The sequence below is a fragment of the Streptomyces sp. NPDC013157 genome, from assembly GCF_042899865.1.
GTDB lineage: Bacteria > Actinomycetota > Actinomycetes > Streptomycetales > Streptomycetaceae > Streptomyces.
In genome coordinates, this window is sequence record NZ_JBIBAK010000003.1 from 394,795 (window position 1) to 625,480 (window position 230,686).

At 71.0% G+C, this 230,686-nt stretch carries 193 protein-coding genes and 13 pseudogenes (1 of these 206 cut by a window edge); 100 read left to right on the forward strand and 106 right to left on the reverse strand.

Annotated features, from left to right (window positions below; translation table 11 throughout):
• Positions 1–132: 132 nt before the first annotated feature.
• Positions 133–1,041, forward strand: a complete 909-nt coding sequence (locus ACFY6U_RS11955; protein ID WP_390037161.1) for a TRAP transporter substrate-binding protein — start codon at positions 133–135, stop codon at positions 1,039–1,041.
• Positions 1,042–1,170: 129 nt separating this feature from the next.
• Here ACFY6U_RS11955 and ACFY6U_RS11960 read toward each other — a convergent pair.
• Positions 1,171–1,341: pseudogene (locus tag ACFY6U_RS11960) on the reverse strand (nitrilase-related carbon-nitrogen hydrolase); the annotation flags it as partial.
• Positions 1,342–1,409: 68 nt separating this feature from the next.
• Between ACFY6U_RS11960 and ACFY6U_RS11965 the strand changes: the two are divergent.
• A complete protein-coding gene (locus ACFY6U_RS11965) occupies positions 1,410–1,895 on the forward strand; it encodes a serine hydrolase (protein ID WP_390037631.1) in 486 nt (161 codons plus the stop codon).
• 20 nt (positions 1,896–1,915) lie between these two features.
• On the opposite strand, the gene ACFY6U_RS11970 is transcribed toward ACFY6U_RS11965, so the two are convergent.
• Positions 1,916–2,500, reverse strand: coding sequence for a helix-turn-helix domain-containing protein (locus ACFY6U_RS11970; RefSeq protein WP_384565886.1), 585 nt, complete (start codon positions 2,498–2,500; stop codon positions 1,916–1,918).
• Between the two features lie 116 nt (positions 2,501–2,616).
• Between ACFY6U_RS11970 and ACFY6U_RS11975 the strand changes: the two genes are divergently transcribed.
• The 4 genes from ACFY6U_RS11975 to ACFY6U_RS11990 are packed head-to-tail and all read left to right on the forward strand — an operon-like array spanning position 2,617 to position 5,267.
• Positions 2,617–3,453, forward strand: a complete 837-nt coding sequence (locus tag ACFY6U_RS11975) for an EamA family transporter (protein ID WP_390037163.1) — start codon at positions 2,617–2,619, stop codon at positions 3,451–3,453.
• Between the two features lie 28 nt (positions 3,454–3,481).
• The gene (locus tag ACFY6U_RS11980) at positions 3,482–4,129 is read left to right on the forward strand and encodes an FMN-binding negative transcriptional regulator (RefSeq protein ID WP_384565892.1); all 648 of its coding nucleotides are present in this window, start codon (positions 3,482–3,484) and stop codon (positions 4,127–4,129) included.
• Positions 4,130–4,173: 44 nt separating this feature from the next.
• Complete coding sequence (locus ACFY6U_RS11985; protein WP_390037165.1) at positions 4,174–4,881, forward strand: B3/4 domain-containing protein; 708 nt, start codon at positions 4,174–4,176, stop codon at positions 4,879–4,881.
• A complete protein-coding gene (locus tag ACFY6U_RS11990) occupies positions 4,878–5,267 on the forward strand; it encodes a PLP-dependent transferase (RefSeq protein ID WP_390037633.1) in 390 nt (129 codons plus the stop codon). The genes ACFY6U_RS11985 and ACFY6U_RS11990 overlap by 4 nt, the downstream gene beginning before the upstream one ends.
• Positions 5,268–5,450: 183 nt before the next feature.
• Here the strand turns inward: ACFY6U_RS11990 and ACFY6U_RS11995 are convergent, their stop codons facing one another.
• Genes ACFY6U_RS11995 through ACFY6U_RS12005 form a run of 3 tightly spaced genes read right to left on the reverse strand, consistent with a single transcriptional unit; the run spans position 5,451 to position 8,741 of the window.
• Complete coding sequence (locus tag ACFY6U_RS11995) at positions 5,451–6,038, reverse strand: substrate-binding domain-containing protein (protein ID WP_390037635.1); 588 nt, start codon at positions 6,036–6,038, stop codon at positions 5,451–5,453.
• A gap of 55 nt (positions 6,039–6,093) precedes the next feature.
• The gene (locus tag ACFY6U_RS12000; RefSeq protein WP_390037167.1) at positions 6,094–7,188 is read right to left on the reverse strand and encodes an alpha/beta hydrolase family protein; all 1,095 of its coding nucleotides are present in this window, start codon (positions 7,186–7,188) and stop codon (positions 6,094–6,096) included.
• Positions 7,185–8,741, reverse strand: a complete 1,557-nt coding sequence (locus ACFY6U_RS12005; protein ID WP_390037169.1) for a bifunctional 3-(3-hydroxy-phenyl)propionate/3-hydroxycinnamic acid hydroxylase — start codon at positions 8,739–8,741, stop codon at positions 7,185–7,187. Before ACFY6U_RS12005 ends, ACFY6U_RS12000 begins: the two co-directional genes overlap by 4 nt.
• Positions 8,742–8,923: 182 nt before the next feature.
• Here ACFY6U_RS12005 and ACFY6U_RS12010 point away from each other — a divergent pair, with 182 nt between their 5' ends.
• The 3 genes from ACFY6U_RS12010 to ACFY6U_RS12020 all read left to right on the forward strand — a co-directional run bounded on the left by ACFY6U_RS12010 (position 8,924) and on the right by ACFY6U_RS12020 (position 11,534).
• Positions 8,924–9,571 (forward strand): TetR/AcrR family transcriptional regulator, encoded by a 648-nt coding sequence (locus tag ACFY6U_RS12010; RefSeq protein ID WP_390037171.1) that lies wholly within the window; start codon positions 8,924–8,926, stop codon positions 9,569–9,571.
• 209 nt (positions 9,572–9,780) lie between these two features.
• Positions 9,781–10,068 carry a hypothetical protein gene (locus ACFY6U_RS12015; RefSeq protein WP_390037173.1) on the forward strand — a complete coding sequence of 96 codons (288 nt, stop codon included), beginning with the start codon at positions 9,781–9,783 and terminating at the stop codon, positions 10,066–10,068.
• 761 nt (positions 10,069–10,829) lie between these two features.
• Positions 10,830–11,534 carry a TetR/AcrR family transcriptional regulator gene (locus ACFY6U_RS12020; protein ID WP_390037175.1) on the forward strand — a complete coding sequence of 235 codons (705 nt, stop codon included), beginning with the start codon at positions 10,830–10,832 and terminating at the stop codon, positions 11,532–11,534.
• Between the two features lie 40 nt (positions 11,535–11,574).
• Here ACFY6U_RS12020 and ACFY6U_RS12025 read toward each other — a convergent pair whose 3' ends face one another.
• From ACFY6U_RS12025 to ACFY6U_RS12035, 3 genes are read right to left on the reverse strand one after another with little or no spacing between them, the layout of a single operon-like run.
• On the reverse strand, positions 11,575–11,988 hold the full coding sequence (locus ACFY6U_RS12025) for a nuclear transport factor 2 family protein (RefSeq protein WP_390037177.1): 414 nt from the start codon (positions 11,986–11,988) through the stop codon (positions 11,575–11,577).
• Positions 11,989–12,011: 23 nt separating this feature from the next.
• Positions 12,012–12,977 (reverse strand): PDR/VanB family oxidoreductase, encoded by a 966-nt coding sequence (locus tag ACFY6U_RS12030; protein WP_390037179.1) that lies wholly within the window; start codon positions 12,975–12,977, stop codon positions 12,012–12,014.
• Between the two features lie 7 nt (positions 12,978–12,984).
• Complete coding sequence (locus ACFY6U_RS12035; RefSeq protein ID WP_390037181.1) at positions 12,985–14,283, reverse strand: Rieske 2Fe-2S domain-containing protein; 1,299 nt, start codon at positions 14,281–14,283, stop codon at positions 12,985–12,987.
• Positions 14,284–14,745: 462 nt separating this feature from the next.
• Here ACFY6U_RS12035 and ACFY6U_RS12040 point away from each other — a divergent pair, with 462 nt between their 5' ends.
• The 9 genes and pseudogenes from ACFY6U_RS12040 to ACFY6U_RS12080 all read left to right on the forward strand — a co-directional run.
• Positions 14,746–16,416, forward strand: a complete 1,671-nt coding sequence (locus ACFY6U_RS12040; RefSeq protein WP_390037183.1) for a GMC family oxidoreductase — start codon at positions 14,746–14,748, stop codon at positions 16,414–16,416.
• Positions 16,413–16,835, forward strand: coding sequence for a heme-binding protein (locus ACFY6U_RS12045; protein WP_390037184.1), 423 nt, complete (start codon positions 16,413–16,415; stop codon positions 16,833–16,835). The genes ACFY6U_RS12040 and ACFY6U_RS12045 overlap by 4 nt, the downstream gene beginning before the upstream one ends.
• A gap of 48 nt (positions 16,836–16,883) precedes the next feature.
• Positions 16,884–17,960 (forward strand): amidohydrolase family protein, encoded by a 1,077-nt coding sequence (locus tag ACFY6U_RS12050; RefSeq protein ID WP_390037186.1) that lies wholly within the window; start codon positions 16,884–16,886, stop codon positions 17,958–17,960.
• The gene (locus tag ACFY6U_RS12055) at positions 17,960–18,361 is read left to right on the forward strand and encodes a metal-sulfur cluster assembly factor (RefSeq protein ID WP_390037188.1); all 402 of its coding nucleotides are present in this window, start codon (positions 17,960–17,962) and stop codon (positions 18,359–18,361) included. Before ACFY6U_RS12050 ends, ACFY6U_RS12055 begins: the two co-directional genes overlap by 1 nt.
• Entirely contained in the window at positions 18,351–19,343 is a 993-nt protein-coding gene (locus ACFY6U_RS12060) for an alpha/beta hydrolase fold domain-containing protein (RefSeq protein ID WP_390037190.1), read from the forward strand. The genes ACFY6U_RS12055 and ACFY6U_RS12060 overlap by 11 nt, the downstream gene beginning before the upstream one ends.
• Positions 19,336–19,782 (forward strand): hypothetical protein, encoded by a 447-nt coding sequence (locus tag ACFY6U_RS12065; protein ID WP_390037192.1) that lies wholly within the window; start codon positions 19,336–19,338, stop codon positions 19,780–19,782. Before ACFY6U_RS12060 ends, ACFY6U_RS12065 begins: the two co-directional genes overlap by 8 nt.
• Positions 19,783–19,794: 12 nt before the next feature.
• Complete coding sequence (locus ACFY6U_RS12070; protein WP_390037196.1) at positions 19,795–21,414, forward strand: MFS transporter; 1,620 nt, start codon at positions 19,795–19,797, stop codon at positions 21,412–21,414.
• A gap of 47 nt (positions 21,415–21,461) precedes the next feature.
• A complete protein-coding gene (locus ACFY6U_RS12075) occupies positions 21,462–22,184 on the forward strand; it encodes a dioxygenase (protein WP_390037637.1) in 723 nt (240 codons plus the stop codon).
• A gap of 49 nt (positions 22,185–22,233) precedes the next feature.
• Positions 22,234–23,114, forward strand: a pseudogene (locus ACFY6U_RS12080) (maleylacetate reductase); the annotation flags it as partial.
• On the opposite strand, the pseudogene ACFY6U_RS12085 reads toward ACFY6U_RS12080, so the two are convergent.
• From ACFY6U_RS12085 to ACFY6U_RS12145, 13 genes and pseudogenes are all read right to left on the reverse strand, one after another.
• Positions 23,098–23,262 (reverse strand): annotated as a pseudogene (locus ACFY6U_RS12085) (MBL fold metallo-hydrolase); the annotation flags it as partial. The pseudogenes ACFY6U_RS12080 and ACFY6U_RS12085 overlap by 17 nt on opposite strands.
• Positions 23,259–24,344, reverse strand: coding sequence for an S-(hydroxymethyl)mycothiol dehydrogenase (locus tag ACFY6U_RS12090; protein ID WP_390037198.1), 1,086 nt, complete (start codon positions 24,342–24,344; stop codon positions 23,259–23,261). The pseudogene ACFY6U_RS12085 and the gene ACFY6U_RS12090, both read right to left, overlap by 4 nt.
• A gap of 34 nt (positions 24,345–24,378) precedes the next feature.
• Positions 24,379–25,593, reverse strand: coding sequence for a cytochrome P450 (locus tag ACFY6U_RS12095; RefSeq protein ID WP_390037200.1), 1,215 nt, complete (start codon positions 25,591–25,593; stop codon positions 24,379–24,381).
• A 29-nt stretch (positions 25,594–25,622) separates the two neighbouring features.
• Entirely contained in the window at positions 25,623–26,615 is a 993-nt protein-coding gene (locus tag ACFY6U_RS12100) for a PDR/VanB family oxidoreductase (RefSeq protein ID WP_390037639.1), read from the reverse strand.
• A 115-nt stretch (positions 26,616–26,730) separates the two neighbouring features.
• On the reverse strand, positions 26,731–27,537 hold the full coding sequence (locus ACFY6U_RS12105; RefSeq protein ID WP_390037202.1) for an IclR family transcriptional regulator: 807 nt from the start codon (positions 27,535–27,537) through the stop codon (positions 26,731–26,733).
• Positions 27,538–27,632: 95 nt separating this feature from the next.
• A complete protein-coding gene (locus tag ACFY6U_RS12110) occupies positions 27,633–28,301 on the reverse strand; it encodes a hypothetical protein (protein WP_390037204.1) in 669 nt (222 codons plus the stop codon).
• Positions 28,302–28,521: 220 nt separating this feature from the next.
• Positions 28,522–29,340, reverse strand: a complete 819-nt coding sequence (locus ACFY6U_RS12115) for an AraC family transcriptional regulator (RefSeq protein ID WP_390037206.1) — start codon at positions 29,338–29,340, stop codon at positions 28,522–28,524.
• Between the two features lie 212 nt (positions 29,341–29,552).
• Positions 29,553–30,059 (reverse strand): MarR family winged helix-turn-helix transcriptional regulator, encoded by a 507-nt coding sequence (locus ACFY6U_RS12120; RefSeq protein ID WP_390037208.1) that lies wholly within the window; start codon positions 30,057–30,059, stop codon positions 29,553–29,555.
• A 244-nt stretch (positions 30,060–30,303) separates the two neighbouring features.
• The gene (locus ACFY6U_RS12125) at positions 30,304–30,627 is read right to left on the reverse strand and encodes a hypothetical protein (RefSeq protein WP_390037210.1); all 324 of its coding nucleotides are present in this window, start codon (positions 30,625–30,627) and stop codon (positions 30,304–30,306) included.
• Between the two features lie 400 nt (positions 30,628–31,027).
• A complete protein-coding gene (locus tag ACFY6U_RS12130; protein ID WP_390037212.1) occupies positions 31,028–31,879 on the reverse strand; it encodes an NAD-dependent protein deacetylase of SIR2 family in 852 nt (283 codons plus the stop codon).
• Between the two features lie 5 nt (positions 31,880–31,884).
• On the reverse strand, positions 31,885–32,799 hold the full coding sequence (locus ACFY6U_RS12135) for a macro domain-containing protein (RefSeq protein WP_390037214.1): 915 nt from the start codon (positions 32,797–32,799) through the stop codon (positions 31,885–31,887).
• A gap of 55 nt (positions 32,800–32,854) precedes the next feature.
• A pseudogene (locus tag ACFY6U_RS12140) lies at positions 32,855–33,085 on the reverse strand (dioxygenase); the annotation flags it as partial.
• Positions 33,086–33,260: 175 nt separating this feature from the next.
• Complete coding sequence (locus ACFY6U_RS12145; RefSeq protein WP_390037216.1) at positions 33,261–34,163, reverse strand: helix-turn-helix domain-containing protein; 903 nt, start codon at positions 34,161–34,163, stop codon at positions 33,261–33,263.
• 156 nt (positions 34,164–34,319) lie between these two features.
• Here ACFY6U_RS12145 and ACFY6U_RS12150 point away from each other — a divergent pair, with 156 nt between their 5' ends.
• Together ACFY6U_RS12150 and ACFY6U_RS12155 are read left to right on the forward strand one after the other, a co-directional pair.
• Positions 34,320–35,102: an MBL fold metallo-hydrolase gene (locus tag ACFY6U_RS12150; RefSeq protein ID WP_390037218.1), complete on the forward strand. Its 783-nt coding sequence runs from the start codon at positions 34,320–34,322 to the stop codon at positions 35,100–35,102.
• 32 nt (positions 35,103–35,134) lie between these two features.
• Positions 35,135–35,785 carry an NAD(P)-dependent oxidoreductase gene (locus ACFY6U_RS12155; protein ID WP_390037220.1) on the forward strand — a complete coding sequence of 217 codons (651 nt, stop codon included), beginning with the start codon at positions 35,135–35,137 and terminating at the stop codon, positions 35,783–35,785.
• A gap of 626 nt (positions 35,786–36,411) precedes the next feature.
• On the opposite strand, the gene ACFY6U_RS12160 is transcribed toward ACFY6U_RS12155, so the two are convergent.
• Complete coding sequence (locus ACFY6U_RS12160) at positions 36,412–36,951, reverse strand: MarR family winged helix-turn-helix transcriptional regulator (protein ID WP_390037222.1); 540 nt, start codon at positions 36,949–36,951, stop codon at positions 36,412–36,414.
• A gap of 200 nt (positions 36,952–37,151) precedes the next feature.
• On the opposite strand from ACFY6U_RS12160, the gene ACFY6U_RS12165 reads away from it, so the two are divergent.
• From ACFY6U_RS12165 to ACFY6U_RS12175, 3 genes and pseudogenes are all read left to right on the forward strand, one after another.
• Positions 37,152–38,084, forward strand: a complete 933-nt coding sequence (locus tag ACFY6U_RS12165; RefSeq protein WP_390037224.1) for an NADP-dependent oxidoreductase — start codon at positions 37,152–37,154, stop codon at positions 38,082–38,084.
• 102 nt (positions 38,085–38,186) lie between these two features.
• Positions 38,187–38,981, forward strand: coding sequence for a maleylpyruvate isomerase family mycothiol-dependent enzyme (locus ACFY6U_RS12170; protein ID WP_390037226.1), 795 nt, complete (start codon positions 38,187–38,189; stop codon positions 38,979–38,981).
• A gap of 86 nt (positions 38,982–39,067) precedes the next feature.
• Positions 39,068–39,559: pseudogene (locus ACFY6U_RS12175) on the forward strand (MMPL family transporter); the annotation flags it as partial.
• 335 nt (positions 39,560–39,894) lie between these two features.
• On the opposite strand, the gene ACFY6U_RS12180 reads toward ACFY6U_RS12175, so the two are convergent.
• Complete coding sequence (locus ACFY6U_RS12180; RefSeq protein ID WP_390037228.1) at positions 39,895–41,007, reverse strand: alkene reductase; 1,113 nt, start codon at positions 41,005–41,007, stop codon at positions 39,895–39,897.
• 110 nt (positions 41,008–41,117) lie between these two features.
• On the opposite strand from ACFY6U_RS12180, the gene ACFY6U_RS12185 reads away from it, so the two are divergent.
• From ACFY6U_RS12185 to ACFY6U_RS12200, 4 genes are all read left to right on the forward strand, one after another.
• Positions 41,118–41,471 carry an ArsR/SmtB family transcription factor gene (locus ACFY6U_RS12185; protein WP_390037230.1) on the forward strand — a complete coding sequence of 118 codons (354 nt, stop codon included), beginning with the start codon at positions 41,118–41,120 and terminating at the stop codon, positions 41,469–41,471.
• Between the two features lie 1,188 nt (positions 41,472–42,659).
• Positions 42,660–43,724, forward strand: coding sequence for a Rieske 2Fe-2S domain-containing protein (locus ACFY6U_RS12190; RefSeq protein ID WP_390037232.1), 1,065 nt, complete (start codon positions 42,660–42,662; stop codon positions 43,722–43,724).
• Positions 43,721–43,900 carry a hypothetical protein gene (locus ACFY6U_RS12195; RefSeq protein ID WP_351496240.1) on the forward strand — a complete coding sequence of 60 codons (180 nt, stop codon included), beginning with the start codon at positions 43,721–43,723 and terminating at the stop codon, positions 43,898–43,900. Before ACFY6U_RS12190 ends, ACFY6U_RS12195 begins: the two co-directional genes overlap by 4 nt.
• Positions 43,897–44,835: a PDR/VanB family oxidoreductase gene (locus ACFY6U_RS12200; RefSeq protein ID WP_390037234.1), complete on the forward strand. Its 939-nt coding sequence runs from the start codon at positions 43,897–43,899 to the stop codon at positions 44,833–44,835. Before ACFY6U_RS12195 ends, ACFY6U_RS12200 begins: the two co-directional genes overlap by 4 nt.
• Here ACFY6U_RS12200 and ACFY6U_RS12205 read toward each other — a convergent pair.
• Entirely contained in the window at positions 44,786–45,505 is a 720-nt protein-coding gene (locus tag ACFY6U_RS12205; RefSeq protein WP_390037236.1) for a helix-turn-helix domain-containing protein, read from the reverse strand. The two genes, ACFY6U_RS12200 and ACFY6U_RS12205, sit on opposite strands and share 50 nt — an antisense overlap.
• 202 nt (positions 45,506–45,707) lie before the next feature.
• Between ACFY6U_RS12205 and ACFY6U_RS12210 the strand changes: the two genes are divergently transcribed.
• The 4 genes from ACFY6U_RS12210 to ACFY6U_RS12225 are packed head-to-tail and all read left to right on the forward strand — an operon-like array spanning position 45,708 to position 49,083.
• Entirely contained in the window at positions 45,708–46,673 is a 966-nt protein-coding gene (locus ACFY6U_RS12210) for an ABC transporter substrate-binding protein (RefSeq protein WP_390037238.1), read from the forward strand.
• A 20-nt stretch (positions 46,674–46,693) separates the two neighbouring features.
• Positions 46,694–47,467, forward strand: a complete 774-nt coding sequence (locus tag ACFY6U_RS12215) for an ABC transporter permease (protein WP_390037641.1) — start codon at positions 46,694–46,696, stop codon at positions 47,465–47,467.
• On the forward strand, positions 47,464–48,240 hold the full coding sequence (locus ACFY6U_RS12220; protein WP_390037240.1) for an ABC transporter permease: 777 nt from the start codon (positions 47,464–47,466) through the stop codon (positions 48,238–48,240). Before ACFY6U_RS12215 ends, ACFY6U_RS12220 begins: the two co-directional genes overlap by 4 nt.
• Before the next feature lie 24 nt (positions 48,241–48,264).
• On the forward strand, positions 48,265–49,083 hold the full coding sequence (locus ACFY6U_RS12225) for an ABC transporter ATP-binding protein (protein ID WP_390037242.1): 819 nt from the start codon (positions 48,265–48,267) through the stop codon (positions 49,081–49,083).
• A gap of 66 nt (positions 49,084–49,149) precedes the next feature.
• Here the strand turns inward: ACFY6U_RS12225 and ACFY6U_RS12230 are convergent, their stop codons facing one another.
• From ACFY6U_RS12230 to ACFY6U_RS12255, 6 genes are all read right to left on the reverse strand, one after another.
• Positions 49,150–50,784 carry a glycoside hydrolase family 13 protein gene (locus ACFY6U_RS12230; RefSeq protein ID WP_390037244.1) on the reverse strand — a complete coding sequence of 545 codons (1,635 nt, stop codon included), beginning with the start codon at positions 50,782–50,784 and terminating at the stop codon, positions 49,150–49,152.
• Positions 50,785–50,815: 31 nt separating this feature from the next.
• Entirely contained in the window at positions 50,816–51,697 is an 882-nt protein-coding gene (locus ACFY6U_RS12235; RefSeq protein ID WP_390037246.1) for a carbohydrate ABC transporter permease, read from the reverse strand.
• On the reverse strand, positions 51,694–52,653 hold the full coding sequence (locus ACFY6U_RS12240) for a carbohydrate ABC transporter permease (protein WP_390037248.1): 960 nt from the start codon (positions 52,651–52,653) through the stop codon (positions 51,694–51,696). Before ACFY6U_RS12240 ends, ACFY6U_RS12235 begins: the two co-directional genes overlap by 4 nt.
• Before the next feature lie 3 nt (positions 52,654–52,656).
• On the reverse strand, positions 52,657–54,009 hold the full coding sequence (locus ACFY6U_RS12245; RefSeq protein ID WP_390037250.1) for an ABC transporter substrate-binding protein: 1,353 nt from the start codon (positions 54,007–54,009) through the stop codon (positions 52,657–52,659).
• Between the two features lie 140 nt (positions 54,010–54,149).
• The gene (locus ACFY6U_RS12250) at positions 54,150–55,145 is read right to left on the reverse strand and encodes a LacI family DNA-binding transcriptional regulator (protein ID WP_390037252.1); all 996 of its coding nucleotides are present in this window, start codon (positions 55,143–55,145) and stop codon (positions 54,150–54,152) included.
• Between the two features lie 224 nt (positions 55,146–55,369).
• Positions 55,370–56,272, reverse strand: a complete 903-nt coding sequence (locus ACFY6U_RS12255) for a LysR family transcriptional regulator (protein ID WP_390037254.1) — start codon at positions 56,270–56,272, stop codon at positions 55,370–55,372.
• 99 nt (positions 56,273–56,371) lie between these two features.
• Here ACFY6U_RS12255 and ACFY6U_RS12260 point away from each other — a divergent pair, with 99 nt between their 5' ends.
• Positions 56,372–57,115, forward strand: coding sequence for an SDR family oxidoreductase (locus tag ACFY6U_RS12260; protein WP_390037256.1), 744 nt, complete (start codon positions 56,372–56,374; stop codon positions 57,113–57,115).
• A 16-nt stretch (positions 57,116–57,131) separates the two neighbouring features.
• On the opposite strand, the gene ACFY6U_RS12265 is transcribed toward ACFY6U_RS12260, so the two are convergent.
• From ACFY6U_RS12265 to ACFY6U_RS12285, 5 genes are all read right to left on the reverse strand, one after another.
• Entirely contained in the window at positions 57,132–57,344 is a 213-nt protein-coding gene (locus ACFY6U_RS12265) for a hypothetical protein (protein WP_390037258.1), read from the reverse strand.
• 259 nt (positions 57,345–57,603) lie between these two features.
• Positions 57,604–58,419 carry an ABC transporter permease gene (locus ACFY6U_RS12270; protein WP_390037643.1) on the reverse strand — a complete coding sequence of 272 codons (816 nt, stop codon included), beginning with the start codon at positions 58,417–58,419 and terminating at the stop codon, positions 57,604–57,606.
• Positions 58,420–58,447: 28 nt separating this feature from the next.
• The gene (locus ACFY6U_RS12275) at positions 58,448–59,311 is read right to left on the reverse strand and encodes an ABC transporter permease (protein ID WP_390037260.1); all 864 of its coding nucleotides are present in this window, start codon (positions 59,309–59,311) and stop codon (positions 58,448–58,450) included.
• Between the two features lie 3 nt (positions 59,312–59,314).
• Positions 59,315–60,505 (reverse strand): ABC transporter substrate-binding protein, encoded by a 1,191-nt coding sequence (locus tag ACFY6U_RS12280; protein ID WP_390037262.1) that lies wholly within the window; start codon positions 60,503–60,505, stop codon positions 59,315–59,317.
• Positions 60,506–60,557: 52 nt separating this feature from the next.
• Positions 60,558–61,589, reverse strand: coding sequence for an ABC transporter ATP-binding protein (locus ACFY6U_RS12285; protein ID WP_390037263.1), 1,032 nt, complete (start codon positions 61,587–61,589; stop codon positions 60,558–60,560).
• Between the two features lie 123 nt (positions 61,590–61,712).
• On the opposite strand from ACFY6U_RS12285, the gene ACFY6U_RS12290 reads away from it, so the two are divergent.
• A complete protein-coding gene (locus ACFY6U_RS12290) occupies positions 61,713–62,453 on the forward strand; it encodes a FadR/GntR family transcriptional regulator (RefSeq protein ID WP_390037265.1) in 741 nt (246 codons plus the stop codon).
• A gap of 38 nt (positions 62,454–62,491) precedes the next feature.
• Positions 62,492–63,271, forward strand: coding sequence for a cache domain-containing protein (locus ACFY6U_RS12295; RefSeq protein WP_390037267.1), 780 nt, complete (start codon positions 62,492–62,494; stop codon positions 63,269–63,271).
• 110 nt (positions 63,272–63,381) lie between these two features.
• Here ACFY6U_RS12295 and ACFY6U_RS12300 read toward each other — a convergent pair whose 3' ends face one another.
• The gene (locus tag ACFY6U_RS12300; protein ID WP_351496198.1) at positions 63,382–64,050 is read right to left on the reverse strand and encodes a hypothetical protein; all 669 of its coding nucleotides are present in this window, start codon (positions 64,048–64,050) and stop codon (positions 63,382–63,384) included.
• 250 nt (positions 64,051–64,300) lie between these two features.
• Here ACFY6U_RS12300 and ACFY6U_RS12305 point away from each other — a divergent pair, with 250 nt between their 5' ends.
• Both ACFY6U_RS12305 and ACFY6U_RS12310 read left to right on the forward strand, forming a co-directional pair.
• On the forward strand, positions 64,301–64,957 hold the full coding sequence (locus ACFY6U_RS12305) for a helix-turn-helix domain-containing protein (protein WP_390037269.1): 657 nt from the start codon (positions 64,301–64,303) through the stop codon (positions 64,955–64,957).
• Positions 64,958–65,003: 46 nt separating this feature from the next.
• A complete protein-coding gene (locus ACFY6U_RS12310) occupies positions 65,004–65,567 on the forward strand; it encodes a toxin-antitoxin system, toxin component (protein ID WP_390037645.1) in 564 nt (187 codons plus the stop codon).
• Positions 65,568–65,680: 113 nt separating this feature from the next.
• Here the strand turns inward: ACFY6U_RS12310 and ACFY6U_RS12315 are convergent, their stop codons facing one another.
• Positions 65,681–66,703 (reverse strand): alpha/beta fold hydrolase, encoded by a 1,023-nt coding sequence (locus tag ACFY6U_RS12315; protein ID WP_390037271.1) that lies wholly within the window; start codon positions 66,701–66,703, stop codon positions 65,681–65,683.
• A 243-nt stretch (positions 66,704–66,946) separates the two neighbouring features.
• Between ACFY6U_RS12315 and ACFY6U_RS12320 the strand changes: the two genes are divergently transcribed.
• Positions 66,947–67,174, forward strand: coding sequence for a hypothetical protein (locus tag ACFY6U_RS12320; RefSeq protein ID WP_351496258.1), 228 nt, complete (start codon positions 66,947–66,949; stop codon positions 67,172–67,174).
• A 12-nt stretch (positions 67,175–67,186) separates the two neighbouring features.
• On the opposite strand, the gene ACFY6U_RS12325 is transcribed toward ACFY6U_RS12320, so the two are convergent.
• Positions 67,187–67,867, reverse strand: a complete 681-nt coding sequence (locus ACFY6U_RS12325; protein ID WP_351496192.1) for a 4'-phosphopantetheinyl transferase superfamily protein — start codon at positions 67,865–67,867, stop codon at positions 67,187–67,189.
• Positions 67,815–68,720 carry a metallophosphoesterase family protein gene (locus tag ACFY6U_RS12330; RefSeq protein ID WP_390037273.1) on the reverse strand — a complete coding sequence of 302 codons (906 nt, stop codon included), beginning with the start codon at positions 68,718–68,720 and terminating at the stop codon, positions 67,815–67,817. Before ACFY6U_RS12330 ends, ACFY6U_RS12325 begins: the two co-directional genes overlap by 53 nt.
• Before the next feature lie 321 nt (positions 68,721–69,041).
• Here ACFY6U_RS12330 and ACFY6U_RS12335 point away from each other — a divergent pair, with 321 nt between their 5' ends.
• Complete coding sequence (locus ACFY6U_RS12335; RefSeq protein ID WP_390037275.1) at positions 69,042–70,169, forward strand: ATP-grasp domain-containing protein; 1,128 nt, start codon at positions 69,042–69,044, stop codon at positions 70,167–70,169.
• A 196-nt stretch (positions 70,170–70,365) separates the two neighbouring features.
• Positions 70,366–72,045, forward strand: a complete 1,680-nt coding sequence (locus ACFY6U_RS12340; RefSeq protein WP_390037277.1) for a carbohydrate binding domain-containing protein — start codon at positions 70,366–70,368, stop codon at positions 72,043–72,045.
• Between the two features lie 40 nt (positions 72,046–72,085).
• Here ACFY6U_RS12340 and ACFY6U_RS12345 read toward each other — a convergent pair whose 3' ends face one another.
• The 5 genes from ACFY6U_RS12345 to ACFY6U_RS12365 all read right to left on the reverse strand — a co-directional run bounded on the left by ACFY6U_RS12345 (position 72,086) and on the right by ACFY6U_RS12365 (position 79,600).
• Positions 72,086–72,964: a sulfotransferase family protein gene (locus tag ACFY6U_RS12345; RefSeq protein ID WP_390037279.1), complete on the reverse strand. Its 879-nt coding sequence runs from the start codon at positions 72,962–72,964 to the stop codon at positions 72,086–72,088.
• A gap of 191 nt (positions 72,965–73,155) precedes the next feature.
• Positions 73,156–74,406 carry an alpha-L-fucosidase gene (locus ACFY6U_RS12350; RefSeq protein ID WP_390037281.1) on the reverse strand — a complete coding sequence of 417 codons (1,251 nt, stop codon included), beginning with the start codon at positions 74,404–74,406 and terminating at the stop codon, positions 73,156–73,158.
• A 4-nt stretch (positions 74,407–74,410) separates the two neighbouring features.
• Positions 74,411–77,455, reverse strand: a complete 3,045-nt coding sequence (locus ACFY6U_RS12355) for an alpha-mannosidase (protein ID WP_390037283.1) — start codon at positions 77,453–77,455, stop codon at positions 74,411–74,413.
• Positions 77,456–77,501: 46 nt separating this feature from the next.
• Complete coding sequence (locus tag ACFY6U_RS12360) at positions 77,502–78,839, reverse strand: 6-phospho-beta-glucosidase (RefSeq protein WP_390037285.1); 1,338 nt, start codon at positions 78,837–78,839, stop codon at positions 77,502–77,504.
• Positions 78,836–79,600: a DeoR/GlpR family DNA-binding transcription regulator gene (locus tag ACFY6U_RS12365; protein ID WP_351496176.1), complete on the reverse strand. Its 765-nt coding sequence runs from the start codon at positions 79,598–79,600 to the stop codon at positions 78,836–78,838. Before ACFY6U_RS12365 ends, ACFY6U_RS12360 begins: the two co-directional genes overlap by 4 nt.
• 128 nt (positions 79,601–79,728) lie before the next feature.
• Here ACFY6U_RS12365 and ACFY6U_RS12370 point away from each other — a divergent pair, with 128 nt between their 5' ends.
• The 8 genes from ACFY6U_RS12370 to ACFY6U_RS12405 all read left to right on the forward strand — a co-directional run bounded on the left by ACFY6U_RS12370 (position 79,729) and on the right by ACFY6U_RS12405 (position 91,580).
• Positions 79,729–80,748, forward strand: coding sequence for a carbohydrate kinase family protein (locus ACFY6U_RS12370; RefSeq protein ID WP_351496174.1), 1,020 nt, complete (start codon positions 79,729–79,731; stop codon positions 80,746–80,748).
• Between the two features lie 123 nt (positions 80,749–80,871).
• A complete protein-coding gene (locus tag ACFY6U_RS12375; RefSeq protein ID WP_390037287.1) occupies positions 80,872–82,149 on the forward strand; it encodes an ABC transporter substrate-binding protein in 1,278 nt (425 codons plus the stop codon).
• Positions 82,150–82,183: 34 nt separating this feature from the next.
• On the forward strand, positions 82,184–83,161 hold the full coding sequence (locus ACFY6U_RS12380) for a carbohydrate ABC transporter permease (RefSeq protein ID WP_390037647.1): 978 nt from the start codon (positions 82,184–82,186) through the stop codon (positions 83,159–83,161).
• 92 nt (positions 83,162–83,253) lie between these two features.
• Positions 83,254–84,039: a carbohydrate ABC transporter permease gene (locus tag ACFY6U_RS12385; RefSeq protein WP_351498473.1), complete on the forward strand. Its 786-nt coding sequence runs from the start codon at positions 83,254–83,256 to the stop codon at positions 84,037–84,039.
• A gap of 68 nt (positions 84,040–84,107) precedes the next feature.
• Entirely contained in the window at positions 84,108–84,986 is an 879-nt protein-coding gene (locus ACFY6U_RS12390) for an alkaline phosphatase family protein (protein ID WP_390037649.1), read from the forward strand.
• 11 nt (positions 84,987–84,997) lie between these two features.
• On the forward strand, positions 84,998–87,955 hold the full coding sequence (locus ACFY6U_RS12395; RefSeq protein WP_390037289.1) for a glycoside hydrolase family 2 TIM barrel-domain containing protein: 2,958 nt from the start codon (positions 84,998–85,000) through the stop codon (positions 87,953–87,955).
• Between the two features lie 77 nt (positions 87,956–88,032).
• Positions 88,033–89,865, forward strand: a complete 1,833-nt coding sequence (locus ACFY6U_RS12400) for a LamG-like jellyroll fold domain-containing protein (protein WP_390037291.1) — start codon at positions 88,033–88,035, stop codon at positions 89,863–89,865.
• 23 nt (positions 89,866–89,888) lie between these two features.
• Positions 89,889–91,580: a PHP domain-containing protein gene (locus ACFY6U_RS12405; RefSeq protein ID WP_390037293.1), complete on the forward strand. Its 1,692-nt coding sequence runs from the start codon at positions 89,889–89,891 to the stop codon at positions 91,578–91,580.
• Between the two features lie 82 nt (positions 91,581–91,662).
• Here the strand turns inward: ACFY6U_RS12405 and ACFY6U_RS12410 are convergent, their stop codons facing one another.
• The 4 genes from ACFY6U_RS12410 to ACFY6U_RS12425 are packed head-to-tail and all read right to left on the reverse strand — an operon-like array spanning position 91,663 to position 95,440.
• Positions 91,663–92,118: a MaoC family dehydratase gene (locus ACFY6U_RS12410; RefSeq protein WP_390037295.1), complete on the reverse strand. Its 456-nt coding sequence runs from the start codon at positions 92,116–92,118 to the stop codon at positions 91,663–91,665.
• A 10-nt stretch (positions 92,119–92,128) separates the two neighbouring features.
• Positions 92,129–93,637, reverse strand: a complete 1,509-nt coding sequence (locus tag ACFY6U_RS12415; RefSeq protein WP_390037297.1) for a long-chain fatty acid--CoA ligase — start codon at positions 93,635–93,637, stop codon at positions 92,129–92,131.
• Between the two features lie 10 nt (positions 93,638–93,647).
• Positions 93,648–94,523, reverse strand: coding sequence for an amidohydrolase family protein (locus ACFY6U_RS12420; RefSeq protein ID WP_390037299.1), 876 nt, complete (start codon positions 94,521–94,523; stop codon positions 93,648–93,650).
• Positions 94,523–95,440, reverse strand: coding sequence for an SDR family oxidoreductase (locus ACFY6U_RS12425; RefSeq protein WP_351498444.1), 918 nt, complete (start codon positions 95,438–95,440; stop codon positions 94,523–94,525). The genes ACFY6U_RS12420 and ACFY6U_RS12425 overlap by 1 nt, the downstream gene beginning before the upstream one ends.
• A gap of 230 nt (positions 95,441–95,670) precedes the next feature.
• Between ACFY6U_RS12425 and ACFY6U_RS12430 the strand changes: the two genes are divergently transcribed.
• Genes ACFY6U_RS12430 through ACFY6U_RS12440 form a run of 3 tightly spaced genes read left to right on the forward strand, consistent with a single transcriptional unit; the run spans position 95,671 to position 98,207 of the window.
• A complete protein-coding gene (locus ACFY6U_RS12430; RefSeq protein WP_390037651.1) occupies positions 95,671–96,090 on the forward strand; it encodes a MarR family winged helix-turn-helix transcriptional regulator in 420 nt (139 codons plus the stop codon).
• Positions 96,087–96,860, forward strand: coding sequence for an IclR family transcriptional regulator (locus tag ACFY6U_RS12435; RefSeq protein ID WP_390037301.1), 774 nt, complete (start codon positions 96,087–96,089; stop codon positions 96,858–96,860). Before ACFY6U_RS12430 ends, ACFY6U_RS12435 begins: the two co-directional genes overlap by 4 nt.
• Positions 96,861–96,869: 9 nt before the next feature.
• Positions 96,870–98,207, forward strand: a complete 1,338-nt coding sequence (locus ACFY6U_RS12440) for a lanthionine synthetase LanC family protein (protein ID WP_390037303.1) — start codon at positions 96,870–96,872, stop codon at positions 98,205–98,207.
• Here the strand turns inward: ACFY6U_RS12440 and ACFY6U_RS12445 are convergent.
• Entirely contained in the window at positions 98,200–99,987 is a 1,788-nt protein-coding gene (locus ACFY6U_RS12445; RefSeq protein WP_390037305.1) for a sulfatase-like hydrolase/transferase, read from the reverse strand. The genes ACFY6U_RS12440 and ACFY6U_RS12445 overlap by 8 nt on opposite strands.
• Positions 99,988–100,106: 119 nt before the next feature.
• A pseudogene (locus tag ACFY6U_RS12450) lies at positions 100,107–100,343 on the reverse strand (zinc ribbon domain-containing protein); the annotation flags it as partial.
• 865 nt (positions 100,344–101,208) lie between these two features.
• On the opposite strand from ACFY6U_RS12450, the gene ACFY6U_RS12455 reads away from it, so the two are divergent.
• Both ACFY6U_RS12455 and ACFY6U_RS12460 read left to right on the forward strand, forming a co-directional pair.
• Positions 101,209–102,456 carry an Ig-like domain-containing protein gene (locus ACFY6U_RS12455; protein ID WP_390037653.1) on the forward strand — a complete coding sequence of 416 codons (1,248 nt, stop codon included), beginning with the start codon at positions 101,209–101,211 and terminating at the stop codon, positions 102,454–102,456.
• A 188-nt stretch (positions 102,457–102,644) separates the two neighbouring features.
• Positions 102,645–104,054: a glycoside hydrolase family 16 protein gene (locus ACFY6U_RS12460; RefSeq protein WP_390037307.1), complete on the forward strand. Its 1,410-nt coding sequence runs from the start codon at positions 102,645–102,647 to the stop codon at positions 104,052–104,054.
• Between the two features lie 54 nt (positions 104,055–104,108).
• Here the strand turns inward: ACFY6U_RS12460 and ACFY6U_RS12465 are convergent, their stop codons facing one another.
• The gene (locus tag ACFY6U_RS12465; RefSeq protein WP_390037309.1) at positions 104,109–105,005 is read right to left on the reverse strand and encodes a helix-turn-helix domain-containing protein; all 897 of its coding nucleotides are present in this window, start codon (positions 105,003–105,005) and stop codon (positions 104,109–104,111) included.
• 145 nt (positions 105,006–105,150) lie between these two features.
• Here ACFY6U_RS12465 and tkt point away from each other — a divergent pair, with 145 nt between their 5' ends.
• The 13 genes from tkt (at position 105,151) to ACFY6U_RS12530 (ending at position 123,628) form a co-directional block, all read left to right on the forward strand.
• A complete protein-coding gene (gene tkt, locus ACFY6U_RS12470; protein ID WP_390037311.1) occupies positions 105,151–107,241 on the forward strand; it encodes a transketolase in 2,091 nt (696 codons plus the stop codon).
• A 32-nt stretch (positions 107,242–107,273) separates the two neighbouring features.
• Positions 107,274–108,416 carry a transaldolase gene (gene tal / locus ACFY6U_RS12475; RefSeq protein ID WP_390037313.1) on the forward strand — a complete coding sequence of 381 codons (1,143 nt, stop codon included), beginning with the start codon at positions 107,274–107,276 and terminating at the stop codon, positions 108,414–108,416.
• Entirely contained in the window at positions 108,416–109,984 is a 1,569-nt protein-coding gene (gene zwf / locus ACFY6U_RS12480) for a glucose-6-phosphate dehydrogenase (RefSeq protein ID WP_390037315.1), read from the forward strand. The genes tal and zwf overlap by 1 nt, the downstream gene beginning before the upstream one ends.
• Positions 109,981–110,916 carry a glucose-6-phosphate dehydrogenase assembly protein OpcA gene (opcA, locus tag ACFY6U_RS12485; protein ID WP_390037317.1) on the forward strand — a complete coding sequence of 312 codons (936 nt, stop codon included), beginning with the start codon at positions 109,981–109,983 and terminating at the stop codon, positions 110,914–110,916. Before zwf ends, opcA begins: the two co-directional genes overlap by 4 nt.
• Positions 110,909–112,549 (forward strand): glucose-6-phosphate isomerase, encoded by a 1,641-nt coding sequence (gene pgi / locus ACFY6U_RS12490; protein ID WP_390037319.1) that lies wholly within the window; start codon positions 110,909–110,911, stop codon positions 112,547–112,549. The genes opcA and pgi overlap by 8 nt, the downstream gene beginning before the upstream one ends.
• A 5-nt stretch (positions 112,550–112,554) precedes the next feature.
• The gene (gene gnd / locus ACFY6U_RS12495) at positions 112,555–113,442 is read left to right on the forward strand and encodes a phosphogluconate dehydrogenase (NAD(+)-dependent, decarboxylating) (protein ID WP_390037655.1); all 888 of its coding nucleotides are present in this window, start codon (positions 112,555–112,557) and stop codon (positions 113,440–113,442) included.
• A gap of 6 nt (positions 113,443–113,448) precedes the next feature.
• On the forward strand, positions 113,449–114,042 hold the full coding sequence (locus ACFY6U_RS12500) for a histidine phosphatase family protein (protein WP_390037321.1): 594 nt from the start codon (positions 113,449–113,451) through the stop codon (positions 114,040–114,042).
• 216 nt (positions 114,043–114,258) lie between these two features.
• A complete protein-coding gene (locus ACFY6U_RS12505) occupies positions 114,259–115,503 on the forward strand; it encodes an ROK family protein (RefSeq protein WP_390037322.1) in 1,245 nt (414 codons plus the stop codon).
• A gap of 11 nt (positions 115,504–115,514) precedes the next feature.
• Positions 115,515–117,371 (forward strand): glycoside hydrolase, encoded by a 1,857-nt coding sequence (locus ACFY6U_RS12510; protein ID WP_390037657.1) that lies wholly within the window; start codon positions 115,515–115,517, stop codon positions 117,369–117,371.
• Positions 117,372–117,627: 256 nt separating this feature from the next.
• Positions 117,628–118,893, forward strand: coding sequence for an ABC transporter substrate-binding protein (locus tag ACFY6U_RS12515; RefSeq protein ID WP_390037324.1), 1,266 nt, complete (start codon positions 117,628–117,630; stop codon positions 118,891–118,893).
• A 20-nt stretch (positions 118,894–118,913) separates the two neighbouring features.
• On the forward strand, positions 118,914–119,879 hold the full coding sequence (locus ACFY6U_RS12520; RefSeq protein WP_390037326.1) for a carbohydrate ABC transporter permease: 966 nt from the start codon (positions 118,914–118,916) through the stop codon (positions 119,877–119,879).
• Positions 119,876–120,742, forward strand: coding sequence for a carbohydrate ABC transporter permease (locus tag ACFY6U_RS12525; protein ID WP_390037328.1), 867 nt, complete (start codon positions 119,876–119,878; stop codon positions 120,740–120,742). The genes ACFY6U_RS12520 and ACFY6U_RS12525 overlap by 4 nt, the downstream gene beginning before the upstream one ends.
• 27 nt (positions 120,743–120,769) lie before the next feature.
• Entirely contained in the window at positions 120,770–123,628 is a 2,859-nt protein-coding gene (locus ACFY6U_RS12530; RefSeq protein WP_390037330.1) for a glycoside hydrolase family 2 TIM barrel-domain containing protein, read from the forward strand.
• A 55-nt stretch (positions 123,629–123,683) separates the two neighbouring features.
• Here ACFY6U_RS12530 and ACFY6U_RS12535 read toward each other — a convergent pair whose 3' ends face one another.
• The 3 genes from ACFY6U_RS12535 to ACFY6U_RS12545 all read right to left on the reverse strand — a co-directional run bounded on the left by ACFY6U_RS12535 (position 123,684) and on the right by ACFY6U_RS12545 (position 128,506).
• Positions 123,684–125,558 (reverse strand): ArnT family glycosyltransferase, encoded by a 1,875-nt coding sequence (locus ACFY6U_RS12535; protein ID WP_390037332.1) that lies wholly within the window; start codon positions 125,556–125,558, stop codon positions 123,684–123,686.
• Between the two features lie 174 nt (positions 125,559–125,732).
• Positions 125,733–127,514, reverse strand: a complete 1,782-nt coding sequence (locus tag ACFY6U_RS12540) for a bifunctional sugar phosphate isomerase/epimerase/4-hydroxyphenylpyruvate dioxygenase family protein (protein ID WP_390037334.1) — start codon at positions 127,512–127,514, stop codon at positions 125,733–125,735.
• Between the two features lie 110 nt (positions 127,515–127,624).
• Entirely contained in the window at positions 127,625–128,506 is an 882-nt protein-coding gene (locus tag ACFY6U_RS12545) for a shikimate dehydrogenase (protein WP_390037336.1), read from the reverse strand.
• A 161-nt stretch (positions 128,507–128,667) separates the two neighbouring features.
• Between ACFY6U_RS12545 and ACFY6U_RS12550 the strand changes: the two genes are divergently transcribed.
• The 3 genes from ACFY6U_RS12550 to ACFY6U_RS12560 all read left to right on the forward strand — a co-directional run bounded on the left by ACFY6U_RS12550 (position 128,668) and on the right by ACFY6U_RS12560 (position 132,116).
• Entirely contained in the window at positions 128,668–129,333 is a 666-nt protein-coding gene (locus ACFY6U_RS12550; protein WP_351499861.1) for a TetR/AcrR family transcriptional regulator, read from the forward strand.
• Positions 129,334–129,553: 220 nt separating this feature from the next.
• Complete coding sequence (locus ACFY6U_RS12555; protein ID WP_390037338.1) at positions 129,554–130,915, forward strand: MFS transporter; 1,362 nt, start codon at positions 129,554–129,556, stop codon at positions 130,913–130,915.
• A 199-nt stretch (positions 130,916–131,114) separates the two neighbouring features.
• Entirely contained in the window at positions 131,115–132,116 is a 1,002-nt protein-coding gene (locus ACFY6U_RS12560; RefSeq protein WP_390037340.1) for an acyl-CoA desaturase, read from the forward strand.
• A gap of 61 nt (positions 132,117–132,177) precedes the next feature.
• Here the strand turns inward: ACFY6U_RS12560 and ACFY6U_RS12565 are convergent, their stop codons facing one another.
• From ACFY6U_RS12565 to wecB, 4 genes are read right to left on the reverse strand one after another with little or no spacing between them, the layout of a single operon-like run.
• Positions 132,178–134,364, reverse strand: a complete 2,187-nt coding sequence (locus ACFY6U_RS12565) for a glycosyltransferase (protein ID WP_390037342.1) — start codon at positions 134,362–134,364, stop codon at positions 132,178–132,180.
• Positions 134,361–136,181, reverse strand: a complete 1,821-nt coding sequence (locus ACFY6U_RS12570; protein WP_390037344.1) for a hypothetical protein — start codon at positions 136,179–136,181, stop codon at positions 134,361–134,363. The genes ACFY6U_RS12565 and ACFY6U_RS12570 overlap by 4 nt, the downstream gene beginning before the upstream one ends.
• Entirely contained in the window at positions 136,181–136,831 is a 651-nt protein-coding gene (locus ACFY6U_RS12575) for a class I SAM-dependent methyltransferase (RefSeq protein ID WP_390037346.1), read from the reverse strand. Before ACFY6U_RS12575 ends, ACFY6U_RS12570 begins: the two co-directional genes overlap by 1 nt.
• Positions 136,824–137,912 carry a non-hydrolyzing UDP-N-acetylglucosamine 2-epimerase gene (wecB, locus tag ACFY6U_RS12580; protein WP_390037348.1) on the reverse strand — a complete coding sequence of 363 codons (1,089 nt, stop codon included), beginning with the start codon at positions 137,910–137,912 and terminating at the stop codon, positions 136,824–136,826. Before wecB ends, ACFY6U_RS12575 begins: the two co-directional genes overlap by 8 nt.
• A gap of 38 nt (positions 137,913–137,950) precedes the next feature.
• Here wecB and ACFY6U_RS12585 point away from each other — a divergent pair, with 38 nt between their 5' ends.
• From ACFY6U_RS12585 to ACFY6U_RS12595, 3 genes are all read left to right on the forward strand, one after another.
• The gene (locus ACFY6U_RS12585) at positions 137,951–139,435 is read left to right on the forward strand and encodes a glycosyltransferase family 4 protein (RefSeq protein WP_390037350.1); all 1,485 of its coding nucleotides are present in this window, start codon (positions 137,951–137,953) and stop codon (positions 139,433–139,435) included.
• Between the two features lie 89 nt (positions 139,436–139,524).
• Complete coding sequence (locus tag ACFY6U_RS12590; RefSeq protein WP_390037352.1) at positions 139,525–140,847, forward strand: nucleotide sugar dehydrogenase; 1,323 nt, start codon at positions 139,525–139,527, stop codon at positions 140,845–140,847.
• Between the two features lie 75 nt (positions 140,848–140,922).
• Positions 140,923–142,137, forward strand: coding sequence for a glycosyltransferase (locus ACFY6U_RS12595; RefSeq protein WP_390037354.1), 1,215 nt, complete (start codon positions 140,923–140,925; stop codon positions 142,135–142,137).
• On the opposite strand, the gene ACFY6U_RS12600 is transcribed toward ACFY6U_RS12595, so the two are convergent.
• The 3 genes from ACFY6U_RS12600 to ACFY6U_RS12610 all read right to left on the reverse strand — a co-directional run bounded on the left by ACFY6U_RS12600 (position 142,034) and on the right by ACFY6U_RS12610 (position 143,359).
• Positions 142,034–142,375 (reverse strand): VOC family protein, encoded by a 342-nt coding sequence (locus tag ACFY6U_RS12600; protein WP_390037355.1) that lies wholly within the window; start codon positions 142,373–142,375, stop codon positions 142,034–142,036. The two genes, ACFY6U_RS12595 and ACFY6U_RS12600, sit on opposite strands and share 104 nt — an antisense overlap.
• A gap of 45 nt (positions 142,376–142,420) precedes the next feature.
• Positions 142,421–142,831 (reverse strand): VOC family protein, encoded by a 411-nt coding sequence (locus tag ACFY6U_RS12605; RefSeq protein WP_390037357.1) that lies wholly within the window; start codon positions 142,829–142,831, stop codon positions 142,421–142,423.
• A gap of 102 nt (positions 142,832–142,933) precedes the next feature.
• A complete protein-coding gene (locus tag ACFY6U_RS12610; protein WP_390037359.1) occupies positions 142,934–143,359 on the reverse strand; it encodes a PPOX class F420-dependent oxidoreductase in 426 nt (141 codons plus the stop codon).
• Between the two features lie 413 nt (positions 143,360–143,772).
• Between ACFY6U_RS12610 and ACFY6U_RS12615 the strand changes: the two genes are divergently transcribed.
• On the forward strand, positions 143,773–144,996 hold the full coding sequence (locus tag ACFY6U_RS12615) for a serine hydrolase domain-containing protein (protein WP_390037361.1): 1,224 nt from the start codon (positions 143,773–143,775) through the stop codon (positions 144,994–144,996).
• A gap of 7 nt (positions 144,997–145,003) precedes the next feature.
• Here the strand turns inward: ACFY6U_RS12615 and ACFY6U_RS12620 are convergent, their stop codons facing one another.
• Complete coding sequence (locus tag ACFY6U_RS12620) at positions 145,004–146,149, reverse strand: NAD(P)/FAD-dependent oxidoreductase (protein WP_390037363.1); 1,146 nt, start codon at positions 146,147–146,149, stop codon at positions 145,004–145,006.
• Between the two features lie 55 nt (positions 146,150–146,204).
• Entirely contained in the window at positions 146,205–146,864 is a 660-nt protein-coding gene (ribA, locus tag ACFY6U_RS12625; protein ID WP_362594758.1) for a GTP cyclohydrolase II, read from the reverse strand.
• Between the two features lie 37 nt (positions 146,865–146,901).
• Here ribA and ACFY6U_RS12630 point away from each other — a divergent pair, with 37 nt between their 5' ends.
• Complete coding sequence (locus ACFY6U_RS12630; protein ID WP_390037659.1) at positions 146,902–147,660, forward strand: creatininase family protein; 759 nt, start codon at positions 146,902–146,904, stop codon at positions 147,658–147,660.
• A 98-nt stretch (positions 147,661–147,758) separates the two neighbouring features.
• Here the strand turns inward: ACFY6U_RS12630 and ACFY6U_RS12635 are convergent.
• The 5 genes and pseudogenes from ACFY6U_RS12635 to ACFY6U_RS12655 form a co-directional block, all read right to left on the reverse strand.
• Positions 147,759–148,643: pseudogene (locus tag ACFY6U_RS12635) on the reverse strand (YbhN family protein); the annotation flags it as partial.
• Positions 148,640–149,581, reverse strand: coding sequence for an SAM-dependent methyltransferase (locus ACFY6U_RS12640; RefSeq protein ID WP_390037365.1), 942 nt, complete (start codon positions 149,579–149,581; stop codon positions 148,640–148,642). The gene ACFY6U_RS12640 and the pseudogene ACFY6U_RS12635, both read right to left, overlap by 4 nt.
• A gap of 77 nt (positions 149,582–149,658) precedes the next feature.
• Complete coding sequence (locus ACFY6U_RS12645; protein WP_390037661.1) at positions 149,659–150,852, reverse strand: glycosyltransferase family 4 protein; 1,194 nt, start codon at positions 150,850–150,852, stop codon at positions 149,659–149,661.
• A 5-nt stretch (positions 150,853–150,857) separates the two neighbouring features.
• The gene (locus tag ACFY6U_RS12650) at positions 150,858–151,256 is read right to left on the reverse strand and encodes a 6-carboxytetrahydropterin synthase (protein WP_093497951.1); all 399 of its coding nucleotides are present in this window, start codon (positions 151,254–151,256) and stop codon (positions 150,858–150,860) included.
• A gap of 160 nt (positions 151,257–151,416) precedes the next feature.
• A complete protein-coding gene (locus ACFY6U_RS12655; RefSeq protein WP_390037367.1) occupies positions 151,417–152,400 on the reverse strand; it encodes a dehydrogenase in 984 nt (327 codons plus the stop codon).
• A gap of 121 nt (positions 152,401–152,521) precedes the next feature.
• Between ACFY6U_RS12655 and ACFY6U_RS12660 the strand changes: the two genes are divergently transcribed.
• Positions 152,522–153,325, forward strand: coding sequence for a CDP-alcohol phosphatidyltransferase family protein (locus ACFY6U_RS12660; RefSeq protein ID WP_390037369.1), 804 nt, complete (start codon positions 152,522–152,524; stop codon positions 153,323–153,325).
• Positions 153,326–153,405: 80 nt separating this feature from the next.
• Here the strand turns inward: ACFY6U_RS12660 and ACFY6U_RS12665 are convergent, their stop codons facing one another.
• The 9 genes and pseudogenes from ACFY6U_RS12665 to fusA all read right to left on the reverse strand — a co-directional run.
• Entirely contained in the window at positions 153,406–154,131 is a 726-nt protein-coding gene (locus tag ACFY6U_RS12665; protein ID WP_390037371.1) for a YcnI family protein, read from the reverse strand.
• A gap of 51 nt (positions 154,132–154,182) precedes the next feature.
• Positions 154,183–154,854, reverse strand: a complete 672-nt coding sequence (locus tag ACFY6U_RS12670) for a hypothetical protein (protein WP_390037373.1) — start codon at positions 154,852–154,854, stop codon at positions 154,183–154,185.
• A 421-nt stretch (positions 154,855–155,275) separates the two neighbouring features.
• Positions 155,276–155,461: a DUF397 domain-containing protein gene (locus ACFY6U_RS12675; protein WP_362659155.1), complete on the reverse strand. Its 186-nt coding sequence runs from the start codon at positions 155,459–155,461 to the stop codon at positions 155,276–155,278.
• Entirely contained in the window at positions 155,458–156,327 is an 870-nt protein-coding gene (locus tag ACFY6U_RS12680; RefSeq protein ID WP_390037375.1) for a Scr1 family TA system antitoxin-like transcriptional regulator, read from the reverse strand. The genes ACFY6U_RS12675 and ACFY6U_RS12680 overlap by 4 nt, the downstream gene beginning before the upstream one ends.
• A gap of 217 nt (positions 156,328–156,544) precedes the next feature.
• Positions 156,545–157,903 (reverse strand): GH1 family beta-glucosidase, encoded by a 1,359-nt coding sequence (locus ACFY6U_RS12685; protein ID WP_390037377.1) that lies wholly within the window; start codon positions 157,901–157,903, stop codon positions 156,545–156,547.
• Positions 157,904–157,941: 38 nt separating this feature from the next.
• Entirely contained in the window at positions 157,942–158,781 is an 840-nt protein-coding gene (locus ACFY6U_RS12690; protein ID WP_390037663.1) for a carbohydrate ABC transporter permease, read from the reverse strand.
• Positions 158,782–158,794: 13 nt separating this feature from the next.
• Positions 158,795–159,787: a carbohydrate ABC transporter permease gene (locus ACFY6U_RS12695; RefSeq protein ID WP_390037379.1), complete on the reverse strand. Its 993-nt coding sequence runs from the start codon at positions 159,785–159,787 to the stop codon at positions 158,795–158,797.
• Positions 159,788–159,792: 5 nt separating this feature from the next.
• Positions 159,793–161,109 carry an ABC transporter substrate-binding protein gene (locus ACFY6U_RS12700; protein ID WP_390037381.1) on the reverse strand — a complete coding sequence of 439 codons (1,317 nt, stop codon included), beginning with the start codon at positions 161,107–161,109 and terminating at the stop codon, positions 159,793–159,795.
• A 579-nt stretch (positions 161,110–161,688) separates the two neighbouring features.
• Positions 161,689–162,192, reverse strand: a pseudogene (fusA, locus tag ACFY6U_RS12705) (elongation factor G); the annotation flags it as partial.
• Positions 162,193–162,518: 326 nt separating this feature from the next.
• Here fusA and ACFY6U_RS12710 point away from each other — a divergent pair.
• A complete protein-coding gene (locus ACFY6U_RS12710; protein WP_390037383.1) occupies positions 162,519–163,010 on the forward strand; it encodes a site-specific integrase in 492 nt (163 codons plus the stop codon).
• A 156-nt stretch (positions 163,011–163,166) separates the two neighbouring features.
• Here ACFY6U_RS12710 and ACFY6U_RS12715 read toward each other — a convergent pair whose 3' ends face one another.
• From ACFY6U_RS12715 to ACFY6U_RS12735, 5 genes are all read right to left on the reverse strand, one after another.
• A complete protein-coding gene (locus tag ACFY6U_RS12715) occupies positions 163,167–164,132 on the reverse strand; it encodes a zinc-binding dehydrogenase (protein ID WP_390037385.1) in 966 nt (321 codons plus the stop codon).
• Positions 164,133–164,348: 216 nt separating this feature from the next.
• Positions 164,349–165,428, reverse strand: coding sequence for an alkene reductase (locus ACFY6U_RS12720; RefSeq protein ID WP_390037665.1), 1,080 nt, complete (start codon positions 165,426–165,428; stop codon positions 164,349–164,351).
• A gap of 194 nt (positions 165,429–165,622) precedes the next feature.
• Positions 165,623–165,931 (reverse strand): putative quinol monooxygenase, encoded by a 309-nt coding sequence (locus ACFY6U_RS12725; protein WP_390037387.1) that lies wholly within the window; start codon positions 165,929–165,931, stop codon positions 165,623–165,625.
• Positions 165,928–166,332, reverse strand: a complete 405-nt coding sequence (locus tag ACFY6U_RS12730) for a hypothetical protein (protein WP_390037677.1) — start codon at positions 166,330–166,332, stop codon at positions 165,928–165,930. The genes ACFY6U_RS12725 and ACFY6U_RS12730 overlap by 4 nt, the downstream gene beginning before the upstream one ends.
• Positions 166,296–167,027 (reverse strand): MFS transporter, encoded by a 732-nt coding sequence (locus tag ACFY6U_RS12735; protein ID WP_390037389.1) that lies wholly within the window; start codon positions 167,025–167,027, stop codon positions 166,296–166,298. The genes ACFY6U_RS12730 and ACFY6U_RS12735 overlap by 37 nt, the downstream gene beginning before the upstream one ends.
• A gap of 120 nt (positions 167,028–167,147) precedes the next feature.
• Here ACFY6U_RS12735 and ACFY6U_RS12740 point away from each other — a divergent pair, with 120 nt between their 5' ends.
• Complete coding sequence (locus ACFY6U_RS12740; RefSeq protein WP_390037391.1) at positions 167,148–167,789, forward strand: TetR/AcrR family transcriptional regulator; 642 nt, start codon at positions 167,148–167,150, stop codon at positions 167,787–167,789.
• A gap of 164 nt (positions 167,790–167,953) precedes the next feature.
• Here ACFY6U_RS12740 and ACFY6U_RS12745 read toward each other — a convergent pair.
• Positions 167,954–168,370, reverse strand: a pseudogene (locus tag ACFY6U_RS12745) (helix-turn-helix domain-containing protein); the annotation flags it as partial.
• Positions 168,371–168,729: 359 nt separating this feature from the next.
• Here ACFY6U_RS12745 and ACFY6U_RS12750 point away from each other — a divergent pair.
• From ACFY6U_RS12750 to ACFY6U_RS12760, 3 genes are all read left to right on the forward strand, one after another.
• Positions 168,730–170,685: a LamG-like jellyroll fold domain-containing protein gene (locus ACFY6U_RS12750; RefSeq protein WP_390037393.1), complete on the forward strand. Its 1,956-nt coding sequence runs from the start codon at positions 168,730–168,732 to the stop codon at positions 170,683–170,685.
• A gap of 177 nt (positions 170,686–170,862) precedes the next feature.
• Positions 170,863–172,569, forward strand: a complete 1,707-nt coding sequence (locus ACFY6U_RS12755) for a carbohydrate binding domain-containing protein (protein WP_390037395.1) — start codon at positions 170,863–170,865, stop codon at positions 172,567–172,569.
• A 301-nt stretch (positions 172,570–172,870) separates the two neighbouring features.
• Positions 172,871–175,531, forward strand: coding sequence for a trehalase family glycosidase (locus ACFY6U_RS12760; RefSeq protein ID WP_390037397.1), 2,661 nt, complete (start codon positions 172,871–172,873; stop codon positions 175,529–175,531).
• A 68-nt stretch (positions 175,532–175,599) separates the two neighbouring features.
• Here ACFY6U_RS12760 and ACFY6U_RS12765 read toward each other — a convergent pair whose 3' ends face one another.
• Positions 175,600–178,929 carry a lectin gene (locus ACFY6U_RS12765; protein ID WP_390037399.1) on the reverse strand — a complete coding sequence of 1,110 codons (3,330 nt, stop codon included), beginning with the start codon at positions 178,927–178,929 and terminating at the stop codon, positions 175,600–175,602.
• A gap of 345 nt (positions 178,930–179,274) precedes the next feature.
• On the reverse strand, positions 179,275–179,919 hold the full coding sequence (locus tag ACFY6U_RS12770) for a TetR/AcrR family transcriptional regulator (RefSeq protein WP_390037401.1): 645 nt from the start codon (positions 179,917–179,919) through the stop codon (positions 179,275–179,277).
• A gap of 133 nt (positions 179,920–180,052) precedes the next feature.
• Between ACFY6U_RS12770 and ACFY6U_RS12775 the strand changes: the two genes are divergently transcribed.
• On the forward strand, positions 180,053–181,264 hold the full coding sequence (locus ACFY6U_RS12775; RefSeq protein WP_390037403.1) for a cytochrome P450: 1,212 nt from the start codon (positions 180,053–180,055) through the stop codon (positions 181,262–181,264).
• 66 nt (positions 181,265–181,330) lie between these two features.
• Here the strand turns inward: ACFY6U_RS12775 and ACFY6U_RS12780 are convergent, their stop codons facing one another.
• From ACFY6U_RS12780 to ACFY6U_RS12820, 9 genes and pseudogenes are all read right to left on the reverse strand, one after another.
• A complete protein-coding gene (locus ACFY6U_RS12780) occupies positions 181,331–184,267 on the reverse strand; it encodes a hypothetical protein (protein ID WP_390037405.1) in 2,937 nt (978 codons plus the stop codon).
• A gap of 2 nt (positions 184,268–184,269) precedes the next feature.
• Positions 184,270–186,117 carry an HSP90 family protein gene (locus ACFY6U_RS12785; RefSeq protein WP_390037407.1) on the reverse strand — a complete coding sequence of 616 codons (1,848 nt, stop codon included), beginning with the start codon at positions 186,115–186,117 and terminating at the stop codon, positions 184,270–184,272.
• An 85-nt stretch (positions 186,118–186,202) separates the two neighbouring features.
• Positions 186,203–187,186 (reverse strand): hypothetical protein, encoded by a 984-nt coding sequence (locus ACFY6U_RS12790; RefSeq protein WP_390037409.1) that lies wholly within the window; start codon positions 187,184–187,186, stop codon positions 186,203–186,205.
• 162 nt (positions 187,187–187,348) lie between these two features.
• Positions 187,349–187,954: a class I SAM-dependent methyltransferase gene (locus ACFY6U_RS12795; protein ID WP_390037667.1), complete on the reverse strand. Its 606-nt coding sequence runs from the start codon at positions 187,952–187,954 to the stop codon at positions 187,349–187,351.
• 291 nt (positions 187,955–188,245) lie between these two features.
• Positions 188,246–188,644, reverse strand: a pseudogene (locus tag ACFY6U_RS12800) (cation:proton antiporter); the annotation flags it as partial.
• The gene (locus ACFY6U_RS12805; RefSeq protein WP_390037411.1) at positions 188,590–188,883 is read right to left on the reverse strand and encodes a hypothetical protein; all 294 of its coding nucleotides are present in this window, start codon (positions 188,881–188,883) and stop codon (positions 188,590–188,592) included. The gene ACFY6U_RS12805 and the pseudogene ACFY6U_RS12800, both read right to left, overlap by 55 nt.
• Positions 188,876–189,382, reverse strand: a complete 507-nt coding sequence (locus tag ACFY6U_RS12810; RefSeq protein WP_390037413.1) for a flavin reductase family protein — start codon at positions 189,380–189,382, stop codon at positions 188,876–188,878. Before ACFY6U_RS12810 ends, ACFY6U_RS12805 begins: the two co-directional genes overlap by 8 nt.
• Before the next feature lie 52 nt (positions 189,383–189,434).
• Entirely contained in the window at positions 189,435–189,803 is a 369-nt protein-coding gene (locus ACFY6U_RS12815) for a hypothetical protein (protein ID WP_390037415.1), read from the reverse strand.
• A 109-nt stretch (positions 189,804–189,912) separates the two neighbouring features.
• A pseudogene (locus ACFY6U_RS12820) lies at positions 189,913–190,152 on the reverse strand (ATP-binding cassette domain-containing protein); the annotation flags it as partial.
• Here ACFY6U_RS12820 and ACFY6U_RS12825 point away from each other — a divergent pair.
• A complete protein-coding gene (locus ACFY6U_RS12825; RefSeq protein WP_390037668.1) occupies positions 190,045–190,626 on the forward strand; it encodes a LuxR C-terminal-related transcriptional regulator in 582 nt (193 codons plus the stop codon). The pseudogene ACFY6U_RS12820 and the gene ACFY6U_RS12825 sit on opposite strands and share 108 nt — an antisense overlap.
• A gap of 23 nt (positions 190,627–190,649) precedes the next feature.
• Here the strand turns inward: ACFY6U_RS12825 and ACFY6U_RS12830 are convergent, their stop codons facing one another.
• A complete protein-coding gene (locus tag ACFY6U_RS12830) occupies positions 190,650–194,210 on the reverse strand; it encodes a choice-of-anchor D domain-containing protein (protein ID WP_390037417.1) in 3,561 nt (1,186 codons plus the stop codon).
• Positions 194,211–194,653: 443 nt separating this feature from the next.
• Here ACFY6U_RS12830 and ACFY6U_RS12835 point away from each other — a divergent pair, with 443 nt between their 5' ends.
• Both ACFY6U_RS12835 and ACFY6U_RS12840 read left to right on the forward strand, forming a co-directional pair.
• The gene (locus ACFY6U_RS12835) at positions 194,654–195,487 is read left to right on the forward strand and encodes a PIG-L family deacetylase (RefSeq protein ID WP_390037419.1); all 834 of its coding nucleotides are present in this window, start codon (positions 194,654–194,656) and stop codon (positions 195,485–195,487) included.
• 245 nt (positions 195,488–195,732) lie between these two features.
• Entirely contained in the window at positions 195,733–196,794 is a 1,062-nt protein-coding gene (locus tag ACFY6U_RS12840; protein WP_390037421.1) for a fatty acid desaturase family protein, read from the forward strand.
• A gap of 116 nt (positions 196,795–196,910) precedes the next feature.
• Here ACFY6U_RS12840 and ACFY6U_RS12845 read toward each other — a convergent pair whose 3' ends face one another.
• The 6 genes from ACFY6U_RS12845 to ACFY6U_RS12870 form a co-directional block, all read right to left on the reverse strand.
• Complete coding sequence (locus tag ACFY6U_RS12845; RefSeq protein WP_390037423.1) at positions 196,911–197,633, reverse strand: dienelactone hydrolase family protein; 723 nt, start codon at positions 197,631–197,633, stop codon at positions 196,911–196,913.
• Between the two features lie 171 nt (positions 197,634–197,804).
• Positions 197,805–198,767, reverse strand: coding sequence for a phosphotransferase family protein (locus ACFY6U_RS12850; RefSeq protein WP_390037425.1), 963 nt, complete (start codon positions 198,765–198,767; stop codon positions 197,805–197,807).
• A 97-nt stretch (positions 198,768–198,864) separates the two neighbouring features.
• Complete coding sequence (locus ACFY6U_RS12855; protein WP_351500176.1) at positions 198,865–199,074, reverse strand: hypothetical protein; 210 nt, start codon at positions 199,072–199,074, stop codon at positions 198,865–198,867.
• The gene (locus tag ACFY6U_RS12860) at positions 199,071–199,706 is read right to left on the reverse strand and encodes a ParA family protein (RefSeq protein ID WP_351500174.1); all 636 of its coding nucleotides are present in this window, start codon (positions 199,704–199,706) and stop codon (positions 199,071–199,073) included. The genes ACFY6U_RS12855 and ACFY6U_RS12860 overlap by 4 nt, the downstream gene beginning before the upstream one ends.
• Positions 199,707–199,835: 129 nt before the next feature.
• Positions 199,836–203,111, reverse strand: coding sequence for a CHAT domain-containing protein (locus tag ACFY6U_RS12865; RefSeq protein ID WP_390037428.1), 3,276 nt, complete (start codon positions 203,109–203,111; stop codon positions 199,836–199,838).
• A gap of 151 nt (positions 203,112–203,262) precedes the next feature.
• Complete coding sequence (locus ACFY6U_RS12870) at positions 203,263–207,441, reverse strand: CHAT domain-containing protein (RefSeq protein WP_390037430.1); 4,179 nt, start codon at positions 207,439–207,441, stop codon at positions 203,263–203,265.
• A 137-nt stretch (positions 207,442–207,578) separates the two neighbouring features.
• Here ACFY6U_RS12870 and ACFY6U_RS12875 point away from each other — a divergent pair, with 137 nt between their 5' ends.
• The 4 genes from ACFY6U_RS12875 (at position 207,579) to ACFY6U_RS12890 (ending at position 210,814) form a co-directional block, all read left to right on the forward strand.
• Entirely contained in the window at positions 207,579–207,956 is a 378-nt protein-coding gene (locus ACFY6U_RS12875) for a CATRA system-associated protein (protein ID WP_390037432.1), read from the forward strand.
• Entirely contained in the window at positions 207,925–209,721 is a 1,797-nt protein-coding gene (locus ACFY6U_RS12880; protein ID WP_390037434.1) for a CATRA conflict system CASPASE/TPR repeat-associated protein, read from the forward strand. The genes ACFY6U_RS12875 and ACFY6U_RS12880 overlap by 32 nt, the downstream gene beginning before the upstream one ends.
• Before the next feature lie 101 nt (positions 209,722–209,822).
• Positions 209,823–210,320 (forward strand): Pycsar system effector family protein, encoded by a 498-nt coding sequence (locus ACFY6U_RS12885; protein ID WP_390037436.1) that lies wholly within the window; start codon positions 209,823–209,825, stop codon positions 210,318–210,320.
• A gap of 59 nt (positions 210,321–210,379) precedes the next feature.
• Positions 210,380–210,814, forward strand: coding sequence for a VOC family protein (locus ACFY6U_RS12890; protein WP_351500172.1), 435 nt, complete (start codon positions 210,380–210,382; stop codon positions 210,812–210,814).
• Between the two features lie 13 nt (positions 210,815–210,827).
• Here ACFY6U_RS12890 and ACFY6U_RS12895 read toward each other — a convergent pair whose 3' ends face one another.
• A complete protein-coding gene (locus ACFY6U_RS12895) occupies positions 210,828–211,793 on the reverse strand; it encodes a DUF1152 domain-containing protein (protein ID WP_390037438.1) in 966 nt (321 codons plus the stop codon).
• Between the two features lie 126 nt (positions 211,794–211,919).
• Between ACFY6U_RS12895 and ACFY6U_RS12900 the strand changes: the two genes are divergently transcribed.
• The 7 genes and pseudogenes from ACFY6U_RS12900 to ACFY6U_RS12930 all read left to right on the forward strand — a co-directional run.
• Positions 211,920–212,849 carry an NAD(P)H-binding protein gene (locus tag ACFY6U_RS12900; protein WP_390037440.1) on the forward strand — a complete coding sequence of 310 codons (930 nt, stop codon included), beginning with the start codon at positions 211,920–211,922 and terminating at the stop codon, positions 212,847–212,849.
• Positions 212,850–213,447: 598 nt separating this feature from the next.
• Positions 213,448–214,686, forward strand: coding sequence for an Ig-like domain-containing protein (locus ACFY6U_RS12905; protein WP_390037442.1), 1,239 nt, complete (start codon positions 213,448–213,450; stop codon positions 214,684–214,686).
• 241 nt (positions 214,687–214,927) lie between these two features.
• Positions 214,928–215,266: an antibiotic biosynthesis monooxygenase gene (locus tag ACFY6U_RS12910; protein WP_123972261.1), complete on the forward strand. Its 339-nt coding sequence runs from the start codon at positions 214,928–214,930 to the stop codon at positions 215,264–215,266.
• Entirely contained in the window at positions 215,263–216,150 is an 888-nt protein-coding gene (locus ACFY6U_RS12915) for an NAD(P)-dependent oxidoreductase (protein WP_390037444.1), read from the forward strand. Before ACFY6U_RS12910 ends, ACFY6U_RS12915 begins: the two co-directional genes overlap by 4 nt.
• The gene (locus tag ACFY6U_RS12920) at positions 216,147–217,130 is read left to right on the forward strand and encodes an amidohydrolase family protein (RefSeq protein ID WP_390037446.1); all 984 of its coding nucleotides are present in this window, start codon (positions 216,147–216,149) and stop codon (positions 217,128–217,130) included. The genes ACFY6U_RS12915 and ACFY6U_RS12920 overlap by 4 nt, the downstream gene beginning before the upstream one ends.
• Positions 217,127–218,368, forward strand: a complete 1,242-nt coding sequence (locus ACFY6U_RS12925) for a cytochrome P450 (protein WP_390037448.1) — start codon at positions 217,127–217,129, stop codon at positions 218,366–218,368. Before ACFY6U_RS12920 ends, ACFY6U_RS12925 begins: the two co-directional genes overlap by 4 nt.
• Positions 218,369–218,703: 335 nt before the next feature.
• Positions 218,704–218,865: pseudogene (locus tag ACFY6U_RS12930) on the forward strand (IS110 family transposase); the annotation flags it as partial.
• A 122-nt stretch (positions 218,866–218,987) separates the two neighbouring features.
• On the opposite strand, the gene ACFY6U_RS12935 reads toward ACFY6U_RS12930, so the two are convergent.
• Positions 218,988–221,087, reverse strand: a complete 2,100-nt coding sequence (locus ACFY6U_RS12935; protein WP_390037450.1) for a SpoIIE family protein phosphatase — start codon at positions 221,085–221,087, stop codon at positions 218,988–218,990.
• A gap of 712 nt (positions 221,088–221,799) precedes the next feature.
• Between ACFY6U_RS12935 and ACFY6U_RS12940 the strand changes: the two genes are divergently transcribed.
• The 6 genes from ACFY6U_RS12940 to ACFY6U_RS12965 all read left to right on the forward strand — a co-directional run bounded on the left by ACFY6U_RS12940 (position 221,800) and on the right by ACFY6U_RS12965 (position 228,732).
• Entirely contained in the window at positions 221,800–222,177 is a 378-nt protein-coding gene (locus ACFY6U_RS12940; RefSeq protein WP_390037452.1) for a hypothetical protein, read from the forward strand.
• 598 nt (positions 222,178–222,775) lie between these two features.
• A complete protein-coding gene (locus ACFY6U_RS12945) occupies positions 222,776–223,810 on the forward strand; it encodes an AraC family transcriptional regulator (RefSeq protein WP_390037454.1) in 1,035 nt (344 codons plus the stop codon).
• Between the two features lie 106 nt (positions 223,811–223,916).
• Positions 223,917–225,119 carry an acyl-CoA dehydrogenase family protein gene (locus ACFY6U_RS12950; protein ID WP_390037456.1) on the forward strand — a complete coding sequence of 401 codons (1,203 nt, stop codon included), beginning with the start codon at positions 223,917–223,919 and terminating at the stop codon, positions 225,117–225,119.
• Between the two features lie 74 nt (positions 225,120–225,193).
• The gene (locus ACFY6U_RS12955) at positions 225,194–226,969 is read left to right on the forward strand and encodes an FAD-dependent monooxygenase (RefSeq protein WP_390037458.1); all 1,776 of its coding nucleotides are present in this window, start codon (positions 225,194–225,196) and stop codon (positions 226,967–226,969) included.
• 200 nt (positions 226,970–227,169) lie between these two features.
• Positions 227,170–228,012: a flavin reductase family protein gene (locus ACFY6U_RS12960; RefSeq protein WP_390037460.1), complete on the forward strand. Its 843-nt coding sequence runs from the start codon at positions 227,170–227,172 to the stop codon at positions 228,010–228,012.
• 141 nt (positions 228,013–228,153) lie between these two features.
• Entirely contained in the window at positions 228,154–228,732 is a 579-nt protein-coding gene (locus tag ACFY6U_RS12965; RefSeq protein ID WP_390037462.1) for an NADPH-dependent FMN reductase, read from the forward strand.
• A 112-nt stretch (positions 228,733–228,844) separates the two neighbouring features.
• Here ACFY6U_RS12965 and ACFY6U_RS12970 read toward each other — a convergent pair.
• From ACFY6U_RS12970 to ACFY6U_RS12980, 3 genes and pseudogenes are all read right to left on the reverse strand, one after another.
• A pseudogene (locus tag ACFY6U_RS12970) lies at positions 228,845–228,952 on the reverse strand (type II toxin-antitoxin system prevent-host-death family antitoxin); the annotation flags it as partial.
• Between the two features lie 61 nt (positions 228,953–229,013).
• The gene (locus ACFY6U_RS12975) at positions 229,014–230,102 is read right to left on the reverse strand and encodes a maleylacetate reductase (RefSeq protein WP_390037464.1); all 1,089 of its coding nucleotides are present in this window, start codon (positions 230,100–230,102) and stop codon (positions 229,014–229,016) included.
• Positions 230,102–230,686 carry the 3' portion of a dioxygenase gene (locus ACFY6U_RS12980; protein ID WP_390037466.1) on the reverse strand. The gene runs 297 nt beyond the window's last position, so 585 of the gene's 882 nt are visible here — the last part of the coding sequence; its start codon lies beyond the right edge, outside the window; its stop codon occupies positions 230,102–230,104. The genes ACFY6U_RS12975 and ACFY6U_RS12980 overlap by 1 nt, the downstream gene beginning before the upstream one ends.

Below are 230,686 nucleotides of genomic sequence, written 5' to 3' on the forward strand. Positions count from 1 at the left end.
AGGCTCCTCGCAGTCCCGGCGCTGCTGCTCGCGCCGCTGCTGGCGCTCGCCGCCTGCACGTCGGGCGCACCGAAGGCGCGGCAGTCCACATCCGACTCGGCGGGAGCGTCCCCAAAGGTGGTCCATCTGACGATGGCCGTGCCCTACGGCACCACGTCTTCGGTGGAGAGGTTCATCCAACAGGTAGGGGAGGCGACCGGGGGATCCCTGCAGATCAACGCCAAGCTCAAGTGGCGGACGGGCCGGCTCGCCTACGAGGACGGCACGATCGCGGACGTCCAGGCGGGCAAAGCGGATCTGGGGGTAGCAGGCACGCGGGCCTTCCCCGGCCCCGTGCGGATACTCAGCGCGCCAGAGCTGATCACCAGTTACGCAGCCCAGGAACGGCTGTTCAAGAGCCCCCTTTACAAGCGGCTGGGCACCGCACTGGGCGTCCCGGGGATCACCGGCCTCGGCCTGCTCCCGGGCCAGTTTCGCTACCTGTTCACCGCGAGTCGCTCGGCCCCGACCCCCACCGGTCTGCACGGGCGGCTCGTCGGCGTGGCACAGTCGAAACTGGCAGACGACACCTTCCACGCTCTGGGCGCACGCACCCGCTGGTATCCGCTGTCCGGTTCGGTCAGCGACATGGACGGCATCGAGTCCTCGATCGCCTCCTTCAACCACGAAGGCTACGGCTCCTCCAAGAAGTACCTCACCGGGAATCTGGTGCTGTGGCCCCGCATGGTCGTCCCCTTCATCAGTGACACCGCGCTGAAGCGCCTGAGTCCCGAACAACGCCAGGCGCTCGTCCAGGCCGCGTCCGCCGCCTTCGAAGACACGATGTCGGAACTGCAGGCGGAGGATGCGGATGAACTCTCCCAACTCTGCGTGGGAGGGCTGGTCGTCGGGCAAGCCAGTGCGGCGCAGCTCGCGGCGTACCGTGTGGCCGTCGCTCCGGTTGACACCCGGCTGGAGCACGATCCCCAGACCGGCGAGCTGTTCACGCTGGTGAAGTCGCTGGTGAAGGGAGCGGAGCCGGAACCCGCCCTTCACTGCTGATGCCCCTGGACCTTCCTCAGCGGGACCCGCAGCCCGTGCCCGTCGCCCGGCGTCCACACGAGCTTCTCGTAGAAGGTAGGGACGATCTTGCGGTGGTGGTTGAGGATGGTCCCGTCCGCCCCCGATGAGCACGTTGGAGTTCCAGATGCTGCCCAGGCTCGCGGGATTGCGTTCGCTGAACCCGACCGACACGAGGATGTCGTGGCGGCGGGCCGCCTGACGGATCTCTTCGGTCTCGGGGCCGTCGACATGGATGGAGCTCTCGACGAAGGTCGTGAACAGTTGGGGACCTCCAGGCATGGATCGGTCTGCCCACCGAGCACAACCACCGCGTCGTCCGGTACCAGGACGCCTCCCCCACCCCGGGAATCGGCGCTTTCGCGGCCACGGCCGCCGAAGCACCGGACACGCTGACCCACGCCACCTTCCACAACCCCGTCGTCACGGCCGATCTCTGCAACAACCCCGCGCTGTGGCGGCCGGAGATCCCCGCCGCCAACGGCGTCCTCGACGCCAGGTCACTGGCCCGGCTCTACTCCACCGTGGTGGACGGTCCGCTGCGCGTCGTGTCCCCCCTCTCCGTCGACCGGGTCCGCCATCAGCAGGTCCACGGGACCGACGAGGTCCTGGTGGACCAACCGACCCGCTTCGGCACGGCCTTCGGGCTCTCGTCCCCACGACAGCCCATGCTCGGCTCCGGCTCGTTCGGCCACGACGTCCTCGGCGGACACCTGGCCTTCGCCCACCCGGAATCCGGTATCGCGTTCGCCTTCCTCACCAACCGGGCCATCCCCGACCCCACGCCCCACACCCGGCTGTGGCGCCTGCCGTCGGCGGTGACCGCGGCGCTGTGACGAGTGTGCTGTGCCGCGAGTCAGGTCGCCGATGCCGGACCGGGCGGAAGGTGCACCGTCATGATCAGGTGGCAGGTCTCGGTACCGGCGCCGCGGTAGGTGTGCGGGGTGTCGCCGTCGAACGTGGCGGTCTGGCCGGCTTCGACGGTGTGCTCGCTGCCGTCGACGACCAGAGTCATCCGGCCGACGGTGACGCTGACGGTCTCCACGACCCCGGCCTGGTGGGGATGGCTGGGGTACTCCTCGCCCGGTTCCAGTCGCCAACGCCAGACCTCGACCGGAGCCGGCCCCGACGTCGTCAGCACGAGCCGGGCCTCGCCACCCCGCTCGCCCGTCCACAGGGGCGCCACGGCATCGGCCGCGACGACGCGTACACGCCCTTCGGGCGAGCCCTGCATCAGGGCGGACACCGAGATGCCCAGGGTGTCGGCCAGCCGGACCAGGGTGGCCAGGTTGGGGTTGCCCTGGGCCTTCTCCAGTCCCACGAGGGCGCCCTTGCTGACCTGGGCGCGACGGCTGAGTTCGTCCAGGGACAGGCCCGCGCGGACGCGTGCCGCCCGGACGTTGTGCGCGACCGTTCGCAGCGCTGCGGCTGTCTCCGTCACCTGGTCACCTTCCTTGCCGCTGGGCATTCCACTGCACCGTACGGTCGATCGGTTGTGACCTTCGGTCGATTTAATGTACGGTGTGGTCGTTCCACTGAATGGTAAGGGATTGCGCCGTGATCGCTCTGCTGCTGGCCCTGGGCAGCTCACTCGCGTACGGATGCGCCGACTTCCTCGGCGGTCTCGGCGCCCGGAAAGCCCATGTGCTGCGTACCGTGATGGTCGCCGCCCCGGCCAGCCTCGCGGTCGAGCTGCTGCTGTGGCCACTGCTCGGCGCCTCCTTCGGCCCCGGAGCCCTGGGCTGGGGTGCCGCCTCGGGCGTCGCCTCGGCCGCCGCGTTCGCCCTGCTGTACCGCACCCTGGCGATCGGCCCGATGAACGTGCTGTCACCCGTGACCGCGCTGGTGTCCGCCGCGCTGCCCGTCGGCGTCGGCCTGCTGCAGGGCGAGCACCTGGCAGCCACCGGGCTGCTGGGTCTGCCGCTCGCGCTGGTCGCGGTGGTGCTGGTCAGCGCCGGACACGGCGCGGGCTCGACGCGCCCCTCCCGTACGGCGCTGCTGCTGGCCTTCGGCGCGGGCGCCGCCATCGCCCTGCAGCTGGTCTTCCTGCACCAGGCGCCGTCCGACAGCGGGGTGGCCCCGCTGATCGTGGGCCGGGCCGTCTCCACGGCCATCACCCTGGCCGCGGCCGGGCTGATGCACCGCAGGCTGGGCCCCGAGCGCCCCGCGTACGCACTCTCGGCGACCGCCGGCGTGCTGGACTCCGTCGCGAACCTGCTGTTCCTGCTCTCCGCCCGCAGCGGAGACCTCACCGTCGTCGCCGTCATCACCGCCCTCTACCCGGCCGGCACCGTCCTGCTCGCCCGTGGCGTGCTCGCCGAACGCATACACCGCGCCCAGCTCGCCGGCCTCGGCACCGCCGCCGTCGCTGTCAGCCTCCTCGCCCTGACCTGAGCGGGCCCGCACAACCAAGGAGAAGAGAATGCTGGTCCACCCCTGGGACGCCGGCCTGGACGAGGCCGAGTGGCAGACCTGGATCGCCGACGGCCACGACTTCGGGCAGCTCAGCGTCAACGGCCTGCCGGGCCACCCGCCCATGGTCGTCCCCACCCACTTCACCTGCGACGGCAGCCACCTCCTGGTCCACCTCGCCAAGCCCAACCCGGTCTGGCAGGCGATCGAGCAGGACCCGAACGTCGTCTTCACCGTCATCGGCGACTACGCCTTCGTCCCGGGCCCATGGCGCGCCAAGCCCGGCATCCCGCCCACCGACGGCGTCCCCACCAGCTACTACGCGGCCGTCCAGTTCACCTGCCGCGCCGAGATCGTCGACGACCCCGAGGCCAAGGCCGAGCTGCTGCGCCGCCAGCTCGCGCACTTCCAGCCCGACGGCGACCACGCACCCGTCGCCGTCGACCAGCCGCCCTACGGCCGGATGCTGCCCGGCATCCGCGGCCTGCGCCTCGAAGTCACCGACGTACGGGCCAAGTTCAAGTACGACGACCACAGGCCCGTCGAACACCGCAGCACGGTCGCCGAGCGCCTCACCGAGCGGGGCCAGGGCCTGGACGTGCCCACCGCACGCCAGCAGCTGCGCCGCCTCGACCGCATCGGTCCCTGGAAGTCCTGACCGCGCTCCTCACCGCCCGCCCGCAGGAAACGGAAACGCCGCCCATGCCCGCCTTCCGCATCGCCCCCGCCGTCGCCGAAGCCTTCCCCGACACCCTGATCGCCCTGGTCACCGCCACCGGCCTGCGCGGCCGTGAGTCCTGGCCGCACACCGCCGCCGCCGTGGAGGAACTGGAGCAAGAGCTCGCCGACGGCACCTGGCACCCCGCCGACGAGACCGACCCCCGCATCGAGGCCTGGCACACCGCCTACCGCTCCTTCGGCACGAACCCCCGCCGGATCCGCCCCAGCGTCGACGCGCTCGGCCGCCGCCTCGCCAAGAAGGGGAGCCTGCCGCGCATCAACCCGGCCGTCGACTCCTACAACGCCGTCTCCGTCCGGCACGGCCTGCCCGCCGGCGCCTTCGACCTCGACCACGTCACCGGCGACGTCGACATCCGCCACGCGGACGGCACCGAGTCCTTCACTCCACTCGGCGAACCCGACACCGTCGAACACCCCAAGCCCGGCGAGATCACCTACACCGACACCACCGGCGTCCTGACCCGCCACTGGAACCACCGCGACGCCCACCGCACCCGCGTCACCGAGGACTCCACGCACGTCGCCTTCGTCATCGAAACCCTCCACGCCGACCGCGACGGCGAGCTTCTCAAGTTCGCGGCCGACGACCTGCAGGGTCTGCTCGACCCGCACGCCGAACAGACCGCCGTGCACTTCATCAGCCCGGCACAGCCCCAGGTCACCACCTGAGACCCGAGAGGCCTCACGTCGCCTATCCGGGACTCCCCTCCCACCCACAACATCAGCTCGCCGAGCGGCAGTTCGCCGGGCAGGGCTTCGGCGCGCTGATCGCGTTCGCTCTCGACGCCGATCACGACACCCGCAACGCCTTCGTCAACAGCCTGCGGCTGATCACCTCAGCGGTGTCCCTGGGCCACGACGAGACGCTCATCGTCCACGAGGACGCTCCCGCCGACCGCGCCGCCATGTTCCCCGAGGTGTTCCGCACCCACGGCCTGCTGCGCCTGGCGGTGGGACTCGAAGACCCCGACGACCTCATCGCGGACCTGGCCACGGCCCTGGACACGGCGATGCCCGCGCCCTGGCCCGACCCCCCGGGGCTGCCCACGCGCTGATACCCGGCACAGTCGAAACCAGCACAGCAGCGCGGACGCGCGCACGCGAGGGGCCTGTCGAGAAGCGGCGACGAAGTGACACTGCGCATCCATGGCGAGAGCCCTCGCCCGACCCCGCCTGGGTTCCGGCAGTCACCCAACGGTTCGCCCGCGGCCCCGGTCGGGGAGCACCAGGGGGCAGTCTCAGGGCCCGACTTCGCCGCCGCCTCGCATGACGAGTCTGCTGGGCACGGTGACGAGGCGTGGCGGCGTGGCGGCGTCGGTGATCCGGTCGAGGGCCAGGCGGGCGGCCTGCCGGCCGACCTCCTGCGGGTCGCGGACCACCGCGGAGACGCCGAGTCCCTTGGTCAGGTCCGTCTCGTCGAGGCCGATGAAGGCGAAGGCGTGGCGCCCGGCGAGCCGTTCGGCGAGGACGCCCGTACTGATGCCAAGGTTCTGCGCGAGTACGGCCGTGGGAGGGGCGAGCTGGTGGAGCAGTCGGATCACCGCGTCCCGCGCCCGCTCGGGGGTGGCCAGGTCGCCGACCACCAGCAGCGGGTCCTCCTCGATCCCGGCCTGGGCGAGTGCGTTGCGACAGCCGTTGAGCCGCTGGGCGCTGCGGAAGGAGCCGAGGCGGCCGGCGAGCGCGGCGATACGGCGGTGTCCGAGTCGGAGGAGGTGCTCCGTGGCCTGCTGGACGGCTCGGTCGTCGTCCTGCCCCGCACGAAGACGTGGAGGTGGCGGGTCAGGCTCTCCATGACCTGCCGCAGCCGCTGGTCCTTGGTCTCCCAGAAGCTCTCCACCACCGCGTCGGTGGCGGTCTCGACGGTGAAGTCCACTGGCGGTCCTAACCTTTCGGGGTGTTCTGGCCGTTGAGGTGGTCGGTGAACCAGTCGCCGGTGAGCGCGTCGCGTTCGGCCGCGTGGTTGTAGAGGGTGTGCTCGCCGTCGGGCCAGATGCGGACGGTCGCGGCGGCGGGGTCGGCGGCGCGCAAGAAGGGTTCCTGGTCCTCGTAGTGGGCCAGGGGGTCCTGGCCGCCGTGCAGCAGGAGCAGGGGGCAGGTGATGGGGTGCTTGTCCGGGTCGAAGCGCAGGGCGTCCATGACCTCGGTCACCCGGTCCGGGTCGTCGGTGCCGACGACGGCGGCCATCTGTTCGCGGGCGGTGCGGAATTCGGGGACCGTGGGCGCGGCCGGGGCGCCGTTGACCACCACCGCGCCGACGCGTGTATCAGCGGCGGCCAGGTGGGCGGCGAACAGGCCGCCGAAGCTGACGCCCTGCACCCCGATCGCGCCGCCGAGGCGGGGATCGGCCTCGACCAGGTCGACGAAGCGGGCGAAGCCCTCGGTGACGCGTTCGTCGACGTACAGTCCGTGACGGAGCCGCGACTCGCCCTGACCCGGACCCTCCGCGAGCAGGCAGGCCAGGCCGCGCGAGGTGTAGGCGTCGGCGACCGGCAGGTACGCGGCGCCCCAGCCGCTCAGCCCGCCCCAGAGGATGACGGTGGCCTGGGCCCCGCCGGTCGGCGGCAAGCACAACCAGCCGCCGAGCAGCCCGTCGCGATGCGGGATCTCCACGCGTTCCACGGCGGGTGCCAGAGCGGCGGTCGCGGCGGTGTGCCGGGCGTACAGATCCCGTTTTTCCGCGGTGTCGGTCTGGTGCGCCATCTGCGCGAACATCAGGGCCGCGGAGGCGAACCGGTACGCCTGCCGGGCGGTCGTGCGGTGCCCCGACTCCTCAGCCAGGCGGGCCCGTTGCAGCTGTGTCCGCGCGATGGCCGCGCCGGCGTGCTGCCACGGTGTCCCGGCCGCGGTGTCGGCGAGCAGGCGGCGGGCGTCAGCCGGGTCCATGCCGCAGTCGGTGAGCCGCGTGAAGGGCATGGCCCGGTGCTGGGCCGCCACCAGCGGCGGCAGAGGAGCCGTCCCGGGGACCGCGGCCGTCATACGACCGCCTTGGCCGTGCCGGACAGGGCGTCGTCCAGGTCGTCCACGAGCGCGCCGAGGTCCGCGCCGTCGGCCGCCGCGCCGAACAGCACGAAGTCGGGGCGTGCCAGGTAGGCGACCGCGCCGAGTCGCTGGAGGTACTCATGGTGCCGACCGTCGAGGTCGTCGACGGTGTCGAGGGCGACCATGGTGCAGCCCAGGCGCGTCAGCCTGGCGAGCCGGTCGGGGCCGAGGGCGGTGGTGGGGTCCTCGGTGGTGACCAGGGTGAAGCCGTATCCGGTGAGGTCGTCGAAGCGTCCCGTGCGGCCGTCGGCGAGGCGGACGCGGCCCTGGGGGGTGAGGGTGCCGACGGGCGCGTCCCCGTCCGGCCTGAGAACTCCGCCCGCAAGGGGCGGGAACGGGGGCGGCGGGGGTACCTTGCCCGCGAAGAAGGCCGCGTCCCGGGCCGCCGCTGCCTCGACGTCGTGGGTGTTGGCGACCTTGCCGAGGCCGATCGCCATGTGGGTGAGGGCGGTGACGTGCGGGCGGCGCTCGCTCTCGTAGGTGTCCAGCAGATCCTCGGGAGCCAGGCCACCGAGGACGAGGTGGAGTTTCCAGGCGAGGTTGGTGGCGTCGCGCAGACCGCTGCACGCGCCCTGGCCGAGGTAGGGGGGCATGGTGTGGGCGGCGTCGCCGGCCAGGAAGACCCTCCCGGTGCGCCAGCGGGTGGCGATGCGGGCCTCGAAGCCGTAGACGAGCTGTCGAGTGATCCGTACGTCGTCCGGTCCCAGGTCGTGGTAGTCGCGCAGCAGCCGCCAGGCCGTCTCCGGCGCGGTCATCTCCTCTCGGGACTCGTCCGGCAGCAGGGCGAACTCGAAGCGCTGGCGGGTGGTGCCGATGTTGATGGTCATGTGGCCGCGCGCGGGATCGCAGTACTGGGTGCCGTAGGCGAACTCCGGGGGCTGGGGTCGCAGCCACTCGGTGTCGATGTTGACCCACTGCTCGTTGAACCCGAGATCCTCGCGCCCCACCCCGAGTAGATCCCGTACCCCGCTGCGGCTGCCGTCGGCGGCGATCACATAGCGGGCCAGGACCTCGTCGCGCGGGCCATCCGCACAGCTGGTCTCGGCGTTCCAGCCGCACAGGCGGAGGGTGACGCCGTCGTCGTCCTGGTCGAGGCCGGTGACCGCCCAGCCCTGGCGGACGTCGACCGTGCCGTAACCGCGCAACCGCTTGTCGATCGCGTGCTCCACGTCCGGCTGGTACATGGAGATGTGGTCCGGATATCCCATCGGGCCGTCGGGGTTGGCCGGGATGCGCACGAGCGTCTCGCCCTTGCCGTTGACCCACAGGTACTCGCACGGGGACGAGTCCCGCAGCGCGTCGTCGGCATCACCCGCCGCCTGGACGGTACGTGCGGTCTCGTCGTCGATGTGGGTGAGCCGGGGCAGCCCGTACAGGGCCGGCCAGCGTTCGCAGACCACCACCCGGTGGCCGAGCCGGCCGAGCAGGGACGCCGCGGCGAGTCCGGTCGGACCGTAGCCGACGACCGCGATGTCATAGTGCGGAGCCATCGGACACCTCCAGAGACAGCCCCGCGCCGTTGCGAGGGGTCGTGGTGGGATGGGAGAGGGGTGCGGCTCGACTGTGCGGTGCGTGCCGCAGCTCTGTGTGAATCTAGATTCACAGTTAGAGTGAAGCGAGATTCACACAACAGCAACATGGACGTCAAGAGCCCGGTCGATAAACTGCGCAGATGACCGAGTCCCCCACCCGCAGGCCCGCCGCCCTCCGTGAAGGCAGTCGCCGTTCGCAACAGGACCTCATGCAGGCCGGGTACGCGCTGCTCGAAGAGGGTGGAGTGGACGCGCTGACCGTGGCCGCGGTCGCCGAACGGGCCGGCATGGCGGTCGGCAGCATCTACCGCCGGTTCGGCGACAAGGAAGGACTCCTGCTGGCCATCCAGCACGCCTTCACCGAGAACCTCCAGGCCGAGATCACGGAACGGATGTCCGTCGAGCGGCTGCGCCTCCTGCGCGATCCGGCCGTGGCGATCGCCGAAGCGGTCGGCGCGATCACCGACGCCTTCCGGGCACACGAGGCCCTGTTGCGCGTCTTCCTGCTGCTCGGCACCCGGCACGAAGCGGTCCGGGTCGAGGGCTCGCGCGTCAGCGTCGAGGGCAACCGCAACTTCGCCGAGGCTCTGCGCCACATCCCCTTCGCACACCCGGATCCCGCGGCCGCGCTGGACTTCGCCTTCCGCCTGGTCTACGCCACGATCGCGCACCGCGTCACCCAGGGCGAGTTCCTGGAGTCCGACCGCCCGCTGCCCTGGAGCGAGCTGCGCAGCCACCTCCAGACCGCGGTCATCTCCTACCTCCTCGGCACCCCAGAAGGCCGCTGACCGCCCGGCTCGCCGTCGCACACGAGTGCGTGCACGGGGCTTGACGCGACGGGATCGGTTGCGAGCTCCCGCTCACCACAAGTGTGAGCGCTGACTCACATAGGTTCACTCTCTTCGTCTCCCACACCCTCGTGCCGACGGCTCAGCCCCTCTCCCCTCCCCGGAACTCCGTCGTGGCCCGAGCAACTCGAAGGAGAGGAGAGTCGTCGGTGCGTGCCCACGGTCCTTCCGCGCTACGAGCACGTGCGCGCGGCTCTGCCGACCACGAGCGCTTCTCGTCCGCGCACGGCGTCGGCTACGAGGACCCGTTCAACGCCCAGATGAAGGGCACCGTGCCGGCCAGTGACCCGCCGGACCACACCCCGCTGCGGGCCCTGCTGTCCGACAAGTTGGCCCCCAAGGCCCTGGCGGGGCTCCGCGCCCGGATCACCGCTCTCGCGGACTCGCGGCCGAACTCGTCGCCGACGCCGTGGCCAAGGGCGGCTTCGACGCCGTGACGGATCTCGGCGCGGTGTTCCCCGTGACCCTGATCACTGACCTGATCGGGCTCACCGAGGAAGCGCGGGGTCCGTGGCCGTCGTTCGCGGACGCGGCGTTCAACACCTTCGGCCCGTCAACGCCCACGCCCAGGCATCCATCCCCTTCGTCAGCCAGATGTTCGGGTACCTCAACACGGTGACGGTGCCGGAGAATCTCCGCCCGGACGGCTGGGACGCCGCCATATACCAGGCCGCGGACCGGGGGACACCGAGGCCACCTCCGGGCGGGACCCCTGCCGCTCAGCGTATTCCACACATGTTCCCGGAAGAGGAGACCGGAAGAGGAGATCAGGCCATGTGCGGTGATCGTCAGGTTCCCACGTTTGCCTGCCGCATCGACTGCCGCTTCCGTGGCGCCTGACTTCGACTCTGGAGCGGTGGGTGTGTATCGAGATGCGAGCACGCTAGTACGCGGCCGGAACCAACTGGGACAACTTGCGGTAAACCAGCGGACCCGAAGCGTCACTTCGGGCGTCGGCGCGGATGCGCTTCGACCTCGTCCGGTGGCTTTCGGTGGCGCCGACGAGGCCGGTTGGATCACTCCGGGGCGGGGTCGTCCCGGGCGCCAGGTGGCTCGGCGGACGTCGACGACGAGCGGTGGGCGGTGATCATCCTGCCACTGCTGTCCCGCCGGCCCAAGACCGTTGCCGCGGCGCTGAGCACAACGGACGCCGCAAGTAGTTGGCCTGTCCAACAAGGCCACCGGTAAGGTCGTCCATGTGACAGGGGAAGAGGCGACGTCAGGAAAGTCGGGAGCGGCGTCCGGCAGGCAGCAGCGCCGGAGGCACCCCGGTGATCCCGGTCGTCAGCGCGACCCGGTGGGCACCCGGCGGGCCATTCTGGCCGCCGCCGGCGCGGAGTTCGCCGCCCACGGTTTCGACGAGGCCCGGGTCGTGCGGATCGCGGAGTCGGCCGGCGTCAGCCATCAGCTGATCACTTACTACTTCGGGGGCAAGCGCGGGCTGTACGAGGCGCTGAGCGATCAGTGGCTCGAGGAGTCCATGCGCGTCAGCCAGGCCCGTACCTTCGCGGATGCCGCGCGGCGCTACGTCCACTGGGCGCATGAGGATCCCGCGTGGGTGCACACGCTGACACGCGAAGAGCCCGGCACGCGCCCGCCCGCCGAGGACGAGCGGGCCGCCGAGTTGTTCAAGCATGTCGAGGAACTCCGCGAGCGGCAGGCGCGCGGTGAATTCCGGAGCGACCTCGACGTGGGGGCCGTGGCCCTCGTCTTCTTCGCCGCCTCGATCGCTCCGGTGGCCATCCCGTGGATCGCCCGTGAACTCGGCCAACAGGACCCAGAATCACCGGAGTTCATCGACCACTACGCGGAGCAGGTGGGCCGGATCGTCACCGCGCTCGCCGAAGCGACACAGGCGACACAGGACGAGGGCTCGCCGGTGGACGGCGAGCCCCAGGACTGACGACCACCGGATCCCTGGGTTCCGGGAGTCCGTGCGCCGCTCAGCCCGGCGGCAGCCGCCGGGCCATCTGGAGGTGCGCCAGCTGCCAGCCGCCCGCCTCGGCCGCCACCCAGACCCGGGTGACGGCGGCCTGGATGACGAACGGGGTCAGCTCGGGCACGAAGGCGACCCGCATCTCCTGCAGACAGCTGACCACGGCCGTGGTGCCGAAGCGCTGGACGGTCACGTCGTAGGTGTCCACCTGACTGGTGCGGCCCAGGCGTGCCGCGTACCGCAGCCAGTCCTCCACCCCGTGGATGTGGCCCACCGCAGAGTGCACGATCACGCAGCCGGGGTGCAGCAGGGCACGGATGGCCTGCTCCGGTTCGGGGAGCGTCTGCGCGGCGAGCCAGGCGGCCTCGGCCTCCTCGACCGTGGCGGGGACGGGGGCAGCGGCGGCGAGGTCTTTCGCCACGGGCGCCTCTGTCGCTGAGTCGGTCACAGTTCCAGCTCCAGGATCGGGGACTTCGACCGGGACGAGCACGGGGTGAACAGACCCTCCCCGCGCTCCTCGTCGGTCAGGACGTCGTCCCGGTGGTCGGGCTCACCGGCGCGCACCCGCACGATGCATTCGCCGCAGATGCCCTGTCCACACGAGTTGGGCGCCTCGACGCCGTTCGCCAGCAGGACGTCCAGGACGCTCTGGTCCTCGGGAACGAGGTACTCCGCTCCCGTGGAGGACAGACGCACGGTGAATCCGCCCTCCCCTCCCCCGCCGGGCTCGGCCGCGACCGGGGGCGAGGCGCTGAAGCGCTCCTTGTGCAGGGCGGACGCGGGCCATCCGAGCTCGGCCGCCCGCCCCAGCGCGAAGTCCATGAACCCGCCGGGGCCGCAGACGTAGATCGCGGTCCCGGGAGCGGGTTCCCCCAAGTCGCTTCCCAGATCCAGGCGTTGCTCCGGGGGCTCGTCGTCGAAGTGAAGGGTGACCCGCGGGTGGTTCTCCAGGTCGGCGAGGAAGGCGGCCTCGCTCCGGCTGCGGGCGCAGTAGTGCAGGTGGTAGTCGCCCCCGGTGGCGTCGAGGCTCTGGGCCATCGACAGCAGCGGGGTGATGCCGATGCCGCCCGCGAGAAGCAGGTGCCGGCGCGCGGACGTCAGGCCGAAGCGGTTGCGCGGCGCGGCGATGCGCAGCGTGTCGCCCTCGGCGAGGGCGTGCATGGCGCGTGAACCGCCGCGCGAGGCGGGTTCGTCGAGGACCGCGAGCCGGTACTGCTTGCGGATGCCCGGTGGTCCGCACAGGGAGTACTGCCGGATCAGTCCCGCCGTACCGACCTGTACGTCGATGTGGGCGCCCGGCTCGTACTCCCACAGCTCGTCGCCGTCGGCCCGGGCGAGGTCGAAGACCGCGATTCTCGGCGTGGCGTCGTACCGGGCCACGACGACCGCGTCCGTCCAGGTGGTGCTCACGCTTCGGTCACGCCCCTGCCGCCGTGGGCGCTGCCGCCCGGTCCGTCCCCGTGGGCGCCTCCGGTCGGGTGACGAGGCCGGCCTCCACACGGCGGACCGGCTCGCCGGGGGTGGCGACGCCGAGCGGGGTGCGTCCGGCCTCGACGTCGTCCAGCATCGTGCGCAGCATGCGCCGGAGCATGACGACGCCCTTGTCGGACGGCGCCAGGGTCTCCTCGGAGTGCTGGGTGATGGGGCCCTGTGACCACTGGGCCTCGTAGTCGCCGGGGAAGCGCTGTTTCTCCTCCTCACTCAGCTGCCAGCCGTCCTTGCCGTTCTGCTTGATGCCGAACATGAAGGACGTGGCCCGCCCGGGGTCGGCGGAGCGGATGGAGAAGACCAGCCGGTGGTGTGTGTCGTCGACGGGGACCACCCAGATCAGCATGTCGTTGCGGACGTCGGGCGTCGAGCTGATGAAGTCGGGCAGGGCGACGATGTTCGGCAGCATGCACTCCACCGACCACTCCAGGTCCACGAGCGCGCCGCCGGCACCCTTGGTGTCCTGGTAGCGCCAGATGTACCTCACGCCGTTGTCGGTGCGGTGGTAGCTGGTGCGCTCCGCGGCGGTGCGGTGGTCGTAGTAGCTGTCGGGAAAGCCGGTCGTGCCGGTGCCCTCGAACTGGTACCCGCTGTGGTTGGAGTGGAGCCACGCCGCGTGCACGGGGTCGACGGCGTTCTCGAACAGCTGGAGCCAGTTGTAGTCCTGCTCCAGGCCGATGACCTCGGCGCCGGGCACCATCCAGCTGGTGTGGTAGCTCTCGCCCTCGCCCAGCGGTTCCAGGCTGTCGTAGCGCGGCAGCGGGGGCTTGAGCTCGGCCGGCCCCATGTAGACGAAGACCAGGCCGTACCGCTCCTCTACCGGATACCACGGCTGACGTGCGAGATTGCGGCGCTTGCCGCCGTCGAGTTCGCAGGCCTGGTCCAGGCAGTGGCCCTGCACGTCGAACTTCCAGCCGTGGTAGCAGCAGCGGATGCCGTCCTCCTCGATACGGCCGTAGTAGAGGCTGCTGCCACGATGTGCGCAGCGCTCGAAGACGACACCGGGGCGGCCCTGGCCGTCCCGGAAAACAACCAGGTTCTCACCCAGCAGGCGGGCGCGGTGGGGAACGTCGCTGGTGAGCGCGGTGGAGCTGGCGATCGGGTGCCAGTGGCGGCGCAGGGTCTCGCCCATCGGGGTGCCGGGACCGACCTCGGTCAGGCGGGCGTCGTGGGAGGAGGGCTTGCGCCCGTAGCCGGTTCCCGTGTCGGTCATGGTCGGGTCGGTCATGCTGAACCATCTCCTCGGCATTGAGGCGGCGGGGACTCGTGGAAACGGCCACCGGAGCGGTGGGGAAAGGTGCGGCCGGTCTGCGGTCGAGGCTCCTTCTGCAGTCCCGTCCGGAGTGGTCGCACGAGCGTGCGGCGGCTCTTCCCGCACGGCTCGGACAGGCGCGGCAAGCGGTACGGCCTGTGTGTCGCTTCTGCCGTTGTACGAGCCTGATGAAAAACTGTCAATGGCTCTGACCTGGTTTGATGAATTACTTGCAGACCTCTGTCGGATCGCCGAGCGTCCTGTTACGTTGACCCGACGCTGAGGCGACTAGCCGCTCGCGGTCCCCTTCCTGCCGCCTCGCGATCACATCCCCAGAACGCGCCGCGCGAGCGACCACCTCCCCGACTCGCCCACTCCCCCGCCTCCACCGCGCGTTCGCCCCAGGTCGAAGGAGACGACGATGTCTGGACCTTCCACATGAACACCGGACGCGACACCGAGTACGACTACGTCGTCGTCGGCGCGGGTTCGGCCGGCTGTGTCGTGGCCGCACGCCTCGCGGCCGACGCCGGTACGAAAGTGCTGCTGATAGAGGCGGGACCACCCGCCGATCGTCAGCTGCTCGTTCAACTGCCCCTCGGAGTAGGGCTGTTGTCAGGCCGCAAGGAGATCAGCTGGGGATACGAGTCGGAGCCCGAGCCGGGACTGGACGGCAGACGCATCCCGGTCCCCCGGGGCCGGCTGGTCGGCGGGACCGGTTCGATCAACGGCTCGACCCACGTCCGCGCGCACCGCCTCGACTACGACGACTGGGTCAAGGAAGGTGCGACGGGCTGGGGCTGGGACGATCTGCTGCCGTACTTCCGCCGCTCGGAGAGCAGCTGGCGCGGAGACACCGAGCACCACGGCGGATACGGACCCGTCACCGTCTCGACCAACGTCCGAAGGGGCCCGTTCGGCCGGCGGCTCGACCGCGCCGCCCGCTCGCTGGGCATCGAGTTCCCGGACGACACCCAGAGCGGCGACCCCACCGGCGCCGGCCAGATCGAGACCGCCATCCACCGCGGCCGACGGCACAGCACCGCCGCCGCCTACCTGCGCCCCACACTGCGGCGACGCCCGAACCTCACCCTGCTCACCGGGGTACTGGTGGACACGATCGTGCTGGAGAACGGACGCGCGAGAGGCGTCCGGGTCGTGAAGGACGGACAGCGCCGCGTGGTCCGAGCGGCCCGAGAGGTCGTGCTGTGCGCGGGCACGTACAACTCGCCGCAGCTGCTGATGCGCTCAGGCATCGGCCCGGCGGATCACCTGCGCGAGCTCGGTGTCGACCCGGTGGTGGACCTTCCCGGCATCGGGGCCAACCTGCAGGAGCATCCGGCGGCGCCCGTGCTGTTCGACGTCAAGGATCCGGTGACCTTCCACGAGCACCTGCGCGCCGACCGGCTGGTGCGGAGCGCGGTCCGCTGGTTCGCCACCGGAAGCGGTCCGCTGGCCCTGATGCCCGAGTTCCTGTCCGCCTACGTCCGCACCCGACCCGATCTGGACCGCCCCGACGGGTTCCTCGGCATCATCGGCGGCGGATTCGGCGCCCGGCCCTGGTTCCCCGGCATCCGGCCGCTGAAGGACCGCCACTGCCTGGCCCTCAACGCCGTCGCGACCCCCCGCAGCCGCGGCGAGGTCCGGCTGCGCTCCACCGATCCGAGCGCCCCTCCGCGCATCACGTTCAACCTGCTCACCGAGCCGGCGGACGTGGCCGCCCTGCGGGAGACCATGCGCACCACGCTGGCCGTCCTGCGCTCTCCCGAGGTCGCCCCGGTGATCACGGCGGAACTCGCACCGGGCGCCGGCGTGCGCACGGACGAGGACTTCGAGCGCTATCTGCGGCAGAACGGCATGCCCGGCAACCACGCCTGCGGCACCTGCGCCATCGGCACCTCCGAAAACGCGGTCGTCGACCCCGACCTGCGGGTGCGCGGCGTCGAGGGACTGCGCGTGGTCGACGCGTCGGTGCTGCCGAACGTGCCCGGGGCGAACATCAACGCCACCGTCGTGGCCGTCGCCGAGAGGGCGTCGGACCTGATCCGCGGTGTCCCGGTCGCCTCGGGCGCCGAGGTCACCCCGCTTCGCGAGAGGACCCCAGGATGAGGGAACCGCTGACCTACTCCATCGCGCACGGCTCGGCCGAGGCCGCTCTGGAGGCCGCCCGCTCCGAGGGTGCGCGGATCTGCGTGGTGGTCGTCAACCGCAGCGGCATCACCAAGGTGCTGCTCAGCGACGACGGGGTGGGCCCCATCGGGGTCGAGACCGCGCGCCGCAAGGCCTACACCGCCGCGGTCACCGGCATGCCGACCGCCGCGTTCGCCGACTTCGCCGCCGCACCCGCGATGGCGGTCGCGCCCGTGCACCTCGTCGACGCCGGTCTCCTCCCGGTACCGGGCGGCGTGCCGATCACCGTGGACGACGGCGAGGTCATCGGCGGCATCGGGGTGGGGGGCGCCGACGGGGCCACCGACGACCGCCTCGCCGTGGAGGCGCTGAAGAGCATCGCGACGCTGCTGGCGTAAGCGCGAACAGACACGCCCTGCCTCAAGGGACATCAGCACAAGGAGCAGATGATGATCGAAAACACCCTGGTGGTCGAGGGCGTGGCCCACGACTACAACTTCCTGCCCGAGAACTGCGTCAATCCGGCCTTCGGCCGCGCGATCGGCGAGCACATGTACCACCAGCACCAGAAGTTCGGCGGGCCCGGCTACGCCATCCAGAAGTCGCTGTACCTGGACCACGGCGCGGGCGCCGAGACCATCGGACGGTCGATCCTGGCGGAGAGCCAGTCCGACGTCATCGTCTACCACGAGACACCGATCTACGGACACTTCCGCGACGGCGGCTCCGCGCTGTCCACCGGCCTGGAGATGCGAGAGCTCTGGCCGAACAGGGTGCTGGTCTACGGAGCGGTGTCCCCGCTGCGGCCGGGTGCGGAGGACAGGGTCGACGAACTGGTCGACGAGCACAAGGTGAACGCTCTCAAGCTGTACCCGATCGACCTGGTCGAGGGCCGGGTCACCTCGCTGGACATGAGTGATCCGGAGGTGTGCTTCCCGGTGTTCGAGCGGGCCCGGGAGCGCGGGCTCAAGGTCGTGGGGATCCACAAGGCGCTCCCGGTCGGGCCCGGGCCGGCCCACGCGCTGCGGATCGACGACATCGAGGGGGCCGCGGCGGCGTTTCCCGACCTGACCTTCGAGGTGGTGCACGGCGGGCTGGCGTTCGTCGAGGAGACGGCGATGCTGATGGAGTGCGCCCCGAACGTGGTGGTCAACCTGGAGGTGACCTCCGCGCTGGCGCGCACCGCGCCGCGCCGGTTCGCCGAGGCGATGGGCGCCTTCCTCGCGGTGCCCGGCGGCGCCCGGCGCGTCATCTGGGGCACCGGAGTCATCGCGGCCCATCCGCGCCCGCTGATCGAGGCCTTCTGGGATCTCGAGACACCGCAGGACCTGATCGAGGAACGCGGCGTGGAGCCGCTGACCAAGGAAGCCAAGAAGGACATCCTCGGCCGCAACTTCCTGCGCCTGCATGGCATCGACGAGGACAAGCTGCGGGCCACGATCGCCGGCGACGAGTTCGACACCGACGAACTGGCGGCTCCATGGGGCGGCAGGGTCGAGCCCGAGCCGGTGGCGGCGGCGTGATGAGCGGCGTCACCGAGGCGCGGGTCCGGGAGGTGCTCAACGGGATCGTCGACCCGTGCAGCATCACCGCGGGTGTCCCGGCCGGTATGGACGACATGGGCCTGATCAGTGACATCCAGATCCATGACGACGGCGCGGGTGGTCAGCAGGTCAGCGTGAAGTTCGGGCTCACCGATCCCACCTGCATGCTGCTGGGCTCCTTCGCCAACTCGGCCAGGGAGCGCCTCGCCGAGCTGCCAGGTGTCACCGCGGTCGACGTCACGCTGGACCACGACATGGAGTGGACGCCTGACATGCTGGACCCGCACTACCAGCGGCGGCTCGCCGAACACCGCGCAAGCAGGCGTCGCACACTCCCGCTCCTGGCCGTGACCGCGAGGGGACGAGCCGGTGACCAGTGAGACGGCCTCCGACCTCACGGCCGTACGGGCGAACAACGCCGACGTCATGGGCCGTTTCATGGAGGGACTCAGCCGGGCACCGCAGCCGCCCGAGAGGATCGACCCGGCTGACGTCCGGGTGGTGCGCAACCTCGTGTTCAGCACACCGCCCGACACCACGGATCTGCGCATGGACCTGTACCTGCCGCAGTCCGCACCGGCCCCCGTCCCCGTGATCGTGTGGCTCGCGGGAGGCGGCTGGCGCATGCAACGGCGCGGCTACGGGCCGCGGTTGACCCGGCTCTTCGCCGAACGCGGATACGCCATGGCGGACATCGAGTACCGGTCCTCCGAGGCCGCCGTCTGGCCGGCCCAACTGCACGACGTCATCGCCGCGTTGCGCCACCTGCACGACATCGCGGACATCCATGGCCTGGACATGGCGTCGGTCGGGCTGTGGGGCAGCTCCGCCGGCGCGCACCTGGCGCTGCTGGCGGCGTTCACGGCCGACGGCTCCGTTCCGTTTCCGGGCGTACGAGCCGTGGTGGCGGGCTATCCCCCGACAGATCTGCTGCACCTCAACGACGACGCCCTGCCCGGCGGAGTGCTGGGCGTCGATCCCTCCGACCCGGCCTGGGGCCTCCTGGGCGGGCGCCCGTCGGACCGGGCCGCCACCGCCGTGGAGGCCAGCCCGGCCCGGCAGGCCCATCAGCGTGTGCCGCCCGTGCTCCTGCTGCACGGCGACGCCGACCTCCTCGTCGGCCCGGCCCAGAGCCGCCGGCTCCACGACGCGCTGCTCGCCGTGGGCGCCGAGTCCCATCTGCTGCTGGTGCACGGCGCCGACCACGGCTTCCTCAACACGGGCGACTGGGAACTGCACCCCATGACGGCCACCGTGCACTCCTCACGCGCCCCGGACGTCGAAGGTTCCGTGCTGCTGACCCCGGCACTGATCGAGCGCTTCTTCGACCACCACCTGCGAATGGACCCCTGGAATGCCTGAAACACCACCGCGCTACGACGACGTCGGCCGCGCCCTCTCCCGCTTCGCCCTCGCCGCCGTCTTCGTCTCCGGAGGCCGCCACGTGTGGCGGCACCCGGACGGCCCCGCGCAGGGGGCGGCGACCTTCCTGAAGCGGTGCCGCCGTGCGGTGCCGCTCCTGGACCGGTTCTCCGACCGCCAGCTGGTCCGCACCAACGCGGCCGTCCACCTGACCGCCGGAGCCGCGCTGGCGGCCGGCATCGCCCCCGCGGCCTGCGCGACGGCGCTCGCCGGTTCGCTGGTGCCCACGACCCTCGCGGCCTTCCCCTTCTGGACCCAGCCCGACGGCCCTCAACGCGCCCGCCAGCAGGGCGACTTCCTCAAGAACCTCGCCCTCGCCGGCGGCCTGCTCGCGGTCGTCGTCAACGACGGGCGGCGAACCCGGCGCAGCCTCGGATAAGCGGTCGTCACCGTGACCAAGGTCCCCGCGCCCGACGGACAAGAGGCGGCCGCCGACCCCACAGGGCCCTCCGCCCCCGGCGTGTCCCCTCGCCGGACGCGGGGCGTACTCCTGGTGATGTGCGGCGCCGTGATGTGCGTCCAGTCGCTGGTCGCCGCCATCAACCTCGCGATACCCAAGTTGTCGGCGAGCGACCTGCACCCGTCGCCCACCCAGCTGCTGTGGATCGTCGACTCCTACGTCATCGTCTTCGCGGCTCTGCTGGTCCCCGCCGGGGCATTGGGCGACCGTCTCGGCCGCAAGAGCGCCCTCCTGTGCGGTCTGGGGCTGTTCGCCGCGGGCGCCGTCGCGTCCGCACTCGCTCCGAGCGTGGCCCTGTTGCTCACCGGCCGGGCGCTTGCCGGGCTCGGCGCGGCGCTGCTCATGCCGGCCTCCATGTCCCTGCTGCTGCACGGCATCCCTGCCGGGCGGCGTGCCACCGCCGTCGCGATCTGGGGCGCCTCGCAGCCGGTGGGCGGCGTGCTGGGCAACGCGGGCGGCGCACTGATCCTGCAGTACCTTCCCTGGCGTGCGCTCTTCTGGGTCTACGTACCGATAGCCCTCATGTTGCTGGTCTGCGCGGCGTACGTCGCGCCGCGCCCCGCCCGCACTCCGACCGGACTCCACGCTCCGGGCTCGGCCCTGCTGGTCACGGGGTGTGTCGCCCTGCTGTTCGGCATCATCGAGGGCCCGGCCCGCGGCTGGACGTCGGTGGGCGTCCTCGGTGCCTTCGGTGTGGCCGCCGTCGTGCTGACCGGCTTCGTCCTGACGGAGCTGCACACGGAGCAGCCCATCCTGGATCCCCGCCTCTTTCGCGTGCGTCCGGTGCGTTCGGGAACCATCGGCGTGGCCGCCGTCTTCTTCGGCATGTTCGCCCTCTTCTTCGTCCACGCCCAGTTCCTCCAGTACGCCAAGGGCTTCACCCCGCTCCAGGCGGGACTGGGCGGGCTGCCCCTGGCGGCGGGAATCGTCGTGGCGACCCGGATCGGCCTGCGGTGGACCGACCGCTGGGGCGCCCGGTGGACCGTGCCCACGGGACTGCTGCTCGTCGGCGCCGGGCTGCTCGTACTGTCCACGGCGACCGTCACCACACCCTTCCCCCTGCTCACCGCGTACACGCTGGTCACGGCGCTCGGCAATGGCCTGGCGCTGCCCGCACTCTCGCACGCCGTCGTCAGCGGACTACCGCCGCACCGGGTGGGCGTCGGGTCGGGACTCAACAGCGCCGCCCGGGAGTTCGGCAGCGCGCTCGGCGTCGCCGTGGTCGGCACGGCCATCGCCACCGGCTTCTCCTCCCGCCTCCCGCCGTCGATCGGCGCCGCCGGAACGACGCCGACCGAGGCCTTCGCCGCCGCCGCGCGGACGGGAACCCAGGCCCGGACCGCCGTCGCGGAGGCCTTCGCCCATGCCGTCGCCGTGGGCTACCGCGTCACCGCAGGCGTTCTGCTGGTGCTCACCGTCGTAGTCGCCGTGGGAATGCGGGCTACCCGCGCCACCGACCGAGCCACCCCTGCCCTCCCTGTGACGTCCCCGCGACGACAGGCCGAGAGGAATCCGGCAACCGCGCCGCCCTCAGGAGGAACCGAAGCATGACCACCACTCCCCCAGTGTCCGATCGGTAGCGTCAGGTCGAGGACGAGCTGGTCCGCACGGTGCTCGCGTCATTCGAGAACACGCCCGATCCCCGGCTCAGGGAAGTGATGCAGGCCCTGGTGCGGCACGTGCACGGCTTCATCCGCGAGGTCCGCCTGACCGAAGCCGAATGGCAGCACGCCATCGACTTCCTCACCGCAGCCGGACACATCACCACCGACCGCCGCCAGGAATTCGTCCTGCTCTCGGACGTCCTCGGTGCCTCCATGCAGACCATCAACGTCAATCACGAGGCCACCGCAGGTGCCACCGAGGCCACCGTGGTCGGCCCGTTCTTCGTCGAAGGCTCCCCCGAGATCCCCATCGGCGGCGACGTGCAGTACGACCACGGCCAACTCGCCGGCCGGGCCTGCCTGTTCACCGATGACCAGGGTGACTACGCCTTCTGGGAGCTCACTCCCACGCCGTACCCGATCCCGCACGACGGGCCTGTGGGAGCCCTGCTCGACGAGACCGGACGCTCGCCGCTGCGCGCTTCCGACCTGCGCTTCATGGCCACCGGACCCGGCCTGCGCACCCTCGTCACCCACATCTTCGTCGACGGCGACCACCTGCTGGACTCCGACGCCGTGTTCGGTGTCAAGGACTCCCTCGTCAAGCGATTCGAACGGCATCCGGGCGGCACCCCCACCCCCGACGGGCGCGACCTGTCCGGGCAGAGCTGGTCCCGCGTGCGGTTCGACATCGTGCTCGCCCCGCGGCGGTCATGACGACTGCCGCCGATACCGGATGCCTTCTGTCACGAACAAGGAAAAGCGAGTGCGTTTCGAGCATGAGACCCTGCCGCAACGGGTGTGCTGGCATCCGGCGAAGCCACGGCGGCGGTGCGCGCCGAAGTGGAACGGCTCGGTGGCTCGCGGGTGATGGTGATCGCGTCCGCAGCCGAGTCCGACCTGGCCGAGAAGGTCACCACCGACGTGCCGGTCGTCCTGCGCCACGACGAGGTGGTGATGCACGTTCCGGTCGCGTCGGCGGAGCGGGCCCGCGCCGCAGCCGCCGCGCACGAGGTGGATCTCCTGGTCAGCGTCGGTGGTGGCTCCACCACCGGCCTGGCGAAGGCCGTCGCGCTGACCAGCGGAATCCCCATCGTGGCCGTTCCCACGACCTACGCGGGGTCGGAAGCCACGAGCGTCCGGGGGCGGACCGAGGGAGCGTGCAAGACCACGGGCGTGGACGCGCGGGTTCTGCCTCGGCCGATCGTCTACGACGCCACACTCACGTCGTCGTTGCCGGTGGCGACGAGTGTCGCTTCGGGACTGAACGCACTCGCCCACTGCGTGGACTCCATGTGGGCGCCGCGCACCGATCCGGTGGACCAGGTGCTGGCAGGCGAGGGCATCCGCGCGTTGGCGGCCGGGCTGCCGGCCGTGGTGGCCGACCCGGCCGGGCTGGAGGGCCGTGAGCAGGTCCTGTACGGGGCCTACCTGCCGGCGGTGGCGTTCTCCTCGGCGGGTTCGGGCCTGCACCACAAGATCTGTCATGTGCTGGGGGGCCGGTACGACCTGCCGCACGCCCAGACGCACGCGGTCGTGCTGCCGTACGTAGTCGCGTTCAACGCGCCCGCCGCCCCTGAGGCCGAGCGCCGGATCGCGGCGGCGTTCGGTACCGCGTCGGCCATGGATGGCCTGCAACGGCTGCGCCGATGGCGTCGGCGTCGTGCGCGGCGTCGATGACGACCACCTCGTCGTCGTCGCCCACGATCCACACGTTGTTGTCGACGTCCCAGGTGCCGCCGTCCAGGCTGAAGGTGCCGGACGTGACCAGGTGCTCGGTGCGGGCGACCGTCACAGCACGACCACCGAGCGCAGCACCTCACCCTTGTGCATCCGGGCGAAGGCGTCCTCGACCCCGTCCAGGGCGATCGTCTCGCTGACGAACGCGTCGAGGTCCAGGCGGCCCTGGAGATACAGATCGATGAGCATCGGGAAGTCGCGGGAAGGCAGGCAGTCACCGTACCAGGACGACTTCAACGCCCCACCGCGGCCGAAGACGTCCAGCAGCGGTAGCTCCAGCTTCATCTCCGGAGTCGGCACGCCGACGAGGACGACCGTGCCTGCCAGGTCGCGGGCGTAGAACGCCTGCCGGTAGGTCTCCGGGCGGCCGACCGCCTCGATGACCACGTCCGCGCCGAAGCCGCCGGTCAGCTCGCGGATCGACTCGACCGGGTCGGTGTTGCCGGAGTTGACGGTGTGGGTCGCGCCCAGCTTCTTGGCGGTGTCCAGCTTGGCGTCGTCGATGTCCACGGCGATGATCTTCGCGGCGCCCGCCAGCCGGGACCCGACCACCGCCGCGTCGCCGACGCCACCGCAGCCGATGACGGCCACGGAGTCGCCGCGGCCGACGTTGCCGGTGTTGACCGCGGCGCCGATGCCCGCCATCACGCCGCAGCCCAGCAGTCCCGCAGCGGCTGGTGACGAGGCCGGGGCGACCTTGGTGCACTGTCCGGCCGCGACCAGGGTCTTCTCGGCGAAGGCGCCGATGCCCAGGGCGGGCGACAGTTCATTGCCGTCGGTGAGGGTCATCTTCTGCTTCGCATTGTGCGTGTTGAAGCAGTACCAGGGCCGACCGCGCAGACAGGCCCGGCACTGCCCGCACACCGCACGCCAGTTGAGGATCACGAAGTCGCCGGGCGCCACGTCCGTGACACCCTCACCGACCGACTCCACGACACCGGCCGCCTCGTGGCCGAGCAGGAACGGGAACTCGTCGCTGATCCCGCCCTGCTTGTAGTGCAGGTCGGTATGGCACACCCCGCATGCCTGGATCTTCACCACGGCCTCGCCCGGACCAGGGTCGGGGATCACGATCGTCTCGATGCCGACCGGCTCGCCCTTCGCCCGCGCGACGACGCCTCGTACCTGCTGGGACATTGTTGGTTCCTTCACTTTCCAAAGCGACGGTCGTTCAGGTGGCGGGCTGGACGCGCACGGGCAGCGAGGCCCACGAGCGCAGGGTGTTGTTGGGATGGCGGACCGGTGTGGCGGTCAGTTCGATCCGCTCGACGCGGCGGGCCAGGGCGGTCAGCAGCGCCTCCGCCTCCAGGCGGGCCACGTGCTGGCCGATGCACTGGTGGATGCCCATGCCGAAGCCGACGTGGCCGGAGGGGTCCCGGGTGAGGTCGAAGCGGTCGGGGTCGTGCCAGCGGTCCGGATCGCGGTTGGCGGCGCCGAGGAACATGAGGATCTTCGTGTCGGCGGGGATGAGCGTGCCGGCGATGGTGACGTCGGTGGTGACGGTACGGAAGAAGGTCTGCACCGGCGACTGCCAGCGGACCGCCTCGTCGAACGCGGCCCGCGCCAACTCCGGCCGCTCCCTCAGCCGCTGCCACTCCTCGGGGTGGGTGGCGAAGGCGTACAGGCAGGCCGCCAGGCCGTGCACGGTGGTGTCGACGCCGGCGGTGAGCAGGGAACGCACCACCAAAGGCGCCTGTTCGTACGTCAGATCGCCACGATCGGCGGCGGCCCAGATCCGCGCGCCGAAGCCGTCCCCGCTCAGCGCCTCCCGGGTGCACTGGGCGTTCACCCATGCCGACAGCTCGGCCACTCGGTGGGCATCCGCCGCGACGAGGTCATTGCGCGGGCCGAAGGCGTTGAAGGCCATGTTGCCGTACGGCAGCAGGTTCTGCCGTCCGTCCGGGCCGAGGCCCACCGCGTCCGGGAAAGCCCGTAGCGGAAACGCCTCCGCCAGCGCCGTGAACCCGTCGAACTCGGTGCTCTTGGTGAGGACTTGACCGACGAGTTCCTCAGCGGTCTCGGCCCACGCCTCCCGCAGGCGGCGCAGCGCGGGCGGGGCGAGGATCTCGCGCAGCACCCGACGCGGGGCGTCGTGCCGGGGCGGGTCGGCCTCCAGCAGCAGGCTCGGTGGGCGCCAGGGCTTCTCGTGCCGGAAGTTGGCCAGGCCGACGCCCGATCCCGACTCGAAGTGCTGCCAGTCCACCAGCGCGGTGTGCACCTGCTCGTAGCGGGCGAGCGCGTGAACGTCGTAGCGGGACAGATACACAACGGGTCCGGCCTCGCGCACGGCCCGGTGCAGCGGCTCGGGGTCCAGCAGGGCCTCGTGGGCGAAGGGGTCGGCATCGCTCACGGGCGGCACTACGGCACGCTCCAGTGCCTCGGTCATGGCGGCTCCTTGGGGCAGATGAAGAGGTCTCAGAGGTCGAGGACGAGACGGTCGCCGCACGAGCGCGACACACAGAGGAACATGCAGTCGTTCGCGGCCCGTTCGTGGTCGGCGAGGACCGAGTCCCGATGGTCCGGCTGTCCCTGCAGCACCGGAGTCAGGCACGTGCCGCAGGTGCCCTGCTCGCAGGAGGACAGCACGTCCGCGCCGGCACGGCGCACCGCCTCCAGCACGGACATGTCCGGGGTGACCGTGACGGTGCGTCCCGTGCGGCGCAGTTCGACCTCGAACGGCGTGTCCCGCACCGGCGGCGTGTGAGCGCCGGCGGTAAAGCGCTCGGTGCGCAGGGCGTTCGGCGGCCAAGCGGCGCAGGCCGCTTCGACGGCGGCAAGCAGCGGGGCCGGGCCGCAGCAGTACACCTTGGTGTCGGGACACGGGGTGCCCAGCCAGGTGGCGAGGTCCAGCAGTCCGAGCTCGTCCTGCGGGACGACGTGCACCCGGTCACCGTAGGCCCGCGTCAGCTCCTCGCGGTAGGCCATCGACGCCCGGGTCCGGCCGCCGTACACCAATTGCCAGTCCGCGCCGAGGAGTTCGGCCTGATGGACCATGGGCAGCAGGGGGGTGATGCCGATGCCTCCGGCGATGAAGAGGTACTTCTCGGCCGGTACGAGGGGGAAGTGGTTGCGCGGGCCGCCGACCCCGATGAGGTCGCCCGGCCTCAACTCGTCGTGCACATAGGCGGATCCTCCCCGGCCGGCCGGCTCCCTCAGCACGGCGACGCGGTAGGTGTGCGCGTCCCATCGGTCGCCGCACAGGGAGTACTGGCGGGTCGTCCCGTCCGGCAGTACCAGATCGATGTGGGAACCCGGCGTCCAGTCCGGCAGCCGGGCACCGTCCGGGTGGGCGAGGGTGAGCGAGACGACTCCCTCGGCGACGTCCTCTTTCACGGAGACCGTCAGTGTCGCCGCGTTTCTCGGCGCCGACCGTCCCGGACCGACGCCGGATCCGGCATCCGCAACCACGCTGGTTCCGACCACGTTGTCGCCTCCCGTCGTTGAGTTGCAGGCAGGATGCGCGGCGGCATGGGGCGGTCGCGACGGCATTCTCAATCAGTGAGAGACGAACTTCCGCCGGCTGTCATCCGGCCGTTGCACTGCCGTCACGTGGGTCACCCGGCTCTCGGCCCCGCCCCGGAGCATCCGGGGCCCCGAGCGCACGGGAGACACCGCGTGCCGCGGTCCGCACCACGGTCACGACGGACGAGGCCCCCGCCTCGTTGGGAACGATCACCGCCAGCGCGGCCACCACCTCACCGCGCGCGTCGCGCACCGGCGCCGCGACGCCCAGGGCGTCCGGGTGCACGAATCCCGGGCAGTATGCGTAGCCCTGCCGCCGCACCTCGGCAAGCACCGCCCGCAGCCGCGCGGCGGTGGCAGGAGTGCTCGGGGTGTAGCCCTGGAGGGGCCCGTCGAGCACCCGCTTCCGCAGGTCGGCGGGGCCGTGGGCGAGAAGGACCAGACCGCCGGAGGAGGCGTGCAGGGGAAGGCGGCCGGCGATGCGGGTGTAGTTGATGACGGCTCCCGGTGCTGTCAGCCGCTCCAGGAACAGCACCTCGTCGCCGTCCAGCACACCGAGCTGCACATGATGGCCCACGACGTCGTGGACGCCCTCCATGAACGGCAGCGCCGCGTTCCGCAGCGACAGCGTGGGCGAGGCCCGGGTCGCCAGCTCCCACAGGCGCGTGCCGACACGCACCCGGCGGTCCGCGTCCCGGGTCAGGAGCCCGTACGAGGCCAGCTCGGCCACCAGCCGTGACGCGGTCGCCACGTGCAGCCCCGTACGCCGGGAGATCTCCGAGACGGTCAGGGCCGACTCCTCCGGGGTGAACACCTCGAAGATCCGCACGACCTTCGCGAGAACCGACTCGCCGTTCTGTGTCCTCACCTCGCCATCATCGGATCCTTTCCAGGCAGGTCAAGAGGGGGCACCCCGCCCGTTCATCCGCTGACGGGCGGGGTGCCCCCGTTCCGGGCGCGGTCCTAGACCGCGGCGAACCGGAGCTGTTCGACGACCTTGCCGCCCTCGCGCCTGGTGAAGGTGGCCGACCGCTTGGCCAGCTGGGTGCCGCGGATGGTCACGTTCCAGCCGGGCCGAATGTCCGCGGCCACCTGAAGCATCTGACTGTCGGGACTGGTGATGCTCACCAGGATCTCGTCCTTGGCGTACGGGTCGGGCTCGTCATCGGCGAGCAGCCGCGTGAACAGGTACTCCTCGACCATCTGCCCTCTTTGGTGGCGGGCAACGGTGCAGACGTTGACCCCTTCGAGGTTGTAGTGGCCGATGGTGGCGGTCCAGTCGCCCTGCGCGACGCTGGGGTAGTGCTGCACGATCCGGGCCTCAGGGTATGTGACGAGGATGTCCTTCATCGCGGCGATGTGTTCGTCGATCGTGTAGGTCGCCTTGCCGTACATCTCCACGTAGACATCGGACGCGTGGTAGTACGCCTGCATGTCCCACTTGCGGTTGTTCCAGGCGACGAAGTCAGCGATGTGGAAGTGGATGCAGTTGTCTTTCTGCAGCTCGTATCTGTGGTCGTAGCGCGGCGACCGGGGTGACGCCGACGCGGGCGTCACCAGTCCGGGGGCCACAGCCAGCGGCACACCGACCGCAGCGGCGGCGAGGAGACTCCGCCGATTCAACAGTTCCATGTCCTTCTCCGGTTCGCTCAGGAAGCCAAGTCGAGTGGAAGAGACGCCGCCTGGGCCTTCCGCCCGGCGGCAGGTCTTCGGCCCGCGCCCGAATGGGTCCCCGTGCGTCCTCCACCCGGCCGCGAGCTCACGTAAGTAGCCTGGCCAGCCGGAGTGGATCAGGCCATGACGGAATTCACCGGATCCATGCACCTTTTCGAGGGGTCGGCAGCGCCGGGCGTCATTCGGCCTCGGTCTCCGGGGAGGGGGAGCCGTCGCGTACGCGCGTGCGGTAGGCCTGTGGTGACTCGCCATACCGCTGTTTGAAGGCGCGCGAGAAGTAGAACTGGTTGCGCAGGCCGACCCGGGACGCGATCTCTCCGATCTGCAGATCGGTGAACCGCAGCAGTCGCGACGCTTCGAGCATGACCCGGTCCATGATCAGCGCCTTCGTCGGGCGCCCGGCGCTGTTGGACAGCGCGCGGGCCAGCAGCGGGGCCGGCACGCGCAGCGTGTCCGCGTAGTGGTCCACGTCGTGGCGGCGGGCGAAGTCGCGCTCCAGCAGTTCCACGAAGCGGCGATGCAGCCAGGCGTCACCGTCCTCGCTCAACGCCTCGCCGGCGCGGGCATCGTCGCAGTAGCGCTGGATCCACAACAGCAGCGTGAGCAGCAGGTGCCTCTGCGCCTCCGCGCTCAGCGCGTCCGGCGGGCGCTGGGCCTCGGCCGCCAGGATGTCGACCAGCCGGTCCATCCGCGCCGCGTCTTCGGCCGGCACGCTCACCGACTGCGCACCGTAGCGCCCGACAAGCCACACCGGGTTCACCCGCACCGCGGAGCCCTCGTACAGCAGGTCGTCGCCGAAGCTGATGATCGCGCCGTCGACGTCGCGCATGTTCTCGTACCGGTACACCTGGCCACGGCCGACCAGCGTCAGCGTCGGGGATCCAACCTCCAGCGGCTTCCCGTCGATGATCTGCCGGCCGGTGCCGGACCGGAGCCAGAACAGGGTGTGGAAGTCCTGGCGCTGCTCCATCCGGCAACCGGTCTCGTCCTCGATCACGCCGGACCGGATCCTCACCATGTCGAGTGGCGAGCCACCGTCCGGAAGGCCGCGTACCGGCAGGTCACTTGAGCTCCCTGGCCGCAGCCGGAACCGGGGTGGCTTTCGCCTCGCCGCCTGGGGCGCATCCCCGCCTCTGGAACCCGGCGATGCGAGGACGCCTGCCGGGTCGATCGGGGCCGACTTCTGTGAACTCACGGAAAGGTGCCCCCTCACGCACTGAGGTCGGCGGCGGCTTCGGGACCAGACCCCGGGCATGCGGTCTCGCCGGCCGTGGGGCGGCTCGCTTCGCCGAGGCCGTCGGCGAGCGCGCGTACCTGGTCGGGCGTGAGCGCGTCGAAGAGCAGCTCCCGAACCAGCCCCACATGGTCGGGCGCCGCCCGCTCCAGCAGGGCCATGCCCTCCTCGGCGAGGACGGCGTAGACCGCACGCTCGTCACTGGGACAGGTTCGTCGGCGCACCAGCCCGGACTTCTCCATCTGCCCGATCTGATAGGTCAGCCCGCTCTTGGAGTTGACCAGGGCGCCCGCCAGCTCGGCCATCCGCATCTCCCGCTCCGGTGCCCCGCTGAGCCGGGCGAGGATCTCATACTGCAGGCCCGACAGCCCGTGATCCCGCTTGAGCCGCTGCTCCAACCGCCGGTACAGCAGCGCGTGCGCGGTGGTGAAGGCCGTCCAGGCACGCTTCTCGCCGTCATTCAGCCAACGCGTATGACCCACGTCACAGCCCTCCAGGCTGTTCAAATTGGAACTCAAGCCTACCGTCCTATGGCGAGTTCACATTTGAATAAACCGCCCGTCACAGGAGATGCCGTGATCACCAGCGCCGCCACCACAGTCCGCACCCAGGTCCGCGGATCGGTGAGGGACTCGGCTCGGTGTGACAGCCCGTGAACGGGTCAGCGGGCTTCCCCGCGTGTGACAGCTCTCGCCCTGGCCCACCGGGATCGGGGTAGCCGTGCCGTCATGGGCGGTCGGGAAACGCGTCCTCGGTGGGTGATTCGCCTTTCGGGGCGCCGATGCAGAAGGTGATCTGGTTGCGGAACTCCTCCACGGCCGCGCGGTCGCGCAGCCACCTGGAGAACGCGGTCGGATCGGTGTCGGGGTAGTCGAAGACGGTGCCCCAGCCCTCCTTGGGACGGACGTCGGAGCGGACGGAGAACTGGGAGACCATCGACTCCTGGTACTCCTTGGAGGTCAGCCAGCTCAGGTACAGCCTGGCGCCCGCCGGGTGCTTGGCGTCCTTGAGGATGGCCGCGGACCAGTTCGAGGTCGATGCGCGGGACAAGGTCCTTGCTCAGGTCCACTTTGATATCGATGTCGAGGCCGGGGAAGCGTTGTTCGAAGGCCTGCGCGATCCGGTCCTGTCCCCGCAGCGCGTCCCCGCCCGCGTAGATTTTGAGGGTGCCGTGTTCCTTCCTTGCCTGCTGGTACAGCGCCGCCAGCCGGTCGCTCTCGGACCGTGTGGCGCGCGCCGATGACGGCGTGGCCGCACTGGCGGTGCCGCTCGCCGCGAGAGACACGCCCAATCCGGCCAGCAGCGTGTTGATCTGTCGCCTACGCAAGTGGCTGGTCATGCCAAAGTGCTCCTTGTGGTGGGGCCGCCAGGCTGGGGGGTGCGGCCTCTCGCTCACCCAGCCTTGTGGCTCGCTTCACCACCGACGAGGTGAAGTGCGGACCGGTCATGGTCATTTGGGGACCGTGACGACGAGGGCGTCAAGGACATCGGCCGCGTCCAACGGGACCGCGAGCGCACGGTGGCCGAGCGCGTCGGGAACCTCGGGATGTTCGGGGTTGACGCGGACCAGGCGGGTGCTCGCACGCATGCGGGTGTGGTGTTCCATGGGCAGCCGTACGACGGTGGGCGTGTTGTAGCCGGTGCCCAGGTCGAGAACGAGGAGCCGGGAGTCGCGTTCGGCCTGTACCCAGTCGAGCAGTGCGCTCCCGGTGGGCAGGTAGTGGTCCTCGATGAAGGCGCCGTTGACGCGCACGTTGAGCTGAACCTCACCGCCGCAGTTCGGGCAGTGGGGTACCACCGTCCGCACGGTGACGGTTCCGGTCGTGGGGTCGGTGGCCGCGACCAGCTTCTCCGCCACCGGCTCGAAGTCCCACACCTCGCGGGTGCACGGCGTGGCGCACTGGTAGAAGGCGTAGTCGCCCTGCGGTGTGAACACCCGCTCCGGGGCGAAGCCGTTGCGGGCGAAGAGGCCGTCGACGTTCGAGGTCCACACGAAGTGGTCGGTGTCTCCGAGGAGTTCGCGCAACTGTTGGTAGAGCGGGTTCGGGTGGGGGTCGAAGCGGACTGTGCGGGCGTTGGCCGCCAGGTAGGCCCAGTGCAGCTCCGGTGGCAGGGGGCGGCCGATCATCTCGTAGCGGGTGCGGAAGCCGCGGGCCGCCAGGGCGGGGAAGTCCCGGGTGAAGGAGGCGGCGTCGTTGTAGTCGATGCCCGCTGCCGCGCTGAGGCCGGCGCCGGCCCCGATCAGGATCCGGTCGGCCTCGCGCCACCAGTCGGCGAGGCGGTCGATGGGGTGGTGGGACATGGGGTTCACCAGTCGTGGGGTTCGTTGATCGCGGAGGTGTACACGGCGTGGTCCTCGGTGCCATAGACGTCCAGAACGACGAGGTCGAGGGCGCCGGGGCGGGCGTCCAACCAAGAGGCGACGGCTTCCAGGGCCACGCGGGCGGCCGGCAGCCTGGGATAGCCGAAGACGCCGGTGGAGATCGAGCAGAAGGCCACGGTCCGCGCTCCCGCTTCGGCCGCCAGGTCCAGGCAGGAGTGGTAGGAGGCGGCGAGGGCCACCGCGTCGTCCGGGCCGGGAGGGCCGTCGACGATGGGGCCCACCGTGTGCAGGACATGGCGTGCGGGCAGATGGTAGCCGCGGGTGATCTTCGCGGCGCCGGTCGGTTCCGGGTGGCCCTGGAGTTCCATGATGCGGGAGCAGTCCTCGCGCAGGCGTGGGCCGGCCGCCGTGTGGAGGGCGTTGTCGACGCAGGCGTGTCCGGGGCGGAAGCAGCCCAGCAGAGCCGCGTTGGCGGCGTTGACGACGGCGTCGGCGGCGAGCGTGGTGAGGTCGCCCTGCCACAGGGCGGTCCGGTCGGCCGCGGGGTAGCGGGTGCGGGGGTGGGTCTCGGTGAGTCTGGGCAGGTCCTTCGCCGCCACGCACGCGCGGTCGGCGGCCTCGGCGGACAGCATCGCGTCGACGCGGGCGACGGCCTCCGGGACCCAGTTCCCCGGTGGCCGTACGGTGAGCAGGGTGCCCAACAGCCGACGGGCCAGGAGCGGGTCCCCCGCGGCCCGCTCGATGTCGACGTCCCACAGGCCGGGACGGGCGACTGTGCCGTCCGCGACCAGGTCCGCCAGCAGGGCGTGCAGCAGCATCCCGCGGTCCGCCACCGGTGCGGCGGCCGGGCGGAAGGGCTCGTCCAGGTCGATCGCCGCGCGATAGTCGGCCAGTTTCATCGGAATCATCACAGATGAGGGTTCAGGCGAACTGGACGGAGCGCTTCGACAGGCCGCCCCAGAAGCCGTCGATCACGGTGCGCTGGGCTGCCAGGTCGTCGTGGGCCGCGCCGAGGGCCAGCGGGGCCTCCTCCCAGTGGGCGGAGACCATCAGGACCGCCGTGGGGCGGGGCAGATCGACGGACCAGGAAGCCAGCTGGCCCGTCCAGAGCGTGTCGTCAGCCAGGGCAGGGGCTCCGTGGCTGAGATAGAGGGCGGGCATCCGCTCGGCGGACACGGCGGCCATGGTGGTACTCCTTCGCGCGACGGACGCGTCGACTGACGTGCGGGAACCAGATCTGGTCCGTGTCGTCGATGGTCTGTGCGAAGCGGCAGGCCGGCGAGGTCCCCCGGGGACTCACGGTGGTCAGGAACGGACTTGCAGGGTCCGGCACACGCTCTGGGGCGCGGTGTGTTCGGGTTCATTGCGAGCCCTGGTGAGTCCGGCGGAAGTCGCCGGGCCTTGTCCCGGTGTGCCGGGTGAAGAACTTGCCGAAGTTGGTGGGTTCGGAGAAACCGAGGCGGCGAGCGATCACCGCCACGGGTTCGTCGGTGTGCGCGAGCAGCCGCTGGGCCTCCAGGACGACCCGGGCGTCGATGACCTGTTTGACGGGCTGTCCGGTGACGGCCAGGCAGGCGCGGGTGAGGGTCTTGACGGTGTAGCCCAGGCGCCGGGCATAGTCCTCGGCGCGCCGGGTCACGGTGTGGGAGCGCTCCAGCTCGGCGCGGAAGCGCGCGTAGATCTCGAGGCCCGCGTGCGGGGCATCGTGCATACCGGGCCGTGGCAGCCGGTCGATGTGCAACAGCAGGGTGGCGATCAGCAGTTGCAGGATCTCCCGCGACACCGCGCCGTCGGTGCGGGTGAACTCGGCCCGCACCTGGCCCAGCAGGGCGGACACGGTGGCGTAGTCGCGGCCCGTGCCCAGCTGCCAGCAGACGGGGCCGTACCACTCGCGCACCAGATGGTCGGTGCTCGCGAGTCCGGGTGGAAAGGCGGGGGTGAACAGCAGGTGGGTGCCGTTCATGACGCCGGGACGCCCGAAGCGCTGGACCTGGCCGGGCCGGATCCACAGCAGTGTGCCGGGGCGGCAGGGATACGTCACGAAGTCGACGGCGTGCTCCCCGCTGCCCTCGGTGATCAGGGTGACGGTGTGGAAGTCGACGCGGTGGACGCGCTCCAGGCTGCCGTCGGCCATCCGGCCGTGCAGGGTGGCCAGGTCGGTGATCTCGAAGCCGGAGACGGGGGCCGTCCGCGGGTTGAAACCGAACCCGGGGATCGGGCCATGCTCCGTGCGAGCGGCGCCGTCCACATCCGAGGCCGTCATGGAGAGCTCACTCAAGTCCGTACTCATGTCCGTCTTTGACCATCAAGAGTCTCCAGCGTATCTCGCCCGGCCAGAGCTGACCGGTGACAGTGGTCAAGGCGACGGCTGATCCGATGCCGTGCGAACACGACCAGTACGACCAGAGGGAAGCCCACCATGAACGGCACTGTCACGGTCATCGACAAGGGCGCGGTTCGCGTCCACAGCTACATGGCGCCGGACGACAGTCTGAATGTCACCACCCAGCTGATCGAGACCCCGGCCCGCGTCGTCGCCGTCGACGCGCAGTACGCGCTGGCGTACGCCGACGAGGTGGTGGCGTACGCGAAGGGGCTGGGCAAGCCGCTGGACCGGCTGATCATCACCCACGCCCACCCGGACCACTTCCACGGCGCCGCCCGCTTCGGCGCACCCGTGCACGCCCTGCCCGCGGTCCGCCAGCAGATCGTCGCCCAGGGCGACGCCCAGGACCCGACCGGCGTCGTCATCCCGGTCGCCGACATCACCCCGACCGTCGACATCACCCCGGGCACGGAGGTCATCGACGGCGTGCCGTTCGTCTTCGAGGCCGTCTCCGGCGGTGAGGCCGCCGACGAACTCGTCATCAAACTGCCTGAGCAGGGCGTACTGGTCGCCCAGGACCTCGTCTACCACGCCACCCACCTGTTCCTGGGCAACAACGACATCGCCGGCTGGCAGCAGGCCGTCGACACCCTGGCCGCCGACCAGTCGTACGACACGATCCTGGCCGGACACGGCCTGCCCGCCGGGCCCCAGGTGTACCCCGAGCTGCGCCGCTACCTGGCCGACGCACGCGCACTGCTCGACGACGACGGCGAGGCGTACAAGAAGGCGATCATGGAACGCTACCCGGCCTACGGCGGCCCGTTCCTGATCGACATCGGCAACCAGTACCTGTTCGGCGCGCAGAACGCCTGAGCCCCCGTACAACAAGGAAAGCGAGCACAGTGATGAGCAGGATCGTCGTGTTCGGGGCCGCCGGAAAGGCGGGCTCCCGAGTCGTCACCGAGGCCGCGGCCCGCGGCCACGAGGTCACCGCGGTGGCCCGCGCCCTCTCCCGGATGGACTCGATCCCCAGCGGGGTGCGGGCGGTGTCCGGCGACGTCACCGACCCCGATACGGTCGCCGCCGTGGCCAAGGACGCCGACGCGCTGGTGCTGACCGTCGGCGGACCCGACGCACGGCTGTACACCGACGCCGTGGCCACCGTCGCCGAGGCCGTGCGCGCCCTGGGCCCCACCGGCCCGCGCATCCTGCACATGGGCGGTGGCGCCAGCCTGCTCAACCCCGAGGGCGTGCGCTTCTACGACGCCCCCGGCTTCCCCGAGGAGTTCAAGCCGTACGCCATCGGCCAGATCCAGGCCCTCGACGCCTACCTCGCCCTACCCGAGGGCGACGGCATCAGCTGGACGTACCTCTCCCCTCCGCCCGTGCACTTCGCACCTGGTCAGCGCACCGGCCACTACCGCACCGGCCTCGACCACCCGGTCACCGGTGAGGACGGACAGGCCCGCATCTCCTACGAGGACTACGCCGCCGCCCTCGTGGACGAGATCGAGAACCCCCGGCACCTGGGCCGGCGCTTCACCGTCGGCTACTGAACCGGCACCTGGCACCCCCTCTCGGCAGACCCCGGGGCGAAATCCCACGTCATGGCCCTCGCGCGCGGGTTCCCGGTGACGGGTTCGCACTCCGGAGCGGAGACGTGGACGGTGATGCCACCCGGGCCGGTCGGGCGGACGACTGCGAGGGCGCGGCCGTCGTAGGCGGTGTGGGTGGAAGCCGTCCTCGCCGGTGAAGCCGATCCGGCCGAGGCCGGCCTCGCCGAGGTGGTCGCAGCCGGCCCGGGGGAAGTCGCCGATGAGGTGAGGGGGGCCGGCACCCGGTCGCCGTAGCGAGCCGATGCGGGTGGGACAGGATTCGGAGCCGACGATGATCCGGTGGGGAAGCTGTCGCCGGTCCGGCTCGCACCGGGTTTCGAGGTGGTTGAGGCCGGCCCGCCAGGGATGAGGTCGTCCTCGTTCCGGACTGGACGGCTCGGGGCGAACCTCGGCCAGGAATCAAGGTGATAGACGGTGGGCGGGGCGCGGACATGCCAGGGCCCCAGCTCGGCCGACAGTACCTGCGCGTTCCGCGCCAATACAGCCGGGGATGGTGACCGGTTTCAGCACCAGGCCGCCGCGTGCGGGCCGGCCACCACGGGCGGCGCATCCGCCGGGACCGACCTTCAGGTGCTGAGATCGGCGACAGCCTCGGAGCCGGAGGCCGGGCATTCTTTGTCGTCGGCCACAGGGCGCCTCGCTTCGCCGGATCCGTCGGTCATGCGCCGGGTCGCTTCGCCGAGACCGTCGGCGAGAGCGCGCACCTGGTCGGGCGTGAGCGCGTCGAAGAGCAGCTCCCGGACCGTCTCCACGTGGCCGGGCGCCGCCCGCTCCAGCAGGGCCATGCCCTCCTCGGCGAGGACGGCGTAGACCGCACGCTCGTCACCGGGACAGGTTCGTCGGCGCACCAGCCCGGACTTCTCCATCTGCCCGATCTGATAGGTCAGCCCGCTCTTGGAGTTGACCAGGGCGCCCGCCAGCTCGGCCATCCGCATCTCCCGCTCCGGTGCCCCGCTGAGCCGGGCGAGGATCTCATACTGCAGGCCCGACAGCCCGTGATCCCGCTTGAGCCGCTGCTCCAACCGCCGGTACAGCAGCGCGTGCGCGGTGGTGAAGGCCGTCCAGGCACGCTTCTCGTCGTCATTCAGCCAACGCGTATGACCCACACCACACCTCTCCCCGTTGTTCAAATTCAAACCCCACTCTATCGTGAATGGCGAGTTCAAATTTGAACCTTTGGACATCACGGGAGACGCCATGACCACCAGGGCGGCACTACGACTTCCGGTGCCCGGCCACGCCGCCCGTGCAGGAAGACATCAGCCATATCCGGCCCCCGGCCGGCCTCGCACATCACGGAGAAGACATGAACCGAACGGCACGGACCGTGCGTTTCGACCAGTACGGCGATCGTGACGTCCTGTACGTCACCGACGTCCCGATGCCCGAGCCGGGCCCAGCGGAAGTCGTCGTCGAAGTCCGCGCCGCCGGCGTCAACCCCTTCGACACGATGATCCGCTCCGGGGTGGTCCGGGATCTGTTCCCGGTGGTCTTCCCGTCCCGCCAGGGCAGCGACCTCGCCGGAGTCGTCGTTGCCGTCGGCGCGGAGGCCGACGGACATGCCGTCGGTGACGAGGTGCTGGGCTGGACGCCCGTGTCGTCCGCGCAGGCGACGCACGTGGCCGTCCCGGCGGCCCACCTGGTGGCCAAGCCTCCGCAGCTGAGCTGGGAGGTAGCGGGCTCGCTGCACATGGTCGGCGCCACTGCCTACGCCGCCGCACGCGCCGTCGCTCCCAAGCCCGGGGAGACGGTCGCGGTGTCCGCCGCCGCGGGCGGGGTCGGCACGTTCCTCGTGCAGATGCTCGCCCATCAGGATGTGCGTGTGCTCGGCATCGCTTCCCCGGCCAACGCCGAGTGGCTGGACAAACACGGCGTCTCCCCGGTGCCGTACGGGGCCGGCCTGCGCGAGCGGCTGGAGCAGGCGGCGGGACCGCGCGGAATCGACGCGTTCATCGACCTCTACGGACCGGAGTACCTCGACCTCGCCCTCGACCTCGGCATACGACCGGACCGCATCCAGACCACCGTCGCCATGCAACGCGCGGCGGAGATCGGCGCCAGGACCGACGGCCGCCACAACGCGACCGCACGCGAGATCCTGGTCGAACTGGTCGACCTGGTCGCCTCAGGTGCCGTCGAGATCCCGATCGCCGCCACGTACCCGCTCGACCGCGTCGCCGACGCCTTCGCGGAGCTGGAGCAGCGGCACACCCGCGGCAAGATCGTCCTGGTCCCCTGACCGAGGCCGCGGGCGAACCCGCGGGTGCGGTCGCCCCCGTCACGTCCACGCTTCCTTTCCCTCTTGTATCTCCCTTCCTCATGCCTATTCGGAGAAACGCATATGACCGACCGTGCCGACCAGACCATCGATGCCCTGCGCAGCGGACACGACTATCTGACGACCGTGGTGCACGGCCTCGCCTCCGCCGACCTCGCCCGGCCCTCCGGGGCTACAGGGTGGGACGTGTCGCAGGTGCTCAGCCATCTGGGCAGTGGCGCCGAGATAAGCCTGGCAGTCCTGGAGGGCGCGTTGAACGCCACCGGCGCGCCCGACGGGGACTTCAACAAGTCCGTGTGGGCGCGCTGGGACGACATGTCACCCATCGAGCGGGCCGAAGGCTTCGTGGCTGCCGACGAAGCGCTGGTCAGCCGATACGAGGGCCTCGACGCAAAGACGCGCAAGGACCTGAGGGTCGACCTCGGTTTCCTGCCCGCGGCGGTCGATGTGGCCACGGTGTCCGGCGTGCGGCTCACGGAGTTCGCCCACCACACCTGGGACGTGGAGGTCGCCTTCGATCACAAGGCGCCCCTGCTCTCCGCTATGACCGGACTCCTCCTCGACCAGGGCGGCGCATTCCTGGACTTCCTCGGCAAGGCCGACGCCCTGGACACCCGCCCGGTCCGCATAGCCGTCCACACCACCGCACCCGAGCGCACCTTCGGACTGGAGGTGGGGAACGCAATCACGCTCACCGATGAGCCGGACCGGCCCGACGCCGTCCTGAACGCACCGGCGGAGTGGTGGCTGCGCCTGACCACCGGGCGTCACGCACCCGCGCACACGCCGAGCGATGTGTCGCTGGCGAGCGACTCCCTCACCCTCGACGACCTGCGACGGGTCTTCCCCGGCTTCTAGCGGCCACCGACCGGCACGGCCGAACGCGGGCGGCCGGCCCTCCGAAGCTCCGTGATCGCTGAGGAAAACGCGCGTTTCCGCCGCCCGCTCGTTTCATCGTCTCCCGCCACCAGACCCAGGTGCGGACGGGACGGACCCGAAGGAATCCGCGGGACTCGCGACCGGTACGGCAAGCGGCACGGTGGTCTTCGCCGGCGCCACCGTGGTGATCGCGCTGTCCGTGGTGAGCATCCCTTTCCTCACCGTCATGGGCCTGGGTGCCGCCGCCAGGCGGCGGTCTCGGATGCGGGAGGAGTACGCCCACGGTGCGCCACCGGCCGACGCGGCGGTCAGGGACTTCGGGCATGGTGCGAAGATCGTCACGGCCGCCGCGCTCATCATGACCGCGGTCTTCGGCTCCTTCGTCCTCGCCGACATGCAGGTCATCAAGGGCAAGGGCTTCGCGCTCTGCATCAGCGTCCTGTTGGACGCTTTCGTCAGTCGACCGCACGGCGCTGGTGCCGGCCGTCATGGCGATCTTCGGCGACCGGGCCTGGTGGCTTCCGCACTTCCTCCCACCGCACCGTGCCGAGGACGACTCCCCGGCAGGGTGCGGTGGTTCACGCGGTCAGGCCGTCAGGCGTTGAAGCCATACGCTCCCGCCTGTGCCAGGTAGACCTTGTAGGCCGCGCCGCCGGAGGTGTCGTCGCGGACGAAGTCGACGCCCCGGGGCGCAGCGACGGGCCGCATGGCGCGGCGACTCTCGCGCCGGCCACGTCCAGATCACCCTGCGGGGGTCTGCCGGCAGCACTGCCCCAGGCGGCCCCCGGCCACAGTCGGCACGTGCGTCAGCTGGTCATCGACCGCCTCAGCCCACAGCAGTCCGATCAACTCGCCGACATCTCCGCCACGGCCCTGGCGTGACCGTGAGACCTCAGCCCGCCTGGAGGAAGGGGTAGTCGGTGTAGCCTTCCGCGCTCGGCGCGTAGAAGAGTTCCGGCCGCGGCTCGTTCTCGGGGTGCCCGTTCTGCCAGCGTTCGACCAGGTCGGGGTTGGCGATCAGGGCCCTGCCGACGACCACGGCGTCGGCATGGTCGGCCTCGATCAACTGCGTCGCGTCCTCCCGGGTGGTCTGCCCCCCGAGGAAACCGCTGTTGACGATCAGCTTGCCGTTGAAGCGCTGCCGCAACTCCTGTACCAGCTCGCCCCCCGGCTCGCTGTGCAGCACCGAAAGGTAGGCCAGGCCCAGTGGGCGCAGCTGGTCCGCCAGAGTGCCGTAGGTGGCCAGGACGTCATCCCGGTCGGTCTCGAAGGTGTCCGAAATGTTGATCTCCGGCGAGATCCGCAGCCCGACCCGCTCTGCCCCCACGGCCTTCGCGACCGCCGTGACCACATCGACGACGAAGCGCGCCCGGTTTCGCGGCGACCCGCCGTACTCATCGCTGCGGTGGTTGGCCCCCGGGGAGAGGAACTGGTGGAGCAGATAGCCATTGGCGCCGTGGATTTCCACACCGTCCGCGCCCGCCTCGATGGCCCGGCGGGCCGCTGCGACGAAGTCCTCCACGGCTGTCTGTGCCTCAGCGGTGGTCATCGCCTCCGGTACGGGGAAGGGCTGCTCGCCCTTCTCCGTGAACGCCTTGCCGTCGATGGCAATCGCGCTGGGGGCGAGGACGCGCCGACCACCGTTGATGTCGGGGTGGGTGGCGCGGCCGGCGTGCATGATCTGCACGACGATGCGGCCACCCTGGGCGTGCACCGCCTCGACGACCCGCTGCCAGCCGGCCGCCTGCTCGTCGGTGGCGATGCCCGGCGCGCCGACCCACCCCAGCGATGCATGATCGGGGTAGGTGGCCTCGGTGATGATCATTCCGACGCTCGCCCGCTGTCGGTAGTACTCGACCATCAGGTCTCCGGGGATGCCGGAGGAACCGGCCCGTACCCGGGTCAGCGGTGCCATGACGACGCGGTTGGCAAGCTCGATCTTCCCGAGGGAGACGGGGGAGAAGAGCGAGGGAGCGGACGTGGGTTCTGAGGTGTTGGCGGGCATGGGCATCCTTGGGCAATGTGGTGGACAGGGGGAAGAAGGTCATCCCCGTCCTGCACCGTATCCCATGTACGCACAAACGCGAACATGAGCCGGGGCGCTACTCTTCCTTCATGGCCAGCCGCACCGCGTCCCCGCTCGTCCATCCCGACATGGAGGACTTCGACCTCTTCAAGATCATGAGCGCGCTCACCGACGAGACCCGGCTCACCATCGTCGTCACTCTTGCCGCCTCCCCTGGTCTGGCCTGCAGCGGCTTCACGCAGGACGTGACCCCGTCCGTACTCACCCGCCACTTTCGCGTCCTGCGCGAGGCCGGTGTCATCCGGCAGCACGACGTCGGCACCCGCCGCATCAACACTCTGCGCAAGGAAGAACTGGACCAGCGGTTCCCCGGACTGCTCGACCTCGCCCTCAAGGAGAGCGTGGGCCGCGTGACGCCCTACACGAACGCCGACAGCGCCTGACGCTCCAAGGTGCCCCTGCTGAACGTGAAATACCGGACCCGCCGCAGCGGCATAAGGACAGCGCGGCATCGTCGAGCACGACCTCCTCGATCACCACAGACGGCAGATGGCCAAAGACCGTCGAGAGCACGCTCCATTCACGCGAACGGCCATTCTTCCAGGCGCCTGTGACTGCCCGTCACCGGACCGCAAGAAGTGGATCAGAGCCACTTCTACTGGCCGCCGACAAATGTGCCCCCAACTGCCCAGCCAAGAGCAGGACTTACACGAGCGCCACTCAAGGGGCCTCGCGGACCCATGAACTCGTCGAGGTACCAAGATTTTCCAGTTCGGCGTCGGTGACGGCGAGCCGACCGAGGCTGTGCTGATGTCGGCGCCGAGGAACGGCAGTTCCGGTGGGGTACCGGATGTTGCGAGAGCGCCGGCTGCCGCGCGAGGCGGCGGGGCCTCTGCCACATGGCCCGACCACCGGGCGGCTCCTGGACGGCCCCTGAAACGCTCGGCAGGTCGGTTTCGGCCAGGAACCGTCAATCCCGGGCCGTCACGCATCAGCCGTCCCGCCTGAAGACCTTTCCGCAGGACATGATCACGAAAGGCGACCGCCACCAGCAGCGAAGAATCCGCTGGTCAGCCCCCGCCCTTGGCAGCCGAGCCACCGCCACTCAGTGCCTCTTCAGCGGCTCATCGGTCCGACTGCTCGCCGCGCCACCCCCACCCGCAAGGTGAACCAACACGCGACCTCACACCACCCTGACCAGCGGCAACATGCTCAACAGCCTGAAAGGGTGCGGATTCGCCCCGGATTCGCCCCGAGGGCCCCAGACTCCCAAACGAACAGTAGTTGACCTGTGTCGATGCTGATTCTTGCCGCTGTACCGAGCATCCACCAACTAAGAAGTATCGCAATTGAAACTAACTGGACCTTATTGGGCGATTAACGCCGCCCTGCGAGTAGTCGCACTCGCCGCCACCGCCTCCGGCTCCCCCGAGCGCGAACCGAACGGCCGCACCACGCGGCACTCCACCCTGGCAACTAGAGGCTGACAGAACAAGGCTCTGACCAGCCTCTCTGCAGAAGTTCTTCCGCCTGGCAGAAGCCGTCTTGCCGAGCCGATGCAGGCTTCACGACCCTGATTCCAACCACGGCACGCGGGGCGACGGAGCCCCGCCGACAGGGACGGGAACCCCATGCCTCACACGACCGCCTTCGCCAGGAACCAGTGGTACGTCGCCGCCTACAGTCACGAGGTCGGGCGGGAGTTGCTCGGGCGGACGATCCTCGGGGAACCCCTCGTGTTCTACCGGGCCGAGGAGGACGGCACGCCCGTCGCGCTCAACGACCGCTGTGTGCACCGCCGTTACCCGCTGTCGGAGAGCGGGCTCGACGGCGACCGGATCGTGTGCGGGTACCACGGGTTCACCTACGACCGGACCGGCGCGTGTGTGTACGTGCCGGGCCAGAAACGCATCCCGCGCACCGCCCGCGTCGCCTCCTACCCGGTCGTCGAGCAGGACTCCCTGGTGTGGGTGTGGATCGGCGACCCCGCGCTCGCCGACCCGCAGTCCATACCGCGGGCGCGTCACCTCGACGCCCCCGGCTGGACGACCGTGCGGGGCATGGAGCCCATCGACGCCGACTACGGCCTCCTCGTCGACAACCTCCTCGACCTCTCCCACGAGACCTACCTGCACGGCGGGTACATAGGCACCCCCGAGGTCGCCGAGACGCCCATCACCACGGAGGTCGACGAGGGCGCCGGGATCGTGCGGGTCAGCCGGCACATGGACGACGCCGAATGCCCGCCGTTCTACGCCCGTTCGACCGGGATCGAGGGCCGGATCACCCGCTGGCAGGACATCGAGTACCACGCGCCGTGCCTGTATCTGCTGCACAGCCGGATCGCGCCGGTCGGCGTGGTGCCGGAGGCCGACGGCAGCGACCCGAACGGCTTCCACACCGAGATCACCTATGCGATCACCCCGTCCTCGGACGGCAAGGTGTACGACTTCTGGATGGTCTCCCGGGACTGGGCGACGGACGACGCCGAGGTCACCGAGTTCCTGCGGGGAAACAACCACACGGTGGTGATGCAGGACGTGGACGCCCTCAACCTCCTCCAGAAGACGCTGGGTTCGGAGCGGGCCGGCTACCAGGAACTGAGCATCAACATCGACACCGGCGGCCTCGCCGCCCGCCGTATCCTCGCCCGGCTGGTCGAGGAGGGCGACAAGCCCGTGGAGAAGGTCCTGTGACCGCACCGACCGGCGAGACCGGTGAGATCTACCGCATCGACTGGCTGCCGGGCACCGACGTGCTGCACGGCACCTGTCACTGCGGAGCCGAGCACACCGCCCAGGACCCGGTCGAGATGTGGGAGTGGATGCTCGGCCACCCCGAAGGACACCAGCCCCCGGAGCGCACCCCATGAGCCTGTACGAAGCCGAACTCGTCGTCGCCGAGCGCGTGTCGGCGGCCGAGGGAGTCGTCGCCCTGACCCTGAGCCATCCGCTGGGCGAGGAGCTGCCCGGATGGGAGCCCGGCGCCCACGTCGATGTCGTGCTCGGGCCGGAGCTGGAACGGCAGTTCTCGCTCTGCGGGGAGCCCGGGGACCGGTCCGGCTGGCGGATCGCGGTGCTCAGGGAACCGGACGGGCGGGGCGGATCCGCCCACGTCCACGAGCAGTTGGGTGTCGGCGACAAGGTGCGGGTGCGCGGGCCGCGGAACCACTTCCGGCTCGAACCCGCCCCCCGCTACCGGTTCGTCGCGGGCGGCATCGGCATCACCCCGATCCTGCCTATGCTCGCCGCCGCCGAGGCCGCGGGCGCCGAGTGGACGCTGCTGTACGGCGGCCGGAGCCGTCAATCCATGGCGTTCACCGGTGAGTTGGCGCGGTACGGGGACGAACGGGTCACCGTCGCCCCGCAGGACGAGACGGGACTGCTGGACCTGGCCGCCGTCCTCGACGACATCCCGGACGGCACCCTCGTGTACTGCTGCGGTCCAGGACCGTTGCTGGACGCGGTGGAGGGGCGCTGCCCGGCCGGCGTGCTGCGGGTCGAGCGGTTCCAGCCGAAGGCCCAGGAGGCGGGCGAGGAGCGGGAGTTCGAGGTCGTCCTCGCGCAGAGCGGTCGTACCGTCACCGTCGCGCCCGGCGTCTCCGTGCTCGACACCGTCCGGGCCGCCGGGGTCGAGGTGCTCTACTCGTGCACCGAGGGCACCTGCGGGACGTGTGAGACGGACGTCCTCGAAGGCGACCCGGACCACCGGGACTCGGTGCTCACCGAGGAGGAACGGGCGGCCGGGGAGACCATGCTCATCTGTGTGTCGCGGTGCCGAGGGACGCGTCTGGTGCTGGATCTGTGATCCGCAGGTCCGCCTCGATCGCCGCCACGGCCGCCCGGAGACGCGGCAGCAGATCGCGGCGGACCGTCGTGGCGGACATCCGCCCGGAGTGCACCGCCAGGCTCACCCCGGCCACCACCTGGCCGCCCCGGTCCCGGACCGGGGCGGCCAGTGTCGTCACGCCGTCCTCGGGGTCGCCGTCGAGCAGCACGTACTCCGCGGCGCCTGCCGCCTCCGGCAAGTTCAGCATCGCGCGGCCCACCGCCGTACCGTGCGCGGGGAAGCGCGCGCCCACCGCGACGGCCGCCGCCATGACCCTGCGGGCCGGCACCTGCGCGACGCAGACGGCCTCGTCCCCCTCCAGGACGCACAGCGCCGCCGACTCCCCCACCAGCGACACGAGTTGCTCCAGGTAGGGGGCGGCGAGACGCGGCAGGTCGAGGCCGGAGAGGTAGGCGTAGCCGAGTTCGAGGATGCGCGGGGTGAGGCGGAACAGGCGGCCGTCCGAGCGCACGTATCCCAGGTCGGCGAGGGTGAGCAGCAGGCGGCGGGCGGCGGCGCGGGTCAGGTCGCAGGCGCGGGCCACCTCGCTGAGCGTGTGCGCCGGATGCTCGGCGTCGAAGGCGCGGATGACGGCGAGGCCACGCTCGAAGGACCTCACGAAGTGCGGTGCGCGGGCGTTCACGGGCATCGTCGCCTCCCCGGTCCGACTTGGCCGACACCTGGAACACGGTGAGAGCGCGGTTCGATAACTGTCAACAATTTTGTCAGCCAACCCCATTGACCCGCTCCTCCGGCCGGTTCTACCGTCCCGCTCAGCACCCCCCGATCGAGCACCACTGTGCGCGGTGCGCACAGCCTGTCGGAACACCGTTGTCTGCACAGGAGGAGCCATGCGTCGTCTGCTCGCCGGTCTCGCGGCCGGCACCTTCCTGCTCGCCACGGCGGCCTGCGGCTCCTCCGGGGGCTCGTCGTCGACTGCCGGCTCGTCGGGCGGCACCACCACGGTCAAGGTGGGGATCATCCCCATCGTCGACGTGGCCCCCCTCTATCTCGGCCAGAAGGAGGGCTTCTTCAGCAAGCGCGGCCTGAAGCTGTCGACGACACTCGCGCAGGGCGGCGCGGCCATCGTGCCGGGTGTGACGAGTGGTCAGTTCCAGTTCGGGTTCTCCAACATGACCTCGCTGATGATCGCCCGGTCCAACGGTGTGCCGGTGCAGGCGATCGCCAACGGCGTGGCTTCGACGGGCGTGGCCGGCAAGGACTTCGGCGGGCTGGTCGTGAAGAAGGGCAGCAGCATCACGTCGCCGCAGCAGCTGGAGGGCAAGAAGGTCGCCGTCAACACGCTGAAGAACATCAACGAGACCGCCGTGCGCGAGTCCGTCCGCAAGGCGGGCGGCGACCCGGACAAGGTGAACTTCGTCGAGCTGGCCTTCGACCAGATGCCGGCCGCGCTCGACAAGGGCCGGATCGACGCGGCGATGGCCGTCGAGCCCGCGCTTGCGACCATGAAGCTCCAGGGCGCCACCGAGATCGCCTCGCCGCTGGTCGACGTGGCGCAGAACCTCACGGTGGCCATGTACTTCACGTCGACGTCCTACGCGCAGAAGAACCCGGCCGTCGTGAAGAAGTTCCAGGAGGCCGTCGCGGAGTCGCTGTCCTACGCCGACGCGCACCCGGACGAGGTCCGGCAGATCGTCACCACCTACACCAAGACCCCGGCGGACGTCCTGGCCGAGGTGACGCTGCCCAAGTGGCCCGCCGAGGCGAACCGTTCGTCGATCGAGACGCTGGAGAAGCTCAGCGAGCAGGACGGCCTCTTCAAGACGGCCCCCGACCTGGACAAGCTGCTGCCGTGACCAAAGCCGTGAAAGGTCCCGTGCAGGGTCTGAACGCCGTGCTGGGGGCGGCCGGGCTCGCGGCCTTCCTCGCCCTCGGCGAGGCGGTGCCGCGGCTCGGCCTGGTCAAGGCGGACTACTTCCCGCCGACCAGCCGGATCGCCCGTGCCCTCGGTACCGAACTCACCGACGGGGCCTTCTGGTCGGCGCTCGGCGAGACCCTCACCGGCTGGGCGGTGGGCCTGGCCGTCGCGGTCGGCGCCGGCATCGTGGCCGGCGTCGTCCTCTCCGTCGTCCCGCACCTGCGCGCGGCCACCGCCTCGACGATCGAGTTCCTCCGCCCGATCCCCTCGGTCGCCCTGATCCCCCTCGCGATCCTCCTCTACGGCACCGAACTCCGCTCGGTCCTCCTGCTCGTCGTCTACGCCTCCTTCTGGCAGGTCCTGATCCAGGTGATGTACGGCGTCCAGGACGTCGACCCGGTCGCCGAGGAGACGGCACGGTCGTACGGCCTCGGCACCTGGGCCCGGGTCCGCCACGTGCTGTGGCCGACCGCGCTGCCGTACGTGATGACCGGCGTCCGGCTGGCCGCCGCGGTCGCGCTGATCCTCACCATCACCGCCGAACTGGTCATCGGCGCACCGGGGCTGGGGCAGCAGATCGCGGTCGCGCAGGCGTCGCAGGCGGTGCCGGACATGTACGCCCTGATCGTGGTGACCGGGATGTTGGGGCTGGTCATCAACGTGGGCGCCCGGTCGGTGGAGCGGCGGGCGCTGGCCTGGCACCAGTCGGTGCGCGGGGAGGCGGCGGTGTGAAAAACGTCCTGCTGAAGGCCGGGTACGTCCTCGCCCTGCCCGCCGTCCTGGTCACGCTGTGGTGGCTGGCCTCCGCCGGCAGCACGAACGTCTACTGGCCGCCGCTGCGCACGATCCTGAAGACCTTCCCGGACGTCTGGACCGGTCAGCGGCTCCGCGACGACCTGCTGCGCAGTGTGCTGCGGCTGCTCGCCGGATACGCGTCGGCGGCCGTCGTGGGCGTGGCCCTGGGCACGGTCATCGGCTCGTACCGGCGGGTGCGGGCGGTGTGCGAACCGGTCCTGGAGTTCCTGCGGGCGGTGCCGCCGCCCGTCCTGGTCCCGGTCATCATGCTGTTCGCGGGCATCGGCGACTCCATGAAGATCGTGGTGATCGCCAGCGGCTGCGTCTGGCCGATCCTCCTCAACACGGTCGAGGGCGTCCGGGCGGTCGACCCGGTGATGGCGGAGACGGCCCGTTCCTACGGCATCACAGGCGTGGCCCGGCTGCGTACGCTGGTGCTGCGTTCGGCGAGCCCGCAGATCTTCGCGGGCCTGCGGCAGGCGCTGTCGATCGGGATCATCCTGATGGTCATCAGCGAGATGTTCGCGGCCAGCAACGGGCTCGGTTTCACCATCGTGCAGTTCCAGCGCGAGTTCGCGATCCCCGACATGTGGACCGGGATCCTGCTGCTGGGCCTGCTCGGCTTCGCGCTGTCGGTGGTCTTCCAGGTGGTCGAGCGGCGCGTGCTCGGCTGGTACCACGGGCTGCGCGCGACAACCCGGCGGTCCTGAATGAACCTCGCGAAGGGGCGGTCCATGCTCGACGTACGCGGTCTGCAGAAGGTCTACGACGGATCCGGCCGCCGCGTGGAGGCGGTGCGGGACCTCACCTTCACCGTGGCGGCGGGTGAACTCGTCTGCCTGGTCGGGCCGTCGGGCTGCGGCAAGACCACCCTGCTGAAGTGCATGGGCGGCCTGCTCACCCCGACCGGCGGTGAAGTCCTCCTGGAGGAGCGGAAGGTGACCGGGCCACCGCCCGGGATGGCGTTCGTCTTCCAGGAGTACGGCCGCAGCCTGTTCCCCTGGATGCGGGTCGCCGAGAACGTCGAACTCCCGCTGAAGCAGAAGCACCTGCCACGCGAGCGACGCAGGGAGCTGGTCGCCGACGCGCTCGGCTCGGTCGGTCTCGCGGACGCCGCCGGCGCCTACCCGTGGCAGCTCTCCGGCGGTATGCAGCAGCGGGTGGCGATCGCCCGCGCCCTCGCCTACGAGCCCCGGGTGCTGCTCATGGACGAGCCGTTCGCCGCCGTCGACGCCCAGACCCGGGCCGATCTGGAGGACCTGGTCCGGAGGCTGTGGCGGGAGCGCGGGATCACGATCCTGTTCGTCACCCACGACATCGACGAGGCGGTCTACCTGGGGCAGCGGGTGATCGTCCTGTCCGCCTCCCCGACCGTCGTCCGCGAGCAGCTGAAGGTCGATCTGCCGGACGACCGCGACCAGCTGCACACGCGGGTCGCCCCGCGCTTCGCCGAACTGCGGACCCACGTCTACGAGCAGATCCAGGCGGCGAAGCGCGGGGTTCCCCGGGAGGAGGACCCGGTCACGAAGTCGGATACGCCTCCACATCGCTGAACCGGCCCGTCGGGCGGCCCTTGTTGACGGTGACGGTGAGCCGCAGGCAGCGCACGTCCGGGCGGCTCAGCTCGTCAGCCAGGCCGCCGTGTCCTGCGGCAGCCGGCCGGCGTCGTCCAGCGGGCCGCTGCTGAGCAGGAGTCGGGAGTGGGCGGGGAGTTCGGCGGGGGCGGCGGCGAGGTTGACCACGCACGTCACGCCGTCGGCGCGGGTGAAGGCGAGGACGCCCTCGGGGGCGGGCAGCCAGGTCAGGGGGCCGTCGCCGAAGCGCGGGCGCAGCGCGACGGCGCGCCGGTAGAGGGCGAGCACGGAGTCCGCGTCGTCCTGCTGCCGGTCGACCGCGTACGACGCCCAGCCGGCCGGCTGCGGAAGCCACGGCTCCTCGCGCGAGCCGAAGCCCGCGTGCGGCGCCCCGGCCGCCCAGGGCAGCGGCACCCGGCAGCCGTCCCGGCCGGGGTCGGTGCCGCCGGACCGGAAGTACATCGGGTCCTGGATGCGGTCGACCGGGATCTCGGCCTCCGGCAGCCCCAGCTCCTCGCCCTGGTAGATGTAGACCGCGCCGGGCAGGGCCAGGGACAGCAGGGCGGCCGCGCGGGCCCGGCGGGTGCCGAGGGCGAGGTCGGTCGGGACGCCGAAGGCCTTGGCCGCGAAGTCGAAGCCGGTGTCCTCGCGGCCGTACCGGGTGGCCGTACGGGTCACGTCGTGGTTGCACAGCACCCAGGTGGCGGGGGCGCCGACCGGGGCGTGCTCGGCGAGGGTGGTGTCGATCGAGGTCCGCAGCCGGGCCGCGTCCCAGGGGCAGGACAGGAAGGAGAAGTTGAAGGCGGTGTGGAGTTCGTCGGGGCGCAGGTAGCGGGCGAAGCGTTCGGCGTCGGGGAGCCAGACCTCGCCGACGAAGACGCCGTCGTAGGCCTCGGCGACGGCGCGCCAGGAGCGGTAGACGTCGTGGAGTTCGTCGCGGTCGACGAAGGGGTGGGGGTGCGGGTGCGTGGCCAGGTCGGGCAGGTCCGGGTCCTTGGCGAGCAGGGCGGCCGAGTCGATGCGGACGCCGGCGACGCCCCGCTCGAACCAGAAGCGCAGGATGTCCTCGTGCTCCTGGTGGACGGCCGGATGGGCCCAGTTGAGGTCGGGCTGTTCGGGCGTGAAGAGGTGCAGGTACCAGTCGCCGTCGGGCAGCCGGGTCCAGACCGGTTCGGTGGAGCCGACGAACTGCGAGGGCCAGTCGTTGGGCGGGAGGTCGCCGTTCGGGCCGCGGCCGGGGCGGAAGTGGAACAGCTCGCGCTCGGGGCTGCCGGGTCCGGCGGCGAGCGCGGCCTGGAACCAGGGGTGCTGGTCGGAGACGTGGTTGGGGACGATGTCGACGATCGTCCGGATGCCCAGCTCCCTGGCCTCCGCGATGAGTTTCTCGGCCTCGGCGAGGGTGCCGAAGGCCGGGTCGATGGCCCGGTAGTCGGCGACGTCGTAACCGCCGTCCTTCATGGGTGACGGGTACCAGGGGCTGAACCACAGCGCGTCCACGCCGAGTTCGGCGAGGTACGGCAGCCTGGCGCGGACGCCCGCGAGGTCGCCGGTGCCGTCGCCGTCGCTGTCGGCGAAGCTGCGGACGTACACCTGGTAGATGACGGCCGAACGCCACCAGTCGCGGTCCTCGCGGTCCTCGTGGTCCTCGTGGTCCTTCGGGGCATGGCTGGGCTGTCCCACTGGGCGAACCTTTCTGTCGGAGGAGGGGCCGTCAGCCCTTGGTGCTGCCCGCGCTGATCCCCGCGATGATGTGCCGCTGGAAGACGAGGAACAGCGCGACCATCGGGATGCTGGCGATCACCATCGCGGCGATGAGCACGGTGAGCTGGATGTTCTGCGACAGCTGGACCAGGGCCACGCTGATGGGCTGCTTGTCGGTGTCGGAGAAGACCATCAGCGGCCACAGGAAGTCCTGCCAGACCGCCACCAGGGCGAAGATCGACACGACCCCGAGGACCGGACGGGACATGGGCAGGACCACGGACCAGAGGGTGCGCAGCTTTCCGGCGCCGTCGATCTCGGCGGCCTCCAGCACGTCGCGGGGCAGCTGGTCGAAGAACCGCTTGAGGAGATAGAGGTTGAAGGCGTTGGCGACGGCCGGCAGCCAGATGCCGAGCGGGTCGTTGAGCAGACTTGTGTGGATGAGCGGCAGGTCGGCGACGGTCAGGTACTTGGGTACGACCAGCGCCTGGGCCGGGACCATCAGGGTGGCCAGGATGCCGCCGAGGATCACCTTGCCGAAGGCCGGCTTCAGCTTCGACAGGGCGTAGGCGGCGGCCGTGCAGAACACGAGCTGGAAGGCCCAGGCACCGGCCGCCTGCACCACCGTGTTCCACAGGTGCTCCGGGAGCTGCATCAGGTCCCAGGCGTCGGTGTAGCCGGACAGGTGCCAGTGCTGGGGAATGAGGGTGGGCGGGGTCTGGGCGACCTCGTCCGGCGACTTCATCGCCCCGGTCACCATCCAGTACACGGGGAACAGGAAGGCGAGCGCGAAGAGGACGACGACACCGGTGAAGACGCTCCAGTAGACCGCCCTCCCGCGCGGACGGGCGAGCGTCGCGGGCGAGATCAGGGTGCGGGTGGCGCTGCTCATCCGTCCTCCCCGGACCGGGTCAGCCGCAGGTACACGGCGGAGAAGATGCCGAGCAGCACCAGGAGCATCACGCTGAGTGCGCAGGCGCCGCCGAAGTCGTTGTAGAGGAAGGCGTACTTGTAGATCAGGTAGAGCACGGTGACCGTGGCGTTCTCCGGGCCGCCGCCCGTGATGACGAACGGCTCGGTGAACACCTGCATGGTGGCGATGATCTGAAGCAGCATCAGCATGAGGATGACGAACCGGGTCTGAGGGATCGTCACGTGCCGGACGCGCTGCAGGAGATGCGCGCCGTCCAGTTCGGCGGCCTCGTACAGCTCGCCGGGGATGGACTGGAGGGCGGCCAGGTAGATCAGGACGGTGCCGCCCATGTTGGCCCAGGTGGCCACGATCACCAGGGAGATCAGCGCGGTGCCGGTGCCGTTGGTCCAGTTCGAGGTGGGCAGGTGCAGGAAGCGCAGCGTCTCGTTGGCGAGGCCGGCCCCGGGGTCGTAGAACCACTTCCACAGCAGGGCGCTGACCACCGGCGGGATCATCACCGGGAGGTAGACCACGACCCGGAAGAACGCCTTCGCGTGCCGCAGTTCGTTGAGGACCAGGGCGAGGACGAAGGGGATCGCGAAGCCGATCAGCAGGGCCAGCAGCGTGAAGGTGAGGGTGTTGCGCCAGGCCGCCGAGAACTCGGGGTCGTGCAGGACCCGGGTGAAGTTGGCGGTGCCGACCCACTCGGCGGACGAGCCCGGCGTGTACTTCTGGAAGGAGATCACGACGGCGCGGATCGCCGGGTACCAGGAGAACAGGGCGAAGCAGATCAGTCCGCCGAGCAGGAAGCCGTAGGCGCGGGCCTGGTCGGTGATCCGGCGCCGCGTCCGGTCCCCTGCCGGGGGCGGCGCCGGGGTCTGGCGGGCGTCGGCCGCCGCCGGGGCGGGCCGTCGCGCGGCCGTCTTGGTCGTCACGGGTCAGCCCCTGGCCAGGATGCCGTCGATCTTGTCGTTGGCGTCCTTGAGGAGCTGGTCGATGTCGGCGTCCTTCTTGGTGAGGACCGCGGAGACGGTGCCGTCGAGGACGGAGTAGATCTGCTGGGCGTCCGGCGGCTCGATCTTCATCTGCAGCGACTGGTTGCCGTCGAGGAACGCCTGGTAGTTCTCCACCGGCACGTTGGCGTTGGCCTTCTTGACCGCCTGGTCCTTGGCGTCGGCGGCGCCGGTGAACAGGCGGGGCTCGGGCAGGCCGACGGGCGCGTTGTTCTTCTTGGCGCGGGCGTAGTCGCCGAGGAAGCCGTCACCGGGGGTGAGGAACATGGAGTCGAGCCACTTGAGGCCGGCGCGGATCTGGGCGGGGGTGTCCTTCTTGTTGAACATGTAGCCGTCGCCGCCAATGAGCGTGCCCTTGCCGCCGGGCATCGGGCCGAGGGCGAGGTCCTTGTAGTTGCCGCCCTTCTCCTTCACCAGGATCGGGATGTTGTCCGGCGCCGAGAGGTACATGCCGAGCTTGCCCGAACCCATCATCTGCTGCACGTCGTTGATGATCAGCAGCTGCTTGCTGCCCATCGAGTCGTCGGTCCAGCGCATGTCGTGCAGGTTCTGCAGGACCGCGTGGCCCTCGGGGGTGTCGACGGTCGCCGACTTCCCGTCGGCCGACACCACGTCACCGCCCTGGGAGTACATCTCCGCGGTGAAGTGCCAGCCGCCCTGGTTCTGCGCGCTGTAGTCGGCGTACCCGACGGTGCCGTTGCCGAGGGCGGCGATCTTCTTGGCGTCGGCGCGGACCTCGTCCCAGGTCGTCGGCGGCTTGTCGGGGTCGAGGCCTGCCTGCTGGAAGAGCTTGCGGTTGTAGATCAGGCCCATCGAGTAGCCGGTGCGCGGGATGCCGTAGACCTTGCCGTCGACGGTGTAGATGTCCCGCAGCTGCTTCTGGATGGTGTCGTAGCTCTTCAGTTCCTTGAGGTACGGCGTGAGGTCGGCCGCCTGGTTGATGTCCACGACGTGCTTGGCGTCGGTGAAGTACGTGTAGAACACGTCCTCCATCTGGCCGCCGGCGAGCTTGGCGTCGAAGGTCTTCGGGTCCTGGCAGGGGAACGCGTCGTGCGCGACGACGTCGATGTCCGGGTTCTTCTTCTCGAAGTCGGCGATGTCCTGGTCGAAGAAGGACCGGTCGACCTTGGCGCTCTTCGGCGGCTCGCAGTTGACGGTGATGCGCGTCCTGCCGCTGCCCGCGTCGTCGTCGCCCGACCCGCAGGCCGTGGCGGAGAGCGCGAGTGAGGAACAGACGCCGATCGCGACGAGAGCACGGCGGAACCCGGTGCTGGACATCGGTGGACCCCCCAGAACAGGAGCAGTTGGGCGCCGCACCGGGACCGGTGGGCGCCGCACACTCAAGCACCGGCAGCACCGCCGCGCAAGATGTCACGCAGAATCTGTAATTATTCGACAGCGGATGGGATCTCCTGGGCTCAGGCTTTCGGCGCTTGCGCGGTCGACCCCCTGACGACCAGCTCGGGCTCGAACAGCAGCTCCTCCGCCGGTACGACCGTGCCGCCGATCTGCGCGTTGAGCAGCTCGACGGCGGCCCTGCCCATGGCCTCGATGGGCTGGCGGACGGTGGTGAGCGGGGGCTCGGTGCAGTTCATGAACGCCGAGTCGTCGTAACCGACCACCGAGACCCGGGAGGGCACCTCGTACCCCTTGCGGCGGGCCGCGCGGACGGCGCCCAGGGCGAGGGGGTCGCTGGCGCAGATGATGCCGGTGACACCGCGGTCGATGAGCCGGGACGCGGCCGCGTGGCCGCCCTCGATGGAGAAGATCGCACGGGCCACGAACTCGTCCGGCACGTCGCCGATCACCCGCGCCGCCGCCAGCTTCCGCGCCGAGGGGACGTGGTCGCCGGGGCCGAGGACCAGGCCGATGCGCTCGTGCCCCAGGGAGGCGAGGTGCCGCCAGGCCTGCTCCACCGCCACCGCGTCGTCGCAGGACACGCCGGGGAAGCCGAGGTGCTCGATGGCCGCGTTGACCAGCACCACCGGGATGTTGCGGTCGGCGAGCAGCCGGTAGTGGTCGTGCGGCGCCTCGGCCTGGGCGTAGAGCCCGCCGGCGAACACCACGCCGGAGACCTGCTGTTGCAGCAGGAGCTCCACGTAGTCCGCCTCGGAGACCCCGCCCTTGGTCTGGGTGCACAGCACGGGCGTGAGCCCGAGCTGTGCCAGGGCGCCGCCGATGACCTCGGCGAACGCCGGGAAGATGGGATTCTGCAGCTCGGGCAGGACCAGACCGACGAGCCGGGCGCGCTCGCCGCGCAGTTGGGTGGGGCGCTCGTACCCGAGCACGTCGAGGGCCGAGAGCACCGCCTGCCGGGTCGCCTCGGAGACCCCCGGCTTGCCGTTGAGCACCCGGCTGACCGTGGCCTCGCTGACCCCGACCTTCTTGGCTACTTCCGCAAGTCGTCGCGTCATGCACGCAAGAGTAGCGTAATTTACGCAAGCTGCTTGCGTAAGCGGCACCCGCCGCTGCCGAGGGGCACACGCATGATCTGCTCGCCATCGGCGAAGCGCCGCAGAAGCAAGCGCGGCAGGGCCCGTCTCCCCGGCATCGCCTTTCCCGGACAGCGGAGAGCTCGCGGTCCAACCGGCGCCCCGGCCCCTTCGACAGGTGGAACTCGAAGAAGAGGCAATGGGGGTCAGTTGACCGACGGGTCGCTGTTCTCCCGTCGGGAGGTGGTGCCGAGCAATGCACGTGCGACGTCTTCCAACGGTCCGAGCAGTGGGTTGGGGTCGTCTGCGCGCGTGACGAGTACGACCTCGCAGGGATCGATGTCGATGACCGGCACCAGGGCGACGTCCTCGCGCGCAGCGGCGCGTCGGTCGCCGGCAGGGAAGATCGCGACACAGTGGCCGGTCGCGATGAGTTCCAGCTTGTCCTCGTAGCTGTCGTCGATCGCGGGCGGGGGTGGTGCCGGGCGGTCGCCGACCGGCTTGGGCGTGCTCCAGACAACCGGAGTGCTGACGCAGGCCACCAGTTCCTCGGCCGACAGGGTCCGCAGGCTGACAGCCTTCTCTTTCGCCAGACGATGTCCGGCCGACGTGACGAGAACCCGCGACTCCTCGTGGAGCTTGGTCACCCGGAAGCCGTCCGTGGGGAAGGACAGCGGCCTGTACGCGACGAGTGCGTCGACCCGCCTCTCGGCGAGGGCGTGCATGTCCCGCCAGTCGAGGTGCCGGGTGCGGACCTGGCCGTCAGGGTGCCGGCGGCGTAGTTCTTGCACACAGGCGGTGATGACCAGTCCTTCGGCGTAGCCGACGGTGACGGTTCGGGGCTGGGCGGCTGCCCTGGCCGTGCGAGCGGCTTGCTCGGCCTCCTGGAGCAGTGTCCGGGCCCTGGGCAGGAATGCCCGACCGGCGTCGGTGAGGCTGCTGCCCTGCGGCGAACGGTCGAAAAGCCGGACACCGAGCCGAGCCTCCAGTCGCTGGATCTGACGGCTCAGCGACGGCTGCGCCAGGTGCAGCTCGGTGGCGGCCCGGCCGAAGTTGCCGTACTCCGCCACGACCGTGAAATAGCGCACGAGCCGCAGATCGACGTCCATTCGCCCAGGGTACGTCGCATGTCTTCATACGCCTGGGACATGACGGCATACGGAACAGGTCTTGGACAGGGGGTGCGGGTGGATATTTGGGTTGAGGGCATGAGCACTTACGACGGCAAGAAGATCGTGATCACGGGTGGAAGCAGCGGTATCGGCCTGACTACGGCCCGGTTGTTCGCGGACGGTGGGGCGCGCGTACTGATCACCGGCCGCACCCGGTCCACCCTGGACGCCGCGCTGGAGCAGTTGGGGGACAAGGCGGTCGCCGTCCGCAGCGACGCCGCCGACCTGAAGGACATCGAGGCGCTGGCCGGTGCGGTCAGCGAGTGCTTCGGCACCGTGGACGCGCTGTTCGTCAACGCCGGTGTCACTGCGTCCGCGCCGTTCGACGCGACGACGGAGGAGATGTACGACGCGCTGTTCGGCATCAACACCAAGGGCCCGTACTTCACGGTGCAGGCGTTGGCGCCGCTTTTGCGCGAAGGGAGCGGCGTGGTCCTCACCACGTCGGTGGTGAACGTCCTGGGCCTCGACGCGCTCAGTGTCTACTCGGCGAGCAAGGCGGCCCTGCGGTCGATGACGCGCACCCTGGCCCGCGAGTTGCTGCCGCGCAAGGTGCGCGTCAATGCCGTGAGCCCCGGCCCGATCGACACCGGCATCCTGGACCGCTCCCTGCCCGCCGACGTCGCCGAGACGATGAAGGACACCTACCGGAGCACCAACCCCATGCAGCGACTGGGGATGTCCGAGGAAGTGGCCGCCGCGGTGGCCTACTTGGCGTTCGGTGCGACCTTCTCGACGGGAACGGAGTTCCCTGTCGACGGAGGGGCTTCGCAACTCTAGGTGCTCTGACCAGTGGTCAGACGCCGGCGAAGGCGGACAGGAGGGTGTCCGTGCGGAGCCGGAGCTCACTTGTGCCTGCTCCTGTGACGCTGACGGACACTTCCTGGCCGCCGGCTTCGATGGTGTCCCAGTCGGTTCCGTCCAAGGCGTATCCGGCGTAGCGGGAGAGCAACTCGAGGAAGGCACGCCGGTTCCGGCCCCAGATCCATCCGGCGATCGGCTCGGTCACACGTTGCCCGTCTCTGCGAGAGGGACGGCATCGCAGACGTGGTCTGCCGTCAGGCCGCGCCGGCGGCCCGAACGGGGAAGGCGGTCTGGCCGTCGAACGGCTCGCGGTGCCGGAGGCAGTGGCGGAGCTGTCCGAGCGTGCGGTTGAAAAGTCCCTCTGGGCGGCAGCGCGCCAGTCTCCGTGGCTGTCGCGGCGCCTGGGTTCGGGGGCGACGGCAGGAGCACACGCAGCCGAAGCTCGGCTTCCCGGCTCGCCGTTCTCAGACGCGGCTGGCGGTCGCCGTGTCCGCCGAGAGCCGTTGCGCGACGTAGATCGGGACGACGGACAGCAGGACGAGCACCGCCGCCACCACGTTCACCACCGGCGCCTGCTGCGGGCGGGTCATGTTGTCGAAGATCCACAGGGGCAGGGTCTGGACGCCCGGACCGGCGGTGAAGGTGGTGACCACGATCTCGTCGAAGGAGAGCGCGAAGGCGAGCAGCCCGCCCGCGAGCAGCGCCGAGCGCACCAGCGGGAAGGTGACGTCGGCGAAGGCGCGGAAGGTGTCGGCGCCCAGGTCGGCCGCCGCCTCCTCGTAGCTGCCGGAGGTGCGGCGCAGCCGGGCGACGACGTTGTTGAAGACGATCACGACGCAGAAGGTGGCGTGCCCGACGACCACGGTGAACAGGCCGAGCCCGACGCCGAGGGGTTCGAGGACCGCGCTGAAGGCCGAGTTGAGAGCGATGCCGGTGACGATGCCGGGCAGCGCGATCGGCAGGACGACCACGAAGGAGAGCGCGTCCCGGCCGAAGAAGCGGTACCGGGCGACCGCGAAGGCGATCAGCGTGCCGAGCACCAGGGCGATCGCGGTGGCGCCGAGCCCGGCCTTCACGGAGGTCCACAGGGCGTCGCGGGCGCCGGAGCTGTGCCAGGCGGCCGACCACCAGCGGGTGGTCAGGCCGGGCGGGGGCCAGCTCGCGCTGCGGTCGGGGTTGAGGGAGTTGACGAGGACCAGCAGCAACGGCACGTAGATCACGGCGAAGCCGAGGCCGGCGGCGAGGCGCAGGGCGACTCGGGCGGGCCGGGAGAGTGTCATGTGTGACATGTGACATAGCACCCTGTTGTCAGAGGCTGCTCAACGCCCCCGTCCGCCGCATCGCCAGCAGATACAGCACGATGACGACGACCGGGACGGTGGCGAGGGCTGCGGCCATGGGCAGGTTGAGTTCGATGTTGGCGTAGACGAGGTTGCCGATGAGCTGGGTCTTGCCGCCGACGATCTGCACGGTGATGTAGTCGCCGAGGCTGAGCGAGAACGTGAACACCGACCCGGCGGCGACCGACGGCAGCACCATCGGCAGCACCACGGACCGGAAGGTCCGCCCCGCACGGGCGCCCAGGTCCGCCGACGCGTCGAGGAGGTTGTCGGGCAGCTGCTCCAGCGCGGTGTGGATGGGCAGGATCATGTACGGCAGCCACAGGTAGGTCAGGGTCAGCACGGTGGCCGGCAGTCCGAAGCCCGGCCCGCTCAGCCCGAGCGGTTTCAGCAGCCAGTCGGCGAGCCCGCCCTCGGACAGGATCAGCCGCCACGCGTACACCTTGACCAGGTAACTCGCCCACAGCGGCGTGAGGATGGCGACCACGAGCAGCGGGCGCCGGCTCGGCTTGGCGACGCGGGCGGTGTAGAAGGCGACCGGGAAGGCGAGCACCGCGCACAGGGCGGTCACCGCGAGGGCGACGCCGACGCTGCGCAGAATCACCTGCCGGAACACCGGCGTGGTGAACAGCTCGTGGAAGTTGTCGGTCGACCAGACCTTGACGACCTCGGAGGTGAAGGAGTCCGTCGTCCAGAACGCGGAGACGAACAGCACGGCCAGTGAGCCGAGATAGAGCACGGCCAGCCACAACAGCGGGGCGGTCAGCAGCAGGGCGAGGCGGAGCCGGGGGCGCCGGTGCAGCGCCCCCGCGGTCCGGGTGAGCAGGGCCATGGGTCAGCCTTTGATCTCGGTCCAGGCCTGCACCCACTTGGCGTACGGCACGCACTTGACGTCGGTGCGGCCGTCCAGGCACTGCTCGATGGGCGTGTTCCAGAAGGCGATGTTCTTCCAGTAGCTCTCGTCGGCCGCGTGGTAGGTGGTGCAGAAGTTCTTGTCGCTGGTCAGGGCGCAGGCCTTGGCATTGGCGGGGGCCTCGCCGAAGTACTCGGCGACCTCGGCGTTGACCTTCGGGGAGACGATCCAGTTCAGCCACCGGTAGGCGCAGTCGGGGTGCTTGGCCTTGGCGGAGACCATCCAGGTGTCGGACCACCCGGTGGAGCCTTCCTTGGGCACGAAGGCTTTCACCTTGGCGCCCTCGCCGGCGGCCAGGTTGGCGATGACCTGCCAGCTGGTGCCGATGACGGAGTCGCCGCTCTTGAAGGCGGAGATCTCCTTGAGGTAGTCGCTCCAGTACTCGCCGATGTCCGCGTTCTGCTGCTTGAGCAGGGCGACGGCCGCGTCGAACTGCTTCTGGTCGAGCGCGTAGGGATCCTTGATCTTCAGCTCGGGCTTGGTGGCCTTGAGATACAGGGCCGCGTCGGCGATGTAGATCGGCGAGTCGTACGCGGTGACATGGCCCTTGTACTTCCCGGCGTCGTCGAAGACGGCCGACCAGGAGGTGGGTGCGGGGCTGACCTTCTGGGTGTTGTACATCAGCAGGTTGGCGCCGCGGCCGTGCGGGATGCCGTACATCTGGCCCTTGACCGAGTTCCAGGCGCCGTTCTTCAGGCCGCTGAAGACGTCCTTGTAGTTGGGTACGAGCTTGGTGTTGACGGGGGCGGCGTCGCCGGAGGCGATCAGGCGCAGGGAGGCGTCGCCGGAGGCGGAGACGGCGTCGTACTGGCCGGTCTTCATCAGTTTGACCATCTCGTCGGAGCTGGCGGCGACCTTGGAGTTGACCTGGCAGCCGGTCTGCTTCTCGAAGTCGGTGACCCAGTCCACCTTGGGGTCGTCGGAGCCGTCCTCGACATAGCCGGCCCAGGCGATCAGGTTCACCTCGCCCTCGGACTTGCCCAGCTTTGCCAGGGGTTTGAGGTCGGGCGGGTTGAGGCCGGTCGAGGAGCCGGAGCCGGAGGAGCCGCAGGCGGTGGCGGCCAGCAGCAGCGCGGCGAAGGCGGCCGCGGTGAGGGGACGGGTGAGGCGCACGGCGTACTCCAGACGTGAGGGACGGCGGATCCGGACGTGAGGGGACGGCGGGTCAGTCGGGGACGTGGACGGTGTGCCGGCGCTGCCAGCGCAGCCGGACGCGGGTGCCTCGGTAGGCGGTGACGTCCTCGGCGGAGGTGTCGAGGTTCTGCTGGAGCGCGGTGAGCCGGCCGCCGCCGTCCAGGTCGACCAGGAAGCGGGTGGCGTCGCCCAGGTAGACCACCTCGGCGACGGTGCCGAGAGCGGTGACGTGCCCTTCCGGGTCCGGGTCGGCGCTCTCGCCGAGGACCCGGATCTTCTCCGGGCGGACGCTGTGGGTGCCGCTCTCGCCGAGCACGCGCAGGGCGGTCTGGCCGGAGAGCAGGTTGGAGGTGCCGACGAAGGAGGCGACGAACGCGGTCTCGGGGCGTTCGTAGATCTCGGCGGGGGTGCCGACCTGTTCGATGCGGCCCTGGTGGAAGACGGCGACGCGGTCGCTCATCGTCAGTGCCTCCTCCTGGTCGTGGGTGACGAAGACGAAGGTGATGCCGACCTCGCGCTGCAGGGCCTTGAGTTCGATCTGCATCTGCTCGCGCAGCTTGAGGTCGAGAGCGCCGAGCGGCTCGTCGAGGAGGAGGACGCGGGGGCGTCCGACGAGGGCGCGGGCGAGGGCGACGCGCTGGCGCTGGCCGCCGGAGAGCTGGGAGGGGCGGCGGGCGCCGTAGCCGTCGAGGCGGACCTCGGCGAGGGCCTTGCGGGCGCGGACCAGGCGTTCGGCCTTGGGGATCCCCCGGACCTTGAGGGAGTAGGCGACGTTCTGCTCGACGCTCATGTGCGGGAACAGGGCGTAGTCCTGGAAGACGGTGTGCACGTCGCGTTCGAAGGGGGCGCGGCGGGTGACGTCCTGCCCGGCGAGTTCGATCGTGCCCGAGGTGGGGGTCTCGAAGCCGGCTATCAGGCGCAGCACGGTGGTCTTGCCGGAGCCGGAGGGGCCGAGCATCGAGAAGAACTCGCCGTCCCGGATCTCCAGGTCGACGCCGGCCACGGCGCTCGTGTCGCCGAACGACTTCCGCAGATCCCGCAACCGGATCGCGCTGGCCTCCATGGGCGGGAACCTCTCTGCCGCTCTCGTGCGTTGCACCTGGTGACCGGAAAGATATGAAGTCATAGTTCACATCTCAAGACCCTTCCGAGGTAAAGGTTGGGTCAACGCATAGGGTGGTGGGCCGTGAGACAGCACCAGACGGTGGGCGGCGCCCGAAAGGCCGTCTTCGCCCCGGTGGACAGCGGGGCCCGGGTCGACGCCGTGGTCCGCCGGATCGGCGACGCCATCGAGCTCGGCCTGCTCTCCGACGGGGAGCAGCTGCCCGGCGAGACCGAACTGGCGGGGCAGCTCGGGGTGTCCACGGTGACCCTGCGGGAGGCGCTGATGGCCCTGCGCCAGCAGGGTCTGGTCGTCACCCGCCGGGGCCGGGGCGGCGGCAGCTTCGTGGCCTCCCCCGAGGTGCCCGACCGGGAGCGGCTCACGGAGCGGCTGCGCCTCTGGAGCCCCGAGGAGCTGCGCGACCTCGGCGACCACTGGGCGGCCCTGTCCGGCACCGCCGCCGACCTCGCATCGCGGCGCACCGAGGACCACGATCTCGACCAGCTCCGCCGGACCACCGAGGAGCTGCGCGGCGCGCCGGACGCGGCGGCGCGCAGCCGGGTGTACGGCCGCTTCCATGTGGAGCTGGCCGCCGCCGCCCAGTCGGCCCGGCTCACCCGGGAACAGGTCGCACTGCAGGCGGAGATCGGGGCGCTGCTCTGCCTTGTGCTCGGCGACGACGAATATCGTGAAGAGGTGGCGGACCGTCACCGGTCCGTAATCTCGGCCGTGCAGGATGGGGCGCACACATCGGCCAGGGAGCTGGCCGAGCGGTGCGTACGGGACTCGACGGCACGGCTCATCGCCCTGCGGCTGGCCCTGTAGCCGCGCCGCGCCCGCTCCCCCGTCCGCCGGAGGGCACCATGAGCCGCGGCACCGTCCCCTCCGGTCCGGCGGCGGCCACGCTCGACGCCGCCGAGGAGTACGTGGCCGCGCGGGTCGGCCACGCCCTGGAGGCGGTGTTCGACGCCGTCGCGGCCACCCGCGCCGACACCGCCGCGCTGCTGGCCCGGGTGGCCGCCGAGGGCCGCCGGCCGGTGACCGCGGACCTGGCCGCGCTCCGCCCCGGGCTCCATCTGCGCCTCGCCCGGCAGGAGTTGGTCTCCGGTGTCGGGTTCGTGGCCGCGCCCGGGGTGCTGGCCGACGTCCCGGCGTGGCTGGAGTGGTGGCAGAGCGACGCGTCCGGGGACGTACGGCCGCTCCTCCTCGACCTGGACCCGCGCACCTCGGCCTACTCCGACTACACGCACTGGGACTGGTTCGCGCTGCCCCGGGAGACCGGGCGGCGGGCGGTGGCCGGGCCGTACGTCGACTACCTCTGCTCGGACGAGTACAGCCTCACGCTGTCCGCGCCGGTGGAGGTCGGCGGCCGGTTCCTGGGCGTGGCCGCGGCCGACGTGTACCTGCGGCACTTCGAGGCGGCCGCGCTGCCGTTGCTGCGCGAGCTGCCCGGACCCGCGCGGCTCGTCAACGCCAGGGGCCGGGTGGCGGCGTCGGCGGACCCGGCGCAGCTGGCCGGTTCGCTGGCCAAGGGGCCGGACTTCGCGGCGGTCCTGGAGAGCGGGCGGCCGGGCACGTTCGGCGGGCTTCGGCTGGTGCCGTGCCGGGGTGTGCCGCTGGTCCTGGTCGTGGCGGGCGGATGAGCCGGAGCCGAGACGGGTCGAGACGGCCCGGGGCGGGGTCGCGCGAGGGCTGAGCCGAGGCCGGCGTCCGGCCCGGCGCCGTCGGCGACCTGAACGCCGACGGTGCCGGGTCAGCCTTCGGGGACCGGGACGACGGTCAGATGGGCGCCCAGGCCGCCGGGCCGCCGGGAGCGGCGCGGGGCGGCGGGGCGGGGGGCGGCGCGCAGCACCAGGGTGTAACGCGCGTAGCCCATGTCCTGAAGGGTCTTGGGGGTTTCGCCGACGACCCGGCACTCGGTGGCGCCCAGCAGCGGGTCCGGGTGCAGCAGCAGCCGGACGGCTCCGTCGAGCTGCGCGCCGTCCTCGCCCACCGCGCGCAGCCAGTGCGGCAGGCCCTGCCGGAAGGCGGCCTCCATGATGGGGTCCTGGGCGATCTCCCGGCGGATCGACTGGAGTTCGTGGTCGTGACCGAACCGCTCCAGGGTCGCCTTGAACTGCGCCAGCATCGGCAGGCACCAGCCTGCCTCGTGGGCGCCGAGAATCGTTCCGGCATCCGGGTGGAACAGGACGAAACGCAGGAAGTTGTCCCCGGGCATCGCGGTGGGATGCGGGGCGACCGCCCGGAAAAGTGTCTCGAACGCGCCGTTGGCCAGCACCACGTCCCATCGGTGGTCCACCACCAGGGACGGGAAGGGGACGGCGTCCAGCAGTAGCACGTAGTCCTGGAGGTACGCCTGGGCCTCAAGGCTCTCGGGGACGGGCCGCGGCGCCGGCCGCCGCCCACCTGCCTGATATGCCATCGGGAGGTCACCCCTCTTGCCTATGCGGCCTTCTCGCGGCGTTGTGATCCTGCTGCCCCACCCTGAGTCATGTCAACTATCGTGGCATTTCATGCCTGTTGACGTCCGAAATTGGCCACAGTTGTGGCGAGACCTGGATGTGAGTTCGAACGACCCGCTAATCTCCGGGGGGTCGTGCGGGTGCCGGGACCTTCACGGCGCAGCTTGTGAGAAGCCCCTGATTCCCCTGAGAGACGTAGGAGTTCTGTCGGTGACGGATGGCTACGAGGATCCGGGCGCCACGGCGACCGCCCAGCTGCCGGCCGCCGTCGCCCGTGTCACCGCGCTCGCCGACCGGCTCGGCGTCGCGCATGCCGAGGTCCTCCACGTCGGACGGCTCTCCCACGCCTGCGGTGTCCCCGAGCCCGTGGTCCGGGCCCTGCTGACCGGCCGCCCCGCGGGCGAGCCCGACGTCCAGGCCCGCTTCCTGCAACGCCTCGACCTGCTGCGCCGCACCCGGCTCAAGCCGAACGGCCGCAAGCACACCCAGCAGGAGATCGCCGACGGCGCCGGCATGTCACGGCAGCAGGCGGGCGCCCTCATCAACGGCGACCGGCGGCCGACCATGGAGCACTGCGACGCCCTCCAGCGCTACTTCCGCGTGCACGCGGGGTTCCTCACCGCCGAGGACCCCGAGGCGCTCGCCGGCGCCCTGCAGCGCGTCGAGCAGGAGCTGCTGCAGAAGCTGGCCGACCGGGAGCGGGCCGCCGCCGAGGCCGCCGAGGACCCGCTGGAGCGGCTGCTGCAGGACCACGGGGTGCGCGGCATCGCCTGGCGGGCCGCCCAGCTGCCCACCGACCAGCACCGGGACAAGGTCGCGGAATGGCTGGACATGCTCCTGGAGAGCGTCAAGCGGCCCGAGTCGTGAGCCGACAGTCGTGAGCCGAGGGAGGAAAGTGGGCATCGGCAGGGACATGCGCCGGCTGAGCGGTGAGCTGGTCGGGGAACTGACCCTGCCCACGCCCGCCCCGCCGCAGGAGCTGTACCGGGCGCTGTGCGACGCGCTGGGCCGTCGCCGCGGCCGCCCCGTCCAGTTCCGTACGGCCGTCTTCCCGCCCGGCACGGCCAGCGGGCTGTGGCTGGACCTGGCCGACCGCGACCTGGTCGTCGTCGAGGAACGCACTGTGCCCGACCACCAGTTGGTGATCCTCGGCCACGAGCTGTGGCACATGCACGCCGAGCACTGCGGCCACGACGTGGAGGGGGTCGGGGTCGCCGCGCGACTGCTCGGCGCGGTCACCGGCACCGGCTCCGACGCGGGCACCGAAGCCGATCGGGCCGCGCTCCGGGCCGCCGTCCAGCGGGTGGTCGCCCGCACCCGCTTCGACCGGGCCGAGGAACGCGACGCGGAGACCTTCGGGCTGCTGCTGGCCAGCAAGTGCCGGACCTGGCTCACGGGTTCGGCGCTGCGCGGGCCGGTGCGACGGCACGACGTGGCGGGGCGCATCGAGGCGTCGCTGGGCTACCTGGGCAAGTGATCCGCCCCCGGCAGGGGCGGAACCATGTCCGCACGCCCGGGACGGGTGCCGGGCACGGCCGGTCGTCGTCCCGTCGTGGCGGCGGGGGATGCAGCGACCGGCGCGGCGCGGACTCAGGTGGCGCTGCGTTCGCTGGCCTCGCGCAGGTCACGTTGCGCGGCCGGGCCGGGTCCGGGGTCGGGGCGGCCGTCGAGGAGCAGGCTGCGCCAGTGCTCGCGGCTCCAGTCCGCCGGGGCGGTGGTGGCGGTGAAATCCTGGACCAGGGCGACGAACCGGGCGGGGTCGGCGTGGAACGGGAAGTGCCCGGCTCCCTCGAAGATCTCCAGCCGGGCGCCGGGCATCGCCTCGCGGGCGCGGTGGGCGTGCCGGACCGGGACCACGCTGTCGCGGTCGCCCCACAGGAGCATGGTCGGCATGCCCTCGGTGAGATAGCAGCGGTCCAGCATGGTGACGACCTGGCCGCGCCAGTCGACGACCGCGCGCAGGGTGCGCACGAAGGCGTTGCGGGAGGTCTCGTCGGGGAGCGCGTCGACCAGGGTGAGCAGTTCCGGGGCGTCCTGGCCGAGGCCGGTGTCCAGGAGCCTCAGCAGGCGTACGGCCAGGCCCACTTGGAGGCGCATGCCGGGCAGCCGCAGCGCCGACAGCAGCAGATGGGCGCCGGGGAGCGAGACGAGCCGGAGCGCCGGGTTGACCTCGCGGCCCACCCCGCCCGCGCTGACCAGGATGAGCCGCTCGGTGCGCTCGGGGAACTGGTAGGCGAACTGCATCGCGACTCCCCCGCCGAGCGAGTGCCCGACGAGGGTCGCGGACTCGATGCCCAGGGTGGTCAGCAGGTCCCGCACCCCGTTGGCGTAGGCGGCGACCGAGTAGTCGGCCCGCGGTTTGTCCGACTCACCGTGGCCGAGCAGGTCGGGGGCGATCACGGTGTGGGTGCGGGCGAGGTCGGGGATGAGCCGTGCCCAGGTCGCCGAGGAGTCCCCGATGCCGTGGACGAGGACCAGGGCGGGCCCGTCGCCTGCGATGCGGTAGGCGCGCCGGTAGCCGTGCACGACCCGGTGGCGCGTCTCCAGTTCGCCGTCGCCCACCGGGCGCAGGTGCGCCGTGCGCTGCGGACGGCTGGGCACCGCTTCTGGCACGGTCGGCCTCCCCCGCTGTCCCGGGCCCGCTGCGGCCCGGCCGGATTCGTCTCCTTCCAGGGTAGGAAGACTTTTCCCCGGGGAGTTTCGGTGAGGTTTCGCCTCCGCTAAGCGAGCGAACCGGGGCCCGGCACGGGGGCGTTGTCAGTGGTGACCGGCAAGCTGGGGGGTGCGCACCGCACACCCGGTGTGCCCGCGCCGTCCGGGCGCGTGACCACGACGACCGACGGGGAGAGCCGACCGATGCACACCGCCGTACTGACCGACCGTGAACGCGCCGCCGTCCAGGCCTATCTGCGCCTGCTGCACACCGTGCGCGCGGCCTTCGACGGACCGCCCGACGCCCCGCGCCCCTTCGTGGTGCCACCCGCCGTGCTCGCCGAGGCCGAGGAGGCCCTGGCCGGCGCCGGACTGGCGGGCAACGAGGAGGCGTTCTTCCGGCTGCTGCACGACTGGTGCCCACCCACCTGAGCCGACGGCGCGTCAGGGGTGCGGCACGACCACGGCCGAGGTCAGCATGCCGTGCCCCACGCTCCAGCGGCCCTCGAAGACCTCCAGTCGCCGCCCGCCGACCTCCGGGCCGGGGACGAGGAGGCGGGCGCGCAGGATGCCGTGCGGCCGCCCACCGGGCTCCGGGACGAGCTCTATGTCGGCCTCCATGAAGTCCAGCCACTTCCCGGTGAGGGGGAACCACGCCTTGTAGACCGACTCCTTGGCGCTGAACAGCAGCCGGTCCCAGTGCACGCCGGGCCGTGCGGCCGCGAGCAGGCCGAGCCGCTGCCGCTCGGCGGGCAGCAGCACGGCCTCGGCGACGCCCTCGGGCAGCGCGGCGTGCGGTTCGGCGTCGATGCCGAGGGAGGCCAGGTCGGTGGCGCGGACCAGGGCGGCGGCGCAGTAACCCTCGCAGTGGGTCATGCTGCCGACCAGCCCGTCCGGCCAGCGCGGGGCGCCGCGCTCGCCGCTCAGGACGGGCTGCGGCGGGACTCCCAGCTTCTCCATGGCGCTGCGGGCACAGGCGCGCACGGCGGAGAACTCACGGCGGCGCTTGGGCACGGCCCGGGCGACCAGCGCCGCCTCCTCGGGGTAGAGCGGGGCCTCGCGGATCGCCTCGTCACCGAGCATCTCCACGGCCACCACCGACTCCGGGAGCAGCTCCTCGATCACCGGTTCCGACCTCCATCGGCAGAATGCGGCGCAACCGGCCCGGTTCCCCGGACCGCTTGCGCCACTCGCGGGGATATCCCACGGAGACCTCTTCGAAGCGGACCCCGTCGAGCCAGGTGGTCCGGGGGATGTGCAGATGACCGTAGACCATGGTGGCGACACGGAACCGGCGGTGCCAGTCGGCGGTGCGGGTGGTGCCGCACCACATGGCGAACTCCGGGTACCAGAGCACGTCCGTGGGGTGCCGGTCCAGCGGATAGTGCCCCGCCAGCACCGTCGGCAGGTCCTCCGGCAGCTCGGCGAGCCGGCGCTCGGTCTCCTCGACCCGGGCGAGGCACCAGTCCTCGCGGGTCGGGTAGGGGTCGGGGTGCAGCAGGTACTCGTCGTTGCAGACGACGCCGGTGCCGTGCGCGTACGCGAGGCCCTCTTCCTTCGTGGCACAGCCGGCGGGCAGGAAGGAGTAGTCGTACAGCAGGAACAGCGGCGCCACGGCGACCGGGCCGCCGGGCCCCTCCCAGACCGGGTACGGGTCCTCGGGGGTGAGCACGCCCAGCTCCCGGCAGAGGCCGACGAGGTGCTCGTAGCGGGCGACCCCGCGCAGGGTGACCGGGTCCTTGGGGTGGGTCCACAGGTCGTGGTTGCCGGGCGCCCACAGCACCTTGCGGAAGCGGCCGGCGAGGGTCTGAAGCACCCAGCGGATGTCCGCGACGGTCTCCGCGATGTCACCGGCGACGATCAGCCAGTCCTCGTCCGTCTCCGGACGCATCTTCCCGACGAGCTCGCGGTTCTCCGGGTACGAGATGTGCAGGTCGCTGATGGCCAGCAACTGCCCGGCACCCGCCGTGGACTCCACCCCGTACCCCTTCCGATCACGTCGTCGGCCCCCACCCCAACACATTTCGGGGGCCGGGAACAAGAGCACCCGCCCGGGGGCGGGGCCGGGCTTCGGGCCGTCAAGGAAACCGGCGTGGACGGTGCAGGAAAACGCGCGTGGACAGTACGGGGAAATCCGTAACACTCGCGTTGCACGCGGGGCCCCTCGAAAGCCGTATGATCCCCCCAACACCACCGCCACGAACTTCCCTTCGCCCAGGGCGGTTTGGTGTCCCTCCAACCACCCTGCCCGGGCACGGGCCCGCTGACCCCTGCCCGAAAACCCCGAAAGGCGGCTTTAATGCGCTCTCGCGTACGCGTCTGGCTCAACCGCACGTACGCGGAGAACGTGTTCTTCATGGATCAGCTGCGGAGAAATCCCAGCGACCGGGCGGTCGAGATCCATGCGACGCACGGTGACGCCGACTCCCCCGTGCTGGCCGCCGCGGACACCGCCGACCTGGAGCCGGAGGGCCTGTCCCCGGCCGGCTACGTCGAGTACGCCCTCGACCAGTGCCAGCGCCGCGGCATCGATGTCTTCGTACCCCGGCTGCACCAGTCGGCGATCGTGGCCCACCGGGCCGACTTTGAGGCGATCGGCACGGCCCTGCTGGCGCCGACGCCGGAGGGCACCGCGGTCTTCGAGGACAAGGCGACCGCGTACGAGGCGGTGAGCTCGGTGGGCGTCCCGGTGCCGCCCTGGTCGCGGGTCCGCACGGCGGACGAACTCGTCGCCGCGGTGGAGGAGTTGGAGGCGGGCGGGCACAAGGCCTGCTTCAAGCCGGCCGCCGGTGCGGGTGGTGTCGGCTTCCGCGTGATCACGCGCGCCCCCTTCTCGCTCTTCCACCTCAACGGGTTCCCCGGCCCGTACGTCCAGCTCGACCTGGTCGTGGACGCGCTGCGCCGCGCCGACCAGCCGGTGGACTGGCTGGTGATGCCGCGCCTCGAGGAGCCGGAGGTGTCCGTCGACTGCCTCACCGGGCCGGACAACCGGGTCCGGCTGGCCGTGGGCCGCACCAAGAAGGGGCGCCGGCGCGGGTTCACCCTCGACGAGCAGTGGCTGAGGCCGGCGCGGGTCATCGCCGAGGGCTTCGGGCTGCACTACCTGTCCAACATCCAGTTCCGGATGTACGGCGACCAGCCGGTGCTGCTCGATGTGAACACGCGGCCGGCGGGCGGGTTGCACCAGCTGTCGCTCTGCGGGGTCAACGCGCCTTGGGCGGCCGTGCAGTTGGCGCTCGGCGAGGACCCCGGGGTGATCGAGCCGCCGTTCCTGGGGCAGGACTACGCGGTGGTGTCCGGGCCGAAGCCTGTTCTGCCGTCGGTTCCTGTACAGCGGGAAGAGGCGGAAGAGGTGGTGCTGCAGGCGGCGGTGCCTGCGCCTGTTGCTGTCGGGTCGGTGGAGGCGGCGGAGGCGCTGCCGCTGTAGGCACGACGCCGACTGCGGGTCCGTTGTGGCCGATCGCGCAGTTCCCCGCGCCCCTTTCGGGGCGCTTCATCTCACCGGTATGGACCAATTCACGTCTGTCTTCTTGACAGGCGGATTGGTCCATACCAACTTTGTTGCGCACCTCCTTGCACCTTCGTGCAACTCCCGAACACCCCCACTCCTTCAGGGAGATCGCGTGCGCAACTCGCTCAGACGTTCCAGACGTCGGATATTCGCCCTGCTCGGGTCCGCCGCTCTCGCGCTCGCCGGAGCCATCGCGCTGCCCGGTACCGCGCAGGCGGCCAACATCCTGTCCAACCCCGGTTTCGAGTCGGGGAGCCTCTCGCCGTGGTCCTGCTCCGGGAACCTCGGCTCGGTCGTGTCCTCGCCCGTGCACGGCGGCTCCAAGGCGCTCGCGGGGGCCGCGAGTTCCAGTGACAACGCCCAGTGCACGCAGACCGTCGCCGTGCAGCCCAACACGACGTACTCGCTCAGCGGCTGGGTCCGCGGCTCGTACGTCTACCTCGGGGTGACCGGCGGTGCGTCCACCTGGACGACCTCAACGTCCCAGTACAGCCAGCTGACGGTCTCCTTCACCACCGGGGCCTCGCAGACCAGCGCCCAGATCTACGTCCACGGGTGGTACGCCCAGGGGACGTACTACGCCGACGACATCAGCCTCGACGGGCCCGGCGGCAGCTCCGACACCCAGGCGCCCACCGCGCCCGCGAACCTCACCTCCACCGGGAAGACCTCGTCGAGCGTGTCCCTGTCGTGGTCGGCGGCGACGGACAACGTCGGGGTGACGGCGTACGACGTCTACCGCGGGTCGACCCTGGCAACGAGCGTCTCCGGGACCTCCGCCACGGTGAGCGGGCTGTCGGCCAGTACGGCGTACACGTTCACGGTGAAGGCGCGGGACGCGGCCGGGAACGTGTCGGCCGCCTCCAACTCCGTCTCCGTGACGACGAGCGCGGGCAGCGGCGGCGGGACCGGCTTCAAGCAGGCCGCGCCCTACCTGTACGAGGGCTGGGGCGACCCGCCGAACCCGGCCACGGTGATGAACGCGACCGGCATCAAGAACTTCACCATGGCCTTCGTGCTGGACTCCGGCGGCTGCACCCCGGCCTGGGACGGCAGCCGGGCGCTCACCGGCGGCGTCGACCAGAGCGCGATCAACCAGGTCCGGGCGGCCGGCGGTGACGTCACCCCGTCGTTCGGCGGCTGGCAGGGCAGCAAGCTCGGCGCCAACTGCTCCTCGGCGAGCGCGCTGGCCGGGGCGATCCAGAAGGTGATCGACGCCTACGGTCTGAAATCCGTCGACATGGACATCGAGAACACGGACGAGTTCGAGAACGAGGCCGTGCAGGCGAAGATCCTGACCGCCCTGAAGACCGTCAAGGCCAACAACGCCGGTCTGAAGACGATCGTCACCTTCGGGACGTCCACCACCGGCCCGACGTACTACGGCAACCGGCTCATCGAGCAGGCCCAGTCGATCGGCGCCGACATCGACGTCTTCACGATCATGCCGTTCGACTTCGGCGGCGGCTCCGACATGTACGGCAACACCGTGGCCGCGGCCGAGGGGCTGAAGACCAAGCTGAAGTCCACGTTCGGCTGGGACGACGCGACGGCCTACGCGCACATCGGGATCTCCGGCATGAACGGGCTGTCCGACCAGCAGGAGAACACCACCCCGGCGATCTGGACGCAGATCCGTGACTGGGGGAACTCGCACCACATCGCCCGGCTCGCGTTCTGGGCGGCGAACCGGGACCGCGGCTGCGCGGGCGGCGGCGTGGTGAGCAACTGCTCCGGCATCAGCCAGAGCGACTGGCAGTTCACCTCGATCACGGCCGGCTTCACCGGCTGAGCGAAGGCTGAGCGAACAGGAACCGTCGGCGTGGGGATGCCTAGACCGGGTATCCCCACGCCTTCGCCATCTCGGCGAGCCGGGGCGGGAGTTCGGCGGCCGGGTCGGCCTGGCGGGCGGCCTGGATCCGGCCGGACTTGATCTCCTTGCTCCAGTCGCCGAGCTTCGGCCTGAACGTGCCGTGGTCCTGCTTGCCGTAGTCGAGCATGCCGCTCTCCCACGGGACGCCGAGGTACTCGCAGAGGCCCCGGGTGACCCGCTCCGGGTCGGCGGTGAGGTCCTCGTACGTGATCACATGGGCGCCGGTGAGGTTCTGGCGGGCCTCTTCGAGCTTCTCGGCGTAGCTCAGCACCTCGGCGCGGATCGCCTCGTGGTCGGGGTCGGCGCGGCGGCTGGTCAGGGACCGGATGACGGCGCCGGGGTGGCGCAGCAGCAGGATGAACCGGGCCTCGGGCCAACATCGGTGCAGCCGGGGCCAGATGAGGGTGTTCGGCGGGGTCTTGTCGACGATGACGTCCTTGCCGCTGCGGCTGAGCTCCAGGTGCAGCACCCGGTCCCACAGGACGTGCTCCAGCTCCTCGCGGTCGAGGGCGAGTTCCTTCATGGCGTCCGCCGTGAACTCCCGGGACATGCGGACGTGCACCGTGCGCAGGTGCATCTCGTGCGGGGCGCGGATGCGGCTGTGGCTGTTCAGCAGGACCCGCAGCAGCGTGGAGCCGGAGCGCACCGAGGAGAGCACGAAGGCCGGGGACTGCACGAGGCGCGGGGCGAGCGGGGCCGTATACCCGTCGTCGGGGGCCTGCTGCGGCCGCTCGGCGGGGCGCTGGGTCGGGATGGCGTCCAGGGTCTTGCGCGGCGGGCTCACCGCCTGTGCCATGAGCCGGCCACGGCGCTTGAGCCCCTTGGCGATCGCTGACATTCGCGGGTCTCGCACGGTGATGCCTTTCTGTCGTCCCTGCCGTCCCGCATCCCAGGGGTGTCAGGCGAACCCAAGGTGTCCAGGAGGGAAACCGACAGGGTCACGGCGGCCCGAAAAGCCGCCGTGACCAGCCGACTTACCGTTCTCTTAATTCTTCATATGAGAAATCCAGACTTATAGCTCGAACCGGTTCAGAACCGGCCGGAACCGCGGTACAGCTCCAGCTCCCCGTCCAGTTCGACGGCGAGCACGGTGGCGTACGGGTCGAGGTCGGCCGCCGCCGGCGGGTCGATCCACAGCACACCGACCGCCTCGTGCAGCCCGCCGACCACCCGGTGACCGAGTTCGGTGCCGGTGCCGAGGACGGTGACCCTGTTCACCTTGGTCGCCAGGCCCCGGACGCCGATCTCGGCGCGCGGCGCGTCGAACAGGGTGAGGTAGAGGGTGCGCCGGTCGGCGGAGAGGGTGCTCGGGCCGTAGTGGTGCCCGGCCGGCAGGCCGCGTCCCGTCCCGTACACCGCCTCCGCGTGCCGGCGGATCCACTCCCCCAGCCCCTCCAGGCGCTCGACCTGCGGCTGCGGGATGGTGCCGTCCTCCATGGGACCGACGTCCAGCAGCAGGTTGCCGCCGCCCCCGACGGTCTCGGTGAAGTAGCGGATCAGCTGGGCGAGGGACTTGTGGTTGTGGTCGTGGTGCTGGTACCCCCACGAGTCGTTGATCGTCAGGCACAGCTCCCACGGGCCGTCCGGCGGCACGATGGGGGCGCCCTGCTCGGGGGTCGCGTAGTCGCCCTCGCTGAGCATCCGCGCGTTGAAGACGACGTGCGGGACGTACGACCGGATCAGCGCGGCGAGTTCGGGGATCCGCCACTGCTCCTCGCTGCGGTCCCACTCCCCGTCGAACCACATCAGGTCCGGCCGGAAGCGGGAGGCCAGCTCCGTGATCTGGCCGTCCCGGTAGGCGATGAAGCGTTCCCAGGCGGCCAGGTCCTCGTCCTCGGCCGCCACCTCCGAGTACCGGTTGTCCTCCAGCTCCGGCGGGCGGCCCGGCTTGCGCGTGGAGGCGTAGTCGGGATGGTTCCAGTCGGAGTGCGAGTAGTAGAGGCCGACCTTGAGGCCGTGCGCGCGCAGGGCCTCGGCGTAGGGGCCGAGGTAGTCCCTGCCGAGGTTGAGGTCGCCGTACCCGGTGTCCCACAGGGCCACACCGTCGTGGTGACGGCTGGTGAGTACGGCGTACTTCGCGCCGGCGCGGGCGAACAGGTCCGCCCACGCCTTCGGGTCGTACTTGGCGCCGGTGAAGCGGCCCAGCTGGGACATGTACTGGTCGTGCGGCACGATGTCGTCGTAGAAGGACCAGGACTCCTGGACCCCGTCCACGGCGTAGATGCCCCAGTGCACGAAGATCCCCAGCTTGGCATCGGTGAACCAGGGTTGCATGGCCATCCGGTCAGCTCCTCTGCAGGCGGAGGGTGAGGATCTGGAAGGGGCGCAGCGCGACGGAGACGGTGTCGCCGTCCACGTCGGCGTCCTCCAGGGGGCGCTCGAGGAGGTCGGTCACCCGGGCGCCGGCCAGCGGGAAGCCGGTGCGCAGGACGCCCCGGGCGCGGCCGCCCCGGGACTCGTAGAGGCGGACCACGACATCGCCGGAGCCGTCGTCGGCGAGCTTGACGGCCTCGACGGTCACGCCGTCGCCCTCCACCGAGACGACCGGCTGCGGCTCGCCCGCCGCGTCGGCCACCCGCAGCGGGAGGTTGAGGGCGTAGCCCTCGGCGACCGCGTCCCCGATGGTGGCGCCGGGCAGCAGCGCGTAGGTGATGCGGTGGCGGCCCTGGTCGGCGCCCGGGTCCGGGACGCGCGGGGCGCGCACCAGGGAGAGCCGGACCGTGGTGGTCGTACCGCCGTCCTCGCGGACCGTGCGGGAGACGTCGTGGCCGTACGTCGAGTCGTTGATGACGGCGACGCCGTAGCCGGGCTCCCCGATGTGCACCCAGCGGTGGCCGGAGACCTCGAAGCGGGCCGCCTCCCAGCTGGTGTTGGTGTGCGTGGGCCGCTGGACGTGGCCGAACTGGATCTCGGCGGAGGAGTGCGCGGCGCGGATGTCCACCGGGAAGCCTGCCTTGAGGAACTTCTCGGCCTCGTGCCAGTCGATGTCCGTCTCGAAGTCGATCCGGGGGCTGCCGGCGCGGACGGTGACCGTCTGGGTGATCGTCGAGCCGTTGCCGAAGGGGCGGGTGATGCGGATCGCGCCGAGCAGCGGGTCCGTGTCGACGACGGTGATCTCGGAGGGGTCGAGCAGGTCGGTGTAGCGGTTCTTGTAGTGCTTGTCGACGTCCCAGGCGTCCCAGTAGTTCGGGAGGTCGGTGTGCAGGCGGAGCAGGTTGCCCTGGCCGGCGAGGACCTCACGGTTCGCGCGGAGGTCGTACACCGACGACAGGGTGCCGTCCTCGGCGATCTCCACCCGGACGAGTCCGTTGTCGATGACCCGGCCGTCCACGGTCACCGGCCGCGGGGCCTCGGCGGCGGCCGTCAGCGGCGCGCTGCCGCCCGCGGGGACCTCGACGTACACCGGAGTGCCCGCGGTGTCCCGGACGACCTCCGCACGGCCGTAGGGGCTGGTGTTGAAGACCCGGGCCGCGCCGCCGCCCAGGGCGGTGACCGCCTCGGTGGTGAGCGCCTCCAGCTCCGCGGCGACACGCGCGTACTCGGCCTCGGCCTCGCGGTGCACCCAGGCGATCGAGGAGCCGGGCAGGATGTCGTGGAACTGGTGGAGCAGGACCGTCTTCCAGAGCCGGTCGAGCTTCTCGTGCGGGTAGCGGTAGCCGGGCGCGTGCAGCGCGGCCGTCGTCGCCCACAGCTCGGCCTCGCGGAGCTTGTGCTCGCTGCGCCGGTTGCCCTGCTTGGTGCGGGCCTGCGAGGTGTAGGTGGCGCGGTGCAGCTCCAGGTAGAGCTCGCCGACCCAGACCGGGGCGTCCTCGTACTCGGCGCGGGCCTTGGCGAAGAAGGCGTCCGGGTGCTCGACCTCGACGCGCGGGGAGCCCTCCAGGTCCTTCAGGCGGCGGGCCCGCTCCATGATCTCGCGGGTGGGGCCGCCACCGCCGTCGCCCCAGCCGAACGGGGCCAGCGAGCGCGTCGCACCGCCCTTCTCGGCGTAGTTGCGGACCGCGCGGGACATCTCCTCGCCGCTGAAGCGGGCGTTGTAGGTGTCGACGGGCGGGAAGTGCGTGAAGATGCGGGTGCCGTCGATGCCCTCCCACCAGAAGGTGTGGTGGGGGAACTTGTTGGTCTGGTTCCAGGAGATCTTCTGGGTGAGGAACCACTCGTTGCCGGCGAGCTTGGCGATCTGCGGGTAGGCCGCGTTGTAGCCGAAGGAGTCCGGCAGCCACACCCCCTTGGTCTCGACCCCGAAGTGCTCCATGAAGAACCGCTTGCCGTGGACGAACTGGCGGGCGACCGCCTCGCCGCCCGGCAGGTTGCCGTCGGACTCCACCCACATGCCGCCGACCGGCGCCCACTGGCCCTTCTTGACCGACTCCTGGATCCGGGCCCAGACCTGCGGGTAGTTGTCGCGGACCCACTCGTACTGCTGGGCCTGCGAGCAGGCGAAGACGAACTCCTCGTACTCGTCCGCCAACGATGTCACGTTGGAGAAGGTGCGGGACGTCTTGCGCTTGGTCTCGCGGATCGGCCAGAGCCAGGCCGAGTCGATGTGCGCGTGGCCGACGCCGGAGATGCGGTGGGCGCTGGCGTGCGCGGGCTTCGACAGCGCGGGCCTCAGGGCCTCGCGGACGGCGGCGGCCGAGCCGGAGACGTCGTCCAAATCGAGCAGGTCCATCGCGTGGTCGAGGGCGTGCGCGATCTCGTGCCGGCGCGGGTCGTGCTCGCCCAGTTCCAGCATCAGCTCCTTCAGTACCTGGATGTCCAGGTCGAGGTGCCAGACGTCCTCGTCGAGGACGGCGATGTCGGCGCGCCTGAAGGTGTAGAGCGGCTTGTCGCCGGCCGTCAGGACGTCGCCGAGCGGGGTCGGCGCCGCGAAGTCGTTGGCGAGGATGTCGGGGTTGGAGGCGGCCTCGACCAGGTAGTCGATCACCTCGCCGCCGGTCGCCGGGTTGGCGATCGCCACGTACTGGTTGAGCGGGTTGACGGCCTTCAGCGGGGTCCCGTCGGCGAGGTGGACCAGGGCCTCGGCCTGGTTGCCCGGCCAGTCGCCGACGAAGCCGAGGTCGATGACGGCCTCGACGCGGCGGCCCGCGAACTCGGCGGGCACCTGGCCACGCATCCGGAACCAGGTGGTGCCCCAGGGCGGACCCCACGGGGTGTCCATGGCGAACGGCTCGTACGCGGCGGCCGCGGCCTCCTCGAAGGAGACCGGCTCCCCCGGGGCCTGCCACGCGGCGACCTCGAAGGGGACGGTGGCCGCGTAGATCGCGGGCTTGATGCGCTGGTTGTGGAGGCGCTCTACGCGCTCCTCGATCCGGCGGCGTTCGTCGTGCATGGGAAGTCTCCAGAAGAGGTTTGGAAAGCGCTTTCCGAGCGGCTGGTCACTTAAGATACGCGAGGCCCGGGTGGACCCCGGTGTACCCCTCCACCAGCCGGCGGGCGACGTTCACCGAGTCGACCAGCGGGTGCAGCGCGAACGCCTTCACGGCCGTCGTACGGGAGCCGGACTCGGCCGCGGCGAGCACCTCGCGCTCGACCGCCTTGACCGCGCAGACAAGACCGGTGGCGTGGTCGGGGAGCGGGGCGACGGCGACCGGGTGGGCACCGTTGGCGTCGACCAGACAGGGCACCTCGATGACGGCCTCGCCGTCGAGGACCGAGAGGGTGGAGCGGTTGCGGACGTTGAGGATCAGGGTGGTGCGCTCGTCGCGGGCGATGGCCCGCATCAGGGCGAGGGCGACCTTCTCGTAGCCGCCGGAGAGGTCGTCGGCGTCGCGCTCGCCGGCGCCGGCCGTCTCCCGGTTCTCCGCCATGTAGGTGGCCTCGCGCTCGGCGCGGGTGCGGTCCCAGACGTCCAGGGCCCTGGCACCCGGGTCGGTGACCGCCTCGTAGAAGTGCGCCTGCTGGTCGCGGAGGAAGGCGCCGCGGGTCCTCTCGGCCTGCTGGTAGGCGCGGACGGCCTCGCGGTTGAAGTAGTAGTAGTGCAGGTATTCGTTGGGGATGGCGCCGAGGGACTGGAGCCAGTCGACGCCGAAGAGCTTGCCCTCCTCGAAGGAGCCGAGCAGGTCGGGGTCGGCGAGCAGGCGCGGGAGTTCGTCGCGTCCCTCGATGTGCAGGCCGCGGACCCAGCCGAGGTGGTTGAGGCCGACATAGTCGATCCAGGCCTCCTTCGGGTTCCCGCCGAGCACCCGGGCGATCCGGCGGCCGAGGCCGACCGGGGAGTCGCAGATGCCGATGACGCGGTCGCCGAGGTGCCGGGACATGGCCTCGGTGACGAGGCCCGCGGGGTTGGTGAAGTTGATGACCCAGGCGTCCGGGGCGAGCCGGGCGACCCGCCGGGCGATGTCGACCGCGACGGGCACGGTCCGCAGGCCGTAGGCGATGCCGCCCGCACCCACCGTCTCCTGGCCGAGGACGCCCTCGGCCAGGGCCACCCGCTCGTCGTTCGCCCTGCCCTCCAGGCCGCCGACCCGGATCGCCGAGAAGACGAAGTCGGCGCCGGTGAGGGCCTCGTCCAGGTCGGTCGTGGCGGTCACGGCGGGGGCGCCCGGGACGCCGGCCGCCTGTTCGGCCAGGACCCGGGCGACCGCGGAGAGCCGGCCGGCGTCGAGATCGTGCAGCACGACCTCGGTGACCCGCCCCTCGGCCCGGTCCGTGAGCAGGGCGCCGTACACGAGCGGCACGCGGAACCCGCCACCGCCCAGAATCGTCAGTTTCACGCTTGAGCCTTTCCTGCCAGGACCACCTCGACGCGGGCTTCCTCCAGGGAGGCCCGCGTCGCCGGGTCCACCGGCGCGTTGGTCACCACCATGTCCAGGTCCCCGGGACCGCAGACCTTCGCCATGCCCGTGCCCGGGAACTTGGCGGCATCGGCGAGCAGCACGACCTTGTCGCTCGCCCCGATCATGGCGCGCTTGACCGGCACCTCCACGACCGTCGTGTCCATCACCTGGCCGCCCGGGCGCACCCCGCTGGTCCCGAGGAACAGCCAGTCGGCGTGCAGCTGGCGCAGGTTGTCCTCGGTGAGGAACCCGACCAGGGAGCGGTACTCGCGGCGCAGCATGCCGCCGAGCAGCACCAGCTCGATGCCCTCGTCGTCGGCGAGTTCCTCGTAGACCACCAGGTTGCTGGTGATGACGGTGAGGCGGCGGCCGTGCAGCTGGCGGGCGAGCCGGAAGGCGGTGGTGCCGATGTCGAGCAGCACCGACTGGCCGTCCTTGACCAGCGCCGCCGCGCACGCGGCTATCGCGTCCTTCTCGGCCACCCGCACCTCGGCGACCTCGGCGAAGGGCTGGTCGCCCTCCTCGACGACGGCGCCGCCGTGGACACGTGTGAGCAGCCCGTCCTCCTCCAGCTTGACCAGGTCGCGCCGGATGGTGGCCGGACTCACGCTCAGCTGCTCGGAGAGGTCGGTCACAGAAGCGGGGCCACCGGCGCGCAGGGCCCGCAGGATGAGTTGGTGTCGTCGTTCTGCCAGCACGCGGCGAACACTACTCGTCATCTTCAATCAAATCCATGCTCAGTTCTGCTCGGGTATTGACCAATCTCTTCGATCGGCGCACGATTCCGGTCATCGAAAATGACGAGTTTTGACGAGAGGCTGCGCGCGTGGACGACGACAGGCCCGATGTGCTGCTGACCGGGCTGCTCTTCTACGACCTCGTCCTCACGGGGCTCGGCAAGCCGCCGACGCCGGGCGAGGAGATCTGGACGGCCGGCATGGGCTGCGGCCCCGGCGGCATCGCGAACCTCGCGGTGGCCGCGTCCCGCTTCGGCCTGCGCACCTCGCTGGCCACGGTCTTCGGGGACGACTTCTACGGCGAGTACTGCCGGGACGTCCTGTGCGACCAGGAGGACATCGACCTCTCGCTCTCCCGCACCGCGGACGGCTGGCCCACCCCCGTCACCGTCTCGCTCGCCGCCGGCCACGACCGGGCCCTCGTCACGCACGGCCAGGAACCCCCGTACTCGCAGGACACGCTGATGGGCGACCCGCCCGAGGCCCGCACCGCGCTCGTGCACATCGAGGCCGAGCCGCGCGAGTGGATCGCCAAGGCCGCGGCGAACGGCACCCACGTCTACGCCGACGTCGGCTGGGACCCCACCCAGGAGTGGTCCCGCGACCTGCTCGACCAGCTCGCCCTGTGCCACGCCTTCCTCCCGAACGAGACCGAGGCGATGGCCTACACCCGCACCGACACCGCGGTCGCGGCCCTCGGCACGCTCGCGGAGCTGGTGCCGGTGGCGGTCGTCACCCGGGGCGGGGACGGCGCGGTCGCCGTCGACCAGACCACCGGCGAGTACGCCGAGGTCCCGGCCCTCCCCGTCGACGTCCTGGACGCCACGGGCGCCGGGGACGTGTTCGGGGCGAGCTTCGTCACCGCCTCCCTCGGCGGCTGGCCGCTGGCCGAGCGGCTGCGGTTCGCGGTCCTCGCGGCCGGGCTCTCCGTACAGCACCACGGCGGCGCCCTCGCGGCCCCCGGCTGGTACGGCGTCGACCGCTGGTGGCGCTCACTGACCGATCCCGAACTGAGGAAGACCTACGGCTTCCTCGCAGACCGCCTGCCGGCGGACGTGGGCCCCCCGGTGCACCACGCCCCGGTCACCCCGCCCGCCCGGCAGCCCTGACCCACACCCGTCCGCAGCCCGACGCCCCACCGTCCAACGCCCCACCCCCCACCGCCCCACCGCCCCACGATCCACAGCACCAACGCCCCTCAGTACCACGAACAGGAACAACAGGAGTGACCCGTGGACCTTTCACGTAGAGGCTTCCTCCAGGCCGCCGCACTCACCGCGGCCGCGTCCGGCCTGACCGTCGCATGCGGCGGCTCCGGATCGAGCGGTACCAAGAACGGCAAGAACCTCACCCTGTGGTACTGGGGCGGTGCGCTCAGCGACAAGGTGGTCGCGGAGGCGAAGACCCACTTCAGCGGTTCGGTCAAGCTGACCGCCTCCTCCATCGGCGGCGACTTCAAGCAGAAGCTCACCACCACCCTCGCCGCGGGCGGCTCCTCCGTGCCCGACATCACCGGCATCAAGGGCGAGGACATGGCGTCCTTCCTGCCCAACGCCTCCCGCTTCCTCGACCTGAACGACCTGGGCTTCAAGAAGCTGTCCTCGCAGTACCTGGGCTGGAAGACCAAGCTCGCCCAGACCAGCGACGGCAAGCAGATCGGCTTCCCGATCGACATCGGCCCCACCGCGCTCTTCTACCGCGAGGACCTGTTCGCCAAGGCCGGCGTCGCCACCGACCCCGACAAGGTGGCCGCCCTGGTCACGACCTGGGACGACTACTTCACGCTCGGCACCGAGCTGCAGAAGAAGAACCCCGGCACCTTCCTGGTCAACAACATCAGCTCCGTCTTCAACATCGCGGTCGGCCAGGGCACCCAGCGGTTCATCGACAAGAACAACCACTTCATCGGCGACCAGGACCACATCCGCAGCGCGTGGACCACGGCCGTCCGCCCCTACACCCTGGGCATCGACGCCAAGATCAACGACAACAGCTGGAACGCCGCCGTCGGCAAGAACCTCCTCACCGAACTCGGCGCGGCCTGGCACGCGCTGGACATCGAGCAGGCCGCGCCCCAGACCAAGGGCAAGTGGCGGGTCTGTGCGAACCCGGTCGGACCGGCCAACCAGGGCGGCTCCTACCTGGCGCTGCCCAAGCAGTGCCGGAACCCCGAGGAAGCCTTCAAGATCATCAGCTGGATCCTCAGCCCCACCAACGACGCCCGCGGCTTCACCGACGCCGCCATCTTCCCGGCCGCCCCGGCCGCGTACGCCATGCCGGCCATGACCGGTCCCGACGCCTTCTTCGGCGGGCAGAAGATCATCGAGGTCTTCGGCCCGGCCGCCAAGGCGATACCGGACAGCTACGAGGCACCGGCCGACGCCGCCGTCATGGCCCCGTACATGACGGAGCTGACCAACATCGAGGCCAAGGGCAAGAAGCCCGACGACGCCTGGAACGACGCGGTCAGCCAGGCCAAGCAGATCGCCCGGCGGCAGGGGGTGAACTGAGGTGACGTCACCTCCGGTGACCGGTCCCGCCGCGGTGCCCGAACACCGCGGCGGGCCGGGCCCGGCCCGGTTCCGCCCGCGGCGCGCCACGCCCGCGGGCACCACCGCACGGCCCCGGCGGCGCGGGCCGCTGTCGTACTGGCGGCAGTACCTCGCGATCTCGCCCTTCTACCTGATCTTCGCCGCGTTCTCCTTCTTCCCGGTCTTCTACTCGCTGTACCTGGCCTTCCAGCGCTGGGACGGCCTCGGCGACATGCAGTTCGTGGGCCTGCAGCAGTTCAGGTTCCTGTGGTCGGACCCGGTCTTCTGGCTGTCGATCCGCAACACCCTGGTGATCTGGGTGCTGTCCACCGTGCCCACCCTGCTGGGCGCCCTGGTGCTGGCGACGCTGCTGCACTCGGTGCGCCGTTTCAAGGGCTTCTACCGGATCGCCCTCTACGTACCGAACGTCACCTCGATCGTCGCGGTGGCGATCTTCTTCGGCGCGGTGTTCAGCAACAACTTCGGCCTGGTCAACGCGATCCTGGGCACAGTCGGCATCTCGCCGGTGCCGTGGCTGAGCAACCCGTGGCTGATCAAGGTGGTCATCTCGCTGCTGATGACCTGGATGTGGACCGGCTACAACATGATCATCTACCTGGCCGGTCTCCAGGCGATCCCGACCTCGATCTACGAGGCGGCGAAGATGGACGGCGCCGGCCCGGTCCGCACGTTCTTCCAGATCACCATCCCGATCATGCGGCCGATCATCCTGTTCACCGTCATCATCTCGACGATCAACGGTCTGCAGAGCTTCAGCGAACCCCAGGTCCTGTTCGCCAGCAACGCCGCCAACGCGAACCTCGGCGGCCCGGGACAGGCCGGTCTGACCACGCTGCTGTACTTCTACCAGTCGGCCTTCCTCAACAACGACTACGGCTACGGCGCGGCCATCGTGTGGGCCTTCTTCCTGCTGATCATCGTCCTCGTCGCCGTCAACTGGCGCATCACCCAACGAGGGAGGAAGCCGTGACCACAGCCGACCCGGCAGCCGGCCCGACGCGGCCGGCCCCGCGCGCGAGGCGGCTGCGCCGCCCCAAGGGCCTGACCGCGCACATCATCCTCATGGCGGCCGTCCTGCTCTCGGTCTTCCCGTTCCTGTGGACGATCGTCATGGCGACCAACACCACCCAGGACATCTACAAGAGCCCGCCGAAGTTCACCTTCGGCTCGCACCTGCTGGAGAACATCCGGCACGTGCTGAACACCATCGATTTCTTCGGGTCGATGCTCAACACGGTCATCGTCGCGACCGTCACCACCGTCCTGGTGCTCTTCATCGACTCGCTGGCGGCCTTCACCTTCGCCAAGTTCGACTTCCCCGGCCGCAAGGTGCTCTTCGGCACGCTGCTGCTGTTCATGATGCTGCCGCTGCAGCTGGCGATCCTGCCGCAGTTCATCCTCATGTCGAACATCGGCTGGGTCGGCATGCTCAAGGCGCTGATCCCGCCAGCCCTGGCCAACGCCTTCGGCATCTTCTGGCTGCGCCAGTACATCGAGAACGGCGTGCCCGACGAACTCCTCGACGCCGCGCGCATCGACGGCGCCGGGTTCTTCCGCCAGTACTGGAACATCGCGCTGCCGATGATCAGGCCCGCGCTGTCCTTCCTCGCCATCTACGCCTTCGTCGGCGCCTGGAACGACTACGTCTGGCCGCTCATCGTGCTCACCAACCCCGACCACGTGACCCTCCAGGTGGAGCTGGCCCAGCTCAACGTCGGCCACACCACCGACTACAGCATGGTCATGGCCGGGGTGCTGATGGCCTCCCTGCCGCTGGTGCTGGTGTTCGCCATATTCGCCCGCGGTTTCATCGCGGGCGCCACCGAGGGTGCGGTCCAGGGCACCTGACCCGCGCGCGACAGAGGAGGGATCCGGTGAGGGACATCGGCCGGGACGGCAGGGTACTCGTGGTGGGCATGGACGGGCTGCGCCACGACCGGCTGACCCGGCCCGGTGCCCACGCGCCCGTCCTGCACGGCCTCATGGCATCGGGCGCCCACGGCACCAGCCTGCTGCCGTACGGCGAGGCGGACGGCCAGGCCGGGGACGGGCCGTCCACCAGCATGGCCTACACCGACTCCGGCCCCGGCTGGTCGAGCGTGCTGACCGGGGTGTGGCCCGACCGGCACGGGGTCACCGGCAACGACTTCGCCGGCGCCGACTACACCCGCCATCCCGACTTCCTCAGCCGCGCCGCCACCGCCCGTCCCGGTCTGCGCACCGCGGCCGTGGTCTCCTGGCCGGAGCTGGTCCACCGCGGCACCCTCGGCCCCGCCATCGGCCGGCGGGTGCACCACGACGGCGAGAGCGACGGCTACGCGGCCGCGGACGAGCTCGTCGCCCGCACCGCCGTCCGCTGGCTCACCGAGCACGACCCGGACCTGGTGTTCGTGTACTTCGGCGCCACGGACGAGGCCGGCCACGCCACCGGCCCGCTCTCCCCCGCCTACGACGCCGCCCTGCTCGCCCAGGACAGCCACCTCGGACGCCTGCTGGCGGCCGTCGGCGCCCGGGGCTCCGGCGAGCGGTGGACCGTACTGGTCACCACCGACCACGGCCACCTCGACGCCGGCGGCCACGGCGGCGACACGCGTGCCGAACGGGAGGTCTTCGTGATCCTGGCCGAGCCCGGCTCGCCCGGCGGCACCCTGCTCGACGCCCCCCGCCTCATCGACATCGCCCCCACCGTCCTGGACCGGCTCGGCATCCCCGTCGACCCCGCCTGGGCCTGGGCGGGTCGCGTCCTGCCCGGACCCGCCACGTCACCCACGCCACCCACGCCACCAGAGAAGTGAGCCACCAGCCGATGAACGGTCCGTCGATCCCCGGGCCCCGGCCCGCCGATCCCCTGATCGCCCTCCGCCCCTGGGAAGCCCCCGAGGTGACCTCCTGGGGGCGGCTCCCCATGAACGCCGTCGACCGGCGCGCCGGAGCACTCCCCCTGGACGGCGACTGGCACTTCCAGTTGCTGCCAGCTCCGGACGCGGCGGTCGGCGGCTCCTGGTCCACGGCCCACGTCCCGGGCGCCTGGACCGTGCAGGACACCGACGACCTGCCGCAGTACACGAACGTCACCATGCCGTTCCGCGAGTTCCCGCCGGGCTCCCCGGCCGCCAACCCGACGGGGGTCTACGAGCGTGAGCTGGACGTGCCCGCGGAGTGGGCCGGGCGCCGGATCGTGCTCCAGGTCGGCGCCGCCGAGAGCGTGCTCCTCGTGCACGTCGACGGGCGGCCGGTGGGCGTCTCCAAGGACTCGCACCTGGCGGCCGAGTTCGACCTGACCGACGCCGTCCGCCCCGGCGCGCGGTCGGCCCTCAGGCTCACCGTCGTCAAGTGGTCGGACGCCTCGCACGTCGAGGACCAGGACCACTGGTGGCACGGCGGGATCACCCGCTCGGTGCTGCTGTACGCGACCGACCCGTTCCGGCTCGCGGACGTGACCGTGCGGGCGCGGCGGGACGGCGACCTGCGCGTGGACTGCCAGGTGCGCAACGCGGCCGGCGACGGGTCGCTGCCCGGCGGCTGGTACGTCACCGGGGACCTCGACGGCGAACCGCTCGCGCAGGACGCCGAGTTCGACCGGCTCAACACCGAGGACGACCGGGTCTCCGACTTCCTCGGCGAGGCCCGCATCCGCGCCGCCGTGCCGGAGGTGCGCACCTGGAACGCGGAGCAGCCCGAGCTGTACGGGCTGACCGTGCGGCTGCACCGCGCGGACGGCACGGTCGCCGACACGTCGTACCACCGCGTCGGCTTCCGGGACGTCGAGATCGTCGGCCGGGACCTGCTCGTCAACGGCGAGCGGGTGTTCATCCGGGGCGTCAACCGGCACGACTTCCACCCCCTCACCGGGCGGACGGTGTCCTACGACGACATGCGCACCGACCTCGTGGTGCTGAAGCGCTTCGGGTTCAACGCCGTCCGCACCTCGCACTACCCGAACGACCCGGCCCTCTACGACCTCGCCGACGAGCTGGGCCTCTACGTCGTCGACGAGGCGGACATCGAGTCCCACGACCACGCCCACGAGATCGCCGACGACCCGCGCTACCTGAACGCCTTCGTGGACCGGGTCTCGCGGATGGTGCTGCGCGACAAGAACCACCCGTCGATCATCATCTGGTCGCTGGGCAACGAGTCCGACTACGGCGCCAACCACGACGCGGCGGCGGGCTGGGTCCGGCGGCACGACCCGACCCGGCCCATCCAGTACGAGGGGGCCGCCAAACTCGGCTGGGCCGACCCGGACGTGGCCTCCGACATCGCCTGCCCGATGTACGCGGCACTGGAGGACTGTGTCGCCCACGCCCTGTCCGGGGAGCAGACCAAGCCCCTGATCCAGTGCGAGTACTCGCACGCCATGGGCAACAGCAACGGCACGCTGGCCGACCACTGGGCCGCCATCGAGTCCACTCCGGGTCTTCAGGGCGGGTTCATCTGGGAGTTCTGGGACCACGGAATTCTCCAGCGGGTGAGCGACGGAAGACCGGTCGGGCGCGCGGGCGCCGGACTGTACGACAACGGTGTCGCCGCGCCCGGCCACCGCTGGGCGTACGGCGGCGACTTCGGCGAGGCCCTGCACGACGGGGCCTTCGTCGCGGACGGGATCGTCTTCCCCGACCGCACCCCCAAGCCCGCGATGTACGAGCACCGGGAGATCGCGGCGCCGGTCCGCATCCGGTGTTTCCGTCACGAGGGCATCGTCCTCGCCAACCACCAGCACTTCCGGGGCTTCGACTGGCTGGCCGGCACCTGGGAGCTGGCGCTGGCCGACGGCCGTACCCTGACCGGCCCGGCCGAGCTGCCCGAGCTGTGCCCCGGCGAGACGGCGGCCGTACCGCTGCCGTTCGAGGTGCCGGCGGACGGCGGTGAGGCGTGGCTGACGCTGCGGGTGACGGTCGCCGAGGACCAGCCGTGGGCACCGGCCGGTACGGAGCTCTGCGCGCCGCAGATCCGGATCCGGGCGGCGGACCCGCTCGGGCCGCCGGTGCCGGCGGGGCCCGCCGTCGAGGTGGACGGCGAGGGACTGCTGCTGCATCCGCTGCTGACCGCCGCGCCGGCCCTCTCGCTGTGGCGGGCGCCCACCGACAACGACGAGCTGGGCGGGATGGCGCTGCGCTGGCGCGCCTGGGGCCTGGACCAGCTGGTGCGCAAGGTGGTCTCGGTACACCGCGACGGCGCCCGGGTGACCGTGCTCGCGGAGTACGCCGGCACGGTCGGGGTCGTACGGCACCGGCAGGAGTTCACGCCGGTCGAGGGCGGGGTCCGGGTCGACGAGTCGGCCGAGCTGCCCGAGGAGTTCGCGGACGTGGCCCGGGTCGGCTCTGTCTTCGAGACGGCGGCCGGGCTCGATCTGCTGGAGTGGTTCGGTCAGGGTCCCTGGGAGTCGTACCCCGACCGTGCCGCCGGAGCCCCGGTCGGCCACCACTCCCTCCCGGTGGACGCGTTGTTCACCCCGTATCTGCGGCCCCAGGAGAGCGGCGGCCGGCACGGCGTACGGCGGTTCACGCTGTCGGCGCCGGACGCCACCGGACTCGCGGTCGAGCTGGACGAGCCCCGCCAGGTCTCCGTCGGCCGCTACCGCGCCGAGGACCTCACCGCCGTCGCGCACCACGACGAACTCGTACCGCGGGCCGGCTGTGTGGTCCACATCGACGCCGCACACCGGGGCCTCGGTACGGCGTCGTGCGGCCCCGACACCTTCCCCTCCTACCTCGTCGCACCGGGCGTCCACCGCTGGAGCTGGACCCTGCGCGTCCTCTGAGAACCGTCTGCCGAGATCCGTCTTCCGAGATCCCCCCACGCCCTTCGCCGTCACTTCTGCTTACTCACGGAGCACACGTGTGTACTTCGCATGACCACCCTCAGGGCGAGGCCGCGCAGGCCGGAGCCGGACGCCGCAGTTTCCTCCGGGCGACCGCGCTGCTCGGCGCCGCCGCCACCGCCGGGGTCGCGCTGCCCGACGTCGCCGACGCGTCCTCCGGCTCCGGCCGGCGGCCCGACCCGGAGAGCCGGCGCTTCACCCTCGCGGTGATGCCCGACACCCAGTACCTCTTCGACGGGCCGAGCATCAACCCGGCGCCCATCGAGGCGTCGCTGCGCTACCTCCTCGAGCACGGCGGCGAGTCCGACGAGAACATCGTCTTCCTGTCCCACCTCGGCGACCTCACCCAGAACGGCGCGGCGGAGGAGTTCGCCGCGATCAGCAAGGCGTTCGAGATCCTCGACCGGCGCGGGGTCGGCTACAGCGTGCTGGCCGGGAACCACGACATCAGGTCGTCCACGGACGACCAGCGCGGTGCCACGCCGTACCTGGACGCCTTCGGCCCGCAGCGCTTCGCAGACCAGCCGACGTTCGGCGGGGCCTCCGCGGACGGCTACAACACCTACCACCTGTTCAGGGCGGCCGGGCGCGAGTGGCTCGTGCTGGCGCTGGACTGGCGGCTGTCGGCCAAGGGGTACGCCTGGGCGAAGGACGTCATCGCCGCGCACCCCACGGCGCCGGTCATCCTCACCACGCACGAACTGGTCGTGGACGACGACGAGTTGTCGTCGTACGGGCAGCAGCTGTGGGACCAGCTGGTCGACGAGCACGACCAGATCTTCCTCACCCTGAACGGCCACTACTGGCCGGCCCGCCGCGCGACCCGCAAGAACGCGGCCGGCAACGACGTGCACCTGCACCTGACGAACTACCAGAACCGGTACTTCGGCGGCGCGGCGATGATCCGCCTCTACCACTTCGACCTGGACCGCGACGTCATCGACGTGGAAACGGTCTCGCCGTGGATCCTCGGCCGGGCCAAGAAGGGCCTGAACGAGCTGGAGCGGCAGGAGATGGAGCTGAGCGGCGACGCGGACCGCTTCTCCGTCGACATCGACTTCGCGGCCCGCTTCGAAGGCTTCGCCCCGGTGCCGGTCCGCCCGGCGCGGCCCGCCTCGCAGATGCTGGTCCGGGGCACGGCCGCCTACTGGCGGTTCGACTCGGCGGTCTCCGGCACGGTCCGTGACCTGTCCGGCAACGGCAACGACCTCACCGTGGTCCCGGTGGGCGGCGGCACCCTCGGCTGGTCGGCCGACCACCACCCGGACCAGCCGGGCCACGGCAGCCTGGAGTTCACCGGCTACAAGTCGCCGTTGAAGGGCGCCTACCTGCGGACCGTCGACGGCGCGCCGCTCAACTCGGCGACCTTCAAGGACGGTTACACCATCGAGGTGTTCTACCGGCTGCCCGCCGACTGGAACGCCTCGCACAACGCCTGGTCCGGACTGGTCAGCCGCACCGGCCGCAACGGCTCGGTCGGCACCGTCACCGACGACCCGGACGAGCCGCTCGCCACGCTCTCCCTCTCCGACGGCCCGGGCCCGCAGTGGGCCGTCCACCCGCTCAACCAGCAGCAGCTGGCCACCAACTGGGGCGACGAGACCGACCCGGAGATCTGGTGGCACCTCGCCGTCGTCAACGACGGCAAGCACACCACCATGTACGTGCAGGGCTGCCCGGTGGCCCGCAACCCGCACGCCGCCGCGGTCGGCATCGCCTCGTCCGGGAAGCCGTGGCTGCTCGGCGGCTACGAGTACGCCGACAAGATCGACCAGATCCTGTACGGCCGCCTCGGCGACGTCCGGATCGTCTCCCGGGCACTGCCCGTCTCCTCCTTCATGACCCACTGACCCCCGTTACGAGGATCGTCTTCATGACCGAGCAGCAGCTGCCCACCTGGGCGGACCCTGCCGTCTCCCCCGCCGACCTGGACGCCCAGGGCATGTCGAGGCGTGGACTCCTGCGCCGCGCGGGCCTGTTCGGCGCCGCGTTCGCGCTCGGGTCGGCGGCGACCCCCGCGTTCGCCGCGTCCGGCCGGGGCCTGGGCGGCGAGGACCCCCGCCTCGCCTACCTGGTCGGCGACCACCACGTGCACTCCGTGTACAGCCACGACGCCAAGTACACGTTCTCCCAGCAGGCCCGGGCCGCCGCGAAGTACGGCCTGGACTGGATGGTGTTCAACGAGCACTCCAACTTCGGGCACGCCTACTACGGCGCGAAGGCGGAGCACGCCGAGATCCTCAAGGCCCGTGCCGAGAACCCGCGCCAGCTGATCTTCCAGGGTCTGGAGTGGTACATCCCGGCCGCCGAGCACTGCACGGTGTTCGCCGCGCCGGGACCACACGAGACCGACCTGCTCACGCAGTTCGAGCTGGCCTACGACGGCAAGCTCCTGGGCTACACCGAGGGGTCGGCGGGCGCGGCCGACACCGCCCGCAACGAGGGGCACGCCGTCAAGGCCATCCAGTGGCTGGCCGAGCAGCGCCGCACCGGCTACGTCGACGACGTCCTCGTCCTCGCCAACCACCCGCTGCGGCTCGGCATCGACTCCCCGCACGAGATGCGCAACTGGCGGGACGCGGGGTGGGGTGGTGGGAACGAGGAGGCCGCCGAGATCATGATCGGCATGGAGGGCGCGCCCGGCGCCCAGGGTGCCGCGATCCCCGGCTGGCGCGGTGCCACCTCGATCCGCGGTGAGTACGAGAACAAGCCGTCCGCGCAGTCGTGGTCGGGCTACCCGGCGGACGCGTATCTGACGTACGGCGGCTTCGACTGGGCCACCGCGACGGTCGGCGGTCTGTGGGACGCCATGCTGTCCGAGGGCCGCCTGTTCACCATCACCACCAACTCCGACAACCACCGCACGGTCTTCGACACCTGGAAGAACGGCGACTGGCCGGCGGGGCAGAACTTCGACAACACCGGCAAGCTGCCCGACCCGGTGAACACCGACACGCCGCAGCCCGGCAGCGACTTCTGGCCCGGCGAGTTCAGCCGGACCCACGTCGGCGTCACCCGGTACGGCTACCGTGCGGTGATGGCGGGCCTGCGCGCGGGCCGGGTCTGGCTGGACCACGGGCACCTGCTGGACGGCCTCGACGTCCGGCTGAAGCGGGACTGCGACCACGGCGCCGGTGTCACGCTGGGTGGCCGGCTGCGCGTCCGCAAGGGCGAGCGGATCACCCTGAACGTGACGGTGACGACCGCGTCCCGGGCCAACGCCCAGGGCATCCTGCCCCAGTTGGCGCACGTCGACGTCATCCGGGGCGCCGTGCGCGGCCCGGTCGCCGACCGCGACACCTGGCAGGCGCCCGACACCAAGGTCGTCCAGACGAAGGACGTGTCGGGCCGCAAGGGCACCTACACCCTGCGCATCCCGGTCACGGCCGGGGACGAGTCCTTCTACGTCCGCCTGCGCGGCAGCGACGGCAAGCGCAACGGAACGGGCTACCTGGGCGCGGCGATCGACCCGCACGGCCCGATCCCGCACGAGCCGGGCAACGGCGACCCGTGGGCGGACACGTGGTTCTACTCGAACCCGATCTTCGTGGACGTGGTGAACTGAGCTGAGCTGAGCGCCCCATAGAGGCGCGGGGAACTGCGCGACCAGCCCGCACCGGCCCGCAGTTCCCCACCACAGCAAGCCCCTACGCGTAAAAGCGCGACAGGCTCTGCAGTACGGCTGCGGGCTTGGCCCCGCCCTCGATCTCGATCGTCCCGTCGACGGCGATCTGCACACCGCCCGGCACGTCCTCGACCTCCGCCAGCCTCGCGGCCAGCCGGATCCGCGAGCCCACCTTCACCGGGGACGGGAAACGCACCTTGTTCAGGCCGTAGTTGACCTTCGTGGTGACGCCCTGGACGTCCAGCAGCTCGGTGAACAGGGGGATGAACAACGACAGGGTGAGGTAGCCGTGGGCGATCGGGGCGCCGAAGGGGCCCGCGGCCGCCCGCTCCGGGTCGACGTGGATCCACTGGTGGTCGCCGGTGGCGTCGGCGAAGGTGTCGATGCGGTCCTGGGTGACCTCGATCCAGTCGCTGGTGCCGAGGTCGCTGCCCGAGAGCTTCTTCAGTTCGTCGAGTCCGTTGACCGTGACGCTCATGTCGCTTTCCTTACTGGGAGTCGGTGCCGTAGCGCTTGCGCACCCGGGCCTTGAGGAGTTTTCCGGAGGCGGTGCGCGGGAGTTCGTCGGCGAGCACCACCGATTTGGGGAGCTTGTACTTGGCGAGCCGCCCGGCCAGCGAGGCCAGCACCTCCTCGGGGTCGAGGACGGCACCCTCGCGGGGCACGACCACCGCGCGCGGCACCTCGCCCCACTTCTCGTCCGGTACGCCGATCACGGCGCACTCGACGATGTCGGGGTGGGCGAGGAGCAGGTCCTCGATCTCGGCGGGGTAGACGTTCTCACCGCCGGAGATGATCATGTCCTTGAGGCGGTCGACGATGAAGACGTAACCGTCCTCGTCGACCGTGGCCGCGTCCCCGCTGCGGAACCAGCCGTCCGCGAAGCAGGCCGCGGTCTCCTCCGGCAGCCCCCAGTAGCCGGGCATGACGTGGGGGCCGCGGACCACGACCTCGCCGGGCTCGCCGACGTCGACCGGGGTGAGGTCGGGACGCAGCACCCGCACGTCGCTGAAGAAGTGCGGTACGCCCGCCGAGCCCGCCTTGTCGATCGCGTGCTCGGCGTCGAGGAAGAGGGTGCCGGGCGAGGCCTCCGTCATGCCGTAGCCCTGGAGGAAGGTCAGGTCCCGCGCCTGGTAGGCGGCGATCAGCGGGGTCGGGACCGGGGAGCCGCCGCAGGTCAGGATGCGCAGCGAGGAGAGGTCCGCGGCGGGCCAGCGCGGGTGGCGGGCCACCTGCTCGAACATCGTGGGCACCCCGAACATGAAGGTGATCCGGTGCTGTTCGATCAGGTCGAGGGTGGTCCCCGGGTCGAAGGCCTCGACCAGGACGCAGGTGCCGCCCTTCAGGAGGACCGGCAGGGTGAGCATGTTCAGGCCCGCCGTGTGGAACAACGGGGCGGAGACCAGGGCACGTTCGTCGGCCATCAGGTCGGTGTCGACCAGGACGTTGAGCGCGTTCCAGGTGAGGTTGGCGTGGGTGAGCATGGCGCCCTTGGGGCGGCCGGTCGTCCCCGAGGTGTACATGATGATGCAGGTGTCGTCGGGGAGGACCGGCTCGTCGATCGTGTCGTCCGCCGCGGCCGCCAGCAACTCCTCGTACTCGGGGCCCACCTCGACGTAGGTCCGGACGTCGGTGGTGCCGGGCAGGCCCGCGACGAGTCCGGCGTGCGAGGGGCCGTACAGCAGGGCCTTGGCGCCGGAGTCGGCGAGCTGGTAGGCGATCTCGGGGCCGGCCAGGCGGGTGTTGAGCGGGACGAAGACCGCGCCGAGGGTACCGGCCGCGAACAGGGTCTCCAGGTAGGCGGGGTGGTTGGGGCCGAGGTAGGCGACCCGGTCGCCGCGGCGGACCCCCAGGGCGCGCAGGGCGTGCGCCAGGCGCGTGGTGCGGGTGTACAGCGTGCGGTAGTCGGTCTTCTCCTCACCGAACACCAAAGCCGTGCGGTGCGGGGTCTTGCGGGCCCGGCGTGCGGGCCACGATCCCAGTCCCTCGTTGCGCATCTGCGGCCCCTTACGGCGTGGCCAGCCCGAGCAGGCGGGCGGCGTTCTCCTTGAGGATCTTCGGCCTGACCTCGTCCTTGATCGGCAGCTTCGCGAAGTCGGCGAGCCACCGGTCGGGGGTGAGGACGGGGAAGTCGGAGCCGAAGAGGACCTTGTCCCTGAGCAGCGTGTTGGCGTACTGCACCAGCTGCGGCGGGAAGTACTTCGGCGACCAGCCGGACAGGTCGATGTGCACGCCCGGCTTGTGGGTGGCGACGGCGAGCGCCTCGTCCTGCCAGGGGAAGGACGGGTGCGCCAGGATGATCTTCAGGTGCGGGAAGTCGGCGGCCACGTCGTCCACGTGCAGGGGGTTGCTGTACTTCAGCCGGATGCCGCCGCCCCCGGGCACCCCGGCCCCGATGCCCGTCTGGCCGGTGTGGAAGAGGGCGATGGTGCCGGTCTCCTCGATCACCTCGTAGAGGCCGTAGGCCACCGCGCGGTCGTTCGGGAAGAAGCCCTGGATGCTGGGGTGGAACTTGAAGCCCTTCACCCCGTACTCCTCGACCAGGCGGCGGGCCTGCCGGATGCCGGCCCTGCCCCGGAAGGGGTCGACGGAGGCGAAGGGGATGAGGACGTCGGCGTTGGCGGCGGCGGCCTCGGCGACCTCCTCGTTGGGGACGGGCGCGGTGCCGGTGGCGGACTCGGCGTCCACCGTGAAGATCACGGCGGCCATGTTCCGTTCCCGGTAGTAGGCCGCGGTCTCCTCGATCGTCGGCTTCCGCTTGCCCTCGACCTTGAAGTAGGCGGCGGAGGCGTCGTGCAGGTCGTCGTCGAGGGAGGAGTGTCCCCGGGAGGAGACCTCCGCGTGGGTGTGGACGTCGATCGCGGTGAGGGATGCCAGGTCCATCACGCCTCCGGGAGCTTGGGCGCCGGGATGCCGACCGTCTGGAGTTCGGCGCCCACCGAGGTGGGGAAGGCCTCGGCCAGGGTGTCCGGGGTCCAGCCGCCGTCGGCGTAGGCCGCACTGATCTCCTGCGGATGCGACCAGAGTGCCACCTTGTCGCCGCCGATGCCGATGGCCTGGCCGGTGATCGAGCGGGCGGCCTCGGAGGCCAGGAAGGGCACGAGGGCCGCGCAGTCCTCGGGGGTGCCGAAGCCCTCGCCCTTGCGCAGGAAGCCCGGGAGCGGCTCGCCGTTCCGCATGGCCTCGATGTAGGGGGCGAAGGCGGGGATGGTCTCGGTCATCGCGGTGGCGGCCACCGGGACGATCGCGTTGACGGTGATGCCCGCCCGGCCCAGCTCCATCGACCAGGTGCGGGCCATGGCGGCGATGCCGGCCTTGGCGGCAGCGTAGTTGGTCTGGCCGAAGTTGCCGCGCTGGCCGGCCGGGGAGCCGACCAGGATCAGGGTGCCGCCCTCGCCCTGCTCGCGCATCCGGACGGCGGCGGCGCGGGCGCAGGTGAAGGTGCCCTTGAGGTGGGTGGTGACGACCGCGTCGAAGTCGTCGTCGGTCATCTTCCACAGCACCTTGTCGCGCAGGATGCCCGCGTTGGTGACGAGGATGTCGAGGCGGCCGAACTCCTGGACCGCCCTGTTCACGAGCCGGTCCGCGGCCTCTGCGGTGCCGACCGGGACCACCTCGGCGACGGCGGTGCCGCCGGCCGCGGTGATGGACTTCACGGCCTGCTCGGCGACGGTCTCGTCCACGTCGTTGACGACCACCGAGGCGCCGTGGGCGGCGAGGGCGTGGGCGTAGGCGAGGCCGAGACCCCGGCCGCTTCCGGTGACGACGGCGGCCTTGCCGGTGAGATCGATGGTGGGCACGGTCGGTCCCTTCACAGACGACGGCGGCGGCCCCTGAGGCCACCTGCGGCTTTCGAGATCGAAGCTAAGAGCAATAATTGTTGTCGTCAATAGTTGTTGTCGTCCCACGGGTGCCTCATGCTGGAATCTGTGCCACAGACCGCCCCGCCGCAGGGGCCAGGACCAGGGAGACCGCCATCACCCGCCAGCACACCGAGAACCCGACCTCGATCGACGCGGACGAGCCGTGGATGCGCGGGCTGCACGCGGACACGGGCTACCTGCTGTACCGCCTGGGTCTGCGCTCCGGGCAGGTCTTCAACACGTTCCTGCAGGAGTCGGGGCTGCGGCTGCGCCACTACGCGGTGCTGCGTTTCCTCGCCGGCTCGGAGGGCTCGCTCCAGCGGGAGCTGAGCACCCGGCTCGGCTACGACCCGAGCGCGATCGTCGGCCTGGTCGACGACCTGGAGAAGCTGGGTTTCGCCGAGCGGCGCCCCTCTCCCGACGACCGCCGCAGCCGGATCGTCGTCCTGACCGAGGCCGGCCGGGTGTTCCTGCGGGACACCGACGAGGCGGGCCAGCGGGTGACGAACGAACTGCTGGCCCCGCTGGAACCCGCCGAGCGGGCGACGCTCCACGCCCTGCTGCTGCGCGTCGCCGACCAGCCATGACCGCCGCCGCCCGCTCCGCGCCCGACCGGCTGCTCGCGGTTCTGGCCGCCTTCGACCACGGGCACCCGGCGCTGAGCCTGACGGACATCAGCCGCCGGGCCGCGCTCACCCTGACCACCGCGCACCGCCTGGTCGGCGCGCTCACCGCGTGGGGCGCGCTGGAACGGGACGCGGACGGGTTCTACCACGTGGGACTGCGGCTCTGGGAACTGGCCGCACTGGCGCCGCGCGGTCTCGCGCTGCGGCAGATCGCGCTGCCGTATCTGGAGGACCTGTACGAAGCGACGCACGAGAACGTGCAGCTGGCGGTGCGGGACGGGTCGGACGTCGTCTACATCGAGTGGCTGTCGGGGCGTTCGGCGGTGGGCGTGCACATCCGGGTGGGCGCCCGCTGGCCGCTGCACGCGACCGGAGTGGGGCTCGCCCTGCTCGCGCACGAGACGCCCGGCTTCCAGCAGGACTACTGCGCGGGCCCGTTGACGTCCTTCACGCCGTACACCGTCACCGATCCGGCCCGGCTGCGCCGCTCGCTGGCCGAAGTGCGGCGGACCGGCGCCGCGGTGAGCAGTCGTCAGGTCACCGACGACGCGCTGTCGGTGGCGGCTCCGGTGCGCGGGGCGACGGGACAGGTGGTGGCGGCCGTCTCGGTGGTGGTGCCCGAGGCCGACGCCCAGGTGCCGGTGCTGGTCCCGGCGGTGCGGCTGGCGGCCCGCGGGATCTCCCGGGCGCTGGGCTGGCAGCCGGACCGGACGGCGGGCCAGGCCCTGTAGCGTGTCCGGGTGACGGCGAGCGAGGTGTACCGGGAGCTGGGCGAGGCCGCCTGGGCATGGGTGCTGGGGCAGGTACGGGAGGACCAGGGGCCGTGGCTGCCGGAAGAGGTGCGTGACGAGGGCCCCGACCCGGCCCCCGGCGAGGACCGCGACTCGCTGTACGCGGGGATCGCGGGACTCGCCCCGGTGCTGGCCGAGATCGCGCGGTACCGTCCGCTGAGCGGGCCGGAACAGGCCCTGGCGGCCGGGATCGTGAGCCGCCTGTCCGCGCAGGCACCCGTCGTGACCGAACCCTCGCTCTACCTCGGCCTGGCGGGCCATGCCACGGCGCTGCGGCTCCTCGCCCCGGGCAGCGAGGCGGTCGTGCTGCGGCGGCTGGCCGAGCTGGCGACGCCCGAGGGCTGGCGGACCACCACCACGTTCGTGCCGGATTCCGACGCGCCCCTCAGCGACATCATCATGGGCGTCGCGGGCGTGGTCATGACGGCGGTCTGGGCGGGCGGCGAGTACGCGGAGCCGATCGCGACGACCGGCGGCGAGGCCCTGCTGCGGATGGCGGACCGCACGGAGACGGGCCTGGACTGGGGGATCTCGCCGACCACGGAGTGGCGGTGCCCGAACTACTCGCACGGCGCCGCCGGGGTGGGCGCCGCCCTGGCGGTGGCGGGCGCGGCGGTGCGGCGTGCGGACTTCGTCGCGGCCGCCGCGGACGCGGCCCGCCATGTACTGTCCGTGGGCTCGCTCGCGGACGGCGGTTTCGTCGTCCCGCACACGATCCCGCCGTCGAAGCGGGAGGTGGAACCGGTCACGTACACCTGGTGCCACGGCCCGGCGGGCACCTCGCACCTGTTCACCGCGCTCGCCCACGCGGGCGTCACCGAGGTGGCGGGGCACGGCGTCGCGGAGCTGCGGCAGCGCTGCCTGGCCTCGACCCTCGCCTCGGGGCTCCCGGAGCGGCTGCGCCCCGGGTTCTGGGACAACGACGGCCGCTGCTGCGGGACGGCCGGCGTCGGGGACATCGTCCTCGACGCGGCACAGGACCTCGCGGGGACACCGGGGGCGGACCCGCTGGTGGACGCCGCGCTCCGGATGGGCGACGCGCTGGTCGAGCGGGCCGTCAGAGACGGGGACGGGGCCCGCTGGCGCTTCGTGGAGTACCGCATCGAGACCCCGCTGCTGCCGCCGGGCACGTCCTGGATGCAGGGCGCGGCGGGCATCGCGGCCTACCTGCTGCGCCTCGCCCGGTACCTCGACACCGGTCCGGACGCCCCGGTCGTGGACCGCCCGGACCAGTGGTGGGCGGTGCCGGCGCGGGTGCGCCGTGAGCGGCCGACCCTGGTCAGCTGACCGCCGCCGTCGCCGTGTAGGTCACCTCGTCGTCCCCGTGGTGGGCGGTGCCGTGGCAGGTGAGCGCCGTGGCGGTGGAGACCCCGGGGCGGGTGACACGCCAGTGCACCGTGAGGTGCTCGCCGGGGTCCAGGCGGGGCGCGGTGGCCGCCTCCCGGGCGTGGGCGGTCCAGCCGCTCGGGGTGTCGAGGGTGAGCCGGGCGGCGTTCCACGGGCGCGCGGAGCCGTTGGCGAGTGTGGCGGTGACCGTGAACTCCGTGCCCCGGCCGCTGACTTCGAGGCTCACGCCGAACGGCTTGCGCGGATAGGCCGGCGCCCACGACGCGTGCATCAGCTTCACCAGCGCGTCCGCCCGGGCGGGCCGGGCGGCGGCCAGGTCGTGCTCCTCGCCGGGGTCCCGGGCCAGGTCGTACAGCTCCACGTCCCACTGGTCGTCCGGGGCGAGGCGGCTCTGGCCGGGCGCGAACCGGATCGCCTTGAGGTCGCCGTGCCGCAGGGCCTCGGCGAGCCGGTCGCCGCGGCCGTGGTCGGCGGCGTTCTGGCGGGCGGTGACGCCGTCGTGGTTGCGGTAGAAGTAGAGGCTGTCGTGGCGGGCGGTGTCGGCGGAGCCGCGCAGGAGCGGGGCGACGGAGAGGCCGTCGACGTCCGCGGGGGCGGGCGCGCCGGCGAGGTCGGCGAGGGTGGGCAGCAGGTCGGTGAGCGGGGTGGGCCGGTCGGTGGTGCCGGCCTTGACGTGCCGCGGGGACCAGGCGATGAACGGGACGCGGATGCCGCCCTCGTACAGGTTGCGCTTGTAGCCGCGCAGCGGGCCGTTGCCGTCGAAGAGGTCGGGGTCGGTGCCCGCCTCCTCGTGCGGTCCGTTGTCGCTGGTGACGAGGACGACGGTGCGGTCGGCGAGGCCGAGCGCGGTGAGCTTGTCGGTGACGTCGCCGACCAGGGTGTCGAAGGTGGTGACCTGGGCCGCGTGCCGCTTGTTGGGTCCGGTCCAGGGGCGGTCGGCGTACGCGCCGACGTGCGGGTCCTTGCTGGGGGCGTGCGGCACGGTCGGGGCGAGGTAGAGCAGGAGCGGCTCGTCGCGGTGGGTGTGGAGGAAGCCGAGGGCGCGTTCGGAGATGAGGTCGGGGGCGTAGACCTGCTGGGCGCCGCCCTTGTTCGCCGGGATCTCCTCGCGGGTGCCGTTGTGCCACAGGTAGTCGGGGAAGTAGTCGTGGGCGTGGTGGTGGGTGAGGTAGCCGTAGAACTCCTCGAACCCACGGGCGTTGGGGTGGCTCGGCTGGTCCGGGGCGTTGGGTCCGAAGCCCCACTTGCCGATCAGGCCGGTGCGGTAGCCGAGCGCCCTGAGCGCCTCCGCGAACGTGAAGTCCTTCTCGGTGAGGGCGCCCTGGCCGCCGGGTCCCCAGGGGTTGGTGCGCACGGTCGCGTGCCCGCTGTGCAGGCCGGTGAGCAGCGAGCAGCGCGAGGGCGCGCAGACCGGGGCGGGCGCGTAGGCCTGGGTGAAGCGCAGGCCCTCGGCGGCGAGGGTGTCCAGGCGCGGGGTGTGCATCAACTGCTGGCCGTAGAAGCCGAGTTCGCCGTAGCCGAGGTCGTCGGCGAGGATCACGACGAAGTTGGGCCGGTCCGACGGGTGCTGCGCGGCCGGTGCCGCGACGGCGGGCTTGACGGTGGGCCGGGGCTGCTCGGCGGCCGGCTGCGCCGCGTCCCCGTCCTCGCACCCCGCGACCGCCGCGAGCGCGACGGGCGCGGCGGCGGCCCCGGTGAGGAAGCGGCGGCGACTGGGCATACGGGTCCCCCGGTGTGACGGCGGTGCGAGGTACTGAGGAGATGATGATCGCAGCCATCTGTCCAGGACCATGCACACGCTTTGAATCCTCCCCATCCCTGTGGGAGGGGATTCCTGGCTCAGGCCGCCTCCTGGAGCAGCGCTCCAGGAGGTCTTATGCCATCAGTACCAGCCGGGTCGAGACCGGCCCGGACGAGCATCACGCGTGCAGAGTTCTTGTCCCGCGGGGACACGGCTTTGCATGCGGTGCAGGTGTAGGTGCGCTCACCCAGCGGCAGTGCGTGCTTGGCTCTCGCTCCGCACTGCGCGCAGTCCATCGTGGTGTACGCGGGGTGGACGAGGCGGATGTCCCGCCCGCCCGGAGGCTGGATACGGCGACGCCCCGCGTCGCTGTCACCGAATGCGGTTCCTCCCCTACCTGAACGCCGGGGCCTCCTCGCAAGACACCAGGTGAACCAGCGGGGGCGCCCGGCCGCCAGGTCGTCGAGGGCGAGTTCGCTCAGGGCGATGCGCCCGGAGAAGTGCGCCTGTGCACCGCGCCCGACCCCGCCCGGACGCCCACCCGTCGAGCCAGTTCCGGCCCGCCTCATGCGCCCCGGACTCGTAGTAGACATGGGTGAGGGCCCGCACCGCGTGCCTGGAGGCGGCCTCGGCACCCAGCGCGCGGTGGGCCAGTTCCCCCGCCTCGTGCAGCCGCCCCTGCTGCCGCGAGCGTCAGGGTGTCTCCCGAATGCTCGCGCAGATGCCGTACGGACGCCTCGTCCCCGTCGTCACCAGCAACCCGGCGGATCACCACCGCCACGAAGCCGCTCGCGTTCGTCGGACCGCTCGCAGGCGGCACGCTGGGCGTCGGCGTGGGCGCGGGGCGCGTCGACCGACGGCGGCGCACTCATGGCACAGCAAGGCGAGGCCGACGTGGCCGCGCGCGAGGCCGGGGTCGAGGGCGACCGCGCAGGCGAAGCCGTCATCGGCGCCGGAGCACACGTTGCGGACCCGGTCGAGACCGCTGCGGTAGGCAGCGGCATCGGGGGAGGCAGCCCATGGCCATGGAGGGATCGGCGACGGATCACCCGCGGCTCCGACCGATTTTCCCACCGCTGCGCACAGCGATCTCCCGGCTCCTCATCCGAATCTCAGGCAGCACCCCCGCAATTCAAAGGAGCCGCCAAGACAACCAGCTAAGGATGCCTGACACAGGTGGACAAGTCAGGAAGGCGTGTCGTGGGCGTCCAGCACATATCGAACGGGTCCGGACGGCAGTCGGGGAAGTGGTCCCGGCGCGGGATCCTCGCCGCTCTCGGCGCGGTGCCCGCGGGGGCCGCGCTGGCCGGATGCAGTTCCTCCGCGGACGCCTCGGCCGGCTCCGACGGCAAGGGTGCCACGGCCTCCGTGAAGTCCGCGACCAAGAAGGCGACGATCACGGTCACGCCCGTCTCGGGCACCAGGAAAGCCGAGTTCACCACTCCGGTCGAGGTCACGGTGACCGACGGCACGCTGGCCTCCGTGACGGTCGCGGGCAACGACGGGACGACGCTGTCGGGCACCTTCAACGACGCGAAGACGAAGTGGACCTCGGCGAAGAACCCGTACTCCGGGACGAAGTACACGGTGACGGCGAAGGCGCAGGGCGCGACCGACGAGACGGTGGCCACCTTCACCACGAAGTCCCCCGGCGAGACGTTCATCGGCTACTTCACGCCCGAGGCGGACTCCACATCCGGCGTCGGCATGCCGGTGTCGATCAACTTCACGCACGCGGTCGCGGACCGGGCGGCGGTGCAGAAGGCGATCACCGTGACCGCCGAGCCGGAGGTCGAGATCGTCGGGCACTGGTTCAGCGACACCCGGCTCGACTTCCGCCCGGAGACGTACTGGGCGAAGGGCACCACGATCACGCTGAGCCTGAAGCTGAAGGACGTGGAGGGCTCGGACGGCGTCTACGGCGTCCAGTCGAAGGACGTCACCTTCCACATCGGCCGCGAGCAGATCTCCACCGTCGACCTGTCGACCAAGCAGATGGTCGTGGAGCGGGACGGCGCCACCCTGGCCACCTACCCCGTCTCCGGCGGCAACGCGCAGCACACCACCTGGTCCGGGATCATGGTGATCAGCGAGCGGTTCAAGCAGACCCGGATGGAGTCCTCCACGGTCGGCCTCGGCGACGAGTACGACATCTCCGACGTCCCGCACGCCCAGCGGCTGACCACCTCCGGCACCTTCGTGCACGGCAACTACTGGGCGTCCACCTCGGTCTTCGGGCACGAGAACACCAGCCACGGCTGTGTCGGCCTGCACGACGCCAAGGGGGCGAGCGACTCCTCGGTGGACGGCTACAAGTTCTACGAGAGCTCGATCCTCGGAGACGTGGTGATCGTCAGGAACTCCGGCGAGAAGACCGTGGAGGCCTCCAACGGCCTGAACGGCTGGAACCTGTCCTGGGCGGACTGGAAGGCCGGCAGCGCGGTCTAGCGAGTGGTCGGCTTCACAGAGTGAACTCCCGTGAGAATCAAGGAGATTCTTTGTTTTAACTCTTGACGGTCGCAGCCACGGAGAGCACATTGGGCCCACTTTGAGAGCGCTCTCAGCCAGTCCCCCGTCACGCCTGGCGCTCTCGGAGGCACACCCGCGCACCCCCTCCGTACCCGAGAGGCACCCCCATGAGCGAAACCTCCGGTATACCTCCTGCGGACCACAGACGGCGGCGCTCGTTCCGGCGCGCGCTCCTCGCCGGGCTCGCCACCATGGGCCTGGCGGTCGCGGCCGCCACGACCGCCACCCTGCCCGCCAACGCCTCGGCTCCCTCCGTCCCGTCCGGCTGGAGCCAGGTCTTCCTCGACGACTTCAACGGCACCGCCGGCACCGGCGTCAACACCTCCGACTGGCAGTACGACACCGGGACCTCGTATCCCGGAGGCGCCGCCAACTGGGGCACCGGCGAGGTCGAGACGATGACCTCGTCCACCGCCAACGTCGCCCTGGACGGCAGCGGCAACCTGAAGATCACGCCGGTCCGGGACGCGTCCGGCAACTGGACGTCGGGCCGGATCGAGACCACGCGCACCGACTTCCAGCCCCCGGCCGGCGGCAAGCTGCGCGTCGAGGCCCGCATCCAGATGCCGAACGTCACGGGCAACGCGGCCCTCGGCTACTGGCCGGCCTTCTGGATGCTGGGCGCCCCCTACCGGGGCAACTACCAGAACTGGCCGAGCGTCGGCGAGCTGGACATCATGGAGAACGTCAACGGCATCAACAAGACGTGGGCGACCATGCACTGCGGCACGGCCTCGGGCGGCCCGTGCAACGAGACGACGGGCCTCGGCAATTCGACCGCCTGTCCCAACACCACCTGCCAGTCCGGCTTCCACACCTACACGATGGAGTGGGACCGCTCGGTGAGCCCCGAAGCGATCCGCTTCTACGTCGACGGCGTCAACTACCAGACCGTGACGGCGAACCAGGTGGACGCCACCACCTGGGCCAACGCCACGAACCACGGCTTCTTCGTCATCCTGAACGTGGCGATGGGCGGCGGCTTCCCGGCCGCGTTCGGCGGCGGCCCGACCTCCGCCACCGAGTCCGGCCACCCGATGGTCGTGGACTACGTCCAGGTGCTGTCGCAAAGTGGGAGCGGTACCACCACCCCGCCGACCGGCAACCGTGACGCCTACAGCGCCATCCAGGCCGAGTCCTACGACAGCCAGGCCGGCGTCAGCACGGAGACCACCACGGACACCGGCGGCGGCTCCGACATCGGCTACGTCGCCAACGGCGACTGGGCGCTCTACAAGGGCGTCAACTTCGGCTCCACGGCGGCCGCCCAGTTCTACGCGAGGGTGGCGAGCGGTGCCGCCTCCGGGGTGAGCGGCCTGGTCCAGGTCCGGCTCGACAGCCCCTCCAACTCCCCCATCGGCAGCTTCTCGGTCGCCAACACCGGCGGCTGGCAGACCTGGACGACGGTCCCGGCCAACATCAGCTCGGTGACGGGCACCCACGACGTCTACCTGACCTTCAGCAGCGGCCAGTCGGCGGACTTCGTGAACGTGAACTGGTTCGACTTCGGTCACTGACACGGGAGTCGGGCACGCGGCGCCGGAGGGGCCCCCTCCGGCGCCGTCGCCGTGTCAGCGCAGCTCCGCCCGGAACGCCACCGGGGTCTGCCCGGTGTGCAGCTGGAAGAACTTGGAGAAGTTCGCCGCGTCCGGGAAGCCGACCGCCGCGCCGACCCGGCCGATCGGCAGGTCCGTGTGGGCGAGGAGGCGTTTGGCCTCCAGGACGACCCGCTTGTCGATGAAGCCCTTGGGGGTCTCGCCGGTCGCGGCGCGGACCGCGCGGACCAGGGTGCGGCGGGAGTAACCGAGGGCGTCCGCGTAGGCGCTGACGCTGTGGTTGGTGGCGAAGTCCTTCTCGACCGCGTCCCTGAACAGGGTGAAGGTCGTATCGGCCTGGCGGCGGGCAGCCTCCGCCGAGCTCGCCGCGAGGTGGGCGAGGCGGAGGAGAAACGCCGTCAGGGAGTGCCGCAGCACCGAGGTGTGCAGGCTCAGGGGGAGGGTTTCGGTGTCCTCGTACTCGCGTTGCAGGTGGGCGAGTGACGCCTGGAGCGCGGCGAGCCGCGGGGCGTCGGGACGGAGCAGGGGCGGCAGGTCGTAGCGGTAGAGGCCGGTCGCCTCGACGGTGGCCCGCGGCAGGAAGCCGGGCTGCATGGTCAGGACGGTTCCGCGGTACTCGCAGGTCCGCGAGAAGCGGTGCACCTGTCCCGGGCGGATCCAGAGCAGGTCGCCGGCCCGGGCCTCGTACTCGGCGAAGTCGATCATGTGCCGGACCGGGCCCTCGGTGAAGAGCATGACCACGTGGAAGTCGATGCGGTGGACGCGCTCCAGCGGGGCGTCGGCGTGCCACCGGCGTTCGGTCCCCATCGGGCCGACCTGGATGCCGACGCCGCCGACGCTCAGATCCACCGGGAAGGGGAAGGTTCTGATCCCGTCACCGTCGCCCGCCCCATTGGGCGTTCTGTCCGCCATGTCCTTCTCGTGCCGTCCCTGTCGAAGATCCGTGTCCCACTTTCACCACAGGCTGACACACCCCGACCTTCCCTCCCAAAAGTCAGACTTTTACTTTTGAACGCGTCAGGCCAGCCAGAACGCTTCGAACGAGGACTTCTTGAAGATGAGCACGCAGACATCAGTGGGCGTCGACGACGGCTTCGAGTGGACCGACCTCGACCGGCGTGCCGTGGACACGGCGCGCCTCCTCGCGGCCGACGCGGTCCAGCAGGTCGGCAACGGGCACCCCGGCACCGCGATGAGTCTGGCCCCGGCCGCGTACACGATCTTTCAGAAGGTGATGCGCCACGACCCGGCCGACCCCGAGTGGACCGGCCGGGACCGTTTCGTCCTCTCCCCCGGGCACACCTCGCTCACCCTCTACACCCAGCTGTTCCTCGCCGGGTACGAGCTGGAGCTGGACGACCTCAAGGCCTTCCGCACCCACGGGTCCAAGACGCCCGGCCACCCCGAGTACGGCCACACGGCCGGTGTCGAGACCACCACCGGGCCGCTCGGGCAGGGCGTCGCCAACGCCGTCGGCATGGCCATGGCCGCCCGCTACGAGCGCGGCCTCTTCGACCCGGAGGCGCCCGAGGGCACCTCGCCCTTCGACCACACCATCTGGGCGATCGTCTCCGACGGCGACCTGGAGGAGGGCGTCTCCGCCGAGGCCTCCTCGCTGGCCGGCCACCAGAAGCTCGGCAACCTGGTCTTCGTCTACGACGACAACCACATCTCCATCGAGGGCGACACCGCGACCGCCTTCTCGGAAGACGTCCTCAAGCGGTACGAGGCCTACGGCTGGCACACCCAGCGCATCGAGCCGACCGCCGAGGGCGACGTCGACGTCCGCGCCCTGTACGCGGCGCTCAAGGCGGCCCGGGCCGAGACCGGGCGGCCGTCCATCATCGCCATGCGGACGATCATCGCCTGGCCCGCCCCGAACGCGCGGAACACCGAGGCCTCCCACGGCTCCGCGCTCGGCGCCGACGAGGTCGCCGCCACCAAGCGCGTCCTCGGCTTCGCCCCGGAGCGGAGCTTCCAGGTCGACGCCGACGTCCTGGCCCACACCCACCGCGCCCTGGACCGGGGTGCCGAGGCCCACGCGGCCTGGGACAAGCGCATCGCCGAGTGGCGGACGCAGCACGCGGAGCACGCCCGGCTCTTCGACCGGGTCGTGGCCGGTCAGCTCCCCGAGGGGTGGGAGTCCGAGATCCCCGTCTTCGAGGAGGGCAAGGCGGTCGCCACCCGCGCCGCCTCCGGCAAGGTCCTCCAGGCGCTCGGCCCGGTGCTGCCCGAGCTGTGGGGCGGCTCCGCCGACCTCGCGGGCTCCAACAACACCACCATCGACAAGACGTCCTCCTTCCTGCCGAAGGGTAACCCGCTGCCCGAGGCGAACCCGTACGGCCGTACCGTCCACTTCGGCATCCGCGAGTTCTCGATGGCCGCCGAGATGAACGGCATCGCCCTGCACGGCAACACCCGGATCTACGGCGGCACCTTCCTGGTGTTCTCCGACTACATGCGCAACGCCGTCCGTATGTCGGCTCTGATGCAGCTGCCCGTGACGTACGTCTGGACCCACGACTCGATCGGCCTGGGCGAGGACGGCCCGACCCACCAGCCGGTCGAGCACCTGGCCGCGCTGCGGGCCATCCCGGGCCTGAACGTCGTCCGCCCGGCCGACGCCAACGAGACCGCGACGGCCTGGGCCGAGATCCTGAAGAGGCACGCCACGCACCCCGCCCCGCACGGGCTCGCGCTGACCCGCCAGGGCGTACCGACGTACGCGCCGAACCCGGACGCGGCCAAGGGCGGCTACGTGCTGCGCGAGTCGTCGACCGAGACCCCGGAGGTGGTCCTGATCGCCACCGGTTCCGAGGTGCACCTCGCCGTCGGGGCGCGCGACCTCCTGGAGGCCGAGGGGATCGGCACCCGGGTGGTGTCGATGCCGTCCGTGGAGTGGTTCGAGGAGCAGTCCCGCGAGTACCGCGAGAGCGTCCTGCCGCCGGCCGTGAAGGCGCGGGTCGCCGTCGAGGCCGGGATCGGCCTGACCTGGTACCGCTTCGTCGGCGACGCCGGACGGATCGTCTCCCTGGAGCACTTCGGCGCCTCCGCCGACGCCGGGACCCTGTTCGCCGAGTTCGGCTTCACCGCCGAGAACGTGGCGGCCGCGGCCCACGAGTCCCTCGCCGCCGCCCGCACCGTCTGATCCACCAGCCAGAAACAGTTCAGTAAGGGAAGATGATCACTGTGACCGAAGCAACCGCCACCGCGGGAGCACTGAAGCGCCTCTCCGACGAGGGCGTCTCGATCTGGCTGGACGACCTGTCGCGCAAGCGGATCAGCACCGGCAACCTCGCCGAGCTCGTCGCCGACCGCAACGTCGTGGGCGTGACCACGAACCCGTCGATCTTCCAGGCCGCCATCGGCTCCGGCGAGGGGTACGAGGAGCAGCTGTCCGACCTCGCGGTGCGCGGGGTCACGGTCGAGGAGGCCGTGCGGATGATGACGACGCAGGACGTGCGGGCCGCCGCCGACATCCTGCATTCCGTATACGACGCGTCGCACGGCACGGACGGCCGGGTGTCCATCGAGGTCGACCCCCGCCTCGCCCACGACACCGCCGCCACCGTCGCCGAGGCCAAGCAGCTCTTCTGGCTGGTCGACCGCCCCAACGTGATGATCAAGATCCCGGCCACCAGGGCCGGTCTCCCGGCGATCACCGCGGTCGTCGCGGAGGGCATCAGCGTCAACGTCACGCTGATCTTCTCGCTGGAGCGCTACCGCGAGGTCATGGCCGCCTACCTGGCCGGCCTGGAGCAGGCCGCCGCCAAGGGCCTGGACCTCTCCACGATCCACTCCGTGGCCTCGTTCTTCGTCTCCCGCGTCGACAGCGAGATCGACAAGCGGCTGACGGTGATCGGGACGGACGAGGCGCTCGCGCTGAAGGGCAGGGCGGCGCTGGCCAACGCGCGGCTCGCCTACGAGACGTACGAGGAGGTCTTCGCCGGCGACCGCTGGGCCGCGCTGGCCGCCGCGAAGGCCAACAGGCAGCGCCCCCTGTGGGCCTCCACCGGCGTCAAGGACCCGGCGTACAAGGACACCCTCTACGTCGACGAGCTGGTGGCCCCCGGCACCGTCAACACCATGCCGGAGGCGACGCTGAACGCGACCGCCGACCACGGTGACATCCACGGCGACACGGTGACCGGGGGCTACGCCCAGGCCCGCGCCGACCTGGAGGCGGTGGAGCGGCTCGGCATCTCCTACGACGAGGTCGTGGGCAAGCTGGAGGACGAGGGCGTCGCCAAGTTCGAGGTGGCCTGGCAGGAGCTGCTGGACGCCGTCACGAAGTCCCTGGACAGCAAGGGAGTTGAGGCGTAATGAGCGAGACCGCCAAGGAGGTGCGGGTGCCGGTGGTGCCCGCCGCCGACTGGGACAACCCGTTGCGCGACGCGCGCGACCGGCGGCTGCCGAGGGTCGCCGGCCCGTCGGGCCTGGTCATCTTCGGGGTGACCGGTGACCTGTCCCGCAAGAAGCTGATGCCGGCGATCTACGACCTGGCCAACCGCGGTCTGCTGCCGCCGGGCTTCTCGCTCGTCGGCTTCGCCCGCCGGGACTGGGAGGACCAGGACTTCGCCCAGGTCGTCCACGACGCGGTGCGCGAGCACGCCCGGACCCCGTTCCAGGAGGAGGTCTGGCAGCAGCTCGCCGAGGGCATGCGGTTCATCCCCGGCGACTTCGACGACGACACCGCGTTCAAGCAGCTCAAGGCAGCCGTCGACGAACTGGACAGCTCCCGGGGCACCGGCGGCAACTTCGCCTTCTACCTCTCCGTGCCGCCGAAGTTCTTCCCGAAGGTCGTGCAGCAGCTGAAGAAGGTCGGCCTGGCGACCCCGCCGGAAGGGGCCTGGCGGCGGGCGGTCATCGAGAAGCCGTTCGGCCACGACCTGGCGTCGGCGCAGGACCTGAACGCGGTCGTCCACGACGTGTTCGATCCGGACCAGGTGTTCCGCATCGACCACTACCTGGGCAAGGAGACCGTACAGAACATCCTGGCGCTGCGCTTCGCCAACCAGATGTACGAGCCGATCTGGAACCGGTCGTACGTCGACCACGTGCAGATCACCATGGCCGAGGACATCGGCATCGGCGGCCGCGCGGGTTACTACGACGGCATCGGCTCGGCCCGTGACGTCATCCAGAACCACCTGCTCCAGCTGATGGCCCTCACCGCGATGGAGGAGCCGATCGCGTTCGACGCGGACGCGCTGCTCACCGAGAAGCTGAAGGTCCTCAAGTCGGTGCGGTTGCCGGAGGACCTGGGCCGGCACACCGTGCGCGGGCAGTACGCCGAGGGCTGGCAGGGCGGCGAGAAGGTGATCGGCTACCTCCAGGAGGACGGGATCGATCCCAAGTCGAAGACCGACACCTTCGCGGCCGTCAAGCTCGGCATCGACAACCGCCGCTGGGCGGGCGTCCCCTTCTACCTGCGCACCGGCAAGCGGCTCGGCCGCCGCGTCACCGAGATCGCGGTGGTCTTCAAGCGGGCCCCGCACTCCCCCTTCGACTCCACGGCCACCGAGGAACTCGGCGCGAACGCGATCGTCATCCGCGTCCAGCCCGACGAGGGCATGACCGTCCGGTTCGGCTCCAAGGTGCCGGGCACCTCGATGGAGATCCGGGACGTGACGATGGACTTCGCGTACGGCGAGTCGTTCACGGAGTCCAGCCCGGAGGCGTACGAGCGGCTCATCCTGGACGTGCTGCTCGGCGACGCCAATTTGTTCCCTCGTCACCAGGAAGTGGAAGAGTCCTGGAAGATCCTCGACCCGATCGAGACGTACTGGGCAAAGCATGGTAAGCCCGCACAGTACGAGTCGGGCAGCTGGGGACCGAAGGAAGCCGACGAGATGCTCGCACGAGACGGACGGAGCTGGCGCAGGCCATGAAGATCGACCTGACCGACACCACGGCAAGCAAGATCAACAAGGCGCTGGTGCAGGGCCGCCGCGCCATCGGCACGCCCGCCGTGGGCATGGTCCTGACGATGGTGATCGTCACGGACGAGGAGAACGCCTACGACTCGATCAAGGCGGCCGAGGAGGCCTCGCACGAGCACCCCTCGCGCACCCTGGTCGTCATCAAGCGGCACGCCCGCACCCTGCGCGACCGCACCGCCTCCCGCCTCGACGCGGAGGTCCGGGTCGGCTCCGAGGCCGGCACCGGTGAGACGGTCGTGCTGCGCACCTACGGCGACGTCTCCGACCACGCCGACTCGGTGGTGCTGCCGCTGCTGCTGCCGGACGCCCCGGTGGTGGTGTGGTGGCCGGTGGAGGCCCCCGACACCCCCTCCAAGGACCCGCTCGGCGCTCTCGCCCAGCGCAGGATCACCGACCTGTACGCGGTCGAGCGGCCGATGCAGGTCCTGGAGACCCGCGCCCGGAACTACGCGCCCGGCGACACCGACCTCGCCTGGACCCGGCTCACGCTGTGGCGGTCCATGCTGGCCGCCGCCCTCGACCAGGCCCGGGTCGACGTGACCTCGGCGGCCGTCGAGGCCGAGGCGGACAACCCCAGCGCCGAACTCCTCGCCCGCTGGCTGGAGGCGCGCCTCAAGGTCAAGGTGGACCGCGTGGTCTCCCCCGGCCCGGTCGTCACGAAGGTACGGCTCGGCACCGCCGCCGGCGAGATCGTCATCGACCGCCCCGAGGGCCCCCTGGCCAGCCTGACCCTGCCGGGCCAGCCGCCGCGCACCCTCGCCCTGAAGGTCCGCCCCACCTCCGAACTCATCGCCGAGGAACTGCGCCGCCTCGACGCCGACGAGATGTACGCCGTCGCTCTTCGGGGCGAGGGCACCAAGGAGACCGCTTCCCATGCCTGACACCCCCGAGCTCACCCGGCGGCCCGAGTGGGCCGCCCTGGAGGACCACCGGGCCGAGGGACAGCCCGTCCTGCGTGAGCTGTTCGAGGCCGACCCGGCGCGTGCCGAGCGGTACGTCGTACGGGTCGGCGACCTGTACATCGACTACAGCAAGCACCTGATCACGGACGAGACCCTCGCCCTGCTCCAGGAACTGGCCACCGCCACCGACGTGTTCGGGCTGCGGGACGCCATGTTCCGCGGCGAGAAGATCAACATCACCGAGCGGCGCGCGGTCCTGCACACCGCGCTGCGCGCCCCGCGCGACGCGGTGATCGAGGTCGACGGGGTGAACGTCGTCCCGGCCGTGCACGCCGTGCTGGACAAGATGGGCGGCTTCGCCGAGCGGGTCCGCTCCGGCGAGTGGACCGGCCACACCGGCAAGCGCATCCGGAACGTCGTCAACATCGGCATCGGCGGCTCGGACCTGGGTCCTGCGATGGCCTACGAGGCCCTGCGGGCCTTCACCGCACGGGAGTTGACGTTCCGTTTCGTGTCCAACGTGGACGGCGCCGACCTGCACGAGGCCACCCGCGGCCTGGACCCGGCGGAGACGCTGTTCATCGTCGCGTCGAAGACGTTCACCACGATCGAGACGATCACCAACGCCACCTCCGCCCGCACCTGGCTGCTCGACGGGCTGGGCGGCGACGAGAAGGCCGTCGCCAAGCACTTCGTGGCCCTGTCGACGAACGCCGGCAAGGTGACGGAGTTCGGCATCGACCCGGACAACATGTTCGAGTTCTGGGACTGGGTCGGCGGCCGCTACTCCTACGACTCGGCGATCGGTCTCTCGCTGATGATCGCCATCGGCCCGGACCGCTTCCGGGAGATGCTGGACGGCTTCCACCTGGTCGACGAGCACTTCCGCACCGCCCCCGCCGAGGCCAACGCGCCTCTGCTGCTCGGCCTGCTGGGCGTCTGGTACGGCAACTTCCACGACGCCCAGTCGCACGCGGTGCTGCCGTACAGCCACTACCTCTCCAAGTTCACCGCGTACCTCCAGCAGCTGGACATGGAGTCCAACGGCAAGTCGGTGGACCGGGACGGCCGGCCGGTGCAGTGGCAGACCGGCCCGGTGGTGTGGGGCACGCCCGGCACCAACGGCCAGCACGCGTACTACCAGTTGATCCACCAGGGCACCAAGCTGATCCCGGCGGACTTCATCGGCTTCGCCGAGCCGGTCGCCGAGCTGAGCGGTGAGCTCAAGGCGCAGCACGACCTGCTGATGGCGAACTTCTTCGCCCAGACCCAGGCGCTGGCCTTCGGCAAGACGGCGGCGGAGGTCCGCGCGGAGGGCGTGGCCGAGGAGCAGGTGGCGCACCGCACCTTCAAGGGCAACCACCCCACCACCACGATCCTGGCCCGCGAGCTGACCCCGTCGGTCCTCGGCCAGCTCGTCGCGCTCTACGAGCACAAGGTCTTCGTGCAGGGCGCGATCTGGAACATCGACTCCTTCGACCAGTGGGGCGTGGAGCTGGGCAAGGTGCTCGCCAAGCGCATCGAGCCCGCCCTGACGGAAGGCGCCGACGTGCCCGGCCTCGACCCGTCCACCACCGCCCTCGTCTCGACGTACCGAACGCTTAGGAAGTGAAGGACATGACAGCCATGCAGTTGGGTCTGATCGGCCTCGGCAAGATGGGCGGCAACATGCGCGAGCGGATCCGCCGCGCAGGGCACACCGTCATCGGCTACGACCGCAACCCCGACGTCTCCGACGTCAAGTCCCTCGAGGAACTGGTCGAGAAGCTCGACGCGCCGCGCGTGGTGTGGGTGATGGTCCCGGCCGGCCACGCCACCCAGTCCGTCGTCGACGAGCTCAAGGACCTGCTGTCCGAGGGCGACACGGTGGTCGACGGCGGCAACTCCCGCTGGACGGACGACGAGAAGCACGCCGCCGAGCTCGGCATCAAGGGCATCGGCTTCGTCGACGCCGGTGTCTCCGGCGGCGTGTGGGGCCTGCAGAACGGCTACGCCCTGATGGTCGGCGGCGACAAGCAGCACGTCGAGCGGCTCCAGCCGATCTTCGAGGCGCTCAAGCCGGAGGGCCCGTACGGTTACGTCCACGCCGGCAGGGTCGGCGCCGGGCACTTCTCCAAGATGGTCCACAACGGCATCGAGTACGCCATGATGCAGGCCTACGCCGAGGGCTGGGAGCTCCTTGAGAAGGTCAAGTCGGTGGACAACGTCCGCGAGGTCTTCCGCTCCTGGCAGGAGGGCACCGTCATCCGCTCCTGGCTGCTCGACCTCGCGGTCAACGCCCTGGACGACGACGAGCACCTGGACAAGCTGAAGGGCTTCGCACAGGACTCCGGCGAGGGCCGCTGGACCGTCGAGGCGGCCATCGACAACGCGGTGCCGCTGCCGGCGATCACGGCCTCCCTCTTCGCCCGGTTCGCGTCCCGCCAGGACGACTCCCCGCAGATGAAGATGATCGCGGCGCTGCGCAACCAGTTCGGCGGCCACGCCGTCGAGTCGAAGGAGTAGTGCACGGTGGGGGACCTTCTCCTGGTCCGCCACGGTGAGACCGAGTGGAGCCTGTCGGGACAGCACACCAGCTGGACCGACCTGCCCCTCACCCAGCACGGCGAGGAACAGGCCAAGTCCCTCGCCCCGCTCCTCACCGGCCGGACCTACGCACTGGCGCTGTCCAGCCCGCTGGACCGCGCGATACGCACCGCCGAACTCGCCGGCCTGACCGGGGTCGTGCCCGACCCCGACCTGCACGAATGGGACTACGGCGGCTACGAGGGTGTCACCACGGTGGACATCCACCGCACCCGCCCCGACTGGTACCTGTGGACCGACGGCGTCCCGCCCGGCCCCCAGGGCCACCCCGGCGAGTCGCCGGAGCAGATCGGTGCGCGGGCCGACCGGGTGCTCAGGAAGGTCGAGACGGCGCTCAACACCGGCACGGGTGACGTGATCCTGGTGGCCCACGCCCACTTCCTGCGGGTGCTGACGGCCCGCCGCCTGGGGCTGCCGCCCGCCGAGGGCAGGCTGTTCCAGCTGGCTACCGGAACCGTCAGCCGGCTGTCCAGCGAGCACGGGTGGCCCGTGATCGCGGAGTGGAACAAGCAGCCGTAACGCATCGTGGACGGCCCGCCAGTGGCAACTGGCGGGCCGTTTCCACGTGTTGGCCCCGGGCAGTCACCGGCAGCTCTCCCGGAGCCACACTGGGGATGTTTCTACGGCCCCTTTCCTAACCCCTTGTCGAAAGTCCTGTGAAGCCCATAGCCTGACGCGGCGCCGGTGCCGTCGTAGGCCCCGGCCCGGCCGTGACGGGATGGGAGGGGCAGCCGCGTGAAGCGCACATCGCGTGACATCCGCACCGCGAACCGCTACGAGGTGCTGCGCCAGATCATCGCCCGGTCCCCCACCTCCCGGCAGGAGCTGGCGGCCGCCGCCGAGCTGAGCGTGGCCACGGTCGCCACCCTCGTCGGCGAGCTGCTCGACCTCCGGATGATCACCGAGGTCGGCTTCGAGGACTCGGCGGGCGGCCGCCCCCGGGGGCTCGTGGCGGTCAACTCCTCGGGCGGCGCCCTGATCGGCGTCGACATGGCGGAGACGTACGTCCGGGTGGAGTTGTTCGACCTGGGGCTGAACGTGCTGGCCCGCGCGGTGGAGGACATGCGCCCGGGTGAGAGCCGGCCCCAGCAGGCCGTCGCCCACGTCGCCACGGCCGTCGGCTCGGTGGTCGCCCAGGCCGGCGTCGAGGGCGCGCGGGTGCTGGGGGTCGGGGTGAGCGTGCCGGGGCAGGTGGACCGGGCCACCGGCATCGCCGAGTACGCGCCCAACTGGGACTGGCACGACGTGCCGTTGCTGGACCTGCTCTCCGAGCACATCGCCTATCCGTTGTACCTGGACAACCCGCTGCGGGCGAGTGCCGTGGCCGAGCTGTGGTTCGGGGCGGCGCGAGGGCGCGAGGACGCCGTGGTGGTGAACCTCGGCACCGGGGTCGGCGCCGGGCTGGTGCTGGGCGGCGGCCTGTACCGCGGAGTGAGCAACAGCGCCGGCGAGTGGGGCCATACGACGCTCGTGCTGGACGGGCGGCTTTGCCACTGCGGCAACCACGGCTGCGTCGAGACGTACGTCGGCGCCCCCGGGATCATGCTGAACCTGCGGGAGCTCAGCCCGCGCAGCACGCTGCTGCACCCGGAGGACCAGACGGCGACCATCGACGCCCTGGCCCACGGGGTCGCCGCGGGCGACCCGGCGGCCGTCAAGGTGGTCCGCGACACGGCCCGTTACCTGGGGGCGGGCATCGCGGACCTGGTCAATCTGTACAACCCCGAAGTGGTCGTGCTGAGCAGCTGGGTCGCCAGGAAGCTGGGCGCACCGCTGCTCGACGAAGTGCGCGAGGCCGTCCGGCGGCACGCGCTGAGGCGGCCGTTCGCCGCCACCGAGATCGTCCTCTCCCCCGTCCCCACCGACCCGGTCTGCCTGGGCGCCGCCACCTTCGCACTGGAGGGCGCCCTGCAGGCCGTGGGACAGAGGGCACCGAAACGCACCACCCCCGCAAGGAGCCGTACCGCACGACCTTCATGACGACGGAAGGGATGCACGTGTCACACCCCCACCGCAGGAGATCGGTCCTCCTGACGGCCGCGGCCGCGCTGGCCGTCGCCGGACCCCTGATATCCGCCCCGCCCACCTCGGCCGCCACCGGCACCGCCGCCGCCGAGGTGTCCCCGCACGCCGCCCAGACCATCGACGACATCGGCGCCTCGGGCGCCTGGTGGGTCAACGACCTCCAGCACTTCTCCCCCAAGGTCCAGGCCCGGGTGGCGAAGCTGCTCTTCTCCAAGCAGGGCCTGGACCTCAGCTCGTACCGCTACAACATCGGCGGTGGCGGGGTCGCGGTCACCACCCCGGCCCGGGTCGCCGAGGACTTCCTGAACGCCGACGGCTCGTACGACTGGAGCCGGGACAAGGGCGGTCGGACGTTCCTCACGTACGCCGCGAAGTACGGCGTCGAGGACCTGATCGGCTTCGTCAACAGCGCGCCCGCCCGGTGGACCACCAACGGGCAGAGCTGCGGCGGGCAGTTGAAGCCGGAGAACGAGGGCGACTACGCCAAGTACATCGCCGACGTCACCCAGCACTTCGCCGGGCAGGGTGTGAAGCTGGACTACATCAGCCCCTTCAACGAGCCGGACAACGACTTCGGTTCGTGCGGCCAGGAGGGCATGAAGGTCACCGTCGACCAACGCGACGACATCGTGCGGGCGCTCGGCGCCGAGCAGCAGGCCCGGAAGCAGACGACCTCGATCATCGCCGACGAGTCCAGCCAGACCACCCAGTTCGTTTCCGAGCTCCCGCAGTGGATCTCGCAGCCGGGCACCGCCCAGTACGTGTCCGCGCTCGCCCACCACACGTACAACAACCCGAACGACGGCCAACTCGCCAACGTCTACGAGACGTCGAGGAGCGTCGGACAGAAGTCCTGGGCCACCGAGATCTGCTGCTTCGGCAAGGGCTCGACGGGCTGGAACCAGGAGTACGACCCGTCCATCGACAACGCCCTGCTGATGTCCCGGATCATCTACAAGGACTTCGCGAGCGCCCACGACTCGGCCTTCCAGTGGTGGGTGGCGCTGGCCAGCGGCTACGGCACCGACCCGTACGCGAAGAACGACGTCGGCTGGAACGACGGCCTGATCTACTACGACCCCGACTACGCGACGAACGGCAACCAGACGCTGTACTTCACCAAGCGGTACTACGCCCTCGGCCAGTACAGCAAGTTCGTGAAACCGGGCTCGGTCGCGCACAACGTGACCGGGGCGCCGGCCGGGGTCGAGGTGTCGGCGTACGACAGCGGCGGGCAGTGGGTGGTCGTGGTCAACAACCACAACGCGACCGACACCCCGCTGAGTCTGCACTTCAACAACGCGGCGCCGAAACGGGCCAGGGAGGCGGTGCGCACCTCGGCCACCGAGGACTGGGCCGACGTCGCCGAGCCGTCGGTGAGCGCGGGGACGGTCTCCACGACCCTGGCGGCCCGCTCGATCACGACGTACGTCCTCGACCAGAAGGGCCGGAAAGGCAACGGCACTTCGGCCGTCACCGGCGCGCTGGCCGGCAGGCAGTCCGGCAAGTGCCTGACGGCGGGCGCCTCCGGGGCCGCCATCGCCACCTGCACGGGCACTGCGGACCAGTCGTGGTCGTACGACGCGAACGGCACCCTGAAGGGCCCGAACGGCTATCTCACGGCGTCGGGTTCCGGTCTGACGGCCACCGCCGACCCCACCGGTGACGCGAGCCAGCGCTGGCTGCTGAACGCCAACGGGCAGATCCTCAGCGAGGCGTCCGGCAAGTGCCTGGACGTCAGCGGGCAGGCCACCGCGGACGGCAGCAAGGTGATCCTCTACAGCTGCAACAGCGGCAGCAACGAGGCCTGGACCAGGCAGTAGCCAACCGGCCTCCCCCGGACCGAGGGCCGCCGCCCCCTGACGCGGCGGCCCTCAACTCGCCTTGCGCCACCTCCTGTTCGCCATTCCGAACGGGGTACAACGTTTCGCGCAGACTTCGTCCAACCTCTTGCCGAAGTGTTAGCCGAAGGTTAACGTCCCGCTCCGCAACGCAATTTCAGCCATCCGGCTCCCGAGGTTTTCAGGGCCTCCCACGGCCACGGCGCCCACGCCGCACTCGACAGACAAGGACGTCAGCATGTCGGCACTCAGCAACAACAACTGGTCCCGCCGGTCTCTCTTCCGGGCGGCCGCGGGCATGGCCGCAGCCGGCACCCTGGCCGCGTGCGGCGGCAACAACGGCAGAGGCGGGGGCAGCGGGTCGGGCACCCAGCTCACCCAGTACTTCCACGCCTACGGCGAGGCGGGCACCGAGCAGGCCCTCAAGCGGTACGCGGCGGCCTACAAGAAGGCCGATGTGAGCACCAGCTGGATCACGGGCAACAACTTCGAGTCCGCACTCTTCGCGGCCCTGCTCACCAAGAAGGCCCCCGACGTCTTCGAGTTCCACCCGCAGCTCCAGCTCGTCAAGAGCGGCCAGGTGGCGGACCTGAGCGACCTCATCGACCCGGTCAAGGACGACTTCAACCCGAACGACATCAACTCCCACACGGTCGACGGGAAGATCTACGGGATCCGGATGATCGACGACCCGCAGTTCTTCTACTACCGCAAGTCGATGCTGGAGAAGGCCAAGGTCGACGTGCCGACGACGCTCGACGAGCTGATCGAGGCCGCCGCCAAGCTCACCACGAGCAAGGTCAAGGGCGTCTTCCTCGGCAACGACTTCACCGCGATCCAGAACACCCTGATCTGGTCGGCCGGCGCCGACACCCTCGACGCGAAGAACCAGATCGCCTACCACACCCCGGGCGTCATCGAGGGCCTGAAGAAGCTCAGGACCCTGTTCACCAGCGGCCACGTGCTGCTGGACGCCCCGACCGACTTCTGGGACCCCTCCTCGCTCAACCAGGGCCTGTGCGCCATCCAGTGGGGCGGCATGTGGTCCATGCCGGCCATGCAGCAGGCCCTCGGCGACGACCTCGGCATCTTCCCGTTCCCGAAGATCGGCAGCGCGGGCAAGCCGTCCGTCTACAACGGCGGCTGGTCGATCTTCGTCAACGCCAAGGGCAAGAACGTCGACGCGGCCAAGGAGTACGTCAAGTGGCTGTGGATCGACCAGAAGCAGTACCAGGAGGACTGGGCCACCTCGTACGGCTTCCACATCCCGCCGCGCACCTCGATAGCCCAGTCGGCCACCAAGCTGAAGTCGGGCCTGCCCGCTGAGGGCGTCAAGCTCTTCACCGACTACGGCCACTTCGACAACATCGGCTTCGACCAGACCATGATCACCGCCTTCAACGACGTGATCGCCTCCTCCGTGCGCAAGAACGGAGACCCCGAGGCCGCGCTCGACGCCTGCGACAAGAAGGTCGACGTCGAACTCAAGAAGCTGTTCGGATAGGCCGCCGGGAAGACCACGACATGTCGACCACCACCACACGCGGGGTCGCCCAGCCCGCCCCGGCCAAGGCCTCCCCGGCCCGGCCGCGGCGGGGCCTGCGGGGCAACCCGACGCTCAACTTCTGGCTCTTCACGGGGCCGTTCCTCATCGGCCTGGTGATCTTCGTCTTCGTGCCGATCGTCTGGAGCTTCTGGCTCAGCTTCTTCGACGCCCGGTACACCGTCACGCCGAGTCATTTCGTCGGCTTCGACAACTACAAGCAGATCCTGACCAACAGCAACTTCCCCTCCTCGCTGGTGACGTTCACGGTGTTCGCCGCGTTCATCGTGCCGACCACCTGGGCGCTGTCGCTGGGCCTCGCGCTCCTGGTGAACCAGCTGCGCTTCATGAGGGCGTTCTTCCGGTCGGTGTTCTTCCTGCCCACCGCCGTCTCCTACGTGGCCGCGGCGCTGATCTGGAAGATGTCCATCTTCAACGGTGTCCGGTTCGGCCTGGCCAACACCGTCATGAGCTGGTTCGGCGTGGACAACACGTCCTGGATATCCAACCCGAGCCCGCCCTGGTACTGGCTGGTCATCGTGACCCTGCGGCTGTGGATCCAGGCCGGCTTCTACATGATCCTGTTCCTGGCGGCGCTGCAGAACATCCCGCCGGAGCTGTACGAGGCCGCCTCCATCGACGGCGCCAAGCGGGGCTGGCAGACCTTCCGGTACATCACGCTGCCCCAACTGCGCGCCACCTCCACCGCGGTGATCCTGCTGCTGCTCATCGCCGCGTACCAGGCGTTCGACGAGTTCTTCAACATCATCGGGACCAAGGCGACCTGGGCGCAGACACCGCTCATGGAGCTGTACAAGACGGCCCTGGGCACCGACCAGGACTACGGCGCCGGCAGCGCGGGCGCGGTCATCCTGTCCGTGCTGATCTGCATTGTCACCCTGGCCCAGGGCAAGATCATGGGCTTCGGCGGAGGGGAGGAAAAGTGACCGTCACCGCACCGCACGTCCGCAAGAACCGCAAGAAGCGCGGAGGCGTCCTCGGCAACACCGGTCTGTACCTCGCCGTCAGTGTCGCCGCCTTCCTCTTCCTGATCCCCTTCTACCTGATCGTCCGCAACTCGCTCTCCACCGACCCGGAGATCACGGGCGAGAACTGGAAGCTGCTGCCCTCCTTCCAGTGGGGCAACATCTCCGAGCTCTTCGACGACCCCACCGTCGAGTTCGCCCACTCCATGTGGAACTCCACGGTGATCGCCGTCCTGAGCACCGTCGGCACCCTGTTGTTCTGCTCCATGGCGGGATACGGGCTCGCCCGCATCCCCTACAAGCACGCCAACAAGGTCTTCTACGCCGTTCTGGCGACCCTGATGGTCCCCACGGCCGTCACCTTCGTGCCCAGCTTCGTGCTGGTCTCGTCCCTCGGCTGGATCGACACCTACCGGGGCATGATCGTTCCGGGCCTGTTCAGTGGTTTCACCTGCTTCCTTTTCCGGCAGTACTTCCTGGGATTCCCCAAGGAGCTGGAGGAGGCGGCACGCGTGGACGGGCTCGGCTACTGGGGCGCGTACTGGCGGATCGTCGTCCCCAACTCGCTGAACTTCTTCGCTGCGATAGCCACGATCACGTTCATCAGCGGCTGGAACGCCTTCCTGTGGCCGCTGGTCATCGGCCAGGACCCGAACGCCTGGACCGTGCAGGTCGCGCTCTCCTCGTTCATGACCAACCAGACCGTCAACTTCCATCTGATCTTCATGGCCACCGCCATCTCCATCCTGCCCCTGGTGTTCGTGTTCCTCTTCCTCCAGCGCTGGCTGGTCCAGGGGATCGCGCAGACCGGCATCAAGGGCTGACACCGCACTCTCACGACCTGGAGACCGATGTCTTTCCGCACCTCCGCCACCGACTATGTCGAGGACGTCTCCCCGGGTTCGGGCGCCCTGCCTCCCCGGGCCTGGTGTCCGCGCTCGGACGCCGCGTCCCTCTCCCTGAACGGCAGCTGGCGTTTCCGGCTGTCGCCCACGGCGGACTCCGAGGACGACGCGTTCGCCGAGCCGGGGTACGACGCCGGCGGCTGGGCGGAGGTGTCGGTCCCGGGGCACTGGGTGCTCCAGGGCCACGGCGCGCCGATCTACACGAACCACCTGTACCCGTTCCCGGTCGACCCGCCGAGGGTGCCGACCGAGAACCCCACGGGTGACCACCTGCGCGCCTTCGACCTGCCCGAGGACTGGGACCTGACCGACGGCGGGACGGTCCTGCGCTTCGACGGGGTCGAGTCCTGCGCCCGCGTCTGGCTGAACGGCACGGACATCGGCGAGTTCAAGGGCTCCCGGCTGCCGCACGAGTTCGCGGTCGGCCACCTCCTGAAGGCGGTCGGCAACGTGCTCGCCGTCCGCGTCCACCAGTGGTCGGCCGGCTCCTACCTGGAGGACCAGGACCAGTGGTGGCTGCCCGGCATCTTCCGGGACGTGACCCTGCTGCACCGCCCGGCCGGGAGCGCCCTCGACTTCTTCGTGCACGCCTCCTACGACCACGTCACCGGCGCGGGCACGCTGCGCGTCGACTCCGACGTGGACGGCAGGGTCACCGTGCCGGAACTGGGCGTCGACATCGCGACCGGTGAGCCGGTCACCGTCCCGGTCGAGGCGTGGACGGCCGAGACACCGAGGCTGTACGACGGGGTGCTGGCCACCGAGGGCGAGCGGGTGCCGTTGCGGATCGGCTTCCGGACCGTCGTCCTCGAGGACGGGCTGATCAAGGTCAACGGGCGGCCCGTCCTCTTCAAGGGCGTCAACCGGCACGAGTGGCACCCCGAGAAGGGCCGGGCCCTCGACCCGGAGACCATGCTCGCTGACGTGCTGCTGATGAAGCGGCACAACATCAACGCGGTCCGCACCTCCCACTACCCGCCGCACCCGGCCTTCCTCGACCTGTGCGACGAGTACGGCCTGTGGGTGATCGACGAGTGCGACCTGGAGACCCACGGCTTCACCGAGCAGGCCTGGCGGGACAACCCGGTCGACGACGACCGCTGGACCCCGGCGCTGCTCGACCGGGCCGCCCGGATGGTCGAGCGCGACAAGAACCACCCGTCGGTGGTGATCTGGTCGCTCGGCAACGAGGCGGGCACCGGGCGGGGCCTGACCGCGATGGCCGAGTGGATCCACGGCCGGGACGCCTCCCGGCTCGTGCACTACGAGGGTGACATCGACTGCCGTGACACGGACGTCTATTCACGGATGTACGCCGACCACGCCGAGGTCGAGCGGATCGGCCGGAAACTGGACGGCGGTACCCATCGGCGTCGTCAACTCCCCTTCATCCTGTGCGAGTACGGGCACGCGATGGGCAACGGTCCCGGTGGGCTCGCCGACTACCAGCGGATCTTCGAGTCGTACGACCGGCTTCAGGGCGGCTTCATCTGGGAGTGGATCGACCACGGCATCGAGGACGAGCGGTACGGCTACGCGTACGGCGGCGACTTCGGCGAGGAGCTGCACGACGGGAACTTCGTCTGCGACGGACTGGTCTTCCCGGACCGGCAGCCCTCCCCGGGGCTGGTGGAGTACAAGAAGGTGATCGAGCCCGTCCGCATCGAGGGCGACGGCGCCACCGTCCGGGTCACCAACAGGCAGGACTTCGCCGATCTGTCGGCGCTGGACTTCGAGTGGTCGTACCAGGTCGGCGGCGAGACCGTCGAGTCGGGCCCGTTGGCGGTACCGGCCCTGGCGGCCGGCGAGTCGGCGGAGGTGAAACTGCCGGAGCCGCCGGTCGCCGCCGGCAGCGGCGAGACGCAGTGGACCGTACGGGCGGTACTGGCCGCCGACACCGGCTGGGGACCGCGCGGTCATGTGGTCGCCTGGGGTCAGTTCCCCGTCTCGGGGCGGCAGCTGCCGGCCTTCGCCGCCTCCGCCGGACCCGTGGTGTCCGGTGACGGGTCGATCGCCCTCGGCCCGGCCGCCTTCGACGCCCGCAGCGGCGCGCTGAGGAGCATCGGCTCGGTGGCGGTGACCGGACTGCGCCTGGACGTGTGGCGGGCGACGACCGACAACGACGACGGTGCCGCCTGGCAGAGCGACATCCGCTACGGCGCGCTGTGGCGGAAGTTCGGTCTGCACCGGATGCGGCACCGGCTGGACGCGGTGGAGCAGACCGCCGACGCGCTGACCGTGCGCACCCGGGTGGCGCCCGCCGCCTGGGAGTTCGGGCTGGTGACGGTCTACCGCTGGACCACGGACGGCAGCCGCCTCGGACTCACCGTCTCCGTGACCCCGGACGGCGACTGGACGGTGCCGCTGCCCCGGCTCGGCGTCCGCTTCGGGCTGTCGGCGGCGGACCGTGTGCGGTGGTTCGGCGGCGGGCCGGGCGAGGCGTATCCGGACACCAGAACGGCTTCAGTGGTGGGCCGTTGGCAGTCGACGGTGGACGACCTGCAGACGCCGTACCTCCGTCCGCAGGAGAACGGCGCCCGCGCGGACGTCCGTTGGGCGGAGATCGGCGGGCTGCGGATCGAGGGCGACCCGGAGTTCTGGTTCACGGCCCGCCGCTGGACCACCGAGCAACTGGACGCGGCCGCTCACCGCAGCGACCTCACCCCGGGTGACACGGTCTGGGTCAACCTGGACCACGGCCAGCACGGCATCGGTTCGCAGTCCTGCGGCCCCGGCGTCCTGCCGCAGTACCAGCTGCACGCCGCACCGGCCGAGTTCTCCTTCGTGTTCTCGGACATCGGCTGATCCGCAGCACCCTGGAAGGCCCCGGACCGTGCGTGGTCCGGGGCCTTCGGTCCGCTCAGCGTCCGTGCCCGGCGGCCCCGCAGCGGTAGAGGGTGTAGCGCGCGACGTGGACCGGTGAGCAGTGGCCGATGGTCCAGCGGACCAGGGCCCGGCCCGGGGTCTTCGCGCCCCGGGCGCGGTGGGTGAGGTCGGCCGCGGAGAGCAGGACGTAGCGGAGCCGGCCGGTGTCGATCAGATGGTGGAAGGTGCCGGGCGCGGGGTACGGCACATGGGCGGTGAAGCCGCCGAGCGGGAGGATGGAGGCGTTGTCCGAGAGGATGTACGGCGCCGCCATCTGCCAGCGGGGCACGGCGGCCAGGTAGCGGGCGCCCTCGCGGTGGGCGGTGAGGTAGGCGAGGACGCGCTGCTGGGCCGGGGTCAGGGCGGAGGCGCCGTTGCGGGTGGCGATGCTGCCCGGGCCGATCCGGCCGAACCCGCCGGGCTGGTTGTAGCGCAGGGAGGTCGCGGACGCGGACCAGACCGTGGGGACGACCAGGACCGCGGCGAGGGCGACGGCCAGGGCGGCCCTGCGCGGACGTGACCCGCCGACGGCGAGGAGGACCAGCGCCGGCAGGGCCAGGGCCGCGGCGACGCCGACCGACCAGGCGAAGAAGCGCGGGTAGTGCAGGGTGAGGGCCGCGCACCAGCCGACGTTGACGGCGAGGACCGCGCACAGTACGGTCCGGCGCCGCACCCGGGTCACGGCCGTCGCGGCCAGGACCGACAGGCCGACCGCGACCACACCCATGTAGTAGGTGTGCCCGGTCACGCTGCCGAAGCTGAAGACCAGGAAGAACGTCACCAGCCAGACGCTCCACAGCAGGTACCCCGCCAGGAAGGGGTCGGTGCGCTGCGGGCGGCGGCGCCACAGGCCGTACAGCCCGGCGGCCAGGCCCAGCGCCGCCAGCGGGTACAGCCAGCCCGTCTGGCTGGCCAGCCCGGGGCTGAACATCTTCCAGACGCTGTCCCCCATTCCCGCCGACGCCCTGCTGTGCGCCCGGTCGGCGACGATGCTCCCGGTGCCGGCCGCGTCGACGCCCAGCGTCTGGAAACGGGTCAGGAAGTTGTAGCCGACGACCAGGGCGATCGGCGAGTTGTCGGTCGTGCCGTCGAGGTAGGGGCGGGCGGCGGCCGGGGTGAGGCCTGCGGCCAGCATCCAGGACAGGGACACCGCCAGCATGACCGCCCCGGACACGGCGAGGTCCCGGATCCGGCGGCGCACCGTGGTCGGAGCGGCCACCAGGTAGGTCACGGCCAGCGCGGGCAGCACCGCCCAGGCCTCCAGCATCTTGCACTGGAAGGCCACCCCGACCCAGACGCCCGCCAGGACGAGGGTGCGCAGCCGGGCGCGGGCGGTGGCCCGCTGGGTGGCCTCGGCGGCCAGCAGCAACAGCAGGACGAACGGCGCGTCCTCGGTGACCGAACGGCCGAGGCCCACGGTCACCGGGGTGAGCGTGAGGAAGGCGGCGGCCAGCAGCCCGGCCGGTACGCCGGCCCAACGCCGTACGACCACGTGGAGCAGGACCACCGAGGCCACGCCCTCCAGGGCCTGCGGGACCACCAGGGACCAGGGGTGGAAGCCGAGGACCAGCGCCGACAGGGCCTGCGGCCACAGGAATCCGGGCAGCTTGTCCAGGGTGATGGAGTTGCCCGGGTCGAAGGAGCCGTAGAGGAAGGCGACCGGGTTGTCGGTCATGCTGCGGACCGCGCTCGCGTAGAAGGTGTGGTAGGCGCTGTGCCAGATGCCCCAGAAGAAGAGCAGCGCGGCGACGGTGGCGATGCCGGCGAGGATCGGGCGCTCGTAGCGCCGGGTACGGCTCCGTGCCGGGGCCGGCGCGGGCGGCGGCCCCTCGACACGGACGAGCGGCTCGGCGCTGACAGGGCTCGGCATCGCGGACGGCCTCCAGGACTCCCGTGTCCAGGGCTTCCTGAGCGCCCCGGAGTGCTACGGCCTGTAGGACGACTGGATTCCGGCGAACGTCACGTCCGGGTTGTCAAGGAACATTCAGGATGTTCGTGAGTATCACCCATGGAAGCTGTAAGAATCCTGAACCCCGCCTGTGACTCACCGTCCGGCGTGCTGGGCCGCGAGGCGCACCGGGGCGTTCTGGGCGCCGTAGCCGCGATACCCGGGATCCCGCTCGACGAGTTCGAAGAACACCCGTCCGACCGTCCGTGTGTAGCAGTGCCGGAAGACCCCGTCCGCGTCCCGGTCGTAGAGGATGCCGAGGTCGCGGTACGTCTCCAGCTCGCCGTCCGCGAACTCGTACCGGGCGGCGAGGTCGTCGTGGTAGTTGGCGGGGATGGGCAGCAGACCGCCGCCGGCCTCCCGGAAGGCCCGGGCGGCGGCGACCACGTCGGAGACGGCGAGGGCGATGTGCTGGGCGTGCAGGGTGTCGTCGGCCGGGGCGGCGCCGACCCCGAGGACGATCCGGACGGTGCCGTCGGCGTTGGTCACGGCTCGGGAGCGCAGGAGCCCGTAGGGGTCGGCGACGTCGACGCTCTCCTGGGGGTGCAGGCCGAGGACGCTGCGGTGGAAGAGGACCGCCTCGTCGTACTGGTGCCAGGGCTGGGTGAGCGCGAGGTGGTCGAAGTACGCCGGGCCCGGCGCCGGTTCGTGCGGCACCTCGGCGAAGTCGGCGCGCCAGTCACGGAGTTCGGAGTCGTGGCCGGTGGCGCAGAAGAACAGTTCCGTACCGTCGGGGGCGGCGACCGCGTCGAGCGGGGCGTCCTCCGGGGCGCGGCGGCGGGGCAGCACGGGGGCGAGCAGGGCCTCGGCACGGCGGGCTGCGGCCCGCGGGTCCGGTGACTCCAGACCGATCGCGGCGAGGCCGGTGCCCTCGCGGCGGGCGGCGGGACCGGTGTTGACCAGGACCCGGGCCTTGCCCTGTTCCCACAGGTCGACGGGCTTGCTGCGGTGCCTGGCGGTCCGGGCGAAGCCGAGGGCGCCGAGCAGCGCCGAGACCGGTTCGGCGTCCGGCGTGACGAGTTCGGCGAACGCGACCCCCGTCGGCACGACCGGCGGGGGCAGCTCCCCCACCCCGACGGCCTCCTGGAGCACCAGCAGCGAACGGTGCGCGTCGACGGCGGTCGGCCCGGCCTCCGCCTGCCGGAAGACGTCGTTGAAGACTTCCAGGGAGAGCGGCCCGTCGTACCCCGTGCGCAGAACATGCCGCACCAGCCCGGCGACGTCGAACCCGCCCTGCCCCGGGAAGCACCGGTAGTGCCGGCTCCACTGGAGCACGTCCATGGCGAGCAGCGGGGCGTCGGCCAGCTGGAGGAAGAAGATCTTCTCGCCGGGGATGTCCCCGATGCCCTTCGGATCGGACCCGCGGGAAAGGATGTGAAAGCTGTCCAGGCAGGTCCCGAGGGCGGGATGACCGGCCGACTCGACGATCTGCCAGGCGTGGTCGTACGTACTCACGTGCCGCCCCCAGGCGAGCGCCTCGTAGGCGACCCGGATGCCGAAGTCCTGTGCCAGATCAGCGAGTCGGGCCAGTTGGGAGGCGGCGAGACCGTCGTCGTCGATCGCGAGCGCGGAGACGGAGGAACAGACGAGGACGGTGTCGGCGCCCAGTTCCCGCATGAGCTCGAACTTGTGCCGGGCGCGCCGCAGATTGCGCGCGAACTCGTCGTCGGGGACGGCTTCGATGTCCCGCATGGGTTGGTAGAGATCGACGGTGAGCCCCAGATCGGCGCACCGGGCCCGTATCTCACGGGGCGGGAGCGGGCTGGCGAGCAGGTCGTTCTCGAAGATCTCGACCCCGTCGAACCCGGCCCGGGAGGCCGCGGTGAGCTTCTCGGTGAGAGACCCGCTGAGCGAAACGGTGGCAATGGAAGTACGCATGACCCTTTTCCTCACGTGCACTGCAATTCCCTGCTTTCAGGGGCGCGGGGCTGTATCGATTTGCGGCTGCCGCCGCGTGGGCGCGATCAACCCCCACCGGCCCGCACCCGTCACACAACCTGACCCGCCGAGCTCTCTGCCAGCTCCTCGATGTCGACGAGCATCCGAGCAGTGTCCGGCTCCCTCCCCGTGAACAACCGAAACGCATCCGCGGCCTGGAACACCGCCATCCCGCCCCCGTCCAGCACCGCGCACCCCGACGCCCGAGCGGTCCGCAACAACTCCGTCTCCAGCGGCCGATACACGACCTCAGCCACCCACAGCCCGGGATGCAGCAACTCCGCGGGCACCGGCAGCCCCGGATGCGCGGCCATCCCGGTAGGCGTCGCGTGGACGAGCCCGTCCGCACCGGCCAGCATGTCCGGCAGCCGCTCCAGGCCCGCGGCCACCGCGCGGCCCGCCCCGAACTGCCCGCACAACTGCCCGGCCAACCCGGCCGCCCGCTCGGCCACCGCGTCCACGACAGTGACCCGCTCGGCCCCCAACGTGAGCGTCGCGTGCGCGACCGCGGCCCCCGCACCCCCGGCACCGAGCTGCACCACCCGCTCCAGCGAGGCATCCGGCAATCCCCGCGCGAACGACGCCGCGAACCCGGTCACGTCCGTGTTGTGGCCGACGGCCCTCCCGTCGGCCTCGAAGACCACCGTGTTGACCGCACCGAGCGCCTCGGCCTGCGGGGCCAGTGCGTCGAGGTGCTCGATGACGAGCTGCTTGCAGGGGTGCGTGATGTTCAGCCCGTCGAAGCCGAGGTCCCGCGCGGCGCGCACCAGCTCCCCCACGGCCTCCGGTGCCACGCCGAGCGCGTCGATGTCGATCAGCCGGTACAGGTACCGCAGCCCCTGCCGGCCGGCCTCGCGCTCGTGCAGGGCGGGGCTGAGCGACGGGCCGATGCCGGCACCGACCAGTCCGACGAGATACGAGTCCTTGGCCACGTGGCCCTCCAGAGCGGCATCACAAACGTTAATGTACGAACTAGTACGTTAGCTATACACCGAAGGCCACGGCAGGGGAAGACCTCGCCGGCAACACCTCCGCCCCGGGCTTCTACAATCTCCGCACCGGCCTCCCCGCGAAGGAACCCGATAGGAACCCGATGACCAGCGTCGACGAACCGGCACAGACCCACGGGCGGCTCCGTGACGCCGCCCGCACCCAGGCCGAGATCCTCGACGTGGCCACCCAGGAGTTCGCCCGGGCCGGCTACGACGGGGCCCGCGTCGACGAGATCGCGGCCCGCACCCGCACCACGAAGCGGATGATCTACTACTACTTCGGCGGCAAGGAGCAGCTGTTCACGGCGGTCCTGGAGCGCGCGTACGGCGTGATCCGCGAGGCCGAGCAGCAGCTGGACGTCGAGCACCTGGACCCGGTCGCGGCGATCCGCCGGCTCGCCGAGCTGACCTTCGACCACCACGAGCAGCACCCGGACTTCATCCGGCTGGTCAGCATCGAGAACATCCACGGCGCCGAGCACATCGCGGCCTCCGAGAAGCTCGGCAGGATCGGCTCGCCGGCGCTGGAGGTGATCCGCCGGATCCTGGCCGCCGGGCAGGAGTCCGGCCTGTTCACGGCCGACGTGGACGCCGTCGACCTGCACGCGATGATCAGCTCGTTCTGCTTCTTCCGGGTGGCGAACCGGGCGACCTTCCGCGCCCTCTTCGGCCGCGACCTGGTGGACCCGGCGCAGCGCGCGCACTACCGGGCCATGCTGGGCGACATGGTGATCGCCTACCTCACCGCGGAGCGCGCGGCGGACTGACCGCGCCGGGCACCGGACACCGGGCGGGACCGGACGGGAACGGCCCGACCTCTTGACACCGGGGAAACGCGAGCGCAACATCCGTACCCATCGCGACTAACTATCCAGTGGGTTAATTAGCACCCGGCCCCTGGTCCGCCGACCCCGTCATCCCCGGGAACCGGCCTTCTCCCCCGCCGCTCACTCCGCCTGCGTCGGAGTTTCCCGAAGGAGCACCGCCGTGTCCGTCCCCGCCCAGTCCGCCGCCACCGCCGTACCGCCCGGTGGCCAGCCGAGGAAGGCCGCCCTGGCCGCCTGGATCGGCAGCGCCCTGGAGTACTACGACTTCTTCATCTACGGCAGCGCGGCCGCGCTGATCTTCCCGAAGGTCTTCTTCGACGAGTCGGACCCGGCCAACGCGACCCTGCTCTCGCTGGCCACGTTCGGTGTCGCGTACGCGGCCCGTCCGGTCGGTGCGCTGTTCCTCGGGCACTTCGGGGACCGGATCGGCCGCAAGAAGGTCATGGTCTTCACGCTGCTGCTGATGGGCCTGTCGACGTTCCTGATCGGCTGTCTGCCGACCCGCGCCCAGGTGGGCGGCCTGGCGCCGGTGCTGCTGGTGCTGTGTCGGGTGCTGCAGGGCATCTCGGCGGCCGGCGAGCAGGCCAGCGCGAGTTCCATGAGTCTGGAACACGCGCCGCCGAACCGGCGCGGCTTCTTCACCAGCTTCACGCTCGGCGGCACCCAGGGCGGCCAGCTGATCGCCACCCTGGTCTTCATCGCGGTCTCCCAGCTGCCCGAGGACCAGCTGATGTCCTGGGGCTGGCGGGTGCCGTTCTGGCTGAGTGTCGCGGTGGCCGCGGTCGGCTGGTTGATCCGGCGCAGGCTTGAGGAGACCCCGGCCTTCGCCGAGCAGGCGGCGACCGAGGGTGTCGTACGGCTGCCGCTGGTGACGCTGGTGCGGTACCACTGGGCCGACGTGCTGCGGGTGATCGGCGGTGCGCTGATCGCCTCGGTGAGCACGATCTTCACGGTGTGGGCCCTGGCGTACGCGACCAGCGACTCGGTCGGGATGTCGAAGACGTCGATGCTGTGGGTGGGTGCGCTGGCGAACCTGGTGGCGCTGGGCGCGATCCCGGCGTGGGCGACGCTGTCGGACCGGATCGGGCGGCGGCCGGTCTACCTGATCGGCGCGGTGGGCAGTGCGGTGGCGATGTTCGGCTACCTGTGGGCGATCTCCACCGGCTCGTACCCGCTGATCATGCTCCTCGGGATCGTCGCCTTCGGTATCGTCTACAGCGCGGCGAACGGGGTCTGGCCGTCCTTCTACGGCGAGATGTTCTCGACCCGGGTCCGGCTGTCGGGCATGGCGATCGGTACCCAGATCGGGTTCGCGGTGGCCGGGTTCGCGGTGACCTTCGCGGCGCAGATCGCGGGTCCGGGCGGCGACGACTGGTCGGCGGTGGCGCTGTTCACGGCCGCGCTGTGCGTGCCGCCGGTGATCGCCGCGCTGTCCGCCCGCGAGACCCACACGGTGGCCACGGAGGACCTCGGGTCCCGCACCCCCCGCGAGGCGTCCCGGCCGGAGACCGTGACGGCCTGAGGGCCCGTCCGTACCGCGAAGCAGGCACACGTCCGCCCGGGCCGGCGCCCGGGCGGACCTTCGCCGCCCCTCAAGGAGATTTGGTCCCACGCCGTTCACACCCTGGACATGAGCGATGACCTGCGGGGATGCCGTTCGCTGCGATGGTGTGCCGTAGGCGGCACCATGTCCGACAACCTCGAGCAACGGCGGGGAACCGATGAGCCCGAGCACAGCTGACCGTTCTGAACAGACCGTCGCCGAGGGCGACGCCGACACCGCGGCCGGAGTCAGGCCGCTGCTCGACGCCCCGCAGAACGCCGTGGCCGGCGTCGCGATGTGGATCTTCGTGGTCGGCCCGCTGATCTGCCTGGTCGTCGCGGTGCCGCTGCTGTGGGGGCGGGGGCTGTCGGCGCTGGACGTCACGATGGCCCTGTTCGCCTATCTGGTGTCCGGCTTCGGCCTCACGGTGGGCTATCACCGCCTCTTCACGCACCGCTCGTTCAAGGCGAAGCGGGGTCTGCGCATCGCTCTGGCGGTCGCGGGTTCGCTGGGGGTCGAGGGCTCGCCGGTGCAGTGGGTGGCGAACCACCGCCGCCACCACGCCTTCGCCGACCGCGAGGGCGACCCGCACTCGCCGTGGCGCTTCGGAACCGACACGCGCGCGCTGCTCAAGGGGCTGCTGCACGCGCACATCGGCTGGATGCTCAAGCGCGAGCTGAGCAACCGGGCCAGGTTCGCGCCCGACATCGACGCCGACCGCGACCTGCGGATCGTCGGCCGGCTCTTCGGGCCGCTGACCGTCGTCTCCCTCCTGGCCCCCGCACTGGTCGGCGGGCTCGTCACCGGCACCTGGGCCGGTGCGCTGACCGGGTTCTTCTGGGCCGGCGTCATGCGGATGGCGCTGCTGCACCACGTCACCTGGTCGGTGAACTCGGTCTGCCACGTCGCCGGCAGGCGCCCGTTCGCCAGCCGGGACAAGGCCACCAACTTCTGGCCGCTCGCCCTGCTGTCCTTCGGGGAGAGCTGGCACAACTCGCATCACGCCGACCCCACAGGCGCACGCCACGGTGTACTGCCGGGCCAGATCGACCCGTCGGCACGTCTGATCCGGATCTTCGAGAAACTGGGCTGGGCCCACGACGTCCGCTGGCCGAGCCCGGACCGCCTCAGCGCCCGCCTGCTGCCCGAGCCGGCCGGCCGGCCGGAGTCGGCGGCCTGACGCCCCTCCCGGCGAAACCGCCGGACGCGGGGTCCTCGGGCACCGCGTGTCCCGCCTGGACTCACCCGGACACCAGCAGCTCCGTCCACTCCTCGGCCACCCGCTCCAGCGAGAACCCCTCCCGCACCTGTTCGCGGGCCGCCGCCCCGGCGGACTGCCAGTCCTCCTGTTCGGCGAGGCCGGTGATCGCGTCGGCCATCGCCTCGGGGGTGTCGTGGATCCAGCGCCGGTCGTAGATCTCGTCGGCGCCCGGCCACGGCAGCAGCGCGGGTACGGCGCCGGAGGCCATGCCCTCGGCCGGCGAGAGGTGGAAGCTCTCGTCGTCGCTGGTGGAGAGCACGTGGCCGATCCGGCGCAGCCAGTTGGGGACGTCGGGGCCGAACTGGTCGAAGACGACGGCCCCTTCGAGGAGCGGCGAGGTCTGCATGCGGCGCAGGATCGCGTCGTAGTGCTCGCGTTCCTCGGGCTTGTTCCAGATCCACCAGTACTCCCACGGCGGCTTGGACTTGACCGAGAGGTGCCAGCGCCGGTCGCGGGCGCGGAGTGCTTCGAGGACGTCGAGGCCGAGGTCGAGGCGTTTACGGCTGGGCGCGATGCCGATCATGCCCAGGCGGTGGCGGGCGCCGGGCGCCTTGGGCCGGTCGAGCTGGTCGACGTCGACCCAGTTGCCGATCGTGGTGATCTTCGCCGCGGGCCAGCCGGTGCGGTCCCGGGTGGCGCGGGCGTAGTAGGGGCTGACGCACACCACCCGGTCGACGGCGTCGATGTCGACCTGCCGCGGGTATCCGGCGTCGAGTTCGAAGCGGTGCAGGCGCACGATCAGCCGGCTGCCGCGCCGCTTGTGGCGGCTGTACCAGATGGCCGCCGGGCCGCACCACTCGACGACCACCACGTCGGCCCAGGCGGCGAGTTCGCGGCTGGCGGCGGCGTCGTGCCGGGCGAGCGCGGGCCAGGCGTCGATCCGGACGTCGAGGCCGGGCAGCGCGCGGAGGTGGTCGAGGAGACGGGTGAGGAACTTCAGGTCGTGGCCGGCGACGCCGACCCGCAGCGGGCGGGCCCGGTCGGCGACGGCGGCGGGTGCGGCGGGGAAGGCACGGTCGAGGTGGCCGCGCCAGCGGGCCGCCGCGGCCTCCATGGTGTACTCCCGGGCGGCCGCCGCGCACCGGTCGGCGGCGAGGTGCCGGGCGGCGGTGTCGCGTACGGCGAGACAGACGGCGTCCGCCGCGTCCGCGAGGGTGGCGGTGCCCGGGACGAACAGGGGGTAGTCGGCGCCGAGCAGGGCCTCGTGGGCGGGGGTGCGGTTGAGCACGACGGGCAGGCCGAGGGAGCCGAACTCCAGTACTTTGGTGGAGAGTTCGAGGCTGGCGTCGAGGGAGGCGTCGCGCCAGCCGAGGCCGAGGTCGCAGTCGGCGGCGAGGCGCATGGCCTCCTCGCGCGGTACGCCGCCGTGGTGGACGACCTCGGGGGTGGTGCGCAGCGCCTCGGCCATGGCGGTGTCGAAGCCGGGGTGGCCCGGGTCCTTGTGGATCTTGTCGCCGACGGCGTGCAGTTCGGTCCTGATGCCGCGTTCGGCCAGCATCGCGGGCAGCCGGGTCATGGGCAGGGTGTTCCAGCGGGGCGCGAACTTGCCGGTGTAGACGAGGCGTACGGGATCGTGCAGGCCGTTCCGGGCCGGGACCGGGAAGCCCGGCTCGGGCACCGCGGGCGGGCAGAGCACGGACCGGCCGCAGGCCTCCGGCACCCAGGCCTCCAGAAAACAGCGCAACTCCTCCGTCTGGCACAGGAGTTGCCGGGAGGCCGCGGCGATCCGGGCGAGGTCGGCGCGGGCCTCCTCGGTCATGTCGGCCGGGGACTGCGGGATGTCGGTGAGGTAGGCCCAGATCCGGCCCTCGAAGGCGCCGTCGCCGACGATCTGCTTGACCAGCCGGCGGCCGCGCAGCACCAGCAGGTCGCAGGGCTCCTCCGCGTCCAGCCGGGCGAGCAGCTGCGAGGCCTGGAAGGGCGAGAGGGGGTGCGCGCCCTGGCCGGGGACGAGGTGTTCCTCGTACGGCCGCACCACGGTGACCCCGGGCAGGCCTGCGAGGGGGTCGGTCAGCCTGCCCGTCTCGACCGGGGCCTTGAGGACGAGGCGGGTCCGGCAGCCCGCGCGGGACAGGGCCTGGACCGTCGACTGGGCCCAGACGGCGGAGCCGTCGATGAGGTTGAGGTCCACGTCGCCGTAGACGAGCGCCCTGAGGGTGCGGGTCATGACGGTTCCTTTCCACGCACGGCGAACAGGCGGTGCCCGGCCCGCGACCAGGTGTCCGGCGGGGTGCCGGTGTCGAGGAGGGACCGGCGCACGAGCAGCGGCTTCAGGGCCGGTACGAAGGCGTAGTCGTCGGCGGCGGGGGTGTGGCCCACCGCGTCGGCGCCCGAGAACTCCTGGGCGCAGAGCAGGTCGAGGAGGTGGGTGTCCGGGCGGTCCTCGGTCAGGTCCGTCCAGTCGGCGACCCAGGGTGCGGTGGGCGGTCCGGCGTGCACGGCGACCGAGGCGGCGGTGAGTTCGTCGAGGGCGAGGCCCGCCGGGTCGGCGACGACCACCTCGGCCGGCCGGTGCAGCTGGCCGAGCGCCTGGGCGACGAGCCGGGCCACGTCGGTGGCGTCCCGGGGCGCGGCGAGGACGGCGATCCGGCGCTCGGCGAGCGGGTCGGGGCCGCCGGTGAGGGCGGCGAGCCGGGCCAGCCGGACCCGGGTACTGTCCTGCACGAAGACGTCCCGGAGCCGGTCCCGGCCGTCGGTGACCGGGTCGAGGCGGAAGAGCGCCGTCCCGGTGTCGCCGTCGAGGACGCTGTCCCAGGGCAGCAGGGACAGCCCCGGGGCGGACGACGCCGGGCCGTCCCGCCACAGCACCGCGGTACGGCCCAGCCCCCTTGCCCGGGAGACCAGTTCGGCGAGCCGCCGGTCCAGGTCGGGGGCGAGCCCGGTGCCGGTGAGCGACCAGGGCCCGTCCTGGGCCGCACAGGCGCTCAGCTGGACGAGGAAGACGTCCGGGTCGGTGCGCTCGACCAGCAGCCGCCCGTCGTGCGGCAGCACCCGGCTGACCACCGCGTCCGCCGCGAAGTCCTGGGCGGTGCCGTCCGTGAGCACGCCGGTGATCACCAGCCGGTCGCGGGGCGCGACGGACAGGGCGCGGTGGGAGAGGTGGAAGCGGTCGTCGGCGTGCGGCTCCGGCGCGAAGGCAGGGGCTGAGACGGCGGCCCGGGAGCCGGCGGGGCGGCCCTTGGCCTTCCGCTGCCGCCACAGCCCGTACAGCTCGCCCGGCAGCCGGGCCGCGCGGCGCTTCGGCGACCGGGCCGCCGACACCAGTGCCTTGCCGACCCGGAGCGCGGTGGAGCCCTCCAGCATGGACACCCGCGCCTCCAGCACGCCGGTCCGCTCCCGGGCCCGGCACAGCGCGGAGGAGAGCTGGTCCTTGTCCCGCAGGGCGGCGGCGAGCCGTTCGGCGAGGCCGTCCTCGCGGGCGGTCTCCAGGGCGCGGGCGGTGTCCTCGGCGGCCCGCTCCAGGTCGATCAGGCGGGCCCGTTGGGAGCGGGAGACGAAGTCGGCCAGGACGTACTCGTCGGCGATCCTCAGGGCGGTGGCGAAGCCGTCGGCCGGCAGCGGGCGGCCGAACCAGTCGTGCGGGGGCAGGAGTTCCTCGGTGCAGGCGAACACCGCCCCGGCGTGCAGGTGGGTGTAGCCGAGCGAGGCGGCGTGCAGCACCTGGCAGCGGTGTGCCACCAGGGCGTCGAGGAGCCGGTGGTAGGGCAGGTCGGTGCCGGGGTGGCCGAAGACGATCAGGCCGCGGCCGCCGGGCCGCATCCGTTCCAGTGCGGCCAGACAGTCCGCCTCGGCGCCGTGCAGGGCGGGGTCGGGTCCGTAGCAGAGGAGCATCAGCTCCCCTTCGCCGACGGGTTCCTCGTGCCGCCGCAGCTCGACGCCGGGCGGCAGGTGCAGATAGGGGTCCAGACACAGGCCGCCGCTCGTCGCGTCCACGACCGAGGTCACGTCGTCCAGGTGCGGGTGGAGCAGATCGGTCAGGCGCATCAGCGGGTCCTTGTGAAGACATGGAAGCCGACCCGGTTCTCGCGGAAGCCGTAGGGCCGGAAGAGGGTGTGGCGCAGGCCCAGGGGATCGAGTTCCTCGCGGTAGGCGGCGATCGGCCGGTGCAGGATGTAGTCGCCGCGCGGGACGGGTTCGTCGGTGTTCTCGTCGGTGACGATCAGCCGGCCGGTGATCCGGACGAGCGAGGCGAGGTTGCGCAGGCTCGCGGCCCACTGCGCGTCGTCCAGGACGTGGAAGAGGACGTCCACACACATCACCACGTCGTAGAGCCAGGGGCTGCGCCACTCGTCGAGGGCGGCGACGGTGAAGCGGGGGCCGCCGCCCTCGGCCCGCGCGTGGGTGACGGCCGCCTCGCTGGCGTCGAAGGCGTCGACGCGGTGGCCGCAGCGGGCGAGGGATCGGGCGAAGTGCCCCTTGCCGCAGCCCGCGTCGAGGACGAACAGCGGGGAGGCGGGGCTGGACAGGTCGCCGATCAGGGTGAGGAGCTGGCCGAGCCGGATCGCGTAGAAGATCTCGTTGCCGGGCCGGTCCAGGCCGATGTGGCCGCCGGAGGCGAGGTCGTCGCGTTCGCGGTGCCGGGTGTCCCAGTAGGTCAGAGGGGCTTCGGGGTAGGTACGGGTGGCGTCAGTCATGGCGCTCCAGCCACTCGGTGAGCACACGGGCGATGCGGGGGCCGGCCTTGCCGTCCCACAGCGGTGGTCCCTCGGGGTCGGCCGCCGTCTGCCCGTCGAGGACCTTGCGCAGGGCGGGCACCAGTTCGCTGTGCCGGACCAGGCGGTTGGTGCCGTGGGTGACGGTGACCGGGCGTTCGGTCGTGGTGCGCAGCGTCAGGCAGGGCACGCCGAGCACGGTGGTCTCCTCCTGGACGCCGCCCGAGTCGGTGATCACGGCGGCGGCCCCGCGGACCAGGCCCATGAACTCGACGTAGCCGAGCGGTTCGAGGAGATGGATGCCGGGCGCGTCGGCGAGGCCCGCCTTGCGCAGCGCCTCCCGGCCGCGCGGGTGCAGGGGGACGGCGAGGTCGAGGTGGCCGGCGGCCTCGGTGAGGGCGCGGGCGGCGGCCGCGGCTGCCTCGGGGTCGTCGACGTTGGCCGGGCGGTGCAGGGTGACCACGCCGTACCGCTCGGGCAGTGCGTGGGCGGCGCGGGCGGCGGCCGGGTCGAAATGCTCCAGATGGGTGAGCAGGGTGTCGATCATCGGGTTGCCGACGAAGTGCAGCCGACCCGGGTCGACGCCCTCGCGGGCGAGGTGGCCGACGGCCTCCGGGCTGGTGGCGAAGAGCAGCTCGGCGAGCTGGTCGACCAGGCGCCGGTTGACCTCCTCCGGCATCGCCATGTCGAAGCTGCGCAGCCCCGCCTCGACATGGGCCACCGGGATGCCCAGCTTGGCGGCGGCCAGGGCCGCGGCCAGGGTGGAGTTCACGTCGCCGTAGACGACGACCAGGGCCGGGGCGCGGGCGAGCAGCTCGCCCTCCAGCGCCACCAGCAGGTCTGCGGTCTGCCTGGCGTGGCTGCCGGAGCCGACGCCGAGGTCGGTATCCGGGGCGGGCAGGCCCAGCTCCCGGAAGAAGATGTGCGACATCCGTTCGTCGTAGTGCTGACCGGTGTGCACCAGGACCTGGTCGTGCCCGGTCGCGCGCAGGGCGGCGACGACGGGCGCGGCCTTCACGAAGTTCGGCCTGGTCCCTACGACATGGAGTACGCGGCCGTTCATGTCGTACGTTCTCCGCTCTGTCGGCCTACCTTGGCGACATGGCCCGACGTCCGTCCCGGTACCTGCCGCGTGGTGTGCTGCGGTTCCCCCGTGCACTCAGCTTGGCCGCATCCGTCGCCTGGGGCGAGTTGCGGCACGACCCCGCCCGGGCCGCGCTGCTCGGCGTACGGCTGCTGCCGGGGCGGGTGCGGCGCGGGCTGAAACCCGTCGAGAGACGGCTCGCCGCCCGGGCCCGTACGGCCGGGCCCACCGCCGTCCCGTCCGCCGCCCGGGTCGCGGCGCCCGCCGGGCGGGGGGTGCGGCCCGAGCCGGGCCGGGTGCTCCATCTGGTCACCAACGGACTGCCGTTCAAACACGCCGGCTACACCGTGCGCACCCAGGCCCTCGCCGAGGCCCAGCGGGCCGCCGGGCTCGACCCGCACGTGGTGACCCGGATCGGGTTCCCGGTGGCGCAGGGCGTCCTGGACGCCCGCCCGTCTCAGGTCGTGAACGGGGTGCCGCAGCACCGGCTGCTGCCGTACGGGCTGCCCTACGGCCAGGGGGCGGTCCTGGCCCGCAACGCCGAGCTGGCCGGGCGCCTGGTGGAGCGGCTGCGGCCGGCGGTGCTGCACGCGGCCACCGACCACGGCAACGGGCGGGTGGCGCTGGCCCTGCGGGAGACTTACGGGCTGCCGGTGGTGTACGAGGTGCGGGGGTTCCTGGAGGAGACCTGGCTGACCCAGGCTCCCGGCCGCGGTGCGGACGACCCGTCGTACCGGGCCCGGCGCGCCCTGGAGACGTACTGCATGCGCGGGGCCGATCTGGTGCTGACGCTGGGCGCGGCGATGAAGGCCGAGATCGTGGGCCGCGGGGTGCCCGAGGAGCGGGTTCTGATCGTGCCCAACGCGGTGGACGACGCCTTCCTCGCCCCGCCGCCGGACGGGGCGGAACTGCGCGCCCGGCTCGGCATCGCGGCGGACGACTTCGTGGTGGGCACCGTGAGCAGCCTTACTCCACACGAGGGAATCGGCACATTGCTCCATGCGGGTGCCGAACTGCGCCGTCGGGGTGTCCCGCTGCGGCTGCTGATCGTCGGCGACGGACCGGAGCGCGGCCGGCTCCAGGCGCTGGCCGGACGGCTCGGGCTGGGCTCCGGCGCCGCCCTGTTCACCGGGCGTGTGCCGCACCACCAAGTGCGCGCCTACCACGGTGTTCTGGACGTCTTCGCGGTGCCGCGCACCGACGAACGGGTCTGCCATCTGGTCACCCCGCTCAAGCCGGTCGAAGCGATGGCGAGCGGTCTTCCCGTGGCGGCCAGTGATGTCACAGCCCTACGAGAACTGGTGAAAGACGAAGTGAACGGGCGGCTCATCCCGCCTGAATCTCCGCAGGCTTGGGCAGAAGCTCTCGAAGTATTGCTCTACAGTCGAAATCGGCGGCATGAATGGGGAGCATCCGCCCGCGCGCTGGTGGCGCGTGAACGCACCTGGAAAAGGGTCGCTGCCACGACCCGAGACGCGTACCGCGCTCTTGGATGTGTCTGAGACCCCGCGCCCGGAACCGCTCACCGTCCGGGCTCTTCGGATCCATACGGCGTCTGCCGTTGCTGCCGTCGAGGGCGGAGTGAATCCCTATGCAGGTCGAAAAGGCCGTACCGCTCGGGGAATCGAGCGCATCGCTCGGGGATGAGGAACAGACCGACAGTTACGAACTGGCCGTCATCGGACTCGGCTACGTCGGGCTCCCGCTCGCGCGGGAGGCGTCGCTGGTCGGCCTGAGAGTGGCCGGGCTCGACCTCGACCCACGGGTCGTGGAGGGCCTCAACGCCGGGCACTCCCATGTGGACGACGTCTCCGACGAGGACGTCGCCCGGATGCGGGCGGCCGGGTTCACCGCGTACACCGACGACAAGTGCCTGGCCCGGGCGCAGACCGTGGTGATCTGCGTGCCGACCCCGCTCAGCGAGGACGGCGGCCCCGACCTGAGCGCGGTGACCTCCGCCGCGCGGGCGGTGGCGGGCCGGCTGCGCCGCGGGCGGCTCGTCGTCCTGGAGTCGACCACCTATCCGGGCACCACCGAGGAGATCGTCAGGCCGCTCCTGGAGGAGTCGGGGCTGCGGGCCGGCGAGGACTTCGCGCTGGCCTTCTCACCGGAGCGCATCGACCCCGGCAACACCACGCACGGGCTGCGCCAGACGCCCAAGGTGGTCGGCGGCTGCACCCCGGCGTGTGCGGCGAAGGCCGCCGCCTTCTACGGCAAGCTCGTCGACACGGTCGTGCAGGCGAAGGGCACCCGCGAGGCCGAGATGGCCAAGCTCCTGGAGAACACCTACCGGCACGTCAACATCGCCCTGGTCAACGAACTGGCCATCCTCTGCCGCGAGTTGCACGTCGACGTGTGGGACGCGATCCGCTGCGCCGGGACGAAGCCGTTCGGTTTCCAGCCCTTCCGGCCGAGCGCCGGGGTGGGCGGGCACTGCATCCCGATCGACCCCAACTACCTGTCCTACAAGGTGCGTTCGATCGGCTACGAGTTCCGGTTCGTGGAACTCGCCCGGGAGATCAACGCGCACATGCCGGAGTACGTCGTCCGGCGCGCCCAGGACCTGCTCAACCACGAGGGCCGGGCGCTGCACGGCTCCCGGGTGCTGCTCCTCGGCGTCACCTACAAGCCGGACGTCGCCGACCAGCGCGAGGCACCGGCGGTGCCGGTGGCCCGGCTGCTGCGGGAGCGGGAGGCCGAGATCGCCTTCCACGACCCGTTCGTACCTGCCTGGTTCGTGGACGGGGAGGCCGTGCCGCGGGTCACCGACGTCATGGCCGCGGTGCGGTCGCACGACCTGACGATCCTGCTCCAGGACCACTCCGCCTACGACCTCCCGGCCCTCGGCGACGAGGCCCGCCTGCTCTTCGACACCCGGGGGCGGATCTTCCGGCCCGGCGTCGAGGTGCTGTAGCCGACCCGTGTAGCAACTCCCCTTCCGTGGCTCGGAGTCGAAGGGCTCCGAGCCACGGAGCCGAAAGGCGCTCAGATGCGGATACTCGTCGTCACCGTCGTCCACCACCCCGAGGACGCGCGCATCCTGCACCGGCAGATCACCGCGCTGCGGGACCGCGGACACCACGTCGTCTACGCGGCGCCGTTCTCGGCCCGCGAGGTGCGGCCCCGCCCGGACCTCGAAGGCATCGACCTGCCGCGGGCCGCGGGCCGCAGCCGCCGCGCGGCCGTGGGCGCGGCCCGGACCCTGCTGGCCCGGCGCGGCCACGAGGCGGACCTGATCCTGCTGCACGACCCGGAGCTGCTGCTGGCCCTCCCCGGCACCCTGCGCCGCTGGCGGCGGTCCGGCACCGGTCCGGTGGTCGTCTGGGACGTGCACGAGGACACCGCGGCCGCGCTCGCCATGAAACGCTGGGTGCCGGGAGCACTGCGGCCACCGCTGCGGCTCGGTGTCCGCGCGGCCGAACGGCTGGCGGAGCGGCATCTGCGACTGCTGCTCGCCGAGGACGCCTACCAGGAGCGGTTCCGCCGCAGCCATCCCGTGGTACCGAACTTCACCACCGCCCCGACCGCGGCACCGGAACCGCCGGGCACCGAACGGGTCGTCTACGTCGGTCACCTGTCACGGGCGCGCGGCGCGCTGGACCTGATAGAGACGGCCCGGCACCTGGGCCCCGGCCTGCGCGTCGAGGTGGCCGGCGCGGCCGACCCCGACGTCCGGGACGCGCTCACGGCCGCCGACCGGGACGGCGTCCTGCGCTGGCACGGCTTCCTGCCCAACGACCGTGCCCTCGCCCTGTTCCCGGGCGCCCTGGCCGGCCTCTCCCTCCTGCACGACCAGCCCAACTACCGCCATTCGCGGCCCACCAAGGTCGTGGAGTACATGGCCCACGGCGTCCCCGTCATCACCACGCCCACCCCGCTGGCCGCGGACATGGTGGAGCGGCACGGCTGCGGGCTCGTCGTCCCGTACGAGGATCCGCGGGCTGCGGCGGAGGCGATCCGCAGGCTGAGCACCGACGCGATCCTGCGTCACACCGCGGCCCAGCGCGGCCGTGAGGCGGCCCTCACCCACTTCAACTGGCCGGACAAGGCTGCAGAGTTCACGCAGTGGCTGGAGACCTGGGTACGGGAGGAGACCGGTGCTAGGCGCGCGGGTGACGCGGCTCGTACAAGGCGACCTCGCCTCCGCCCGGCAACCGGAGGGCCGTCACCCGGCCCCAGGCCGCGACCTGGACGGGTCGGCTGAACTCGACCCCCTTGCCGGTGAGTTCGGTGACCGTCTCGTCCAGGTCGTCGCACATCAGCATCAGTTCGTGCGAGGGCTCGCCGTCGGCCGGATGGCACGCCACCTCGGCCGGCGGCAGCCGGAAGATCAGCCAGCCGTGCCCCACGTCGACGTGCGGCCAGTCCAGCACGTCCCTCAAAAAGGCCCGGTCCGCCTCGGCGTCGCGGGTGTAGATCACCACATGTGCCCCATTGATCACGCGCGGAGGCTAGTCCCGGGAGGCCGGGACGGCAAGGACCTCGCGTCACGCGTTGGACCAGCCGCGCTCGCAGAGCACCAGCCGGTACCCGTCCGGGTCCTCGACCGTGACGCCCCACCGGTTCCAGTACGGGTTCGGCGAGGGCACCCGCTTGCCGCCGTGCTCCTCCAGCCGGGCGACCAGGTCCGCCGGCACCGGCCCGTCGACGTAGACGACCAGCAGGTCCTCCTCGGTGGGCCGGGGCTCCACGGGCCGGGCGGGCTCGTGCACCAGTTCCAGATGCCAGTCGGCGTCCGGCCAGCCCAGCATCAGCAGGTCGTGCTCGCCGGGTTCCGGCCCGCCCTCGGCCCGCCACACCACACCGAGCCCCAGCCCCCGCACCCAGAACCGCTCGGCCACCGCCAGGTCCCGGGAGGGCCGGGCGATCCGGATGTGACTACGGCCGTCGACGGACATCGTGACCTCTTCCCGAGCTGCCGTTTCCTCCTCCGCAGCCTAGGTGTGCGCCGCTCGCGCGGCCATCGGCCGATCGCCCTGCACCACAGGTCCTAGGCCCCGTCAGGCGCGCGGCATGCCGTACGCCCGCTCCACGCGCAGCCGCAGCACCAGCCGGCGGTCGCGGACCATCGCGGCGCGGTAGTCGTCCCAGTCGGGGTGCTCGCCGCGGACGTCGCGGTAGAGGCGGATCAGCTCCTCGACGGTCGCGTCGTACGGGTCCTCCGCCACCGGCGACAGCTCGGCGATGCCCTCGGCGACCGTGTAGGCCCAGCGGTCGGGGCTCGTGACGTGGTACGAGGCGCGGGGGTCGCGGCGCAGGTTGCGGGTCTTGGCGCGGTCGTCGGTGATCGACACGCGCACGGTCCGCTCGTCGGGGTCGTAGGCGTGGTTGACGTTGGACAGCTGGGGGCGTCCGTCGCTCTTGAGGGTGACCAGCACCCCGTCGTGTCCTTCGCCGAGCAGCTTCAGAAGAGCTTCCTGGGTCATGTCGGGTGGAACCCCGCCGCGTCCGTCAGGCATTCCCGCCGCCGCTTCCCCGCCCACTCGGACGTCTCCCGGCCATCGCACGCCGGTGCCGCACCCAACCGGCCGTGCGCGGAGAGTGGCCGTCGGGCCACAGTGCGGTCGCACCGGGCGCACAATGTGCCGCGCCGGGCCGGGTGTGCCCGGAGTCGGCGCGGGGCGGCGCGGGCATGTACGAACTGATGAGCCATCATGACCTGCCGTACGACTCGGGCGCCCGGCCGTGCTCGGCGTGGCGGCGGCGCGTCCGTTTCCGGGGTCCCCTCTATAGCGTCCGTCACACCACACGTGGATGAGCGGGACCGTTCCCCTCTTCCTGCGCGACGATGAGGTCCGAGGTCGGACCGCACCGCGGACGACACGACCCAAGGAGAGCGATGGCACAGCTGCGACAGGAAGTCGACCCCGGTGAGGTGGGGCTGGACGTGAAGGCGCTCGACCGCCTCGACCAGCACTTCGCCCACTACGTCGACGAAGGGCGGCTGCCCGGTTACCTGGTGGCCGTGGCACGCGGCGGCCGGGTCGCCCACCTCACCGCCCAGGGCCACCGCGACCGCGCGGCCGGGCTGCCGGTCGAGGCGGACACCATCTGGCGGGTCTACTCCATGACCAAGCCGGTCACCGCGGTCGCCGTGCTGCTGCTCATGGAGGACGGGCTGCTGTCGCTGGACGACCCGGTCGACCGGTTCCTGCCGGAGTTCGCCGCCCCGCGGGTCCACGTCTCCGGTTCGGGCGACGACATGGTGACCCGGCCGGCCGACGGCCCGATCCGGATCCGCCATCTGCTCACCCACACCGCCGGGTTGACCTTCGCCTTCTACCACACGCACCCCGTGGACGCCTGCTACCGCGAGGCGGGCCTGGAGTTCTCGGTGCCGTCGGGCGCGGACCTCGCCGAGGCGATGGCGGTGTACGCCCGGATGCCGCTCCAGTTCGAGCCGGGCGCCCAGTGGAACTACTCCGTCGGCTTCAACGTGCTCAGCCGGGTCGTCGAGGTGGCCTCCGGGCAGCGGCTCGACGAGTTCTTCGCGGACCGGATCTTCCGTCCGCTCGCCATGCCGGACGCGGGCCTGCACATCGTGCCCGAACAGGCCGACCGGCTCTCGGAGTTGTACGGCGAGACGGAGGGCGGCGGCATCGAGGTGATCCCCGGGCTGCCGTTGCGCGGCCGCCCCCGCTTCCTGTCCGGCAGCGGGGGTCTCGCGGCCACGGCGTACGACTACCACCGTTTCACGGAGATGCTGCGCCGGGGCGGCGAACTGGACGGCGTCCGGCTGCTGTCCCCCGCCTCGGTCGGGCTGCTCGCCGCCAACCACCTGCCCGGCGGGGCCGACCTGCGGACCTACGGCGCCCCGGTCCACCGGGAACCCGGCAACGACGGGCTCGGCTTCGGCCTCGGCGTCTCCGTGGTGATCGACCCGGACCGCACCCTCTCCCCGAGCAGCCCCGGCGCCTACGGCTGGACCGGCGCGGCCACCACCGCGTTCTGGGTCGACCCCACCCACGACCTGACCGTGCAGTTCCACACCCAGCTCCGGCCGAAGACCCTGAAGGTCTTCCCGGACCTGCGCCGGCTGGTGCACGAGGCGATCCTGGACTGAGCGCCGTTCACACGAGGTTCGACTCCGGGCGTGGGGCGCCGGCCGCGAACCGGCCGGCGCCGAGCGGGCGGACGTCCAGGAAGGGGGCGCGGCCCAGATACAGGTCGCGCACCACCTCGCCGACCGCCGGTGCCTGCAGGAAGCCGTGGCCGGAGAACCCGGTGGCGTACAGGAACCGGGAGACCGAGGGTGCCTCGCCGATCAGCGCGTTGTGGTCGGGGGTGTTCTCGTACAGGCCCGCCCAGCCGCCGGTGCGGCGCAGGTCGAGCAGGGCCGGGGCGCGGCGTTCCATCGCCGCGTACAGGCGCGGGATCCACCGGTCGTGGGTGTCGGTGGCGAAGCCCGGCCGTTCGTCGGGGTCGGACATGCCGAGCAGCAGTCCCGGGCCCTCGGCGTGGAAGTACAGGCTGGTGGTGAAGTCGATCGTCATCGGGAGCGTCGGCGGCAGTCCCGGTACCGGCTCGGTGACCGCGATCTGCCGGCGCAGCGGCTGCACCGGCAGGTCGACGCCGGCCATCGCACCGACCGCCCGCGACCAGGCGCCGGCCGCGCAGATCACGGTCTCGGTGACGATCCGGCCGAGGGTGGTGTGCACGGCGGTGATGCAGGGGCCGTCCCGTTCGACGCCGGTGACCTCGGTGTGGCGCAGGACGCGGGCGCCGTGGGCGCGGGCGGCGGCCGCGTAGCCGTGCACGACGGACTCGGGCGTGCAGTGGCCGTCGTCCGGGGAGTAGGCGGCGGCCAGCAGTCCGTCGGTGGCGATCAGCGGGGAGAGCCGGGCCGCCTCCTTCGGGGTGAGCATCCGGCTGGGCACGCCGAGGTGGTTCTGCAGCCGGACGCCCGCCTCGAAGGAGGCGACCTCCTCGGGGGTGGAAAGGAGGAAGAGGTAGCCGACGCGGTGCAGTCCGATGTCGTACCCGATCTCCTCGCCGAAGCGGGCGAAGGCCTCTAAGCTGCGCGCGCCCAGCTGGATGTTGAGCTCGTCGGAGAACTGGGCACGCACACCGCCCGCGGCCTTCGAGGTGGATCCGGCGGCGAGTTCGTCGCGTTCGACGAGGACGACGTCGCGGACGCCCGCCCTCGCGAGATGGCAGGCGATGCTGGTGCCCATCACCCCGCCGCCGACGATCACGACCTGGGCCCGAAGATTCACGCGTGTCCCTCCTGTCGGTCTCCCCCGATCCTTCCCCGGGAGGCCGCCCGGTACCTCAGGACCAGTGCGCCACCGCGTCCAGGTGGGGCAGCACGTGGTCGAGACGCTCGCGCTTCGTCCGCAGGTAGGTGATGTTGTTCTCGCACGGCTCGATGAGCAGCGGGACCGTTTCGGCGACCTCGATGCCGTGCCGTACCAAGGACTCTCGTTTGCGCGGGTTGTTGGACATCAGGCGTACCGAACGCACCCCGAGGTCGCTCAGGATGCCGGCGGCGACGCCGTAGTCACGGGCGTCCACGGGCAGTCCGAGCGCGAGGTTGGCCTCGACCGTGTCCAGGCCCTCCGCCTGCAGGGCCATCGCGCGCAGCTTGGCCAGCAGGCCGATGCCGCGGCCCTCGTGACCCCTCAGGTAGACGACGATGCCGCTGCCTTCGGTGACGACCGCGCGCAGCGCGGCGGCGAGCTGGTCGCCGCACTCGCAGTGCTGGGAGCCGAAGGCGTCCCCGGTCAGGCACTCGGAGTGCAGCCGGGTCAGCACCCGGTCGCTGTCGATGTCCCCGTACACCAGGGCGACTTGCTCGTCACCGCGGTCGTGGTCCAGGTAGCCGATCGCCTGGAATTTCCCGTAGACGGTGGGCAGCGGTGCATTCACGACGCGTTCCACGCCCGAACGCCGTGGGGACTTCTTGCCGAGTACGCCGATGTTCTCTGTCATGATCTGATTCCTAAGAGGAGACGAAAGGCCGTGAATGATGAGTGGTTCGGGCGCGCGTACGGCGGCATACGGCTTGGTGCCGACGGACACTACGGAAGAGGTACGGACCAGGGGGGCGGGCGTTTCAACACAGGTCGCCGTCCTTCCCGTGGGGAGCTTCGAACAGCACGGCCCCTACCTTCCGCTCGCGACGGACACCCTCGTCGCCTGTGCCGTCGCCCGGGAGATCGCCGCCGCGTACCCGGTGCACCTCCTCCCTCCGGTGACGGTCTCCTGCTCGCACGAGCACGCGGCCTGGCCGGGGACCGTCAGCATCTCCGCGGTGACGCTGCACGCGGTGGTGAACGACATCGCCGGCTCGCTGCGCCGCTCGGGCGTCGAGGCGCTGGTCGTGGTCAACGGCCACGGCGGCAACTACGTGCTGGGCAACGTCGTACAGGAGGCGTCCGCGCGGGGCGAGCGGATGGCGCTGTACCCGGCCGCGGAGGACTGGGAGGCAGCCCTGGAGCGGGCCGGGGTGGAGACCTCGGCGCTCACCGACATGCATGCCGGAGAAATCGAGACCTCCATTCTGCTGCACGCTCATCCCGAATTGGTCCGCCCTGGTCACGAGTCTGCCGATTTCATCGCTGACGACCGTCGTCATCTCCTCACCCTGGGAATGTCCGCCTATACCGAGTCGGGCGTCATCGGCCGTCCTTCCCTGGGCTCGGCGGAAAAGGGGAAGGAACTCCTGTCGAGCCTCGCGGATTCCTTCGGCGCGATTTTCGAACTGCTCACCGCCGGGCGGGAGTAGCGCAGCCCCGCGTACCAGCGGACGACCAGGACCACCAGACCCGGCAGGGCCGCCACGAAGCTGAGGACGCCGTAGACGACGGCGGTGGCGAGCCCGCTGTCCGCGCCGAGGCCGGCCGCGGCGAACGCCCAGGCGGTGACGCCCTCCCGGGGGCCCCAGCCGCCGACGTTCAGCGGCAGGCCCATCGCGACCAGCGCCAGGACCGCGATCGGCGTCAGCGCCGCCACCGAGGCGGTGGAACCCGCGACCCGCGCGGCCACCACGAACATCCCGACGTGTCCGGCGAGGATGACCGCCGAGGACAGTGCGACGCCCGGCGCGTTCCGCCGCGACAGCAGCGCGCGGCGGGCCTCGCCGAGGGTGGCGCGCAGGGCACCGGCACGCTTGCCCGGGGCCTTGTTCATGCGGACGGCGACCACGATCGCGCACGCGCCGGCCAGCCCGGCCGCCGCCAGCGGGGCGAAGCTGCGCACCTCGGCGCGCACCGGCGAGGGCAGGATCAGCAACGCGGCCGCGCCGAACACCGTCAACGCGATCTGTCCCGCGGTGCGTTCGAGGACGACGGCGCGGACCCCGCGGCCGATGTCACCCTCGCTCTGCCCGTGCCGGACCGCCCGGTGCACGTCGCCGAGCACCCCGCCGGGCAGGGCCGCGTTGAGGAACAGCGCCCGGTAGTAGTCGCCGACGGCGGGCCCGAGCGGCAGCCTGAGGCCGAGGCTGCGGGCCACCAACTGCCAGCGCCAGGCGCTCAGTACGGTCGTGACCGCGCCGACCGCCAGGCCGACGACCAGCGTCGGGGTGTCGATGCGGCGCAGTCCGTCGAGGAAGACGCCGGTGCCGAGCCGCCACAGCAGCACGGCGATGATGGCGGCTCCGGCGACGGTGCCCAGGTGGGTGCGGACGGCGCGGAGGTTGAGCCGCCGGGGTGCGGCGAGCGCGGCGGCGACGGGCGCGGCCTCGCGGACCAGGGTCGGGGTGCTCATGCGGCGCCTCCGGTCGGCCGGGCGAGCGCGAGCAGGTCGCTGTGGTGCACGACGACCCGCAGTTCGCCGGCCGTGTTGGCGGCGAGCCGTTCGGCCAGGTAGGCGTCGGCGCGGCCGGCCAGATCGGGGCGCTCCTCGACGGCCGCGCCGACCCAGCCGCGCAGCCACTGCTCGGTGAGCGCCTTCTCGTCGGGGCCGAGCCGCCACGCGCTGGGGTGCACCTTCACGGTGGCGCCCCGGTCGGCGAAGGCCTCGCAGGCGGCGGTGACGGCGTCCGGGCCGAGCAGTCCGCCGCGCCGCTGGTGGGCGTTGAACGCCTCGGTGAGTTCCGCGTCCATCGGGTGGGCGGGGGTCAGCTCGACCCGCCCGGCGACCGAGAGGGTGAGCAGCGCGGGGCAGCCGGCCCCGGTGCAGGCCTCGGCGAGTATGTCGACCTCCTCGCGGGTGAGGACGTCCAGGAGAGCGGACGCGGTCACCAGGGAGGCGCCGATCAGCGCGTCGGGGGTGAGCCGGGCGACGTCGCCGCGCCGGGTCTCCACGGTGACCCGGCTGCCGTCGGCGGCCGCGCGGGGCGAGGCGACCGCGGCGAAGTGCAGCAGGTAGGGGTCGCGGTCGTGCAGGATCCAGTGCTGGGAGCCGTCCAGACGGGGTGCGAGCCAGCGGCCCATCGAGCCGGTGCCGCAGCCCAGGTCGTGCACGACGGTCCCGCCCGCCTTGCCGGGCAGGTTGGCCAGCCGGATCCGCAGCGGGTCCAGCAGGTCGTGCGCCCGGGCGGCCGCGTCCGCGCTCTCCCGCAGCTCCAGCCACTCGGGGGCGTACCGCGGCGGTTCCTCGGGACCGGTCTCCCGCAGCCGCACGGTGGCCCGTTCGCCCGGACGGACGACGGGACCGGCTCCGGCGATCACCTCGGAGGGCGCCTGTTCGCGTTCTCGTCCCATTCCCGCATCCGTAACATCCATCGGTCCCGGCTGCGCGGGTATCGCGCCGACCGGAGTAGTGGTCGTGGTCTCGCTGGTCATGCCGCCCTCCGGGGTTCGTCAGGGAGCCGCAGCAGGACTCCGGCGAGGCTGCGGGCGGTGGTCGCCCAGCCGTCGAGTGCCGCCCGCCGGCCGCGCGCGGCGGCCTTGAGGCGGCGGCGTACGTCCGCCTCGCCGAACCAGCCGCGCAGTTCGGCGGCGAGCGCGGCGGGGTCCTCCGGCGGCACGAGGATGCCGGGCACCCCGCCGTCGGGGGCGCGGCCGACCGCTTCCGGCAGGCCGCCGACATCGGTCGCGAGCACCGGGATGCCGCGGGCGAGGGCCTCGGTGACGGCCATGCCGTAGGTCTCGGCGTACGAGGTGAGGACCATCAGGTCGGCGGCCGCGTAACTGGCGTCCAGGTCGGCGCCGGCGCGCGGGCCCGCCAGGTGCAGCCGGTCCGTCAGCCCGTGCTCCGCGATCAGCGACCGCAGGTGGGCGACGTACTCCGGAGCCGCGTCGAGACCGCCGACGCAGGTGCAGGTCCACGGCAGGTCCCGGACCGCCGCGAGCGCCTCGACGAGCCGGTGCTGACCCTTGCGCGGGGTGACGGCGGCGACGCACAGCAGGTGCGAGACGCCGTCGGTGCCGGCGGCCAGCGGGGCGATGTCGGCGCCCGGGGCGGCCACATGGACCCGCTCGGGGGCCAGGCCGTGGTGCGAGACCAGCCGTCGTACCGCCCAGTCGCTGGTCGCGATCACGGCCGGTACGGCGCGCAGCACCGTGCGCTCGCGGGCGTCCAGGTCGGCGGCGACGGCCGCCTCGAGCCCGGTCTCGGCGCCGAGCGGGAGGTGCACGAGTACGGCGAGCCGCAGCCGCTCCGTCTCAGGTACGACGATCTCCGGGACTCCGCAGGCCACCAGACCGTCCAGCAGGACGGCCGTGCCGTCGGGCAGTTCCCGCAGGGTGCGGGCCAGGGCGTCGCGGGCGGCCGTGTCGGGGCGCGGCCAGGAGCCGGGCACCGCGTGCTTGGTGACCTGCCAGCCGAAGCCGGGCAGGTCGAGGCAGACCCGCCGGTCGTAGGCGTTGCCGCCGCTCGGGTTGGCCGGGTCGTCGACGCCGCCGGGCATGACGAAGTGCACGTTGCGCAGGGACATGGGGAGGATCCCGATGTTCGCCGGAGTCTCGCTGTCGGTGGTGGACACGCGCTGTGCGGGCACGTAGGTGAGGGCCGGTTTGCGGCCGACGGTCATGTCGGTCACAGGGCACGCTCGTAACTCGCCCAGGCGACGTGGGACTCGTGGAGGGTGACGGTCAGCCCGGCGAGGCCCCGGGCGCCCTCGCCGAGCGCGCCCTTCTCGATGCGCTCGGCGAGCCGGTCGGCGATGACCTTCGCGAGGAACTCCGTGGAGGTGTTGATCCCGGCGAAGTCGGGCTCGTTGTCCAGGTTTCTGTAGTTCAGCTCGCTGACCACGGCGCCGAGTTCCTGGGTGGCAAGACCGATGTCGACGACGATGTTGTCGTCGTCCAGCTGCTCACGGCGGAAGGTGGCGTCCACCAGGAACGTGGCGCCGTGCAGGCGCTGCGCGGGCCCGAACACCTCGCCGCGGAAGCTGTGGGCGATCATGATGTGATCGCGGACGGTGATGCTGAACAACGGACGACCCTCCAGGTGCGGCGCGTCTGGTCCCCCGGCTGATCCCTGCCGGGGGATGCCCTTAATACGGCTCTTGGCTTCCCCGCGTTCAGTCCACTCTCACTCTTTTCTCAGGTCAGGACCTCTTGGCGGCCCGCACCGGACGTCATTGGACGTTCCGTCAGCCGTTGTCGCCGTAGCGGACCCGGTGGCAGAGGGCCGGAAGCTCCCCGGAGGCGAGTCTCGGAAGCACCTCCGGCAGCTCTTCGAACGCGCTTTCCCCGGTGATGAGGGCGTCCAGCGCCGGGTCGGCCAGCAGGTCCAGGGCCAGGGCGAGCCGGTCGGCGTAGGTGCGGCCGGCGCGGGCGGCCGGGGAGACGGTGCCGACCTGGCTGCTGCGCACGGTGAGCCGGCGGGAGTGGAAGGCCTCGCCGAGCGGGAGGGCGATCCGCCGGTCGCCGTACCAGCTCAGGTCGAGGACCGTGCCCTCCGGCGCGAGGAGCTCCAGCGCGCGGCCGAGGCCCTGCTCGGTGGCGCTGGCGTGCACCACCAGGTCGCACTCCCCGAGGGCGTCCTCGGGGGCCGCGAAGGCCACGCCGAGCGCCTCGGCGGTCTTCTCCCTGGCCGGGTCGGCGTCGACGAGCTGGAGCCGTACGCCGGGGAAGCGGGCGAGCAGGGCGGCGACCGAGCAGCCGACCATGCCGCCGCCGATGACCGCGATCCGGTCGCCGAGCAGCGGCGCCGCGTCCCAGAGGGCGTTCACGGCGGTCTCGACCGTGCCCGCGAGTACCGCACGTGCCGGGGGTACCCGGTCCGGTACCACCGTCACCGCGCTCACCGGAACGACGTAACGCGTCTGATGCGGATACAGACAGAAGACCGTACGCCCGATCAGCCCATCGGGTCCCTGCTCGACCTCGCCGACGCTGAGGTAGCCGTACTTCACCGGACCTGGGAACTCGCCCTCCTGGAAGGGCGCCCGCATCACGGCGTGTTGGCTCTTGGGCACCCCGCCCCGGAACACCAGTGTCTCCGTGCCCCGGCTGACCCCCGAGTACAGCGCGCGCACCAGTACCTCACCCTCGCCGGGCTCCGCGAGGGAGACCTCACGGAGCTCGCCATGGCCCGGAGAGCGGAGCCAGAACGCGCGGGCCGAGGAGTTCATCGGCATCCTCCTGAACGATCGGGAAGTGGTTCACGTACGGAGATGTGCACAGCGAGAAGTGCACAGGCCGCGCACAGTACGCGGCGTTGATCGACTCTGTCACTCGGCCGGAGGACGTGCGGTGGCCCTGAACAACACTTACGAAGCCAGGCTGGTCCAGCAGGAGACCGCTGTGGGAGCGGGCGTGCAGATCCTGTTGCTGGCCCTGCTCGGGACGGCGATCGGCATGGGGCCGGCCGGCTGGCTCACGGGTCTCGCGTTCGCGACAGCCACCTGGGCCGTGCTCTCCCGGGCCCTGCACCGCAGTCGCCCCCGTTCCTTCGGCCCCGCCAACCGGGTGACCCTCGGCCGCGCGATCCTGGTCGGCGGCGTGACCGCCCTGGTCGCCGACTCCTTCGAGAGCTCCCCGCCGGTCACCCTGCTGGTCGGCCTGACGGCCGTGGCCCTCATCCTCGACGGCGTCGACGGCAAGGTGGCCCGCAGGACGGGTACGTCGACCGCGCTGGGCGCCCGCTTCGACATGGAGGTCGACGCGTTCCTGATCCTGGTGCTGAGCGTGTACGTCTCGATGCAGCTCGGCCCCTGGGTCCTCCTGATCGGCGGAATGCGCTACGCGTTCGTCGCGGCCGCGAAGGCCGCGCCCTGGCTGAACGCCCCGCTGCCGCACTCCATGGCCCGCAAGACGGTCGCCGCGATGCAGGGCATCTGCCTGCTGCTGGCCGGCGCGGACCTGCTGCCCTACCTGGCCAACCTGGGCGTGGTGCTGCTGGCGCTCGGCTCCCTGGTGTGGTCCTTCGGCCGGGACGTGCGGTGGCTGTGGCGCAACGCGCGGCCGGCTTCCCTCGAGGCGGCGCCCGCGGTCACAGCGGAGCGCGTGCCGGATTCCGCCGAGGAACTGGAGCTCCTGGAGCTGGCGGTGCGCTGAACCGAGCACGGCGAAGGGGCCCGGACCGGTGAACGGTCCGGGCCCCTTCGCCGTCTACCGACGCACCGACGGGTGTTGGCCTACGACTTCGCGCCCCGCGTCCGTACGACGGCGAACGCGGCCGCCGCCAGGCCCAGGACGCCGACGATCAGGCCCGCGATGCCGAGGCCGCGGGCGGTCGAGTCGCTGGAGTCGGCGGCCGCGGTGGCCGTCTTCCCGCTGCTCCCGGTGGCCGGCGCCGCCGACGCGGCGGAGTCGTCGTCGGCCGCCGTCAGCTTGAGCGTCGGCGCCGGGTTCTCCGGCTCGTCGTCGCCGCTCTGCGCCTCCTCGATCCAGCGGACGACCTTGCCGTCGGAGTAGGTCTGCAGGGTCTTGAAGGTCAGCTGGTCGGTGTCCTCGGGCAGTTGCCCGAAGGCGACGTCGAAGTCCTCGAACTGGCCGGCGCCGATCTTGCCGCCGGTCCAGGTGATCTCGGAGGCGGCCTCGGTGATGGTGCCGTCGTCGGTCTTCACGGGCGTCTTGAGCTTGGTGGTGGTCACCTTGGCGGTCCAGCCGTCGTGCGGGGTGACGAGGACGCCCAGGACCGGGTGGTCGGTGGGCAGGTAGACCTGGACCTTGGTGGTGGCGGCGGTGTCCTCCTCGTTGGGCACGCGGAAGGTGAGCACGCCGTCGGTGGCGCCCTTGGCGTAGCTCTCGGGGTGAACGGTGACGTGCGCGGCGGCGATACCGGCGGCGGCCAGGACCGACACGGCGGCGAGCGCGGTGACGGTGGCGGCGCGGCGGAGGGTCAGTCGGGTGGTGGACATGAGCGAGTCGATCTCCGTACGAGTGAAGTCTGTTTGGGCGTCTTACGACTGTCAGGCCGGGTACGGGATCGGGTTCGGGGGGCCGCGCCGGCTCACCGCGTGCCGCAGCGCGAGCAGCCGGCGGGGCCGTATCGGGCCGGCCGGGGCCAGGCGGGGCCCGCCGGCCGGGACGGGCAGCGGGGCGTCGTGCCACCAGGCGGCCAGACCGGGGACGAGCGCGGCGGCCCGCCTCAGCAGCGACCAGAGCGCGGCCTCGCCGCGCCGCAGCCACCAGGAGGCGACGAGCGCGGCGACGACGTGGGCGAGGGTGGCGTGCGCGGTCAGGACGTGGACGTGCGGGTACTGCTGCGCCACACCGTGAATCCCTGGCATACCAGGCATGCCCGACATATTGGCCATACCGGCCATGGCGTGACCGTGCATGCGCGTGTGGGCCATGGTCATGGCGGGCGCGGGAGCGGCCGGAGTGACGGCGCGGGCCGCGTCGAAGCCGAAGTGCAGACCGGCCTGGGTGAGCAGCATGCCGACGCCGATCTCCGGCAACCCGCGCTCACGCTCCGCGAGGGCCCGCCCGAGGGCGAACACGACTGCGAACCCGGCCGCGTCGGCCCACAGCGGCGGCATGTCGCCCATGGCGAGACCGTGCCCGGCGGCAGCCAGCAGCACGCACACCGCGGCGAACACCGCGGCACGCAGGCTCCGTACCGCCGGTGACGCACTCATGGTGAGCGATCCTCCCACGGTGGGGTGGTACGCGCGGCAGGGACGCCCCGTTCACTCATGGCTGGGGTTTTCCCGTGCGTGTGCCGCGGTCTGCTGTGAGCGCGGTCTGCTGTCACACACGACGGCGCCGCGAACCCGCTCGGCGGCACCGCCAGGCACCCCGGCTTCCGCCGCCTCGCTCCAGCCACTCATCGGGTTCCTCGATGGCGTCGGCCGCTGTGAACGTGAGGCCTGTCTCCGTGTTGTGCCCGGTCGTGGTGCCGTCCGGATTCCGGCTGAAGGAGAGACTCATCACTGCCCCCGTGGCGATCGTCGATCCTGCGCTTGCCCGCACGAATCCAAACGACTCAGGCCGCCACGGAGCTCCCGAACGGGAATGCATCACCCGAACGCGTGAACGTCCCGAGGGGTGCCGCGGGGATCAGGCCTCGGCCACGAACGCCACGAACTCCGTCCAGCCGTCACGGCACACGGCGAAGTGCGGTCGGGACACGTCCTTGGAGTCCCGCACGCAGACGGCCTGCTCGGTGACAGCGACCTCGATGCAGCTGTCTCCCTGGCTACCGCTGTGGCTGGACTTGAACCAGGCGAGTTCCGTCGTGCTCATAGTTCTCCTCGCAGTCGCTCCAACAGGCCCTGCGATTCTTTGGGGTTGAGGGCCTGCGAGCGCAGTGTGTCATAGCGCTGCTGGAGAAGGCTCACCTCTTTCACGTCACCGATCAGCCGCCCGTTCTGCTGCCCTTCCGAATACGCGAAGCGCCGCCCCTCCGGCGTCTCCAAGAGCTGGACCGGTCCGTCCAGACACGCATGCAACCCCGCCTCCAACGGCACGATCTGCAGGGTCACGTTGCGCAGAGCGGCCCGCTCCAGCACATGGTCGTACATCTCGCGCATCAGCTCCGCGCCCCCGAACCGCCGCAGGAACACGTGCTCCTCGACGATGAAGCTGAACGGCACCGTCGGCCGCTCGAAGAGCATGCGCTGCCGCTTCATCCGTACGTCGAGCAGGTTCTCCAGCCCCTCGTCGGTGACCACCGGAATGGTGCCGTCGAACACGGCCCGCGCGTATCCGTCCGACTGCAACAGCCCCGGCACCAGCCTGCACTCGTACGTGCACAGGCTGACCGCGATCCGCTCCAGCCGGGCCCACCGCCGGAACCAGACCGCCAGCCCCTTGTCGCCCCGCGTCAGGAACTGGGCCGCCTTCCGTAACGCCCCGGTGTTGCCCAGCACTTCCTCGGCCCGCTCCACCAACGCCCGGTCCGGCATCCGCCGTCCCAGCTCCACGGACGCGACCGTGTGTTTGGAGTACCGCACCAGCTCGGCGAACTCGGACCTGCTGTAACCGGCGTGCTCCCGCAGGGCATGGACGACGGCCCCGAAGGTCCGCAGGCTGTCGGAGGGATCGGGCTCGCGCTCCACCTCGCAGCCCGTCAGGTCGTCGCCGTCACTCTCGTCCACACCGTTCGTCATACGCGGCCACCTCCAGGTACGTGCGCACTCCGCTCCCCACGCTCAACTCACCCAGAGTGACGGCAAGATCCACGTACGGTCCACGCATTGCCCTCGTACGCCGAGGCAGCGTACGCATCACGCACCTGGAAGGGTGCGCTGTCGTCGCTCACACGTATGACGGTCGAACGTGCGGTGGGCGCGGTACTCCCCTGGTCCGCGCCCACCGCGGTGTGTGTCAGGCCGCCCGGCGGGCCTGGCCCCGGTGGTCGCGGATGATGTCCGCGTACCGGTGGCCGCTGCCCTTGATCGTGCGGGCCTGGGTGCGGTAGTCGACGTGGACCAGGCCGAACCGCTTGGCGTAGCCGTACGCCCACTCGAAGTTGTCGAGCAGCGACCAGGCGAAGTAGCCGGCCAGCGGGGCCCCCTTGCGGGCCGCCGAGGCGCAGGCCGCGAGGTGGCTGACCAGGTACGCCTGGCGCTCGGGGTCGTCGACCGTGCCGTCGGGGCGGACCACGTCCGGGTAGGCGGAGCCGTTCTCGGTGACGTAGAGCTTGCGGGCGCCGTACTCCTCGGTCAGGCGCAGCAGCAGCGTCTCGATGCCGCTCGCGTCGATCTCCCAGTCCATGCCGGTGCGCGGGACGCCGGGGCGGTGGACCGAACGGGCGTAGGGCGCGGGGCCGTCCGGGTCGTTCTCGATGTAGGCCGGGAAGTAGTAGTTCAGGCCCAGCCAGTCGAGCGGGGTCGCGATGGTCGCCAGGTCGCCGGGGCGCTCGGGGAGTTCGACGCCGTAGGTCTCGACCATGTCGGCCGGGAAGCCGCGGCCGTGCACCGGGTCCAGCCACCAGCGGTTGACGTGCCCGTCGTGGCGGCGGACGGCGGCCGCGTCCTCGGGGCGGTCCGTGGCGGCGAACACGGTGGAGAGGTTGTTGACGATGCCGACCTCGGCGCCGGGCGCGGCGGCGCGGATGGCCTGGGCTGCCAGGCCATGGCCGAGGAGCAGGTGGTAGGAGGCGCGGACGGCGGCCGTGAGGTCGGTCCAGCCGGGGGCCATCGTGCCCTCCAGGTGGCCGATCCAGGCGGAGCAGGACGGCTCGTTGAGGGTGGTCCAGTGCCGGACACGGTCGCCGAGGCGTTCGGCGACGACGGAGGCGTACGCGGCGAAGTGCTCGGCGGTCGCCCGCTCGGGCCAGCCGCCCCGGTCCTGGAGGGCCTGCGGCAGGTCCCAGTGGTAGAGGGTGACCGACGGGGCGATGCCGGCCGCCAGCAGGGCGTCGATCAACTCGTCGTAGAAGTCCAGGCCCTTGGGGTTGACCGGGCCGTCCCCGCCGGGCCGCACGCGCGGCCAGGCGACCGACAACCGGTAGGCGTTCGCGCCCAGTTGCCGCATGAGGTCGATGTCATCGCGCCAGCGGTGGTAGTGGTCGCACGCGACGTCGCCGTTGTCGTCGCCCGCGATCTTCCCCGGGGTGTGCGAGAAGGTGTCCCAGATGGAGGGTGCACGGCCGTCCTCGGCGACGGCTCCCTCGATCTGGTACGCCGCTGTTGCCGTGCCCCACAGGAAGTCGTGCGGGAGGGCGGCGAGGTCGATGGTCACGAAATTCCCTTCGGAACTGGCTTCGTTGCGAAGCGGGTTCACTTGACGGCGCCGGCGGTCAGCCCGGCGACGAGGTAGCGCTGGAGGAGCAGGAAGCCGGCCACGACAGGGACGCTCACCACGAGCGAGGCGGCCATGATCTGGTTCCAGTACACGTTGTTGAGCGTGGAGTAGCCCTGGAGGCCGACGGCCAGCGTGCGGGTGGTGTCGTTGGTCATCACCGACGCGAAGAGCACCTCGCCCCAGGCGGTCATGAAGGCGTAGACGGCGACCGCGACGATCCCGGGGACCGCGGCGGGTACGACGATCCGCAGCAGCGCGCCGAGCGGCCCGCAGCCGTCCACCAGCGCCGCCTCGTCCAGGTCCCGCGGCACCGAGTCGAAGTACCCGATCAGCATCCAGATCGAGAACGGCAGCGAGAACGTCAGGTAGGTGAGGATCAGGCCGCCGCGGGAGCCGAACAGGGCGATGCCGGTGGCGTTGCCGATGTTGACGTACAGGAGGAACAGCGGGAGCAGGAAGAGGATGCCCGGGAACATCTGCGTGGACAGCACGGTGACCGTGAAGACGCGCTTGCCGCGGAACTCGTAGCGGCTGACGGCATAGGCGGCGAACACCGCGACGACGACCGAGCAGACGGTCGCCGCGACCGACACGATCAGCGAGTTCACGAAGTACCGGGCGAGCGGGACCGTCGACCAGATGTCGATGTACGGGCGGACGGTCAGCCCGCTCGGCAGCCAGCGGAACTTGCCGGTGACGTCCGAGAGGGGCTTGAGCGAGCTGGAGATCATCACGTACACGGGGACCAGCACGAACCCGGTGAGCAGCGTGAGGAAGATCCGCCGGGACCAGAGGAAGGAACGCGGCGGGGCCATGGGCGAGCTGGGGCTAGACATCCGGGGTCCTCCGTCCGCGCGAGGTGAGCACCAGGTACACGCCGGTCACCACCAGCAGGAAGAGCAGCAGGAGCACGGACATGGCCGAGCCGGTGCCGAAGTTCCAGGTGACGAAGGAGGCCTGGTAGATGTGGACCGAGATGAGGTCGGCGGCCTCCGGCGCGGACTTGCCGAACAGCACGTACGGCGTGTTGAAGTCGTTGAAGGTCCAGAGGAACAGGACCAGGATCAGCACCTGGTTGACCGGGCGCAGCGACGGCAGGGTGATCCGGCGGATCTGCTGCCACATGCCGGCGCCGTCCAGGGCGGCCGCCTCGTACAGCTCCCGCGGGATGTTCTGGAGGCCGGCCATCACGATCAGGAAGGCGAACGGCCAGCCCTTCCACACCGACACGGTGAGCAGCGCGTAGAAGCTGTTGTCGCCGATCAGCCAGAAGGACGGCTTGTCGGTGAGGTGCAGCTGGTCGTGCAGGACGTGGTTCACCAGGCCGTTGTCGTGCTGGAACATGAACACCCAGGTGATGACGGCCGCGTAGACCGGCAGCGCGTACGGCACCAGGAACAGGGCGCGCAGCAGGCCGCGGCCCCTGAAGGTGTCCTGCATGAACACGGCGGCCGCGGTGCCGATCAGCCAGCACAGGCCGACCGAGAGCAGGGTGAAGCCGACGGTGACGAGGAACGAGTGCAACAGGGCCTTGCCGATGGGGGCGTTGAACTCGACCGACAGCTTGTAGTTGTCGAATCCGGCCCAGGGGGCGGTGGTCCAGTCGCGGATGTAGAACTGGGTGAGCTCCTTGAAGCTCATCACGACGCCGATGACCATCGGGACGAGATGGACGAGGAGTTCGAGCAGCAGGGCGGGCAGGAGCAGCAGGTAGGGCAGTCCGATCCGGCGGATCCGCCCGGGACGGCGGCCCGAGCCGCCCGCCGTCCCGGGGGAGTTCGCACGCACCGGCTCTTGTACGGCGGTGGTGGTGGTCGTCATGGTGCTCAGGCCGCCGGCATCTGCTGCTGGGCCTTCTCCAGCTCGGCCTTCACGGAGTCGGTGGTGATGGCGCGGCCGTCGGCGGCGTCGGCGAACAGGTTCTTCACCGCGGTACCGACCGTGGTCTCGAACTGCGACTCCGACGCCACCTGGGGCAGGGCCGCGGCGCTGGTGGCGAGGGTGTTCTTCAGGACTGAGTTGGCCGGGGTGTTGAAGGCCGCGTCCTCCTGGGCCGTCTTGACCGGCGGTATGGAGCTGTAGGCGGTGTTGAGGATCTTCTGCTCGTCGTCGCTGGTCATGAACTTGACGAACTTGGTGGCGCCGTCGAGGTTCTTGGTGTTCTTGAAGACCGCCAGGTTGATGCCGGCGACCATCGAGTTGACCTGGGCGCCGGTGCCGGGGGTGCCGGACTGCACGGGCACCGGGGCGATGCCGTAGTCGCTGTCGCTCATACCCTGCGACGTGAGGTTGGAGGACGCCGACTGCCACAGCAGCATGGCCTGCTTGCCCTTGGCGAAGTCGCTGACCGACTGGTTCTGCGCGTACTCGGCGTCACCGGTCGGGATGACCTTGTCCTTGGCCATCAGGTCGACGTACTGCTTGACCGCGGCGACGACGTTGCCGTCGGTGAAGTTGGGCTTGCCGTCGGAGGTGAAGAAGTCGGCGCCGTGCTGCTTGGCGAAGACGAAGACGTGATGGATGTTCTCCGAGACGTTGCCGCCCTCGGCGCCCAGCACCGACTTGCCCTTCGCCGATATCTTCTTGCCGTCGGCGATCAGCTCGTCCCAGGTGGCCGGGGGCTTGGAGATGCCGGCGTCTGCGAAGATCTTCTTGTTGTAGTAGAGCGCGTACGCCATCGAGTACAGCGGTACGGCCGCCGGGTCCTTGCCCTCGGCGCCCGTGGAGCCGAGCGCGGAGTCGACGAACCGGTCCCTGCCGCCGATCTTGCCGAAGTTCTTGGCGTCCCAGGGCAGCAGCGCGCCGGTCGCCTGCAGCGAGGCGCTCCAGGTGTTGCCGATGTTCAGCACGTCGGGGCCCTGGCCGGAAGTGGTCGCGGTCAGGATCCGGTTGAGCAGGTCCGACCAGGGCACGACCTCCAGCTTGACCTTGATGCCGGTCTGCTTCTGGAACTTGTCGAGCTCCGGCTGGAGGACCTTCTTGTCGACCTCGATGCTGGCGCCCTGGTTGGAGGCCCAGTAGGTGAGCGTCTTCGGGGAGTCGTCGGACCCGCCCCCGGTGGACGAACCGCCACCGCAGGCCGTGGCCGCGAGGGCGAGAGACATGGTGACGGCGCCTACGGCCGCGGCTCGGATGCTGCGCATGGCTCCAGCTGTGCCTTTCCGGGAGTCGATAACCCCGAGAGGGCTTCGCGAAGGCCGGCGCCCGCGCGGTGCGGACGCCTGGGCCGACGTTCGGCTTCCAAAGCCCCTCATGGCTTAATTTAGGACGTGAGTTAATCCCTCGAACAGTGGCTCGTCAAGGGATCCGGCACGGGTATCGGTGCAGGCGGGCCGGGGAACAGCCGGTTCCGCGGCGACAGCACCCCCGCCCCCGGCGGCGTGACCTGGGCCGAAGCGGGGTGACCTGCGCGGGGCGGGGGCGGCCGGCGTTCCACAACGGTTCTGTTTCGACGGGTGGTTGCGGGCGGTGCGGCGGGGCCGGGTGCCGGGCGCGTCGGCAGGTGCGAGGGTCCCGGCGCGGCGAGGGCGTCGGCGGGCACCGTCGGCGGAGTCGTCGCCGGCGCGCGGAGGCGGATCCGGAAGGCGGGTACGACGGTGCAGGCGGAGGAGGCCGGCGGGTACGGGTACCGGCGGCGGCGCGTGACCGGGCGGCGGTGGAGGGCGCGCGGCCGGGCGTCGGCGGCGGGTGCCGGGGAGGTGGTCCCCGGCACCCGCCGTGGTTCACCGGACGGGCGCCGCGGCCGGGGCCGGGGCGTGGCCGGCCGGGCGCGCGGTGAAGGTGCCGCGGCCCTGGGTGCGGCCGCGCAGCCGGGTCGCGTAGCCGAAGAGTTCGGCCAGCGGCACGGTGGCGGTGAGCACCGCCGCGCCGCCCCGCGCCGCGGTACCGGTGACCCGGCCGCGCCGGGCCGCCAGGTCGCCGAGCACGCCGCCCACCGCGTCCTCGGGCACGGTGACCGTGACCTCGGCGACCGGCTCCAGCAGGGTCATCGCGCAGGCCCGCAGTGCCTCCCGGAGGCCGAGCCGCCCCGCCGTACGGAACGCCGTGTCGGAGGAGTCCTTCACATGCGTCGAACCGTCGGTCAGTGTGACGCGCAGCCCGGTGACCGGATGGCCGCCGAGGGGGCCCTCGGCGAGGGCGTCCCGGCAGCCGGCCTCGACCGCGCGGACGTACTCCTGCGGCACCCGGCCGCCGACGACCGCCGACCGGAACGCGAAGCCGCCCTCGTGGCCGCCTTCACACCCTCCGTCGCGGCCGCCTTCACACCCGCCTTCGGGCCCGCACTCGTGGCGGACGAGATGGACGCCGACACGGTCGACCGTGAACTGTCCATCGCGTGCAAGGCGATCGGCTGGTGGCAGCGCCAGGGCTGGATCGAATGCGATCCGACGATCGGCATCGAGCGGCGTCCGGCCCCGCCGGACCGCACCAAAGCCCTGGCCCAGAGCCAGATCGCCGCCCAGTGGCGGCCGGACGCATCGCTGCGGGAGAAGACCTTCTGGAAGATGCTCTACGAATCAGCGGCCGAGCCGACGAGGTGCTGTGCCTGAACGTGGAGGATCTGTACCCGCAGGACAAGCGAGGCAAGATCACCGCCAAGGGCGGAGCAACAGAGTGGATCCACTGGCAGTCGGGCACCGCCCGGCTCCTGCCCCGCCTGATCACCGGACGCACATGCGGCCCGCTCTTCCTCACCGGCCGCAAGGCTCCGGCCGGGACCGCGACGCTGGACGTGTGCGAGGAGACCAGCCGCGCCCGCCTCTCCTACCGCCGGGCAGAGGAGATCTTCGAGACCTCCGCCCGGCTGCTGGCCAACCCGCTCGCCCGGCCCGAGGACATCGAGGACCTGGAGGGCTGGACACTGCACCGGCTCAGGCACTGTGCGTTGACACACGACGCGGAGAACGGCACGTCCACGCCGATGCTGGTGGCCCGCTCCCGGCACGCCTCCGTGCGGTCCCTGGAGCGCTACGCTTGCCCAGGCGTCGATGCGGTCGCCCGGCACGTCGCTTCACGCGGCCCAGCTGCCCGCCGACGGGGCTGAGCCGGAACACTTCGACGATTACCGGGCGACACCACACCCCGAGCGACATCGTCCCAGGTCAGCGATATCCGCTGTTTTTGCGGCCGTTGATACGGCGACCCCCGGAACGGGGTCGGCTCCGGCGCCGCCGCGTTACGCGGAGCGAGCGTGCGCCTGTCAGGTGATCGCCAGCAGGGCCTTGCCAATCAGCTTGCGTGCTTCGAGATCGCGGTGGGCGTCGGCCGCGTGCTCCAGGCGGTAGACCGCGCTGATCACTGGGCGCAGTCGTCCTTCGGCGCCGAGGGCGAGGGCCCGCGCGGCGTTGGGCAGGTGCTCGTCGGTGAGTGCGCCCGAGGCCACGGGGGTGATGATGTCGATGCCGCGGCGGGTGACGTCGTCGTAGTCGAGGGAGGCGAAGCCGTTCGTCGTGCCGTAGGTGACCAGTCGGCCACCGTCGACGACTGTGGACAGCGTGGCTGTCGCGAGTCCGCCGCCGGCACCGTCGTAGGCCAGGCCGACTCCGCCGCCGGTTACGGTTCGCACCTGGTCGTCCCATCCGGGCTGGGTGTAGTCGATGGTGATCTCGGCGCCCAGCTTCTCGGCGAAGGCTCGTTTGTCACCGGTGGACGCCGCCGCGATCACGCGTGCTCCGGCTCCCGCGGCCAGCTGGACCAGCTGTGACCCGGCTCCTCCCGCGGCGGCGGTGACCAGTACCCACTGACCGCGCCTCGGTTCGCCGAGCCGGTCCAGGGCGGCCGCGGTCGCGCCGTCGTGCAGCAGGGCCGCCGCAGTCTGGTCGTCGACCTCGTCGGGGACGGGCAGGAGCTGTCCCACGTAGACGGCGATCTGTTCGGCGTAGCCGGTCTCGGCGGCGGCCAGGACCCGGCGTCCCAGCCAGGCGCGGTCGACGCCGGTTCCGACCGCGATCACGGTCCCGACGCCGCCGGTTCCGGGCACGAAGGGCGGTGTGCGGGCGAAGTGCCGGGTTGCCCATCCCCCGCTGCGGATCAGGGCGTCGAGGAAGAGGACGTCGGCGAACGCCAGAGCGACGATCACCTGGTCGGGGCCGGGTTGGGGTTCTGGCGCCTCTACCACGGACAGCACCTCGGGGCCGCCGAACTCAGTGACGTGCACGACTCGCATCGAGTCTTTCCTTTCGTTGTTCCGGTCAGAAGGGCGACGGCCTGTCCCAGGGGAGAGGCCGTCTGGCTGGTCGACGGCGTCCGTGATCAGGGCGGTATCGGCGACCGACTGGGTGGGCTGGTTCCTCGGTGCCGCCGGGATGGGTTGGGGCGGCGACGGTGGTCGCGATCAGATCCTCAGATGAGGAGTGGACGGGACGGGGCGCGCCCCGGGTGGTCAGGCGGGTAGGGAGGGATAGTCGGTGTAGCCGTGCTCGTCGCCGCCGTAATACGTGGCGTGGTCGGGTTCGTTGTAGGGGCCGCCGGATGCGAGGCGACGGGGCAGGTCGGGGTTGGCCACGAACAGTGCGCCGAAGGCGAGGATGTCCGCGGTGCCGTCCTCGATCAGGCTCAGGGAGCGGTGGTCGGTGGGCTCAGGGGAGGTGAAGGGGTTGAGGATGAACGTGCCGGGCCAGTCCTTGCGCAGGACCCCCGTCAGGCTCTGGTGGGAACCTTCGAGTATGTGCAGGTAGGCCAGGCCCAGCGGGGCGAGAGCGGCCGTCACGGTCGTGTAGGTCTCCTCCAGGTTGGCCTGGTCCGTCTCGTCGATGTCGTTGAAGGGGGACCCGGGAGAGAAGCGGACGCCGGTCCGGTGCGCGCCAATGGCGCCGGCGACGGCGCGGGTGACGTCGACGGCGAAGCGCGCCCGGCCCGTTGTGTCGCCTCCCCATCGGTCGGTGCGCTGATTGGTGTTGGGGGCGAGGAACTGGTGGATCAGGTAGCCGTTCGCCCCATGGAGCTCCACCCCGTCGAAACCGGCGGCGATGGCGTTGCGCGCCGCGTCGGCGAAGTCGGCGATCGTCTGCACGATCTCCTCGTCATCCAGCTCCCGCGGAGTGACGAAGTCCTGAAGGCCCTCATGGGTGTACAGCTGCCCCTTCGCTGCGACGGCGGAGGGCGCCACCGGCACCAGGCCCGCGGGCAGCAGGCTGGGGTGGCCGATGCGGCCGGTGTGCAGCAGCTGCGCGAAGATCACTCCGCCTTCACGGTGAACCGCATCGGTCACCTGGCGCCACGAGGCGACCTGCTCGGCGGAGTGCAGGCCCGGAGTGTCGGGGTAGCCCTGACCGACCACCGACGGCTGAACGCCTTCGGTGATGATCAGCCCGGCGCTTGCACGCTGGGCGTAGTAGGTCGCCATCAGCCCTGTCGCACTGGCCCTCGGCCCGTAGGCCCGGCTTCGGGTCATCGGCGCCATCGCGATGCGGTTGGCCAGACGCTTGCCGCCCAGCTCGATCGGATCGAACGCAGTCGTCATGGTCTTCCCTTCGGTAAAGGGCCACCCGGCCGGCGGCCCACTTTCGATGCGCGCTATCGGCATCAGCACGCCGAGGCGCTGCGCTGCCTGCGGTCCATCGAGGACGCGCTCGCCCACGCGGCGGCCACACGGCCGGCCGCCGACGTTTGAGCCGATGGCGGGATCGAGCTTGCGGACGAACCAATTCATCGCAATCAGAGGACGCCTTGTGGTGCTTCGCCGAGAGGGTGGGGGGTGAGGAACTGGATGTCGGGGTTGCCGATGACCATGCCGTCGATCTCAGCGAACAGCTCATGCAGCCTGGTGGTGCCCTGGTGGGCCTGGAGGGCTTGCTGGTCGGCCCACTTCTCGATCAGGACGATGCGCTGGTCGTTCGCGGAGAGCGTGAAGCGTTCACATCCGTGCTCGGTGTGAAACACCCTCGCCGCCCGGTCGACAGCGGCGATCAGCTCGTCGCGGTGGGTGGGATCCGGCTTGAAGGAGACAACGATGACAACGCTCATGATTGATCTTTCTTGGGTTGAGGTCTGTGGATCGGAGGCTGGCGTCCGCCTACGGCGCTCTGTATGTGAGGGCAGGGTCGCCGTTGTGCCGCCTCTGGAGGTCTTAGATGCCTGTCAGACGACGACGGGGCCTGCCCGCGCTGGGCGGCCCGGGCGTGCTCGCGGCTGTCGCGGTTTGAGATGAGCAGGAGGGTGAGCAGCGTCGCGATGATCGCGACAATGGCGGCGATGAGGAAGCCGTGGGAGAACCCGTGGGTCAGCGCGACGGCTTGACTGGAGGCCTGCGAGCTTTTGGTGGCGCTGCTGGCGATAGAGGCGAGAACGCCGAGTCCGGGCGCGCCGCCGACTTGCTGAACGGTGTTGATCAGGCCCGAGGCCAGATCGTCTGGGTAGATCCCCACCCGACGCTGGTGGCGTTGACGAACGCGTAGACCAACAGCGCCGGTCCCCCAGTGATCAATCCCGCTCCGACCAGGTCGAAAGACCCGGGATGGTCTGAGCGCGATTCCTTCAGGAAGCGGGGGGCGAAGGCGATCACGACCGCGCCGAGCGGCACGTTGACAAAGAGGATCCAGCGCCAGTCCAGGTATTGGGTCAAGGCGCCGCCCAGCAGCACGCCTGCTGCGCCGCCGACCCCGGCGACCGCGCCCCACACGCCGAGCGCGCGGTTTCGCTCCGCACCTTCGGTGAACATCGTGGTGATGATCGACAGCGCCGCGGGGGAGGCGATCGCGGCGCCGATGCCCTGTCCTGCGCGGGCCGCGATGAGCCACGCATCGTTCTGCGCGAGGCCTCCCAGCAGCGACGTGGCGACGAACACGGCCAGGCCGAGAATGAGCATGCGCCGCCGTCCGACCAGATCGGCGACGCGGCCGCCCAGGAGCAGGAAGCCGGCGAAGGACAGTGTGTAGCCGTTGACCACCCAGGAGAGGTTCTCGGTCGAGATGTGCAGGCCACGGCCGATCGCCGGCAGCGCCACATTGACGATCGAGCCGTCGATCATGATCAGCAACTGAGTCATTGCCAGCAGGAACAACGCGACGTTCTTGCGCTCGGCGCCAGCTTGGGCCTGCGGTCTCAACGTTGTGGAACTCACGGCTTGCCTTTCGGGTGGGAGTCGGCGCTCTTCGTTGGTCAGCGCGTCGCCTCACATGAACGAGACTTATGAGTTCCGATACTACAGGGTTCCGGAACTGGCCCGGGTATGATCTGGCTCATGGACGACTCCTCAGTGGTTGGTCGTGGGTCTCGACGCGTCGGCCGAGGGGGAAGGCAACGGGACGACACACGCGACGCCGACATCCTCGACGCCACGCTGGAGGTGCTCGCCGAGGTCGGCTATGAGCGGATGACGATGAATGCCGTCGCGGCCCGCGCCCACGCGGGGAAAGCGACTGTCTACCGCCGCTGGGAGTCGAAGCCCCAACTGGTCCTCGACGCGTTCAGGCACATGGGCCGCCACACCGCCAAGATCGAGCAGCCGCCTGATACCGGATCATTGCGCGAGGACCTTCGCGCCATGTTCAAGCCCGATTCGATCGAGGAAAAGCAACGCAAGCTCAGCGTGACCAAAGGCCTCCTGTCCATGGCCTCTCAGGATCTTGAGGTCGCCGAGATCACGAACGCCGTCTGTATCGAACCGTGGGCAACCGCCTTCCGCGAGATGATCGACCGCGCCATCGCCCGTGGCGAGATGGCAGACGACGTCGACCTGAACATGCTGAGTCGGTTGATCCCCTCCCTCGCGGCATACCGCGCCCTGATCGAAGGCAAGTCTGTCGACCGGCCATTTCTCCTGGACATGGTCGACAAACTGCTCCTCCCGGCCGCCGGCGTCGCTCCGCCCGCATCCGACTAGCGATCGAGACCCGTGGCGTGGGAACCGCACCCGACCGCCCGAACCGGCAGGCCCCGCCACTGCATCTGCTGGTCACGTGACTTGAGGTGAGCGCCGTCACAGCACGGGGAGAAGCGATGGCGAGGGAGGTTGGCGTTCCTGACCGACGAACAACGCCGCAACTACGGCAGGTTCAGACGGCCACTGGCGGTGATGTTCCAGCGGGCGTTGGCGGTGAACCGAATCGACTGCCGGGCGTCCTTGCGGGACTTGAAGCGAGGCGGGCCCAGCTTTGGTCCCTTGCGGGTGCCCTTGAGGGAGGCGAAGAAGTTGCGGTACGCGGTTTCCACGTCCCGAAGGGACTGCTGGAGCACCACCGCGGACACCTCACCCAGCCAAGACCGCCCAGCCGTCCGCTTCGCCTAGGTGATCAGCTTCCGGGACAGCTGACCGGCCGTCGGAAACGGCTGCCGGGCCCTACGGGCGTCTTCGCGGGCGCGGACCGCGTCGTTGAACACGACACGGGCACACCCGAACGCCCTGGCCAGCGCGGCCTGCTGGGCGGCGTCGGGGTACAACCTGAAGGCGTACCGGAGCTGCATGACGATCGCACTAGGCAAGTCGAACCCACGTCGCCACCGGGAACATGTGAGCGACCCGTCACCGCCACGAAGCAGGTCCCCGCTCCGCCGGAACGCCACCGCGACGGTCCGCGTTGCGACCACAGGATTCGCTTCACCGCCGGCCTCAAGGCCGGAGCACTGCGAATGATCCCCAGTCGGGCATCGCCCTCCTGACGACGGCGCACCGTGCCCAGAGGCTGTGGCCCGCCACGCCCCGACGGCGATTCAAGCCCCGGACAGACGACCGCTCTTCACCAGTCACCTCTTGGCCGCCCGACCGGGAGCGCCGCTGGGTAGCGTCGTCGCGTTTGAGCCATCGGCACGGGAAAGGCGGCCCCATGTCCCATCGAGACGACACCCCGGCGCAGGAGAGCACCGGGCAGAGCCGGCGCGGTTTCCTCCGCAGCACGGCGCTGGCCGGCGCGGGAGCGGCGGCAGCGGGAACCGGTGCGTCCGTGCTGGGCGCGACACCCGCGTCCGCCGCGGAGGCCACCGGCGGCACCGGGAGCGGCGCCTGGAGACCGGATCCGAACGCCCTCCGGTTCACCCTCGCGGTGATGCCGGACACCCAGTTCCTCTACTGGGGCAGCCAGGACAGCGTCAACCGGACGCCCCAGGAGGCGTCGTTCCGCTACGTGATCGACCACAGCGGAAACGCGAACGGCGACAACATCGTGTTCATGGCGCACCTCGGCGACCTGACCCAGGACGCGGACCCGTCCTCGTTCCAGCAGGTCGACAAGGCGTTCGCGCTGCTGGACGCGCACGGTGCCGGGTACAGCGTGCTGGCCGGCAACCACGACGTGAGCGGCGACGACGGCCGCGGCGACACGGCGTACCTGCGGACCATGGGCCCGCAGCGGTTCGCTCACGCGAAGACGTTCGCCGGGGCCGACCCGACCGGCTACAACACCGCGCACGTCTTCCGGGCCGCCGGCCGCTCCTGGCTGCTGCTCGCCCTGGACTGGCGGACCAGCGAGCAGGGGTTCGCGTGGGCCGAGGGCGTCATCAAGGCCCACCCGAAACTGCCGGTGATCCTCACGACGCACGACCTCGTCTACTCCGACTACGATGACAACGTTTTCCCGTACGAGTCCGGCGACCCGGAGGACAACGCCGTGCTCTCCGACCACGGCCGGACGGTCTGGGACCGGCTGATCGACGGCAACGACCAGATCTTCCTCACCCTCAACGGCCACTACTGGCCGCCCGCGCGGACGACCGCGAAGAACGCCGCCGGTAACGATGTGCACCTGCACATCACCAACTACCAGAACCGCTACTTCGGCGGTGGCGGCATGATCCGGCTGTACCACTTCGACCTGGCCCGCAACACGATCGACGTGGAGACGGTCAACCCGTGGATCCTGGCCCAGGAGCCGGAGTCCCGTTCCGAACTGGCGGCCGAGCACGCCCGGATCACCGGCCCGGTCGACGCCTTCTCGGTGCCGATCGACTTCGAGCGGCGCTTCTCCGGCTTCGCCCCGGCTCCGGGCCGGCCGGCCCGCCCGGCCGCCCGGGAGCTGGTGAAGGGCACGCTGGCCTACTGGCGCTTCGACGGACAGGGTGCGCCCGGCACCGCGCTCACCGCGGGCGACACCGTCCGCGACCTGTCCGGCAAGGGCAACGACCTGACGGTGGTGACCCTGCCGGGCACCGCGGCCGACGCGCTCACCTGGTCCGCCGACCACCACCCCGACCAGCCCGCGCACGCCGGCCTGAAGTTCAGCGGCGGCCGCAACCCGCTGCACGGCTCGTACCTGACCACCGGGGCGCAAGCTCCGCTGAACGGCGAGACGTTCAGGTCCGGGTACACCATCGAGACGTTCGTGATGCTGCCGCTGGACTGGGACGCCGGGAACAACGGCTGGGCGTCGGTGCTCAGCCGCCGCGGCTCGGCCGGGGACGCCGGCAAGCACGGCAGGAACACCGACCCGGGCGAGCCGGTGCTCCAGCTCTCCATCTCGAACAACGGCCGCGAGCCGCAGTTCAACCACTACCCGCTGAACGACACCTGGCCGACCACCAACTGGGGGCACGGCCTGGTGGAGCTCAAGTGGTGGCACCTCGCGGTGGTCAACGACGGCCGCCGTACAAGGCTGTACGTCGAGGGCGCCCCAGTCGCCGACAACCCGGACCGCCTGTCGGCCGGCCTCACCTCGCTCGGGCTGCCGTGGCTGGTGGGCGGTCACGAGTACGCGGGCGCCGTCGACATCGTCTTCCACGGCAGCATCGGTGACATCCGCATCGTGAACCGCCCCCTGGCCGCGGACGAGTTCCTGACGGCGCGGTGAGACGGGGTCTCCCGTCTCCGGCCCGCCCGCCCGCCGGAGACGGGAGACATCCCCGAATGGTATGGAGTTGGTCTAGTCCTCTTGACTGACAGGCCTCCACGGCGGTTTGGTATGTACCAAATCTCGGCCCACCCCCACCACCCCGCCCTCGATGGGCATCCCGAAAGGGCCACTGTCATGCACCTGGCAAGATTTGCGGCCTCCGCCTGTGCGCTCGCACTCGCGGCCACCGGCGTCACCGTCGCCCTGGCCCCCGCCGGCAGCGCCGCGGGGAGCAGCGTCTACTCCGTGGCTCCCTACGTCGACATGTCGAACGGTCAGGAAGGACTGCTCGACACCGCCGTCACGGGACACGGACTCAAGGCCTACACGGCGGCCTTCGTACTCGGCGAGGGCTGCACCCAGATCTGGGGCGACACGCTCCCCATAGGCAACGACTCCTACACCGACCCCGAGATCGCCAGGGCGAAGTCCGAGGGCGCCTCCGTCATCATCTCCTCCGGCGGGGCGAGCGGTGAGCCGCTCGCCTGGACGTGCTCGACCCAGAGCAGCATCGACGCCGGGTACCAGGCCATCATCAACGACTACGGCGTCACCCAGCTCGACTTCGACGTCGAGGGCGCCGCCATCGCGGACACCGCGGCCGCGGCCCGTCAGATGCAGGCGATGAAGGACCTCAAGGCGTCCAACCCCAACCTGAAGTTCTCCATGACCCTGCCCGTGCTGACCAGCGGGCTCACCGGCGACGGCGTCAACATCCTCAAGGCCGCGAAGACGGCGGGCATCAGGATCGACGTGGTCAACATCATGGCCATGGACTACTACGCGGGCACCGGCACCGAGATGGGGCAGGGCGCGGTCTCCGCGGCCAAGGCCACGCTGGCGCAGATGCAGTCCGTCGACTCCGGCTACACCTATGCCAACCTCGGCATCACGCCGATGATCGGCAAGAACGACGACGGGTCCACCTTCACCCTCGCGGACGCCCAGACGGTGGAGTCCTTCGCCGCACAGAACGGCGTCGGGCGCCTGTCGTTCTGGTCGGCCAACCGGGACCAGCCGTGCAGCGGAAGCGCCAACTCGCTGTCCACGTGCAGTGAGATCAGCCAGAACACGCTCGCGTTCACCGACGCGTTCGTGCCCTACGAAGGCAGTACGGGCGGCGGAGGCGGCACCGCCACCGACTTCTCCCTGTCCCTGTCGCCGGGTTCCGCCTCGGTCGCCCAGGGCGGTTCGGCGACCGCGACCGTCGGCACGGCCGTCACCTCCGGCAGCGCCGAGTCCGTCAGCCTCTCCGCCTCCGGCGCGCCCTCCGGCGTCAGCGTCTCCTTCTCCCCCACGTCCGTGACGTCCGGCGGCAGTTCCACGCTGACGGCGACGGCCGGCTCGTCCGTGGCCGCGGGCACCTACCCGATCACCGTCACCGGCACGGCCGCGAGCGGCAGCCACAGCGCGACCTACTCGCTCACGGTCACGTCCTCCGGCAGCGGCGGAGGCGGCGGGGGCTCGCTGACCAACGCGGGCTTCGAGACCGGCAGTGCGAGCCCCTGGACCTGCACGGGCGGCAGCGCGGTGGTCTCCAGCCCCGTCCACAGCGGCAGCCACGCCCTCCAGGTCACGCCGAGCTCCAGCAGCACCGGCGAGTGCGACCAGAGCGTCACCCTGTCCGCCAACCACACCTACACCCTCACCGCCTGGGTGCAGGGCCCGTACGCCTACCTCGGGGTCAGCGGCGGCGCCACCGCGAGCACCTGGTCCAACAGCAGCAGCTGGAACCAGCTCACGGTCAGCTTCACCACCGGAAGCAGCGGAGCGGTGACCGTCTACGTGCACGGCTGGTACGGCCAGTCCACCGTCGACGCGGACGACTTCACCCTCGGCTGACGGCCGCGACCACGCGCGCCCCGGCGGCGACCTCGGGCTTCCTCACCCGGGCGAGTCGACGGGGCGCGTCTCGCGCTCCGGTCCGGACGACAAGGCTCCGCACCCGTATTGACTTGCACGCGTCAACCCTGCTTGCCTGGACCCACTCCCGATTGGTCTGCACCACTCGCCCATCCTGGTTTTGAATCGATTCACACACATGCACACACCTCGACAATCCGAAGCTTCACCGCGTGCGTTTCTTCTCTGGCGACGTGTTGAAGAAAGTTGAAACGTTCCAATCAACCGAGGGGACCCTCCCGTGAACCATCCCTTCAAAGGCGCGTTCCGTATCGCGCTCGTCGTCGGCCTCGGCCTGGCCTTCGGCGGCGTGGCACCCTTCGAGTCCCCGCCCCCGGCGGTGGCCGCCACGCCGGCCGCGGCCACCCCCGGCGACCCCTACAACCTCGCTCCGACCTCGCGGACGCTCGCACCGGTCTCGGTGTACCGGACCGCCGGCTCGGTGAGCGATCCCACCCATGTGCTGTCGCACCAGGCCACCCGGCTGAACGGCAGCGGCTCGGCCGTGACCCTGGACTTCGGCAAGGAGGTCGGCGGCATCGTCACCCTCAGCTTTTCCGGGGCGAGCAGTGCCGGGCAGAGCGTGGGGCTGGCCTTCAGCGAGTCGTCGCTGTACGTCGGCAACAGCAGCGACAACTCGGGCGGCGGTACGGACGGCGCGATCTACGCGACGGTCAACGGCGCCGGCAGCTACACCATGCCCGCCGACAAGCTGCGCGGCGGATTCCGTTATCTGACGCTCTTCCTCGACTCCGGTGGCTGGGTGGACGTCAACGGCGTCTCGCTCGCGTTCTCGGCCGCCCCCGGAGCCACGAATCCGGCGGCCTACCCGGACTACTTCTACTCCAACGACACGCTGCTCAACCGCATCTGGTACGCGGGCGCCTACACCGTCCAGATGGACACCATCGACCCGGCCCAGGGGCGGCCGTATCCGCCGGTCTCCTCCGGGTGGGAGAACAACGCGGTGGTGGGGGTGGGCAGCGAGGTCCTGTCCGACGGCGCCAAGCGCGACCGCTCCGTGTGGCCCGGCGACCTGGGCATCTCCCTGCCCACGGCGTACGTGAGCACCGACGACCTGACCGCCGCCCGCAACTCACTGACCACCGTGTACCAGATCCAGAAGTCGTCAGGCGAACTCCCCTGGGGAGGCCCGCAGTTCAACCTCTTCGGTTCCGACACCTACCACATGTGGACCCTGCTCGGCACCTACACCTACTACCTGGACACCGCCGACCGGAGCTGGCTCGACGGCATCTGGTCGCAGTACAAGCGCGGCGTGGACTTCATCACCGGCAAGGTGGACGCCAACGGCCTGCTCAACGTCACCGGCACCCTGGACTGGGCCCGCACCGGCCAGGGCGGGGAGAACATCGCGGCCAACGCCATGCTCTACCGGGTCCTGACCACCGGCGCGTCCCTGGCCCGCACCGAGGGCGACAGCACGCTGGCGACCAGCTACGGCAACCAGGCCGCGGCCCTCCGGACGCAGATCGACTCCCGTCTCTGGGACGCGTCCGCCGGCGCCTACAAGGACAACCCCACCAGCACCGTCCACCCGCAGGACGGGAACTCCCTCGCCGTCTGGTACGGCGTGACCTCCTCCGCCGCACAGGCCGACAGCGTGACCGCCTACCTGCGCACCCGCTGGGGCAGCCGCGGCTCGCAGACCCCGGAGTGGAACAACAACATCTCGCCGTTCACCGGCTCCATGGAGGTCTACGCCCACCTCGCCGCCGGTGACGACACCAACGCCCTGAACCTCATCAGGACCGAGTGGGGCTTCATGCTCGACTCCCCGATCGGCACCAACAGCACGTTCTGGGAGGGGTATTCGAACCAGGGCGACGTCGGCCCCTACGGCGGCTCCTTCACCAGCATGGCGCACGGCTGGTCGACCGGCCCCACCGGCGCGCTCACCTCCGACGTCCTGGGCATCCAGCCGACCGGCGCGGGCGGCACCGCCTACCAGGTGGTCCCGCACCCCGGCGATCTCACCCACGTCGAGGGCACCCTGACCGTGGCCGCCGGAAAGACCGTCCACGTCAGCTACGACCACCCCGCCTCCGGCAGCTTCACCCTGCAGGTCGACACGGGCTCCGACACCGGCTCCACCGGGGTGATCGCCGTACCCAGGTTCGGCCAGAGCCACACGGTCACGATCAACGGCACCACCGCCTGGAACGGCACCGCCTTCACCGGCGCCACCGGCGTCGCGAGCGCGGACCAGGACGCCGACTACATCTACTTCCGCGGCGTGCAACCCGGTTCGTACACCGTCGCCTACCCCACCACGGGCACCGTGTCTCCCACCGAGCACACCTCGCTGCCGGGCACCTGGGCACAGTGCGCGCTGGAGAACGGCACCTGCGCCGTCTCCGGCACGCAGACCCTCGCCTTCGGCGCCCAGGGCCGGTTCGACTACCTCACCGCCACCGGAAACACCGCGTGCACGGACACGGCGTTCGGCGACGACCCGATCAGCGGCATGGCCAAGGCCTGTTACGTCCAGACCCCGCCGCCCACGACGAACGTCTGGGCCCCGTGCGCCACCGAGGGCGGCACCTGCTCGTACGCCGGCGTGATGACCGTCGCCTACGGCGCCAACGGCACGTACACCTATGCCACCGTGCCGAGCACCGCCTGCAACAACACGGCCTTCCCCGACCCCACCCCCGGCACCGCCAAGTCCTGCTACCTGACGGCCCCGCCGCCCACGTTCACGACGTGGACCACCTGCGCGGCCGAGAACGGGAGTTGCTCGTTCACCGGCACCCACGAGGTCGCCTACGGGGCCGACGGCCACTACGCCTACGGCAGCTTCACGGGCGGCACGCCCTGTGACAACGCTGTCTTCGACGATCCGGCCGCCGGGACGGTCAAGAACTGCTACGTCCAGTAGCGGCAGGCATCGAGGAGGGCCGGTTCCCCGGGCACACGCCCGGGGAACCGGCCCTCTCTTTGCCGGAGTTACTGGCCGAAGCCGTAGGCGAACAGGTGGTCGGTGCCCGTCTGGCCGGTCACCGGCAGCGTCACCGACGCCACCTGCTTGGACGGATCCAGCGCGACCTTCGTCGCGAAGACGTAGGTCTTCACGCCGTCCCGGCCCCCGCTCCCGGTGTTCCGGTAGGCGGTGGTGACGGCCGTCGTGTCACTCGGCAGCGGCTTGCTCGGGCCGCCGTTGAGCGTCCAGTCCGAGAAGCCGACCGTCGCCTGGGAGGTGGTGCCGTCGGTGTAGGTGACGGTCAGCGTGCCCGAGACCCCGCTGCCGTCGGTCGGGGCGTTGACCGCGGCGCCCAGCAGGCCCAGCGACGACCCCGAGGTGCCGGCCGGCATCGGAATCGTCTGGCCGGCCATCTCCAGGTTGTCGAGCTGACCGGACGTCACCGCCGGCCAGGTGTAGGAGATGCCGTCGACGGTGAGGGTGGAGCCGCTCGTGACGCCGGCCGCCGACAGCGCGTTCTGCGAGTAGGCCCAGCCGCCGCCGTCGAACCCGCCCGAGTAGGTCGTGCCGTCGGGGTAGATGCCCTCGTTGGTGGCGTACGGCCACAGCGCCCCGGCCTTGGCGACGGCCACGCGCAGGGTCGCCCCGGACAGTGCCGTACCGGTGCCGTGGTCGGTCAGGGCGAAGGTGACCGGGTACGTCCCCTCGCTCGCGCCCGCCGTCACGTGGACCTTGGCCTCGGCGCTGCCCGATGCGGGAACCGTCAGCGAGCCGGACGCCGTGTCCAGCGTGACGCCGGAGGGCGCCGTCGCCGTCCAGTCGACCGTGACGGCCTTGCTGCCGAGGTTGGTCAGGTCGAGGGTGGCGTCGTCGCCCTTGCCCGGCTGGAGGACCAGGCCGTTGCTGGGACCGGTCGCCGCCAGTACCCGGCCGCCGCCCGTGGTGTCCGACGGCGGCACCGCCGACGGGCCGGACGCCCAGGAGGTGTTCGGCTGGGTGCCGAGCGTGTAGTCGAGGGTGCCCGCGCCCTTGAACTGCTGGTAGGTCAGCCAGGAGGCGTTCCAGGCCTTGCCCTTGACGTTCAGGGACTGCACGTACGGCGCGTCTGGCGCGGCCTGCGGGGCGTTGATCCGCACCGTCTTGCCGTTGCCCAGGGTCACCTGGGCGACCGGGAACGCCGGGCTGCCGAGCACCAGGGTGTCCGTGCCCGGGGTCTCCGGGTACATGCCGAGCTCGGACCAGACGTACCAGGAGCTCATGGCGCCGAGGTCGTCGTTGCCGAACGAGCCGACCGGGGCGTTGAAGTAGAGGTCCTGCTGGGCCGCGCGGACGGCCGCCTGGGTCTTCCAGGGCTGGCCCGTGTAGTCGTACTCCCAGGGGATCTCGACGCTGGGCTCGTTGCTCAGGTCGGCGTCGGTGCCGCCGGGGCTGGTGATGTCGTCGAGGAGGCTGTCCAGGTAGGACGAGTACGCCTTGGTGCCGCCGCGGGCCTGGATGAGCTGTTGCAGGTTGAAGGGGACCATGGGGGTGTACTGGGCGGAGGTGCCCTCCACGAAGCCGTTGGAGGTGCCGGGGGTGAAGCCGCCCGCGAACTGGCCGTCCTTGTTCCTGGCCTGCATGTAGCCGGTCTGCGGGTTGAAGACGTTCATCCAGTCCTGGGCGCGGGTGGCGAACTTCTGGTAGACGGCGGTCTTTCCGAGCGACTTCGCGAAGGCCGCGAGGGCGTAGTCGGCGGAGTCGTACTCCAGCTGGGTGGAGACCGGGCCGTAGAAGTTGCAGCAGTTGTAGTCGTTCTCGTCCAGCGGGAGGTAGCCCTTGGAGTCCCGCACGGACTCGCCGGGGCGGTCGTTGTTCGGGACGGTGGCCTCGTGCTGGAGGGCGGCGAGGGCCTTGGCCGTGTCGAAGTCCGTCGCGCCGAAGGCGTACGCGTCGGTGATGATGCCGGCGGCCGGGTCACCGACCATCACGTAGCTCTCGCCGTTGTTCGAGGCCCACTTGGGCAACAGGCCCGTCTGGTCGTAGCCGTTGAGCATCGAGGTGACGACGTCGCTTGCGACCTTGGGCTCGGCCATCGCCATCAGCTGGGTCTGGGAGCGGTAGGTGTCCCAGCCCGAGTAGTTGGCGTACTGGGCCTGCTGCCCCTTGGCCAGCTTGTGGATCTGGTTGTCCATGCCCATGTACTGGCCGTTGTCGTCGGAGAAGACGTTCGGGTGCAGCAGGGCGTGGTAGAGCGCGGTGTAGAACTGCGTCTGCTGGTCGGCGGATCCGCCGCCCACCTCAATCTTCTTCAGTACCGCGTTCCAGGCGTCGTGGTTGGCCTTCTCGACGGCGCCGACGTTCCAGTTCCTGATCTCCGTGGCGAGGTTGCCCGCCGCGTTGGCGTCACTCGTGTACGAGATGCCGACCTTCGCCGTGACCGTGGTGTTCGCGGTGGTGTCGAAGGTCAGGTACATGCCGTTGGCGCCGGTCGTGGGCGGCTGGGCGGCCTCGGCGGCCTTGGACAGCCGGGAGGCGGCACTGGCGCTCGGGGCCGCGGAGGCCTTGGCGGAGGCCTTGGCGGCGCTCCCGTGGACCGTCGGGGCCGGCTTCGCCGGGACGGTGAAGTGCTTCTCCTTCAGCGGCTTCGACGTGGACTTCTGCGGGGTCTGGCTGACCCTGCCCGCCTTCAGCGACTTCGCGTCGGGGGTGATGGTGCTGCCGACCCAGGTGCCGCTCGCCGCGAACGGCCGGTCGAACTTGATGTCGAAGTGCAGCGTGTACCGGTTGCTCGCGCCGCAGAAGTGGCCGCTGTCGATCGCGCCGCTGATCTCCTTGCTGTTCACCACCTGGACGCGGGTCCCGTCCACCTGGGTGGCGCCCCCGCTGAGCTTGAACAGCAGGTTCGCCTGCTGTCCGGCAGGGAAGGTGAAGGTGCCCAGTCCGGCGCGGGTGGTGTCGGTCAGCTCGGTCTTCACACCGTTGGCGTCGGTGAGCTTGTAGGAACCGATGGCGGCCTGCTCGTCGGCGTGGCTGAAGCCGACCGAGGTGCTGCCGAGGTCGCCCGAGAGCGCGCCGGTCACCGGCAGCACCGGCAGGTCGCCGGCGACCGGGCAGCCCGGGCCCGAGACGTGGGTGAGGCTGAAGCCCGAGATCTTCTTGTCGGCGTACTCGTAGCCGCCGCCGTCGGGGCGGTTCGGCGTCGTGTCGGGACCCCACTGCACCATGCCGGCCGGCATGTCGGGGCCGGGGAAGGTGTCCACCGCACCGGAGGTGCCGATGAGGGGGTTGACGAGGGACGCGGGGTCCGTCACGAGGGCCGGCGTCCCGGCGCTCGCGGCCAGGGCGCTTCCCGTCGCCGAGAGCGGCAGGGCCGTCATGCCCAGGACGCAGACGACGGCAAGGCGTCGGCGGAATCTCGCTCGGGTGGAGGGTGGTGCGGCTGAACGTCGGGGTCTCACCATCGGTTGCCTCCGCAGCAGTTCGTGCTTCGCACATCAGGTGTCGGCGCGCCGAAAGTCACCGGAATGCCGGCGACAGGCAACGAATCCGGTCGCTCCCACGGCCTGACAACGTTGCCATGCACGAGAGTTGAGTGAAACGCCTGTGCTTGCGGCGTGTCAACGAGGCCAACAAGACTTTCTGGGCGCGAAGTTCACGGAGGGGCGTATGCCGGGCTCAATGCCGGTGCCGGTTGCGCGAGTGACGACTCCCCGGCAACGCCCCTACTGCCCCCGGGTGACGAGGCCGAGTGCGTCGGCGAGCTGTTCGCGGTGCCGGCGCAGCGCCTCGGAAGTGACGCCCTCCCCCACCACGGCCCGGGCGAGGTCGTCGGTCGCCACCTTCAGCACGGCGCTCATGGTGGCGGCCCGCATCCGGATGCCCAGCAGGTCGGCGGAGCCGCCCGCGCGTTCGGCGAGCACTTCGGCGAACGTGCCCTCCGCGCGCTCCCGGAGCACCAGGTAGACGGCCCGCAGCGCGGGTTCGTCATGGGTCAGCCGGATCACGGTGAGAACCGCCTCGGCGTCCCCGCCGGACGACGGGTCGAGTACGGGCCGGTAGGCGGAGCGCAGGTGCTCGGTGAGGTCGACCCCGGGCGGCCAGGCGCGCAGGACCGCCCGGAAGGCCGCGATCGACTGGGTGAGCAGCGGCTCCACACAGCTCTCCTTGCTGGGGAAGCAGCGCCACAGCGTGCGTTCCGAGACGCCGGCCGCCCGCGCGATCTGCTCGCCGGAGGTGGCGGCCACGCCCTGTTCGGCGAAGAGCCGGACCGCGTGGCGGGAGATGTCCAGGCGCTGCCGCTGCCGTTGCCGGTCGCTGACCGGGGGCCGTCCCCGGCGGGGCGCTATCGGGCCACTGTCCACGGTCACGTCCTCCATCGGGCGATCCAACCATGCCCGGGCCGCGGGGCGACTGGCCGAAAACATTATTGGCAGTGACTGACAATAAAGTGTTACGGTCGAAGTGCCGGAAGATCGCGTTCCGAGGTCCAGGAGGAGGACCATGAACGGTGCCGCCGAGCGTTCCCGACTACCCTTCGCACGGCCGAACGTGCTCGATCTCGCACCTCTCTACGAGGTGCTGCGCCGGGAGGCGCCGATCACGCCGGTCACCACACCGGCCGGGGATCCGGCCTGGCTGGTCACCCGTTTCGAGGAGGTCCGCGACCTTCTCGGCGACAAGCGGCTCGGCCGCTCCCATCCGGAGCCGGAACGGGCGTCCCGGATCACGAGCGCCGCGGTGCAGGAGGGCCCCTCGGGCAACTACGCCACCGAGGAGGCCGATCACACCCGGATGCGCCGGCTGCTGACCCCGGCCTTCTCCGCCCGGCGCATGGTGATGCTCTCCGATCACGTACGGCAGCTGGTGGACGGCTGCATCGACCGGCTGCTCGCCGAGCGTGCCGCGGCCCCCGACGGGGTGGTCGACCTGCATGCCGGGCTGGCCTTCCCGGTGCCCGTCGCGGTGATCTGCCGGCTCCTCGGCGTGCCCGAGTCCGACCGCGAGCACTTCGCCTCGCTGTCGGCGCGCATGGCCGACTACGCCATCGGGGACGAGGCCGAACGGGCCCGGGAGGAGTTCAACGAGTACATGACGACGCTCGCCGAGGCCAAACGGGCCCGGCCGGGCGAGGACGTCATCTCCGACCTCGTACACGCCCAGAGCGCCGACGCGGACTTCGACTACTCCGAAATGATCAGGCTCTGCGTCGGGCTGCTGTTCGCCGGCCACGAGACCACCGTCAACCGCATCGGGCTGGGGACGCTCTTCCTGCTCACCCGCCCCGGCCACTGGCAGGCGCTGACCGCCGACCCGGCCGGCCGGGTCAACGCCACCGTCGAGGAGATCATGCGCCTGGGCGCACCCGGCGACCTCGGTCTGCTGCGCTACGCCCACACCGACGTCGACGTCGCCGGGGTCACCATCCGCAGCGGCGACGCCGTGATCCTCTCCATCAACTCGGCCAACCGCGACGCGTCCGTCTACACCGACGCCGAGACGTTCGACCCCGACCGTCCGGAACGCAACCACCTCGGATTCGGCCACGGCCCGCACTTCTGCATCGGGGCGAGCCTGGCGCGCACGGAGCTGCGCATCGTCTTCGCCGCCCTGGCCGAGCGCCTGCCCGGTCTGCGGCTCGCCAAGGACGTCGACGACCTCGCCGTGCGCACCACCCTCACCGGCGGGGTCAGCGAGCTGCCCGTGACCTGGTGAGGGCACCCCCCGGACAGGGGCGTGGCGCGGACCGGCCGGGGGCCGGGCCACGCCGCGCCCACCGGGTCACCCCTCGTCGCGCAGCCGGGCCGCCAGGGTGGTCAGCTGCTCTGTCTCCTCGGTGTGGCCGAGGGCGGTGAGCCGGGAGACCGCACCGTCCAGGCGGGCGAGGGCGGGATCGGGGCGTTCCAGGTAGAGGCCCTCCACGACGGCCGCGAGCCGGACGCACTCGGCCCACTCGCCGACGTGGTCCCTGTCGTGGGAGGCGGGTTCGGGTTCGCCGAGGAGGGTGAGCGCCTTGTCCAGGGCGGTCAGGGAGGTCTCGTACTCGCTGGCGTAGGCGTTGACCCGCCCGTGTTCGTAGGCGAGGGCGCTGTCCAGGTCGCGGCCGCGGGCCTCGTACCCCGCGGCGCGGGCCTCGTCGGCGACCCGGCCCGCGTCGGCGAGCAGGGCGAGCGCGTCGGCCAGGCCCTCGGCACCCTGCTGCTGGGCCTGGAGACGGGCGAGTTCGCGCAGGCAGCTGCTGAGCTGCTCGTAGCGCGGGTCCCGGGCGTGCGCGGCGAGGGCCTGGCCGGCGGCCTCGCGGGCCCGGCCGAACTCGCCGGACTCGGCGAGGACCACGGCGGTCTCCGCGGCGATCATGGCGTGGCTGCCGGGGTCGTCGTCCCAGCCGGCCGACTCGGCCGCGAGGGCGGCGAACTCCGTGGTGGCGGCCTTGAGGTCCTCCCCCGCGTGCAGCGCGCGGGCGCGGGCCAGGCGCAGCTGGGCGACGAGCCGGTCGTCCAGTTCCCCCGCGGCGACGTCCGGTTCGGCCAGCACGGAGTCGAGCAGCGCGATGCAGTCCTCGACGCGGCCCAGGTCGAGGCTGAGCTGGGCCGCGTTGCTGTAGGTGCAGAACGCGTCGAACCGGCTGCCGTGGCGCAGGTCCAGCTCCGCGGAGCGGGTCAGGTGCCGCAGCGCCTCGTCGGGGCGGCCCAGGCGCATGCAGGTCCGGGCCAGATCGGTGTGCAGGCGGGCGGTGGCCACCGCCTCGGCGGGCCATTCGGCGGCCAGGCGGAGAGCCTCGGCCAGGTCCTCGTGGGCCGCCTGCGCGTCCCTGAGACCCAGCCGGATCCGCCCCCGGAGTCCGAGCGCGTGGGGCAGGTGCCAGGCGGGGCCGTGTGTCCTGAGCCGGTCGAGGAGGGCGTCGCTCGCGGTGACCGCGGCGGGCAGGTCGCCGGAGAGGGCGTGGGTGCCGGCCCGGAGCAGCAGGGCTCCGGAGATCTGCCCGGCGACCTCGTGCCGGACGGCGAACGCGTGCAGCAGGTCCGCCTCGGCGAAGACCGGCGCGGCGTGCTCCTCGTCGTGGGACGTCTGGAACCGCAGGCCGAGCGCGGTCGCCCGCAGTCGCAGCAGCCGGGCCTCCTGGTACGGGGCGAGGCCGGTGGCCCTCTCGTGGAGGCGGACCATGGACGCGTGGGCGTCGGTCAGCGCTGCGGTCCTCGCCCCGGCTTCGTCGGCGCCCTGCGGGGCGACCTGGGCCGCGGCGAGCAGGGCACAGGCGCGGACGAACGCCGCGTGCCCCGGCTGGGCGGCCTCGTCGTACAGGCCCGCCGCCTCCTCGTACAGGGCGGCCGCCTCGTCGAACTTCTCCTTCTCGCCGGCCCGGCCCGCCTCGTCCTCCAGCAGGTCCGCGCGCAGCCGTACGAGCGGGCCCACGGCCGGGTCGTCGGGGTGGGCGTAGCCGGGGGCTGCGACGAGCGCGCGCAGCCGGGCCCAGCAGGCCGCCGCGTCCGGATGTCCCTGCTCGTCCAACTCCCGAGCTCGGACGATGAGTTCGGACAGCGACTCGGGGACGGCGGCGCTCGTGCGGACGGCGGCGGGGGCGGCTGCCGGGGCCACGTCGTCGAGGCCGCGGGTGCGCAGGGTCAGTTCGAGTGCGTCCAGGAGGGGGGCGCGGTCGAGGCGGGCCCGGCGCCGGTCGGTGTGGGCCGTGGTGCCGTTGCGGGCGTCGAAGCGGGCGGCGAGGTCGTCGGCGCGGCCGCGCACCTCGGCGCGCAGGCCGGCCACCGTCCAGGCGCGGCCCGCGTATCCGGCGGCGGGCAGCTCGCCGTGGCCGAGGAGTTCGACGCGCTGCAGGAGGACCTCGACGCCGGTGAGGAAGCCGAGCAGGTCCTGCGGCGAGTCGACCTCGTCGAACAGGTTGCGGTTCTCGGCGAGGAGTTCCAGACCGCGGGCCTCGTTGCCGGTGAGCGCGCAGAACTCCAGGTGGCGGCCGACCTCGCCGGACATCGAGGGGTTGCGGCGGCAGGCGCGGTAGCCGGTCAGGTGCAGCGCGCGGGCCCGGTCGGCGGCGCCGGCGCGCAGCAGGGGAAGCAGCGCGTACGAGACGGAGCGGGCGGGCTCCTCCTGGCAGGACTCCTTCCCGTCCAGGACGGGCTCCCAGGTGCGCAGCGCCCGCTCGTCGTCGTCCGCGGCGAGGTGGTACAGGGCGCGGTCGCAGATTTCGCAGGCCTCGCAGTCGCTGAGCCGGGTGCGGGTGCGCCCCGCCCACAGTTCGTAGGCGAGGTCGGTGTCCTCGCCGACGTGGGCGGCGAGCCGGTAGGCCTGTGCGTAGTAGGGCTGGAGCTCCAGACCGGCCTTCTCGTACCGGTCACGCATCTCGGTCAGCCACTGGCGCAGACTCGCGAGGGGTATCTCGGGCAGGGCGACCAGGGCGTTGGCCACCCACTTGAACCGCCAGAACAGCATGTGCCGCAGCCGCTCGTCGAAGACGTCGGGCTGTTCGTCGAAGAGGGTGAGCAGGCGGGCGAAGACGACGGGCGACTTACGGGGTTCGGAGCCGTAGGTGTAGGCCTCCTGGAGTTCGAGGAGCGCGTGGACGAGCGCGCGGGGTTCCTCGAACTGCTCGGCGGCCTCGGCCAGTTCCTCGGCCGCGACGGTGCGGGTACGGCCGTACGGACGCCGGTCGTTCTCCTGGAGCGCCTGGTACAGCTCATCGGTGGTCTGGGGTGCGGTCGGCATCGTCAGCTGTCCTTGCGGAGGGCGTGGGCGAGGAGGTCGAGGAAGGAGCGGTTGATGAGGCTCGACTCGGCGGGCCTGAGCGGGCGCCGGGACAGCATCGCGGCCTGCCCGTAGAGGGCTTCGGCGCTGGTGCGGGCCAGTTCGGGCTCGTCGATGGTGATCGCGGTGCGGACCAGCGGGTTGAGCTGGTTGAGGATCAGCTGGGCGCGCGGGGCCTCCTGGCGCAGGTGGCCGAGGATGTCGCCCCACACGCCGCCCTGCTGCTCGCGGGCGAGCTGGGAGCGGGTGCGCTCGTGCCGGGCCTCGCGGCTGTCGAGGAGGAGGGCGGGGGCGGAGGCGGGCTGGAAGGTGCGCAGGGCGACGTCGCAGTCGAAGACGGCGAGGGCGTCGCGGGCCTGCGCGAGGTAGGCCGCGGCGGCGAGTTCCGTCTCCCGGTCGACGGGGTCGAGGTGGGCGGTGAGGGTGCCGGGGTCGAGGTCGGCGACGGCCACCTCGGGCCTGATCTCCGGCAGCCGGTGGACCAGTTCGCGGTCGTAGGTGTAGCCGCCGTTGACGACGCCGAGCCCGGCGGCCGCGGCGATCGCCGCCACCTGCCGGAACTCCTCGACGCTGGAGGTCACGAGGACGGTGCGGTGGCTGCGCGCGAACTCGTCCAGGGTGGCGTGTCCGTCGGTGGTCTCGAACGGCAGCCACGGCAGCAGCATCCGCAGGATCTCGTCGTCGTGCACGGCCAGCGACTTCACGGCCAGGTGGTGGGTCTGCAGGAAGCGGCCGAGGAGGTCGGGGTCGCTGGCGGCGGTCCGGGCGATCCAGGCGCGCAGCCGTTCGGCGAGGGCGTCACGCACCGCCGCGAGGGTGTCGTCCTCGTACAGGGACTCCCGGGAGGCGGTCGGGCGCAGGCTCTCGGCGTCGAGGACGCAGCGGACGAAGAACGCCCACTCGGGGAGGATCTCCTCGGCCTGCTCGGACAGCAGCATGCCCTTGACGTGCACGCGGTGGCCGTGGCGGCGCCCGGCCGGCACCGCCTCCGGGAGCACGCAGGCGATGCCTTTCAGGCCCACGGCCGGCAGGTCCAGGTCGATGGTGTCCAGCGGCGTGAAGCCGAAGATCTCCTCGCCGTACGCGGCGAGCGCGCGGGAGCGTGCCCCCGGTGTGGGGTAGCTGCGCGCCCAGGGTGCGGGCTCGGGGTTGACGGGTGCGGCCACGCCGCCGGTGCCGTCGTCGAAGGTCACCGGGTGGCGCAGCAGGGAGCCGAAGTGCCGGGCGAGCGCCTGCACTTGGACCGGCCGGGTCCACTCCCCCGCGTCGGCGCGGGGCGTGAGCGTGACGGTGGTGCCGGGCCGGGGGCGGGCGGAGGCGGGCAGCGCGCGGACGGTGTAGCTGCCGTCGCCGCGGCCCCGCCACTCCACGGCGGGCGCGTGGGGGGTGCGGGCGGACCGGCTGACGACGTGGATCTCGTCGGCGACCAGGAAGCAGGAGAGCAGGCCGATGCCGAACTGGCCGATGAAGTCGGCACGTTGCTCGGCGACCTGCTCCGCCCGCTTGCTGCTGCGGCCGATGGTGGCGAGGAAGGTGTGCACGTCGGCCTCGGTGAGACCGACCCCGTCGTCCTCCACCCGGACCACCGCACCGTCGGCGTACAGGCGGATGCCGAACGCGTCGGCGGCGGCGCCCGGTTCGAGGCCGTGCCGGGCGGTCAGCGCGTCCACCGCGTTCTGCAGGAGTTCGCGCAGGTAGACGCGGGGGCTGGAGTAGAGGTGGTGGGAGAGGAGGTCGACGAGGCCGCGCAGGTCCACCTGGAAGGTGCGGTCGGCGCCGGCCGGGCTCGCGGGGGTGTGGGGCAGAGTCATCACAGAGTCCGGGGTGGGGTTGTCGAGGGGTGGCGGGCGGAAGGTGTGCCGGACGGCGCGAGAGGCACCGGTGACGGCGGCCGGCTCAGGCGCGGCGCCGGAAGCGGGCGTACGTCTTCTCCGGCTGCGCCATGTAGGTCCAGGGCCACCGGGTGTAGGCGCCGTCCAGCTCGTGGTAGACCCGCGGGGCCACGACACTCTCGGCCGCCAGCGCCAGGGCCATGGCGAAGATGTTGAAGTCCTCCTGCCAGCCCGGGCGCCGCTGGTAGCCGGGGTGGAGGATGCTGCGCTTGGCCGCGTCCCTCAACTCACGCTGGATCTCGGGGGTGTCGAGGCAGTTCTTGTCGTCCGACTCCACCCAGTCCTCGACATGGGCCATGGCGACCACGCAGCCGAGACGGTGGCCGTCGGGAGCGCCGGCGAACGCCTTGCGCGCGAACTCCAGGGCCTGGCCCGGCTCGCCGTGCCACCGGGGCTGGAGGTACGACACCCACTCGAGGTGGGTCGCCAGGTCCAGCGGGTCGCGGCGCAGGGCCGCGCCGAGCCGGGCCTCGTTGACGGCGGTGCCCACCGACATGCCGCGGCCCGAGGTGAGCAGGCGCCGCCAGGGCGTGATCCACTCCGGCCGCAGCTCGGCGGCTTCGAGCAGGTGCTCCTCGGCGATGTGCAGCCGCTCGTGGAAGAGGCGCCACTGCTCCCGCGACACGTCCGAGGCACGCGCGGAGGTGCGCGCCTCCCAGCCCCAGCTGATGTGCCGCGCCCCGGATATCAGCAGGGCCGTCGCCCGGTGTTCCTTGTCCTCCTCGGCAGCCCGGCCGATCCAGTCCTGCAGTCCGTCCACGTCGGACAGCTCGCCCAGCACCTGGTGGTCGCGGCCGAGATCGAAGTGGGCCGACGCCATCTTGACCGCGTCCCAGTCACCCGACTCCGCCGCCACCAGCAGCGCCATCACCCGGGTGTCCCCGAGGAACTGCAGCTTGTACACACCGTTCTGCCTGCGCGGCGCAGGAAGGGCGTACGGGTCCGTCGCCGGTCTCTCCCCGCCCCAGCCGAACAGCTTGCCGAACATGCCGCGCCCTCCCCAGGTTCCGCGTGATCATTCCGGTGCAGCATAAGGGGGCCCACTGACATCGTTTCCACAGGGTTTTCACCGGGGGCGCACGCGGACCGGTCCCGCCGGCCGCGGGACGGACGCGACGACCAGAGGGTTTTCAGCGGCGGTGGACGGGTTTCAGCGACGGTGGACGCTGACCGCGTACCCGCCGCCGTCGTACGGTTCGGCGTCCCAGGTGGCGAACCGGTCGACGAGGGCGAGGCCGGCCTCGGCGCAGAAGTCGTCGTACTCCGCCAGGGTGATGCCGGGCGGCACGGGCAGATGGGCCTCGTCCAGGCCGAAGCCGGCGACCAGCAGACCGCCCGGGCGCAGGGCCGCGGCCAGGCGCCCGACCACGGCGGCCTCGGTGCCGGCGGCGAGCAACGGGAAGATGTTCCCCGCGGCGACCACGAGATCGAAGTCCGCCGCGATACCGAGCCGGCGAGGCTCGAACTCGGCCAGATCGGCCTGGAACCACGGCAGTTGCGGCGCCTGCTCGCGCGCCACCGCCAGCATCGACGCGTCGAGGTCCACACCGACGCAGTCGTACCCGAGCTCCGCGAGCCGGATCATGACCCGCCCGGTACCGCACCCGGCGTCCAGCACCCGCGCTCCGGCCGGTACGAGCGCCGCACAGAACCGCGCCTCACCGTGCACGTCCCTGCCGCTCCGGACGACGGCGGCGAACCGTGCGGCGTACTCCCGTCCGGACGTCCCACCGGTCAGCTCATGCCAGCGACTCATGCGACGAACTATAGGCCGCCGGTGTGCCCGGTCCAGGACGCGCCTGAGGCACCGCGAAGGCACCACGGGGACCAGGACCGTGCGCCCGGGACCACCGGTCCCGGAAGACCGGCGTGCGGGTCCGCCGGCTGCGCCGCCGATCCCGTACGCGCCGCCCCTGCCCGGGGATTCCCTGCGGAGTCGAGACGCGCCCCCGACGCAGCTCCACGGCCCCGCCGCTGCACCGACCGGCCTGCCGACCACCACGGCCAGCACCAGCACCAGCACCAGCGCGCCGACCGGGTGGCCGACCGTCCCTGCGGTCAGCCCGCCGGCCGCCGCCGAGATCACCGACAGCATCATCCAGCCGAACGCGTCGTCGATCATGCCCGCGGCGAGCGTGAGCTGACCGATGTCCCGGTGGACCAGCCCCATGTCCATCAGCGTCTTGGCGATCACCGGTATGGCGCTCACACACATGGCCACGCCCATGAACATCACGAACACCGGGGTGTCGGAGTCCGAGTCGAGCAGGCCGGCCAGCGGGTAGCCGAGCGCGATGCCGAGGCCCAGCGGAACGAGCAGCCCGGCGAGGCTGACCCTCAGCGCGGTGGACCGTCGGCGGCGGATCATCCGCAGGTCCGTCTCCATGCCCGTCAGCCCCACCAGCAGCAGCACCGCGACCTGCCCGACCGCGTCGAGAAGGTGCATCTGCTCCGGCTGCCGGGGCAGCAGCCAGCCGGCCGCGGCGGGGGCGGCCCAGCCGACCAGTGAGGGCCGAGCAGCACCCCCGCGCTCAACTCCCCGACGATGGGCGGCAGTCCCAGCCTTACGGCCAGTCTGCCCGGCACGATCGCCAGGGACAGCAGCACGCCCACCTGGAGCAGGAAGAGCAGCATCGGGTGCGCGCCGATCGGCGGGACCGGCGCGGCCGTCAGGATGTCAGTCACGCGCACCCCGGGAGACGGGCAACGGACGGGTCAACTCGCCGTACTGCCGGAAGCCGTGGAGCAGGGAGCTGTCCCGGTCGAAGCGTTCGACGGACCGCACCACCCCGACGACGATCACGTGGTCGCCGTCAGGGTGGGTGCGCCCGACGGTGCAGTCCGCGATGGCGTGCGCGGCCTCCACCAGGGCGGGGCTGCCGGTCCGGGCGGACGGTTTCCACACCACCCGCTCGAACCGGTCCACCGCGCCGGAGGCGAAGAGCGCCGCCACCGGCTCGGCGTCCCCGTGCAGCAGGTTCACCGCGAACGCGCCGCTGGCGAGCGCCGCGTCCAGGGCCGGGCTCTGGGCGCGCAGACAGACCAGCAGTCTCGGCGGGGCCGTGCTCAGACTGCACAGGGACGAACAGGTCATGCCCCATGGCGGGTCGACGCCGCGCCGGGCGGTGACCACCGACACGCCGGTGGGGAAGCCCGCCATCATCTCGCGGAACTCGCCGTCCATCGGCACCCTCACCTCACCCGTGCCGCCCGGCGCCGGCCCGTGTGTCCCACGCTCATGCGCCGTCACGCATCCTCCGGAAGTACTCGTTCTGGGTGGGCAGGCTCGCCACCAGGGCCCGGGCCTTGTCCTTGATGAGCTGGAACCCGGCGAGCGCGTCCTTCTCGTCGACGGTGTCCCCGATCTTCGCCCCGGTCGCCTGGAGGAAGCGGGCCGGTGCCACGGCCTCGCCGGGCGCGGAGAACCAGCGCCCGGAGAGCATCCGCTGCCCGCTGTCCGCGGCGTCGCCCCGGTACACCACCAGTGGTGTACCGCCCTTGACCCCGGCGACGCTGACCTGCGTCTTGGCGGTGCCGAAGTATGACCCCGTGCCGGACTGCGCCCGGATCGCGGCCGCCACCTTGGCGGGGTCGGGCGGCTTCACCTGTGCCTGCGGGCCGGTCGCGGACCTCGGGGCGCCGCGGCCGCCCTGATCGTTGGCGGGCGATGCCGAGATGGCCGAGCAGTTCCCCGGCGCGGGCGGCGGCCCGGGCCCGGGGCATGCCCGCGAACTGGGCCGGCAGCAGCACGTTGTCGGCGACGGTCAGATCGTCCAGCAGGTTGAAGAACTGGAAGATCATGCCGATCCAGGACCTGCGGTACTTCGCGGATCCGGCCTCGTTCAGCTGGTCCACCCGTACTCCGGCGACGGTCACACCGCCCTCGGTCGGGCGGTCGAGACCGGCGACGAGGTTCAGCAGCGTCGACTTGCCGCTCCCGGACGGGCCCAGCACCGCGACGGCCTCGCCGGGCCGCACGTCCAGATCATCGTCCTCACCACGTACGACCTCGACCAGTACGTCTACGGGGCACTGGCCGTGGGCGCCAGCGGGTTCCGGCTCAAGGACGTCACCCCGGAGCACCTGGCCGCGGCCGTGCGGCTGGTCCGCTCCGGGGATGCGCTGCTCGCGCCGTCCATCACCCGCCGCCTGGTGGAGCGCTTCGCCAGGCCCGCGGGGCGTACGACCGCGCTGCACCGCGACCTGTCCGCGCTCACGCGCAGGGAGCTCGAGGTCCTGGAGTCGCTGGCCCGCGGGCTGACCAACGCGGAGCTGGCCGCCCGGCTCCATCTGAGCGAGGCGACGGTGAAGACGCACGTGACGCACGTCCTCGCCGAACTCCAGCTCCGCGACCGCGCCCAGGCGGTCATCGCCGCGTACGAGACGGGTCTGGTCACCCCCGGCTCGATGGAGCTGCCGCCGAACTGACACCCCCGGGCGAGGCGAGGCCGTCAGGTACCGAAGACCTGGAACTCCGAGATCTGACCGGCCGGCCAGCCGTTGTTCGCCGTGATGTTCACCCGGAAGTACCGCTGGGTGGTCGCGGTGAAGGTGATGGTGACCGTGTTGCCGGTCGTGGGGTCGAAGGTGTACGTGGCCGACGACTTGACGGTGGTGAAGGAGGAGCCGTCGGTGCTGCCCGACAGGGACAGCGTCTGGTTGCGGGCGCCCCAGGTCGCGGGGAGCTGGAGGACTACGCGGCTCGCGCTCTGTGCGGAACCGAGGTCCACCTGCACCCACTGCGGGAAGGCGTTGGCGGCGCTCTCCCAGTAGGTGCCCTGGTTGCCGTCCGTCACGTTCGACGACGGGTACACGTCGGTGTGGCTGGACTCGGTGGTGGCCGCGCCCGCTGCCAGGTTCCTGCTCACCGTGCCGGCGCCGGTGCCGGTCAGCGCGACCGTGGTCGTGCCGTTCGACGCGTTGCCGGCGATGCTGAGATCACCGGTGCGGGTGCCGGACGCGGTGGGCGTGAACGTGACGGCCACCGTGCAGGAGGCGCCTGCCGCGATCGACGTCCCACACGTGTTGGTCTGCGAGAAGTCACCCGTGACCGTGATGCCGGAGACGGTCGCGGCCGCGGTACCGGTGTTGGTCACCGTGACCGTCTGCGCGCTGCTGGCGGTGTTGAGCGCCTGGGTGGGATACGACAGTGACGTCGGGGTCGCCGACAGTGTCGCGTGGGAGGAGCCGCCGTCGCCGGGGAACACCTCGAAGTCCGACAACTGGGCGGCGTTCCAGCCTGTGTTGGCGGTGATGTTCACCCGCACGTATCGCGCCGTGGCGGCGCTGAACGTGAGGGTCACCGTGTTGCCGTTGGCGTTCGGGTCGAAGGTGTACCCGGCCGACGCCTTGATCGTGGAGAAGGTGGAGCCGTCCGTGGATCCCTGCACCGACAGCGTCTGGGTGCGGGCCGACCACGCGGTCGCCGGCGGGAGCTTGAGCACGACCTTGCCGACGCCGTAGTTCTGGCCGAGGTCGACCTGCGCCCACTGCGGGAACGAACCGTTCGTGCCCTCCCAGTAGGTGGAGGCGTCCGGGTCGGTGAGGTTCGAGGCGACGTACGGGCTGTTGCTGGAACTCGCCGTGGCCGGCCGTCCGGCGGCGATGTTCGTGGTGCTGTCGATGCCGCTACCGGACAGGGCGACGACGGTCGGGCTGTTGTTGGCGTTGCTGGTGACGGTCAGGTTGCCGGTGCGCGCTCCGCCCGTGGTGGGCTTGAACCCGACGGTCACCGTGCAGGAGGCGCCGACCGCGAGGGTGGTGCAGTTGTTGGTCTGGCTGAAGTCACCGGTCGCCGTGACGCCCGAGACGGTCGCCGAGGTGGTGCCCGAGTTCGTCACCTTCACCGTCTGTGTGCCGGCCGAGGAGCCGACCACCGTGGCGGCGAAGGCGAGGCTCGCCGGGTCGGTGTTCAGCACCGGGCCCGGCGCGGTGCCGGTGCCGGAGAGGGTGACGGTGTCGGTGATCCCGCCCGCGTTGACGGTCAGGGTGCCGCTCCGGCTGCCGGTCGCCGTCGGCGCGAACTTCACGCTGACGGTGCACGAGCCGTTCGCCGGTACGGACGAGCCGCAGGTGTTGGTCTGGGAGTAGTCACCGCTGGTGGAGATCGACGAGACGGACGCGGCGGTGTTGGTCGGGTTGGAGACCGTCACGGTCTGCGCGTCGCTGGCCGAACCGGTGGGGACCGAACCGAAGTTCAGCGCGCCGGGGGTGGCCGTCACGCCTTCGGACGGGTAGGGCGGGTAGACCGGGGCCGGCCACCCTCCGCAGTACGGCGTGCCGCCGATGCCGGAGTTGCCGCCGCCGTCGGTCACCGTGAAGCTGCCGGTCGAGCAGCTGTACACCGGCGAGGAGTAGCCGACACCGGTGGCCGTGACGTCGGTGAACTTGGCGGCGCCGCCGGTCTGTTCCTGGAGGGCGAAGGTTCCGGTGCCGGCGATGGTCACGGTGTCGAGGCTGACGCCGCTGATGGTGCCCTCGACCCACTGGACCGCCTCGTACGGGCTCTGCTGGATCAGCGCGTTGGTCACGTTGATCGGCCCGGTGATCGCGCCCTGGCTGCCGTCGAACCACAACGCGCCCACGCCGAACTGCCAGTTCGGGTCGAGGCTGCCGTCGCGGATCATGGTGTTGCCGGAGATGGTGGTGGTGCCGACCGGCGTCGACGAGAAGCGCTGCCCCACGTGGATGCCGCCGCCCTGGGTGATGCCGGAGTCCACCACCCGGTTGCCGCTGACGGTGTTGTCGTGGCCGCCGTAGATCGCGATGCCGTTGGCGAGGATCTGGAGCGACACGGTGTTGTCGGAGATCGTGTCGTTGGCGTCGGCGCCGATACCGGAGTCCGCCCAGGTGGCGATGGCGTCGTCGCCGGTGTTGCGGATGTCGCTGTTGGTCACCTTCGAGTTGGTGACCCCGCCGTGGAAGTTGATGCCGTCCGCGGTGGTGTCGCGGATGCGCATCCCGCTGAACGTCAGGCCGTCCATCGGGCCGTCCATCCAGGCGCCGACCTTCAAGTGGTCGATCCACAGGTTGGCGACGGTCGAGTTGCTCATCGCGCCGCCGATGCCGTTGACCTGGGCGCTGTCGTTGCGCTCCTGCACGTTGCCGAAGATCGCGAAGTTCTGCAGGTGCACGCCGGTGCTCGGCGAGGGGGCCGGGTTGCCGTAGAAGCCGGGTGCCGTGCCGGTGACGGTCGAGTACCACATGCCGGCGCCGGCGATCGTGACGTTGTTGACGCTGAGGTGGCCGGGGATGTTGTAGGTGCCCGGCGGGATCCACACCGTGCCGCCGGGGCCTGCCGCGCTGATCGCGGCGTTGAACGCGCTGGTCGCGTCGGTCGCACCGGTCGGGTCGGCGCCCTTGCCGGTCACCGACACCGACCCCGAGGGCGCGGTCAGGGCGGCGCCGACCTGCTCGAAGTCGGCGAAGTCGATGGTGTACGAGGAGGCGGTGTCGCCCGGGTCGACCTGCAGCTTGAAGGTCGTTCCCGCCGGATAGGTGGTGGAGAACAGGCGGTGGGCCTCGTCGAAGAAGTGGTGCGGGTTGCTGCCCGGCGTGTTGGTGAAGGGGTAGCTGCCGTAGTACCAGCTGTAGGCGTTGGTCAGGGTGAAGTCGGGCTGCTTGACGCCGTTGACGTAGAGGGACAGCGCGGCGGTGTAGACCGAGCCGCCCGACGTGTCGGGGATGCTGTACCGGAAGTTGATCGAGTTGGTCGCCACCGGTGTGCTGAACGTGACGTACTGGCCGGTGCCCTGGAGGGTCGTCGCCTTGCGGTACGACGCCTCGTCGGCCAACTGGCCCTGGGTGTAACTCGGTCCGATGGTCGTGCCGTTGGTGGCGGAGTTCTCCGCCTGTACCTCGACGTACGGCAGGCTCGCACCGCTGCCGCCGGTGGCGGCGGTCGCCGCGGCGGCCGGCTGGACGGCCAGCGCGAAGACGCCGGCGACGGTCAGCATCGCGGTGCTGACCGCCCAGACGAGGGCTCGTCTCAGATCTCGGACGGAATGGAACACTTACCACTCCTTTCATCACGGGATGCCCGAACTGTTCCGCCGACACCGCCAGGGGCGGGAGGGGAGACGGAGGATGGTGATGACGCACGGGGGACCGTAATATCGCCGACATGGCTACGCAATAACCAGACAGTGCATTGCAACAATAAAAATTTGACATGCAAGATCTAATGCGGCCTGCTACCCCATGACTACTGACACGACGCACGCGCACAGCGCGCCGACCGCGGCACCAGCAGTCACCCTCCAGACCTCATGCAAGTTTCTTGTCAGATGACGCAAATATCGGATCTGGCGATCCTCCGCAGGGCAGGAGTGCGGAATATTGCCCCGTGCGGTGGGAACAGCCGGTCCGGCCGACGATGTTGCACCGGCCGAGGGGGCCCGCACAGGTGCCCGCCGCGGACTCGGACCGAGACCTTGTCATACAGGAGGACTGTTATATGAACGACCGGCCCTTGACGCTCATGGCGGTACACGCCCACCCCGACGACGAGGCCACCGGAACGGGCGGCGTCCTCGCGCGGTACGCGGCGGAGGGCATCCGCACGGTCCTCGTGACGTGTACCGACGGCGCTTGCGGCGACGGACCGGGGGGCGTCAAGCCGGGCGATCCCGGGCACGATCCGGTCGCCGTCGCCGCGATGCGCCGTCAGGAACTCGAGGCGAGCTGCGATGTCCTGAAGATCAGCCATCTGGAGATGCTGGACTACGCCGACTCCGGAATGATGGGCTGGCCGGCGAACGACGCCCCCGGATCCTTCTGGCGGACGCCCGTGGCGGAGGGCGCTGCCCGGCTCGCGGAACTCCTGCGTCGCTACCGCCCCGATGTGGTCGTCACCTATGACGAGAACGGCTTCTACGGCCACCCCGACCACATCCAGGCCAACCGCATCACGATGGCGGCGCTGGCGATGACCGAGCCGACGCCGAAGGTGTACTGGACGACGGCACCGCGTTCGATGATGCAGCGGTTCGGGGAGATCATGCGCGAGTTCGGTGCGGACGTACCGGAGCCGGATCCGGCGGAGGCCGCCGCGATCGCGGAGATCGGGCTCCCCGACGAGGAGATCACCACCTGGGTGGACACCACCGCGTTCGGGGGCCAGAAGTTCGACGCACTGGCCGCGCATGCCAGCCAGGGCGAGAACATCTTCTTCCTCAAGATGGGCCGCGAGAGGTTCACCGAGCTGATGGGCGTGGAGACCTTCGTCCGTGTCCAGGACACCACCGGCGCGGCCGTACCCGAGAACGACCTCTTCGCCGGACTGCGCTGACCCGCCCGCCCGCGGGGCTGCCGGTCTCTTCCGCCCCTTCGAGGACGGCGGCCTCGGCCTCCTCGAAGGGCCCGGCGAAAAAATGCCGAACCCGGGGGCTGCACCCGCGCCGGGACGATACCAAAGGCCCAGGTCAGGGACGTAGGAAGTGGTGGTAACCCCCCGGAGGCCCGGAGGCGGTCCCCCTGCGGATCCGGTGGCTGGCCCGCTGTCGGCGCGGAGCGGCCGTGCCCAGACTCGGCGGCATGACGTTCTCCATCGACGCTCCCGTCGCGCCCGCCGTCCCTGGCCGCCCCTCCGGTCCCGGCAGCGATTTCGCCAGACTCTCCCGACGCATCGGCGAGGCGGGTCTGCTGGACCGGCGCCCGGGCTACTACACGGTGCGGCTCGGCACGGTGATCGCGGCTCTGCTGGGCGGCGCGGCGGCCTTCCTCGCGCTCGGCGACAGCTGGTGGCAGCTGGCTCTCGCCGCCGCCATGGCCCTCGTGTTCGGCCAAGTGGCGCTCGTGGCCCACGATCTGGCGCACCGTCAGGTCTTCCGTCGGCGCCGACCGAGCGAGACGTGGGGGCGCCTCTTCGGCAATCTCGCCATCGGCATGAGCTACGGGTGGTGGATGAACAAGCACACCCGTCACCACGCCAACCCCAACCACGAGGAGCTCGACCCCGACGTCGCTCCGGACATCCTGGTGTGGTCCACCGACCAGGCACGCAACAGCAACGGCCCGGCCCGCCTCATCGGCGGCCACCAGGCGTTCCTGTTCTTCCCGCTGCTGACGCTGGAGGGCTTCAACCTGCACGTGTCGAGCGTGCGGGCGCTGCGCTCGCCGTCCATGAAGAACCGGCTGACCGAGGGCGTACTGCTCCTCCTGCACTTCGCGGCATACCTGTCCGCGCTGTTCCTGGTGCTCTCCCCCGGCAAGGCCGTGGCGTTCCTCGCCGTGCACCAGTGTCTCTTCGGTGTCTATCTCGGCTGTACGTTCGCCCCGAACCACAAGGGCATGCCCACCTTCACCGGCGACGAGCGGCCCGACTTCCTGCGCCGCCAGGTGCTCACCTCCCGCAACGTGAAGGGCGGTCGGCTCACGGACGTACTGCTCGGCGGGCTCAACTACCAGATCGAACACCACCTGTTCCCGAGCATGCCCACACCTCACCTGCGACGCGCCCAGGTGATCGTGCGCGAGTACTGCGCAGAGATCGGTGTGCCGTACCACGAGACCGGTCTGCTCCGGTCCTACCGCGAGGCCCTCGCCCACCTGCACCGGGTGGGAGAACCCATCCGGCGCCGACGCAGGGCGGCTTGACGGTGAAGGCGCGGGGCCGGCCGGGCGCCGCCGCCGAGGAGGCCGGGGCCTGTCCTCGACGAGCGGCATCCTGGCCGGCACCGCCTACCGTCTGCCGCCGGCCTGACGGCCCGGCCTCACCTCAGGTGCCGGGCGAAGAACCGGTTCCCGTCCTCCAGCTCGAACCACGGGGTGCCGGTGTGCCCGCCGAGATTGGCGTGCAGCGTCTTCTCCTTGCTGCCGAAGGCGTCGAACAGGTCGAGGGCCCGCTGCCGGGGGTTGCCTTCGTCGTCCCACTGGAGCAGGAACAGCAGGGGCACGGTGACCTGCCGGGCCTCCTCGCGCTGGGCGCGCGGCACGTATCCCCCGGCGAAGAGACCGGCGGCCGCGATGCGCGGCTCGACCGCCGCGAGGCGGATGCCGACGGCGGTCCACCCGGAGTACCCGACCGGGCCGCCGGTCTCGGGCAGCGCGAGGAGGGCGTCCAGGGTGGTCCGCCATTCCGGCACCGCGTTCTCGACCAGCGGGCCGACGAAGGACTCGAAGATCTCGTCGACGGGTTCGCCGGCCTGCATCGCGCGGCGGAGGTCGGCGCGGGCCTGCTCGCCGGCGGCGGAACGGGGCCGGTCGCCGCATCCGGTGGCGTCGATGGAGGCCACCGCGTAGCCGTACGCCGCGGTCCTCCGGGCCCGGGCCACCAGCCGGGGCTCGCTCTTGGGCAGGCCGTTGTTGTGGGCCATCAGGATCAGCGGAGCCGGTGTGGCGGATTCCGGCGTCCACAGGGTGCCGGGGATCTCGCCGAGGATGAACTCGCGTTCGAGGACACCGTCGTCGAGGCGCCGTTCGGAAGTGAAGTGCATGGTCGTGCCTTTCGGGAGTGCGCTTGAACGGCGCTCCCGGACGGCCTATCGTCCGACCGCGACCCCGGAGGGGAGCACCCATGTCGATACTGCGTTCACGGGTACCACCTCCTCTTCTCCGGCACGGCCACCGGAAAGCTAGCAGCGGTCGCCGTGGTCCGCCAACGGGTTTCAGCTCAGGGTGTCCAGCAGGGCGGTGACGTAGGCGTTCAGCCGCCCCTCCACCGTCCGCGTCGTCAGTTCCGTCCTGCCCGCCTCCTGCCACGGCCGCGCCACCCACCGCATCTGCCCCGCGAACCCCAGGGCGTCCAGCAGCCGCCAGTGGAGCCGTTCGCCCGCGGCCGCGGCAAGCACCCCGCCGGCCTCCTCGTACGCCTCGGCGAACCGCAGACCCCACGCCGGGCCGTGCAGCATCGCGAGATTGGTGGAGCAGTGCGCCACATCGATGTCCGCCGGGCCCCAGGAGGTCTGCACCCAGTCGACGACCCCGGTGATCCGGGGACCGGCCAGGCCTGGTGGCGGCACATCGAACAAAACGTTGCCGGGGTGGAAGTCCCGGTGCAGGAACCGCCCTTCATAGCGGGGCGCCGGCTTGCGGATGACGTCCGTCGCCGCGGCCCATGCCGCCGTGTCGGCGCCGTCCGGCGGGACGACGGCGTCGGCGGTCGTCCACGCCTGGTACTCCCGGGGACGCACGGCGGGCCGCAGCGCGTGGATCGCCACGAGCTGACGGGCCAGCAGGGGGACGCGTGCCTCCAGTCCGCGGTCGTCGAGGACCGTCCGGCCCGGCAGATGCGTCATCAGGAGTGACGGGTACTCGCAGTGCGCGGCGGCCGGGTCGACCGCGACCGGTCCGGGGGCCGGCACGTCTGTCCCCGCGAGCAGGGCGAGGACGCCCGCCTCGCGGTTCAGCAGGTCCTCGGCGTGCTCCACGAACCCCGGGTCGACGAAGGTCCGCAGCACCAGGTCGCGGGTGCCGCCGTCCCGCGTGCCGATGGTCAGCCGCCGCATCTCGGCGGTGATGCCCCCGTGCAGTGCCTCGGTTGCGACGACCCGTTCGCCGGCCGCCAGATGGCGGCCGACCCAGGCCAGTGCCAACGGCCGGACGGCCCCTGCCTCATCGTGGTCGGACACCGTGCCACCCCATCATCCGGACGGGGGCACGCGCAAAGGCTTTCCGGACGGGCGCGGTGCACGCCCGGCCGCGTCGCCGGGCGTGTGGGGCGCTTCGCTACGGTCGCAGGGCGGCGGCGCCCGCCCGCACCATCGCGGACACCGGTGACCTTGCCCATTGCACGAGGTCACGCGGCAAACCGGTGTCGAGCTCGATGGTCAACCGCACGTAGCGGGTGTGCAGCCGGGTCACTTTGACGGGACGCGGTACGACCGCGTCCGGCCCGCGCTGCAATGCGGCTCGGTAGGTGTCCTTGCGCTGGTTCATGCCGGGTCCTGTCGCTTGATGAGTTCGTCTGCGAGGTCCATGTACGCCGAGCCCTTGACCTGCACCTGGCTTCCGAACGACTGGGCGTACAGGTCGAGCCGGGGAATGTGGGTGGACAACACGTCGAAACCCCGCTCGGTGAGGGCTTCGCGGGCGTCGGCGTCGGGACCCGTACGCGTGGCGTCGGCCCGGTTCGTCCGGTTCAGCAGCACGGCGGCGTGGGCGGGCTGGGCGCGCAGGGACTGTACGTCGCCCATCTCGCCGCCGATGGGCGCCATGCGGTCCAGCTCGATGGGAGCCGGAGTGACCGGCACGATCCATTCGCTCGCGTATCTCATGATGCTGCGGGCGATGTGCGCGTGGTCCTCCAGTTGCGGGGCATCGAACACGACGGCCTGCCGGTCGCCCAGGAAGTCGTTCACGCGCCGGTGCACATCGCCCACCGGAAGGGCGACCACCGGAAACGGGAAGCCGCCTGCCAGTTCGCTCCAGCGCAGCGCGGAGGAGGCGGGGTCACTGTCGACCAGCAGCGGTGGGATGCCCGACTCGTGGAGTGCGTGGGCCAACCAGACTGCGCTGGTCGTCTTTCCCACCCCGGGCTTCAGGTTCACGAAGGCGTAACTCAGCGACACACGGGCCAACGTACGGGCGCGAACGGCCGTCGGCGGTCGACTCGGGGCGCGGAGTGCCACCGTTCACCCTGCGGCGCCGGTGAATCATTCGTATGGGCCAGTGCGGAGGCCGGCCACCGCATCGCCCGGTCAGGCCCCGGCGTGCACGAAGGCCGCCCACAGAAAGGGGGCCTGCGGTGTCCGGTCGCGCAGCCTGCGTACCGCCCGGTGCAGGGCGAACGCGGCCCGGTCACTGTCGAAGACACCTTCTTCGTTCCGTATCTCCGTGTAGAAGTGGTCCGCGATCTGCACGGCTCTGGCGTCGCTGATCTCCCACTGGGTGCCGACGACGTGCGGAAAACCGGCCAGCTGGAACGCGGACACCAGGTGGATCGCCTCGTCGGCGAGCTGCGGGGAACCGCCGAAAGCGGTCCGGCACGCCGACAGATAGGCCAGCTGAGCCCGATCGAGGCGTAGGGGGGCGAGTCCGGCGACTGTGAACGGCGCCGTCTCGTGGTCCAGGAGGAACAGCCGGCTGCTGGACGGGTCGTCGGCGCGGGCCTCGCCGTGGCAGGAGAAGTGCGCCACTGTGCAGCCGGGCAGGTGGGCCATCACGTTGTCCCTGGTCGGGAGGCGGTCTCCGGTGGCGTTTCCGTTCCCCTTCGCGTCCGGGGAGAGAACGACCGGTCGCGGCAGACGGCTGCTGACCTTCTCGACCTCCTGCCGGACCTTGTGCAGCGGTGGTGCGCCGGGCGTGACGGGCATGGCGACGATCAGCGACCGGTCCTCCTCCGCGGCCGTTCCCGCCCCGTCCGCCCCGGCCGTCCTGGCGGCCGTCGCCGATGCCCGTGCCCGCTGTGTCTCGCGTCGGCGCCGGGCGTGGCTCAGCGCCCGGACGGTGGGCGTGTGGGAGGAGACCACGCGGTCCATGACCGTGCGCCGTCCCCCTGCCGAAGCCGCGCCGGGCGGGTCGGCGTGATGACCGGCCGCGTGCACCGGCAGCAGTCCCAGCACTCCGCCGGTCGCCCACCACACCCGGGGCCACGGCGTGCCGGGCGCCGGTTCGGCGGTGTGGCCCAGCGCCTCCAGGACCGGCCCTGTCGCACGGTCCCAGAGCCATTCCAGGACACCTCGCAGTGACTTCTGTGCCTCCTGGATCTGCTGCCGGGACGACTCCGTGTCCCCGGCGACCGCCAGGGCACGGTGGCAGAGGCGGATCTGTTCCAGCAGGTCGTCCCAGGTGAGCCGGGGCAAGGGGAGAGCGGTGACGTCCGTCCCGTGGAGCAGCAGGGCGTCGCTGCGATAGCGGCTGACGGCGAAGGCCACGACCGCACCCTCCCGGGCCTCGTCGAGGAGGTCGGAGAGGGCGGGAGGACGGGCGAACGAGGCGAAGCCGTCCAGCTCGCGGATACCGGCGAGGAGATCGGTGAGACCGGCCGCCCACCGGCGGCGGTCGGCCGGGGCACCGGACTGTCCGTCCAGCAGGGCTCGCAGCCGGATGAACCGCTCCGCCAGATCCGCATGTCGCTCACGGAGTTCGGTCAGGTCGCCCCGCACGTCGAGGGCCTGGCCGAGGAGGACCGCCCGCCCGCCCTCCAGCAACCGCAGCGCCCGCACGGCCCGTTCTCTCTCTTCCCCTGCGCCGCCCCCGGCCAGAGCGAGTGAGGCTGCTTCGCCCGCCAGGCCGGCCGTACGGCCGAGTTCGTACTGCTGATCGCCTCGCTCCTGCTGCCCGGGGGCCACTTGAGGAAGCAGGCGGACGGCGAGTTCCAGCAGTTCGGCGGCGCGCCCGGGATCGGCGGGCACGGTCAGGTCGGCCGCGCTGCGAGCGGCGTAGACGCGCAGCGAGGGTGCCGCTGTCTCCGTCCGGGCGGCGTCGGTGAAGACCGAGACGGCTTCGCGGAGGTCCTCGTCCGCCGTCGTACCGGCCGTGTCCGCGGGACCCGTCGCCGTCTCCGTGCCGTCCGCCGCGCTGTCCCCGGGGCCACTGTCCTGCCGCGTCCTCAGATGGCGGAGACGGAGCGCGAGGCCGAGATTGGAGGAGACCCCGGCCGTGTCGGGGTGGTCCGGGGACAGCAGGCCGACGGCGTCCCTGCCTTTCTCGATGGCCTCGTCCAGGTCGGTGAGATCACCGCGCCCCTCGTACCGCTTCCGCAGCGCCAGACCGAGATTGGACAGCCGGGCGGCCCGCTCGGCGTGATCGGAGGGCGTGCGGATCAGGGCTTCCCGGCTCGCCTCGATCGACTCGTCGATGTACTCCGCGCCGCGTTCCCGGCGCTCTGCGTCCCCCTCCCCGTCCTCCTCGCGTCGTCCTTCCCGGTCCCCTTCCTGGAAGAGTTCGTACCGTGTCCGCAGCACGAGGCCGAGGTTGGACAGGAACCCGGCACGTTCGGGGTCGTCCGCCGGGGTGAGCCGAACCGCCTCTTTCGCGGCGTCGACGGCGTCGTGCACATCCCTCTCCCGGGCGTCCGTCTCCCCGCGCCCGGCTCGTCGGCGGAGCGCGACGACGAGACCGTTGAGCATGGTGGCCCGGTCGGGGTGGTCGACGGGGGCACGGTCCACGGCCGCTCTGGCCGTACGGACCGCCTCGTCGAGATCCCCGGCCATACCGTCCCTGCCGAAGCGGACGGCCTGGGCGATGCCGAGGTTGGTGAGTACGGCGGGGCGGTCGGGGTGCCCCTCGGGGGTGCGGGCGACGGCCTCTTCGCCGGCCTGGATCGCTTCTTCCAGGTCTGCCGGCCGGCCGCCGTGCTCGTACCGTTTGCGGAGCGCCTGTCCGAGGTTGGAGTGACGGCGGGCGAGAGCGGGATGGCCGGCCGGGGTGAGACGGACCGCCTCCCACGCCGCGTCGACGGCGGCGTCCAGATCTTCCGGAACTGCCTGGGTACCGAAGCGCTGCAGGAGGGCGGTCGCCAGGTTCGTCAGCATGACGTCCCGGTCGGGATGGTCACCCGGGGCCACGTCGAGGATACGGCGCCACCGGCGGACGGCCCGATCGGGAAGGCCGGGGTCGGCGGAGCGGAGGACCTGCTCCAGCAGGGCCGTGGCCTCCACGATCGCCCGGTGGATCAGCAGCGGGCGGAGCGGGTCGGGGAGAGAGGTCACGCCGGCGAGCAGGCAGGGGGTGAACATGACCGCGGCGGCGTCGAGTTCCCGCTCTTCCGCAGGCCGGTCGCCGGGCAGGGCACGGTAGCGGTACCAGTGGAGCCAACCGAGGCGGTAACGGGCGATGAGCGCGGCCTTCCGGTCCTCCTCGGGGCCGCCGGTGCCGCCGTTCTCGTTGTCGTAGCCGTGCGGGTCCAGCAGGGCGGCCAGCCGGAGGGCCTCGTCCTGTGCGCCGGGCTCCAGAACGGGGGCGAGATCCCGGGACTCGGCCACTCTGCGCAGCCGTTCCGCCACCATCGCGCTCAGCTCGTCCCGTGTCACCGCGCCCCGCCCCTCGTCGCGACGTCCCCGTACGCAGTCCTCGCACATGGCGCGCTGTGGACCCCGCTGTTCGCCCGGTACGCATACCCGGCCCGCGCCCCTCGCCAACCCCATGGTGGCCCGGACGTACCGGTCCTGCAGCGGCGGGCGGTCAGCCCTCGCCGACCAGGACGAAAGCCGCCCAGTGCGAAGGCCGCTCGGTGTACGTGGCGCGGGTCCGGCGCAGGCCCACGGACGCGGCGAACCGGTTGAGTTCGGCCGTGTCGGCGTCCCGCAGCCAGGCCTGGGCCCGGGCCAGTGCCGCCGCGGGCGGCATCGGCGGCTCGTCCTGTTCCGGGTCGCCCAGCAGGTGGCAGGCGTAGAACCTGGCGATCAGGAGCGCCGTGGAGCGGTCGTTGACCTCCCACAGGCTTCCGACGACGCCGGCTGCTCCGGACTGCACCAGTCCGCCCGGCAGGCCGATGCCCTCGTCGGGCAGTCGCGCCATGTCGGTCACCGCCGTCCGGCAGGCGGAGGCCACGACGAGCCGGATGCCGGCGAGGGCCTGGCCGTCCAGTAGTTCACGAAGGGTGAGCCGGTCGCCGTCGGCGAGCTCCAGACAGGACGCGACCGGGTCGGCCGCGTCGTAGTACCCGTGCCCGGCGAAGTGCAGATGGGTCGCGGCCGGCAGTGCCCGAAGCAGGTTCTCCCGGGTGGCGCCGGCCCCGGTCAGGGCCGCACCGGGCTCGGTGAACAGCCCCCGCACCGCGCCGAGTTCGGATCCGGCCCAGGGAAGGGGCGGGTCGCACGGGTGGGGCTCGGCGACTCCCAGCAGCCGGGCCCTGCCGTGCGGGGGCTCCGTGCTCGTGGCCCGGGCGGCGATGAGCACGCGCGCGGAGGGCGTGTACGACACGGCGACGTCGTCGAACAGGCAGCGCGTCGTGCCTTCCACCGGGATGCGGGCGGCGTGGACGGGCAGGACGCCGAGGACGCCGGTGGTCACCAGGACGGCACGGTTCACGTCCAGGGAGCGCAGCCGCCTGGCGAGCGGAGCCAACAGCCGGGCGCCCAGCAGGTCGAGCAGCGGCAGGAGGTGCTCGTCCTCCTCCAGCGACGGGTGTGCCCCGAGCGCGACGAGCAACTCCGGTTCGGTCAGCGGCGCCTGTACGACGTCGATGCGGATCCCGGATTCCTCCGGCGCCGCCTGGACGAGCAGGGCCACGCTGCCGTGTCGTGCCGTGATGAGGTAGACCAGCGGTGGTCCGTCGGTCACGGCCCGGCGCACGGCCGTCATCGGTGCCGAACGCAGGAAGTCGTGGCGGCCGGGCAGGGCCCGGATGGCTTCGGTGGCGGCGGTGAGCTGCGCCTGCGCGTCCGTCATCGCGGCGCGCAGGCGGCGCGGGGTGCCGGACTCCCGCGGGTCCCGGTCGGCGCGCTGACGAGCCTCCAGGGTCCGGACGCGCTGCACGGCTGAGCGGAAACCGGCCACGGCGTCCGGGTGTTCGCGGGCCAGGACCTCCAGTCCGACGCGGTCGCGCTGCAGCCTGTCGCCCAGGTCCCGGGCCCGGCTCTGTTCCAGGACGGCCACCGCGCGCTCCGGGCGGCCGGCGCGCACCAGGGCATGGGCGGCCTCCCTGGGAAGGTCGGCGGTCTGGACGATTTCCGCCTCCTTGCCGCCGGGCAGCACGGTGATCCGGTAGAGGCTCTCAGCCGCCTCCAGCGCCCGCTCGTAGGCGTCGGCCGCCGCGGACCAGGCCCCGGACTCGGCGTGCGCGTCGCCCAGCAGTCCCCAGGCACGCCGGGCGTGATCGGGGGCGGTCGCCGGGGACACGACGGACACGACCTCGGTGAGGAGCCGCACCGCCTTGGCGACCCGGTCGCCCCTGTCCCGGGGACCGAGTGACGTCAGCCAGGCCCTGGCCAGCTCGGTGGCGGACTCGGCCCACTCCAGGGGCACCGTGTCCGGCGTGCGTGTCTCGAGACTGCTTTCCAGGAGCCGGACGGCACGTTCGGAGTCGGGCCGGTCCCCGCGGCGCAGGGTGGCTGCCAGGTTGTACCGGGCGCGTGCCGCCTCGTGGCGGTCGCCGTGCGCTTCGTACGTCTCCAGCGCCGTCGTGTGCAGTTCGATCGCGGTGCCGAGGTCCTCGGCCGTGACCTCGCGGCGCTGGACGAGGGTGTTGGCCAGGTTGTCCGCGATGGCGGCGTGCATGAGGGGGTCCTCGGCCGCGGGGGCCAGTTCGAGGCCGCGCCGGTACCACCTCACCGCCTCGTCGAGGGCGGCCGTGCCGCTCCGGACCGCGGTGTTGGCCAGGGCGTCCGCGATGGCGGTGGCGGCGTTCGCCATGTCCAGGGGGAGCCGCAGCTCCTCGTAGAGTGCGAAGGCCTCCTGCGCGTGGTGCAGGGCCGTGCTCTGGTTGGCGTCGTGGTCGCCCTGGAGCCGCATCCGGTAGCAGCGGCTGAGGTTGACGAGCGCGTGGGCGCGGGCACGGCCCCTCAGTTCCGGCGCCCGCACCGCCTGTTCGAGGTGGCGTCGGCCGAGTTCCAGGGCGTCGGGGTCCGCGGCGAGCGCCGGTTCGGACAGGACGAGGCCGATGTTGCTCTGCGCGATGGCCCAACGGTCCGGGTGTTCCTCGTGGTTGAACACGGTCAGGGCCGCCATGTGACGGTGCAGCGCCCGGCGCAGGTTACGGGTCCGGTCGTCCGGGCATTCCCAGTAGGCGTTCGCCAGGTTGGCGACGGTCGCCGCCCACTCCACGGGGCTGGTGGACCGGCGGAAGTGGGTGAGGGCGGCACGGAGGGCACGCTGGGCCCGGGCGACGTTGTCGGCCTTGTTCCCGCGCGGGCGGGAGCGCCAGACCGATCCCAGGAAGGCCTGCATCGTCGCCCACTTGTCCCGGCTCTCCGGCCGGTTCAGCAGACGGGTCGCCTCCTCGGCGAGCCGGATCGCGTGGTCGTGGCTCTCTGGGTCGCCGCCGGAGCCCGTGGCGTACAGCTGGGCGAGTTCGGCGAGGAGGAGACCGTGTACTCCTGGATGGCGGTCGGCGGGGACGACGGCGAGCGCCTCGGCGAGCAGGGCACCGCGCCGGTCGGGCCGGTCCGTGAGCAGCCTGAGCCGCAGCAGTCCGGGCAGGTCGGGTGGCAGTCGGTCGGCGTCGTCCCCCGCGACTGCGCATACCTCCGCCCAGTCGATCCGGTGCCACTCGGCCAGGGCGCCGTCGGGGAGTGCCGCGAGGTGGTCCAGCGCCGCGTCCAGTCCGTCTGCTCCGGTCCGCCCGCCCGTCGCGCCCGCAGCCGGGCCGACCGCGTCCCGCCGGTTGACGAGCATCTGCAACGCCAGCCCGCCGCACAGCGCTGGATGACCGGCGACGGCCGCGTCCCGCTCCTCCTTCGTCGCGGCGGTGAGCAGAACGGCCAGGGCTTCCTCCGCCTCCAACACGGCGTTCAACTGCTCCAGCTCGGGGGCGGGCGCGCCGGTGGCGCGGGCCCTGTCCAGGGCTTCGTGTGCGGCGGCCCGCGCGGCCGGCGTGTCTCCGCGCCGCATGTGCAGGCGTGCGGCGGTGTGCAGTGCCTCCGCCGCGTCGGGGGCGGCGCCGTCGGCGTCGAACATCTCGACAGCGGCCTGGAGAGTGCGCAGTGCCTCCTCGTCCGCCCCCGCCTCGGCCTGGGCCGCCGCGATCAGCCGCAGGGAGCGTGCCTCGTTCAGCCGGTCGCCCAGGTCGTGGAAGAGGCGCCGGGCCCGGGCCGAGTAGTCGGCCGCCTGGTCTGGATCGCCGAGCGCGTGCAGCAGCGGAGCCAGATCGCCCGACGTCCGCGCCTCGCCGCGCGGATGGCGGGCGTTGCGGTAGGCCAGCGCCGTCTGCTGCAGCAGGGCCGCGGCCTGGGCCAGGTCACCACGCCGGTGATGAAGTTGCCCGAGGTGGGCCAGGGCCGAGGCCCGGACCGGCTGGTCGTCCAGGTCGGCGGCGAGGTCGGCGACCTCCTGGAACTGCCGCTCGGCGTCGGCGTCCCGTCCCTGATGCTGGAGCGCGACTCCCAGGCTCTGGAGCAGGTCCATACGCACCCGGTCGGCTCCGAGCCGCACCGCGCCCGCCACGCCGAGACGTCCGGTCGCCTCCAGGGCAGCCCAGTCCTGTACGGCGATCAGGAAGTGCACCAGGTGCTGGGCCAGTTCGACGGTCCGTTCGTCGTCTCCCGCGCCGGCCGACGACTCCAGTCGCTCCGAGAGCTCCGCTCTGGCGGACGAGAACCAGGCGAGGGCGGCGCCGCGCGCCTCTCCGTCCGGTGCGACGAGGCCGTTCAGCCGCCCCGCCATCTCGGCGAGCAGGTCCGGCTCCCCCGTGTTCGTGCCCATACCCCTCCCCCGGGTCGGCGATCACCGTCGTTCCGTTGTTCGGATCCGCGTGCGGGAACCGGAACGGCTGTCCCGACCGTATAGATCTGTGTCGAGACGGATACGCTAAGTGAAGCGTACGGGGTCGAGGGGGATCGGTGACCGGGCGGCAGACGATCGACGACGAGACGCGGACCGACGTACTGGAGATCCTCGGCGATCTGCTCGAATGGAGGCTCCCACCGCACCGTTGGGACCGCGTGCAAGCTCTTGTCGACGCACTCGCCGAGGCCCTGGCGGCCGGCGACGGCGACGGCGTACGCGACGTCACCGCCGAACTCGAGCTGTCCGGTCCGGTGCGGATCACCAGGATCGGTGCCGACCCGGTGCTCCCGGCCCCACCGCACACCCGGGACCAGGCGAACCATCTGGTCCACTCGCTCGGCGGCCCGCCGCCGCAGGACGCCGGTGACGGTGCCGGCAGCGTCACCGGGGGAGGTGGCGATGACGACGGACCCGACCAGGTCTCCCGTTGACCAGGAGCTCGTCGTCCACCTCTGCACGGCGCTCGACGGACCACAGGCCGCCCGGGGGTACGAACAGATCCGCCGCATCTGGGAGCGCTGCCGGGACGAGCTCGGCATGGATCAGCCGATCGCCGGCACGGGGCTGCCGACCACGCTGCCGCCCGGCCCCCGAACCCTCGTGCCGGGAAAGCCCGCGGCAGCCCAGGAGCACCCGACGGCGGACTTCCAGGCGGTCGTGCGGCGCGAGCACGACATGGTCAACCTGTCGGTCGCGCTCGCCGCGCCGCTCGGGGCCGCCTCCAGGCGCCTGCGCATCGGTTCGGCGTCGCCGCCCGGCTGGGTGGAGTTCGACCGGTGGTGGGCCGGGCTGACCGCCGACGGCACCGAGGCGGTGCTGGGCGAGACGCGGGTGTACCAGGCGAAGTCCGTCGGTACGGACGTCCCGCCGCTCGACCTCGCGGCGGCCGAGGTCCGCCGGGCCCTTCCCGACGGCGACAACGCTCCGTACTGGTGGCAACGGGGCTGGACCACCGAGCAGGGCTTCGCCGTCTGGGAGCTGTCGCCGGACGACACCGGGCCCCGGCGGCGCATCGTCGTACTGGCCCCACAGGACCAGGACGCCGAGCTCAGCGCCTGGACGTGGAGCCGGGGACAGCCCGACATGCCGCCCCTGTGCCGCTACTCCATGCACGCGGCGAAGCTGCGCTACCAGGCCCGGGTGCGGGACGACGGGGATGTGATCGGCACCCTGATCCGGCGGGTCGTCGAACGCACCGATCAGCTGCCCGAGTTGTCTCACCGCCGCCCTGCCGACGCGTCGGCCGAGCTCGGTGCGCTGCGCGACGACGAGGCTCGTCTCGCTCTGGTGCACGCCAATGTGCGGGACATGCTGCAGACCGTGCGCATAGCCGTCGACAACATGGCCAAGGCCCAGTCCGCCCTCTTCCCCGCCGACCGGGAGCTCGCCGAGTGGCTCCCCCGCCAACTCGGCAACGACGCCGACTACCTGACCAGCGCCCGGCAGCGCGCCGAGGATCTGCGCCGCCTGCTCGGCCCCGCGGCCGACGCGGCGGGCCCTGCGACCGACGGCGGGACCCGACGGAACCCGTCTCAGCCGGGCGGCGGTGCCATCCGCTCGGGCGGCGGAGCCGTCCGCTCGTCCGCGGCGGCGGACGCACCCCGTTCTGCCCGCCCGCCGGCCGGCGGCGTCCCGGAGCCCGTCAGGCTCCGCATGGGGTTCGCCGTGGACATCGAGGGATACAGTCGCCGCACCGCCCCGGAACAGAGCGACCTGCAGGTCCGGCTCGCCCTCGTCGTCCGGCAGGTCCTCGAAGGCCTGGACATCGCCCTGGAGGAGACCGACCACCAGGGGACGGGAGACGGGATGAACGTCTTCCTCCCGGCCGGGGCGGAACTGCACCGGGCGCTTCCCCACGTACTCCGTTCCTGGCAGGACCGACTCGCCGCCGACAACCGCCGCTTCCGCGACCGGATGCGCCTGCGCCTCGCCACCGTCGTGGGACCGGTCGGGATCGCCGCCCTCGGCTACTCGGGCAGCACCATCGTCAAGGTCAGCCGCATGCTCGACAGCGCGGTGCTGCGCACCGCCCTCCGGGACAACTCGCAGGTCGACTACGCGGCCCTGGTCTCCGAACCGCTCCACGAGTACGTCGTCGGGGAGGGCCATCCGGGGCTGGACCCGCAGGAGTTCCGGCGTGTGCTGGTCGAGTTCAAGGAGTACCGGGCACACGCGTGGCTGTGGATTCCCGCCTGACGCCGCAAGCATCACCGAGGAACGAAGGGAGCAGTACGGTGCTCGGACCACGCCGTCGGCACACGTCCCCACCGCAGATACCGCCGCCGCAGGCATCCGCAGTGGACAACGCCTGGCGAACGCTCCAGACCGTCACCGACTGGATCAAACACGCCGAAGCGAAGGCGGCGGTGACGCTCACCGCGGCGGGAGTCATCGGTGGCATCGTGTACAGCCTGGTCACCACCGCGCGCCTGCACAACCTCCCCTTCGCCCTCGCCGCGTCCCTGTGCGCTCTGCTGACCGCAGGCTCGGCGACCGCCACCGCCATGGTCCTGCGCCCGCGGAGGAAGAACATCGGGCAACCGCCCAACCTGCTGTTCTTCGAACACGTGGCCCACGCCTACCGTTCCCCCGAGGACGGCTACCCCGAGGCGCTGGCGCGCCTCCTGGCCGACAACAGGGCACTGACCGTCGCCGTCGCCGAACAGATCTGGGCCAATGCGCACGTCGCCCGCCGAAAGTACTTCTGGAGCGGTGTCGCCACCGTCCTTCTGCTGTGCGCCTTCGCGGCCCTGGCTCTGACCGCGGCCCTCGCCGTGCTCGGCGACGCATCATGACGCACTTCGCTCGGGGAAATGAGCGGCAGGGTCCCCCTGGTACGCGGTACGGTGCGCCGATGCCAGCGATCAAGAAGTTCCAGGTCACCTTCGACTGCGCAGAACCCGAGCGCGTCGCCCGCTTCTGGTGCGAGGTGTTGGGGTACGTCGCACCGCCGCCGCCGGAGGGGTTCGCCACCTGGGAGGATTTCAACCGCACGCTGCCCCCCGAGAAGCGGGGTTCGTGGTTCGCCTGCAGTGATCCCACGGGTGTGGGCCCGCGCCTGTACTTCCAGCGCGTGCCCGAAGGCAAGACCGTCAAGAACCGGGTGCACCTGGACGTCCGGGTCGGCACCGGGCTCGTGGGGGACGAGCGTCTCGCCACCCTCGAAGCCGAGTGCGCACGCCTGGTCGCGCTCGGTGCGACCCACGTGCAGACGCTGTATGCCGACGGGGAGAACGAGTCGTGCATCCCCATGCTGGACATCGAGGGCAACGAATTCTGTATCGACTGAGCATGAGGAAGGCTCAGTGCGGGAACGCCCGCGGCGGACGCTGACGGGGCAGCGTGGTGCGGAACTCCTCGATCACGGAACTCACCTGCCGCATCAGCGAAGTCCCCTCCAGCAGACCGAGGTAGAGATTGCGGCGGGCCAGTCCGGGCAGGTCCACACAGAAGTACAGCGCCATCAGCGGGTTGACGAACAACTCGCCGCCCCTGGTCCGTTCCGTGAACCGGACGTCGCCGAAGTCACCGCGCACGGCGGCGGCGACGGATCCGTTCACGATGCTCGGACGGCTCGCGGTGTGGCGCTGGGCGTGCGCCACCGCGTCGAGATAGAGCGCACCCTCCCGTGCCGCCCCGAGCAGCGAGAACGCCCCGAGGTAGGCGCCGTCCCGGTCCAGGGCGGCCAGGTTCTCCAGTACGAGCGAGTGGTTCACGCCGTGATAGGCGTCCACCCCGAAGCCGAGGCAGGCCACCAGCCGGTGCGGGACCTCGTCGAGCCCGCTCACGGCGGCCAGGCTCGCCATGTCCTCCTCCGGAGTACCGAGACCGTGTTCGTCGCCGCGCATCAGGATGTCGGTGCCGCCGTCCACCAGCACGACCGCGTCGACACCGCCGAGATGCGTGATCAGCGTCCGGTAGGCCGCCCGCAGCGGGGCGACCCCGATGCTCGGGAACGCGTACACGGTCGACGGCATGTCCTGGGCCGCGAGCCACCGGGCGAGCGTCCGCTCGGGGAAGTAGTCGCCGCGCAGCGGGGTGTCGGGCCCGACCGCCGCGACGTCCTGGTCCACCCACACATCGAGGTCCAGGCCGTACAGGTCGGCGAAGGACAGGTTCGCGAGGTGCGCCTCCTTGCCCGCCGACCGCAGCGCGAGCGCGAGCGGCAGCCCGGCGTACACGTCGAAGCCGCCGCCCGCACCGGCGACGAGCACCCGTCGCGCAGCGCGCAGGCGGGTGAAGAACGCAGGTTCCCCCAGAGTGATCACCGCAGGACGCTACCAGGAGGGCGAGCGGGGGCTGGCGATCGTGTCTGCTCCGGCTTCCGCCTGCTGTCGCCCCCGGCTCGTCGGGCTCCGGTTGCGCTCCGGCAGGGTGCACCGCAGGCTGCTGGTATGGACGGCGTCCCGCAAGCCAGTGTGCTGCCCATACTGGTGACGGGCGCGGCGGGCAGCATCGGTGCCGTCGGACGATCCGTGGCCGAAAGCCTTCGGCAACGGGGCCTGCCCGTCCGGGCCATGGTGCATCGCGAGGACGAACGGGCGGAGACGCTGCGCGCGACGGGCTGCGAGGTCGTCGTCGGAGACCTGACGCGCACCGGCGACGTCGCCGACGCCCTGGCCGGCTGTGGACGTGTGTACTTCGGCATGGGTGTGTCGGCGCAGTATCTGGAGGCTGCCGTGACGGCAGCGGCCGTCGCACGCGAGTACGGCCGCTTGGAAGTCTTCGTGAACATGTCGCAGCTCACTGTCTCCGAGATGGACCTCACCAGCACCTCCGAGTCCGTGCAGCAGCGGCAGCACTGGCTGGTGGAGCAGGTCCTCGGCTGGTCCGGCCTGCCCGTCGTCGAGGTCAGGCCCACCGTGTTCATGGAAAACCCGCTGTTCCGGGTGGGCTTCGCCTCGATCGCGAAGAACGGAATCATCAGACTGCCGTTCGGCCGGGCGAGAACCTCCCCGGTGGCGGCCAGGGACGTCGCCGCGGTCGTGGAGGAGATCCTGGCCGATCCGGCCCCGCACATCGGCCGAACCTACGAGCTGACCGGCCCTCGCTCGCAGGACGTCGCCGCCATGGCGGCAGAGGTTTCCGCAGCCCTGGGACGACCGGTCGGTTACGCCGACGTCCCACTGCAGGAATGGATCGACGACTGTCTCAGACCGCTGGGACTGCCGGAGCACACCTTCCAGCACATCTCCACCATGGCCCGCCTTCACGCGGAGGACCGGTACGACCGCAAGGCGGACGGCGTCGAGCAGGTCACCGGGCGGCCTCCGTCGGGGGTGGCCGACTACGTCCGTGAGAACCCCAGCCTCTTCAGCCTCTGAACTCGCGTCGTCGTGCGGTGTACAGAGTCTTCGGAGGGACGGCCCGGTCGCCGCCGCCGCGACAGGCAAACGAGACCGCCACGTACCGGCTCATTGCGGAGTCGACGGACAGCCTCTCCGCCCGCGAACCGGTCGGCTTGCCGACCGAGGGGGGCGTCCGGAGATGTCGTACGGGACGGCGTAACCGTTCTGCGACGCCCGTCGGGCCGTCGGCCCCGTCAGGGCATCGCGAACAGTCGCCCGCCGCACCCACTGCCCGCACCGATCACCGATCACCGGTCCTGACGAGACCACTCGCCTCGGCTCACGCCGGCTCCGTCGCGCACCGCACCGCCAGGCGACGGCGCCGGGGACAGGGTGGGCGGCATCTTGGAGGAGGGTGTCACGGCGGCCGGTTCGACCCGGCCCGGTTCGTGCTGGGGATCAGCCGGCGCGGGGATGCCGCAAACGCTCCGGCAACGCTCTCGCAACGCGTGGAATTCGCCACAATTCCTATCTTCAGGGCGCATGAATCCATAAAAGTAGTTCTTCAAAGCTGGTTGCACTCTGCCGGTAACCAGCTCCAGGGATTCAACGACCGGCGTCACGGGAGAAGCGTTTGATCACGGTACGTAAGCGAACCACCGGGCTGACGGCTACGGCCGGCGTACTGGGCGGCATACTCGCGCTCACGGCCCTCGGCGGCACCAGCAACGCTGCCACCAGCGGCAACGACACCGGGACTCACCCGAAACCGCAGGCACAGGCAGATCGGGCGGCCGCCCAGGACGCTTCCGACGCCCGAATCAGGATCACGCCCGGGCAGGGCGCCTACGGCGTCGGAATCAACGGCCCCGTCAAGGTCACCGTCAGCGACGGGAAGCTCACCAAGGTGACCATGACAGCCGTCGCGACCGGTACCGAGATTCCGGGCACCCTGTCCGCGGACGGCACGTCCTGGAAGCCGAACGGCCCGCTGGAGCGGGCCACCAGGTACCAGGTCGCCGCAGAGGCCGAGGACGCCAAGGGCCGCTCCGCCACCGGGAACGCCACGATCACCACGGTCTCCCCGGCCAACGACTTCGTCGGGCACCTCTCCCCCGAGGACGGCTCGACCGTCGGCGTGGGCATGCCGGTGACGGTCAGCTTCGACAAGGCGATCGGCGACAGGGCCGCCGTGGAGTCGGAGATCCAGGTCAGCTCCAGCAGCGGGCAGCAGGTCGTCGGTCACTGGCTCAACGACGCCCGCCTGGACTTCCGCCCCGAGAGCTACTGGAAGCCCGGCTCCACCGTCACCGTCAAGCTCACCCGCCACGGCGTCCAGAAGACGGTCACGTTCACCATCGGCCGGAGCCAGATCAGCACCGTGGACGCCAGGACCAAGCAGATGACCGTCGCACGGGACGGCAAGACGATCAAGACCATCCCGATCTCGTCCGGCAGCCCCGAGCACCCGACGTACAACGGTCGGATGGTCATCTCCGAGAAGTTCGGGCAGACCCACATGAACGGTGCGACCGTCGGCCTCATGAAGGACGGCAAGCCCGCGTACGACATCGACGACGTACCGCACGCCATGCGCCTGACCGCCTCGGGCACGTTCATCCACGGCAACTACTGGGGTGCCGACTCGATCTTCGGCAAGGTCAACACCAGCCACGGCTGCGTGGGTCTCAAGGACGTCAAGGGCGGCGGCGACGGCAAGCAGCCCGCCGCATGGTTCTTCGACAACTCGATGATCGGTGACGTCGTGATCGTCAAGAACTCCGCGGACAAGACCGCCCTGGCCCCGGACAACGGCCTCAGCGACTGGAACATGCCGTGGACGGAATGGGTCTCGGGCAGCGCGACCGGCTGACACCGCTTCACTCCACGCGTGGGAACAAGCGCTTCCCCACAAGTCCAGCCATTGTCGAGCGCGGCCGTCCGCGCCCGGCGGCCGGCGGCACACAGCGCCTCGTCACTCACCCGGAAAGAGTAATCACGGTCCGTTATCCCCTTGTCCCCACTGGCCCGTCCCCCATTCGGAGTTGCGTCCGCACGGGGGACATGAGGCCGTTGGAGTCGTGTCCTGCCGGATCTCACCCTCAGGAGGAGACATGGGCACGAGGAACAACGGCCGGCCGGCCGACAAGCTGAGCGTCGTCTTCACGGTCCGAGTGATCGAGGGCGGCGAGCAGGGATTCCTGGATCTGTACGACCAGCTCCGCAAGTCCGTCGCCCGGACCCCCGGCCACATCGTCGAGAGGCTGGGAGCACCCGTGGACGACTCCCGGCAGTGGGTCATCACCAGCGAGTGGCAGACGGCCGAGCACTTCTTCGCCTGGCAGCAGAGCGCGGAGCACCGCGCACTGGTGGCTCCGCTGCGCGAGTGGGTCGACTCGACGCAGTCGCTGCGGTTCCGGGTCGTCAAGGAGACCAAGGGGGTGACGTCATGACGCGCACCGCCAACGGCCCCGTCGCCGTACTCGGGCTCGGCACGATGGGCACCGGCCTGGCCACCCGTCTCCTCGACCGGGGAATACCGGTCCGGGTCTGGAACCGTACCGCGGAGCGGGCCGAACCGCTTGCCGAGGCAGGCGCCTTCGTCGCCGCACACCCGGCCGACGCCGTCGAGGGCACGAGCGCTGCCATCTGCGTCGTCGCCGACGGCGAAGCCCTCGGCTCCGTGCTGCGCGGACCCGACGGCGTTCTGTCCAAGGGCCCCTACCCCGGGGTCCTCATCTGCGCCAGCACCGTCTCCCCCGACGAGGTCATCCAGATCGCCGGGGACATCCCCTCGGTCGTGGACGTGGGCATGCTCGGCAACCGCGACCACGCCCGTGACGGCGAGCTCCGGCTCTTCGTCGGAGGCGAGGAGCCGGCGTTCGACGCCTGCCGCCCGCTGCTGGAGGCGCTGGGCAAGGAGGTCGTCCATCTGGGCGCACTCGGTTCCGGCATGCGGATGAAACTGTGCCTCAACCTCCTGATGGGCATCGAGGTGCAGGCCCTGGCCGAGGTCACCGAACTGGCGACCGCCTGCGGCCTCGACCGGCAGTTGGTCCTCAAGACCATAGCGGGCAGCGGTTTCGCCTCTCCGGTCATGGCGTTCAAGTCGAGGCGCCTGGGTTCCGGCCGCTTCGAAGAGCCGGACTTCCGGCTGCGGCTGATGGCGAAAGACCTCATGCTCGCTACCAAGCAGGCGGCGGCAGTCGGCCTGAGTCTGCCGCTGGCGACCGCCGCGGCGGAGACCCACGTCAATGCCACCGAGCAGGGACTGGGCGACCAGGACTGTGCCGCGGTCACCCGCGCACTCACACCGAAACCGGGTAGCGACACGTGATCATCGACATCCACGGGCATCTCTCCCCGCCGGAGGCGGCCAAACGCTTCCCCATGCCCCCGAGCCTGACCGACGTCGACGGCATGCTCGCCGCTCGCGCCGAGGCCGGCATCGACCTCACCATCATCGGCAGCCCCGTCGGCGCCGGAGCGATGGCGCGGGTACCGGGCGTGGACAACTACGCGCAACCACGAGACCGGCTGCGCAGTTTCCACGCCTGGATGTCGGGGCTGATCGCCAGGTTCCCCGACCGGTTGCGCGGCTATGTGTACGCCAACCCGTTCGGTGACGACGATCATCTCGACGGGGTGCGGGAGACCCTGGAGGACCCGGCCTTCGTCGGCCTGATCACCACGTCCAGCGTCCACGGGGAGCTGCTCGGCTCCCCGCGCGCCGACTCCTTCTTCGCGCTGGCCGCGGAGGCGGGCGTACCCGTCCTGGTACACGCCCCCGCTGAACCGGTCGGCACGGAACGGGTCGACGAGATCGGCTTCGTCGAGCAGATCGGCCGGTTCGGCGACGTCACCATGGGCATGGCCATGATCGCCTTCGCGGGGTGGCTGGACAAGTACCCGGATCTACGGCTGATCGGTGCGACCGGCGGCGGCGCGATGGCGCTGCTGCCGGAGCGCCTGCAGACGGCGGCGCGCCCCCGGCACTGGGCCGGGGGCGCGCCGCCCGCCGGCCGGCCCGAGGCTGCCTCGGCCCCGTCGGCGGCCCAGGCACCGGCCGTCGACCCGGCCGCTGCGCTGCAGCGCATGTACGTCGACACGAGCCCGTGCAGTCCGGCGCATCTGAGCCTGAACGCGGAGGTGCTGGGGCCCGAGCGGATGTTGTTCGGTACCGACTCACCACCGTTGGCCGTGCCGCTGGAGGAGCAGATCCGCATGATCGAGAAGCTGCCGGTCGACCGGGCGTCGCAGCAGCTCGTCCTCGGTGGCAACGCCGAGGCCCTCTTCGACCTCAGGAGTCGTCCGTGACCACCACGCAAGAGGCCGTCACCGCGGCCGAACGCTGCGCCCCGGAGTTCCGGCGGGACCCTCACACGGTCTACGCCAAGCTCCGGGACGCGGCCCCGGTCTGCCCCATGAGACCGCCGCACGGCAACGAGACGTACCTGATCACCCGGTACGAGGACGCGCGGGCCGCCCTGGCGGATCCGCGGTTGAGCAAGGACATGTACGGGGCCATGGACGCCTACCGGAGGATCTTCGGTGATTCGTCCGTCGCGCTGGACGACAACATGCTCAACTCCGACGGGCCCAAGCACACGCGGCTGCGCAGGCTGGTCAACTCCGCCTTCACCCCACGGCGGGTGGAGGCTCTGCGGCCGAAGATCCAGGACATCGTCCGGGGCCTGCTCGACGAGTGCCCGACCCGGGAGCCCTTCGACCTGTTGCCGGTCTTCGCGTTCCCGCTACCGGTCATCGTGACCTGCGATCTGCTCGGTGTACCGCCCCAGGAGCGGTCGCGGATGCAGAACCTGTCCTCCACGGTGGCTCAGAGCGGCTTCAGCGAGGAGGCCAAGCGGGTCCGGCAGCAGGCGGAGGAGGATCTGCACGCGTACTTCTCGGATCTCATCGCCGCCAAGCGGAGGCGTCCGGGTGACGATCTCCTGAGCGCGCTCACCGCGGTCCGGGACGACGACGGCGGACTGACCGAGAGCGAGCTGGTCTCCACGGCGTTCCTGCTGATGTTCGCGGGTCACAAGACGACCGCGTACCTGATCGGCAACGCCGTGCATCACCTCCTGTCCCATCCCGAACAGCTGCGCGCCGTGCGGGAGAACGGGGAGCTGATGCGTGCCGCGGTCGAGGAACTGGTGCGCTACGACGGCTCCGTGGAGAGCGCGACGTTCCGTTACGCGACCGAGGATGTGGAGTACAGCGGGACCCGGATTCCCAAGGGCGCCCTGGTCCAGGTCGCGATCAGTTCGGCCAACCGCGATCCGCTGAAGTTCGACGCCCCGGACGAGTTGAACGTGATGCGTCCGGGCAATGCTCAGGATGCGCATCTTGGGTTCGGGCACGGCAGTCACTACTGCCTGGGAGCCCCGCTGGCCCGGCTGGAGATGCAGCTGGCCCTGACCATCCTGTTCGACCGTTTCCCGAGGATGGCTCTGGCCGACCCCCGCGCCGAGACGCGGTGGCTGGAGGTTCCCTTCCCGGCCTTCCGCGGCCTCGCGGAGCTTCCGGTCGTGCTCGATCCCGTCGGGTGACCGACGCACTCCTGCCGGACCCCTGGCTGCCGGACGAGCGGATCAGGATGCTGCGGCGCCTGTCGGCGCACCGGGCGCAACTGGTGCGCGGCCGGATCCGGGTGAAGAACCAGGTCCAGGCGGTGCTGCACCGCAACATGCTGCCGCTGCAGCCGGTGACCGATCTCTTCGGCACCCGCGGCCGGGCCTGGCTGGAGCATCAGACGCTGCCGGCCGACAAGTGGCAGGCTGTGGGCGCCCTGTTGCGCCAGCTCGACTTCTACGTTGCCGAACTCGCCGCGGTGGAACGGCGGTTGGCCGCCGAGGCATTGGACGACCCGGTCGTGCGGCATCTGATGACCATCCCCGGGGTGGACGCGATGACCGCGGTCACCGTGCCGGCTGCGGTCGGGGACTTCCACCGCTTCGCCACCGCGGACAAGCTCGTGTCCTACCTCGGCCTGAACCCGCGGGTGCGCCAGTCCGGCGGGACACCCGCCCACCACGGCCGGATCACGAAGGCCGGCTGTGGCAAGGCTGGCATCGTGACCTCATTCGCCGTCGTCGGGGGCTGCCTCTCATCGCAGGCGATCCGGGAGGCCGCCTGCCCAACGCTCCATACAGGAACTCGGGCCTCCGGTCACACCGCTGAAGCGGCATGCACCAGCCCAGGCTCACCAGAGGCATCCCCGCGCGGGATGTCCTGCTCTGTCCAGATGCACTTGCCGTCATCGAGATACCGGGCACCCCAGCGCTGGGACAGGGCTGCGACGAGTTGCAAGCCACGTCCGCCTTCGTCCGTGTAGGTGGCACGGCGCATGCGCGGGGTCGTGAGGCTGCCGTCGTAAACCTCGCAGGTCAGTGAGTGGCTGCGTATCAGGCGCAGGCGGATGGGGCCCTTGGCGTGCCGAACGACGTTACCGACCAGCTCGCTCACCAACAGCTCCGTGGCGGGCACAAGCTCCTCCAAGCCCCACACGTCGAGGCGCTCCCGAACATACGCTCGGGCCAGCCCGGCCGCCTGAGGGCCCTCGGGGAAGCTGCAGGAGGCGACATCACCTGCAGCGGTGCACCGGGTGTGGACGATGAGCAGGCCGGCGTCGTCATTTGTCTGCCCAGGGTCGGGCAGCAGAGCCGAGACGACGGTGTCGCACAGATCTTCCAAGTGCCGAACGTCGCTGTCCTCGCCGGCGGGGTCGAAGTACGCGGTGTGGGCAGCGGCCTGCGACACGATCTGCCGGAGCTGAGCCAGCCCCTGATCAACATCCCGGGTGGGCGATTCGACGAGGCCGTCGGTGCACAGGACGATAAGGCTCTCGTCGGGCAGGTCCAGCCGGTGAGTGTCGAACGGCGGTTCAGCGGCTCCCAGCGGCGGGTCCGGACTCACGTCGGGGATGTGGACGGTGCCATCGGGGTGGACGACGACGGGCGGGGGGTGACCGGCCAGGGAGTAGGTGCACCTACCTGCGACGGGGTCGAAAACGGCATACAGGCAGGTGGCGTAGCTGTCCTCGCCGAGGTCGCTGACGAGGTCATTGAGATGGATGAAAAGCTCGTCAGGAGGCATTTCGAGGTCGGCGAGGGTGCGTACGGCGGTGCGCAGACGGCCCATGATGGCCGCTTCGGTGATGCCATGCCCCATGACGTCGCCGATCACCAGGGCGACCCGGTCGGCGGACAGTGGAATCACGTCATACCAGTCACCGCCCACATCTTCGTCCCTTCCTGCGGGCAGGTAGCGGGCGGCGGCGCTGGTGGCAGGCAGGCGAGGCAGCATCCTGGGCAGCAGACCGCGCTGCAGTTCCTGGGAACGGGCGTGCTCCACGTCGTACAGCCGGGCCCGCTCCAGCGCCTGGCCGACCAGACCACCGAGAGCCGTCAGCAAGGTGCGATCCTCGTCCCCGAAGGAACGTGGATGGCCGAAGGACACCGCGCACACACCCAAGACGCGTCCGGACACCATCAGGGGCAGGAACGCCCAGGCCTCCTTCGGTGCCAGCTCCCACAAGTCCCTCATCGTCGGATATCGCTGCAAGAACTCCGTACCTGATTCGACGAACCGGGGAACACGGGTGCGCACTACGTCGAGCGCCGGGGCACTGGCGGAGACCGGAGTGTCCCTGACCGCTTCGAGGAATTCCTGTGGGTAGCCGATGCTGGCGACCACATGGACTCGCCCGCCCTCCAGCACCGTGAACATCAGCCCGTCGGCTCCGAACGGAGCCAGGACATGCTTCGCAAACACCTCCGCTACGTCCTGTGAGGTGACAGCCTCGGCCAGCGCGGCGGTCAGCTCCCCCATGCGGACGGAGCGCTCGGCTCCGGCCACTGGCCCCGGGCCCGCCGGTATGCCTGGTCCGCCGCCCAGGCGCCCAGCAGCCCACCCCGCCACCGCACGCAGGAAGGACCGTTGAACCTCACCCGGTACATCAGCGGTGAGGACAGACAGCACTCCGACCGGCCCATCGGCCCCCAGGAGTGGCACTGCCGCCGTGCCCGCCGCCCCGACGCCCAGGCTGTCCCCGCCCACCCAGACGAAGTCGCCACCCCGCATGGCCCGCACGGGTGCCACGTCCTGCTCAGCGTGCAGATCTGCCCACGCTTCGGCGCTCAGTGGGGTGAGCCCGCTGAGCGACACCAGGCGCAGCCGACCGGCAGAGGGAACCCACCGGTGCATCAAGGCTCCCAGGCCACCAAGGCACACCGTCGCCTGCTGAAGCACGAGGGTCAGCGTCTCCATGGTCTCCTTGCCCGACGCTCCCTCGCGCCGCACCCCTTCGTCCCATATCGCCGGGCAGCCGGACGCCACCGGCTGAGGCTGCTCCTCTGCGCGGTTATCCGGGCCAGCATCCTCAGGGGTCACCTCGGCTCCTGCTCACGAAGAAGTCCACCCGTACACAGATAAATGGTAAGCGCCACCGAGAAAGCCGCCATGCCTGTCTTACCGGAACAGACGGCGACCTACGCAAACGATCGGGTGAGCAAGCACAGACGGTTCGGGCTCGCAGCGCACCCAGCAGTCGCTCACCCTCGCCCCCGGGAGACGTCACCACCGGCACGTCGAGCATCGCCTGTGCATGCGCACGGAAGACCGCCCCCGCCGCGGCTCGTGCCGCATCGGTCAGTCGTCCGGTCAACGACGCCTGGACCAAGCTCACCGACCCGCGGTGCGTCCGGGCCAGTAGCCGCTGCCGTGTTCACCGCACAACTCGGCGGGATCCACGTCGTCGCCTTCGGGGCGAACGGCGACCTGGCCCAAGCGGCGTAGCCGGGCTCACCGTGCCGCAGCCGACGGGACAGCAACACAGCGTGACCAATGCTACTCCGTGTTACCTCCCGGTTGGCCTGGGCACCCTCCGGATCATGCACCCAAGTACACAAGGGTTGCCTTGCTCAGCACATGGTACAGGTGGTCACATTTGCATTGAATGGCAGGTATGGATTAACGGGGAGTGGAGCCGGCGAAGATTGCGACGTTGCGACTGAGCAATTTCCAGCCCGTTGGGTCGAACTCGACGGAAATCGATCTCGATAACCCGACATGCGCCCTTGGCCCGAACGACGCAGGCAAGACCGCTATTCCTGAGGCGTTGTCGCGGCTATTCAGCCCGTTTGAAGCTCAGCGCAAGATTCGCTTTGCGGATTCCCACGTGTCCGTCGATCAATCCGCAGGCGATTTGCAAGCCGGGGAGCCGACATTGCGGCTGGAGGTGGATGTTGATTTCCCTGAGGCAGGAGCCGACAGGGACCATGCGCGTCGGTGCCGCCGAACTTCTTGTGCATGGCAATTGATACTGCTGACGCGGTTCCGAGGATCCATGTACGGCTGACAGCGTCGCTGGCACCGGAAGGGGCATCGACGAGAAGATCGAGTACATACTGGCGGCCGATGATACGGGCGAGCCGACTCACCGTGCAGACATGTCCTGCGAGCTGCTGATGGGACGACGGAACGTGCGACGCTGAGCGGCCTCACTGCTCAAGTCACGGCATCGCCGGTCGTGAATACCGCAGTAGTGAGCATTGGCGTTCGGCTGGCCAACGAGTGGCATGGGCTCCATCGCGGCGCGTACCTCGAGGATCCGTCGATCGCCTTCGGGCGGGCCGAACCGGAAGGTGTATTGCGCCTGCTCACCGCGACCTTCGACGCACGACGGATCGCGTCTGCTGCAGGTTTGGGTGACAGGTTGACGTGCCCCACGGTTTGGGTTCCGCGCGGGCTGGAGTGATGTTCATCAGGGCCTGTGGGTTGCCTCCCTCAGCCTGTCGCGCGACCATCGGCTCTACGGACTTCCGCTGCGTGCCCGGCAACTGACGTCGCGGATACAGTGCTCCCCCACCGGCGCTGATCCGACGACACGAATGACTCGGACATCTCTCATCGCAAGAGTCTCTATTTACACGCAAAAGAGGCAAATGATGACACTCGTGAACGACGTCGGCCGGAAAGCCGCCACGGCGCCTGACCGCCTCGGCGCCGACACGCTGTCAGCGTTCGAGCTGTGCCGGGACACCGAGCTCGCCGTGGTCACCAAAACGCTCGACGACGTCCTCGCCTGCCCCGGCAGTTGCGAATTGCTGAGTCCCGGCGCCGAGCCGGAGCCGTCAGTCGTCCGGGCCGTTGAACTGACGCATCTGACGCTCTGCTCCGTCCAGTTCGGAACCGAGGTGCGGATCGTGATCGACCCGATTCACGCGTACCACGTCACCGTGCCGATCACCGGTCAACTGCTGTGCCACTTCGGCTCTCGCGATGTCACGGTGGGTCCCGGCCTCGCCTCCGTGGTGACAACCGACAACCCCGCGTTCATGCCGCGCTGGAGCGCGGGGGCCGAAGTCCTCTGCATCAAGATCCGGCAGGACGCGCTGGAGAGCGAGCTGGCAGCGATGATCGGCCGGCCGGTCCGACCGCCCGTGCGGCTCGGAATAGGGCTGGAGCTCACCACGCCCGCGGGCCAGAGCTGGCTCTCCGTGCTCGGTCTGCTGCTGCAGGACCTCGCGACACCGGACAGCCTCTCCCGCACCTCGAAACATCATCGCGAGCAGTTGGAGCGGTTGGTCATCAGCACGCTCCTGCGCGCACAGTCGCACGACTACTCGGGCGACGTGTGGAGCAGGCAGGCGCCGGCGCGCTGGTCGTCGGTCAAGCGTGCCGTCGAAGCCATTGAAGATGCCCCGGAACTGTCCTGGACGCTGACGCGGCTCGCGGAGGTGGCGGGGGTGAGCGGGCGCCGCCTGCAGCAGGGGTTCCACGCTCAGCTCGGGATGTCCCCGATGAAGTACCTGCAGAACGTTCGTCTCGAAAGGGTGCATCGCGATCTCCTGAACGATGCGGGACCGGTCGGCGATCTCTGCACACGCTGGGGATTCACACACCTGGGGCGCTTCGCCGGCGCCTACCGCGAGCGGTACGGCGAGCCTCCGTCGCAGACCCGCCGTCGTAGCCGGTCGGCCCCGTTCTGACCAAACTTTCGCATCCCGGATCGTCCGCTTCGGAATCCGGATCGCACAGCATCGGCAGCCCGCTGAGACTGACGCAATCGACTGTCAACGCGGACAGGAGCTTCCGATGCCCGAGACACTCAGCCAGCCAGCCGGCCGCACGGCCACCGACGCCGACCTCGTCGCGAGGGCGACGGACCTGCGTGAACTGCTCCGCAAGGAGGCTGCCGTCGGGGACGAGCAGCGCAACATCACCGATACCGCCGTTGCCGCGCTGCGCGACGCGGGTATGTTCCGGCTCGGCACGCCCAGGCGGTGGGGCGGCCATCAGGCAGGCATGCGGACCACCCTCCAGGTACTCGCCGAACTCGGGCGGGGCGACGCGGCCGCCTCCTGGGTCACGATGATCTACGCGGTCACCAACCTCGCGGCGTCGTTGAACACCGACCGCGCGCAAGAGGAGATCTGGGGGGACAACCCGGACGCGGCCGTCGCCGGCACGTCCAACTTCATGGGCAGCACGGCGGTGAGGGTCGACGGCGGCTACGTGGTCAACGGGAAATGGCCGTTCAACTCCGGTTGTCTGCACGCCGACTGGACGATGACGCCGTTCCCGATGTTCGCCGAGGACGGCAGCCTGGCGGGCGTCAGGTTCGGCCTCGTTCCCTACACGGATCTCACCATCGAGGACACCTGGCACATCGCGGGAATGCGTGGCACCGGAAGCAACACGGCAGTCGGTACGGACGTGTTCGTCCCCGACCACCGCATCATCGAATTCGACAGGATCGTGTCCGGGGGCTCGAGGTCCGAGCATCCGGAGGCACGGGAAATCCCGGGGTCCGTACAGATCGCGATGATCCTGGGACTCATGGGACCGTTGCTCGGAGCCGGTCAGGCCGCTGTCGACCTGGCCAGGGAAGCCATCGACAAGGGACGCCCGGTGGTCGGATCCCTTTATCAGAAGGCAGCGGAATCACCCAGTTACCAGCTCAACTACGCGACTGCCGTGTCGAGGTTGGACACCGCGTTTCTGCACGTCCTCCGTGCCGCTGACGACGTGGATCGGTCGGTGGGAACAGAGCCGCCCGACGACGTGACCCGGGGCAGGGTCCGCATGGACATCGCGGTCGCACTGCAGAGTCTCCGCGAAGCCGTGACGCTGTCCATGAGCATCGGCGGCGCCGGAAGTTTCGCGACCGTGAATCCGGCCAACCAGGTATGGCGGGACTTCGAAACAGGCGCGCGGCACGCCATCTTGAACCCCGGCATCGGAGCCGAAACCTACGCCCGGGCACTTCTGGGCCTCGAGCCCATCGCCGTCTTCTGAACAGAACTTCCCGACTCTGATGCGGACTATCCACCCGCCCACGTCGGCGGTGCTCAATGAGGAGCGATGAAAGGATGGCGATGAAGCAGGTGCCGCAAGCGGGCGACGTCGTCCACACGGACGTTCTGGTCGTCGGCGCCGGACCCGCGGGACTGACCGCGGCCGCGTTTCTGGCCGAGTACGGCGTCGACGCGATCACGGTGACCAAGTACCCGTCGACCGCACCCACCCCTCGCGCTCACATCACCAACCAGCGGACCGTGGAGGTGCTGCGCGACCTGGGCATCGAGGACCGGGTCCGCGAGATCGCCATGCCCGCCGCCCTCATGGGCACCAACGTGTGGGCGACCTCGTTCGCGGGCGTCGAACTGGCACGCATGATGACCTGGGGCGAAGGCCTGGACCGCCGCAGTGAGTACGCGGCGGCGAGCCCGTGCGACATGTGCAACGCGCCCCAGAACGTACTGGAACCCGTGATCCTGGCCGCGGCGCGGGAACGCAAGGCCGACATCCGGTTCAACACGGAACTCATCGACATCAAGCAGGACGACGAGCGGGTGCGGGGCACTCTGCGGCGCCGCGACGATGGTGCGGAATACACCGTCGAAGCCCGCTACGTGATCGGTGCCGACGGCGGGAACAGCACCGTCGCTCGCGTTCTCGACTTCGCCATGGAGGGCGAGGCCGGTATCGGCTCTGCCTTCACGGTGTGGATCGAGGCGGACCTGAGCCGTTTCGCCAAGCACCGTCCCGGCGCCCTGTTCTGGGTCTCGCCCCCCGGCACCAACGTGCTGTGGAGCCCGTGGACCACCATCGTGCCCCACACGGAGTGGATGGCCCTGTTCCTGATGCACGACCTGCTGCCCGCCGACACCTCGGACGAGGCGGTCGCCGAGATCGTCCGGGCCGGCATCGGGGATCCCGACGTCGAGTTCAAGATCAAGCACATCGGGCAGTGGCAGGTCAACCATGTGGTGGCCGAGCGGTACCGCAAAGGCCGGGTCTTCCTGGCCGGCGACGCGGCGCACCGTCATCCGCCGTCCAACGGACTCGGCAGCAACACCTCGATCCAGGACTCCTACAACCTGGCCTGGAAACTGGCCCTCGTGCTGCGCGGAGACGCCGGTGAGGAGCTGCTCGACAGCTACCACGACGAGCGCAAGCCCGTGGGACGCCAGGTGATCGACCGGGCGATCAAGAGCCTCGCCCAGCTCCAGCCGTTGAGCGAGACGATCGGCCTGGCTTACGGGCAGACCCCCGAGCAGGGCTGGGCGATCGTCGACGAGCTCTTCGCCCCGGGCGAAGCCGGGGCGGCCCGCCGAGCCAAACTGCTGGACGCGGTGCAGCTGGTCAATTACCAGCTGAACGCCCACGGCGTGGAGCTGGGGCAGCGGTACACGTCCACCGCCGTCGCCGACGACGGCACACCGTTCCCCGATTACACGCGAGACCCCGAGCTCCACTATCACCCGACGACGCATCCCGGCGCCCACCTGCCCCACGTCTGGCTCCAGCACGGCACCGAGTACATCTCGACCCTCGACCTCGTCGGGCACGGACGGTTCACCGTGCTCACCGGCGTCGACGGAGCGGCCTGGACCGAGGCCGCGGCGGCCGTCTCGCGCGAAACCGGTCTCACCATCGAAGCGCGGACGATCGGAATGCGCGCCGAGTACGACGACGTGCTCGGGGAGTGGACCAGGATCCGGGAGTTCGACGACGACGGCTGCCTCCTGGTCCGCCCGGACCGCCATGTGGCGTGGCGCTCCCGTGACTCGGTCGACGACCCGGTGGAGACGCTCCGTGGCGTCCTCGCCTCCGTGCTGGGGACGCCTCCTGCCAACGACTGAGAGAACCAACGGCCCGGTCCGGTGACTCGCCTGCGCCAGTGGCATCGGTTGCAGGGCCGTTGAACCAGCCGGACGAGGCCACCGCCTATGCCCGCCACATGGTCGGGGGCCGCTGTGACGGGCGCTGGTCGCCCAGATGCCTTTCACCTCGGGCGGGCCACCCGAGGTGAAGGGCATCTCACTCGTAACGCACATACCTGGTGGAGCCGACGGCGCGGTTCCGCGAGCGCAACGACGTGGTCTTCGCCGGGCTGAACCACAGGACGGGGTACCGCGGCACGACGAACACGCTGCCGAACTTCGGCGAGTGCAGTTACCTGCCCGATGTTCCACAGGACGAACAAGGCGCGGATCGGCGTCGGAGCAGGGGCGATGGATTCTGCCGCCCCGTCAGGGCCCTGAACAAACACACTGTTTCGTCGATGCCGACTGGAGACCCGCCGATGTCAGAAACAACTGATCGCGATCAGACACGGGAGCACGTTGCGTTGATCGACGATGCCTCTCTGGAGCCGGGGTTGTCGGCCGACGCTTTCCGCGAGGCGTTCCGCAACCACGCGGGCGGGGTCGCGGTCGTGACCGCTGACGCCGGCCGGGGCCCGGTCGCCTTGACCGCGACGTCGGTGATATCGGTGAGCGCGACGCCACCGCTCCTCGTCTTCTCGGTGGCGGCCCTCTCTTCGGCGACGCCGACGATCCTGGAGTCGTCGTCCGTGGTGGTGCACCTGCTCAGGGCCGGTCAGGTCGGCCTGGCCCGGCTCTGTGCGACGAGCGGAGCGGACCGCTTCGCGGACACCGGTGCCTGGGCCCGGCTGGCGACCGGCGAGCCGTACTTCGTCGCTGCCCCGGTACGCATCCGTGGCAGCGTCGCCGCCACCTTCGCAGCGGGAGCTTCGATCCTCGTCGTCGTCAACGCCACCCACGCGTACTACGCGCCGGCGGACGCCGCCGCCCGGGGCGACGCGTCGCGGCCACTGGTTTATCACAACCGGACTTGGCATCAGTTGAGCGAGCAGTCCCAGTTGGTGTCGGGCACGCAGTAGCGCGGTCGCATCCCGAATCCCCCGGCCATCCAGCCGGAGCCGAAGGCGGCGGATCTCTGGACCGCGCAACTGGAAATGTTCGGCCGCGCGCTCCGAGACCGTCACGCCCACACCCTTTACCGAAGGAGCGGAGAGCTTCCCGTGACAAAGCTGGAGATCATTATCGCGAGCACGAGGCCGGGCCGGATCGGCCTCACCATCGGTGAGTGGTTCGAGACCCATGCCAAGGAGCACGGCGGGTTCGACGAGATCGAGTTGGTCGACCTGGCCGAGGTGAACCTGCCGTTCATGAACGAACCGCACCACCCGCGCCTGGGCCAGTACACCCACCAGCACACCCGTGACTGGAGCGCCAAGGTCGCGGAGGCGGACGCCTTCGTGTTCGTGATGCCCGAGTACAACTTCGGCTACAACGCCGAACTGAAGAACGCCATCGACTACCTGCACCGCGAGTGGCAGTACAAGCCGGTCGGCCTGGTCAGCTACGGAGGTGTCTCCGCGGGCACCCGAGCCGCGCAGATGATCAAGCAGGTGGTGACCACCCTGAAGATGACACCGGTCGTCGAGTCGGTGGCGATTCCCTTCGTGCACCAGTTCCTCGACGAGGAGGAGGGCCTGGTGCCGAACGAGGTCATGACCGGCTCCGCGACAGCGGTGCTCGACGAACTCGTCCGGGTCACCGAGGCCCTGCGCCCGCTGCGCACGCCTGCGGCCTCGTAACGCCGAGGGCAGGGTGGCACGCGGGAGGTCCGGCCACGAACACGCTCCGGAGGCAACCAGGTCGTCGGCTTCCGCCCCGCGGACACCACACGAGGCAGCCGCTGTCCATGCTGACCCGCCCTGCCTGGTTCGAGACGATCGCGATGGCCTCGTGATCGTCGTTGACCGTCTTGATCAGCGGAAAGAGCGCCTTGCGGGCTTGGCTCGCGGTGATCGACATGGGCCGACCCTTCCAACAGCCACCTGTGAACCGAAGGAGTCGGCATCCGACGGTTGAGCACCTACGCGTTCGGCGTGCCGCTCGCCGGGGGCCCTCCGGCCCAGGCGGCACGCAGGAGTCCGCCGAGGCCTTCCGCGGTCACCACGCGGGGGTTGGCGTAGGGGTTGGCCAGCGCGACCTGGACGATCCGGTCGATGTCGTCCTCGGCCATGCCGAGTTCGCGCAGGGACCTCGGGGCGCCGAGCCGGCCCGCGAGATCCCACAGGTACGTGGCCGGGTCGGCGGAGGTGCCCAGAGCGCGGCCCAGCGCGGCCACCGCCTTGGGTGCCGCGACCTGGTTGTAGGCGAGGGCGTGCGGGAGGACCACGGTGTGGGTGGCGGCGTGGGGCAGGTCGAGGGTGCCGCCGAGGGCGTGGCAGAGCTTGTGGTGCAGGGACATGGTGGTGGCCCCGAGGCAGGCACCGCACAGCCAGGCGCCGTACTGGGCACGGGCGCGGGTGTCGAGGTCGGCGCCGTCGGCGACGACGCCCGGGAGCGCGGCGGCCAGCGCCCGTACACCTTCCTCGGCCATCAGGTCGATGACCGGGGAGGCGTCCGGCGCGTACAGGGCCTCGACCGCGTGCGCGATCGCATTGATGCCGCTGGCCACGGAGACGGCGGCGGGCAGGTTCACGGTGAGCGCGGGGTCGTACAGCACCGAGACCGGCAGGACGCGTGGATCGCGGCCGGTGCGCTTGACGCCGTTCTCCGTCAGACCCCACACGGGCGTCATCTCGGAGCCGGCGTACGTCGTCGGGACGGCGATGACCGGCAGGCCGTACCGCAGGGCGACGATCTTCCCGAGGCCGATCGCCGAACCGCCGCCGACGGCGACGCAGCCGTCCGCGTTCACCTCATTCGCACGTCGTTGGGCCTCGGCCGCCGACTCGGCGGGCACGTGCATCCGGGCGTGGGGGTGGATGTCCACAGCGCGCGGGCCGATGAGGCCGGCGACGGTCGCGGCGAGCTCCCGCTGTCCGGGTGAGCACAGGACCATGACCCGCTTGAGACCGGCGTGGTCGATCTCGTCGGCGAGCCGGTCGAGTGCGCCGGTGCGCAGCACCACGCGCATCGGGAGCGCCTGGTAGCTGAAGTCGAGCGGGGTGTTCATCACCGGGCGTCCTTGTCCGTCTCGGGGTCGACGGTGATGTCGAACTCGGCCAGGCGGAACGGAGCGGTGACCCGGTACTCGAGGGCCTTCTCCTCGTCGTCGACCTGTGGAAAGTCGACGACCAGGCTCTCCTTCACGGCGAAGACGGCGTCCGAGTCCAGGTAGGGGCCGTCGGCGACGAAGATGTGGGTCGTCAGCGTTCGGTGACCGTCGGCCTCGACGATGAAGTGGATGTGCGCCGGGCGGTAGGGGTGTCGCCCGGTGGCGCCGAGCAGCACTCCCACCGGGCCGTCGGTCGGAATGGGGTAGTGGCTCGGCACGACCGTGCGGAACCACACGCGGCCTTCGTCGTCGGTCCTGAACAGTCCGCGTCCGTTGCCCAGCGGCTGGACGTCGGGCTGCTGCACGTCGTAGAAGCCGTCCTCGGTGCACTGCCAGACATCGACGCTCGCTCCGGCCAGTGGGCCGCCGTCCGCCGATGTGACGCGGAGCGAGACGACACAGGGTGTTCCGGTGCCCATGAGGTCGATGTTGTCGCCGCTCTCGCGCTTGGGGGACTCCACGACGTGGAAAGGCCCCAGGAC

Coding starts and splice junctions, on each gene's coding strand:
- ACFY6U_RS11955 (WP_390037161.1), top strand. CDS start 133: ATGGCCGTGCCCTACGGCACCACGTCTTCGGTGGAGAGGTTCATCCAA.
- ACFY6U_RS11980 (WP_384565892.1), top strand. CDS start 3,482: ATGCTGGTCCACCCCTGGGACGCCGGCCTGGACGAGGCCGAGTGGCAG.
- ACFY6U_RS11985 (WP_390037165.1), top strand. CDS start 4,174: ATGCCCGCCTTCCGCATCGCCCCCGCCGTCGCCGAAGCCTTCCCCGAC.
- ACFY6U_RS12000 (WP_390037167.1), bottom strand. CDS start 7,188: ATGACGGCCGCGGTCCCCGGGACGGCTCCTCTGCCGCCGCTGGTGGCG.
- ACFY6U_RS12005 (WP_390037169.1), bottom strand. CDS start 8,741: ATGGCTCCGCACTATGACATCGCGGTCGTCGGCTACGGTCCGACCGGA.
- ACFY6U_RS12010 (WP_390037171.1), top strand. CDS start 8,924: ATGACCGAGTCCCCCACCCGCAGGCCCGCCGCCCTCCGTGAAGGCAGT.
- ACFY6U_RS12035 (WP_390037181.1), bottom strand. CDS start 14,283: ATGACCGACCCGACCATGACCGACACGGGAACCGGCTACGGGCGCAAG.
- ACFY6U_RS12040 (WP_390037183.1), top strand. CDS start 14,746: ATGAACACCGGACGCGACACCGAGTACGACTACGTCGTCGTCGGCGCG.
- ACFY6U_RS12045 (WP_390037184.1), top strand. CDS start 16,413: ATGAGGGAACCGCTGACCTACTCCATCGCGCACGGCTCGGCCGAGGCC.
- ACFY6U_RS12050 (WP_390037186.1), top strand. CDS start 16,884: ATGATGATCGAAAACACCCTGGTGGTCGAGGGCGTGGCCCACGACTAC.
- ACFY6U_RS12055 (WP_390037188.1), top strand. CDS start 17,960: ATGAGCGGCGTCACCGAGGCGCGGGTCCGGGAGGTGCTCAACGGGATC.
- ACFY6U_RS12065 (WP_390037192.1), top strand. CDS start 19,336: ATGCCTGAAACACCACCGCGCTACGACGACGTCGGCCGCGCCCTCTCC.
- ACFY6U_RS12090 (WP_390037198.1), bottom strand. CDS start 24,344: ATGTCCCAGCAGGTACGAGGCGTCGTCGCGCGGGCGAAGGGCGAGCCG.
- ACFY6U_RS12095 (WP_390037200.1), bottom strand. CDS start 25,593: ATGACCGAGGCACTGGAGCGTGCCGTAGTGCCGCCCGTGAGCGATGCC.
- ACFY6U_RS12110 (WP_390037204.1), bottom strand. CDS start 28,301: ATGGAACTGTTGAATCGGCGGAGTCTCCTCGCCGCCGCTGCGGTCGGT.
- ACFY6U_RS12130 (WP_390037212.1), bottom strand. CDS start 31,879: ATGTCCCACCACCCCATCGACCGCCTCGCCGACTGGTGGCGCGAGGCC.
- ACFY6U_RS12135 (WP_390037214.1), bottom strand. CDS start 32,799: ATGAAACTGGCCGACTATCGCGCGGCGATCGACCTGGACGAGCCCTTC.
- ACFY6U_RS12145 (WP_390037216.1), bottom strand. CDS start 34,163: ATGACGGCCTCGGATGTGGACGGCGCCGCTCGCACGGAGCATGGCCCG.
- ACFY6U_RS12150 (WP_390037218.1), top strand. CDS start 34,320: ATGAACGGCACTGTCACGGTCATCGACAAGGGCGCGGTTCGCGTCCAC.
- ACFY6U_RS12155 (WP_390037220.1), top strand. CDS start 35,135: ATGAGCAGGATCGTCGTGTTCGGGGCCGCCGGAAAGGCGGGCTCCCGA.
- ACFY6U_RS12165 (WP_390037224.1), top strand. CDS start 37,152: ATGAACCGAACGGCACGGACCGTGCGTTTCGACCAGTACGGCGATCGT.
- ACFY6U_RS12170 (WP_390037226.1), top strand. CDS start 38,187: ATGACCGACCGTGCCGACCAGACCATCGATGCCCTGCGCAGCGGACAC.
- ACFY6U_RS12180 (WP_390037228.1), bottom strand. CDS start 41,007: ATGCCCGCCAACACCTCAGAACCCACGTCCGCTCCCTCGCTCTTCTCC.
- ACFY6U_RS12185 (WP_390037230.1), top strand. CDS start 41,118: ATGGCCAGCCGCACCGCGTCCCCGCTCGTCCATCCCGACATGGAGGAC.
- ACFY6U_RS12190 (WP_390037232.1), top strand. CDS start 42,660: ATGCCTCACACGACCGCCTTCGCCAGGAACCAGTGGTACGTCGCCGCC.
- ACFY6U_RS12200 (WP_390037234.1), top strand. CDS start 43,897: ATGAGCCTGTACGAAGCCGAACTCGTCGTCGCCGAGCGCGTGTCGGCG.
- ACFY6U_RS12205 (WP_390037236.1), bottom strand. CDS start 45,505: ATGCCCGTGAACGCCCGCGCACCGCACTTCGTGAGGTCCTTCGAGCGT.
- ACFY6U_RS12210 (WP_390037238.1), top strand. CDS start 45,708: ATGCGTCGTCTGCTCGCCGGTCTCGCGGCCGGCACCTTCCTGCTCGCC.
- ACFY6U_RS12225 (WP_390037242.1), top strand. CDS start 48,265: ATGCTCGACGTACGCGGTCTGCAGAAGGTCTACGACGGATCCGGCCGC.
- ACFY6U_RS12235 (WP_390037246.1), bottom strand. CDS start 51,697: ATGAGCAGCGCCACCCGCACCCTGATCTCGCCCGCGACGCTCGCCCGT.
- ACFY6U_RS12245 (WP_390037250.1), bottom strand. CDS start 54,009: ATGTCCAGCACCGGGTTCCGCCGTGCTCTCGTCGCGATCGGCGTCTGT.
- ACFY6U_RS12250 (WP_390037252.1), bottom strand. CDS start 55,145: ATGACGCGACGACTTGCGGAAGTAGCCAAGAAGGTCGGGGTCAGCGAG.
- ACFY6U_RS12255 (WP_390037254.1), bottom strand. CDS start 56,272: ATGGACGTCGATCTGCGGCTCGTGCGCTATTTCACGGTCGTGGCGGAG.
- ACFY6U_RS12260 (WP_390037256.1), top strand. CDS start 56,372: ATGAGCACTTACGACGGCAAGAAGATCGTGATCACGGGTGGAAGCAGC.
- ACFY6U_RS12270 (WP_390037643.1), bottom strand. CDS start 58,419: ATGACACTCTCCCGGCCCGCCCGAGTCGCCCTGCGCCTCGCCGCCGGC.
- ACFY6U_RS12275 (WP_390037260.1), bottom strand. CDS start 59,311: ATGGCCCTGCTCACCCGGACCGCGGGGGCGCTGCACCGGCGCCCCCGG.
- ACFY6U_RS12285 (WP_390037263.1), bottom strand. CDS start 61,589: ATGGAGGCCAGCGCGATCCGGTTGCGGGATCTGCGGAAGTCGTTCGGC.
- ACFY6U_RS12295 (WP_390037267.1), top strand. CDS start 62,492: ATGAGCCGCGGCACCGTCCCCTCCGGTCCGGCGGCGGCCACGCTCGAC.
- ACFY6U_RS12300 (WP_351496198.1), bottom strand. CDS start 64,050: ATGGCATATCAGGCAGGTGGGCGGCGGCCGGCGCCGCGGCCCGTCCCC.
- ACFY6U_RS12310 (WP_390037645.1), top strand. CDS start 65,004: ATGCGCCGGCTGAGCGGTGAGCTGGTCGGGGAACTGACCCTGCCCACG.
- ACFY6U_RS12320 (WP_351496258.1), top strand. CDS start 66,947: ATGCACACCGCCGTACTGACCGACCGTGAACGCGCCGCCGTCCAGGCC.
- ACFY6U_RS12335 (WP_390037275.1), top strand. CDS start 69,042: ATGCGCTCTCGCGTACGCGTCTGGCTCAACCGCACGTACGCGGAGAAC.
- ACFY6U_RS12345 (WP_390037279.1), bottom strand. CDS start 72,964: ATGTCAGCGATCGCCAAGGGGCTCAAGCGCCGTGGCCGGCTCATGGCA.
- ACFY6U_RS12350 (WP_390037281.1), bottom strand. CDS start 74,406: ATGGCCATGCAACCCTGGTTCACCGATGCCAAGCTGGGGATCTTCGTG.
- ACFY6U_RS12355 (WP_390037283.1), bottom strand. CDS start 77,455: ATGCACGACGAACGCCGCCGGATCGAGGAGCGCGTAGAGCGCCTCCAC.
- ACFY6U_RS12385 (WP_351498473.1), top strand. CDS start 83,254: ATGGCGGCCGTCCTGCTCTCGGTCTTCCCGTTCCTGTGGACGATCGTC.
- ACFY6U_RS12390 (WP_390037649.1), top strand. CDS start 84,108: ATGGACGGGCTGCGCCACGACCGGCTGACCCGGCCCGGTGCCCACGCG.
- ACFY6U_RS12395 (WP_390037289.1), top strand. CDS start 84,998: ATGAACGGTCCGTCGATCCCCGGGCCCCGGCCCGCCGATCCCCTGATC.
- ACFY6U_RS12405 (WP_390037293.1), top strand. CDS start 89,889: ATGACCGAGCAGCAGCTGCCCACCTGGGCGGACCCTGCCGTCTCCCCC.
- ACFY6U_RS12410 (WP_390037295.1), bottom strand. CDS start 92,118: ATGAGCGTCACGGTCAACGGACTCGACGAACTGAAGAAGCTCTCGGGC.
- ACFY6U_RS12415 (WP_390037297.1), bottom strand. CDS start 93,637: ATGCGCAACGAGGGACTGGGATCGTGGCCCGCACGCCGGGCCCGCAAG.
- ACFY6U_RS12420 (WP_390037299.1), bottom strand. CDS start 94,523: ATGGACCTGGCATCCCTCACCGCGATCGACGTCCACACCCACGCGGAG.
- ACFY6U_RS12430 (WP_390037651.1), top strand. CDS start 95,671: ATGCGCGGGCTGCACGCGGACACGGGCTACCTGCTGTACCGCCTGGGT.
- ACFY6U_RS12435 (WP_390037301.1), top strand. CDS start 96,087: ATGACCGCCGCCGCCCGCTCCGCGCCCGACCGGCTGCTCGCGGTTCTG.
- ACFY6U_RS12445 (WP_390037305.1), bottom strand. CDS start 99,987: ATGCCCAGTCGCCGCCGCTTCCTCACCGGGGCCGCCGCCGCGCCCGTC.
- ACFY6U_RS12460 (WP_390037307.1), top strand. CDS start 102,645: ATGAGCGAAACCTCCGGTATACCTCCTGCGGACCACAGACGGCGGCGC.
- ACFY6U_RS12465 (WP_390037309.1), bottom strand. CDS start 105,005: ATGGCGGACAGAACGCCCAATGGGGCGGGCGACGGTGACGGGATCAGA.
- tkt (WP_390037311.1), top strand. CDS start 105,151: ATGAGCACGCAGACATCAGTGGGCGTCGACGACGGCTTCGAGTGGACC.
- tal (WP_390037313.1), top strand. CDS start 107,274: ATGATCACTGTGACCGAAGCAACCGCCACCGCGGGAGCACTGAAGCGC.
- zwf (WP_390037315.1), top strand. CDS start 108,416: ATGAGCGAGACCGCCAAGGAGGTGCGGGTGCCGGTGGTGCCCGCCGCC.
- opcA (WP_390037317.1), top strand. CDS start 109,981: ATGAAGATCGACCTGACCGACACCACGGCAAGCAAGATCAACAAGGCG.
- pgi (WP_390037319.1), top strand. CDS start 110,909: ATGCCTGACACCCCCGAGCTCACCCGGCGGCCCGAGTGGGCCGCCCTG.
- gnd (WP_390037655.1), top strand. CDS start 112,555: ATGACAGCCATGCAGTTGGGTCTGATCGGCCTCGGCAAGATGGGCGGC.
- ACFY6U_RS12510 (WP_390037657.1), top strand. CDS start 115,515: ATGCACGTGTCACACCCCCACCGCAGGAGATCGGTCCTCCTGACGGCC.
- ACFY6U_RS12515 (WP_390037324.1), top strand. CDS start 117,628: ATGTCGGCACTCAGCAACAACAACTGGTCCCGCCGGTCTCTCTTCCGG.
- ACFY6U_RS12520 (WP_390037326.1), top strand. CDS start 118,914: ATGTCGACCACCACCACACGCGGGGTCGCCCAGCCCGCCCCGGCCAAG.
- ACFY6U_RS12530 (WP_390037330.1), top strand. CDS start 120,770: ATGTCTTTCCGCACCTCCGCCACCGACTATGTCGAGGACGTCTCCCCG.
- ACFY6U_RS12535 (WP_390037332.1), bottom strand. CDS start 125,558: ATGCCGAGCCCTGTCAGCGCCGAGCCGCTCGTCCGTGTCGAGGGGCCG.
- ACFY6U_RS12540 (WP_390037334.1), bottom strand. CDS start 127,514: ATGCGTACTTCCATTGCCACCGTTTCGCTCAGCGGGTCTCTCACCGAG.
- ACFY6U_RS12550 (WP_351499861.1), top strand. CDS start 128,668: ATGACCAGCGTCGACGAACCGGCACAGACCCACGGGCGGCTCCGTGAC.
- ACFY6U_RS12560 (WP_390037340.1), top strand. CDS start 131,115: ATGAGCCCGAGCACAGCTGACCGTTCTGAACAGACCGTCGCCGAGGGC.
- ACFY6U_RS12565 (WP_390037342.1), bottom strand. CDS start 134,364: ATGACCCGCACCCTCAGGGCGCTCGTCTACGGCGACGTGGACCTCAAC.
- ACFY6U_RS12570 (WP_390037344.1), bottom strand. CDS start 136,181: ATGCGCCTGACCGATCTGCTCCACCCGCACCTGGACGACGTGACCTCG.
- ACFY6U_RS12575 (WP_390037346.1), bottom strand. CDS start 136,831: ATGACTGACGCCACCCGTACCTACCCCGAAGCCCCTCTGACCTACTGG.
- wecB (WP_390037348.1), bottom strand. CDS start 137,912: ATGAACGGCCGCGTACTCCATGTCGTAGGGACCAGGCCGAACTTCGTG.
- ACFY6U_RS12585 (WP_390037350.1), top strand. CDS start 137,951: ATGGCCCGACGTCCGTCCCGGTACCTGCCGCGTGGTGTGCTGCGGTTC.
- ACFY6U_RS12590 (WP_390037352.1), top strand. CDS start 139,525: ATGCAGGTCGAAAAGGCCGTACCGCTCGGGGAATCGAGCGCATCGCTC.
- ACFY6U_RS12595 (WP_390037354.1), top strand. CDS start 140,923: ATGCGGATACTCGTCGTCACCGTCGTCCACCACCCCGAGGACGCGCGC.
- ACFY6U_RS12605 (WP_390037357.1), bottom strand. CDS start 142,831: ATGTCCGTCGACGGCCGTAGTCACATCCGGATCGCCCGGCCCTCCCGG.
- ACFY6U_RS12610 (WP_390037359.1), bottom strand. CDS start 143,359: ATGACCCAGGAAGCTCTTCTGAAGCTGCTCGGCGAAGGACACGACGGG.
- ACFY6U_RS12615 (WP_390037361.1), top strand. CDS start 143,773: ATGGCACAGCTGCGACAGGAAGTCGACCCCGGTGAGGTGGGGCTGGAC.
- ribA (WP_362594758.1), bottom strand. CDS start 146,864: ATGACAGAGAACATCGGCGTACTCGGCAAGAAGTCCCCACGGCGTTCG.
- ACFY6U_RS12630 (WP_390037659.1), top strand. CDS start 146,902: ATGAGTGGTTCGGGCGCGCGTACGGCGGCATACGGCTTGGTGCCGACG.
- ACFY6U_RS12640 (WP_390037365.1), bottom strand. CDS start 149,581: ATGGGACGAGAACGCGAACAGGCGCCCTCCGAGGTGATCGCCGGAGCC.
- ACFY6U_RS12645 (WP_390037661.1), bottom strand. CDS start 150,852: ATGACCGTCGGCCGCAAACCGGCCCTCACCTACGTGCCCGCACAGCGC.
- ACFY6U_RS12655 (WP_390037367.1), bottom strand. CDS start 152,400: ATGAACTCCTCGGCCCGCGCGTTCTGGCTCCGCTCTCCGGGCCATGGC.
- ACFY6U_RS12665 (WP_390037371.1), bottom strand. CDS start 154,131: ATGTCCACCACCCGACTGACCCTCCGCCGCGCCGCCACCGTCACCGCG.
- ACFY6U_RS12670 (WP_390037373.1), bottom strand. CDS start 154,854: ATGAGTGCGTCACCGGCGGTACGGAGCCTGCGTGCCGCGGTGTTCGCC.
- ACFY6U_RS12675 (WP_362659155.1), bottom strand. CDS start 155,461: ATGAGCACGACGGAACTCGCCTGGTTCAAGTCCAGCCACAGCGGTAGC.
- ACFY6U_RS12680 (WP_390037375.1), bottom strand. CDS start 156,327: ATGACGAACGGTGTGGACGAGAGTGACGGCGACGACCTGACGGGCTGC.
- ACFY6U_RS12690 (WP_390037663.1), bottom strand. CDS start 158,781: ATGGCCCCGCCGCGTTCCTTCCTCTGGTCCCGGCGGATCTTCCTCACG.
- ACFY6U_RS12695 (WP_390037379.1), bottom strand. CDS start 159,787: ATGACGACCACCACCACCGCCGTACAAGAGCCGGTGCGTGCGAACTCC.
- ACFY6U_RS12700 (WP_390037381.1), bottom strand. CDS start 161,109: ATGCGCAGCATCCGAGCCGCGGCCGTAGGCGCCGTCACCATGTCTCTC.
- ACFY6U_RS12715 (WP_390037385.1), bottom strand. CDS start 164,132: ATGCGAGTCGTGCACGTCACTGAGTTCGGCGGCCCCGAGGTGCTGTCC.
- ACFY6U_RS12720 (WP_390037665.1), bottom strand. CDS start 165,428: ATGACGACTGCGTTCGATCCGATCGAGCTGGGCGGCAAGCGTCTGGCC.
- ACFY6U_RS12725 (WP_390037387.1), bottom strand. CDS start 165,931: ATGAGCGTTGTCATCGTTGTCTCCTTCAAGCCGGATCCCACCCACCGC.
- ACFY6U_RS12740 (WP_390037391.1), top strand. CDS start 167,148: ATGGACGACTCCTCAGTGGTTGGTCGTGGGTCTCGACGCGTCGGCCGA.
- ACFY6U_RS12750 (WP_390037393.1), top strand. CDS start 168,730: ATGTCCCATCGAGACGACACCCCGGCGCAGGAGAGCACCGGGCAGAGC.
- ACFY6U_RS12755 (WP_390037395.1), top strand. CDS start 170,863: ATGCACCTGGCAAGATTTGCGGCCTCCGCCTGTGCGCTCGCACTCGCG.
- ACFY6U_RS12765 (WP_390037399.1), bottom strand. CDS start 178,929: ATGACGGCCCTGCCGCTCTCGGCGACGGGAAGCGCCCTGGCCGCGAGC.
- ACFY6U_RS12775 (WP_390037403.1), top strand. CDS start 180,053: ATGAACGGTGCCGCCGAGCGTTCCCGACTACCCTTCGCACGGCCGAAC.
- ACFY6U_RS12780 (WP_390037405.1), bottom strand. CDS start 184,267: ATGCCGACCGCACCCCAGACCACCGATGAGCTGTACCAGGCGCTCCAG.
- ACFY6U_RS12785 (WP_390037407.1), bottom strand. CDS start 186,117: ATGACTCTGCCCCACACCCCCGCGAGCCCGGCCGGCGCCGACCGCACC.
- ACFY6U_RS12790 (WP_390037409.1), bottom strand. CDS start 187,186: ATGTTCGGCAAGCTGTTCGGCTGGGGCGGGGAGAGACCGGCGACGGAC.
- ACFY6U_RS12795 (WP_390037667.1), bottom strand. CDS start 187,954: ATGAGTCGCTGGCATGAGCTGACCGGTGGGACGTCCGGACGGGAGTAC.
- ACFY6U_RS12810 (WP_390037413.1), bottom strand. CDS start 189,382: ATGGACGGCGAGTTCCGCGAGATGATGGCGGGCTTCCCCACCGGCGTG.
- ACFY6U_RS12835 (WP_390037419.1), top strand. CDS start 194,654: ATGAACGACCGGCCCTTGACGCTCATGGCGGTACACGCCCACCCCGAC.
- ACFY6U_RS12840 (WP_390037421.1), top strand. CDS start 195,733: ATGACGTTCTCCATCGACGCTCCCGTCGCGCCCGCCGTCCCTGGCCGC.
- ACFY6U_RS12845 (WP_390037423.1), bottom strand. CDS start 197,633: ATGCACTTCACTTCCGAACGGCGCCTCGACGACGGTGTCCTCGAACGC.
- ACFY6U_RS12855 (WP_351500176.1), bottom strand. CDS start 199,074: ATGAACCAGCGCAAGGACACCTACCGAGCCGCATTGCAGCGCGGGCCG.
- ACFY6U_RS12870 (WP_390037430.1), bottom strand. CDS start 207,441: ATGGGCACGAACACGGGGGAGCCGGACCTGCTCGCCGAGATGGCGGGG.
- ACFY6U_RS12880 (WP_390037434.1), top strand. CDS start 207,925: ATGACGACGGACCCGACCAGGTCTCCCGTTGACCAGGAGCTCGTCGTC.
- ACFY6U_RS12890 (WP_351500172.1), top strand. CDS start 210,380: ATGCCAGCGATCAAGAAGTTCCAGGTCACCTTCGACTGCGCAGAACCC.
- ACFY6U_RS12900 (WP_390037440.1), top strand. CDS start 211,920: ATGGACGGCGTCCCGCAAGCCAGTGTGCTGCCCATACTGGTGACGGGC.
- ACFY6U_RS12910 (WP_123972261.1), top strand. CDS start 214,928: ATGGGCACGAGGAACAACGGCCGGCCGGCCGACAAGCTGAGCGTCGTC.
- ACFY6U_RS12915 (WP_390037444.1), top strand. CDS start 215,263: ATGACGCGCACCGCCAACGGCCCCGTCGCCGTACTCGGGCTCGGCACG.
- ACFY6U_RS12935 (WP_390037450.1), bottom strand. CDS start 221,087: ATGGAGACGCTGACCCTCGTGCTTCAGCAGGCGACGGTGTGCCTTGGT.
- ACFY6U_RS12950 (WP_390037456.1), top strand. CDS start 223,917: ATGCCCGAGACACTCAGCCAGCCAGCCGGCCGCACGGCCACCGACGCC.
- ACFY6U_RS12955 (WP_390037458.1), top strand. CDS start 225,194: ATGGCGATGAAGCAGGTGCCGCAAGCGGGCGACGTCGTCCACACGGAC.
- ACFY6U_RS12975 (WP_390037464.1), bottom strand. CDS start 230,102: ATGAACACCCCGCTCGACTTCAGCTACCAGGCGCTCCCGATGCGCGTG.